144 protein-coding genes, 9 tRNA genes, 1 other RNA gene and 1 pseudogene are annotated in these 205,973 nt (G+C 64.1%); 88 read left to right on the top strand and 67 right to left on the bottom strand.

Translation table 11 applies throughout. From position 1 onward, the window contains the following. The 6 genes from QD280_RS13745 to QD280_RS13720 all read left to right on the top strand — a co-directional run. Window positions 1-5,478: VCBS domain-containing protein (locus QD280_RS13745; RefSeq protein ID WP_279839697.1), on the top strand; the 5,478-nt coding region annotated here is incomplete at its 5' end. A gap of 97 nt (window positions 5,479-5,575) precedes the next feature. Further along, window positions 5,576-7,750: a type I secretion system permease/ATPase gene (locus QD280_RS13740; RefSeq protein WP_225996285.1), complete on the top strand. Its 2,175-nt coding sequence runs from the start codon at window positions 5,576-5,578 to the stop codon at window positions 7,748-7,750. Beyond that, window positions 7,743-9,125, top strand: a complete 1,383-nt coding sequence (locus tag QD280_RS13735) for an HlyD family type I secretion periplasmic adaptor subunit (protein ID WP_043334429.1) — start codon at window positions 7,743-7,745, stop codon at window positions 9,123-9,125. The genes QD280_RS13740 and QD280_RS13735 overlap by 8 nt, the downstream gene beginning before the upstream one ends. A gap of 33 nt (window positions 9,126-9,158) precedes the next feature. Further along, window positions 9,159-10,466: a TolC family outer membrane protein gene (locus QD280_RS13730; RefSeq protein WP_279836844.1), complete on the top strand. Its 1,308-nt coding sequence runs from the start codon at window positions 9,159-9,161 to the stop codon at window positions 10,464-10,466. A 66-nt stretch (window positions 10,467-10,532) separates the two neighbouring features. Beyond that, window positions 10,533-12,482: an EAL domain-containing protein gene (locus QD280_RS13725; protein WP_279839692.1), complete on the top strand. Its 1,950-nt coding sequence runs from the start codon at window positions 10,533-10,535 to the stop codon at window positions 12,480-12,482. Window positions 12,483-12,504: 22 nt separating this feature from the next. After that, complete coding sequence (locus QD280_RS13720) at window positions 12,505-13,173, top strand: transglutaminase-like cysteine peptidase (protein ID WP_279839690.1); 669 nt, start codon at window positions 12,505-12,507, stop codon at window positions 13,171-13,173. 183 nt (window positions 13,174-13,356) lie between these two features. Here the strand turns inward: QD280_RS13720 and QD280_RS13715 are convergent, their stop codons facing one another. After that, entirely contained in the window at window positions 13,357-13,770 is a 414-nt protein-coding gene (locus QD280_RS13715) for a hypothetical protein (RefSeq protein WP_166020033.1), read from the bottom strand. Between the two features lie 350 nt (window positions 13,771-14,120). On the opposite strand from QD280_RS13715, the gene fabV reads away from it, so the two are divergent. The 7 genes from fabV (at window position 14,121) to astB (ending at window position 23,179) form a co-directional block, all read left to right on the top strand. Then, window positions 14,121-15,323 (top strand): enoyl-ACP reductase FabV, encoded by a 1,203-nt coding sequence (gene fabV, locus QD280_RS13710; protein ID WP_043334421.1) that lies wholly within the window; start codon window positions 14,121-14,123, stop codon window positions 15,321-15,323. 252 nt (window positions 15,324-15,575) lie between these two features. After that, a complete protein-coding gene (locus QD280_RS13705; protein WP_172978721.1) occupies window positions 15,576-16,577 on the top strand; it encodes a GlxA family transcriptional regulator in 1,002 nt (333 codons plus the stop codon). Between the two features lie 156 nt (window positions 16,578-16,733). Then, window positions 16,734-17,954 (top strand): aspartate aminotransferase family protein, encoded by a 1,221-nt coding sequence (locus tag QD280_RS13700; RefSeq protein ID WP_279839688.1) that lies wholly within the window; start codon window positions 16,734-16,736, stop codon window positions 17,952-17,954. 35 nt (window positions 17,955-17,989) lie between these two features. Beyond that, on the top strand, window positions 17,990-19,051 hold the full coding sequence (locus QD280_RS13695; RefSeq protein WP_279839702.1) for an arginine N-succinyltransferase: 1,062 nt from the start codon (window positions 17,990-17,992) through the stop codon (window positions 19,049-19,051). Next, complete coding sequence (astA, locus tag QD280_RS13690) at window positions 19,051-20,082, top strand: arginine N-succinyltransferase (protein WP_043334418.1); 1,032 nt, start codon at window positions 19,051-19,053, stop codon at window positions 20,080-20,082. The genes QD280_RS13695 and astA overlap by 1 nt, the downstream gene beginning before the upstream one ends. Window positions 20,083-20,232: 150 nt before the next feature. After that, window positions 20,233-21,732, top strand: a complete 1,500-nt coding sequence (gene astD, locus QD280_RS13685; protein WP_279839685.1) for a succinylglutamate-semialdehyde dehydrogenase — start codon at window positions 20,233-20,235, stop codon at window positions 21,730-21,732. 100 nt (window positions 21,733-21,832) lie between these two features. Further along, window positions 21,833-23,179, top strand: coding sequence for an N-succinylarginine dihydrolase (gene astB / locus QD280_RS13680; RefSeq protein ID WP_279839682.1), 1,347 nt, complete (start codon window positions 21,833-21,835; stop codon window positions 23,177-23,179). 118 nt (window positions 23,180-23,297) lie between these two features. Here the strand turns inward: astB and QD280_RS13675 are convergent, their stop codons facing one another. Further along, window positions 23,298-24,488: an MFS transporter gene (locus QD280_RS13675; RefSeq protein ID WP_279839680.1), complete on the bottom strand. Its 1,191-nt coding sequence runs from the start codon at window positions 24,486-24,488 to the stop codon at window positions 23,298-23,300. A gap of 229 nt (window positions 24,489-24,717) precedes the next feature. Here QD280_RS13675 and QD280_RS13670 point away from each other — a divergent pair, with 229 nt between their 5' ends. The 5 genes and pseudogenes from QD280_RS13670 (at window position 24,718) to QD280_RS13650 (ending at window position 30,643) form a co-directional block, all read left to right on the top strand. After that, window positions 24,718-25,422, top strand: coding sequence for a gamma-glutamyl-gamma-aminobutyrate hydrolase family protein (locus tag QD280_RS13670; RefSeq protein WP_279839678.1), 705 nt, complete (start codon window positions 24,718-24,720; stop codon window positions 25,420-25,422). Window positions 25,423-25,881: 459 nt separating this feature from the next. Then, a pseudogene (locus QD280_RS13665) lies at window positions 25,882-26,349 on the top strand ((2Fe-2S)-binding protein); the annotation flags it as partial. A gap of 133 nt (window positions 26,350-26,482) precedes the next feature. Next, complete coding sequence (locus QD280_RS13660) at window positions 26,483-28,867, top strand: molybdopterin cofactor-binding domain-containing protein (RefSeq protein ID WP_279839676.1); 2,385 nt, start codon at window positions 26,483-26,485, stop codon at window positions 28,865-28,867. Window positions 28,868-28,970: 103 nt separating this feature from the next. Next, window positions 28,971-29,996 (top strand): XdhC family protein, encoded by a 1,026-nt coding sequence (locus tag QD280_RS13655; RefSeq protein WP_279839674.1) that lies wholly within the window; start codon window positions 28,971-28,973, stop codon window positions 29,994-29,996. Window positions 29,997-30,028: 32 nt separating this feature from the next. Beyond that, window positions 30,029-30,643, top strand: coding sequence for a nucleotidyltransferase family protein (locus QD280_RS13650; RefSeq protein ID WP_279839672.1), 615 nt, complete (start codon window positions 30,029-30,031; stop codon window positions 30,641-30,643). 105 nt (window positions 30,644-30,748) lie between these two features. On the opposite strand, the gene QD280_RS13645 is transcribed toward QD280_RS13650, so the two are convergent. The 13 genes from QD280_RS13645 to QD280_RS13585 all read right to left on the bottom strand — a co-directional run bounded on the left by QD280_RS13645 (window position 30,749) and on the right by QD280_RS13585 (window position 46,542). Beyond that, window positions 30,749-31,159 (bottom strand): hypothetical protein, encoded by a 411-nt coding sequence (locus QD280_RS13645; RefSeq protein WP_279839669.1) that lies wholly within the window; start codon window positions 31,157-31,159, stop codon window positions 30,749-30,751. A 226-nt stretch (window positions 31,160-31,385) separates the two neighbouring features. Beyond that, window positions 31,386-34,580, bottom strand: coding sequence for a multidrug efflux RND transporter permease subunit (locus QD280_RS13640; RefSeq protein ID WP_279839667.1), 3,195 nt, complete (start codon window positions 34,578-34,580; stop codon window positions 31,386-31,388). Continuing rightward, entirely contained in the window at window positions 34,577-35,863 is a 1,287-nt protein-coding gene (locus QD280_RS13635) for an efflux RND transporter periplasmic adaptor subunit (RefSeq protein ID WP_279839665.1), read from the bottom strand. The genes QD280_RS13640 and QD280_RS13635 overlap by 4 nt, the downstream gene beginning before the upstream one ends. 286 nt (window positions 35,864-36,149) lie before the next feature. After that, window positions 36,150-36,914: a transporter substrate-binding domain-containing protein gene (locus tag QD280_RS13630; protein ID WP_279839663.1), complete on the bottom strand. Its 765-nt coding sequence runs from the start codon at window positions 36,912-36,914 to the stop codon at window positions 36,150-36,152. Between the two features lie 249 nt (window positions 36,915-37,163). Beyond that, window positions 37,164-37,916 (bottom strand): ABC transporter permease, encoded by a 753-nt coding sequence (locus tag QD280_RS13625; protein ID WP_225348169.1) that lies wholly within the window; start codon window positions 37,914-37,916, stop codon window positions 37,164-37,166. 41 nt (window positions 37,917-37,957) lie between these two features. After that, window positions 37,958-38,674, bottom strand: a complete 717-nt coding sequence (locus QD280_RS13620; RefSeq protein ID WP_043334396.1) for an ABC transporter permease — start codon at window positions 38,672-38,674, stop codon at window positions 37,958-37,960. A 41-nt stretch (window positions 38,675-38,715) separates the two neighbouring features. Continuing rightward, window positions 38,716-39,540, bottom strand: coding sequence for a transporter substrate-binding domain-containing protein (locus QD280_RS13615; protein ID WP_215823419.1), 825 nt, complete (start codon window positions 39,538-39,540; stop codon window positions 38,716-38,718). 201 nt (window positions 39,541-39,741) lie between these two features. After that, entirely contained in the window at window positions 39,742-40,524 is a 783-nt protein-coding gene (locus QD280_RS13610) for an ATP-binding cassette domain-containing protein (RefSeq protein ID WP_043334393.1), read from the bottom strand. A 597-nt stretch (window positions 40,525-41,121) separates the two neighbouring features. Continuing rightward, complete coding sequence (locus QD280_RS13605) at window positions 41,122-42,144, bottom strand: succinylglutamate desuccinylase (protein WP_279839661.1); 1,023 nt, start codon at window positions 42,142-42,144, stop codon at window positions 41,122-41,124. After that, the gene (locus QD280_RS13600) at window positions 42,141-42,959 is read right to left on the bottom strand and encodes a DUF1338 domain-containing protein (protein WP_225347243.1); all 819 of its coding nucleotides are present in this window, start codon (window positions 42,957-42,959) and stop codon (window positions 42,141-42,143) included. Before QD280_RS13600 ends, QD280_RS13605 begins: the two co-directional genes overlap by 4 nt. A gap of 274 nt (window positions 42,960-43,233) precedes the next feature. Then, a complete protein-coding gene (locus QD280_RS13595) occupies window positions 43,234-43,791 on the bottom strand; it encodes a lipocalin family protein (protein WP_279839658.1) in 558 nt (185 codons plus the stop codon). 184 nt (window positions 43,792-43,975) lie between these two features. Next, window positions 43,976-45,178, bottom strand: coding sequence for a GGDEF domain-containing protein (locus QD280_RS13590; protein ID WP_279839656.1), 1,203 nt, complete (start codon window positions 45,176-45,178; stop codon window positions 43,976-43,978). Window positions 45,179-45,309: 131 nt separating this feature from the next. After that, complete coding sequence (locus tag QD280_RS13585; protein ID WP_279839654.1) at window positions 45,310-46,542, bottom strand: TauD/TfdA family dioxygenase; 1,233 nt, start codon at window positions 46,540-46,542, stop codon at window positions 45,310-45,312. 213 nt (window positions 46,543-46,755) lie between these two features. Here QD280_RS13585 and QD280_RS13580 point away from each other — a divergent pair, with 213 nt between their 5' ends. Next, the gene (locus QD280_RS13580; protein WP_225347239.1) at window positions 46,756-47,679 is read left to right on the top strand and encodes a LysR family transcriptional regulator; all 924 of its coding nucleotides are present in this window, start codon (window positions 46,756-46,758) and stop codon (window positions 47,677-47,679) included. A gap of 211 nt (window positions 47,680-47,890) precedes the next feature. On the opposite strand, the gene QD280_RS13575 is transcribed toward QD280_RS13580, so the two are convergent. Together QD280_RS13575 and QD280_RS13570 are read right to left on the bottom strand one after the other, a co-directional pair. After that, window positions 47,891-48,736, bottom strand: a complete 846-nt coding sequence (locus tag QD280_RS13575; protein WP_279839652.1) for a M90 family metallopeptidase — start codon at window positions 48,734-48,736, stop codon at window positions 47,891-47,893. Window positions 48,737-48,740: 4 nt separating this feature from the next. Continuing rightward, entirely contained in the window at window positions 48,741-50,300 is a 1,560-nt protein-coding gene (locus QD280_RS13570; RefSeq protein WP_043334381.1) for a carbon-nitrogen hydrolase family protein, read from the bottom strand. Between the two features lie 356 nt (window positions 50,301-50,656). Here QD280_RS13570 and QD280_RS13565 point away from each other — a divergent pair, with 356 nt between their 5' ends. Next, window positions 50,657-51,379, top strand: a complete 723-nt coding sequence (locus QD280_RS13565; RefSeq protein ID WP_279839650.1) for a glutathione S-transferase N-terminal domain-containing protein — start codon at window positions 50,657-50,659, stop codon at window positions 51,377-51,379. A gap of 166 nt (window positions 51,380-51,545) precedes the next feature. Continuing rightward, window positions 51,546-52,235 carry a glutathione S-transferase C-terminal domain-containing protein gene (locus tag QD280_RS13560; protein WP_279839649.1) on the top strand — a complete coding sequence of 230 codons (690 nt, stop codon included), beginning with the start codon at window positions 51,546-51,548 and terminating at the stop codon, window positions 52,233-52,235. A gap of 114 nt (window positions 52,236-52,349) precedes the next feature. On the opposite strand, the gene QD280_RS13555 is transcribed toward QD280_RS13560, so the two are convergent. Continuing rightward, window positions 52,350-53,264, bottom strand: a complete 915-nt coding sequence (locus tag QD280_RS13555; protein ID WP_054555676.1) for a LysR family transcriptional regulator — start codon at window positions 53,262-53,264, stop codon at window positions 52,350-52,352. Window positions 53,265-53,857: 593 nt separating this feature from the next. Between QD280_RS13555 and modA the strand changes: the two genes are divergently transcribed. The 4 genes from modA to QD280_RS13535 all read left to right on the top strand — a co-directional run bounded on the left by modA (window position 53,858) and on the right by QD280_RS13535 (window position 57,635). After that, window positions 53,858-54,658, top strand: a complete 801-nt coding sequence (modA, locus tag QD280_RS13550; protein WP_131432673.1) for a molybdate ABC transporter substrate-binding protein — start codon at window positions 53,858-53,860, stop codon at window positions 54,656-54,658. 174 nt (window positions 54,659-54,832) lie between these two features. Continuing rightward, complete coding sequence (modB, locus tag QD280_RS13545) at window positions 54,833-55,525, top strand: molybdate ABC transporter permease subunit (RefSeq protein WP_054555674.1); 693 nt, start codon at window positions 54,833-54,835, stop codon at window positions 55,523-55,525. Beyond that, complete coding sequence (gene modC, locus QD280_RS13540; protein WP_279836809.1) at window positions 55,518-56,756, top strand: molybdenum ABC transporter ATP-binding protein; 1,239 nt, start codon at window positions 55,518-55,520, stop codon at window positions 56,754-56,756. The genes modB and modC overlap by 8 nt, the downstream gene beginning before the upstream one ends. Before the next feature lie 63 nt (window positions 56,757-56,819). Then, window positions 56,820-57,635, top strand: coding sequence for an MOSC N-terminal beta barrel domain-containing protein (locus tag QD280_RS13535; RefSeq protein ID WP_279839648.1), 816 nt, complete (start codon window positions 56,820-56,822; stop codon window positions 57,633-57,635). A gap of 148 nt (window positions 57,636-57,783) precedes the next feature. Here QD280_RS13535 and QD280_RS13530 read toward each other — a convergent pair whose 3' ends face one another. Together QD280_RS13530 and QD280_RS13525 are read right to left on the bottom strand one after the other, a co-directional pair. Continuing rightward, complete coding sequence (locus QD280_RS13530; RefSeq protein ID WP_279839647.1) at window positions 57,784-58,758, bottom strand: histone deacetylase; 975 nt, start codon at window positions 58,756-58,758, stop codon at window positions 57,784-57,786. Further along, entirely contained in the window at window positions 58,742-60,901 is a 2,160-nt protein-coding gene (locus QD280_RS13525; protein WP_279839645.1) for an alkaline phosphatase D family protein, read from the bottom strand. The genes QD280_RS13530 and QD280_RS13525 overlap by 17 nt, the downstream gene beginning before the upstream one ends. Before the next feature lie 272 nt (window positions 60,902-61,173). Here QD280_RS13525 and QD280_RS13520 point away from each other — a divergent pair, with 272 nt between their 5' ends. Then, window positions 61,174-61,830: an oxidoreductase gene (locus QD280_RS13520; RefSeq protein ID WP_279839644.1), complete on the top strand. Its 657-nt coding sequence runs from the start codon at window positions 61,174-61,176 to the stop codon at window positions 61,828-61,830. A gap of 51 nt (window positions 61,831-61,881) precedes the next feature. Further along, on the top strand, window positions 61,882-64,644 hold the full coding sequence (locus QD280_RS13515) for a sensor histidine kinase (RefSeq protein WP_279839643.1): 2,763 nt from the start codon (window positions 61,882-61,884) through the stop codon (window positions 64,642-64,644). Between the two features lie 57 nt (window positions 64,645-64,701). On the opposite strand, the gene cra is transcribed toward QD280_RS13515, so the two are convergent. Further along, entirely contained in the window at window positions 64,702-65,709 is a 1,008-nt protein-coding gene (gene cra, locus QD280_RS13510) for a catabolite repressor/activator (RefSeq protein ID WP_279839642.1), read from the bottom strand. A 387-nt stretch (window positions 65,710-66,096) separates the two neighbouring features. Here cra and ptsP point away from each other — a divergent pair, with 387 nt between their 5' ends. The 3 genes from ptsP to QD280_RS13495 are packed head-to-tail and all read left to right on the top strand — an operon-like array spanning window position 66,097 to window position 71,955. Beyond that, complete coding sequence (ptsP, locus tag QD280_RS13505; protein ID WP_279839640.1) at window positions 66,097-69,135, top strand: phosphoenolpyruvate--protein phosphotransferase; 3,039 nt, start codon at window positions 66,097-66,099, stop codon at window positions 69,133-69,135. Further along, window positions 69,128-70,171, top strand: a complete 1,044-nt coding sequence (locus QD280_RS13500) for a 1-phosphofructokinase family hexose kinase (RefSeq protein WP_279839638.1) — start codon at window positions 69,128-69,130, stop codon at window positions 70,169-70,171. Before ptsP ends, QD280_RS13500 begins: the two co-directional genes overlap by 8 nt. After that, window positions 70,168-71,955: a PTS fructose-like transporter subunit IIB gene (locus QD280_RS13495; RefSeq protein WP_279839636.1), complete on the top strand. Its 1,788-nt coding sequence runs from the start codon at window positions 70,168-70,170 to the stop codon at window positions 71,953-71,955. Before QD280_RS13500 ends, QD280_RS13495 begins: the two co-directional genes overlap by 4 nt. Before the next feature lie 140 nt (window positions 71,956-72,095). Here the strand turns inward: QD280_RS13495 and betT are convergent, their stop codons facing one another. From betT to QD280_RS13455, 8 genes are all read right to left on the bottom strand, one after another. Then, window positions 72,096-74,135: a choline BCCT transporter BetT gene (gene betT / locus QD280_RS13490; RefSeq protein WP_279839634.1), complete on the bottom strand. Its 2,040-nt coding sequence runs from the start codon at window positions 74,133-74,135 to the stop codon at window positions 72,096-72,098. A gap of 961 nt (window positions 74,136-75,096) precedes the next feature. Then, complete coding sequence (locus QD280_RS13485) at window positions 75,097-76,242, bottom strand: hypothetical protein (RefSeq protein WP_279839632.1); 1,146 nt, start codon at window positions 76,240-76,242, stop codon at window positions 75,097-75,099. 243 nt (window positions 76,243-76,485) lie between these two features. Then, window positions 76,486-76,881, bottom strand: a complete 396-nt coding sequence (locus tag QD280_RS13480; RefSeq protein ID WP_279839631.1) for a hypothetical protein — start codon at window positions 76,879-76,881, stop codon at window positions 76,486-76,488. Between the two features lie 199 nt (window positions 76,882-77,080). Further along, window positions 77,081-77,824 carry a response regulator gene (locus QD280_RS13475; protein WP_052384687.1) on the bottom strand — a complete coding sequence of 248 codons (744 nt, stop codon included), beginning with the start codon at window positions 77,822-77,824 and terminating at the stop codon, window positions 77,081-77,083. Window positions 77,825-77,857: 33 nt separating this feature from the next. After that, window positions 77,858-79,276 (bottom strand): ATP-binding protein, encoded by a 1,419-nt coding sequence (locus tag QD280_RS13470; RefSeq protein ID WP_279839629.1) that lies wholly within the window; start codon window positions 79,274-79,276, stop codon window positions 77,858-77,860. Continuing rightward, the gene (locus tag QD280_RS13465; RefSeq protein ID WP_225996289.1) at window positions 79,273-82,398 is read right to left on the bottom strand and encodes an efflux RND transporter permease subunit; all 3,126 of its coding nucleotides are present in this window, start codon (window positions 82,396-82,398) and stop codon (window positions 79,273-79,275) included. Before QD280_RS13465 ends, QD280_RS13470 begins: the two co-directional genes overlap by 4 nt. After that, window positions 82,395-83,819: an efflux RND transporter periplasmic adaptor subunit gene (locus QD280_RS13460; protein WP_279839628.1), complete on the bottom strand. Its 1,425-nt coding sequence runs from the start codon at window positions 83,817-83,819 to the stop codon at window positions 82,395-82,397. The genes QD280_RS13465 and QD280_RS13460 overlap by 4 nt, the downstream gene beginning before the upstream one ends. Before the next feature lie 358 nt (window positions 83,820-84,177). Next, entirely contained in the window at window positions 84,178-85,536 is a 1,359-nt protein-coding gene (locus QD280_RS13455) for a gluconate:H+ symporter (RefSeq protein WP_043334321.1), read from the bottom strand. 293 nt (window positions 85,537-85,829) lie between these two features. Here QD280_RS13455 and QD280_RS13450 point away from each other — a divergent pair, with 293 nt between their 5' ends. Beyond that, entirely contained in the window at window positions 85,830-86,420 is a 591-nt protein-coding gene (locus tag QD280_RS13450; protein ID WP_347881972.1) for a gluconokinase, read from the top strand. A 16-nt stretch (window positions 86,421-86,436) separates the two neighbouring features. On the opposite strand, the gene QD280_RS13445 is transcribed toward QD280_RS13450, so the two are convergent. The 3 genes from QD280_RS13445 to QD280_RS13435 form a co-directional block, all read right to left on the bottom strand. Beyond that, on the bottom strand, window positions 86,437-87,474 hold the full coding sequence (locus tag QD280_RS13445; protein ID WP_166019989.1) for a LacI family DNA-binding transcriptional regulator: 1,038 nt from the start codon (window positions 87,472-87,474) through the stop codon (window positions 86,437-86,439). A 76-nt stretch (window positions 87,475-87,550) separates the two neighbouring features. Next, window positions 87,551-88,477 carry a lysine exporter LysO family protein gene (locus tag QD280_RS13440; RefSeq protein ID WP_279839624.1) on the bottom strand — a complete coding sequence of 309 codons (927 nt, stop codon included), beginning with the start codon at window positions 88,475-88,477 and terminating at the stop codon, window positions 87,551-87,553. Between the two features lie 195 nt (window positions 88,478-88,672). After that, window positions 88,673-89,536, bottom strand: a complete 864-nt coding sequence (locus QD280_RS13435; RefSeq protein WP_279839622.1) for a hypothetical protein — start codon at window positions 89,534-89,536, stop codon at window positions 88,673-88,675. A gap of 257 nt (window positions 89,537-89,793) precedes the next feature. Here QD280_RS13435 and QD280_RS13430 point away from each other — a divergent pair, with 257 nt between their 5' ends. Beyond that, on the top strand, window positions 89,794-90,354 hold the full coding sequence (locus tag QD280_RS13430; RefSeq protein WP_043334317.1) for a DJ-1/PfpI family protein: 561 nt from the start codon (window positions 89,794-89,796) through the stop codon (window positions 90,352-90,354). A gap of 104 nt (window positions 90,355-90,458) precedes the next feature. Here QD280_RS13430 and QD280_RS13425 read toward each other — a convergent pair whose 3' ends face one another. Further along, complete coding sequence (locus tag QD280_RS13425; protein WP_279839620.1) at window positions 90,459-91,682, bottom strand: pyridoxal-phosphate dependent enzyme; 1,224 nt, start codon at window positions 91,680-91,682, stop codon at window positions 90,459-90,461. Window positions 91,683-91,802: 120 nt separating this feature from the next. On the opposite strand from QD280_RS13425, the gene QD280_RS13420 reads away from it, so the two are divergent. Continuing rightward, window positions 91,803-92,270, top strand: coding sequence for an Lrp/AsnC family transcriptional regulator (locus QD280_RS13420; protein WP_205700861.1), 468 nt, complete (start codon window positions 91,803-91,805; stop codon window positions 92,268-92,270). Between the two features lie 54 nt (window positions 92,271-92,324). Here QD280_RS13420 and QD280_RS13415 read toward each other — a convergent pair whose 3' ends face one another. Continuing rightward, complete coding sequence (locus tag QD280_RS13415; protein WP_279839618.1) at window positions 92,325-93,329, bottom strand: glyoxylate/hydroxypyruvate reductase A; 1,005 nt, start codon at window positions 93,327-93,329, stop codon at window positions 92,325-92,327. A gap of 456 nt (window positions 93,330-93,785) precedes the next feature. Between QD280_RS13415 and doeA the strand changes: the two genes are divergently transcribed. The 9 genes from doeA (at window position 93,786) to QD280_RS13370 (ending at window position 108,070) form a co-directional block, all read left to right on the top strand. Continuing rightward, a complete protein-coding gene (gene doeA, locus QD280_RS13410; RefSeq protein ID WP_279839616.1) occupies window positions 93,786-95,096 on the top strand; it encodes an ectoine hydrolase DoeA in 1,311 nt (436 codons plus the stop codon). Window positions 95,097-95,141: 45 nt separating this feature from the next. Continuing rightward, window positions 95,142-96,227 carry a N(2)-acetyl-L-2,4-diaminobutanoate deacetylase DoeB gene (gene doeB / locus QD280_RS13405; protein ID WP_279839615.1) on the top strand — a complete coding sequence of 362 codons (1,086 nt, stop codon included), beginning with the start codon at window positions 95,142-95,144 and terminating at the stop codon, window positions 96,225-96,227. Next, window positions 96,224-96,727, top strand: coding sequence for an Lrp/AsnC family transcriptional regulator (locus QD280_RS13400; protein ID WP_192837421.1), 504 nt, complete (start codon window positions 96,224-96,226; stop codon window positions 96,725-96,727). The genes doeB and QD280_RS13400 overlap by 4 nt, the downstream gene beginning before the upstream one ends. 81 nt (window positions 96,728-96,808) lie before the next feature. Then, complete coding sequence (locus QD280_RS13395) at window positions 96,809-97,822, top strand: LysR family transcriptional regulator (RefSeq protein ID WP_279839614.1); 1,014 nt, start codon at window positions 96,809-96,811, stop codon at window positions 97,820-97,822. A gap of 73 nt (window positions 97,823-97,895) precedes the next feature. Further along, window positions 97,896-98,804: a glutamate racemase gene (gene murI, locus QD280_RS13390; RefSeq protein ID WP_279839613.1), complete on the top strand. Its 909-nt coding sequence runs from the start codon at window positions 97,896-97,898 to the stop codon at window positions 98,802-98,804. A 207-nt stretch (window positions 98,805-99,011) separates the two neighbouring features. Then, window positions 99,012-100,142, top strand: a complete 1,131-nt coding sequence (trmA, locus tag QD280_RS13385) for a tRNA (uridine(54)-C5)-methyltransferase TrmA (protein ID WP_054555653.1) — start codon at window positions 99,012-99,014, stop codon at window positions 100,140-100,142. A 357-nt stretch (window positions 100,143-100,499) separates the two neighbouring features. After that, entirely contained in the window at window positions 100,500-105,338 is a 4,839-nt protein-coding gene (locus QD280_RS13380; protein WP_279839612.1) for an NAD-glutamate dehydrogenase, read from the top strand. Window positions 105,339-105,676: 338 nt separating this feature from the next. Next, window positions 105,677-106,819 (top strand): hypothetical protein, encoded by a 1,143-nt coding sequence (locus QD280_RS13375; RefSeq protein WP_279839611.1) that lies wholly within the window; start codon window positions 105,677-105,679, stop codon window positions 106,817-106,819. Window positions 106,820-107,026: 207 nt separating this feature from the next. Then, window positions 107,027-108,070, top strand: coding sequence for a quinone-dependent dihydroorotate dehydrogenase (locus tag QD280_RS13370; protein ID WP_192837426.1), 1,044 nt, complete (start codon window positions 107,027-107,029; stop codon window positions 108,068-108,070). An 828-nt stretch (window positions 108,071-108,898) separates the two neighbouring features. Here the strand turns inward: QD280_RS13370 and rmf are convergent. Continuing rightward, window positions 108,899-109,108, bottom strand: a complete 210-nt coding sequence (rmf, locus tag QD280_RS13365; protein ID WP_043334308.1) for a ribosome modulation factor — start codon at window positions 109,106-109,108, stop codon at window positions 108,899-108,901. Window positions 109,109-109,595: 487 nt separating this feature from the next. Between rmf and rlmKL the strand changes: the two genes are divergently transcribed. Together rlmKL and QD280_RS13355 are read left to right on the top strand one after the other, a co-directional pair. Further along, window positions 109,596-111,812 carry a bifunctional 23S rRNA (guanine(2069)-N(7))-methyltransferase RlmK/23S rRNA (guanine(2445)-N(2))-methyltransferase RlmL gene (gene rlmKL, locus QD280_RS13360; protein WP_279839609.1) on the top strand — a complete coding sequence of 739 codons (2,217 nt, stop codon included), beginning with the start codon at window positions 109,596-109,598 and terminating at the stop codon, window positions 111,810-111,812. A gap of 3 nt (window positions 111,813-111,815) precedes the next feature. Continuing rightward, the gene (locus tag QD280_RS13355; RefSeq protein ID WP_279839607.1) at window positions 111,816-112,166 is read left to right on the top strand and encodes a glutaredoxin family protein; all 351 of its coding nucleotides are present in this window, start codon (window positions 111,816-111,818) and stop codon (window positions 112,164-112,166) included. Between the two features lie 93 nt (window positions 112,167-112,259). Here the strand turns inward: QD280_RS13355 and QD280_RS13350 are convergent, their stop codons facing one another. Then, window positions 112,260-112,538: a WGR domain-containing protein gene (locus QD280_RS13350; protein WP_043334304.1), complete on the bottom strand. Its 279-nt coding sequence runs from the start codon at window positions 112,536-112,538 to the stop codon at window positions 112,260-112,262. Window positions 112,539-112,749: 211 nt separating this feature from the next. Between QD280_RS13350 and pdxB the strand changes: the two genes are divergently transcribed. Beyond that, entirely contained in the window at window positions 112,750-113,928 is a 1,179-nt protein-coding gene (gene pdxB, locus QD280_RS13345) for a 4-phosphoerythronate dehydrogenase PdxB (protein ID WP_279839605.1), read from the top strand. Window positions 113,929-114,231: 303 nt separating this feature from the next. After that, window positions 114,232-115,788, top strand: a complete 1,557-nt coding sequence (gene nhaC, locus QD280_RS13340) for a Na+/H+ antiporter NhaC (protein WP_279839602.1) — start codon at window positions 114,232-114,234, stop codon at window positions 115,786-115,788. A gap of 98 nt (window positions 115,789-115,886) precedes the next feature. Here nhaC and argE read toward each other — a convergent pair whose 3' ends face one another. From argE to QD280_RS13315, 5 genes are read right to left on the bottom strand one after another with little or no spacing between them, the layout of a single operon-like run. Beyond that, window positions 115,887-117,041 (bottom strand): acetylornithine deacetylase, encoded by a 1,155-nt coding sequence (argE, locus tag QD280_RS13335; RefSeq protein ID WP_279839600.1) that lies wholly within the window; start codon window positions 117,039-117,041, stop codon window positions 115,887-115,889. Between the two features lie 8 nt (window positions 117,042-117,049). Beyond that, window positions 117,050-117,814, bottom strand: coding sequence for an ABC transporter permease subunit (locus QD280_RS13330; RefSeq protein ID WP_216061252.1), 765 nt, complete (start codon window positions 117,812-117,814; stop codon window positions 117,050-117,052). Continuing rightward, window positions 117,807-118,532: an ABC transporter permease subunit gene (locus QD280_RS13325; RefSeq protein WP_279839598.1), complete on the bottom strand. Its 726-nt coding sequence runs from the start codon at window positions 118,530-118,532 to the stop codon at window positions 117,807-117,809. The genes QD280_RS13330 and QD280_RS13325 overlap by 8 nt, the downstream gene beginning before the upstream one ends. A 44-nt stretch (window positions 118,533-118,576) precedes the next feature. Beyond that, window positions 118,577-119,350, bottom strand: coding sequence for a transporter substrate-binding domain-containing protein (locus tag QD280_RS13320; RefSeq protein WP_279839597.1), 774 nt, complete (start codon window positions 119,348-119,350; stop codon window positions 118,577-118,579). 18 nt (window positions 119,351-119,368) lie between these two features. Continuing rightward, window positions 119,369-120,145, bottom strand: coding sequence for an amino acid ABC transporter ATP-binding protein (locus tag QD280_RS13315; protein WP_043334298.1), 777 nt, complete (start codon window positions 120,143-120,145; stop codon window positions 119,369-119,371). 188 nt (window positions 120,146-120,333) lie between these two features. On the opposite strand from QD280_RS13315, the gene QD280_RS13310 reads away from it, so the two are divergent. Both QD280_RS13310 and QD280_RS13305 read left to right on the top strand, forming a co-directional pair. Beyond that, entirely contained in the window at window positions 120,334-121,227 is an 894-nt protein-coding gene (locus QD280_RS13310) for an arginine deiminase family protein (protein WP_225996293.1), read from the top strand. Window positions 121,228-121,237: 10 nt separating this feature from the next. Continuing rightward, window positions 121,238-121,861, top strand: coding sequence for a TetR family transcriptional regulator C-terminal domain-containing protein (locus tag QD280_RS13305; protein ID WP_043334296.1), 624 nt, complete (start codon window positions 121,238-121,240; stop codon window positions 121,859-121,861). 111 nt (window positions 121,862-121,972) lie between these two features. Here the strand turns inward: QD280_RS13305 and htpX are convergent, their stop codons facing one another. From htpX to msrB, 4 genes are all read right to left on the bottom strand, one after another. Further along, window positions 121,973-122,872, bottom strand: coding sequence for a protease HtpX (gene htpX / locus QD280_RS13300; protein WP_107336103.1), 900 nt, complete (start codon window positions 122,870-122,872; stop codon window positions 121,973-121,975). Window positions 122,873-123,067: 195 nt separating this feature from the next. Continuing rightward, on the bottom strand, window positions 123,068-124,306 hold the full coding sequence (locus QD280_RS13295) for a pyridoxal phosphate-dependent aminotransferase (RefSeq protein WP_043334294.1): 1,239 nt from the start codon (window positions 124,304-124,306) through the stop codon (window positions 123,068-123,070). Between the two features lie 238 nt (window positions 124,307-124,544). Beyond that, window positions 124,545-125,522, bottom strand: coding sequence for a ribosome biogenesis GTPase YlqF (gene ylqF / locus QD280_RS13290; RefSeq protein ID WP_043334293.1), 978 nt, complete (start codon window positions 125,520-125,522; stop codon window positions 124,545-124,547). A 234-nt stretch (window positions 125,523-125,756) separates the two neighbouring features. Beyond that, a complete protein-coding gene (gene msrB / locus QD280_RS13285) occupies window positions 125,757-126,179 on the bottom strand; it encodes a peptide-methionine (R)-S-oxide reductase MsrB (protein WP_279832083.1) in 423 nt (140 codons plus the stop codon). Window positions 126,180-126,448: 269 nt separating this feature from the next. On the opposite strand from msrB, the gene QD280_RS13280 reads away from it, so the two are divergent. The 14 genes from QD280_RS13280 (at window position 126,449) to QD280_RS13215 (ending at window position 132,306) form a co-directional block, all read left to right on the top strand. Beyond that, a tRNA-Glu gene (locus QD280_RS13280) sits at window positions 126,449-126,524 on the top strand. Window positions 126,525-126,551: 27 nt separating this feature from the next. Continuing rightward, a tRNA-Gly gene (locus QD280_RS13275) sits at window positions 126,552-126,626 on the top strand. Between the two features lie 31 nt (window positions 126,627-126,657). Beyond that, a tRNA-Glu gene (locus QD280_RS13270) sits at window positions 126,658-126,733 on the top strand. Window positions 126,734-126,770: 37 nt separating this feature from the next. Beyond that, window positions 126,771-126,845, top strand: a tRNA-Gly gene (locus QD280_RS13265). 142 nt (window positions 126,846-126,987) lie between these two features. Further along, window positions 126,988-127,063: transfer RNA gene (locus tag QD280_RS13260), tRNA-Glu, on the top strand. Between the two features lie 70 nt (window positions 127,064-127,133). Next, window positions 127,134-127,208, top strand: a tRNA-Gly gene (locus tag QD280_RS13255). A gap of 31 nt (window positions 127,209-127,239) precedes the next feature. Next, window positions 127,240-127,315: transfer RNA gene (locus QD280_RS13250), tRNA-Glu, on the top strand. A gap of 35 nt (window positions 127,316-127,350) precedes the next feature. After that, window positions 127,351-127,425: transfer RNA gene (locus QD280_RS13245), tRNA-Gly, on the top strand. A 435-nt stretch (window positions 127,426-127,860) separates the two neighbouring features. After that, window positions 127,861-128,829, top strand: coding sequence for an ABC transporter ATP-binding protein (locus QD280_RS13240; RefSeq protein ID WP_279839596.1), 969 nt, complete (start codon window positions 127,861-127,863; stop codon window positions 128,827-128,829). Then, the gene (locus QD280_RS13235; RefSeq protein ID WP_043333883.1) at window positions 128,826-129,599 is read left to right on the top strand and encodes an ABC transporter permease; all 774 of its coding nucleotides are present in this window, start codon (window positions 128,826-128,828) and stop codon (window positions 129,597-129,599) included. The genes QD280_RS13240 and QD280_RS13235 overlap by 4 nt, the downstream gene beginning before the upstream one ends. 133 nt (window positions 129,600-129,732) lie before the next feature. After that, window positions 129,733-130,611 carry an NADPH-dependent 7-cyano-7-deazaguanine reductase QueF gene (gene queF / locus QD280_RS13230; protein ID WP_279839594.1) on the top strand — a complete coding sequence of 293 codons (879 nt, stop codon included), beginning with the start codon at window positions 129,733-129,735 and terminating at the stop codon, window positions 130,609-130,611. Between the two features lie 150 nt (window positions 130,612-130,761). Beyond that, window positions 130,762-131,322, top strand: a complete 561-nt coding sequence (locus QD280_RS13225; RefSeq protein WP_279839592.1) for a nitroreductase family protein — start codon at window positions 130,762-130,764, stop codon at window positions 131,320-131,322. 94 nt (window positions 131,323-131,416) lie between these two features. Next, the gene (locus tag QD280_RS13220) at window positions 131,417-132,004 is read left to right on the top strand and encodes a YiiD C-terminal domain-containing protein (protein ID WP_279839591.1); all 588 of its coding nucleotides are present in this window, start codon (window positions 131,417-131,419) and stop codon (window positions 132,002-132,004) included. Between the two features lie 214 nt (window positions 132,005-132,218). Further along, window positions 132,219-132,306: transfer RNA gene (locus tag QD280_RS13215), tRNA-Ser, on the top strand. Between the two features lie 149 nt (window positions 132,307-132,455). Here the strand turns inward: QD280_RS13215 and QD280_RS13210 are convergent. After that, on the bottom strand, window positions 132,456-133,784 hold the full coding sequence (locus QD280_RS13210; RefSeq protein WP_043333880.1) for an HlyD family type I secretion periplasmic adaptor subunit: 1,329 nt from the start codon (window positions 133,782-133,784) through the stop codon (window positions 132,456-132,458). Continuing rightward, window positions 133,781-135,562: a type I secretion system permease/ATPase gene (locus tag QD280_RS13205; protein ID WP_279839590.1), complete on the bottom strand. Its 1,782-nt coding sequence runs from the start codon at window positions 135,560-135,562 to the stop codon at window positions 133,781-133,783. The genes QD280_RS13210 and QD280_RS13205 overlap by 4 nt, the downstream gene beginning before the upstream one ends. A 731-nt stretch (window positions 135,563-136,293) precedes the next feature. On the opposite strand from QD280_RS13205, the gene QD280_RS13200 reads away from it, so the two are divergent. The 4 genes from QD280_RS13200 to QD280_RS13185 all read left to right on the top strand — a co-directional run bounded on the left by QD280_RS13200 (window position 136,294) and on the right by QD280_RS13185 (window position 154,490). Next, window positions 136,294-150,582: a carbohydrate-binding protein gene (locus QD280_RS13200; protein ID WP_279839589.1), complete on the top strand. Its 14,289-nt coding sequence runs from the start codon at window positions 136,294-136,296 to the stop codon at window positions 150,580-150,582. A gap of 564 nt (window positions 150,583-151,146) precedes the next feature. Next, entirely contained in the window at window positions 151,147-151,428 is a 282-nt protein-coding gene (locus QD280_RS13195) for a peptidylprolyl isomerase (RefSeq protein ID WP_043333877.1), read from the top strand. 94 nt (window positions 151,429-151,522) lie between these two features. After that, window positions 151,523-153,112: an ABC-F family ATPase gene (locus QD280_RS13190; RefSeq protein WP_166018957.1), complete on the top strand. Its 1,590-nt coding sequence runs from the start codon at window positions 151,523-151,525 to the stop codon at window positions 153,110-153,112. 181 nt (window positions 153,113-153,293) lie between these two features. Then, on the top strand, window positions 153,294-154,490 hold the full coding sequence (locus tag QD280_RS13185) for an NAD(P)/FAD-dependent oxidoreductase (RefSeq protein WP_153636450.1): 1,197 nt from the start codon (window positions 153,294-153,296) through the stop codon (window positions 154,488-154,490). Between the two features lie 28 nt (window positions 154,491-154,518). On the opposite strand, the gene QD280_RS13180 is transcribed toward QD280_RS13185, so the two are convergent. Next, entirely contained in the window at window positions 154,519-155,427 is a 909-nt protein-coding gene (locus QD280_RS13180) for a LysR family transcriptional regulator (RefSeq protein WP_107336115.1), read from the bottom strand. A gap of 246 nt (window positions 155,428-155,673) precedes the next feature. Between QD280_RS13180 and QD280_RS13175 the strand changes: the two genes are divergently transcribed. Beyond that, a complete protein-coding gene (locus tag QD280_RS13175; protein ID WP_279839588.1) occupies window positions 155,674-156,870 on the top strand; it encodes an MFS transporter in 1,197 nt (398 codons plus the stop codon). Window positions 156,871-156,965: 95 nt separating this feature from the next. On the opposite strand, the gene QD280_RS13170 is transcribed toward QD280_RS13175, so the two are convergent. The 4 genes from QD280_RS13170 to QD280_RS13155 all read right to left on the bottom strand — a co-directional run bounded on the left by QD280_RS13170 (window position 156,966) and on the right by QD280_RS13155 (window position 159,741). Beyond that, on the bottom strand, window positions 156,966-157,316 hold the full coding sequence (locus QD280_RS13170) for a YqjK-like family protein (protein ID WP_052384593.1): 351 nt from the start codon (window positions 157,314-157,316) through the stop codon (window positions 156,966-156,968). A 34-nt stretch (window positions 157,317-157,350) separates the two neighbouring features. After that, on the bottom strand, window positions 157,351-157,773 hold the full coding sequence (locus QD280_RS13165) for a phage holin family protein (RefSeq protein WP_043333873.1): 423 nt from the start codon (window positions 157,771-157,773) through the stop codon (window positions 157,351-157,353). Continuing rightward, window positions 157,773-158,111, bottom strand: a complete 339-nt coding sequence (locus tag QD280_RS13160) for a DUF883 family protein (protein WP_082388358.1) — start codon at window positions 158,109-158,111, stop codon at window positions 157,773-157,775. The genes QD280_RS13165 and QD280_RS13160 overlap by 1 nt, the downstream gene beginning before the upstream one ends. Before the next feature lie 415 nt (window positions 158,112-158,526). Next, complete coding sequence (locus tag QD280_RS13155) at window positions 158,527-159,741, bottom strand: phospholipase A (protein ID WP_225996295.1); 1,215 nt, start codon at window positions 159,739-159,741, stop codon at window positions 158,527-158,529. Window positions 159,742-160,154: 413 nt separating this feature from the next. On the opposite strand from QD280_RS13155, the gene mscK reads away from it, so the two are divergent. Continuing rightward, a complete protein-coding gene (gene mscK / locus QD280_RS13150) occupies window positions 160,155-163,700 on the top strand; it encodes a mechanosensitive channel MscK (RefSeq protein ID WP_279839587.1) in 3,546 nt (1,181 codons plus the stop codon). A gap of 136 nt (window positions 163,701-163,836) precedes the next feature. Here mscK and QD280_RS13145 read toward each other — a convergent pair whose 3' ends face one another. The 3 genes from QD280_RS13145 to QD280_RS13135 are packed head-to-tail and all read right to left on the bottom strand — an operon-like array spanning window position 163,837 to window position 167,743. Next, the gene (locus QD280_RS13145) at window positions 163,837-165,213 is read right to left on the bottom strand and encodes an ABC transporter substrate-binding protein (protein ID WP_279839586.1); all 1,377 of its coding nucleotides are present in this window, start codon (window positions 165,211-165,213) and stop codon (window positions 163,837-163,839) included. Further along, on the bottom strand, window positions 165,207-166,931 hold the full coding sequence (locus QD280_RS13140; protein ID WP_279839584.1) for a sensor histidine kinase: 1,725 nt from the start codon (window positions 166,929-166,931) through the stop codon (window positions 165,207-165,209). The genes QD280_RS13145 and QD280_RS13140 overlap by 7 nt, the downstream gene beginning before the upstream one ends. Beyond that, window positions 166,928-167,743: a response regulator transcription factor gene (locus QD280_RS13135; protein ID WP_279832114.1), complete on the bottom strand. Its 816-nt coding sequence runs from the start codon at window positions 167,741-167,743 to the stop codon at window positions 166,928-166,930. Before QD280_RS13135 ends, QD280_RS13140 begins: the two co-directional genes overlap by 4 nt. 179 nt (window positions 167,744-167,922) lie before the next feature. Here QD280_RS13135 and QD280_RS13130 point away from each other — a divergent pair, with 179 nt between their 5' ends. The 13 genes from QD280_RS13130 to QD280_RS13070 all read left to right on the top strand — a co-directional run bounded on the left by QD280_RS13130 (window position 167,923) and on the right by QD280_RS13070 (window position 184,822). After that, on the top strand, window positions 167,923-169,068 hold the full coding sequence (locus QD280_RS13130) for an AbrB family transcriptional regulator (RefSeq protein WP_279839582.1): 1,146 nt from the start codon (window positions 167,923-167,925) through the stop codon (window positions 169,066-169,068). Between the two features lie 129 nt (window positions 169,069-169,197). Continuing rightward, an RNA gene (gene ffs, locus QD280_RS13125) (signal recognition particle sRNA small type) lies at window positions 169,198-169,294 on the top strand. Window positions 169,295-169,720: 426 nt separating this feature from the next. Continuing rightward, entirely contained in the window at window positions 169,721-172,012 is a 2,292-nt protein-coding gene (dnaX, locus tag QD280_RS13120; protein ID WP_279839581.1) for a DNA polymerase III subunit gamma/tau, read from the top strand. Between the two features lie 181 nt (window positions 172,013-172,193). Then, window positions 172,194-172,526 (top strand): YbaB/EbfC family nucleoid-associated protein, encoded by a 333-nt coding sequence (locus tag QD280_RS13115; protein ID WP_043333871.1) that lies wholly within the window; start codon window positions 172,194-172,196, stop codon window positions 172,524-172,526. Further along, window positions 172,526-173,152 carry a recombination mediator RecR gene (gene recR, locus QD280_RS13110; protein WP_043333870.1) on the top strand — a complete coding sequence of 209 codons (627 nt, stop codon included), beginning with the start codon at window positions 172,526-172,528 and terminating at the stop codon, window positions 173,150-173,152. Before QD280_RS13115 ends, recR begins: the two co-directional genes overlap by 1 nt. Before the next feature lie 217 nt (window positions 173,153-173,369). Continuing rightward, the gene (gene rnd / locus QD280_RS13105; protein WP_131432637.1) at window positions 173,370-174,551 is read left to right on the top strand and encodes a ribonuclease D; all 1,182 of its coding nucleotides are present in this window, start codon (window positions 173,370-173,372) and stop codon (window positions 174,549-174,551) included. A gap of 116 nt (window positions 174,552-174,667) precedes the next feature. Continuing rightward, the gene (locus tag QD280_RS13100) at window positions 174,668-175,024 is read left to right on the top strand and encodes a YcgL domain-containing protein (RefSeq protein WP_317292274.1); all 357 of its coding nucleotides are present in this window, start codon (window positions 174,668-174,670) and stop codon (window positions 175,022-175,024) included. A gap of 69 nt (window positions 175,025-175,093) precedes the next feature. Beyond that, window positions 175,094-175,573: a YcgN family cysteine cluster protein gene (locus tag QD280_RS13095; protein WP_054555633.1), complete on the top strand. Its 480-nt coding sequence runs from the start codon at window positions 175,094-175,096 to the stop codon at window positions 175,571-175,573. A 441-nt stretch (window positions 175,574-176,014) separates the two neighbouring features. Beyond that, window positions 176,015-176,641: a helix-turn-helix domain containing protein gene (locus QD280_RS13090; RefSeq protein WP_279832126.1), complete on the top strand. Its 627-nt coding sequence runs from the start codon at window positions 176,015-176,017 to the stop codon at window positions 176,639-176,641. Window positions 176,642-176,725: 84 nt separating this feature from the next. Further along, entirely contained in the window at window positions 176,726-177,970 is a 1,245-nt protein-coding gene (locus tag QD280_RS13085; RefSeq protein ID WP_279839579.1) for an efflux RND transporter periplasmic adaptor subunit, read from the top strand. A gap of 3 nt (window positions 177,971-177,973) precedes the next feature. After that, window positions 177,974-181,057, top strand: a complete 3,084-nt coding sequence (locus QD280_RS13080) for an efflux RND transporter permease subunit (protein WP_279839577.1) — start codon at window positions 177,974-177,976, stop codon at window positions 181,055-181,057. Window positions 181,058-181,284: 227 nt separating this feature from the next. Beyond that, entirely contained in the window at window positions 181,285-183,912 is a 2,628-nt protein-coding gene (locus QD280_RS13075) for a YbeU/YbeR family protein (protein ID WP_279839575.1), read from the top strand. Window positions 183,913-184,222: 310 nt separating this feature from the next. After that, complete coding sequence (locus tag QD280_RS13070; RefSeq protein WP_213114414.1) at window positions 184,223-184,822, top strand: NlpC/P60 family protein; 600 nt, start codon at window positions 184,223-184,225, stop codon at window positions 184,820-184,822. Window positions 184,823-184,940: 118 nt separating this feature from the next. On the opposite strand, the gene QD280_RS13065 is transcribed toward QD280_RS13070, so the two are convergent. After that, complete coding sequence (locus tag QD280_RS13065) at window positions 184,941-185,915, bottom strand: LysR family transcriptional regulator (RefSeq protein WP_279839573.1); 975 nt, start codon at window positions 185,913-185,915, stop codon at window positions 184,941-184,943. 204 nt (window positions 185,916-186,119) lie between these two features. Between QD280_RS13065 and QD280_RS13060 the strand changes: the two genes are divergently transcribed. Continuing rightward, on the top strand, window positions 186,120-187,439 hold the full coding sequence (locus QD280_RS13060) for an MFS transporter (protein ID WP_279839572.1): 1,320 nt from the start codon (window positions 186,120-186,122) through the stop codon (window positions 187,437-187,439). A 141-nt stretch (window positions 187,440-187,580) separates the two neighbouring features. On the opposite strand, the gene msrA is transcribed toward QD280_RS13060, so the two are convergent. Next, window positions 187,581-188,258, bottom strand: a complete 678-nt coding sequence (msrA, locus tag QD280_RS13055) for a peptide-methionine (S)-S-oxide reductase MsrA (RefSeq protein WP_279839571.1) — start codon at window positions 188,256-188,258, stop codon at window positions 187,581-187,583. A gap of 296 nt (window positions 188,259-188,554) precedes the next feature. Between msrA and QD280_RS13050 the strand changes: the two genes are divergently transcribed. The 5 genes from QD280_RS13050 to QD280_RS13030 all read left to right on the top strand — a co-directional run bounded on the left by QD280_RS13050 (window position 188,555) and on the right by QD280_RS13030 (window position 195,362). Then, on the top strand, window positions 188,555-190,777 hold the full coding sequence (locus tag QD280_RS13050; RefSeq protein WP_279839570.1) for an FAD-dependent oxidoreductase: 2,223 nt from the start codon (window positions 188,555-188,557) through the stop codon (window positions 190,775-190,777). A 67-nt stretch (window positions 190,778-190,844) separates the two neighbouring features. Continuing rightward, a complete protein-coding gene (locus tag QD280_RS13045) occupies window positions 190,845-192,128 on the top strand; it encodes an ABC transporter substrate-binding protein (protein WP_279839569.1) in 1,284 nt (427 codons plus the stop codon). Then, complete coding sequence (locus tag QD280_RS13040) at window positions 192,104-193,867, top strand: hypothetical protein (protein ID WP_279839566.1); 1,764 nt, start codon at window positions 192,104-192,106, stop codon at window positions 193,865-193,867. The genes QD280_RS13045 and QD280_RS13040 overlap by 25 nt, the downstream gene beginning before the upstream one ends. 59 nt (window positions 193,868-193,926) lie before the next feature. Then, a complete protein-coding gene (locus QD280_RS13035) occupies window positions 193,927-194,568 on the top strand; it encodes a CDP-alcohol phosphatidyltransferase family protein (RefSeq protein ID WP_192837458.1) in 642 nt (213 codons plus the stop codon). A 95-nt stretch (window positions 194,569-194,663) separates the two neighbouring features. Next, complete coding sequence (locus tag QD280_RS13030) at window positions 194,664-195,362, top strand: DUF3047 domain-containing protein (protein ID WP_279839564.1); 699 nt, start codon at window positions 194,664-194,666, stop codon at window positions 195,360-195,362. A 190-nt stretch (window positions 195,363-195,552) separates the two neighbouring features. Here QD280_RS13030 and QD280_RS13025 read toward each other — a convergent pair whose 3' ends face one another. After that, on the bottom strand, window positions 195,553-196,035 hold the full coding sequence (locus QD280_RS13025; RefSeq protein WP_043333860.1) for a peptidylprolyl isomerase: 483 nt from the start codon (window positions 196,033-196,035) through the stop codon (window positions 195,553-195,555). Between the two features lie 493 nt (window positions 196,036-196,528). Here QD280_RS13025 and QD280_RS13020 point away from each other — a divergent pair, with 493 nt between their 5' ends. Then, window positions 196,529-196,813 carry a hypothetical protein gene (locus QD280_RS13020; RefSeq protein WP_043333859.1) on the top strand — a complete coding sequence of 95 codons (285 nt, stop codon included), beginning with the start codon at window positions 196,529-196,531 and terminating at the stop codon, window positions 196,811-196,813. 130 nt (window positions 196,814-196,943) lie between these two features. On the opposite strand, the gene QD280_RS13015 is transcribed toward QD280_RS13020, so the two are convergent. From QD280_RS13015 to QD280_RS12975, 9 genes are all read right to left on the bottom strand, one after another. Then, the gene (locus tag QD280_RS13015) at window positions 196,944-197,921 is read right to left on the bottom strand and encodes a lipid A deacylase LpxR family protein (protein ID WP_107336769.1); all 978 of its coding nucleotides are present in this window, start codon (window positions 197,919-197,921) and stop codon (window positions 196,944-196,946) included. A 542-nt stretch (window positions 197,922-198,463) separates the two neighbouring features. Continuing rightward, complete coding sequence (locus tag QD280_RS13010) at window positions 198,464-198,967, bottom strand: glycine zipper 2TM domain-containing protein (RefSeq protein WP_279839563.1); 504 nt, start codon at window positions 198,965-198,967, stop codon at window positions 198,464-198,466. Then, complete coding sequence (locus tag QD280_RS13005; protein WP_153636430.1) at window positions 198,964-199,137, bottom strand: hypothetical protein; 174 nt, start codon at window positions 199,135-199,137, stop codon at window positions 198,964-198,966. Before QD280_RS13005 ends, QD280_RS13010 begins: the two co-directional genes overlap by 4 nt. A gap of 319 nt (window positions 199,138-199,456) precedes the next feature. Further along, the gene (gene aceA / locus QD280_RS13000) at window positions 199,457-200,767 is read right to left on the bottom strand and encodes an isocitrate lyase (protein ID WP_279839562.1); all 1,311 of its coding nucleotides are present in this window, start codon (window positions 200,765-200,767) and stop codon (window positions 199,457-199,459) included. 197 nt (window positions 200,768-200,964) lie between these two features. Further along, a complete protein-coding gene (locus QD280_RS12995; RefSeq protein ID WP_279839561.1) occupies window positions 200,965-201,735 on the bottom strand; it encodes a hypothetical protein in 771 nt (256 codons plus the stop codon). A gap of 338 nt (window positions 201,736-202,073) precedes the next feature. Continuing rightward, the gene (locus QD280_RS12990; protein WP_279839560.1) at window positions 202,074-202,505 is read right to left on the bottom strand and encodes a GNAT family N-acetyltransferase; all 432 of its coding nucleotides are present in this window, start codon (window positions 202,503-202,505) and stop codon (window positions 202,074-202,076) included. Beyond that, complete coding sequence (locus QD280_RS12985; RefSeq protein ID WP_054555618.1) at window positions 202,502-203,746, bottom strand: cupin domain-containing protein; 1,245 nt, start codon at window positions 203,744-203,746, stop codon at window positions 202,502-202,504. The genes QD280_RS12990 and QD280_RS12985 overlap by 4 nt, the downstream gene beginning before the upstream one ends. Before the next feature lie 268 nt (window positions 203,747-204,014). Beyond that, window positions 204,015-205,382 (bottom strand): adenylosuccinate lyase, encoded by a 1,368-nt coding sequence (purB, locus tag QD280_RS12980; RefSeq protein WP_107336139.1) that lies wholly within the window; start codon window positions 205,380-205,382, stop codon window positions 204,015-204,017. Window positions 205,383-205,532: 150 nt separating this feature from the next. Beyond that, a partial coding sequence (locus tag QD280_RS12975) for a DUF489 family protein (RefSeq protein WP_279839558.1) occupies window positions 205,533-205,973 on the bottom strand: 441 nt, incomplete at its 5' end.

Raw genomic sequence — 205,973 nt, 5'->3', positions numbered from 1 at the left:
GCCTTCGTCGCCGCCACCGATGACAGCAGTGTCTACGGCAGCTTCGAGGTCGCCGCCGATGGCAGCTGGACCTACACGCTCGACAACGACGCCACCGAGACTCAGGCGCTGGCCGCGGGCGAGACCGTCACCGAGCAGTACACCGTCGAGCTGAGCGATGGCTCGACCACCACGGTCGACATCCTGATCACGGGCTCGGCCGACGCAGTGCCGGTCATCACGCTGGCTGACAAGGAAGTGACCGAGGCCACGGGTGAGACGGTCACTGACACCTTCGAGGTGGCAGCGGATGCCGGCATCGCCAGCGTTACCATCAATGGCACGGACATCACTTCGGCGTCAGTGGATAACCCCATCGTGATTCCGGGTGCGACTGATGACGAAGGCACGCTGACCATCACGGGCTACGATTCCGGCACCGTGTCCTACACCTATGTGGAGGATGGCACGGCTGCGGATCACTCGGCTGGCGACGATAGCGTGTTCGACAACTACGCCGTGGTCGTCACTGACCTGGCCGGGCAGAGCACCAGCGACAGTCTTGACGTCAAGATTCTGGATACCGCGCCGACGGCCAAGCCGGATGAGCGCGATATAGATGAAGATGCGACGGACGAGCTCACGGGCAACGTGATTGATGGTGCCAATGACAATGAGGACGTCCTGGGTGCAGACGCGCCGTTCATGGTCTGCAAACTGGACGATACCGGAATTGCCGACGGCGGCAGTGCCACGGTCACGGGCGACTACGGCACGCTGACGCTCAACAGCGACGGCAGCTATACCTACGTTCTGGACACCACCAAGACGCAGTCTCTGGCAGAGGGTGAACCGGCGAAAGACGTCTTCACCTATGTGCTGGAAGACAGCGATGGCGACTATTCCAGCACCACGCTGACCATCAATATCACCGGCTCGGCCGACGCAGCGCCGGTCATCGCGCTGGCTGACAAGGAAGTGACCGAGGCCACAGGTGCCACGGTCACTGACACCTTCGAGGTGGCAGCGGATGCCGGCATCGCCAGCGTCACCATCAATGGCACAGACATCACTTCGGCGTCAGTGGATAACCCCATCGTGATTCCGGGTGCGACTGATGACGAAGGTACGCTGACCATCACTGGCTACGATGCCGGCACCGTGTCCTACACCTATGTGGAGGATGGCACGGCTGCGGATCACTCGGCTGGCGACGATAGCGTGTTCGACAACTACGCCGTGGTCGTCACTGACCTGGCCGGGCAGAGCACCAGCGACAGCCTTGACGTCAAGATTGTGGATACCGCGCCTGTCGCCAATGACGACACCTACACCATTCGCGAAGATGATACGTCTCCGGATGGTGAGCCGGTGATCAACACCAGTGTCATTTCCAGTGTTGTCGGCGGCGGACAGGATGAGCTGGGCGCTGATGGCGTGACCATCACGCATCTGGATGGCATTTCACTGGCAGACAATGAGGGTAGCGTTACCGTCGATGGCAGCTACGGTAGCTTGACCATCAATACCGATGGCACCTTCAGTTATGACCTTGATGATGCGCGCGCTCAGGCACTGGGTGCCGGTGACCTCGTCAAGGAAGTATTCGAGTACACCATCCTGGATGCGGATGGCGACTCGGATACCGCCGACATCACCATCAATGTCCAGGGCTTGAATGACAAGCCGGTGGCCTATGACGACGGCCCGATCGTGGTCGAGGAAGATACTCCGGTCAGCGGCAACGTCCTGAACAACGATGTCGACGCCGATGGTGATGAGTTGAGCGTCGTCAGCTTCACTGTTGACGGGGTTACGTACGACCCGGGCAAGACAGCGGATCTTGGCGAAGTCGGCACACTTCTGATCAATGCTGACGGTACCTTCACCTTCACGCCCGGTGAGAATTACAACGGTCCGGTACCCGACACCACTTATGTGATCACGGATGGCACCGAGTTCGATGAAGCCATTCTCAGCTTCGAGGACGTCGCAGCGATTGATGACCCTGTCGTCATCAGTGCCGATGATGGCGCTGTTGCCGAAGATGGTGTGATGGAAGCGTCAGGTACGCTGACCGCGACCGATGTCGATAGTGATGCGCCGACGTTCACGCCGGCCACTGACGACAGCAGTCTCTACGGTACCTTCGCCGTCGATTCCGACGGCAACTGGACCTATACGCTGGATAACGACACTGCCGCTGTGCAGGGGCTGACATCTGCCGACACGATCAATGAGCAGTACATCGTGCAGCTCAGCGATGGCTCCAGCACGACAGTGGATATCGTCATCAAGGGAACTGATGATGCGCTGCCGGTCATCAGTTCACTGGAAGACCAGTCCGTCACCGAAGCGACCGGAAGCACGCTCACCAATACCTTTACCGTGTCAGCTGCAGCAGGTATCGCGGCAGTGACGATCGCTGGCGTGGATATCACGGATGCCAGCAACACACCGGTAGTGATCTCCAATCCAGCTGGTGAAGGCACGCTGACCGTGACCGGCTACGACGCCGACAGCGGTGAGGTCACCTACACCTATGTGGAAGATGGCACAGCGGCTGATCACACAGATGGCGATGACAGCGTCGTCGATGGTTTCACCGTCGTGGTAACGGATCTGGCAGGCCAGAGCACCAGTGACAGTCTCGATGTCACGGTGCTGGATACGGCGCCGGTAGCCAACGCTGATACGCGAAGCATTGGCGAGAATCGCAATGCTGCCGTTGTCGGCAATGTCGTGGATGGCACATCGGCGACTGCCGATACTCTGGGTGCCGATGCGGTAACCGTGACTGCCGTCATCGCCGGAGCGGAGACTGCCCCGGTGAGCGATGGCGCGGCGGCCGTGATCACGGGTGAGCACGGCGAGCTGACCCTGGCGGCGGATGGATCCTACAGCTATCAGTCAGCACGCGACGACCTGCAGTACCTGGCGGCCGGTGAGTCGGTCACGGACGTCTATACCTACGTGATCACGGATGCTGACGGTGATACCGCCACTACCACGCTGACCATCACCATCAATGGTAGCAACGATGCGCCGGAGATCAGTGTCAGCAGTGGCGACAGTGCAGCCGCCATCCTGACGGAGACGGATTCACCGCTGAGTGCCAGCGGGACTCTGTCGGTGGATGACGTGGATCTCAGCAACAGCGTGACGCCGAGCGTCACCGGCGTCTCCAGTGATGGCGATACCGGCACGTTGGACAACGATGACCTGCTTGCGCTGCTGGGTGTGGATACCGGGGCCATCATCGATGACGAGAGCACTGAAGGTACGCTCAACTGGTCCTTCGACAGCAGCGCTGCCGGGGAAAGCTTCGACTACCTGTCTGCAGGCGAGTCGCTGGTCCTGACCTACACCGTCACTGTCACGGATACGGCGGGAGCGACAGCTACCCAGGATGTCACCATTACCATTCAAGGAACGAATGATGCCCCGGTGGTGACTGCGACTGAAGGTCGCGTCAGCGAAGAAGGGCTCGAAGGCGGTATCGCCGACAGCGATGCGGCTGATGGCTTCACGGATACCACCGATGCCACCACTGTCACCGGTACGGTTTCTGTCACGGATGTCGACAGCGACAGCGTGTCACTGGTGTTGACGGAGCCGACCACGGCCATCACCTCCGGTGGCAGTGCGGTGTCCTGGTCCGGCAGCGGCACCCAGTCAATGGTGGCAACCGATGCTGATGGCAATGAAGTCGCGACGGTGACCATCGATGACAGCGGCGCCTATACCTTCACTCTGAGTCAGGCGGTTGATCACTCGGGTGATGGTGAAGATGTCCTGTCTCTGGACTTCGGTGTGCTCGCAACGGATAGCGAAGGCGCCAGCTCCATCGGCACGCTGACCATCGGCATCGAGGATGATGCCCCAGAGCAGCAGGAAGCGCAGAGCTTCTCGTCGACCCTGGTGGATACCAATCTCACTATCATTCTTGATGTGTCAGGTTCCATGAATGCAACTGATGGAATCGATGGTGAAACTCGCCTGCAGAGTGCTATTGATTCCATCAAGTCTCTGATTGAGGCCTACGATGACTTTGGTGACGTACGTATCAATCTGGTGACATTCTCATCCATCGGTACGGCTCAGAATGCTTGGGTGACCGTAGGAGAGGCTGAGAGCATTCTGGATAACCTGCAGGCCGGTGGTTATACCAATTATGATTCCGCTCTTGCAGCAGCTATCGAGAATTATTCTGAAGATGGAGCATTGGAGGATGCGCAAAGCATTTCCTATTTCTTCTCTGATGGTGAGCCAAACTTTGGCGATGGTGATGATGAAGCGCTGAATGTGCTTGTGGGGAATACCATTTACAGAGCAGATGCCGGTATCTCGAACGATGAAGAGGATATCTGGACTGACTTCCTGGTCGATAATGGCATCAAGTCCTACGCTATCGGCCTGGGTAGCAACGTCACAGAGTCCAACCTTGATCCGATTGCCTATGACGGTTCAGCGGATGAAGACCTCGATAGCACTGTCGTTACCAGCTTTGAGGATCTCGACGATACCCTCGCCGCTACTGTCCAATCACCGGTCAGTGGTCAGCTTGTCTCGGGCAGCTCCGTGGATGGCAGTCTGTTGGGGGCGGATGGCGGTTATCTGCAATCGGTCACCGTGGATGGCACGACCTACAGTTATGACCCGGCCACCAACACCGTGTCTGCAGTGGGCACGGACAATAGCAGCTACGATGCGGGCAGCCTGGAGTTGACCATCTCTACGGACCTGGGTGGCAGCATGCTGTTCAATCTGGGGAGCGGTGACTTCGCCTACACGCCGCCTAGCAATGTTACTGAGCGCTCCACAGACAGCTTCGATTACGTGACGGTCGACAATGACGGGGATACCAACGCCTCAAGTGTCAGCATCGACGTCGACAAGCTGTCGGTCCTGATCGGGACCTCTGGCAACGAGTCCCTGACGGGCGATGGCGATGGCCCGTTCTATGCGGACTATCTGATTGGCCAAGGCGGCAATGACACCCTGAGCGGTGGCGAGGGCAGCGATCGTCTGGAAGGTGGCAGCGGCAACGATACGCTGCGGGGCGGCACCGGCAACGATATCCTCTCTGGTGGTGAGGGCGATGATCTTCTGGTCGGAGGTGCCGGCAATGACATCCTGACCGGCGGCGATGGTGCCGATACCTTCCAGTGGCTGAGCGGTCATGACATCAACAGCGAAGGCGGCATGGCGACGGATACCATCACCGACTTCAGTGTCGCGGATGGCGATGTCATCGATCTTTCCGATCTGCTTCAGTCCAACGAAGATGCCGATACGCTCTCGAGCTTCCTGCACTTCGAGTCAGACGGAGAAGGTGGCACCAATATCGAGATCAGTGTCGATGGATCCGACGGCAGCAATATCACGCAAGAGATCAATCTGCAGGATGTCGACCTGACATCAGGTGGCGACACGGATACGCAGATCATTCAATCTCTGCTCGACAGCAACAGTCTCAAGACGAACGTTGACGGCTGAATCGATGTGATAGGGGAGATGGCTTAGGCTGTCTCCCCTTGCTGTATTAGACTTTGCCGTAGAGACATCTGCGAAGTGCCCTACTAAGGAGGACAGGTTGAGCGATCAACCCACGCCATTAAGACCGGAGCCCGTTGGCGAGAGGGAGGGCGACCCCCTTCTCAATGCGCTGGTCTTCATGGCGCGTTACCACGGCAATCCCAGATCTGCAGCAGTGCTGGTCGATGGCCTTCCCATGGAGGAAGGCCGTCTTCCCCTGGCGCTTGTCAGTCGTGCCGCGGCACGTGCCAATCTGAGTGCCAAACTGGTCAACCAGCAGATCACGGCCATCAGCGACATGCTGATGCCGTGCATTCTCATACTCAAGGAAGAGCGTGCTGTCGTCTTGCTGGAGGTCGACAACGACGCAGGCAAGGCCAGGATTCATCAGCCTGAGGCCGAGGGTGATGAGCTGGTGGACATCGAGTCACTGGCTGAGCGTCATGATGGGCGTGTCGTCTATCTCAAGCAGGAGCACCGCTTTGATGAACGCGCACCGGAAACGCTCAAGCAGAGCGATGGCCATTGGTTCTGGTCAACGCTGAAGCTGTCGCGGCCGATCTATCGTGACGTGATTCTGGCGTCGATATTGATCAACCTGTTTGCCGTGGCATCGCCACTGTTCGTGATGAACGCCTATGACAAGGTCGTGCCCAATCTGGCCTTCAACACGCTGTGGGTCTTGGCGACGGGCATGGCGATCATCATGGTGTTCGACTTCGTGATGCGCCAGACACGCGCCTACTTCATGGACACGGCCGGCAAGAAGTCCGAGGTGTTGCTGACCTCGAAACTCTTCTCCAAGACCATGAACCTGCGGATGGAAGCGCGTCCCGGCTCTGTCGGTGGCTATGTGAAGCACCTGCAGGAGTTTGATTCGATTCGAGAGTTCTTCACCTCCGCAACCCTGACCACCCTGGTCGATCTGCCGTTTGCCCTGCTGTTCCTGCTGGTGATCTGGATCGTGGCGGGGCCATTGGTTCTGGTGCCCTTCGCCGCGCTCGTGATCCTGCTCATCTACAGTCTGGCGATCCAGAAGCCGCTGCGCAGCAGCATCGAGCAGGGGTCGCGCCTGGCGACGGAACGCAATGCGCGCCTCGTCGAAGCAGTCTCCGGCCTCGAGAGCCTCAAGCTGGCCAATGCTCAGGGCGAAACCCAGCGTCGATATGAACGCGCCGTCGGGCAGATCGCGCATTGGGGGGTGAAAAGCCGCAACCTGACGACCTCTGTCAGCTCTCTGAGCATGTCGCTGACACAGGCCACCACGGTGGCGCTGGTCGTGTTCGGGGTCTATCTGATCGCGGATGCACGGCTGTCTGTCGGTGGCTTGATCGCCGCGGTCATGCTGTCCGGGCGTGCGTTGCAGCCGCTGGGGCAGTTGGCGTTGCTGATCACGCGCATCGGCCAGACTCGCAGTGCCATGAGTGCGCTTGAGCAGATCATGGCATTGCCGGAAGAGTCGGAAGATCGTCGTTACGTTCACCGCGAGCACCTGCAGATGCGCATCGAATTCGATCGCGTCGGCTTTGCCTATGCGCCGAATACGCCGCCTGCCGTGTCGGATATCTCATTGACCATCAATCCAGGTGAGAGGATCGCGATCATCGGGCGTATCGGTGCTGGCAAGAGTACCTTGCAACGTCTTGTCTCTGGTCTGTATCGCGCCACGGCGGGCAGCGTTCGAATCGATGGACTGGATCTCAATCAGCTGCATCCCGCCGACGTACGTCGGCATATCGGTCATGCGGGCCAGGACAGTTCACTGTTCTTCGGCTCCATTCGCGACAACATCACCCTCGGCCAACCACACGCCAGTGACGTACAGGTCGAACTCGCGGCTGATGCCTCCGGTGTGACCGAATTCACTCGTCATCACCCTGAAGGACTGGACCGTCAGGTGGGTGAGGGTGGGCGCATGCTCTCCAGCGGTCAGCGTCAGACGGTCTTGCTGGCACGCGCGCTCTTGATGCGTCCTCCGCTCTTGCTGCTCGATGAGCCCGGTTCGCACATGGATAACCGCGCCGAGCTGCGCCTGCGCAGAATGCTCAAGTCCCTGCCACGCAGCCAGACGCTGGTGCTGGTCACCCACAAGAGCAGCATGCTCGACGTGGTAGACCGCGTCATCGTCATGGAAGGGGGGCGCATCGTCGCCGATGGGCCCAAGCAGCAGGTGCTGAGCGCCCTGAATGAAGGCCGTGTCGCCGGGCGCAAGCAGGAGGTGAATCGTGGCTAAGGCACCGATTGAGCAGCGTGACCTTCACCATCTCGACGATGTCAGTTCGGCCGTGTTGCTGGCGACTCCCTGGAAGTCGCGCATCCTGATCTGGATGGTGCTCGCATTCGTGGTCATCTTCGTGATCTGGGCCAGTCAGGCGAGTCTGGAGGTCGTCACGCGCGGCTCCGGCAAGGTCGTGCCCTCGACGCACCTGCAGGTCGTCCAGAACCTGGAAGGCGGTATCGTGCGCGAGATCTATATCAAGGAAGGTCAGGTCGTCTCGCCGGGGGAGCCACTGCTGCGCATTGACGACACCAGTGCAGGTTCCGATCTGCGCGAGCGTGTCTCGACCCTCGATGGCCTGCAGGCCACCATCATGCAGTACGACACCGAGCTTGATTCCATCGAGGTCAACGCCTCCGCGGATGCCTGGAAGGATCAGGTGAGCGTGAAGAATATCGAGTTGCCCTTCGACGAAGAATTCAAGGCACGCAGTCCCGCTCTCGTGTCGCGTGCGATGACGGCGTATCGCACGCATCTGAATCAGCTCAACAGTGGCCTCAATGGCGCGCGTGAACAGATTCTGCAGAAGGAGCAGGAGTTGCGTGAGTTGAGATCGCGCATCAACAGTCTCGAGCGCAGCTATCAACTGTCACGTCGCGAGCTCGGCATGACGGCCCCGCTGGTGCGTGAAGGCGTGGTCTCTCAGGTGGACCTTCTCAAGATCCAGCGTGAGGTCAACGACCTGCGGGGTGATCTTGAATCGGCGCGACTGGCCGTGCCGGGCAAGCAATCGGAGCTGGATGAGGCCATCTCGAATCGGGTCGGCGTCGCGCAGGAATTTCGCTCACGTGCCGCGGAAGAGCTCGCCAAGACCCAGGCGGATCTGGGTCGCTTGCGTGAGGGGCGCACCAGTCTTCAGGACCGACTCGATCGTACTTTGGTGACCTCTCCGGTTCAGGGCGCCATCAAGACGCTGAATATCAATACCATAGGCGGCGTCATCGAGCCCGGGGAAGACCTGATGGAGATCGTTCCCATCGAGGATCAGCTACTGGTTCAGGCGCGAGTCGCTCCCAAGGACATCGGCTTCCTGAGAATCGGACAGCCGGCCGTCGTCAAGTTATCTGCCTACGACTTCACCATCTACGGTGGATTGGAAGGCAAGGTCGATCAGATCAGTGCGGATACTGTGCAGGATGAAGAAGGCAACAGTTTCTACGAGATCAAGGTGCTGACGGAGCAGAACCACCTTGGCAGTGACTCGGATCCGCTCACGATCATCCCGGGCATGCAGGCCAGTGTCGATGTGATCACTGGCAATCAGACCGTACTGCAATATTTGATGAAGCCGATTCTGCGCGCTAGGCAAGGTGCCTTGCGTGAACGTTGATCAAGGATTTGATGGATTCGAGGGTAACTCATAATGAAAAAGACACTCTTGGCGTTGAGCATCGCCGCAGGGATGGGGTTTGGCGTTCAGGCTTCGGCTGCGACTCTTGAAGAGGCCGTATCCCGAGCGGTAATGGAAAACCCGCGCACGCGCGTTCAGGTTTCACGTCACATCCAGCGACTCGAAGAAGCGGAAACCCAGCGCGGGGCGTATCGCCCGACGGTGGATCTGACCGGTCGTCTGGGCTATGGCAAGTTCGACTCGGAAGATGACGGCGTCAATGACGATGACGACTGGCACGATTACACGCGCCTTGATCTGACCATCCGTCAGCTGCTCTGGGACGGCAACACGACAATCGAGCGCATTCGCCAGGCCGAGACAGAGGCGGACTACCAGCGCCTGCAGGTCGCGGCCGAGGCCAATGACATCGCGCTGGATACGGCCGGTGCCTATCTGCAGGTCATGCGTGATGAGCTGATTCTCAAGTATGCACAAGCCAATCTCGAGGCTCACCGTCGTATCTCGAATGATATCGGACGGCGTGCGGAATCCGGCCTTGGTGCGCGCAGTGACGTGCGTCAGGTGGATGGTCGTCTGGCCAATGCCGAAGCCAGCGTGCTGTCATCGATCAACAATCTCGAGGATTCCCGCTCAGCCTATCTGCGTCTGGTGGGTGAGATGCCGTCGGACCTCAGCATGCCGGGCATCGACACCAGCCTGCTCAGCGAGGATGTCGAGAGCGCCTACGTGCAGGCCAATCAGCGCAACCCGCTGTTGGCGGCAGCGCGGGTCTCCATTGACGCTGCACGCCATGAAGTGAACGCCGAGAAGGGCGATAACTACCCCGAGTTCAGTCTCGAGGGCAATCGCACGCTGGACAATGATTATGACCAGGACAAGAGCAAGTCAGACGACTGGAGCGTCGAACTGGTCATGCGCTACAACCTGTATCGTGGCGGCCGTGATCAATCCGAGATCCGCGGTCGTCAGGCAGCGCTGGAAGCGGTCGAGCACGACAATGATCGCGTGATGCGCGATGTGCGTGACGAGATTCGTCTGGCATGGAATGCCCGCGAGAACCTCAAGCGTCAGATCGATTACCTGGAAAGTTATGTGCGTGCCGCGACCGATACCCGCGAGAGTTATCGCAAGCAATTCGATATCGGACGCCGCACATTGCTGGACCTTCTGGATAGCGAGAGTGAGCTGTTCACCTCTCAACAGAACCTGATTCGCGCCCGTTTTGATCTGGAAACCGCCAACTATCGCCTGCTGTCGGCGACCGGCGCTCTGCTGGATTCCATGAGTGTTGCCGTCCCCGTCCAACAACAGGGCTAAGCCACCCACGGCGCTCCCGAACCCTGGGTGCGCCGTTGCCATGCTGATGGTTGATGAGGAAATCAGATGAGTCTTTCGCGCCGCCTGTTTACCTTGATGTTGCTGGTATTGTTGGGGTTCTCCCTCGGTATCTTCTTCATCCAGGTCAACAACACCCGTGATGCACTGGCCGAACGACAACGCGTCGAACTCTCGAATCTCGCCCAGAGCTTGAGTCTCGCGCTGGTGCCACATGTAGAGCTTGGCGATGCCGCCAGTGCCGAAGCCCTGATGCGTGCCACGGTAGATGGTGGTCATGTGCGCGATGCCAGGCTGGAGAGCGTGGCCATCGCGACACCCATCGCCTTCAATGTCGTGCGCGAGAGTCTGGCACCGCAGTGGTTTCGTGACCTGATTCCCATGCCGGTGGAATCTGCGAGTCGCGAGCTGCCGGGTGGCTGGGCGTCGCTGGGCACGATCAGCCTGACCGGCGAATCTGCCCAGGGCTATGACCAGCTCTGGCAGCTGGCCAAGCGTCTGGCGCTGTGGCTGTTGCTGGGCGGTCTGATCACGCTGCTGATTGCCTCATTGGTCATGCGTCGTCTGCTGCGCCCGCTGGAGCGTCTCTCGTCTCGCCTCAATGAGATGGAGACACAGCGCTTCGACGCGCCGCTGGAAGAGACCAGCGTGGCGGAGCTCAAGGGCATCACCTCGGCGGTCAATCGTCTTGGACAGCGCCTGCAGACCCAGTTCGAGGCTCAGGCCGCGCAGTTGGCGCGTCTGCAGCGCCAGGCGGAAGAAGACTCGGTATCGGGGCTTGGCAACCGCGGCTATTTGAATCGAGCGGTCGATGAGTGGCTGAGCGAGCCGATGGGTGGCAGCTTCGCGTTGCTGCGCGTGTCGCATATCGAGGTGGTGTATCGCGAGCAGGGCTACAAGGGGCGTGACGCCCTGGTGAAAGCCATCGCGCGCAAGCTGGAAGATCGCGAACTGGCGGGTGAGGCGATCATTGCCGCGCGTCTGGCCAATAGTGATTTCGGCCTGTTGCTGCCGGAAACCGACGAGGCTCGGCTTCAGGAGTTTCTCACGCTATTGGCGGAGGATATCGACAACCTGCTGGATGCCAATCCGCTGGTGGATACTCCGCCGGAGAACTGTGCCCTTGGCGCCGTTCGGCGTGAGCCGGGCATGCAGCGCACCCAGATGTTTGCCGTTGCAGATGCCACGCTTCGTCAGGCCATCGAGCAAGGGTCTGGCGTGGAACTGGCCCCTGCGGGTGGGCGTGCGCGTCCGCGAGGCGAGTGGCGCGAGATCATCGAAAAGGCCCTGGATTCCCCCAAGGGACTCGACTTCGTTGCCCAGCCGGTGTTGCTCAACGATGGTGGTGAGCTCCATCGCGAGCTGTTTGCCCGTCTGCGCGATGGTGATGAACTGCATCGTGCGGGTGATTTCCTGCCCGTGATTCGCCATTTCCGCATGGGGGCGCAGTTTGATCTGCGCGCTCTGGAGTGGCTGGCGTCCTATATCGACCGGATTGAAGTGCCCAGGCTGGCGCTCAACCTGACCGAAGAAACCTTCGACGATGAAGCCAGTTATATTGGTCTGCTCAACTGGTTGGCGGCGCATCCGCGTCTGTGCAAGCGTCTGGATATCGAGGTGTCCGAAAGCATCGCCCTCAGGCATCAGGAGCGTATCAAGATGCTGTTCCGACATGCTCGCCGACTGGGCGCGCGGGGCGGCATCGACCGCTTCGCCCGAGAGCTGAAGGAGCTCAGCTATCTGTCGGCGCTGCGGCCTGATTACGTCAAGATCGACCAGGCGTTCTTCAAGCGCGAAGACGTCGACACCGAGCTGTTGCAGAGTCTGTGCATGACCGCGCATCAGGTCGAGTCGCAGGTCATCGTGACCCGCGTCGAGTCCGAGGCGGATCAGGAGCGGGCGATGTCGCTGGGCGCAGATGGCTATCAGGGCTTCGTGTCACCGGCAGTCGATGTCATGGCAAGGCTCGCCAGTCCAGCAGAAGATATGCCTCGCTAAGTGACATTCAGGGTGCCTCGACATGAATCATCGCCGCTGGTGGGAGGGTCTTGCGGTCGGGGTGCTGCTGGTGTTGTCGCTCGGTGCGGGTCTGGCACAGGCGGTGGATTCCCGCCAGTTCATCCAGATCTACGGGACAGGTGGCTGGAATCGTGTGCAGCAATGGCAGCAACTGTTGCAGCGCCTGGAGGACGCGCCGGTCAGGCGCCAATTGAGCGAAGTGAACGATTTCTTCAATCGTCTCAACTTCACCGATGACCTCAGCGTCTGGGGAGCGACCGATTACTGGGCGACGCCGCAGGAGTTTCTGGGGGCAGGGGCCGGTGATTGCGACGACTTCGCCATGGCCAAGTACCTGACCCTGCGCGAGCTTGGCGTACCGGAAGACCGCCTGCGCCTGCACTACGTCAAGGCGCTCAGCCTCAACCAGTTCCACATGGTCGTGACCTATCAGGGCGCCAATACGCGCAATCCTGATGTACTGGACAACCTGAACAGTTCCATCCTGCCGGCCAGTGAGCGCACGGACCTGCTGCCGATCTACAGTTTCAATGGCAGTGCGCTGTGGATGAGCAAACGTCTGGAAGGGGGCAAGCGCATCAGCGACAGCCGAGGCCTTTCAAGTCTGTCTGATTGGCAGAAGCGCCGCGCACAAGGGGTGCTGAGAGTGCCGCGTCATAAACGGCCATGAGCTCGGCGGCGTAAGCCCCCTCGAGGAATGGCGATTGAGCTCTGCTGAGCACTACTAAGCACTGCTAAGCACTACAGCACGACAAGACACCCCGTGACCTTCCGGTCGCGGGGTGTCTTGCCATTCGGGCGTTGCAGGCCAGAGCCCTCGTCAGGCTTCCCCATGCAGGTTGCGGGCGGGGCGCTAGCGGGGCGTATTGCCGCGCAGGTGCAGAATCTCGAGCAGATTGCCGTAGCGATGGCGACTCGGCATCGTGGCCAGCCCCGAAAACAGTAGCCAGAACATGCGCCGGCCACGTGTCAGACGATGCGTATGCTGCAGCAGGCGTGACAGCAGCTGGCTGTCATCGAAGCCCTTGAAGTTGGGCGTCATGCTGACCTGTTCTCGCACCAGTACCGGCGCCATCTCCAGCCGATAGAGCTTTTCCAGTTCCTGAAAGCTCAGCCCCTGGGCTTCGACAACTTCTGCCATGTGCTGATACTCGGCTTCACGTGGGTCGCGCTCCAGCCACAGTGGAGACAGCGCCAGCCAGATGTCCTGTCGGCGCTCGAGCAGGGCGGCCACATCGGGGGCGAGGTGAGCGTTCTGATCGTTCATGAAAACATCCTGGGCAGAGCCTGTCGGACAGTGCGGCTGGCAACCAGCGGCGAATGCAGGACGGCAGTGGAATGGCAGTACGTGAAAAGGCCTACATGATACGGCAGCCGCCGCGGCTGGCTCCAGTGATATGCAGGTAGATGGCGGATCATGACGGCAGGGCGGACAGCGTCGCCGACAGCCGCTAGAATAGCGCCCATGAGCTGGCACTGAGCCTGCTTTACGGGATTCGAACGCCCTATTTCACGATACGCTTCACCATCCAAGGACGGCCATTGCCTGCTGTCAGGGTGAAGCGAGTATCGCATCGGCGGGTACACGCCGGGCCAACAGCAAACGAGGTTCTTTACGTGATCATCAAACCCAAGGTTCGTGGCTTCATCTGCACCACCACACATCCCAAGGGCTGCGAGCAGAATGTCGCCGAGCAGATCGCCATCACCCGCAAGACAGTCGGTGACAAGCGTGACGGTGGTCCGAAGAAGGTGCTGGTGATCGGTTCTTCCAGTGGCTATGGCCTCGCGGCACGCATCACGGCAGCCTTCGGTTATGGTGCCGATACCCTGGGCGTGTTCTTCGAGAAGCCGGGCACCGAGAAGAAGGCCGGCACCGCAGGCTGGTACAACTCTGCCGCCTTCGACAAGTTCGCCAAGCAGGAAGGCCTCTACAGCCAGGCCATCAACGGCGATGCCTTCTCGCATGAGACACGCGCCAAGGCCATCGAGCTGATCAAGGCCAACATGGGCGAAGTCGACCTCGTCGTCTACTCGCTGGCCTCTCCGGTGCGCAAGCTGCCGGACAGCGGTGAAGTGAAGCGCTCCGTGCTCAAGCCGATCGGCGAGACCTACCGCGCGACTGCCATCGACACCAACAAGGACACCATCATCGAAGCGGAGGTCGAGCCGGCCACCGAGCAGGAAATCGAAGATACCGTCACCGTGATGGGTGGTCAGGATTGGGAGCTGTGGATGCAGGCGCTGGACGACGCCGGCGTGCTGGCTGAGGGCGCCCGCTCCGTCGCCTTCAGCTACATCGGCACCGAGATCACCTGGCCGATCTACTGGCACGGTGCGCTGGGTCGCGCCAAGGAAGATCTGGACCGCGCCGCCGGCAGCATCCACGAGAAGCTGTCCGCCAAGGGCGGTCGTGCCCACGTGGCCGTGCTCAAGTCCGTGGTTACCCAGGCCAGCGCCGCGATCCCGGTCATGCCGCTCTACATCTCCATGGTCTACAAGATCATGAAGGAGAAGGGCCTGCACGAAGGCACCATCGAGCAGCTCAACCGCTTCTACGCCGAGCGCTTCTACGGCGAAGGCGAGATCGCCACCGACGAGTCCGGCCGTCTGCGTCTCGACGACTGGGAGCTGAAGGACGACGTCCAGCAGGCCTGTCAGGAACTGTGGCCGCAGGTCACCAGCGACAACCTGTTCGACATCACCGACTACGCCAGCTACAAGCAGGAATTCTTGAAGCTGTTCGGCTTCACCCGTGACGACGTCGACTACGATGCCGATGTCGCCACCGATGTCGAGTTCGATGTCGTTCAGATGTAAGAGCGCCTCAGCATAAGCGCGCCTCGGCATAAGCGCAGAGGGAGTGGCAGCTCGCTGAGCGCTGCCCGTTGAGACCTGAGCGCTGCCCGCTGAGCACTGCATGTTGAGCACTGATGACGCCATCCTTCGGGGTGGCGTCGTCGTGTGTGGCGGCCTCATCTCGAGCGTCATGCCAGTGAGGGCCAGGCACAAGTGCCAGAGGCATGGCACAATATGGCGCCACCCTCACGCGACGGACCCCGACTCACACTCATGCCCGTGGATTCACTGGTTTCCCCCCAGGCCCAGCAACGCCAGATAGGCTTCGTGCTGCTGCCCGGCTTCTCGTTGTTGTCCCAGGCCTGTGCGCTGGAGCCCCTGCAGGTGGCCAACCAGCTCGCGGGGCAGACACTCTATCGGGCCGTCACCTTCGCGCTTGACGGACGTGGCGTGGCGTCCGCGGCGGGCTTGAGTCTCTCGCCGGACAGTCTGGTCGCCAGTGATTCGCGCCATCTGGACGCCCTGTTCGTGTGCGGTGCTCAGCCGGCGGGCGAGGCGAGCCTGCAGGAGGTGGCCTCGAATCCCGCGCTGCTGGCCTGGCTCAAGCGTCTGGCCGAGCGTGGCGTGATGCTGGGCGGCATCTCCACCGGCACCCGTGAGCTGGCTCGCGCCGGGTTGCTCGATGGCTATCGTGCGACGATTCACTGGCAGCGCGCCGAATCCTTCCGCCGCGACTTCCCGCAGGTCAACGTCTCCCATCAGCTTTATGAGCTGGACCGCGATCGTGTCACCTGCGGCGGTGGCACCGCGGCGATGGACATGATGATGACGCTGATCGCCCAGCAGCATGGCCGCGCGCTGGCCGAGAAGGTCTCCGAGCACTTCGTCTGCGAGCGCATCCGGCTGGCGGACGAGCCACAGCACGTGCCGCTCAAGAACCGTTTCGCCCATGCGCCCCAGCCGCTGGTGGAGGCCGTGACGCTGATGGAGGCCAATATCGAGGAGCCGCTCTCTACCCACGAGATCGGCGAGCACCTCGGCATCTCGCGGCGTCAGCTGGAGCGGCTGTTCAAGAAGCATCTGCAGGCGGTGCCCAGCCGCTACTATCTGGATCTCCGCCTGGCGCGCTCGCGTCAGCTGCTGCGCGAGAGCGATCAGCCGATCGGCGAGATCGCGCTGGCCACCGGCTTTTCCAGCGCCGCTCACTTCTCCACGGCGTTTCGCAACCATTTCGGGCGTAGCCCCCGCGACGAACGTCTCATGCTGCAGGCCTGACACCTTCCCTGGATGACAAAAGTCGCCTCCTGACATAAGTCGTCGTCCTTTCGCTGAAAGTCTTTGTCATCTCGCCTCCCTATACTCGAGTGTCATGACCCGTGGCTTGCCGATCATCGGCCGGCCACGCCAAGACCCCGCGATGAGGAAGAGACGATGACCCAGCTGACCCGTGCCGATTTCGACCATGCCATGGTGCCCAACTACGCACCCCAGGCTGCCATTCCGGTACGCGGCGAGGGTAGCCGCCTGTGGGATCAGGAAGGTCGCGAGTACATCGATTTCGCCGGTGGCATCGCCGTCACCTCGCTGGGTCACTGTCACCCGGCGCTGGTCAAGGCGCTCAAGGACCAGGCCGACAAGGTCTGGCACCTGTCCAACGTCTACACCAACGAGCCGGCACTGGCGCTGGCCAAGGCGCTGACCGAGCGCACCTTCGCCGACAAGGTCTACTTCTGCTCCTCCGGTGGTGAGGCCAACGAGGCCGCGCTCAAGCTGGCGCGTCGTTTCGCCCACGACACCCATGGCGAGAAGAAGGACAAGATCATCTCCTTCCGTCAGTCCTTCCATGGCCGCACCTTCTTCACCGTCAGCGTCGGTGGCCAGCCCAAGTATTCCCAGGGCTTCGGGCCGATTCCGGGCGGTATCCAGCACGCCGAATTCAACAATCTCGACTCCGTGCGCGAGCTGATGGGCGATGACACCTGCGCGATCATCGTCGAGCCGCTGCAGGGCGAGGGCGGCATCATTCCGGGCGAGCAGGCCTTCCTCGAAGGACTGCGTGAGCTGTGCGACCAGCACGATGCGCTGCTGATCTTCGATGAAGTCCAGAGCGGTGCCGGGCGTACCGGCCACCTGTACGCCTACCAGCACTTCGGTGTGGTGCCGGACATCCTGACCACCGCCAAGGGCATCGGCGGCGGCTTCCCGCTGGGCGCCATGCTGACCACCGATCGCATCGCACCGGCCATGGCCATCGGCACTCACGGTTCTACCTACGGCGGCAACCCGCTGGCGTGTGCCGTGGGTCTGGCGGCGCTCGAGACCATCGATACCCCGGAAACCCTCGACGGTGTCGCGCACCGCCACCAGCTGCTGCGCAACGGCCTGGAGGGCATCGCCAAGCGTCACGGTGTCTTCAAGGAAGTACGTGGCATGGGCCTGTTGATCGGTGCCCAGATGGCGCCGGACTACGCAGGGCGCGCCAAGGACATTCTCAACCTGGCGATGGAAGAAGGCCTGATGGTGCTGATCGCCGGTCCTGACGTGCTGCGTCTGGCGCCGTCGCTGGTGATCAGCGAAGAAGAGATCCAGACCGGTCTCGACAAGCTCGACCGCGCCGTGGCGAACTTCGTCGCCGCCTCTGCATCTGCATGAGCAGCGCCATGAGCAGCGCCATGAGCAGTGCCCCGATGCTGGTGGTGCGGCCTGCCGAAAGCCGCGATCTGCTCGCCCTCGAGCGGCTCGCGGCCACGGCAACGCCTCGCCTGACCAATCTACCGGCACATCGTGACCGCCTCGAGGAGCGCATTCTGCGCTCCCAGCGCAGTCTGCGAGCCGAGATCGACTTCCCGAGCGACGAGATCTACTGCTTCGTGCTGGAAGATCTCGACACCGGCGAAGTGGTCGGTACCGCCTCGCTGCGCGCCGAGGCTGGCGCGCGGGAGGCCTACTACACCTATCGTCAGGAAACGCTGATCCACGCCTCGCAGCAGCTCAACGTGCGCCACGAAGTGCAGACGCTGTCGCTGTCGCATGAGGTGTCGGATGCCACGCTGCTGTGCGCGCTGTCGCTGGATGCCCGCTACCGCGAGACGGATGCGGACAGCCTGCTGCGCCGCGCACGCCTGATGTTCATCGCTCAGTACCCGGAGCGCTTCGCCACGGAACTGGCGGTGGCCTTCCCGGGCTATCTGGAAACGCGCGACGAGCGTCAGGTCAGCCCGTTCTGGGACAGCGTCGGTCAGCACTTCTTTGATCGTGATTTCAATGAAATCAATCAGATGGCGGGGGTGCGCTCCAAGAGCTTCATCGCCGAGGTCATGCCGCCGTTCCCGCTCTATCTGCCGCTGCTCACCCCCCAGGCGCGCGCCGCTATCGGGCGTGAGAATCCGCGCCATGAGTACGCCATGCAGGAGATGCTCGCCGAGGGCTTCTCGCGCTCGCGTCATGTCGACATCTTCGATGCCGGCCCCTTGCTGCTGGCGGAGTGCGAGCGTCTGCACACCTTCAAGCAGTGCGGTTGGCATCCGGTGCGTATCCGCCCGCAGGAAAGCCTGCCGGATGCGGTACCAGCGATGGTGGCCAACCAGCGTCTCGGCGATTTCCGCTGCGTGCTGGCGCGCTATGCCCTGACGCCGACCGGCCAGCTGATGCTGACGCCGCAGCAGGCCGAGGTACTGGGCGTGGAAGAGGGGCGTGCGGTGCTTGCCGTGCCGATGCCATTGCCGACGATGGATGAGGGAGAGTTGTAATGCGCATTCGTCCTATCGCACGACACGATATCGAAGGCCTCAAGGTACTGGCGCGGGAAACCGGTGTCGGCTTCACCTCGCTGCCGGACAATCATGAGTTTCTCAGCGCCAAGATAGAGCGCACCCTGGCCGCCTTCGAGGGCCGCGAACCCAGCGATGATCGCCTGTACTTCTTCGTGCTCGAGGATGATCGCGATGGCAGTATCGCGGGCTGCTGTGCCATCGAGGCCTGCGTGGGCACCGATGCGCCGTTCTATCACTACCGTCTCGGTTCGCTGGCGCACTCCTCGGTGCAGCTCGATCTGCATCGCACCCTGGATACGCTGACGCTGTGCTCCGATCACACCGGCGATGCCGAGGTCTGCTCGCTGTTCCTGCGTGAGGGCTGGCGCAAGGACCGCAACGGCGCGCTGCTCTCCAAGGTGCGCTGGCTGTTCATGGCCCAGTTCCGCGCGGCCTTCCCCGACAAGGTGCTGGCCGAGATGCGCGGTGTCTTCACGCCCGAAGGGCGCAGCCCGTTCTGGGAGTGTCTGGGCAGCCACTTCTTCCCGATGGACTTCAATGAGGCCGACCGCCTCACCGGCATGGGCCAGAAGAGCTTCATCGGCGAGCTGATGCCCAAGTTCCCGATCTATACGCCGTTTCTCTCCGAGCCCGCGCGGGCCGCCATCGGGCAGGTACATGAGCACACCCGTCCGGCGGTGGCGATGCTCAAGAAGGAAGGGCTGCGCTGGGAAGGCTACGTCGACATCTTCGATGGCGGCCCGACGGTCGAGGCCTATATCGATGATGTGCGCGCCGTGCGTGACAGCCAGCTGGCGAGTGTCGAGGTCATCGCGTCCGATGCCCCGGCCTGCGAGCGTCCCGCCGTGATGGCTGCCACCACCGGCATGGCCGACTTCCGTGCCAGCTGGATCAGCCACGACGTCACCCGGGACGACTCCGGCGCCTGCCATGTGCGCCTGCACCGTGATGAGGCCGAACGCCTCGGCGTCACCGGCGGCGACACGCTGCGCGTGCTGGCCGGCTGAAGCGCCGCCCCGGGCATCCGCTTCTTCGCGCCATCTCGCAGGCGCACACCGCCTTGCGTCCTTTTGCCATCAGCGGGGCAGATCGCCAACTGCCCCGTTACTCCTTGTTCAGCGTCGCTCGCGCGGCGCGCCCTTTCGATGAGGCATGCCATGACCACTACGAATTCGACTCCCGCCACACTCAACGTGCGTCAACAGCTCTTCATCGACGGCGCATGGCAAGCGGGTGAGGCCGCATCCTTCACCAAGACCGACCCCGTCTCCCACGCACGTCTGTGGCAAGGCGCCGCTGCCACTGCCGAGCAGGTCGAGCAGGCCGTCGCGGCAGCGCGTCAGGCATTCCCGGCCTGGGCGCGCCTGGGCTTCGAGGCGCGTCTGGCGGTGGTGGAGCGCTTCCGCGATCAGCTGGAGCAGCACCGCGAAGCGCTGGCGATCAGCATCGCCAGCGAAACCGGCAAGCCGCTGTGGGAAGCGCGCACCGAGGTCGGCGCGATGATCGGCAAGATCGCGATCTCGGTGAAGGCCTATCATGAGCGCACCGGCGAGCGCGCCAGGGATGTCGCGGGCACCCAGGCAGTCCTGCGCCACCGTCCGCACGGCGTGATGGCGGTCTTCGGCCCCTACAACTTCCCGGGTCATCTGCCCAACGGACACATGGTGCCGGCACTGCTGGCGGGCAATGCCTGCGTGTTCAAGCCCTCCGAGCTGACCCCGGCCACCGCCGATCTCACCCTGCAGTGCTGGGAGGCCGCGGGCCTGCCGGCCGGCGTGATCAATCTGGTGCAGGGCGCGGCGGAAGTCGGCCAGGCCCTGTCCCAGTCCGAGGGCATCGATGGGCTGCTGTTCACCGGCAGTGCCAAGGTCGGCAAGCTGCTGCACCGTCAGTTCGCCGGTCAGGTCGGCAAGCTGCTGGCGCTGGAGCTGGGTGGCAACAACCCGCTAGTGGTACGCGATGTGCAGGATGAAGCCGCCGCGGTACTGGCGATCATCCAGTCGGCCTTCGCCTCAGGCGGTCAGCGCTGTACCTGTGCGCGACGCCTGATCGTGCCGCAGGGCGAGGTCGGTGATCGTCTGATCGAGACACTGGCCACGGCGCTGCGTGAGTTGCGGGTGGCGGGTCAGTTCGCGCAGGACGCCCCCTTCTATGGCGGCCTGGCAAGCGTCACCGCGGCCGAGGGGCTGCTCAAGGCGCAGGACGATCTCGAAGCGCTGGGCGGCAACGTCATCGTGCGCATGCAGCAGGTGGAAGAGGGCACCAGTCTGCTCAGCCCGGCGCTGATCGATGTCACCGGCCTTGCGCTCGAGGACGAGGAATTCTTCGGCCCGCTGCTCAAGATCCATCGCTACACCGATTGGGACGACGCCATCGCGCTGGCCAATGACACCCGCTACGGCCTCTCGGCCGGGCTGATCGGTGGCGATCGTGCTGACTGGGACGACTTCCTGCTGCGCATTCGCGCAGGCATCGTCAACTGGAACCGCCAGACCACCGGCGCCTCCGGCGATGCGCCCTTCGGTGGCATCGGCGACAGCGGCAACCATCGCCCCAGTGCCTATTACGCCGCCGACTATGTCAGCTATCCGGTCGCCTCGATGGAAGCCGAGGAGCTGGCGCTGCCCGCGAACCTGCCGGCCGGTATCCGTCTGTAAGGCCGTCCGTTCGGGCACCGTTGCCGCTTACCCATTATTGACCACGACGCCCGCCGTGCCTGTTTGCTGAGCTGGCAAGGCGTCGTGGCAGGAGACCTTCATGTCCGATACTCCGTATCAAGAGATCAATTTCGATGGCCTGGTCGGCCCGACCCACAACTACGCCGGCCTGGCGCATGGCAACGTGGCCTCGATGCGCCACGGCGGCCTGGCCTCCAACCCGCGCGAAGCCGCGCTGCAGGGCCTCGACAAGATGAAGTCGCTGGCGGATCTGGGTTATGCACAGGGGATTCTGCTGCCGCAGCAGCGCCCGGACCTTGGTGCACTGCGCGATCTCGGCTTCACCGGCAGCAACGCCCAGGTGTTGAAGGCGGCCAGCGAGCAGGCACCGCAGCTTCTGCGTGCGGTGTGTTCCGCCTCCAGCATGTGGACAGCCAACGCCGCCACCGTCACGCCATCGCGCGACAGTGGTGATGGCCGCGTGCATTTCACGCCGGCCAACCTGCAATCCAGCTTCCACCGCTACCTGGAGCCCGCGACCACCGGACGCATCCTGGGCGCCATCTTCGCCGACGATGGCCACTTCGCGCATCACCCCGCGCTGCCCGCGACGCCGGCCTTCTCCGATGAGGGCGCCGCCAACCATACGCGGCTGTGCGATGGCCACGGCGGGCCGGGCGTGCATCTCTACGTCTATGGCCGTCAGGCCTTCGGCGGTGATGGTGTCGAACCGCGTCGCTATCCGGCGCGCCAGACGCTGGAAGCCAGTCAGGCCGTCGCGCGTCAGCATGGCCTGAGCGAAGGTCAGGTGGTGTTCGCCCAGCAGCACCCGGACGCCATCGATGCCGGCGTCTTCCACAACGACGTGATCGCGGTGGGCAATGGCCCGGTGCTGTTCTATCACGAGCTGGCCTTCCGCAATGAAGAGACGGTGCTTGATGAGATTCGCGCCAAGCTGTCCACGCCGCTGATCCCGATCCGTGTACCGCTGGAAGCTGTCAGTCTCGAGGATGCCGTGTCGTCCTATCTGTTCAATTCTCAGCTGCTCTCCAACGACGATGGCAGCATGACGCTGGTGGTGCCGGGCGAGTGTCAGGAGAACGAGGCGGTATGGAACGCGTTGCAGAATGCGATTCTGGCCGGCCCGAACCCGATCGGCGAAGTGCTGGTCAAGGACGTGAAGCAGAGCATGCGCAATGGCGGCGGCCCGGCCTGTCTGCGTCTGCGCGTGGTGCTCAGCGATGCCGAGCGCGCCGCACTGTCCGGGCGCGTGATGATGACCGACACGCTGCACGCCGAGCTGGGTGACTGGGTCAAGCGTCACTATCGTGACAGCCTGACACCGGCAGACCTCGCCGATCCGCAGCTGGCCGAGGAGACACTGACGGCATTGGATGAGCTGACGCGGCTGTTGAAGGTCGGCAATGTCTACGCCTTCCAGCGCTGATCGCCCTTGCTGAAGCCATGAACGACACAGCCCCCATCGGTCTCGCCGGTGGGGGCTGTGTCGTTGTGGATTGGGGATCTGAAGTCTGAGATGTGAGCGGCGGATGCCGTGGCGCCACTCAGGCCAGTTGTGGCTGGATCACGCGCGTGGGCTCGCGGCGCACCGGCCAGTGCACGATGGCGGCCAGCAGACCGAAGATGCCGCTGGAGATCCACAGCAGGTCGTAGCTGCCGGTCAGCTGATAGACCACACCACCGCCCCAGGCCCCCAGGAAGGCACCGACCTGATGGGCGGCCAGCACCATGCCGAACACGAAGGCCTGACGCTTCTGGCCGAAGTAGAGCGCGACGGCCTGACTGGTCAGCGGTACCGTCGACAGCCACAGAATGCCCATGATCGCGCCGAAGGCGTAGAGCAGCATGCTGCTGGGCGGGATGACCACCATCGCCATCACCAGCGCGGCGCGGCACAGATAGATCAGCATCAACAGCTGCGGCGGGTGACGGCGGCCGCCCCAGGCACCGAACAGGATGGTACCCGCGATATTGAGCGCGCCGATGATCGCCAGCGTGTTGCCGGCCACGTTCAGGGGCAGGCCGCAGGCGACCACGAAATTGGGCAGGTGAGTGGCGATGAAGGCGACGTGCACGCCGCAGACGAAGAAGCCGCCGGCGAGCGCCAGAAAGCGTCGGTCCTGCAGCAGCGGGCCCTGGCTCGGGATATCCTCCGCCGGTGCCTCACTGCCGGCCGGCGGGCGACGCAGCAATGGCAGGGCCATGGGAATCAGCAGCAGGCAGCTGGCGCCGAGGGCCAGCATGGCGATCTTCCAGTCGATCAGCACCAGCATCGGGGTCGCGACCGAGTAGATCAGCTGCCCGAAGGAGCCGCCGGCCGAGGCGATGCCCAGCCCGATGCCACGATGCTGAATGGGGACCACGCGCGTGACGGCTGCCAGCACCAGCGGAAAGGTGGTCGCCCCGATGCCGATGCCAGCCAGCACGCCGGCACCCAGCATCCACACCGTCGGGGTCGGCCAGAGGGCGGTGACGCCCATGCCGACCGCGTAGCACAGGCTACCGATCAGGAAGACGCTAAGCGTGCCGAAGCGGTCCGACAGCTTGCTGGCGATGGGCGCGGCCAGTCCGAAGACCAGATTCTGGATGGCGAGCGCGAATGACAGACTCCCCATGCCCCAGGTGAGTTCGCTGGCCATCGGTGGCAGCATGAAGCCCATGGCCTGCCGCGCGCCGGTATTGATGGCGAGAATCAGCGCTGCCAACGCGATCGCTGCCTTCCAGTTCAGTTGCATGTCTTGCCCACCCCTGTCGTTATCATTGTGCTGCGGACTCCACTGCCTGTGGGCGGAAGATCACCTTGAGACCTTGGTCTCTATATTCCACTTTATTCTCATGGATGGGCGCATCCCGAATACGTCAACGACGGTAGCAGAAGCGACAGCGTAGTCGTTGCTTGTCACGTACGGTCGTGCCGCGGTCGTGGCGCGGACGTCGTCGATCCCGCCACCTCAGGAGGTAGTGATGCATATCGGTCTGCTGCAATGCGATGACGTGAATCCGGCCCTCATCGAGCGGCATGGCAACTATCCCGCCATGTTCCAGGCCCTGCTCACGCGCAGTGACCCGGATATCCGGATCAGCGTCTGGCGCTGCCTGGATGGCGAGTTTCCCGAGCAGCTGGATGCCTGCGATGGCTGGCTGATCACCGGGTCAAAACATGGCGTCAATGATGGGCTCGCCTGGATCACGACACTGTGCGAGTTTGTCCGGCGCGTGCATGCGGCAAAGCTGCCGCTGGTCGGTGTCTGCTTCGGCCATCAGGTGATCGCCAGGGCCTTGGGGGGCGAGGTGGAGAAACATGCACGCGGCTGGGGTGTCGGCCTGTCGTTCAATCGTGTCCGTGCGCAACGCCCCTGGATGCAACCGCCGCAAACGGGGCTGGATCTCATCGTCAGCCATCAGGATCAGGTCAGTGTCCTGCCTGCCGATGCCCGGGTGCTGGCGGACAGTGCCTTCTGCGCCTTCTATCTGATCGAGGTGGGCAGCTGCCTCGGCGTGCAGGGGCATCCCGAGTTCAGCTCCGCCTACTCTCGTGACCTGATGAGGTTGCGTCGCGAACAGATCGGCGAACATCGCGTGCGCGAGGGCGAAGCCTCCTTGAGTGTCGCGCCAGACAGCGCCGTGATGACGCAATGGATGCTGGCCTTCATTCGCCACTGGCGTTGAGGCCTGACCAGCGCAGGGCGCTTTTTTCACGCCTCGTCAGCAACGGGCAGCAGCCATCAGGCGTCGGCAGGGACTGTCAGCTATCAGGCGCCGCCAGGCATCGGTGACGAATCGTGCCCGGCTTGCGTGGAATCCACTGCCGATCGCACCCCGCGAAACGCTATACTGTCATGCATGTCACATGCGCTGTTTACCATGGCGGGTGCCATACCCCGGCCTGGTGACATGCCGTGGTCTCACGACACTACACTGTTTCCCGTTTGGCACCATGGTGCTGAGTCGTGACCTGTAGAATTTCGCCATTCGGGGTATGCCAATCGCGCAGCCTGCCCGACATGCAACGTGCCGTTCGCCCCCTGACACCGGACACACGCAGCGTCAGTCTACTGACGCCATGTCGAGTCATGCCGTCGCACCGCTCTGTATCCCAGCCCTGTATCTCAATCCTGTCCCTGCTTCATGCTCCTGAGGAGAAGCCCCTTGGCTAACTTCACTCTGAACGGCAAGGCCGTCAGTCTCGAGGTCGATCCGCAAACCCCGCTGTTATGGGTGCTGCGTGAGCACCTGGGTCTGACCGGCACCAAGTTCGGTTGCGGCATCGCCCAGTGCGGCGCCTGTACCGTGCACCTGAACGGCACAGCGGCGCGTACCTGTGTCCTGCCGGTGCTGGCCGCCGAAGGTGGTGACATCGTCACCATCGAGGGGTTGGCCGAGAACGACGATCACCCGCTGCAGCAGGCCTGGGTCGAGGAGCAGGTGCCGCAGTGCGGTTACTGCCAGTCCGGCCAGATCATGCAGGCCGCCGACTTCCTCAAGAACACGCCCGACCCCACCGATGAGCAGGTCACCGCCGCCATGGCCGGCAACCTGTGTCGCTGCATGGCCTACGTGCGCATCCATCGCGCAGTGAAGCGTGCCGCCACCATCGCCAATGAGCGTGCCACCAGCCAGGTGAGCGGTCAGCAGACCGACGCCACGGCCGCGACTGCCGGCGTCGGCACCTTCGATCCGCGTGCCACGGCAGGCACCGTGTCCCATTCTGCTGTCGAGGAGACGTCTCATGGCAAGGTTTGATGACAAGCTGGCCGCGCATCAGCGCGAGCTTGCTGCCGCGCGCAAGACTTCCTCGAGCCGCGGCGGTATCACGCGGCGTGGCTTCCTGATCGGCAGTGTGGCGGGTTCCACCATGCTGGCCTTCGGCGTGTCCGGCGCGGCGCTGGCCGCCGGGTCAGACGGCAAGGGCTCGGCCAGCGAGACGCTGTCCGCCGGGGCCTTCGAGCCGACCATGTGGTACGCCATCGCCACTGATGGCACCGTCACCGTGCATATCACCAAGTCCGAGATGGGGCAGCACGTCGCCACCAGCCTCGCACGTCTGGTGGTCGAGGAGCTTGAGGCCGACTGGGACAGCGTCAAGGTCGATTACGTCGACAGCGCCCCCAAGTGGGGCTACATGATCACCGGCGGCAGCTGGTCGGTTCACCAGAGCTACCAGCCGCTGTCACAGGCCGGCGCGGCGGGGCGTATCGCGCTGATCGAGGCGGGCGCTCAGCAGATGGGCGTGGCGGTCGAGAGCTGCAAGGCGCGCAAGGGACGCGTCATCAGTGGCGATCAGTCGCTGAGCTATGGCGAGATCGTCGCGGCGGGGCTGGAGCGCAGCTTCTCCGAGGAGGAGCTTGCGGCCATCGAGCTCAAGCCGGCCTCCGAGCGTCGCGTGCTGGGCACCAGGGGCAACGCGCTGGACGTGCCGCCCAAGACCAACGGTCAGGCCGTCTACGGCATCGACTACACCCTGCCGGCAGAGATCGAGGCGCGTGTCGGCAAGACATTGCATGCGCGTCCGGTGATGCCGCCGAGCCGCTTCGGCTGCAAGGTCACCGCCGTCGATGACAGCGAGGCCCGCAAGGTCATCGGCTATCGCCAGACCATCGAACTCAAGGACCCGTCCGGCATCTGCCAGGGCTGGCTTGCGGTCATCGCCGACAACTTCTCGGCGGCCATGCGCGCCACCGACCTGCTCAAGGTCGAGTGGAGCAAGGGCGACAGCTATCAGGTCGACGAGACGGCGATTCAGGCCGAGGGCCAGCGTCTGGTCAGCTCGCCGAGCCGTGACAACGGCTCACTGCTGGTGGATCAGGGCGACCCTGCGCCGCTGCTCGAGAATGCCGCCACCACGGTGGAATCCACCTTCACCACCTCAAGCGTGCTGCACTTCACGCTGGAACCGGCCAATGCGCTGGCCTACGAAGAGGATGGCCACTGGCACATCCACTGCGGCAACCAGCAGCAGTCCCTGCTGACCTCACTGGTCACCAAGGCGCTGGAGCTCGAGGAAGGCAAGGTCACCCATCACCAGCTGTATCTGGGCGGTGGTTTCGGGCGTCGTCTGCACGGTGACTACGCCGTACCGGCCGCGCTGGCCTCCAAGGCCGTGGGGCGTCCGGTGAAGATGATCTTCACGCGCCCGGATGACAGCCGCTTCGATTGCGTGCGCTCGCCCTCGGTGCAGCGTCTGCGCTCCGGTCTCGATGCCGAGGGGCGTGTCGTGGCCTCCGAGCACGCCGCCGCCGCCGGCTGGCCGACGGCAGCCCTGATGCCGGCCTTCATGGCGGAAGCCATCGAAGGTGGCGGCAAGCTGGACTCCTTCTCCATCAGCGGCGCGGACCACTGGTACAACGTCGGCACCCAGCGTGTCTGGGCGCAGCAGAACAAGGTCGCCCACGAGGCCTTCGTGCCCGGCTACCTGCGCTCCGTCGCACCGGGCTGGACGCTGTGGGCGGTCGAACAGCATATCGATGAGCTGGCGCTGGCGGCCGAGCAGGACCCGGCCGAATTCCGCCTCGCGCTGCTGGATGCCGAAGGCCGCAACGCCGGCAAGGCGCCGGTCAGCACCGGCGGCGCCGAGCGTCTGCGCAACGTGCTCAAGCGCGTGATGGAGAAGTCCGGCTGGAGCGAGCGCGACAGCCTGCCGGCAGACACCGGCATGGGCGTGGCACTGAGCTTCGGTCAGGAACGCAGCATGCCGACCTGGGTGGCCTGCGTGGCACGGGTCAAGGTCGATCGCGCCACCGGCGAGGTCAAGCTCGAGAAGCTGACCAGCGTGGTGGATGCCGGTACGCTGGCGCATCCGGATGGTGCCATGGCGCAGCTGGAAGGCTCGCTCCTGTGGGGCGTCTCGATGGCGATGCATGAAGGCACCGAATACCGCGAGGGCGGCCCGGTGGCGCAGAATCTGGGCGCCTATCAGCCGTTGCGCATGCATCAGGTGCCGCAGATGGATCTCGAGTTCGTCGACAGCACCGAGATGCCGGTCGGTCTCGGCGAGCCGGGCACCACGGTGGTCGCACCGGCGATCGCCAACGCCATTCAGCATGCGGTCGGCGTGCGCCTGCGTGACCTGCCGATGCGTCCGGCGGCGCTCAAGGCCGCGCTCAGCGAGGCCTGATCCTCCCCGGTGAATGCCTCTGATACCCGCCACTCCGGCATGCCCGGGTGGCGGGTTTCGTGTCTTCAGACCGGGCGCAGGCTTCTGATATGAGAGAGTATTGATGCAACACCTTGATCTTGAAGTGATCCATCAGGCGATCGACTGGCTGGCACCCGCAGATGGCGAGCCATCCGTGCGCCCGATCTGGCTGTGCACGGTGCTGGCCACCTTCGGCTCCTCACCGCGTGAGCCGGGTACCTGGCTGGTGGCGCGTGCCGATGGGCAGCATCGTGGTTCGCTGTCCGGCGGCTGTGTCGAGGAGGACTTTCTGGCGCGCCTGGCTGACGGGGAGTTCACCGCGCCTGCCCAGGTGATCCGCTATGGCGAGGGCGGCCATCAGGGCGCGGGGATTGCCTTGCCCTGTGGCGGCATTCTGGACGTACTGGTCGAGCGCTTCACGGCCTGTGACGCGGACATCGCGCACCTCGAGGCGCTGCGCGCGGCACTCGAGGGCCAGACACCGCGTCTGCGCCAGGTGATGCTGGAGGGGGATGGAGCGCGTGCGCTTCAGCACGACAGCGGGCTGGGGGAGCGGGTCGAGCCGCTCGAGGGCCACGCGGGCCAGGCGTGCGGCTATCAGCTGCGGGTCGGGCCGGTGGCGCGTCTGCTGCTGGCGGGCCTCTCGCCGGTGGCGGAAGCCTGCGCCGCCTTCGCCGTCAGCCTCGGCTTCGAGGTGATCATCTGCGAGCCACGCGAGGAAGTGCTGGCCGACTGGGATGCCCGCAAGGCGCCGCTCGAGGGCGTCAGCCTGCGCCGCGAGCTGCCGTCACGCTTCATCGCCGCCGGCGGCTGTCATGCCGCCACCGCCGTGGTCGCGCTGACCCACGACCCGCGTATCGATGATCTGGCGATGATCGAGGCGGTACGCCAGCCCGCGTTCTATATCGGCGTGATGGGTTCGTTGCGTACCTCAACGGCACGCGCCGAGCGGCTGGCGCGCAGCGGTGGGCTCAGCGCCGAGGAGATTGCGCGCATCGTGATGCCGATCGGGCTGAATCTGGGCAGCAAGACACCGGCCGAGATCGCGCTGGCGGTGATGGCCGATATCGTGCGCATCCGCCGTGGTCGCGCTCGCGAGAGCCTGTGAAGGCGCTCAGGGGGCAGTCAGGGAGATCGCCCATGAATGAGTCGATCATTCTGGTCATGGCCGCGGGGCAGAGTCGCCGCTTCGGCAGTGACAAGCGCCAGGCGCGTCTGGCGGATGGCCAGACGCTGCTGATGGCGACGCTGTCGCGGATCATGTCCTGTGGTGTGGACTGGCGTCTGCTGCTGCGTGAGGACGATGATCCCGCCGCACTGCTGGGAGATGACTTCGCGCGTGAGCATGCCGGGCGGTTCTGGCGTGCGCCGCAGGCGGGCAATGGCCTCGGTGCCAGTCTCGGCGATGTCTTCCGTCAGCTCAGTGATGAGGCTGGATTGGCGCATGTGCAGGTGGCGGCAGTGTGGCTGGCGGACATGGCGCAGATCACGGCGCAGACCTTTCATGCCCTTCGGGCCGAGTCTCAGGCCGATGGCGTGCATATCGTGCGACCGAGGCTTGAAGGCGAGGGCGGCCCCGGGCATCCGGTGCTGTTCGGGCGGGCGCTGTGGGCAGAGCTTGCGACGCTTGAAGGCGGTGAGGGCGCGCGCGAGGTGATCGCGCGACATCGCGAGGCGCTGCGTGAGGTGGCAGTCGGTGATGACGGTATCCATCACGACATCGACACGCCAGCGATGCTGAAGCTCAGAGGCTGAAACTGAAACTGCAAGACGTCACGTGCGCTGGAAACAGGCCCCTCCAGACAGCAAAAGGCCCCGTCACTTAATGGTGACGGGGCCTTTTGCTGTCTGCCTATCGCGTTACAGCGTGCGCATATCCAGCAGCTTGATGCTCTGGATGCGCGGCTCGCCCCAGCTCAGGTCGAGCACCCACTCGGCGTCGAAATGCGTGTGCAACACGCTGCCATCGCGCATGGCGGCGCGGTGCTCACCGCCCATGCGCAGGGTGGCGCTGTCGAGGCTGTTGCGCTGGGCGCGCACCCAGCCGAGTGCATGGCCATTGACCAGCAGCTCGCTGCGACGCTGCTCCCAGTTGGCCAGGAACTCGCTGCCGGTCAGGGTTTCATCCAGCAGCTGGATGGAAGCCTCCTCGCCCAGCAATTCCGCCAGTTCGATAGCAGGCGCCATGCGGTTGAGCATGGAGAACCAGCGGTGCGCGAAGTTTTCGAGTTCGGCCTCGAGGGCCAGATCATTGAAGGTATCGGCGTACATGGCACCTGCTCCCGAGTGGGTAAATATTGATGGGCATTATGCCGAGAGTCGTGAGCAGTAAACATGCCACGAACGGAATGGCAGTGTTGCCAACGGGGAGTCAATGCTTCAGCGGTTGCTGAAGCCGCGACGCCCCGTGGCGTTTGGCTGTTCTCGATCTCTCGGGAGAGTGGTCGTATCAGTGGATGGCTCAGTGGCCGTATCAATGGTCGTATCAATGGTCGTATCAATGAATGCGGCGGCCTGACTCGCCATTGCTATCCGGCGTGACAGCGTCCTGATGCGCTTCACGTTTCTCGACCAGGCGGCGGATACCGACATAGAACAGCGGTGTCAGCAGCAGGCCGAACACGGTGACGCCGATCATCCCGGAGAACACCGCCACGCCCATCGCCTGACGCATCTCGCTGCCGGCACCGGTGGCCAGTACCAGCGGCACCACGCCCGCGGTGAAGGCCACCGACGTCATCAGGATGGGACGCAGGCGCAGGCGACAGGCCGTCAGCACGGCGTCCAGGCGACTCTGGCCAGCATGCTGCTGCTCACGGGCGAACTCGACCAGCAGGATCGCGTTCTTGCACGCCAGCGCCACCAGCACGATCAAGCCGATGCGCGTGAAGATGTTGTTGTCGCCCCCCGTCAGCCAGACACCGGCCAGCGCCGACAGCAGTGTCATCGGCACGATCAGGATGATCGCCAGCGGCAGCGACCAGCTCTCGTACTGGGCGGCCAGCACCAGGAACACCAGCAATACCACCAGCGGGAAGATGTAGATCATGGTGTTGCCGGCCAGTACCTGCTGGTAGGTCACCTCCGTCCACTCGTAGCCGATGCCCTGTGGCAGGTTGCCGGCCAGCACTTCCTCGATGGCGGCCTTGGCCTGATCGCTGGAGACGCCCGGCGCCGGCGAGCCGTTGATATCGGCGCTGACGAAGGTGTTGTAGTGCATCACGCGGTCCGGGCCGGTGGTCGGTGTCACCTTGACGAAGCTGCCCAGCGGAATCATGCGGCCGTTGTCGCTGCGCACCTTGAGGTTGCGGATGTCATCCGGGTCGAGACGCGCCGACTGCTCGGCCTGGGCGCGCACCTGATAGGTACGCCCGAAGCGGTTGAAGTCATTGACGTACAGCGAGCCCATGTACACCTGCAGAGTCTCGAAGGCACGTTCCACCGGCACCCCCATGATCATCGCCTGCTCGCGATCCAGATCGATGTCGTACTGCGGCACCTGGATGCGGAAGCTGGAGTAGACACTGCTCAGACGCGGGTCAGCGTTGCCCTTGGCGGTGATGGTCTGCACGGCGGAGAACAGCTCATCGAAGCCCTTGTTGCCGCGGTCCTGCAGCTGCAACTTGAAGCCCCCCGTAGTGCCCAGGCCCAGAATCGGTGGCGGCGGGAAGACGGCGACGAAGGCCTCGTCGATCCCCGCGAATTTCTGGTTCAGCTGAGCGGCGATCGCCTGACCGGAAAGCTCGGGCGACTGTCGCTCATCGAAGTCCGCCAGGGTCGCGAACACGATGCCGGAGTTGGAGGCATTGACGAAGCCGTTCACGGAGAGCCCCGGGAAGGCCACAGTGTGCGCCACGCCCGGTGTGTCCAGCGCCAGTGCCTGCATCTCGTCGATGACCTCGGAGGTGCGGTCGAGGCTGGCGGCGTCCGGCAGCTGGGCCATCGCGACCAGGTACTGCTTGTCCTGCCCCGGGATGAAGCCGCCGGGCACGCTGTCGAACAGCTTGCCGGTGGCGCCGAGCATTACGACATACAGCAGGCCGACGATGACACCGAAGCGCAGCAGCTTCTTGATCAGGCCGGTATAGCCGTTGGCCATCGCACTGAAGGCGCGGTTGAACGGCGCGAACAGCCAGCGACCGAACAGGCCATCGATGACGCGGGACAGCCAGTCAGGCTTGGCACCGTGGGGCTTGAGCAGCAGAGCCGACAGCGCCGGTGACAGCGTCAGCGAGTTGAAGGCCGAGATGAGCGTCGAGATGGTGATGGTCAGCGCGAACTGCTTGTAGAACTGACCGCTCAGGCCGCTGATGAAGGCCGTCGGCACGAATACCGCCGTCAGCACCAGCGCGATGGCGATGATCGGGCCGGTCACTTCACGCATGGCGATCTGGGTGGCCTCGATGGGCGAGTGGCCCAGCTCGATGTTGCGTTCGACATTCTCCACCACCACGATGGCGTCATCGACGACGATACCGATGGCGAGCACCAGCCCGAACAGCGACAGCGTATTGATCGACACGCCCATCAGCTGCATGACCGCAAACGTCCCGATCAGCGAGACCGGCACCGCGATCAGCGGAATGATCGAGGCCCGCCAGGTCTGCAGGAACAGGATCACCACGATCACGACCAGCAGGATGGCCTCGAACAGGGTGTCGATGACCGCCTCGATGGAGCCGCGCACGAAGACCGTCGGGTCGTAGACGATGTCGTAGCTGACGCCATCCGGGAAGGCCTCTGACATCTCGCTCATGCTCTCGCGCACGGAATCCGACAGCGCGATCGCATTCGAGCCGGGGCGCTGGAAGATCGGCATCGCCACGGCATCCTTGCCATCCAGCTGCGCGCGCAGCGAATAGCTGTCGGCGCCCAGTTCGACACGCGCCACATCCTTCAGGCGTGTCAGGCGGCCATCTTCATCGACACGGATGACGATGTTCTCGAATTCCTCGGCGCTCTCCAGGCGGCCCCGCACGTTGAGCAGGCGCTGGAACTGGTTGTCGTCAGGCGAGGGCTGGGCACCGACGGAACCGGCGGCCACCTGCTGATTCTGGGCCCGCAGGGCACTGATGATGTCACCGGCAGACAGGCCCCGCGCCGCCACGGCGTCCGGGTCGAGCCACACGCGCATCGAGTACTCGCCGGCACCGAACAGCTGCACGTCGCCGACCCCCTCGAGACGGGCGAGATTGTCCTTCAGGTTCAGGCGCGCGTAGTTGGACAGCCACAGCTGGTCATAGCGGCCATCCGGGGAGGTCAGGTGGACCACCATCGTCAGGTTGGGCGAGGCCTTCTCGGTGGTGATGCCGAGCTGCTGCACCTCCTGCGGCAGGCGCGGCGTGGCGCGGGCCACACGGTTCTGCACCTGAACCTGGGCCTTGTCCAGGTCAGTGCCCAGCGCGAAGGTCACCGTCAGGGTCAGGTTGCCGTCGGAGGTCGCCTGGGAGTCCATGTACAGCATGCTTTCGACGCCGGTGATTTCCTGCTCCAGCGGCGTGGCGACGGTGGCCCCGATGACTTCGGGGTTGGCCCCCGGGTAGTTGGCGCGCACCACCACGGTGGGCGGCACGACTTCCGGATACTCGGAGATGGGCAGCTGGAACAGCGACAGCATCCCGGAGATGACGATCAGGATCGACAGCACCGCGGCGAAGACCGGGCGCTTGATGAAGAAGCTGGAGATATTCACGAACGGCCTCCGGCTGCCTGACGGTCAGCCTCGGCCAGTGTCGCGGCGTCCTGGTCGTTGTCCTGATCCAGCGGCTGGGCGGTCTGCTGCTGCAGGCGCGAGATACGTGCGGCGAGTGCCTTGAGAGCACCGTCATCGGGCATCTCGACCAGCTTGGGGGTGATCGGCATGCCCGGACCTGCCTTGGCAGGCCCCGCAGCCAGCACGCGGTCACCGGCGGCCAGGCCATCGGTGACGGCACGCAGCGGGCCGAAGCGCGGGCCGGTGGTGATGCCGCGGTAGGCGAGGGTGTTGTCCTTGGCGACCACCAGCACGAACTGACGGTCCAGATCGGTGCCGATGGCGCGTTCCGGAATCAGCACGGCATCCCGGATCTCGGGCGAGGCGAGACGCAGGCGTGCAAAGGCGCCCGGACGCAGGGCGGCATCATCGGCGCTGAAGGTGGTGCCGATCCGCAGGGTGCCGGTATCGATATCGACGCTGTTGTCGATGAAGTCGAGCTCACCGTGGAAGGGGAAATCCTGCTGACCGGCCAGCTGGAGTTCGACCGGCAGGTGGTCATCGGCGCTGACGTTCGCGAAGTCCTGGTTCCAGGTCAGCTCGCTGATGTCGATATAGGCGTCCAGCTGGCGGGTCTCGACCAGCGTGGTCAGCACGCTCTGGCCAGCCTGCACGGTGTTGCCACGCGTGATGCGCGCATTGGACAGGCGACCATCGATCGGGGCGCGGATGGTGGCATAGTCCAGATCCAGACGGGCACGCTCGAGCTGGGCGATGGCGCCCTTAAGCTGTGCATTGAGGCCGGTGGCGGTAGTGCTGCGCGAATCGGCTTCCTCGCGCGAGATCAGGTTGCGCTTGACCAGACTGGCGGCGCGACCGGACTCGCTGCGGGCATTGGCCAACTCAGCCTTGATGCGTGCGACTTCCGCTTCCAGACGTTGAACCTCGGCCTTGAAGGGGCGTTGATCAAGACGCACCAGCGGCGTGCCGGCGCTTACCTGACTGCCTTCGGTGAACAGCACTTCCTCGACTTCGCCGCTCACGCGTGGGCGCAGTTGCACGCGCTGGGGAGATTCCAGACGTGTGGTGTAGGTATGCCAGGCCGCGACCGGCTGCGACTGGGCGGCGACGACTTCCATCGTCGGGGGAGTCTGTTGCGCGTTGCCGTTTTCTTCACTGTTGCCCTCGCTGCAGGCACTGAGCGCCAGAAGGCCGCCAAGGGTCAGCAGCAGGGAAGAAGCGATACGAGTAAGGCGCGCCGGACGTAAGTTCAGTCTCGACATGGGAATTTTCCGTAGCAGGATAGTTGGCTCGGCATCCTAGAGAGCCGGCCTGCGACGGATAAGCCCCTTGGAGCACACCGCTTTGATTCTGAATATGCACCAATTGTGCAGATAGCGCGCTGGCTGCCTGCTGTGCTCGAGCAAGGGCTCAACGCAAAAGCCCCGCGGCGGATGCCAGCGGGGCTTGTTGTCGTGCATGTCACTTGCGTCTGCTGCCGCTCGACTCACGGTGCAGGCATCTCGGCACAGGCATCACGGCATGGCTGGCATGCCGCTTGAGGCGACCTTACTGCTTCTCGCCGAAGTACTTGGTGTGGATGGTGTCGTAGGTGCCATCGGCCTTCAACTCGGCCAGGGCGCCGTTGATCTGCTCGGCCAGGTCCTTGTCACGCTTGCGCATGGCGATACCGAATCCGTCGCCGAAGTACTTCTTGGGCTCGGTGACCACTTCACCGACGGCCTTGTAGTTGCCGTTGCCGCCGTCGATCAGGGTGGACTTGCCGACCGGGAAGTCGAGGAAGGCGATGTCGAGGCGACCCGCTTCCATGTCCAGCACCAGGTCATCGGCGGTGGTGTAGCGCTTGACCTCGGCATTCTTGCCGTAGAGATCGGTGACGTAGTTGTCCTGCAGGGTACCGCGCTGCACGCCGATGGCCTTGTCAGCCAGGGCTTCCCGGGAGGTGGCGCTCAGCTCGCTGTCGGACGGGGCGAACCAGGCGGACGGCGGGGTGATGTAGGTATCGGAGAACAGCACCTTCTCGCGGCGTTCCTCATTGATGGTCATCGAGGACATGATGGCGTCGTACTTGCGCGCCATCAGGCCGGGAATGATGCCGTCCCACGCCTGGATGACCCACTCGCAGTCGCGGTTGATCTTCGCGCAGATGGCATTGCCCAGTTCGATGTCGAAACCGGTCAGCTCACCATCGGGCGTCTTGTATTCCATCGGCTCGTAGGGCACGTCGACGCCGATGCGCAGCGATTCGGCCGCCTGAGCGCCACCGGCCATCAATGCTGCACCCAGCAGGGAGATTCCCAGAAGCTTCTTCATGTCAGTCCCATCCATCATTGTTGTTGGTCATACTGGCTGATCAGTGGCATCAGACACTCCCTCCTGAACACCAGCCATCTGAGCCGCGGACATAAGGGGGCGTGTCATGCCAGTGGCTCCACACTAGCCCAGACCGAGGCTGTGGTGAAGAGGGTCAATGGACAAATTCAAACGGTCGTTAAACGAGATGAATTCCTGCCGTTATATCCTGATATAAAAAAAGCGCCCTACAAAGGGCGCTTTTGACGTTCAGCTTAACGGTTTCAAGTGTGCCAGCAGGCGTTTCTCCAGTTGCCGGAAGATGGCAATGATGGTGAAGGTCAGACACAGGTAGATGGCGGCGACGAACAGGAAGGCCTCGAAGGGCGCGTAGAAGCGTGCGTAGATGTCACGCGCGGCGCCGGTGAGGTCCAGAAGCGTCACCACGCTGCAGATGGCACTGGCATGCAGCATGAAGATGACTTCATTGCCGTAGGCCGGCAGCGCCCGGCGGAAGGCACTGGGCAGAATGATGCGACGCATCATCTTGCCACGTGACATGCCGTAGGCGCGGGCGGCTTCCATCTCGCCCTTGGGGGTCGACTGGATGGCACCGTGGAAGATCTCGGTGGTGTAGGCCGCGGTATTGAGCACGAAGGCCAGCAGCGCCGGCACGAAGGGATCACGGAAGTAATCCCACAGCCAGGTCTCCTGGATGCTGGGCACATGCACGCTGGTCACGCCCAGCGAGATGTCGAAGCCGTCGAAGAACACCACGCCGTAGTAGATCAGATAGAGCTGGATCAGCAGCGGCGTGCCGCGGAAGACATAGGTGTAGAGATAGACCGGCATCTTCACCCAGCGACGACGCGAGCCGCGCATGATCGCCAGCGGCACGGCCAGTATCAGCCCGATGAGCAGCGCCAGACATACCAGCTGTACGGTGGTGACCAGCCCTTCCCAGTAGTGCCACAGGGTGGTCGCGGTGAAGATGTAGTTGTCGCTCAGCGCATCCTCGAGCATCTGACCCAGTTGGGCGATGACGCCTGAGGGGCCTGCATCATTCAGTTGTTCCATGCGCTGGCCTCCCCGAATCCGGCGTTATAGCGCTTCTTGAGACGTGCCAACCCCCATTCGGACACGGTGGCGATCAGCAGATAGCCCGCCGCGACCGGCAACAGGAAGGTGAAGGGCTCGTGGGTCGCCTTGGCGGCCTCACTGGCGACACGCACCATGTCGACCAGCCCGATCACCGACACCAGGGCGGTGGTCTTGAGCAATACCATCCAGTTGTTGCCCAGCCCCGGCAGGGCGTGACGCATCATCAGCGGGAAGCGAATGCGCTTGAAGACCTTCCAGTCGTTCATGCCATAGGCGCGCCCGGCTTCGATCTGCCCGGCATCCACCGCCATGAAGGCGCCACGGAAGGTCTCGCCCATGTAGGCACCGAAGATGAAGCCGATGGTGACGACGCCGGCAGTGAACTCATCGACATTGACGAAGACGTCGATGTCGTAGCTGTCGTAAAGCCAGTCGGTGACCATGTTGATGCCGATCTGGCCGCCGAAGAACAGCAGCAGCATCAGCACGATGTCGGGAACGCCGCGGATGATGGTGGTGTAGAGCGTCGCGAGCCAGCGCAGAGGCGTGGAGCGCGACATCTTGGCCGTCGCCGTCAATAGCCCCAGCGCGATGGCCAGCAGCTGGGCCAGCACGGCCAGCTGCACCGTGACCCAGGCACCTTCCAGCAGGCTGGGCCCGTAGCCTTGTAGGTCAATCATGGGAAATCTCCCGTGAAGCGCCGAATAACCCGTTCAGCGGCTTACTGGTGGTTGTCGGACGCAGTGGCGGCGCTGGCGAAGTACTTGTCGTTGAGACGCTTGAGCGTGCCATCGGCCTTGAGCGCTTCCAGGGCACCATCGATGGCCTTCTTGAGGTCGCGGTCGCGCTTCTTCATGGCGATGCCGAAGCCGTCGCCGAAGTACTTCTTCGGCTCGCTGATGGCGCTGCCGGTGTTGACGAAGTTGCCGTCGTTGGCATTGACCAGGGTGTCCTGACCGACCGGCAGGTCCAGGAAGGCGACATCGACGCGGCCGCTGTCCATGTCCAGCACCAGGTCATCGAGCTTGGTGTAGCGGCGCACTTCTGCCGTGCGGCCGTAGAGGTCGGTGACGTAGTGATCCTGCAGGTTGCCGCGCTGCACCCCGATCACCTTGCCCGCGAGCGCCTCGGCATCGAGGGTGTCCGCGCCCGCCAGCGGGCTGTCCGCCTTGACGAACCAGCCGGACGGCGGCGTGAAGTAGGGCTCGGAGAACAGCACCTGACGCTCACGCTCCGGATTGATGGTCAGCGCCGACATGATGACGTCGTACTTGCGCGCCATCAGGCCCGGGATGATGCCGTCGAAGTCCTGCTCGGTCCATTCGCAGTGGGTGGCGAGCTGGGCGCAGATGGCGTTGCCCAGTTCGATCTCGAAACCGGTCAGCTCACCGCTGGGCAGCTTGTAGCCGAAGGGCGCGTAGGGCACGTCGATGCCCAGGCGCAGCGGGTCCGGCACATCGGCCGCCTGAGCGGCGCTGGTGGTGATGGCGAAGCTGGAGAGACCGAGGGTGAGACCCAGCAGGGCACGTGTCGCGAACTGTTTCATTACTTGTCATTCCTGAAGTCTTGGACACCTCGAGGCTTGCCGTTGGCGTGGCGCTCGCGGTGCTGAATCATGTGCCGGTCACGGGATCACCGTGCCGGGATGTGCCACAGGCCGAGCGGTAGGCTCAGCGATGGGCCAAGGGCCATTCATCAGTACTGGTGATCAGGGCTGCTGAACAGGGCTGCTGATCAGGGCGCTTTGTCAGTACTTGGGCGCCAGGAACTGCTTGAGGCGCTCCGACTGGGGATTGCCCAGCACGTCTTCCGGCTTGCCGGCTTCCTCGACCAGTCCCTGATGCAGGTAGACCACCTGGCTCGAGACATCACGCGCGAAGCTCATCTCGTGGGTCACCACCACCATGGTGCGGCCTTCCTCGGCCAGGTCACGCATGACCTTGAGCACGTCACCGACCAGTTCCGGGTCGAGGGCCGAGGTCGGCTCGTCGAACAGCATCACCTCCGGCTCCATCGCCAGCGCGCGTGCGATGGCGCCGCGCTGCTGCTGGCCACCGGACATCTGCGCCGGATAGTAGTCGGCGCGCTCGAGCAGGCCGACGCGGTCCAGCAGACTGCGTGCGTGGGCGATGGCTTCCTTCTTCGGCTTGCCGAGCACGTGGATCGGCGCCTCGATGACATTTTCCAGCAGCGTCATGTGCGACCACAGGTTGAAGCCCTGAAAGACCATCGACAGGCGCGCGCGCATGCGCTCGACCTGACGCCAGTCCATCGGTTCGCGGCCACGGCGGCTTTCCTTGAAGCCGATCTGCTCGCCATGCACGAAGATGTCGCCGCCGTCCGGCTGCTCCAGCAGGTTCATGCAGCGCAGAAAGGTGCTCTTGCCGGAACCGGACGCGCCGATCAGGGTAATGACATCGCCCTTGCGTGCTTGCAGTGACAAGCCCTTGAGCACCTGATTGGTGCCAAAGGACTTGGTGATGTTGCGGACCTCGAGAGGCAGCGCGTCGCTGCTCGGGCTCTCGGCCACGGAAGATCTCATGGTCATGCAGTTACTCCAATCCGGACGTTGCCAGCCCTGGGGGCAATGACACGCCACGAGTCCGCCGCGGGGCGGTCGGGCTCGGGATACAGGTTCGTTGCCGACATGGCACGGCTGCCTGGTACTGCCTTTCACTCTCGCTCGCTGACGTGCGCGACGCAGACGTGATGAGGCGGCAAGGCGTGGCACGGGAGGAGTGGCGGAGAATGCCGTCAGGGGCATGGCCAGTTCCTCACGATCAGTCCGATTGATCGTCGTTCTCGCTGCCAGTGACCGTCTACAACAGGCGAAAAATGCCTGTGCTTGCATGTCGTGGACGGGAAAGGGGGCCGATTCTACCAGCTCGACGCAGGGTTCACCGCTATCTGGCGTGGAGGAATGTTACGACTTTGGTGGAGCCTGCAGGGACGCACGCGGATGCCGTCCGGCCGTGGGGGAGGAGTCTTCATGATCAAGGTCGCCTGTTGTCGTTGTAGTAAGGCTTTCGTCAGTGCAATCGCGCCGTCGTGCTTCGCCCTGCGGGGAATGGGCGGGCAGAACGCCGGCGCTTGTGGCTCAGTGCCGGTTTGTTCAGTGTCTGGTGACTCAGTCTGTCGGTGTCGAGCTCTCGGCCAGCAGCAGGGCGGCGCGGGCGCCTATCTCCACCTTCGCGTTGGGGAAGACCACCCGCAGTGGGGTATCGCCGATGATGCAGGGGCCAGCAGCGGCGTCTTCGGCCACCACGCTGCCGGGGGCGAAGGCGGTGAAGTTGGCGACATCCTCGCTGAAGCACAGCGTGAAGTCGGCTGACTGACGCATCAATTCCACTTCCACCGTGAAGTAGTCGATGGCCTCGGGGTCTGCTTCGGCGGGCGCCGTGCCGGTCGCCAGCGCCGCGAGCAGGGCTTTCATCGGTGCGAGCGCCGCCATGTCGTTGGCGCCGAACGGGCGAACCTGGCCCAGCTCCAGCGTGAAGGCGTCGGCATCATGGTAGTGGCGCGAATAGTGCGAGAAGGTCCAGCTGTGCTGATGCTGGTGCAGCACGGCCTGGATGCCGGCGGCGCTCAATATCGGCCACTGCGATGCGCTGATGGCGTCGCCATCACTGAAGGGCACCACCGCGAAGCGCGGATAGAGGCTGTCGCGGATGGCGGTATGCATGTCGTAGTGCAGGCGGCGCGTGCCCTCGGCCAGCGGGAAGCGGGCATAGAAGGTGTCCACGGCCGCCATCAGCTGACGCGCGCGCGCCGGCTCATCATCGGACGGACAGTCGTTGCCCGTGACGCTGGCCTCGGCGCGCTTGAACAGTCGATTGAGATTGGTGGTGATGAAACGCTCGCCAGTGCGGATGGCGGGCAGGTTGCCCAGAATCAGCAGCAGCGGCGCCCCGACGATCAGGTGGCCGCTCTCCAGTCCCGCGATCAGTTCACCGAGCAGCTCGATGGGGGCGGTCTCGTTGCCGTGGATACCGGCGGAGATCACGCACGGGCGCGCCTTGGGCCCCGTGACGTCGGGGGTGATCTCCAGCACGCCGGGTGCGACGATCTCATAGCGACCACCGGGAATACGGCCCATGCCACGGGCGCTGGCGTGGCCTTCAAGTGTCAGGTCTAGCCAGTCGGCAATCACGAGGCAGTCGGCTCCTGGCGAACATTGGTGGATTCGAAGATCTTGTCGGCGCTGGCCGCCACGAAGCCCTGATACAGCTCGCCATCGGCATCGGGGTAGCGGCGCGCGAATTCGTAGTAGCAGGTGGAGATCTCATGCTCCTCGCCACCGGCGAAGGTGAAGGTCTGGCGGTCGGCGAGGGTGGAGGCCTGCTCCAGCAGCACCTCGGGCGAGCCCTTGATGCGCCCTCCGGCCGGGTTGATGCCAAGGCCCAGCGACTCGACGCGCGTCAGCACCTTGTCGAGGGTGTCGTGACGGCTTAGCGCGTTGACGCTGATGGTGAAGTGGTTGGCGCGCAGGCCGATGATCGACAGCCAGGCCGCATACTCGCTCTCTTCCATCAGGCGCTGATACTGCTCGAAGCTGGGCGCTTTCCACAGGCGGCCAGACCACAGCACGGAGGGCTGGGTGGCGGCATCCGGCGAGATCTGACTGACCAGCCCATCGATGATCGCCTGGGCGCGCTCGGACAACTCATGGCATTTCAGCTCGGAGAGGAAGACGCGCGGCATGTCGGGTGACGGCGGCAGATAGCCGAAGGCGCGCAGCTTCTTCTCGCGGAAATCATAGGGCGCGAAGCGGGTATAGCCCAGCGCCAGCAGGTGAGGTTCCAGCGCGCTCAGGGTGATCGGCCCGCGATCGAAAGTGCGGAAGGCGACGTGGTCGTTGACGATGGTCTCGCCGTCAGCGATGAAGGCATCCTGGATCTTTTGGGCCTGGGGCGTCATGGCGACGTAGTCATCCCACAGGGCGCTGAAGAACTGCTGGATATCCATGGCACGGGCTCCCTCTGAACTGAGTTGCCCAGTGCAGCGAGGCGTCACTGGCACTGGGCGACAGCATCGAACGATTGGCATCAGGGCGGCGCACTCGGCGTGGCGCTACCCCGGAAGATTGTCAGCTCACCATTGGCGAGCCACGCGCGCGTGACAAGATGCGAGGTCGGTTGGATGAAAGCGGCTGTCCGCACCATATAAACGTCACGCGCCGGTTTAGACCTTGGTGTCAGGCCTTGGGTCCTGGGACCGGGTTCGGTGTCAGCTATCGGTGTCAGCGTTCGGTGTCATCAGGAGAGGGGCAGGCATCGCCCTGTTCGACCTTGATCAGCGCGTCGGTCGCGAAGCCGAGCTCGGCGGCCTGCTCGACCAGCGCCTGATAGGTGCCGTCATCCAGCTGCGGCTCACGCGCCAGTATCCACAGGTAGTCGCGATCGGCACCGGCCACCAGCGACCACTGATAGTCGTCATCCAGCGCCAGCACGTTGTAGCCGCCATAGAAGGGGCCGAAGAAGCTGACCTTGAGGGCCGCCGTCTCGCTGCCCTGAGTGAAGTAGGCACGACCTTCGGCCTGGCTCCATTGCCCTTGCTCGGCGTTGTAGCCGCGATTGATGACGCGCACGCCGCCGTCCTCGCGGGGCGAGTAATCGGCGCTGACGCAGCTCAGGCCCTCTTCGAAGCTGTTGGGCAGGCGGGCGATCTCGTGCCATTCACCGTAGTAACGTTCGAGCTCGAAGTTCTCGACGGGCTGGGTACCGGACGGGACTCCGGCGCAGCCGCCGAGGAGACCGAGACCGATTAGAGAGAAGGCAAGATGCGGCAGGCGTGTCATTGGCAGGCTCCATGCGCCAGGATGCCCCATTGATGAGTCGTGGGGCGTCCTGGCGTGATGCGGGTCATGAGAAAAGGACGAAACGGCATCCTTGTCTCATTGGGGCGTCTGCCGCTGTCTCAAGAGGGAGGGTGGCGCGGCTCAATGCTCGAGACGACGAGCGTCGAGCATCGAGCGCCGAGCGTCACAGTACCAGGCGGAGCGGATTGCCGGTGACGACGACGCCCCGCCCGCGTTGCTTGGCCTCGTACATGGCGCTGTCGGCGCGCGCGATGACCGTTTCCGGCGTGGCGCCCGAGAAGGGGAACAGGCTGATGCCGATGCTGGCGCTGACGGCGATGATCAGCGGCTCGCCATCGACCTCCAGCGTGATGGGACGACTGATGGCGTCGATCATACGCTCCGCCAGCTGCTCCGGGCCCTTGCGGCCGTTGCCCTCACGGCTGATCAGCACCAGAAATTCATCGCCGCCCAGGCGACCGACGATATCGTTGCCGCGCAGGGTGTTGCCCAGGCGCTCTCCGGTGATGCGCAGCACTTCATCGCCGATGGCATGACCGTGGCGGTCATTGACCGGCTTGAAGCCATCGAGGTCGATGAACAGCGCGGCCTGCACCGTGCCGGGGGTCTGGATGTCGAGTATCTGGTCGAGGCGTGTCAGCAGGGCGCGCCGGTTGAGCAGCCCGGTGAGCGAGTCGCACATCGCATGGTCGCGCAGATCGTCCCGCTCGCCGGTGATATGGCATTCATGCAGGAAGAGTTGTCGGCTCTGGCGCTCGCGCGAGTAGGCGCTCATGCCCGCCAGCAGGTTGACGGCCATCATGAAGTAAGCCTCGTTGGCTTCCACCAGGACATCGGAGCCAAGATGCATCAACGCGCAGCTGGCGGTGCAGCCCATCCATATCAGCAGTCCGCAGGCCATGGCATAGACGAACTGCAGCCCCAGCAGGGTGTAGGTCCAGAAGACCACGGTGATCAGGGTGACGAAGTAGACCGGGAAGTCACCATGCTCGTCCTCATGCTGTCCGGCGGCGTGGCTCTCCACCAGGTGCTCTCCGGCGTGACCGTCCCCCACATGGAACATCGCCAGCGTCCCCAGCGCTGCCACCAGCGAGGCCAGGCACAGGATGCCGTTGACGTGGTGTCGGAAACGCGGGAGGCGTGACAGCAGAAACAGGCCCAGCACGCCGACCAGAACGCTGGTACGCAGCAGCAGATAGGGCCCGTAGTGCTCCAGCAGGCTGATCTCGATCAGCCCATAGGATGCGAACAGCAGACAGCTCAGCGGGATGGTGATCCGGCTGAGCTTGTGTGAGGTCTCGATCTGTCGACGCCGATAGCGTCGTTCCAGGGTGTCATCCGCAAAGCAGAGTGTCATGGGATTCATGGGGCGATACCTGAGTTGCCAGACTCTCAGGATGCCACTGCCTTGCGTGGTATGCCCTGGAGGAACCGCCGCAACCTTTGCGTGCGGTTCAACGCTATTTCAAGTACTCCGCGGCATGAGGGCTTTCGTGCTCACGACTGAGTGAGGTTGGCACTGGCCAGCTGGCGCGCCGTGACGCGCAGCGCGGATTCCACCATGTCGTAATCCACATAGCAGCCCTGCAGGTGGCGGCGACCGGTCGTCGGGTCGAAGGACTTGCGGCCGTGCATCACGCGGCGGTTGTCGAAGGCCACCATCTGGCCGGCTTCCAGCTTGAGATGCAGGCGGAAGGCCGGCTCCCGCAGGATGCTCCAGTACTGGCGATAGGCGCTGTACCAGGCCTGCATCTGTTCCAGCGGCAGGCGCAGGCTGTCGCGGATCCAGTTGTTGAAGCGCACCTCGATGACCTTGTCGTTGGCATCCAGATGGATCACCGGCTCGCGCACCACCAGGTCGGTGGTCTCGTCGGCAAAGCGGAAGTCCACCGGGGTCTCGGCCAGCAGCCTGAAAGCCTGCGGGTCCCGCTCGCGCAGGGCCTCTGCGACCGCCATGCCGTCTCCGAAGATGGAGTCACCGCCTTCGGCCTCATTGGCCAGGCAGTAGAGCATCTGGATGTCCGGCGGCTGACGCCAGTTGGGCAGGTCGGTGTGCAGCTCCAGCGCGATCGGCGTGTAGGCGGCGTTGTTGGGTGCCTGCTTGGAGAAGACCTCGAAGCGGCCGCCGAAGTTGGTCGCGCGGATCGGGCCGATGGTCGCGGCCACCTGGTCGATCTCGCCACCTGCCGTCGGGCCGGCATCCAGAATCGCGAAGCCGTCGCGGCACAGCGCTTCCAGCCAGCCCAGGCGCGCCTGTCCACCGGCCATGTAGTCGGCAAAGGCGGTGACGTGAGGCTGATGGCCCTGCTGCCAGGCCTGGCTTGCGGGGACCGGCGTGGCCGGCGGTGCATCACTCGGACGACGTTGCAGCAACCAGCCGGCATCGAAGCGGCTGGTGTGGCCGTCCTGCCAGACGACGATGAGATTGCCTTGCTCGACACGCATCTGATGCACCGTCAGGGCCGCATCGTCCATCAGCATGAAGGTGCGTTCGAAGGTCTGCGGATGACGGCAGAGATCGCAGGCGCAGTGGTCGCGCAGCCAGATCAGCGGCAGTTGGGTCTGCTCACCGCTGGCCCATGCCAGTGACGCCAGGGTCTCGTCGTGGTCTGCCTTCACCAGCGGCGCGCCCTCGTGATGGGGCAGGTATTCCTTCATGTCCCACTGATGGCGTGCCTGTGACGCTTCAGTGTCTTGGGTGTCAGGGGCAGATGCGATGAGAGTCTCCATGGGCGCCGTCCTATGTCGTGTGTGCAGTAGCAGGTGAGCCAACGCGTGTCGCGTGGCTGGGTCGTATGGCTGAGCCGTGTCGCTGAGCCGTGACCCGAGAATGAGACCATTGTCCCCCTCGTCATCACGGCTGGCCAACGCGAAATATGACGGCCATGGCTTAGCTGAGCTAATGTGTGCCGATTGACCTTCATGCTCTGATGCGAGATAGCCATGCACGAACCTTCCCCCACGACGCCGAATGCCTTGCCGCGGCCCCTGCCGCCGCTGGCCTGGCTGCAGGCCTTCGAAGCCGCTGCGCGCCTGATGAGCTTCACGCGTGCCGCCGAGGAGCTGAGTGTCACCCAGTCGGCCATTAGCCAGCGGATTCGCCAGCTGGAGGACCGCCTTGGCCAGCCATTGTTCGTGCGCCATGCCCGCAGCCTCAATCTGACGCCGGCCGGTCAGGCCTGGTTGCCAGCGCTGCAGGATGGCTTCCAGCGCCTGCAGGAAGGCACGCTGGAAGTCTTCGGCCCCTCGCGCGCCGCACCGGTCAGCCTGCGGGCGACCCCGATGAGCCAGCAGGCCTGGCTGTTGCCGCGGCTGGCGAACTTCCACCGTGATCAGCCCGAGATCGCGCTGCGTCTGGTCAGTGCCTTCTGGCAGAGTGACTTCGATGGCGAGCAGGTGGATATCGAGCTGCGCTACGGTCAGGGCGACTGGCCACAGGTGGAGGCGATCCAGGTCGGGGCAGGGCAGGAGAGAATGGCCGTCGTGGCGAGTCCGGCGCTGAGCGCGCAGCTGAGCACGGCAGCGGACCTGGCCGGCATGACGCTGCTGCATGCCGCAGGCTTCGCGGTAGGCTGGCGGCGCTGGCTGGTGGCGGCAGATCAACTGGGGCTGGAGAAGACGACCTCTACCATCAGCTGTGACACCCAGGTGATGACGCTGGAAATGGCGCGTCTCGGCATGGGGGTGGCGCTGGTGCATGAAGGCCATTTCCGGCAATGGCTGGCGTCCGGCAACGGCGGACTGGAGCAGGTCTTCGCGCTGACGATCCCCGCCGAGCAGAACTTCTGGCTGGTGCGCTCCAATCAGCGCCCGATGCGGCCCACCGCGCAGCGTGTCTGGGATTATCTGTTGGCGGAGCCACAGTGAGCGATCCAGAGGTTGCTTTTGCGACCCCTGCTGAGCGAGTCGGCGTGTCTGCTGGCGCGCTTCTGGATTATATACCGTTAGCTTGAGGTGGTACTCGGCGCGGTAAGCGGCCGCTATCTCTTCTCTCGCTGTTTCCTCGGCTTGCTCGCGCCTTGTCTGCCAAGCGTGCGGTCATATCTGCCAAGCATGTGGTCAGATCTGCCAGGCGTGGTCAGTCGGAAGGCGGCGGGCAGCGCGCCAATGGCGACTGCTGGAAGAAGCGTTCCAGCAGGGCATACAGCGCCGGATAGGCCGCATTGAGCTCATCCGGTGCGCTGAAGAAATACTCGCAGCAGACGGCGAAGCATTCGGCGGGGTGGCTGGCGGCGTAGTCATCGATGGGCGTCGGCTCACCGCGTGACAGGCGCGCGTTCAGATCATCCCACACGGCAGTGAAGGTGGCGTGCCACTCCGCCGCGCTGATATGGCGCGGCAGGGGCGGAAAGCCATCGGCATCGGTGGCGTTGGCCATGTCGAGCTTGTGGGCGAATTCATGGATCACCACGTTGAAACCGCTCCAGTCACCGCTGGCGGCCAGGTCCTGTTGGGTGACCACCACTGGCCCCTGATACCAGGTCTCGCCGGCGCGGGTGTCCTCGAAGACATGCACCACGCCGGCGTCATCCATCTCTTCCACCTCACGGCGGATGGCCTGCAGCGGCAGCATGATCTCGTGCACGCGAGCGCCGGCGTCCTGCCAGCGCTCGGCATGCGCCCAGCCGTTGAGCAGCAGCATCGCCTGGGCAGCCAGCGCCAGCGCCTCGACCTGTGCGAGCGGCTCGGCGCTGGTCAGCTTCCAGTCGCTCAGCTGATGGCGGGCGCGCCGCTCAAGACGCGCCAGTGCCTCGGCGTCGAGCCCATCGAGAATCGGCAGGCGCTCGCGGACTGCCTGCCACGCGTCATCCGGCGCTGCCTCGCCAGCGGGGGAGGTGGCCGAGGCAGCGCCGGCGTCGGGGGCTGACATATCACGGCCGTGGCGAGCGGGGCGCTGCCACAGCCGTTGCCACCAGTGCGTCATCGGCTCAGTCCTGACGGCTGCCGGACTTCCACGACCAGTCACGCAGACGCAGCTCGAAGAGGTCCTTGCGGCGGTCCTTGAGGTTGGTCACCGAGCCTTCGCTGCGCACCACCTTGAGACGCTCCAGATCGAGATCCGAGAACATGATCATCTCGGTGTTCGGCGTGGTCTCGGCCATCACTGCGTCATGCGGGAAGGAGAAGTCCGACGGCGAGAACACCGCTGACTGGGCGTACTGGATGTCGAGGCTCTCGATGGACGGCAGGTTGCCGACGCTGCCGCAGACCACCACGTAGCATTCGTTCTCGATGGCACGCGCCTGGGCGCAGTTGCGCACGCGCAGGTAGCTGTTCTTGGTGTCGGTCCAGAACGGCACCATCAGGATGTCCATGTCCTGATCGGCCAGCAGGCGCGACAGTTCCGGGAACTCCACGTCGTAGCAGATCAGCATGCCGATGCGTCCGGCGTCGGTCTCGAACACGGCCAGTTCGTCACCGCCCTTGATGATCCAGTCGCGGCGTTCCTGCGGCGTGATGTGCAGCTTGGCCTGACGGTCGATCTCGCCATCGCGGTGACACAGATAGGTGACGTTGTAGAGCTCGTTGTCGTCGCCGATCTCGACCATGGAACCGGCCACGATGTTGATGTTGTAGGCCACCGCCATGCGCGAGATTTCCTGCTTGAAGCGCTCGGTGAAGCCGGCGAGGTAGCGGATGCAGCGCACCGGGTCACTCTGGTCTTCCAGCAGGCCGATCAACGGCGTATTGAACAGCTCCGGGAAGACGGCGAAGTCACTCTGGTAATCCGACAGGGCGTCGACGTAGTACTCGACCTGTTGCAGCACGGATTCGACACTGTCGAACTTGCGCATCTGCCACTGCACGGCGCCGACGCGAATCATCGTCTTGCGGCTTTCCAGCACGCGCTCGGCGGGCTCGAACAGGATGTTGCTCCACTCCAGCAGCGTGGCGTAGCCCTGGGAATCCTCGTCTTCCGGCAGGTACTGGCGTAACAGGCGCTTGACCAGGAAGCCGTTGGCCAGCTGGAACGACAGGATGGGGTCGTGGATCTCGCGACGCTCCACCTTGTCGATGTACTCGGAGGGCGAGAGCTCGGCGGCATATTCGTGGTATTGGGGGATGCGTCCACCGGCCAGAATCGAGCGCAGATTCATCGAGCGGCACAGGTCCTTGCGCGCCTCGTACAGGCGGCGACCGAGGCGATAGCCGCGGTAGTCGACGTCGATCAGCACATCCAGACCATAAAGCGCATCGCCATCCTCCTTGTTGAGGATGATCTCGCGCTGGCCGATCAGGTCGTCGTACTTGTGCGGGTTGGAGAAGGCGTCGTAATCCACCAGCGCCGTCAGGGCGACGCCGACCAGTCTCTCGCCATCCTCGATCACGATCTGGCCATCGGGGAATTCGGCGATCAGGCGGTTGATGGTGTGCTCAGGCCAGGCGCCACCGATGTCGTCGTAGATGCCGTCCATCAGGCGCTTGAGCTGGGGGTAGTCTGATTCCTGCAGGTTGCGCAGGTTCAGGTGCAGGTCTTCGACGGACATCGAGACTCCTTGGAAAATGAAGAGAGGGGATCAGGGCAGGAAGTGGCTGGCGCGAAAGCGATGGGCCCCATTATTCGCGCTGTCGAGGCCGGGTGTCATCAATATCCTTTGGTCAATGTCCGGCCCTGGTCATGCAACCCTCATCAATGGGTCCAACCTCGCGTCACTGCAAGGGCCGGCGAGCCCTGGCGCCCTGAATGGCGCTCGGTGCGATATTGAACGAATGCTCATTTTGCTTGCATTTGCGCGGCACAACGTCCAAAACATTGCCAGGGGCAGGACGCGCGCAGCGAAGTCACGCCGTTCACATCAAGCCTCAATGACAACAGGCCTCAATGACAACCAAGGAGTCCCGCATGACCCCAGCCCTCTATGAATTGCGTGGCCGTGATGACCGCCTGCGTTTCTCGCCGTTCTGCTGGCGCGCACGTCTGGCCCTGGCGCACAAGGGCATCGAGGCAGAACTCGTGCCGATGCTGTTCACCGACAAGAGCCCGATCGACTTCTGCGATTCCACCACGGTGCCGGTGCTCAAGGATGCGCACGGCGTGGCGATGGACAGCTATGACATCTTCAAGCATCTGGACGCGCATTATCCGAACGCCGGCAATGGCCCGCTGATCGGTGATGCCCAGGCGCAGGCACGCCTGAACTTCGTCAAGGTATATACCGAGCAGGTCATGGCGGTCGGTTTCTTCCGCCTGGTGGCGCTGGATCTGCTTGCGGCCATCCACCCGGATGACCGCGAGTACTTCCGCACCAGCCGCGAAGCCCGCTTCGGCATGCCCTTCGAGGAATTCAACAACGTCGAGGCCGCACGCGGCATCCTGGACAGCGCCTTCAAGCCGCTGCGTGGCCTGCTCGCCAATCAGCCCTTCATGGATGGCGATGCCCCGGCGGCGGCGGATTACCTGGTCTTCGGCTTCTTCATCTGGGCACACATCGTCTCCGATACCTCGCCCTTCGGCGAGACGGAAGATGCGGGCGACCCGCTGGTGCAGTGGCGCGAGCGCATGATGGACCTGCACGACGGCATGGCGCGCAAAGCGCCGCGTGCCAGCGAGATTCCGCAGTCATAACACCTTCAGTAACGTTCGCAGTAACCCCCGCAGTAAAGAACATGCTCGCAATGCCCCTGGTGAAAAGCTGCACGAGGGGCCTGGCGATGAGCATGATCTCCTCGATGGCTCGAACGCTCATGGGCGTTCGAGCCATTTTGCTATGTCCTTGCACAGGAGCCCACAGATGATTGATCTGTATTACTGGACCACACCCAACGGCCACAAGATCACGATCTTTCTGGAGGAAGCCGGTCTCGAGTATCGCCTCATGCCGGTGAATATCAGCAAGGGTGAGCAGTTCGCGCCGGAGTTTCTGGCCATCTCGCCCAACAATCGCATGCCGGCGATCGTCGATCATGCGCCAGCCGATGGCGGTGAGCCGATCTCGGTGTTCGAATCCGGTGCGATTCTGGAGTATCTGGCCGACAAGTCCGGCAAGTTTCTGGCGCAGGAAACTCGTGCCCGCAATGACGTGCTGCAGTGGCTGCACTGGCAGATGGGTGGCCTGGGGCCGATGCTGGGTCAGGTGCATCACTTCAAGCACTACGCGCCAGAGCCGGTGGAATACGCCATCGAGCGCTATCACAAGGAAGGCGAGCGCCTCTACGGCGTGCTGGAGCGCCAGCTTGCGGGGCGTGACTTCGTGGCGGGGGACGAGTTGAGCATCGCCGACATGGCCATCTGGCCGTGGCTGAAGGCCGAGAAGCAGGAGATCGATCTGACGCGCTTCCCGGCGGTCGCCGCCTATCGTGCCCGCATCGCCGCGCGTGATGGCGTCAAGCGGGCGATGGCGCGTATCGATGACATCAATCCGGCCGCCAATGTGGCGATGGACGATGAGGCGCGCCGTCATCTGTTCGGCCAGCAATCCTGACGGGCAGTCAGTGCTGCTGTGAAATTGTGGAATTGTGAAGCTGTGAAGTCGTGAAGCTGAGAAGTTTGAAGCAACCGCTGATCTGTCGGCCTGCAGAGTTGTCAGGCCGACAGATCAGCGGGTCCAGTCCGTCGGCACACGACGGCGGATATGGTCGAGCAGCGCGCCGAGCTTGCGCGGCGGATGGCCGAAGGGATAGTGCAGGCTGACCGGAATCGACGGCCCCTTCCACTCGGGCAGGCAGGCCTCGAACTGTCCCGGGTGCGCCGTCGCCCGGGTGCGCACGTGGTAGTCCGGCAGCAGGCCGATACCGGCACCGTGCGCGATATGGTCGGCATGCACCACCACGTTGTCGACCGTGAAGCGTGACGGTGGCAGGCTCAGGCGATACTCGCCTTCCTCGGGGTGATTGAGCACCAGATTGGGATGATGGCGGTCGATCAGATTGACCCAGTCATGGGAGGTCAGCTCGCTGGGGTGCTGCGGATGGCCGTGCTGGCGCAGATAGCTGGGGTGGGCATAGAGATGTTGCTGCTGCTGACCCAGGATCTCCTCGCGCAGTCCGGTGTCCTTGGCCGGCCCTTCCCACAGCCACAGCATCACCTGGTCGTCATCGCGTGACGGCGGCAGATGGTTGGCGGTCAGGGTCAGGCGAATGCCCGGATACTCTTCGATGAAGTCGGTCAGCACATGATTGAACCAGCCACGCAGGAAGTGCGGGTGCGCGCTGACGGTGATATCACCGCTGATCTCCTCGCGCAGTTCATCCAGCGCGATCTGCGAGCGCTCGCCCAGCGACAGCATCTGCTGGCAATACTGATAGAACAGCGTGCCGGCCTCGGTGGGAATCAGGCGATTGGCCTGACGATGCAGCAGTGGCTGGCCTAACTGGTGTTCGAGATGACTGATCCGGCGGCTGAGCGTGGACTTGGAGATACCGAGATGCTCGGCTCCTGCGCCCAGATTGCCGTAGCGCATGATGGCATCGAAGGCACTGAGGCCCTGAAATTCGTCAAGTACTGGAGGCATGACTTGGTGGCACCCGCCGCTGTTGTCTGCCGTTGAAGCGGCAAATAGCGTGAAAGAAAGCATGAAAGCAGGAATCGCGTCGTTGCTGGGGTGTGGGCCAGCGTCTCCCTGCCATTTTGGCCAGCATTGTAGCCGATCTGGTCGAGCGAATGGCATACATGTGAGTGATTCGCGTTTGCCTGTAGCCGGATGCGGCGAAACATCCGCCAAGCGGTGCCGTCGCTGACCAGCCCAAGCCTGATGGCAGGCGTGTGCTGACAAGCAGGCAGCGAGCCTCATGCCGCTGGCGTTCGACAATCAGGGTTGGCGGTTTCCGCGCCCCGCGCGGCAATTGCGCCCACATGGGATGCACATGGCGAGCGAGCGCGGCATCATGGCGAGATCAATGCGCAGCAGGCCTCGTCGCTGCGTCTCACTGTTCAAGGACCCTGTAGATGTCATTCGCTACCCGCTTGCGCGCCCGGGCCGCCTTGCTTGCCTCTCCGCTACGGCTTGCGTCATCAGCGCCAACTCCTTCATCAGTGCCACCTCCTTCATCAGCGCTATCTTCTTCATCAGCGCTGTTGAGGGCCGCCAGCCTGGCGGCCCCGTTGATGCTGGCACTGCTGGCCGCGCCGGTTCAGGCAGACGAGCGCCCCCAGATTCGTGTCATGGCCGCCGCCTCGCTGCATGATGCGCTGGATGCCATCGAGGCGCGCTACGAGCGTCTCGCCGACGTGGACATCATGCCGGTCTACGCCTCGTCCTCGACCCTGGCGCGTCAGCTGGCCAATGGTGCCCCGGCGCAGCTGTATCTGTCGGCCAATGAGCGCTGGATGGACTGGCTGGAGCAGCAGGCCGGCATTGTCGTCACCGGGCGTCACGACCTGCTGGGCAACCGTCTCGCGCTGGTCGCGCCCGGCCCCAGCCAGCTGGATGCCAGTGTCAGCAACGCCGAGGACGTCACCGATGTGGCCGAGCGTCTCGCCGCCACCGGCAGCAACACTCGCCTGGCCGTCGGCGACCCCGACCACGTGCCTGCGGGCATCTATGCGCGTCAGTCGCTGGAAGCGCTGGGGCAATGGCAGACGCTGCGCTCGCGCCTGGCCAGCGCCGAGGACGTGCGCGCCGCGCTGGCGCTGGTCGAGCATGGCGAGGCCCCGCTGGGGATCGTCTATGCCACCGACGCCGCCATCAGCCATCGGGTGCACCAGATCGGCCTGCTGCCGGACAGCAGCCATGACCCCATCCACTATCCTGCCGCCTTGATCAGCCGTGGTGGTGATGCGCCGTCGACACAGGCCGAGGCCTTCGCGGCCTGGCTGTCCAGCAACGAGGCCGGTGCCATCTTCCATCGCTTCGGCTTCAGCACGCTCGCCCATCAGGCTCCTGCTGCGCAGCCAGAGGCCGACTAGCCGCTGGATCAGCGTCGAGGTGCCTTGCGTCATACGCTGGCATGTCATCGACAAGATGAGGCCGCTACACTGGGAGCCTGCTGTCACATCGGCGTGATCAAGGCGGGCAGGGCTGTCTGCCGGCGCTTCGCGTCACGTCATGTGCGAGAACCTGTCTTCGTCTGAGGAAGATCCATGCTGAGTGCGCTGGAATGGGAAGCCCTGAGCCTGAGCCTCAAGGTGGCTTGCGTCGCGGTCGGCCTGAGCCTGATTCCCGGTTTTGCGGCGGCCTGGTGGCTGGCGCGACGTGAGTTTCGTGGCAAGGCGCTGGTCGATGGTCTGCTGCATCTGCCGCTGGTGTTGCCGCCCGTGGTGGTCGGTTATCTGTTGCTGGTCACCTTCGGGCGCAATGGCGCCATCGGCCAGTGGCTGGCCAGGATCGATATCGTGCTGCCCTTCACCTGGCAGGGCGCGGCGCTGGCGGCGGCGGTGATGGCCTTTCCGCTGATGGTGCGCGCGATGCGCCTGTCGCTGGAGGCCATCGACCCGGGGCTGGAGGCCGCGGCCCGCACCCTGGGCGCCAACCCGCTGCGCGTGCTGTTCACGGTGACCATGCCGCTGGCGCTGCCGGGCATTCTCACCGGCGGCATGCTGGCCTTCGCGCGTGCGCTGTCGGAGTTCGGTGCCACCATCACCTTCGCCGCCAATATCCCCGGCGAGACCCGCACGCTGCCGTTGGCGCTCTATACGCTGATCCAGACCCCGGGCCAGGAAGGTGCCGCGGCCAGGCTGTGCGCCATCGCCGTCGTCATCGCGATGCTGTCGCTGCTGGCCTCCGAGTGGCTGGCACGTCGCGCGCGACTGCGCATGGAGGGGCGTGATGCTTGATTTCCACCTCCATCGTCAGCAGGGCGCCTTCACGCTGGATGCCACGCTCAAGGTGCCGGCGCGCGGCGTCACGGCGCTCTTCGGGCGCTCCGGCAGCGGCAAGACCACCATCCTGCGCCTGATCGCAGGTCTCGAACGTCCCGACCATGGCCACCTGCGCCTGGATGGCGAGTGCCTGACGGGCGGCGAGAATGATATCTTCGTGCCGGCGCATCGTCGCAGGCTCGGGGTGGTCTTCCAGGAGCCGCGCCTGTTTCCGCATTACAGCGTGCGCGGCAACCTCCGCTACGGCATGCCGCGCGCCCTGACACCCGCCCAGCGCCAACAGAATCAGTCACGTCTGCATGAGATGGTGACGCTGCTGGGCATCGAGGACCTGCTGTCGCGCATGCCCGGCCAGCTGTCCGGTGGCGAGGCGCGGCGTGTCGCGATCGGCCGCGCCCTGCTGTCACGCCCGCGCATGCTGTTGCTGGATGAGCCGCTGACCGGCCTCGACGGCGCTCGCAAGCAGGAGCTGCTGCACTACATCGCGCGGCTGGCACGCGAGATCGAGATTCCGATCCTGTTCGTCAGTCATGACACCCGCGAGCTGTTCGCGGTCGCCGACCGCCTGGCGCTGGTGGACAACGGCCGCATCACCGCCAGCGGCGAGATCGGCGACATGCTGTCACGGCTGGACCTGGCGCCGCAGACCGGCCGCTTCGAAGCGGGCTCGCTGCTGACCGCCGAGGTGCTGTCGCACGATGATGACTGGCAGCTGACGCGTCTGGGGCTGGGCGCCGGGCTGAGCCTCAAGCTGGCGCGGCTGGCGATGCCGGTGGGGCGTCGTGTGCGACTGCGACTGCGGGCACGTGACATCAGCATCGCGCTGGAGACGCCGACCCATACCAGCCTGCGCAATGCCTTGCCGGCCGTGATCCACGAGATCGAGAGCGAGCGCGGCCATGCCAGCGCCGAGCTGGTGCTGGGCATCGCCGGCCAGCGGGTGAGGGCGCGAGTCGATCGTCTGGTGTGTCAGGAGCTGGGCCTCAAGGTCGGGCTGGGCGTCAAGGCGCTGATTTCCAGCGTGGCGCTCTCGGGCCCCGACGTGATCAGCCTGGACGCCATGGATGACGACATCCCTGTGGTGAATGCGGCCCAGCCGAGTGCGGCCCAGCCGAATGCGACACAGACAAATACCGCACAGGCCAAGGCGCCAAATGACGCAGGCTCTGCTTCGTCCGCGAGCTGACACTGCTCGTACGCACCGTTCGCTGACTTTCTGAATTGATGGACTCTGGCAAGGAAACCTCTCATGCAGTTGACCCACCTGTGGCGCTATCCCCTCAAGTCCGGCGCCGCTGAGGCGCTTGAGACAGCGACGCTCGGCGAGGAAGGTCTCACGCAGGACCGCCGCTTCGTGGTGGTCGCGGCGCGTGGCAAGTTCGTCACCGCGCGCACGCATCCCCAGCTGCAGCGGCTGGCCTTGCGCGAAGACGCCAGCGGCCAGTGGCGACTGTGGCATCTGGATCGCCCCGAATGCGGCAGCGTCAGCTTTGCCACCGATGACCAGGCCGAGCGTCTCGACATCCAGGTGTGGGCCGATCGGTTCACTGCCTTGAGCGTCAGCTTTGAGGCTGATGCCTGGCTGAGTGAGCAGGTCGGCATGCCGGTCAGGCTCAGCTGGTTGGGCGAGCGCTCGGAGCGCTATCGCGAGATCATCGCGCAGCGCGTCAGCGCCGCCGACGGCTTCCCGTTGTTGCTGGCCAATCAGGCTTCGTTGGCGGCGCTCAACGCCCAGACCTCGAGTGCGGACCATGGCATGGATCAGTTCCGCCCCAACCTGGTGATCAGCGGCGCCGAGGCATGGGCCGAGGATGGCTGGCAGGAAGTGCGCATCGGCGAGGCACGCTTCACGCTGGTGTCTTCCTGCACCCGCTGTGCGATGGTCAATGTCGACCCGGCGACGGGCGACAAGCGTGGCGACGGCGAGCCGCTCAAGACGCTGGCACGGGTGCGCCGCTTCGCGGATGGCCAGGTGCACTTCGGCTACAACCTCGTCGCGCTCGATCCCTCGCGCAAGCCGACCTTGCGTGTCGGCGATGAGGTGGAAGTCACCGCCTTCAAGTGATGTCGTTGGAATCTTGCCTACAGGCCTGAACGAAAACGCCCGCCATCCTCGATGGCGGGCGTTTTCGTTGAGGGGACGCTTGGCAAGACAGTAGGCGAGGCGCTTGGCAAGACAGTAAGCGAGGAGGTAGGCACGACGGTATGCAAGCTCAGGCCGGTGGCCCGAACAGGGCAGGTTGGCCATGCGCCTCGCGCCAGACATCCAGCGCCGCACGGTGCAGCTGGCTGTGGCGCCATGCCAGCGCCTCGATATCGCGGTCATAGCCGCCGCCGATCACGCAGGCCACGGCGGCGCCCGCCGCGCGACAGCGCTGGATGACATGCCGCTCGCGGCGGTAGAGGCCGCTGTCGCTCAACTCGAGATGGCCGAGCCTGTCCGCGGCATGCGGGTCGACACCGGCATCGAAGATCACCAGCTCCGGGCGTACCCGCGCCAGCACCTCCTCAAGCGTACGCTCCAGCACCGCCAGATAGTCCGTATCGCCCATGCCCCTGGGCAAGGGCACGTCCAGGTCACTTTGCTGCTTGCGCGCCGGGAAGTTGCTCTCGGCATGCAGTGACAGCGTGAAGACCCGCGGCTCGTCGGCGAAGATCAACGCCGTGCCATCGCCCTGATGCACATCGAGATCGACGATCAGCACGCGCTTCACGCCATCCTCCAGCGCCTGATGCGCCGCCACGCCGATGTCGTTGAGCAGACAATAGCCGCTGGCGGCCTCCGGGTGGGCGTGATGGGTACCGCCCGCGGTATTGCAGGCCAGTCCGCGCTTGAGCGCTTCGCGTACGGTGGTCATGGTGCCACCCACGGCCAGCACGCTGCGCTCACGCAGTGCCTCGCTCCACACGAAACCGCTGCGCCGCTGGGCCTGCGCGCTCAGGGTGCCAGTGAGAAATTCATGCACATAGCGGCGGGTATGCACGCTGAGCAGGTCGTCCTCCTCGGCGGGCTGGGGCATCACCCAGTCGACGGCCGAGGCGCAGTCGGCCAGCTGGCGGTCGAGCAGGCGCTTGAGCACGCTGAACTTGTCCATCGGGAAGGGATGCTTCTCGGGCAGCGCTATCCGATAGCCGGGATGGTGAATTAGCGCCAGCGGCGGGCAGTGGGCATCAGCGGCGGGGCACAAAGTGCACCTCCTGTCCGTCGGTGGTCAGCTGGCGGATGGCGGTGGGACGGCCGTCGCTGTCCAGATCGACCAGCCCGATGCCGCAGGCGTTCAGCAGGCGTTCGCCCTGACTGGCCGCGTCGTGACGGCGCGGCGTGACGCGCATGTTGCGCCGGCGCGTCAGCAGATTGAGCGGTGAGCGCGGGGCGTACAGCCAGCGATTGAGACGGTCGAGCACATCCAGCAGGCCGACCGGGAAGCGATTGCGGATGCCGCTGCTGGTGATCTGCCAGATGCTCGGGCTCGAACGGCGATGCTTGAGGCGCACATCGTAGGCGAAGGAGTAGTGCACATCGCCGGACAGGATCACGAAGTTCTGTGGCGTGCGCGAGTGGCGGAAGATGTTGAGCATCACGCTGGCCGCGCCGCGATGCGCCATCCAGTTCTCGGCATCGACCATCAACGGCTTGCCCGCCAGCGTGAACAGCTTCTGGATGCTCTCGATCAGCTTGACGCCGAACATCGGCGCCGGGGACACCAGCACCACGGCCGGATGGCCGACCAGCCGTTGCTGGAGCTCGCTCAGTGCCTCCCAGTCCATCAGCCCCGAGGGATGCGAGAGCTTGCGCTCGCTGCGCCAGCGGCGGGTGCGCGTATCGGCCACGATCAGCGGCGGCGTGGTGTCGAGCTGATAATCCCAGCTCTCACAGCGATGCAGGTGGGCGATCAACGCCTCCTGACGCTCGACATCAAAATGGCCGTCTACGGCCTTGTCAGTGCCAGTCAGGGCATGAGTGAACAGCGCCCGGGTCTCCTCCAGCAGCTCTGCCAGTGGCTCCGGCCCATTGCCGGCGGCCTGACACAGCAGATAGCCGGTCAGCGCATTGCCGATGATGCGGCGCGAGAAGGGGTGGCCATAGGCGGCTTCCTCCCAGGCGGCGCTGAGGTTCCAGTCATCGGTGACATCGTGGTCATCGAAGATCATCAGGCTGGGCACATTGGCCAGCAGGCGACGAACCTGACCGAGTCCGCCACAGAAGCGCCGCAGATGGCGGGCCTCGGTGGCATGGCGCTCGCGGGTGGCGTCGTCATGGCCCTCGAGCGCCGAGGGATCTTCCAGCGTGATGCCCAGTGCCTCCCACGGCACGTCAGACCACACCAGCAGGTACATGGCGATGACTTCCGACAGGCCGATCAGGTGGTTGTCGGCACCGGTGGAGGTGAAGATGGGCTTGCGCTTGGCACCGAAGAAGCTGGCGGCCACACCTTCGTTGGCCGGCATGTCCGGCAGCAGCTGCGGGCGGTGGTAGAGGTGCGAGGGGTGCTGGCGCAGCTCGCGAGTGTCGGAGACCTCGGCCTCCATCAGCGTCTCCTCCGGCAACCCCAGCCCCGCGATCAGCTGATCGATCGCGCCCAGCATCGGCCCCGCGACATCGTCGGCGTAGATCTGATCGCCGGTGAACAGCATCACCTCCGGCCACTCGGCGACGCTCTCACGTCGCTCGCTCAACCAGCGATCCAGCGCCACCAGTCCGTCGCCACCCGGGCCCTTGGGCGGTGGCGCCTCAAGGCGATCGGTCGACGCAGCGTCTTCTGCACTCTGCTGCGCCTGCTGCTCGTCGTCGCTCAAGCCGTGATGCGGCTTGCGGCAACTGCCATGCGCGACACGCGTCAGGCGTGACGGCAGACGAAAGCGCGGCAGGCTTTCACCGGGGTAGCAGATCTGTGGCGCCCAGTCGGCGATGCCCTGCCATTCGGGCGTGTCTGTCGATGATGCTGACGCTTCCGTTGACGTTGTCGCTGTCGCTGACGGCTCCGCCAGGCCCAGCTCGTAGGCGATGGCGCAGTCGGCAGGCAAGGGCGTGTCGGGATGCGCTTCGATCAACAGCAGCCAGGCGTGCTCCCCCAGCGGCATCGCCAGATGCTCCGTCAGCCGACAGCTCGGTGCTGTCGGCAGGCCATCCTCACCTCGCGTGGGAGGTGTCGCGTCCTGCTCCGGCAGCAGCCACACCCGCGCCTGCTGTGGGCGAGAGGTCACCAGCCACAGCATCACGCCCTCGGCGGTGACACGGCGCAATATCGGGCCTGCCAGCACGCGGGGCAGGGCAGCAGTCGGTGTGGGAGAGCCGTTGGCAGGCAGCGAAGCGGACGAAGTGGCAGACATGAAGCAGGCTCGATGGCAGGTGGAGACGGATAGCGGTCAGCTGACTATTATCAGCTGACGCTTAACAAGCGATAGCGTAACAGGCGACGAACGCCAGCCATGGGCGCAGGCGTGGGCCTGGGCCTGGGCCTGGGCGTATGAGTGGCTCCGTGCGTTGAGTGTGACAACTCGTCGTGGCGCGAGGTTCGCAGGCTCGCAAAGCATGCGCGAGCTAGCGTAAAGTTGGGCCCTTGAATGCACATGGCGTTCGCACAATAGCATGGGAAACCGGCATGAATGATCCATCGGCGAAGCGCCTCGTGAGTCCGCTGTCCAGGCCCGTCAATCGCGGGTACGGCTCGCGCAGCTCCATCTGGCGCAAGGTCGCCCTGGCAACGAGCCTGATCGCGACCCTGTCAGCGAGTCTCTTCAGCCCTGCGGCCCTGGCCGCCGAGGCGCCGCTGGCGACAGGCGAGCGCCACGTGCTGGCGGCCAATGACTGCCTGCCCGCACCCAGCGGGCCGGTGGTGTTGACGGTCGAGGGCGCTGTCAGCTGTGGCAATGCCGGTTCCCTGCAGGCACCACGGGCGCGTTTCGATCTGGCGATGCTCGAGGCCATGCCGTCGCGCGTGGTGGCCACCCACACCCCCTGGACCCAGGGACGTGTCAGCTTCTCCGGCCCGCTGCTGCGCGAGCTGGTGGCGCGGGTGTCTGAAGATGCCAGGGGGCTCAAGGTGCGGGCACTGAATGACTTCGTGGCCGAGATTCCCCTCAGCGACATCGAGGACTTCGATGTCCTGCTGGCCACGCGACGCGACGGCGAGCGCATGCCGGTACGGGATCTCGGGCCCTTGTTCGTGCTGTATCCCTTCGATGCTCATCCGGAATTGCTCAATGAGCAGGTACGCTTTCGCAGTGTCTGGCAGGTCACCGGGCTGACGCTGGAGTGAGTGAGGGCTGGCGCCTGACCCCTCAGGCGCAAGATGACATGGAGTCATGCAGTGAATCAGTCGCAGGATGAAAGATCCCCGCTTTCAGGCACCGCTGCTGATCAGTCCCTTGCTGATCAGGGCATTGCCGCGTCGGGTGTGGGCGGAAGCGGCAATTCCCCCGCGCGCTGGCCGCTGTGGCTGGGCATGGCGATCAGCATCCTGTGTCTGCTGGCCTCCATCGGCATCGGCGGCACCATCCTGCACAACCAGGTCAGTCTGGAAGACCGCACCCGCGACGACGCCGTCTGGTCGATCTACAAGCTGGATCGCGAGGCGGTCAGCCTTTCCTCCTCGATAGCGCGCTATCGCGTCGCTGGGCCAGCCGATCGTGCCAGTATCTGGAATGAGGTGCTGCAGAATTACGAGCTGCTCTACAGCCGCACCTATATCTTCCGGCGGGGGGATTTCCAGCGCCACCTGATGACCCTGCCGGCCGTGCCGCTGCTGGCCGATGAGTTGATGAGCCAGATCGAGTATCTCGATCTGCGGCTGGAAAAGTGGCGGCATGGCCCGGTGTTCGAGGGCACGGGCCCGGTGCAGGGCGCCCAGGCTGACGACGCTTCCGCAGACATTGACGCTGCACAGCGCTCCCAGGTGCTGGGGCCCGAGGGTCGCGAGGCGGCGGAGTTCCAGAAGCTGAGCGATGCACTGGCCGATACCACCCAGACGCTGTTGTTGCGGGTACGTGCACGTCTGGCCGAGGAGCTGGCCCACGAGCGTCAGAGCCGCGACAGCCTGGTGCAGCTGATGTTGCTGCTGCTGGCGCTGATGCTGCTGGCCACCTTGATGGTCTGCCGTCAGGTCTGGCTGCAGGCCCGCGGGCGTGAACAGGCCCGCCTGCAGATGCTGGCGATGTCGTCGGCTCTCAAGCACGAGGCGGCGCGGGCCGAACAGGCCAGTCGCGCCAAGTCCGAGTTTCTGGCCACCATGAGCCACGAGATTCGCACCCCGCTCAATGGCGTGATCGGCATGAGCGAGCTGTTGCTGGCCGAACCGCTGCAGAGCAGTGCGCATCGCTATGCCAGCAGTCTGCGCGACAGCGGCGAAGTGCTGATGGGGCTGGTGGATGATGTCCTCGACTTCTCCAAGATCGAGGCCGGCAAGCTCAGCGTCGAACGACGTCCCTTCGAATTGCACACGGCCATCGATGGCGTGATCGACCTGCTGCTGCCGCAGATGGACAGCACGCGCATCGTCTTCGATGACCGCCGCTCCGCCCAGCTGCCCGAGCAGGTCATGGGCGATTCGGTGCGTCTGCGTCAGGTGCTGCTCAATCTGCTCTCCAATGCCTTCAAGTTCACCGAGCAGGGGCGTGTCTGTCTGCTGGTCGAGGCATTGCCGGCGGGGCGCGTGCGCTTCGAGGTCGATGACACCGGCATCGGAGTCAGTGAAGAACAGGCCGCCCAGCTGTTCGAGCCCTTTACCCAGGGCGATGCCTCCACTGCGCGCCGCTTCGGCGGTACCGGACTCGGGCTTTCGATCTCGCGGCGGCTGGTCGAGTTGATGGGCGGGCGACTGGGCCTCAAGCAACGCCCGGGCAAGGGTGCCTGCTTCTGGTTCGAGCTGCCGCTGCCACGCGCCGCGGCGCTCAAGCGACCGGCCTTCACCTCCGCGCCCCTGCCGCTCAGCCGTGGCGAGCATGTTCTGGTAGTCGACGACAATCACATCAATCGCGAAGTGGCCCATTCCATGCTCAGTGGCCTGGGCTACACGGTGACGACGGTCGACAGTGGCGAGGCGGCGCTGGCGTGGTATGCGCGCCAGCGCGATACGGTGCTGGTGCTGCTCGACCTGCGCATGCCGGGACTGGATGGCTTTGCGGTGGCGCGGCGTTGGCGCGCCATGGAGCACAGTGACAGGCGTGCGCCGAGCCTTATCGTCGCGATGACGGCCAATGTGGCGGCGGGGGAGCGTGCGCGCTGCCTCTCGGCGGGCATGAACGACTTCCTGTCCAAGCCGATCCGGCGTCAGCAGCTCGCCAGCATGCTGGCGCGCTGGCAGTCGGGCAGCCAGGACCTCGGCGAATGGCGCGTCAATGCCCTCGCCAGCACCCAGCCCTTCGACCCGATCAACTATTCCCCTACCACCGAGCGACCGCCCCGCTTCGAGGCACCGCCGGAAACCGGTGAGGCACTCGCGCGTGCGGCGTCACTGGTGGCATCACTCGATTCCCCCGCTGCGCGGCGTCGCATGATCCATGAGGCCCAGGCGCGTGCCACTGAGGCTGAAGCTGAAACTGAGACTGAAGCTGAAGCTGAAGCTGAAGCAGACAAGGCCAGTGAGCCGTCGGCGGCTGGCCCCATCGAGCGGCGTGAGCCTGAGGGCAAAGGCGAGAGCGAAGGCGAAGGCGAGGGCGAACGGGAAGGGGTAGAAGGGGGACACACGCGCATGAACACAGGGGAGTCGTGGACATCTGGCGGGTCAGCGGCGGAGCTTGCGCAGGCCGCGACGCCTGCGCTGCGGGATGAACTGGATGCCGACAGCATCGCGGCCCTCGAGGCGGCCTTCGAGGAGCAGCTAGAGCAGCAGTCCCAGCGCCTGTCGCGGGCGGTGGATCATATGGACCTGAAGCAGCTGCAGCATGAAGCCCATCTGCTCAAGGGCAGCGCCGCCACCCTGGATCACGACCTGCTACGCGATGCCGCCCTGCAACTGGAGCTGCTGCTGGCATCCGACACGCCGCGCACTCGCATCGAGGCCGCGGTGGCGGCGCTGCTGGCCGAGATTCGTGATCACCGCATCGCCCATGATGCCGGCCAAGCCTGGCGCTAGTGATGGTAGGCGCCAGCAAAGCCGCCCTCGGCCAGACACATCACCTCAGGCATCACCTCAGTGCTGGCGGCGGCGCAGTTCGCGTTCCACCAGCGTCACGCCGGGCGTGGTCTGGCCCTGAATGCCCTGCAGCGCCAGCGTCAGCGTCGCATCGGCGATCTGCTGGTGACGCTGGGGCAGTGAATGGATCGGCAGCGGCAGGAAGTCGAGCAGGCGGTCGTCGCCGAAGCTGGCCATCGCCTTGGGCGGATTGGCCGGCGGCCCCTCGGCGAACAGCACATCAAGCACGCCATCCATCAGGGTGTAGGAGGCGGTGACGATGGCGTCCGGCAGCGGTGAATGGCGGAGATGCTCGGTCAGCGCCGCCGCGCCTGCCTCGCGCTCGTAACGCGCGGCATGCAGGGTGGTGGCCTCAAGCTCGCTGCTGCCGGTGCCCTGCTGATAGTGCGCCAGCGCCGCCTGCATGCCGCTGGCGCGCGCCCGCGTGATATCGATCTCCGGCAAGGCATCCAGCCACAGCAGTCGCTGCGGCGCGTGTTCCAGCACGGCTTCGGTCAGCTGGCGGGCGGCATCTTCGTTGTTGCTGACCACGCTGGCGAAGTGGCGCGTATCCAGCGCGCGATCGACACCGATGACCGGGAAGCCATCCAGCGCCAGTTCGCGGTAGAAGGGGTCATCGGGGGACAGGCAGCTGGCGGTGATCAGCGCATCGACCCGCCGCGCCTTGAGCATGCGCGCCAGCTCGCGCTCGGTTTCCGGTTCATCGTCGGAGCAGACGATGAACAGCTGATAGTCGCGCTCACGCGCCCCGCGCTCCAGCAACTTGGCCAGGCGGGCATAACTGGCGTTCTCCAGGTCCGGCAGCATGAAGCCCAGCGTGCGGCTTTCGCCACGCCGCAGCGCGGCTGCCTGGGCATCGATCCGATAGTGATGACGTTGTACCACCGCCATGACGCGCTCGACCGTCTGGGGGCTGATACGTCGTGCTTGTGCCTGCCCATTGACCACATAACTGGCGGTGGTGCGTGAAACGCCTGCAAGACGCGCGATTTCTGCCAGGGTCATGCCACTGTCCTTGCTGGAAAGGGGGAACGGGATCTGCGTGCTCCATGTGCGAGGAATGATGCGCACTTGTGGGCTCGGGTGCAAATCCTCTCTGCGCCGGGCACGCCTCGCTCGACGCCTCTCGAGCCCGCGCCACAGGCGGCTCTACGCCCAATGTCTAGTCACCAGAAGCACGTTTTCGGTTTGTGTTCGCTTGATCGGGCGCAAGAAAACGGCCAGCATGAGCCCTATTGAGGTGACACGATTCAGCACGCTCGTCATCACGCCATGACGCCGCTACCCTGTCGGAACTCGCCAAGTGACGTGTCGCGGCAGCTGAAAGACACGCTTGCAGCGCACCGCCAACATCCAGGCTCCTCACCAGAAGGGAGCCTCAAGGAGCCAGCCATGCTCAGTCTTGATCGCGAGGACATCCTTCTCGCCGCCCATGCCAGCGACTGGCGCGATGCCTTGCAACAGGCCGCCGATGCTCTGGTCGCCGGTGGGCGCGCCACGCCCGGCTACCGTGAGGGCCTGCTGGCGCGTGAAGCCCAGTCTTCCACCTACCTGGGGCAGGGGATCGCGATCCCCCACGGCACGCCGGACAGCCGCGAGGCCGTGCTGGCCACCGGGGTGCGTGTCCTGCAGTTTCCGCAGGGCGTGGAGTGGCACGACGGCAATCGCGTCTTCCTGCTGGTGACCATCGCGGCACAGTCCGACGAGCATCTCGACATCCTGCGCGCGCTGACGCGTGTGCTCGATCGCGATGGCGTCAGTGAGCGCCTGGCCTCGGCGACCACCGCCGAGGAAGTGCTGAGCGAGCTGGGCCGCGAGGTGGTGCCGCCGCGCCTGGATGCCGAGACGCTGCTGTGCGGTTTCCCCGCGCGTGATCGTGACGAGCTGGTGCTGGCGGGGGCCGCGCGCCTGCGCCAGGCCGGCTGTGTCAGTGATGGTTTTATCTCTGCCATGCTCGCCGCCCAACCGGTGGCGCTGGGGCAGGGCGTGTGGCTGGCGCAGTCGCAGCAGGATGTCACCCGCTCGGCGCTAGCCATCGTCACGCCGGAGAAGGCACTGGAGACGCGCCACGGACGCATCACTGCGCTGGCCTGTCTGGCAGTCGATGCCCAGCAGGGCCAGCATCAGCCGTTGCTGGAGCGCCTGCTGACGCTGCTGGAAGAGGGCGCAGGCGAAAGCCTGCCGGGCCTGTCGGCCAGCGCCCTGCTGGCGCGGCTGTCGGGGGAGTCCGCCACGGCGCAGCTGGCCCAGGTCGTGTTGCTCAATGCCCACGGCCTGCATGCGCGTCCGGCCAAGCAGCTGGTGCAGGCGGCGCGCGAAGCCGGCGAGCAGCATGGCGTCATTCCGGCGCTGCGACTGGAAGGCGATGACAGCGGTGTGGTCAGTGCCGCCAGTCTGACCAAGGTATTGGGGCTGGGGGCACGCCGCGGCCAGACGTTGATCTTCAGCGCCTCCGGCGATGACTCGGCGGCCAATCAGGCGGCGCTGAGCATGATGGTGAGCGCGGTGCAGGCCGGTCTCGGGGAGGCGGTGGAGCCGCTGGCCGATTGGCGCGCCGACGCCGCCACGCCGCTGGAGGCCAGCGAACAGCAAGCCACCCGCGACACCCAGCAGGCCGCTCCCGCCGCCGACAGCGTGGTGCCTGCGGTGGCCGCCTCGCCGGGCATGGCCATCGCGCCGTGCTGGGTGATGCGCCTGCCGCGCTTCGTCTACGAGACGCGCAGCGATGCCGGCGCCGATCGTGAGGCCGAGCGCCTGGTGGCCAGTATCCAGACCGCCCGCGAGCAGTTGCTGGCGCTGGTCAATCGCGCCGAAGGCGCCGAGATGGCCGAGATTCTCTCGATGCACGAGGAGATGCTCGGCGATCCGGAGCTGTTTGCCGCGGCGCGCGAAAGCCTCGATGAAGGCCACAGCGCCGAAGCGGCCTGGTGGTCGGCCATCGACAGCGCCGCCAGCGCCCAGGAGAACCTCGCTGATCGCCTGCTGGCCGAACGCGCCGCCGATCTGCGCGATGTCGGCCGGCGGGTGCTCGGCGTGCTGACCGATACGCCGCTGCCCAGCGCCCCCGAGACACCGCATGTGCTGGTGACCGAGGACATCGGCCCGTCGGATGTGGCGCGTCTGGATACCACTCGCGTGCGGGGGCTGGTCACGGCGCTGGGCGGGGCGACCTCGCACAGCGCGATTCTGGCGCGCTCGCTGGGCATTCCGGCGGTGGTCGGGGCTGGCCCGAGCGTGCTGGCGATCGCCGATGGCAGCGAGCTGATCGTCGATGGTGAACGAGGCCGCGTCAGCGTGATGCCCTCGGCCAGTCGCCGCGCGCGTGCCGAAGAGGCGATCGCCGGGCATGAGCAGCGTCAGGCCGCCGCCTGGGAGTCGCGCATGGCACCCGCCACGACGCTGGATGGCCATCATGTCGAGGTAGTCGCCAATCTGGGCAACACCGCCCATGCCGGCGATGCCGTCGAGCGCGGTGCCGAGGGTGTCGGCCTGCTGCGTACCGAATTCGTGTTCATGGCGCACCCGCAGGCGCCGGACCTCGCCACCCAGACCGCCCAGTACGGCGAGGCGCTGGATGCGCTCGAGGGGCGGCCGCTGGTGGCACGCACGCTGGATGTCGGCGGCGACAAGCCGCTGCCGTACTGGCCGCTGCCGCGTGAGGACAACCCTTTCCTTGGCCTGCGTGGCATTCGCCTAGCCCTGACGCGCCCGGAAGTGCTCGAGACCCAGGTGCGGGCGCTGCTGACGGCCGCCGGTGCGCGGCCGATTCGCCTGATGTTCCCGATGGTCAAGGACCTGGCCGAACTGCGTGGCGCGCGTGCCATCGTCGATCGTGTGCGTGGTGAGCTGGACGCCGCCTATGAGGCCGAACATGGCCAGCCGCCGGTGCGCGACGTGCAGGTCGGCGTGATGATCGAGATCCCCTCGGCGGCGCTGACTGCTGCCAGTATCGCGCCGGAAGTCGACTTCTTCTCGGTGGGCACCAATGACCTGACCCAGTACACCCTGGCGATCGACCGTGGCCATGCGACCCTCTCGGCGCAGGCCGATGGCCTGCATCCGGCGGTGTTGCGCCTGATCGAGATGACCGTCAGTGCCGCCCACGCCCACGGCGCCTGGGTCGGCGTCTGCGGTGAGCTGGCCAGTGATGACCAGGCCGTCGGCGTGCTGGTCGGGCTGGGCGTGGATGAGCTGTCGGTGTCCAGCCGCCAGATTCCGCTGGTCAAGGCGCGGGTGCGCGAGCTGGACCTGGCCACGGCGCGTGAGCAGGCGCGGGTCGCGTTGGCCCAGCCGACCTCGGAAGACGTGCGCAGTGCTCTGGAAGCGCTGCTCGAGCAGGGCGAGCCTTCCGTTGCCGAGGTCACCTCAGGCGCTGCGGCCAGTGATGCGCCAGTAATGGACACAGCCCGCGGGAGTCAGTGTGATGAGTGACAACACGACGCGTCAGGCCGCCGACTGCCCGGTATTGTGTGTGACGCTCAACCCGGCGCTGGACATGACCATCGGCCTCGACAGCCTGGTGCCGGGCAAGGTCAACCGGGCGCGCAGCCATCATCTCGAGGCGGCGGGCAAGGGCATCAACGTCGCGCGGGTGCTGGCGACGCTGGGCCATCCGGTGACGCTGAGCGGCTTTCTGGGCGCCGACAACCAGGCCGATTTCGAGGCCGCCTTCGCCGAGTGGGGGCTGAGTGATGCCTTCGAACGCGTCGCGGGCGCGACCCGCATCAACGTCAAGCTCGGCGAGGCCAGTGGCCGTGTCACCGATATCAACGGCGCGGGCATGCAGGTCGATGAGGCCGCCTTCACGCGGCTGGAGACGCGCATCGATGAGTGGATTGATCGTCAGCAGGCCGAGGGCAGCCCAGAGCGCTGTGCCGTCGTCATCGCCGGCAGCCTGCCGCCTGGCGTCAGCAGCGAGCAGCTGGCGAGCCTGGTGCAGCGGGTGCGTGCCCGCCGGATTGCTTGCTGGCTGGACACCAGCGGCACGGCACTGGAAGCCGGTCTGGCGGTGCCGCCCAGCGGCGTGAAGCCCAATGAGCAGGAACTGGCGCTATGGGCGGGCGAACCGCTGGAGAGCGACGCCGCCCGTCAGCGCGCGTTGGCGAGTCTGGTCGAGCACGGCATCGAACAGGCGCTGATCTCTGCCGGTCCGGAAGGCGTGCTGTGGGCAAGCCCCGGCGCCGAGACACTGCGGGCACGCCCGCCGCGCATGCGAGTGGTCAGTACCGTATGTGCCGGTGATACCCTGCTGGCCGCCATGCTGCATGGGGTGCTCTGCCATCCGACACCCACGGCGGCCATGCGTGAACAAATTCTGCGTCATGCCACGGCGCTTTCCGCCGAGGCCGTGACCCACCCGGGGCCGGGCAATCCCGCCGCCCCGGAGCTTGAAACCCTCCAACAACACACCAGCATCGAGACATTGGCCAGTGCCGAGGTCGCGACAGCCGGAGAGCCACGCCCATGAATGTCATCATCGTTACCGCCTGCCCGAGCGGCATGGCGACCAGCTTCCTGGCGGCGCGCCGTCTGGAGCAGGCCGCCCGTCGTCGCGACTGGGAACCCCTCATCGACATGCGCTCGCAATTCGAGCGTGAACTCGTGTTGAGCGATGCCCAGCTCGCCGCCGCAGAACTGGTGATCGTCGCGGCGTCGCCGATGACCAGCGCCGGTCTCGAGCGTTTCGTCGGCAAGCGCGTGCATGTCGCGCCCATCGAGGAGGCGCTGCCGGACCCCGCCGCCTTCCTGGCCAATGCCGAGGCCCGCGCCCGCGTGCTGGAAGCCAAGGACATCGCCGATGTTGCTGCGACTGTCAGCGCCACGGCCACCGGCGCAGCAAGCGCAGCTGGTGGAGAGGTGGCGCACAAGCCGTCCATCGTCGCGGTCACCGCCTGCCCGACCGGTGTGGCGCATACCTTCATGGCCGCCGAGGCCCTGAGCGAGGCAGGGCGAGCGCTGGGCTACCCGACGCGGGTCGAGACTCAGGGCTCGGTGGGCGCGCAGGATGCGCTGACCGAGCAGGAGATCGCCGCGGCCGAGGTGGTGATTCTGGCCTGTGATATCGAGGTCGACCCGACGCGCTTCGCCGGCAAGCGAGTCTGGCGCACCTCCACCGGCACCGCGCTCAAGAAGCCGCGCGATACCATCGAGCAGGCACTGGAAGGTGCCGAGGTGGAATCCGCCACCGCCGCGGGCGGTCAGGGCAGTCAGCAGAAGGGCGAGAAGCGCGGCCCCTACAAGCACCTGCTGACCGGCGTGTCCTTCATGCTGCCGATGGTGGTGGCGGGCGGCCTGATGATCGCGCTGTCCTTCGTGTTCGGCATCAAGGCCTTCGAGGAAGAAGGCACCCTGGCGGCGGCGCTGATGCAGATCGGCGGCGGGTCGGCCTTCAAGCTGATGATTCCGGTGCTGGCAGGCTACATCGCCTACTCCATCGCCGACCGCCCGGGCATCACGCCGGGCATGATCGGTGGCTGGCTGGCCGCCACCCTGGACGCCGGCTTCCTCGGCGGCATCATCGCCGGCTTCCTGGCGGGCTACAGCGCGCTGGGGCTGAGCCGCTTCGTCAAGCTGCCGCAGTCGATCGAATCGCTCAAGCCGATCCTGATCATCCCGCTGGTGGCGAGTATGGTCACCGGTCTGGTGATGATCTACGTGGTCGGCACGCCGGTGGCGGGTCTGATGGCGACGCTGACCGAATTCCTCGAATCGATGGGCTCGGCCAATGCCGTGCTGCTGGGCATTCTGCTCGGCGCGATGATGTGCTTCGACCTCGGTGGCCCGGTCAACAAGGCTGCCTACGCCTTCGGTGTCGGCCTACTGGCCAGCGAGACCTACGCGCCGATGGCGGCCATCATGGCAGCCGGCATGGTGCCGGCGCTGGGCATGGGGCTGGCCAGCTTCATCGCGCGTAGCAAGTTCGCCGAGCCGGAGCGTGAAGCCGGCAAGGCCAGTTTCATTCTCGGCCTGTGCTTCATCTCCGAGGGTGCGATTCCGTTCGCCGCCAAGGACCCGCTGCGCGTGATTCCGGCCTGCATGGTCGGCGGTGCCGTCACCGGCGCACTGTCGATGCTGATAGGCGCCAAGCTGCTGGCGCCGCACGGCGGGCTGTTCGTGCTGCTGATTCCCAACGCCATCAACGTGCCGCTGATGTACCTGGGCGCCATCGTCGCCGGCACCCTGGTGACGGGTATCGGCTATGCGCTGATCAAGAAGGGCGCACAGCAGGTCGAGACCGCAGCCGCGACCTGAGCCTCTGGCAGGCAGGTAAGGACGCAAGCCGCAAACGCACAAGTCAAGACGCAAAAAGCCCCCCGCCGGTCTCCCGGCGGGGGGCTTTTTGCATTGCAGGCTGAGCGCAGGCGCTCAGTGACGGCTCAGTCCAGCTTCGGTCAGTTCAGTTCCGACTTGCCGATCACGCCCGGCATCGCCGGCGCTTCGTTGACCGTATCGTGGCGCACGAAGGCCAGATGCTGCTGGTAGGCGGTGACGACTTCGTCGAGCACCTGGGCACGCGACAGGCCGTTGAGCTCCTGACCGCTGCCACCCTCGGAGAGGTGCACTTCCAGACGCAGGTAGAAGTCATCATTGGCGTCGATGAAGCTCGGCGTCTGCTGGCGCACCGCACGCACCTGGTAGACGAAGTTGGAGGCGTCCTCGAACTCGACTTCCAGCGTCACGCGGGGCAGCGGCTCATCTTCCAGCGTCTCTTCGGTGACGCTCGAGACCTGACCGCGACGATTGAGCTCCTCGGCCAGCTGGTTGAGGGCCGGACGAATGGAGCGTTTGAGAGTCGCCTCGGAACTGCCGCTCTGGGCGAAGTCTAGCACGTGGTCCAGACGCTCATGCCAGTCGACGCCTTCGTAGACGCAGCTGTTGTCCTGACGCACGTTCTCCTTGCGGTCCTCGATCATCAGCGCCTTGTACATGCCGATCATCATGAAGATCAGCACGATGGAGAAGGGCACGGCGGTGATCACCACGGCGCTCTGCAGCGCGCTCAGCCCCCCGACCATCAACAGTGCCAGCGTCAGCAGGCCGATGATGGCGGACCAGAAGATGCGCAGCCAGATCGGCGCATCGTGGTTCACGTCCTTGAGGATGGAGGTGAAGTTGGCCAGTACCAGAGCGCCGGAGTCGGCGGAGGTCACGAAGAACACGATACCCAGAATCGCCACCACGGCGGTGGTGATGGTGGAGTAGGGCAGCTGCTCCAGGAAGGTGTAGATGGTGTTCTGCGGTGCGTTCAGGGCTTCGGTGGCCAGTGCCGCGACGTCCTGATTGGCGACCATGTCGATGGCGGAATTACCGAACACGCTCATCCACACCATCATGAAGCTCAGCGGAATCAGCAGCGCGCCGAACACGAACTGACGGATGGTACGACCACGCGAGATACGCGCCAGGAACAGGCCGACGAACGGGGTCCAGGCGATCCACCAGCCCCAGAAGAACAGCGTCCAGCCGCTCATCCACTCATCGGTACCCGGGGTGTAGGCGTAGGTATCGAAGCTCTTGGCGGTGAACTGGGTGATGTAGTCACCGACGTTGAGTACCAGGGCGTTGAGCAGCTGCGAGGTGTCGCTGACGGCGAGCACGAAGATCAGCAGCGCCGTGGCCAGCAGCATGTTGAACTCGGACAGCATGCGGATGCCTTTCTCGACACCGGTGATCACGGAAATGGTCGCCAGTACCATCACGCCGATGATCAGCGCGGCCTGGACGGCGAGGTTCTCGGGCACGCCGAGCATGAACTTGAGGCCGTAGTTGAGCTGGATGACGCCGATGCCCAGCGAGGTAGCGATGCCGAACACGGTGGAGATGATCGCGAAGATGTCCACGGCGTTGCCGATCGGGCCATTGATGCGGTTGCCGAGCAGCGGGTAGAAGGCCGAGCGGATCGCCAGCGGCAGGCGGTGGCGGTAGCTGAAGTAGGCCAGCGACATGCCGGCGAGCACATAGATGCCCCAGCCGGAGAGGCCCCAGTGGAAGAAGGTTTCCACCATGGCGTTGCGGATTGCCGCCTGGGTCTGCGGGTCACCGGTCACCGGCGCCACGTAGTGGGACAGCGGTTCGGCGATGCAGTAGAACAGGATGTCGATGCCGATGCCGGCCGCGAACAGCATCGCCGACCAGGACAGCAGCGAGAATTCCGGGCGGGAATCGTCCGGCCCGAGGCGAATGCGCCCGAAACGCGAGCAGGCGATCAGCACCCCGAAGACCAGATAGGCGACGATGGCCAGCATGTAGAACCAGCCGAAGGTATCGATGGTCCAGCCCAGGGCGCTGCCGATCCAGGCGTCGGCCTGTTCGGTGAACAGCATCGCGAAGGCCAGGAAGGCGAGGATACCGATGATCGATCCGTAGAAGACCGTCGGGTTGATACGACTCGAGGACGGCGTGGCGTTCTCGGCGGAAGCAGGTTTCTGCATGAGCAACTCCTTATCAGGGGAAGTTTCACTCGTGCGTGGTGCTTAGCTGCCCGTCAGCCGCAGAAATTGCGGGTGGCGTGCAGGAAAAGACGGACACGAACGGCACGGGCCGTGCTCAGCTCACGCGCGGGGCGGAACTTGCAGCAGCGGCAGTGTCGACTGCCGTGACGACGCGATTGCAGGGGCATCGCTGGGCAGCAAGCAAGAAATGCCGGTGGGCAATTCATGAGAGACGCCGGGCGCGCACCGTGGTGCGGCCCCTTTCCTGCAGGCCAGATTGGCCGCAGAAGAACGATGGCGGGTCGAGCGCTGGGAAACGCCTGGCCTTCATCGCGCTGCTCTCATCACTTCGAACGTCTACTCGGCGTCCCTGGACGTCACCCGCCTTCTCGCGAAGGGCGGGTCACTCCGGTGTCTGCTCGCGAGTCCGTGGCGGTCGCCATCGCTTGCTCCCTTGAAGTTGCCGGGATGGCAGGCGTCAGTCTCGTCGGCATCTGCCGGGTCCGCTTTCCTGTGACGGTTGCAGGCATCCCGTCTTGCTGCCGCCGGTCGAGATCGGCAGCGGAGGGGAGCTCAGCAGTCAGGAAAACGCGACTCACATCATCACGCCGTGTAATGCTCAAAGCCTTGCAGAATTATTTTAATTGATTGTTCAATAAAAATATAACCCCCCTTTGGGGAAAAAGGCAGTGCAACTGTCGCTTTCGCTTATCCTCGTGTCGCGATCAGATCGCCGCGAGGCCCGATGGCAGAGCCTCGCAGGCGCAGTGTCGTGCTCTGGAAAACCGCTGTCGGTAAAAGGACACAACGACGCCGCCCCGACCACAGAATCGTGGCCGGGGCGGCGAAAGTGACGTCAGCAGGGCAGCTGAATGGCTGTGTCCGGGGCGCGGATCGTCCGGTTCTTACCTCGCCTGAGCTTCGGTCAGCCGGCTTTCAACTGCCCTGCTGATGGCCTGACTCAGGCGTCTTCAGACTGGTCGGCGTCATGCATCGGGCCGCGCTTCATGTCGCCGCCCTTCATGCCGCCATGATGCTTGCCAGCGTGATGGCGCATGCCGTTGGCCATGAAGGCTTCCAGCGCATCGAGCTGCTCGGCGGACAGCACATCGGCGAGTTTCTCGCGGCCTTCCTCACGCAGCTCCAGGCGCTGCTCCTTCATTTCCTTGCGCATTTCCTGGCGGGCGGCGACACGCTCCTGCTTGGTGTCGGCGTCCTGCATGGCATCGCGCATGTCGTCGTGCATCTCTTTCATGCTGTCATGCATCTCGTCACGCATTTCCTTGCGGACTTCCTTGAGCGCCTGCATCTGGTCATCGCTCAGGTTCCAGCTGGCCAGCAGCGCCTTCATGCCTTCCTGCTGCTGACGGTCAGCCATCTTCGGGCCGCGCTTGTCACGCTGGTGCATCAGGTCCAGCACCTTGATCTGGTCGTCATCCAGCACCTTGGCCAGACGATCGTGCTGGGTCTTGCGCAGTTCCTCGAAGGCCGCCTTGCGCGCTTCACGCGAGTCGAAGTCGGTCTTCTTGAGTGACTCCATGTCGTCACGCATGGACTTGAAGGAGTCCTTGAGGGCGCTGCGCTGGTCGTCATCCAGGTCCCAGCTGTCGAACAGGGCGCCCATCAGCTGCATGCGCTGCTTGCCGTCGTCGGCCATGTGCTTGCCGCCGCGTTCGCCACCACGCTCGTCGGCATGCTTGCCTTCGCCGTGTCGTTTGCCGTCATGCTTGCCCATGTGCTTGCCGTGCATCGGCTTGCCGGCAGCCCAGTAGGCTTCGAGCACCTTGACCTGATTCTCGTCGAGAATCTCTGCCAGGGCGGCCTTGTGTTCTTCACGCTGTGCCTGGATGGCGTCGCGGCGCGCTTCGCGGGAGTCGAACTTCTGCTCCTTGAGCTGCTTGCGGCTTTCCATCTGCTGTTGCTTGAGTGCGTCGAGCTGTTGCTGCTGTTCATCGCTGAGATGCCAGCTGGCGAGAATCTTGTCGAGGCCTTCCTTGCGGTCGGCGCCGTCATGGTGCTTGTCGTTGCTTGAGGCCACGGCGGTCATCGGCAGTGCCAGGGCGGTCAGCAGACCGGAAACGATGAGCTTGCGAGAAATGCGGTTCATGGCGTACTCCGAGTGTCTAGATAAAGGGCCGGAATCAAGCGATAAGAGCATTATCAGCAGTGAATGTGCCGGCATTGTGCAACGTTTCATGGGGTTGCGTGCAACGCGCCTGGGCGGAACATGCAACGGCTTGCTGTATCTTTTCTGCAGCGTGATCTTGTGGTCTGAATCCTGTAGGGACTGAGTCCTTGATCAAGGTGATGACGCCAGGTTTCAACCCGGGGCGCTCAGACGCGGTTGCCATCAGCCACCGTGGTGGTGCTTCTTCGCCGCCTTGGCGTTCGCCTGGGCATTCGCCGGATAGTGGCGGTCGAACTGCTGGTGGAAGCGCTGGGTCTGATGGCGATTCAGGACGCGATCGACATCCGCCAGGTAGGCCTTGCGCGCCTTGGCAAGTGCCTTGGCGTCGTGATGGCTCTCTGCGGCCTGACGTTGCTGGCGATAGTGGCGATATTGCTTGTCGAGGGTGGCACGCTGGCTGACGTTCAGGCTGATGCCATCCAACAGCACGTTCAGCGAGACATCGGCGGCGCTGGCACTGGTCACGCTCAGCGGTGATGCCATCAGCATGACGCTCAGTACGCCGGCACCGATCAGGCGAGTGCGGGAGAGAGCACGACTGGCAGGACTGTGGGACATGACGAATACCTCACTTGTGGCGTAGACCCGCGCTTGAGCAGCAGTAAATGGCTCTCGCTTAGGCAGTGATGACAGTATCCGTCGCAGTTGGACAGCAAGTTCGCACCGTGGGTGCAACAAAAACGCAACCGCCGTCTGTGGTCACAGACGGCGGTTGTCATGTTTCTGAAAGGTTTCAGGGCCTGCGCGAGGCGAGATATCAGTCCAGCACGTCAGGCTCGAACTTGTAGCCGACGCCATAGATGGAGCGAATCACGTCGCGCTCCGGCCAGACATTGGCGATCTTGCGGCGCAGCTTCTTGACGTGGGAATCCACCGTGCGCTCGGAGACGATGCGGTGGTCGCGATACATGTGGTCCATCAGCTGGTCGCGGGAGAAGATGCGCCCCGGCGACTGCATCATCACCTTGAGCAGCTGGAACTCGACCGCGGTCAGGCCCAGGTCACTGCCATCGGCCAGCGCCTGCCAACCTTCTTCATTGAGCACCAGCTGGCCCTTGTCGGAGGTCTGCGAGAGGGTCTGATCAAGCGCCTGGCTGCGACGCAGCACGGCCTTGATGCGCGCCACCACCTCACGCGGGCTGAAGGGTTTGCAGATGTAGTCATCGGCACCCAGCTCCAGTCCCAGCAGTCGGTCCACTTCCTCGACCCGCGCGGTCAGCATCACGATGGGCAGCAGGTTGTCCTCGGCCCGCAGCTGACGGCACAGGGTCAGGCCGTCGGTGCCCGGCAGCATGAGGTCCAGCAATACCAGGGCGGGTGTCTCGTCATTGACCGCCGCGATGACGGCGTTGCCGTCGTCGACATGCCGGGTGCGATACCCGCTGCCGTCCAGATAATCGCACAGCAGGCTTGCGATCTTGGGCTCGTCTTCCACCACCAGTATCAGCGGTTTCTGGGTCTCGGCCCGGGCGTCAGTGGTGTCGGCGTGAACGTCGCTCATGGTCAAGAGTCCTTGCAGATGAAAATGACTGTTTCAAGTAGACAACAGCGGCAGGCGAATGTCCCATCGCAGTCCGCCCAGCGATGACTGGCCCGGTACCAGCTGGCCATCATGCGCACTGACCAGCGCGCTGGCGATCGACAGGCCCAGCCCTGAACCCCCGCTGGAGCGGTTGCGCGAGTTCTCGACCCGGTAGAGGCGCTCGGTGAGGTGGGCAAGCTCGGCCTCTGGCACGCCGGGGCTCGAGTCTTCCCAGCGCACGACCGCCCAGCCGGGGTGGCCAGCGCCATCCCCGGGTGAGGCGGCCTCGCGTAGCAGGCTGACCTTCAACTTGCCGGGCGAGTCGGTGTAGGCGCGGGTGTTGCTGGCCAGGTTGCTCCACAGCTGATGCAGGCGCTGCATGTCGCCCTGCACGCGCAGCGGCAACTGGATGTCGGTCTCCAGCTGGATGCCGCTGTCTTCCAGCCAGCCGCGCAGGTCGTCCAGGCTGTCGCTGAGCTGGGCATCCAGCTCCAGCGGCTCGCGCCAGGCTTCCAGGGTGCCGGCATCGCTCTGGGCCAGCAGGCGCAGGTCCGACACCAGGCGGTTGAGGGCATCCACCTCCTGCTCCAGCGAGCCGAGGCTGTCCTGGCTCATCGGGCGGATACCGTCCTGCATGGCCTCGATCTCGCCCTTGAGCACCGCCAGCGGCGTGCGCAGTTCATGGGAGATATCACTCACCCAGCGCTGGCGCGAATCGCGGTTGGTCTCCAGCGTCTGCGCCAGCGCATTGAAGTCGCCGGCCAGTCGCGACAGCTCATCCCGCCCGCGCACCGGCAGGCGGGTGGCATAGTCGCCACTCGACAGACGGCTGGCGCCACTGGCGAGGTCACGCACCCGATGGCCCAGCCACCAGGCGATACCGGCCGCCGCCAGCAGCGAGGCGAAGGTGGAGGACAGGATGATGGTCGCCAGATTGCGCGATTGACGCTCCAGATACTGGTCCTTGCCGCGGCGCAGGAATTCACTCACCGGCAGGTAGCCCAGCTCGCCGATCTTCTCGCCGTTCAGCTTGAGGTCCTTGAACCGCATGCCGGGGATGGGGCGCGGCGGCCCATTGAGGCGCTGGCCGCGGGTATCGCGCAGCATGTAGTCCTGGGGGCGATTTATGTTGGCGCCCGGCGGCATCTCGAATCTGTCTGGCGGCGCCTGGGAATGCACGATGCGCCCCCAGTTGCGCCGGCTCTTCATCCAGTCCCAGTTGCCTTCCGCGGCGTAGGCGCTGACCAGATCGGACGAGATCAGCTCGATGCGCTCCTGCTGGGTCTGCTCCAGATACTCGGCGAACCCTCTGTCCATGCTGTGGGAGATGAACATGTAGATGCTGCCGCCGATCACGACATTGGTCAGCAGCAGGATCACGAACAGCCGCACGGACAGCCGTGAGCGCCAGGCGGTGACGGCGGGCATCATGATGGCTGTTCCTCCTGACGCGGGGTGCGGGGCGGCAGTCCCAGCAGGCGGCGCAGATTGTGCTGCAGGTCTTCCAGCAACAGGTAGAGCGAGGGCACCAGGATCAGCAGGATCACCGTCGCGAACAGGATGCCGAAGCCGATGGAGACCGCCATCGGGATCATGAAGCGCGCCTGGCGCGAGGTCTCGAAGATCATCGGCGCCAGGCCGAAGAAGGTGGTCAGCGTCGTCAGCAGGATGGGACGCAGACGTCGCGTGGCCGCCATGATGATCGCCTCACGCGCAGTGGCACCGGCCAGACGCTGGCGGTTGGCGTAGTCGATCAGCACCAGGGCGTCGTTGATGACGATGCCCGACAGCGCCAGCATGCCCATCAGACTGATCACCGACAGGCCATAGCCCATCAGCTGATGGCCGATGACCGCGCCGATCAGGCCGAAGGGGATCGCCGTCATCACCAGCAGCGGCTGCAGGTAGCTTCTGAACGGCAACGCCAGCAGCAGATAGAGTGCCGCCAGCGTCAGCAGCAACGACACCTGCAGTGACCCCAGGTTGTCGGCGGTCTCTTCCTGACGCCCGCCATAGCCGATGCTCAGGCTCGGATACTGGCTCTTCAGCTGAGGGTAGACATCGCTTTCCAGACTGGTGATCACCTGACTGACCGCGTCGGACGGGGTGACGTTGGCGGTGACCTCGATCACGCGGCGCCCGTCGATGCGCAGAATGCTGGACGCGGCGCGTCCCTGCTCGATATCGGCCACCAGCCCCAGAGGCACGCTGACGCCGTTGCCGGTCTGCACGCCGAAGTTCTCCAGCTGGGCGAGGCTCGCGCGCTGGTCTTCGGGCAGCAGCACCTTGACCTCGACCTCGTTGCGGCCCTGCTGCTGCTTGAGGGCGGTCGCGCCGGACAGCGGCCCGCGCAGCTGGTTGGCCAGGGTGGCGCCATCCAGTCCCAGCGAGCGACCGTAGGCGTTGAGCTGCAGATAGAGCTCGCGCTTGCCGTCATCCAGGCCGCTGTCGATGTCCGACAGCGAGCTGTAATCCTCAAGCGATGTCGCCAGCGACTCGGCGGCAGCCATCAGCGCACCGCTGTCAGACGAGGAGAGGCGGATGGTGAGGCCCGCGCCGCGGCCCGGCCCGCCGATATCGGACTCGAACAGCAGCGACTCGGTATTGGCGATGGTGCCGGCTTCCTCACGCCAGGCCGTGATCAGCTGCGAGGGCGACCAGTTGTCCTCCACCGTGGTGTCCAGGTTGGCGATGATGCTCAGCGAGTTGCCTTCGATCTCGGCGCTGGTGGAGTAGATCGCGGGGGCGTCGTCGCGCTCGCGGACCCGCTCCAGCGCGTCCAGCAGCAGGGTGCGCACTTCGCGGTCCTGACTGATCGGGCTGCCCACCGGCAGGTTGGCGGTGACACCGGCTCGGTTGGACTCGACACGTGGCATCAGCGAGAAGCCGAGGCGGCCGCTGGCCATCCAGGCCATCGCCAGCACCAGCAGCGCCAGGCCGCAGATGGCGGTCAGGCCACGATAGTTCAGGCACCCTTCGAGGAAGGGCTGGAAGCGGCGACGCGTGAAGCGCTCGAGTCCGTGCTGGACGCCATGGCGCACGCGGTCCAGCGGTGCCAGCCAGCGGATCGGCTTCTCGCTGGTGTGACCCAGGTGCGCGGGCAGGATGAAGATCGCCTCGATCCAGCTCAGCGCGAAGATGCTGATCACCACCAGCGGAATGATGCCGAATACCAGCCCGAGGAAGCCGGGCAGGAACAACAGCGGAATGAAGGCCACGATGTTGGACAGGATCGAGAATGCCAGCGGCACCGCGATCTCGCGCGCGCCGAGAATGGCGGCTTCGCGCATGCTGGCGCCGCGCTCACGGTGCGAGTGGATGTTCTCGCCGACGATGATGGCGTCATCGACCACGATGCCCAGCGCGATGATGAAGGCGAACATCGAGATCATGTTGATGGACACGCCGACCAGCGGCAGGAACAGCATCGCACCGAGGAAGGCGGTGGGGATGCCCAGCGTGACCCAGAAGGCGAGACGCGCCTCGAGGAACAGCCCCAGTAGCACCAGCACCAGCACCAGGCCCATCCAGGCATTCTTGAGCAGCAGCTCCAGACGGTCCTGATAGACCAGCGAGTCATCGTCCTCGACGCTCAGTGTCAGTCCGCGCGGCAGGCTGGCGGTCAATTGCGGCAGCATCGCCATGGTCGCGGCGGACAGCTCGTTGGGTGTCTGGGAGCCGACCTGATAGATGTCGAGACCGATCGCCGGCTCGCCGTCGTAGAGCACTTCCTTGTCGCTGTCAGCGAAGCCGTCGGTGACGGTGGCGATATCGCCCAGACGCACGACATTGCCTTCCTGGCTGGAGATCACCGGCAGCTGCGCGAACTCGGCGGCGCCGTCGCGACGCGCCTCATAGCGCACCAGGTATTCGCCCTGCTGGGTATCGAGGCTGCCCCCGGCCAGGTTGAGCGCCTGATTGCCGATCAGGCCGGCGATATCCTGATGCGACAGGCCATAGCGACGCAGCGCGCCTTCCTCCAGCGCGACATGCACCTCGCGGTCACGGATGCCGGTCAGCTCCACCTTGGTGATGTCGTCGCTGTCCAGCAGGCTCAGGCGCAGACGCTCGGCGACATTGCGCAGGGTCTGGTCATCGGTCTGGCCATGCAGCTTGAGCTCCATCACGCTGCGCGAGCGGCCCGCCAGCGAGTAGACGGGCGGGTCGGATTCATCGGGCAGGGTGGTGATGCTGTCGATGGCCTGCTGGATGTCCTGATAGGCGCGCATGGTCTCGACGCCGTCCTGCAGCTCGATGGACAGCGAGCCGAGGCCTTCCTCGGCGGTGGCGGTGATCTCCTCGATGCCCTCCACGTCCTGTACCGCGGACTCCATCGCCTGCAACAGGCTTTCGGAGACCTCATCCGGCGTGGCACCGGAATAGCTGACGCTGACGTTGATGATCTCGAGCTCGAAGGAGGGGAAGACCTCCTTCTTGATCTGGCTGGACATCAGCAGGCCGCCGAGAATCAGACACAGCATCAGCAGGTTGGCGGCGACGCCGTGATCGTGCATCCAGCGGATGGGGCCCTTGAGGCGCGACTGTGCCGTCATGAGTCACTTCCGGAGGTTGTGGCGTTCTTGTCGGCAGCTGCGGTGTTTTGATCGGCAACCATGGCGCTCTTGTCGCCAGTCGCCGTGTCCTTCTCAACTGTCGCGGTGCTCTTGTCGCCAGCCGTCGTCTTGCCGTCAGCCGCCTTGGCATCAGTTGTCTTGGCGGTCGGCGTCGGTGTATCGCCACGCGCGCGCAGGGCCATGCCGGCTTCGACGCTGCTCAGGGAGCTCGTGATGACGCGCTCGCCGTCCACCAGACCGTCGGCGACCAGCAGGGTGTCATTGCCCAGATGGCGCACGCCTACCGAGCGCTTCTCGAGATGCCCGTCCTCCGTCAGCACCCAGACCTGCTGGCCGCTGCGCAGCGCACTGATCGGCAGTTCGATCAGCGAGGCGGTGCGCTGGGGTGTCAGGGTCGCCTCGACCACATCGCCGATGCGCAGTGCCGGGGTGCTGGCGCGTGCCTCCTCGGAGACATTGAGCGCCAGCGGGTCTTCCACCGCCACCATCACCTGGGTCAGCAGGCCGTTGTCTTCCAGCGACGGCAGCACGCTCCACACTTCGCCACGGCGATGCTGGCCATCCGGCCAGGCCTTGCTCGAGAGCAGTACCGGCGTGCCCTGGCCATCACGGGCGTGGGTCGAGAGCCATTCCATGTCGGCCTGCGGCAGATTGAGGCGCACCCAGAAGCGGTCGGTGGCCACCAGCGTCAACAGGTCGGTGAAGGCGTTGAGGTCGCTGCCTTCGCCGACCAGCCGCTCGCTGATCAGACCGTCGTAGGGGGCGCGAATCTCGGTGCGGGCCAGATTGAGCTTGGCCTGATCGCGGCTGGCGCGGGCGCTTTCCACGGCGGCCTGGGCCGACTTGAGCTGAGGTTCGCGCAGGACCAGCGCTTTCTGGGCCGCCGGCAGATTGCGACCGAAGGTCTTGTATTCCGAGGCGGCGCGGATCTGCTCGCCCTTTTCAGAGGCGAGGCTGGCTTCTGCCGTGGCGAGATCCGCCTCGGCCTGCCGCAGTGCCAGCTGATAATCCAGTTGATCGAGACTGGCCAGCAGCTGGTTCTCGCGGACTTCGCGGCCGGCCTCGATGCCTTCGGGGAAGGGTGCCAGCTGGCCGCTGACGCGCGTGGAGACCGTGGTCTGACGATCGGCGATCACGCGGCCGAAGCCCTCAAGCGTCGGGGCGTTGGCGGCATGGCTGACCGTCACCACCTCGACCGTGGGCGCAGGTGCCTCGCTGGGGGCACGCTTCGGCGCACCGGGGCGATGATTCATCCACCAGGCGGCCAGCGCGATCGCCAGGGCGAGAATGATCAGCGCCAGCAGGCGCATCCAGATCAGGCGCCGCGAGGAGGGTGCGGGGCGGCCGGCAGGGGCGGGCGACGCGGAAGACGACGCTGGCGTCTCAGGGCTATGGTCCATGCGGACTCCGAACGAAAAGTGACTGGCCTGATGCGCAGCCGTCTTCTGGCCAGTCGCTTTGGCGTCGGTCAGAGCGGGCGGTGGATCATGGCCATGAAAGGCAGACGAATGGGTGGATGATCGCATGATGCCATTCAGGCGCAATGCCAAAATGGGAAATAGCGTGCAACAGACGCAATCTGCCATTGCGTGATTGGCGCCCCACAAAAAAAGCTGCCACACGAAGTGGCAGCTTTTCACGCGTGCGCCTGGCGGGCGGCGCCTGCTGACGGGATGAACCCTCCTGTCAGCCTGGCTGAACCGCGCGGGCAGGCCAGATTCAGTAGTTGAAATAGTTGAACTAGTTGAAGTGGATAAACTAGATGAACAGGCCGATCAGCAGCGCCATGCAGACGCCGATCACGCCGATCAGGGTCTCCATCACCGTCCAGCTCTTGAGTGTTTCCTTCTCGGTGAGACCGAAGTAGCGGCTGACCAGCCAGAAGCCGGAGTCATTGACGTGACTGAGCACGGTGGCGCCACTGGCGATGGCGATCACCACCAGCCCCAGCACCGGGCCTGACAGCGCCAGCGTATCGATCACCGGGGCCATCAGACCGGCAGCGGTGATCATCGCCACGGTGGCCGAGCCCTGGATGACACGCACGGCGGTGGCGATCAGGAAGGCAAGCAGGATCGGCGGCAGGTTGCTGTCGGCCATCAGGTTGCCGAGCACGTCACCGACCCCGGAATCGATCAGCATCTGCTTGAAGACGCCGCCCGCGCCGGTGACCAGGATGATGATGCCGGCGGGTTCGAGCGCCTTGGTGGCGACTTCCATCACCTGTTCGCGCGTCATGCCACGGCGTGTGCCCAGCAGGGTGAAGGCCATCAGGGTGGCCAGACTCAGTGCCACGAACGGGTGACCGAGGAAGCCCAGCCAGCCGACCAGCGGGCTGTCGTCACCGAACAGGAAGCCCGAGACGGTGTTGAGCACGATCAGCGCCAGCGGCAGCAGCACGATGGACAGGATCAGACCGAAGCCCGGGGCGCGCTGATTGACCTCTTCATCGCTCATCACGCTGCCGGTATTTTCCATGTAATCCGGGATCCTGGCGTCGATGCGCGCCGCGATGAAGCGACCGAAGATCGGCCCCGCGACGATCATCGCCGGCAGGCCGCACAATGCCCCGAACAGGATGACGTAGCCGAGATCGGCACCGATCAGCTTGGCGACCGCGATCGGCCCCGGAGTCGGCGGAATGAAGGAGTGGGTCACGGCAAGGCCGGCGAGCAGCGGGATGCCGTAATAGAGCAGCGAGCGGCCGCTGCGGCGGGCCAGCGCATAGACCAGCGGCACCAGGATGATGAAGGCGACATCCAGGAACACCGGAATCGCGACCAGAAAGCCGGTCAGCGCCAGCGCCCATTGCGAGCGTGAGGTGCCGAAGCGCCCCAGCAGGGTATTGGCCATGCGATCGACACCGCCGGACACTTCCAGCATCTTGCCGAACATCGCGCCGAGACCGACCACGGTGGCAACGAAGCCCAGGGTGTTGCCCATGCCGTTGGTGACGGAGTCGATGATGGCGTCGGGCTGCATGCCGGTGGCCAGTCCGACCCCCAGACTCACCACCAGCAGGGCAACGAAGGCATGCAGGCGCAGGCGCATGACGAGGTAAAGCAGCAGCAGGATGCCACCGAGGGCGGCAAGGACGAGGGTGCTATCTGGGGACATGATGGCGAACTCTTGCGGCTGGCAACGGCGTGATCATCGGCCATTGCCCAAAGGCGTATTGTGTGAGGCGTCGTGGGTCGTGCAGGATGAAAGTTACCGGTAACATTAACGCTTACGCAATGATCCGAAAGGTGCATGAGGGACAAAAGTCTGTCGCGTCTGGCAGCTGACTGTCCGCCAACGGGCAGTCGCTCAGTGCGCGACTGCCGTCCCGAGGCGCCGGACAAGGGATTGATCGGCAACATCGGGTACGCTGGTGGGCCATCGTTTTCATTCAGGGGGAGAGGGTTTTCATGCAGCAGCAGGCAGAAGGAGCATCAGCGGTCGCGTCGATGCCGACCAGGTCAGAGGCTCTGGCCGCTCAGGGTGGCGTGCGTCTGGTGGTCATGGGGGTGTCGGGCTGTGGCAAGTCACACGTCGGGCAGCAGCTGGCGGCGTGCCTGGGCGCGCAGTTCATCGATGGCGACGATTATCACGGTGAGGCCAACGTGGCCAAGATGGCGCGCGGCATCCCGCTGGATGACGATGATCGCCACGGCTGGTTGGCCCGTCTGGCCGAGCTGATCGAGGATGCGCGTCGCGACGGGCGCAGTCTGGTACTGGCCTGCTCGTCCTTGAAGCGACGTTATCGGGATCAACTGCGTGGCGGAGACCCCGCGCTGGGCTTCGTGTTCCTCGAAGGCTCGCGCGAGCTGCTGCTGGAACGCCTTGAGGCGCGGACCGATCATTTCTTCAAGGGCGCTGACATGCTCGACAACCAGCTGGCGACGCTCGAGGTGCCCGGCGACGATGAAGGGCGCATCCACACCCTCGACATCAGCGCCACGCCTCAGGCGCTGGTCGAGAGTGTCTGTCAGCAGGTCCTCGACACGCCGGAGCGCTAGTCGCTCGCCGGACGTCTCACGGCGCCAGGCTGCCACCTTTCTGCAGGCTGAAGCCCAGGTCTTCCCACAGGCCGTGGGGCGTGGCGTCGAGATCACCGCTCAAGCGCGCCAGCAGCAGGGCGGCGGCGCGCTCGCCGATCTCGCGGCGTGGCGTGACCACGCTGGCCAGCGGCGGCCAGGTGCCGCGGGTCATCTCCAGGCCGTTGAAGCCGGCCAGCGCCAGCTGGTCGGGCACCGACAGGCCGCGGCGCTGACACTCGAACAGCCCGCCGGCCGCCAGGTCGTCATTGCAGCAGAACACGGCCTGGGTCTCGGGCCAGCGGGTCAGCATCTCGTCGAGCAGCTCGCCGCCCATGCGCACGCTGGAGGGGGCATCGGTGGTCAACAGCGCCTGCTGCGACAGGCCGGCGGCCTCCATCGCCGCACGCCAGCCACCCAGGCGCTGTTCGACGCGGCGGTCCATGCGCGCACCGAGAAAACCGATATGGCGATGGCCCAGGGCGATCATGGCCTCGGTCATCGCACGGCCAGCGGCGTGCTGGTCCAGTCCCACCGCCATGTCGAGCGGCGTCTCGCGCTTCTCCATGCACTCCACCACCGCACAGCCCGAGCGCGCGATCATCTCGCGGGTACGAGGGCTATGGCGACTGCCGCACAGCACCAGCCCGTCGATGCCGAAGGAGAGCCAGGTCTCGATCAGGCGCTCCTCTTCCTGCATCGAATAGCCGGTATGGCCGATCAGCAGCTGATAGCCCGCGGCGGCCAGCGGGGCTTCCAGGCCGCGATGCAGCTCCGAGAACACGGCGTTGGAGAGCGACGGAATCAGCAGCGCGATCAGCCGCGAGTGGCCGCTGGCAAGGCTGCCGGCCTGACGATTGGGCATGTAGCCCAGCTCGCGGGCGCATTCGGTTACCCGCTCGCGCATCGCGGCGGACACCTTCTCGGGCTGATTGAGCGCGCGCGACACCGTGACCTTGGTGACGCCCAGTCGGGCGGCGATATCGGCCAGGGTGACGCGCTTGAGGCGGGAAGCTTTGTGAGGCTGAGAGGGCATGGACATTCAAGCGGCTGCGAAGGAGGACAAGAGTGTCCCTGTTAAGGCAGCCCGGGAGCAAGCCTTGCCCGGCGGATCAGACGTGACTCAGCGAGAGCAGGAACAGGATCATCGGCGGCGCCGCCAGCGACAGCAGGAAGCCCGAGACGACGGCGACCGGGACGCAGGCCACGCCTCCGGTCTGCTGGATCACCGGTAGCGTGAAGTCCATCGAGGTGGCCCCGCCGATGCCGATGGCCAGCGGCGTGTAGCGCTGGATGGTCAGGGGGATCAGCACGAAGGCCAGCAGCTCGCGCGCCAGGTCATTGAAGAAGGCGGCGCCGCCGAGAATCGGGCCGAGCTGATCACCGACCAGGATCCCCGAGAGCGAGTACCAGCCGAAGCCGGCCGAGATCGCCATGCCCTGATTCCACTCCAGCGCCAGCAGGGGGGCCGCCAGCAGCCCGCCGAGCAGCGAACTGGCCATCACCGTCAGCGCGATGACCAGGCCGTGCCGATTGAGCAGGATCTGGCGCAGGCTCATGCCGGAGCTTCTGAGCTGGCAGCCGATCAGCGCCAGCAGCACATAGAGCGCCCATTCGGCGAGGGTGTCGGTATCAAGCTGGGTGCCGAAGGTCTTGAGCAGCACGCCGGCGCCGACGCCGAGCGCGACCACGGCGGCAAGGGTCAGCGAGCCGGACAGCGCCTGCCAGCGGGTCATCGGCGCGCCATCCACCGCCTGGGCGGGATTGGCGCGCAGCGGGCTGCGGCGCGACAGCCACCACAGCGCCAGCAGATTCAGCGGCGTAATGATGGCGAACAGCGTCAGCGCCTGACCGCTCATGGCGGCCATGCCGACACTCAACTGCTCCAGCGCCGCCAGTCCCATGCCCATCAGGAACAGGATGAGATAGATGGAGGCATTGACCAGCCGATTGACCACCGCCAGGCGGCCAGGATCGGTGAGACGTACCAGATAGCCGAGTATCAGCGGCAGCAGAATGAAGATGAGACCCGACAGCATGACCCTTCCTTGGCGTTGCCACCCGGACAGCAGGGGCGGCGCAAGTGATTGATTGGCGGTGAATACCGCCGAAGGGCCTTACTATATCGGTTGGCGTGGAGTCTGGATAACCCCGCCATCACCATTGCGCGAGAGACTTGCTGATGGCGTATCAGCGGGGCTTATGATCAGCCGCGCTAGAGGCGGGAGCTGTCATCACTGGCGGGCGCTGCTCAGCTGGTTCAGGGTCAGATGGGCCGAGCGCGGCGGCACCTCGCCGTTGCGGTTGCCGTCCTTGTCCATGACGTCTTCGTAGTCGAGGTAATCGAGGCCGACCATCAGGCCCGGCCAGCGCGGCGCCAGCCAGATACGGTAGTGCTTGTGCTCGCGATGCTTGCGCCACGCCTCGATGCGCAGGGTGCGGAAGGTGCGCTGTGCCGCCTGGCGCGTTTCCTGGCCCTGGATCTCATACATCAGGGTGCGCTGGCGGCCCTTGTGGTCGAGATAATCCAGTGAGCAAGGCGTCGCGGCCAGACAGGCCTGCTCGCTCCATTGGCTGTCGACCTGCTGGCTAAGCAACACCAGCAGGCTCTGACGGTCAGGCAGGCGGGTGTCGCCTGCCTCCGGTGCTTCCCGGTTGTAGTCCTTGCCGATGCCGGCCAGCCGATAGCCGGAGCGATAGCCCTCGGGCAGCAGACGACCCTCCGCAAGCGTGAAGCGGCCCTGCTCATAGCCGCTGGCGACCTTGATGGAGGCCTCCATGCTGGCGATGTACAGCTCGCCACTCTGGCTGACGCGCTGGGTGATGGGCACGTCCGGCCAGCCATCCAGCACCAGGGTGTAGTGGGCGGTGAAGGGCACCGGGGCGATGCTGGCGCCAGGCGCCAGGGGCGCGTCAGGGCTGACAGCGGCCTCATCGCTGGCCGCCTGGGCATTGCCTGCCAACAGCAGGAGCGCCCCCAGGCCTGCGCGCCACAGGCGCTGCCATGCCGAGGGCCGATCGGCGCGTGTGGCGGTGCAAGCGCCGCAACGCGCGGGGGATTGAGAGAAGAGAGACAAGGCGGAAGATGGCAGGGTCATGGTGACTCCCGAGACCGGCACTGGAGCCGTGGCCTGTGAATGGGGGTGTCGAGCGGTAAGGCAGCGACGGGGCAGGGCGACTGCACGTGATGATGTAATGATGTTGAGGCGATCCACAATCAAGCCAACGCCCGTCAGGCGGCCACGACGATATTTCAGCGCTTGCTCATGTGCAATGGATAGGTACTCTGTAACTGCCTTGTCCTTCCGCCGCGCGCGGCGCGTACCTAGACGTTGGGTCCAATCAGGAGATCATCATGGCCAGCATTGTCATCATTGCCGGGGATTTTGTAGAAGATTATGAGCTGATGGTGCCGTTCCAGGCGCTGCAGGCGATGGGGCATCGCGTGGATGTCGTCTGCCCGGACAAGACGGAAGGCGATATCGTCAAGACCGCCATCCACGACTTCGAGGGTGATCAGACCTACACCGAGAAGCCGGGCCACAACTTCGCGCTCAACGCCAGCTTCGCCGAGATCGCCGTCGAGAGTTACGACGCGCTGCTGATCCCCGGTGGCCGCGCCCCCGAATATCTGCGTCTGGATGAGCGTGTGCTGGCGATGGTGCGTCACTTCGTCGAGGCCGACAAGCCCATCGCCGCCGTCTGTCATGGCCCGCAGCTGCTGGCGGCCGCCATGTCGCTGGAAGGCCATCGCGTCAGCGCCTATCCGGCCTGTGCGCCTGAGGTGAAGCTGGCGGGCGGTGAGTTCGTGTCGCTGGAAGTGACCGACGCCGTGACCTCCGGCAAGCTGGTGACCGCACCGGCCTGGCCGGCACATCCGGAATGGCTGCGTCAGTTCCAGGCGCTGCTGGTGTGATGCGCCCCCGCTAGCCACGCCATCGCATCGCATGTGCCTACGACACCCTGCCACTCGGCGGGGTGTCGTCGTTTCAGGCGGGGGGACGTAAAACAGGCGTCGTTTCAGGCGGTCAGCGCCTCGATCCAGGCCCGCTGCGGGGCGAGTCGCGATTGCTGGGCGGCTCGCCATGCGGGATCGCCCAGCGTGGTGGCATAACGTTCGGCGTGATCACAGGCCAGCAGCAACCAGCTGCCGGCCAGTGACTCACCGCGTGCGCGCCTGAGCGCCAGACTCTCGAGCAGCCCCGCGAAGGCGGTGCCGGTGGAGGGGCCGACCTCAAGCCCGGCATGCTCGGCCAGCCACAGCGCGGCTGCCTGACTGCGCGCATCCGCGATGCGCCGATAGTCGTCGAAATGCGCGGGGTCGAATGCCTCCAGCACGCAGGGGCGCCCGATGCCTTCGATGGGATTGGCCGCCTGCGGGGCGGGCAGGGCGGTCGTACGGGTGCCGTGGGCACGATGGTGCTGCCAGCAGGCGTGATAGACGGAGTGCTCGGGGTCCACGCCGATCACGCGAGCGCGATGGCTCCCGTGATGCAGATGGCTCCCCTGATGCAGATGGCGCTTGTGGCGCAGATGGCGCGCGAAGCTGGCGGCGCTGCCGCCGGTACCGGCGCCGAGAAATACCGCCTGCAGCTCGGGCAGCTCACGCGCGGCGATCTGTGCCAGGCACTCCCCGGGCAGGCTGGCGTCGCTTGCCCCGTCGCTGCGCCAGTCGCCGGCCATGGCGGCATGGCGGAACTGGTTGATGAAGTGACCGCCGCTGTCATCGGCAAGCGCCTGTGCATGCTGACAGAGCCGAGCGGAGTCCTCGATTTCCACCACGCGCCCACCCTCGCCACGAATCGCTTCCTGCTTGTAAAAGGCGGTGCCCCTGGGCACCACGGCAATGAATTCCAGCCCCAGCCTGCGTGCGAGCCACGCTTCAGAGACCGCCGTGGAGCCCGAGGAGGCTTCGATCACCGGGCCGCCGGGCGTCACCCAATCCTTTTGCAGCGCCTGTTCGAACAGCGACATCGCCAGGCGATGCTTGAGTGAGCCGCTGGCATGCGCCCGCTCGTCCTTGATCAGGATGCGCGCCTCGCCCAGCCCGCGCAGGCTGAGTTCCAGCAGCGGGGTCACCGGGGTGGCGGCTTTCAAGGCCGCAAGCTTCATGAGGCTGCGTTGGCGCCATGACTCGCGCTGACTCGCGTGCGGGCCGTGCTGTGCTGCGGGCGTGGCTGCGGGCGTGCTGGCGTCGGTGGCCGCAATGAAAGGCACTGTCGAGGGCGAGGTAGTGGTCGGCATGGCGGCATTTCCGGTCGCAGGAAGGAGCTTTCATGGTACGACCAGCCGCCAAGCAAAACTTGCCAGTTGTCATGGCGTGAGCCATGTTTCATGGCAAGAATTCATTGCGAGGTGAGGGTAATGGAGAAAATAGTGCTCGATGCCACGGACCGCGCCCTGCTGCGGCTGCTGCAGCGCGATGCCAGCCTGTCGTTGGCGGCGCTGGCGGAAGCCGTGCATCTGACCACGTCTCCCTGCTGGAAGCGCCTCAAGCGCCTGGAAGAGTGTGGCGTGATCACCGCACGGGTGGCGTTGCTGAATGCCGAGCTGATCGGCATGGGGCTGACGGCCTTCGTGCAGCTCAAGACCCGCGATCACTCGCGGGCCTGGTTCGAGCGTTTCGTGGCCATCGTCGAGGAGATCGAGGAAGTCACCGAGTTCTATCGCATGGCCGGTGACTACGACTATCTCCTCAAGGTGCAGGTCGAGGACATGAACGCCTACGACCGCGTCTACAAGCGGCTGGTCAACACCATCGACGAGCTGAGTGACGTGTCGGCCCGCTTCGCGATGGAGCGCATCAAGACGACCACCGCGCTGCCGCTGTGATGGCTGTCAGGCGGTGACGTCTGATCGCCGGCTGAGCGCCGCGCGCCAGCGTGCTCAATAACCGTGCTCGCGGCTGATGCCGGTCAGCACCTCACCCCGCTGAATGCGACGAATGTTGTCGGCCAGCTGATCGGCGGCCTCGGCCACCGGGGTCGGCGCGGCGGCGTGCGGCGTGATGATCACGCGCGGCTGGTGCCACAGCGGGCTGTCCTCGGCCAATGGCTCGTGCTGGAAGACATCGAGCAGGGCGCCCCTGAGCTTGCCTTCCTCGAGCGCCGCGACCAGATCCTCCTCGACCACGCTGCTGCCACGCCCCGGATTGATCAGCACGGCGTCGTCGGGCAGGGCCTGGAAGACCTCGACGTTCAGCACGTCTCTCGTGGCCGGCGTATTGGGCAGCAGGTTGATCACCGCCTTGAGGCCGAGCGACTCGTCGCCCAGCACTTGCTTGAGCGAGCGGCCGCCTGCGCCGGTCTCATGGTGGCAGGTCACGCCCTGCAACGTGTGGGCGCTGCGGCTGAAGCCATGTACCGGATAGCCGTCTGTCGCCAGTGATTCAGCGATCTGGCTGCCGATGGCGCCGAGTCCGAGCACTGCCACCGGGTACTGGTGGGCGCGCACCACGCGGTGCGGGGCCCACTGGGTATCCGCCTGCTGTCTGGCGTAGCGGTCGAAGTCACGCCGAAAATGCAGCAGGCCGTAGCGCACGTAATCCAGCATGTGGCTGGCCATGCCGGCATCGCTCAGCTTGAGCACCGGCACATCGTCAGGCAGTGCCGGGTTGGCGAGCAGGCTGTCGACGCCCGCGCCCAGGTTGAGGATCGCCTTGACGTCGTGATCGCGGTGGCGCTCGAACAGCGCCGCAGGCGGTGCCCATACCACCAGCACATCGCCCAGCATCTCGCCGTCATCGGCAACGATTTCCAGTGGCGCTTGTTTTGATGACGGTTCCGACGACTCGCCTTGCTGCGACCCCTTGGCGCCGGCGGCATCGCACAAGCGCTGACGCAGAGCATCGCACCAACGTTCGGCGCGTTCATGATGTACCAGTATTCGCATGCTGTTCTCCTCTTCAGGGACGCTGGGTGGCGGGTCGGAATTTTGAGCTGTCCCAGCCTGTTCGTAGGCTCTGTTCGTGGCTCTGTGCAAAGGGCCTGGAGTTGTCGCCTCACCATGCGCCATTGCCTTGCGCCATTGTCTTGCGGGCATGGCCTGCTCGCGGGCGGCAATGGCGCAGGCCTTGCAAGGGCTCAAGCGAAGGGCGACAGTGCCAGAGTCGTCCTTTGACCCGTTGTTGGCAGAGTGACAGACTCGAATCCAGAGGGGAATTCGGATGTACGCATGTACGCCGACCCTGCCGACCCGCGGTGCACATCGTTCGCTCGCGGCGCAGGCAGGCAGTGTCAGCCCGGAGTGGCTGGCAGGTCGGTCACCCGCCGCCTGGCCCTGCGTATGGCCACTGGCTCCGCCCCAACGTGCTGCTTGCCTCAAGGCCTGATCGAAAAGGAGCGCTGCATGAGTCAATTCCCGCCCCATACTGGTGCGCCCCAGCCAGCCTTCGCTGGCCTGGCCACCTTGCCCAGCAGCGAGGCACCGGCCACCGAGAGTGACTGGACGCCACGCGCGCTGTCCGCTGGCCGTCAGGCCTTCACCATCGGCGAGTATCGCGCGCGCATCCAGCGGGTGCGTGAGGCCATGGCGCGCGCCGGTATCGATGTGATGGTGATTTCCGACCCCTCCAACATGGCGTGGCTGACCGGCTACGACGGCTGGTCCTTCTATGTGCACCAATGCGTGCTGCTGGGACTTTCCGGCGAGCCGGTCTGGTATGGGCGCCGTCAGGATGGCAATGGCGCACTGCGTACCTGCTGGATGGGTGAGGACAACATCCTGTGGTATCCGGATTACTACGTGCAGAATCCGGACATGCATCCGATGGAGTTTCTCGCCCAGTCCATCCTGCCCCAGCGTGGCTGGCATGATGGGGTCGTCGGGGTCGAACTCGACAACTATTACTATTCGGCGCGGGCGCACCTGTCGTTGGTCAAGGAGCTGCCCCACGCACGGCTGGTGGATGCCAACTCGCTGGTCAACTGGTGCCGGGCGATCAAGTCCGAGCAGGAAATCGCCTACATGCGAGTGGCCGGGCGCATCGTCGAGCGCATGCATTCGCGCATTCTGGAGATGATCGAGCCGGGTCTGCCCAAGAGTGCGCTGGTCGCGGAGATCTACCGGGTCGGCGTCGAGGGCGTGATCGGCCCCGAGGGTGAGATTCTCGGTGGCGACTATCCGGCCATCGTGCCGCTGCTGCCCACCGGCAGTGATGCCGCCGCGCCGCACCTGACCTGGGATGACACGCCGTTTCGTGAGGGTGAGGGCACCTTCTTCGAGCTGGCCGGCTGCTACAAGCGCTATCACGCGCCGCTGTCGCGTACCGTGTTTCTCGGCCGTCCGCCGCGCGATTTCGTGCGTGGTGAGTCAGCCTTGCTGGAAGGCATCGAGAGCGGACTGGCCATCGCCAAGCCGGGCAATCGCTGCTGTGACATCGCGCTGGCACTGGGCGCGGCGATGGACAAGTACGGCTTCGACCGTGGCGGCGCACGCTGCGGCTATCCCATCGGCATCAGCTATCCGCCGGACTGGGGCGAGCGCACCATGAGTCTGCGCCCCAGTGACGAGACCGTGCTGGAACCGGGCATGACCTTCCACTTCATGCCCGGCATGTGGATGGACGACTGGGGGCTCGAGATCACCGAGTCGATCCTGATCACGGAAAACGGTGCCGAGCCGCTGTGTGATGTGCCGCGCCAGCTGTTCGTCAAATAGCCTGCCGACAAGTGTCAGCAGCCCGTCATAACAAGGAGTGGTGTCATGCGAGAGTCCCCCGTCAGTCTGACCATCGATCTGTTCGCCGATGGCGTTCAGCACGGTTTCTTCAAGCTGCCGATCTCGACTGACGAGTCGGCGTGGGGCGCGGTGATGACCCCGATCAGCGTGATCGCCAATGGTGAGGGGCCGACGGTATTGCTGACCGGCGGCAATCATGGCGACGAGTACGAAGGCATCACCGCGCTCTACAAGCTGGCGGCGCGTCTGACTGCCGAGGACGTCAAGGGCCGTGTCATCATCGTGCCGACCATGAATGCACTGGCGGCCAAGGCCGGGCGGCGTTGTTCGCCTCTCGATGGCGGCAACCTCAACCGCAGCTTCCCCGGCAGCCCCACCGGCGGCCCGACCGAGCAGATAGCCGACTACTTCACCCGGGTGCTGGTACCGCAGTGCGACTATGCGCTGGACCTGCATTCCGGCGGCCGCACCTTGGATATCCTGCCGTTCGCGGCCGCGCACCGACTCGACTATCTCGAGGAGTCGCTGGGCGTCGAGCAGTGTCGTCTGCAGGAAGCCGAGAGCCTGGCCGGGGCGCTGGCCTTCGGGGCGCCCTCGGCGATGATGATGTTCGAGCTGGACGCCGAGGCACTCTACGACACCGCGGTGGAACGCCAGGGCAAGGTCTTCGTCACCACGGAGCTGGGCGGCGGCGGTTCCACCACACCGGAGCGTCAGGCGATCGCCGACCGTGGCGTCGACAACTTCCTCGCCTTCAGTGGTGTGCTGCGCGTGCGCAGTCGCGCGGATCTGGAGCAGGACATCGAGCGCCAGCGTGCCAGCCAGGCGAACGCGCCGCTGTTGATCGACATGCCGGATGCCAGCTGTTACGTGCAGAGTGAGCATGAAGGGCTGCTGGAGCTGTGCGTGGCACTCGGCGAGCAGGTCACGGCGGGCCAGTGCGTGGCGCGGGTCTATCCGCTGGGGTGTGCCGGTCAGGCGGCGGTGGAATATCGCGCCGCCCGTGATGGCGTGCTGGTGGCGCGGCGCTTCCCGGCTCAGGTGAGTCTGGGCGATACCCTGGCGGTGATCGCGGAAGTCGTGGACGACCTGGCGCGAGAGGCCTCATGAGCGCGAGCCCCTCCCGCTCGCAGCCAGCGCCGAAACTGGATGCCTTCGATCTCAAGATTCTGGCGATACTCGAGCGTGATGGCCGCATCACCAAGTCGCGGCTGGCCGAGGAGATCAACCTGTCGGTCAGCCCGTGCTGGGAGCGCGTCAAGCGCCTCGAGCAGGCAGGCATCATCGAGGGCTATGCCGCCATCATCAATCAGCAGCGCCTGAGTGATCAGCAGGGTGGCGCTGCTTCGGGGGCTGCCCCGCGCACGCCGGTGTGGGTCGAGATCCACCTCAAGCATCATGATGCCGGCAGCTTCCAGCGCTTCGAGCGTGCCATGCGAGAGGCGGATGAGGTCATCGAATGCGTCGCCGTCGGCGGCGGGGTGGACTATCTGCTGCGGCTGGAGACCGCCAGCATCGATGCCTATCAGCGTCTGGTCGATCACTGGCTGGTGTCAGAGCTGGGCATCGATCGCTATTTCACCTACATCGTCACCAAGCAGGTAAAATAGGCGCGCCGGGCGCGGACTTGTCGTCATCTTGCCGTCCCGCTTTTCGGGCTCATTTTCCTTGATCGCAAAGGGGATCGCACGATGGATAGACTCACTGCCATGCAGGTGTTTCGCGCCGTGGTAGAGGAGGGCAGTTTTGCGGGCGGTGCTCGTCAGCTGGGACTATCCAACGGCATGGTCAGCAAGCAGATCTCGCGCCTGGAAGCCGAGCTGGGCGTTCGCCTGCTGATGCGCACCACGCGCAGTCTGCAGCTGACCGCCGAGGGCGAGCATTACCTGGCGGGGGCCTGTCGTGTGCTCAATGACCTTCAGGCGCTGGAAGACAGTCTTGGCGAGCGTCAGGGCGAGGTTCGGGGGCGCTTGAAGATGTCGGCGCCGATGGATTTCAGCATCCAGTGCCTGATGCCGGCCCTGGCGCATTTTCGCCAGACCTACCCCTATGTCGAGCTCGATCTGCGCCTGGAGGATCGCCATGTCGATCTCATGGCCGAGGATTATGATCTGGTGATTCGCGCCGGTGCGCTGTCTGATTCCAGTCTGATCGCGCGCCGGCTGGCGGGCACCCAGGTCGGGGTCTATGCCAGCCCCGGTTACCTGGCCGAGAATGGCACGCCCGAGGTGCCGGAAGACCTCGCCCATCACCGCTGCCTGAATTACGCCCAGCAGCGTGAAGGGCCGGTGTGGAGTTTCATGGTCGACGGGCGGCCACGCAAGATCCGCCTGTCGCCGACCTTCAGCTGTTACAGCGGGCGCGGGCTGGTCGAGGCCGCTGCCCAGGGCATCGGCATCACCTGCAAACCGGATTTCCTGGTGGCCAATGACGTCGGCAATGGCCGCCTGGTGCCGCTGCTTGTCGACTACTGGTGCGCGCCGGTGGATATCCATCTGGTCTATGCCGAGCGCGACATGCAGCCGGCACGCCTGCGGGCATTGATCGAGGTGCTGTGTGAGCACTTCGCGCGGATTGGCCATACGATGATGCCCGACGTGCTCGCCACGTCATCGACAGCCGTCCGCGATACCGCGGCCGTGAATGATGCCGGGCAGAACGATCTGTCACCGCTCGAGGCTGTGAAGCCGGGTCTGCGGCCGTGATAGACTCCGCGCCCTTGTCCCGTCTGTTCGAGTCGCCCGTCTCCATGATGATTGTCGCCAGCGGTATCTGCCGATGAGTCCTGCCCGCCCAGGCGACACGCCTGCCTTCGCTTCCCGTTCTTCCGCCCCGGTGCTGGTCTTCGATTCCGGTGTCGGCGGGCTGTCCGTCGCCGCCGAGATCCGCCGTCAGTGGCCGCAGCTGTCGCTGGCCTATGTCTGTGACAACGCCGCGTTGCCCTATGGCACCAAGCCGGATGACTGGTTGATACCGCGCATCGTTCAGGTGTGCGTGGCGGCCGTCGAGGCAAGCGGGGCACGGGCGTTGGTGGTCGCCTGCAATACCGCCAGCACTCTGGCGCTGACGGCGCTGCGCGAAGCGCTGTCGATTCCGGTGATCGGCACCGTGCCCGCCATCAAGCCGGCGGCGGCGTTGGCACGTGCGCGCCAGAGCGCAGCACGTCGTGAGAAGTGCGAGCCGCCGGTCTTCGCGTTGCTGGCGACGTCCGCCACGGTGCGTCGCGCCTACACCGAGCAGCTGATCCGTGACTTCGCTGCCGACTGTCGCGTGATTCGCGTCGCCGCCGATCCGCTGGTCGCGGAGGCCGAGCGGCGTCTGCGCGGTGAGCCGGCGCGCCCCGAGGTGGTGGCAGCCAGTCTGGCTGATCTGGCGGCGGTCGAGGCGCTGGAAGTGGTGATTCTCGGCTGCACGCATTTCCCGCTGCTCGGCGCCGACATCTCGCAGGTGCTGGGCGAGTCTCGGGTGGCGCTGGTGGATTCCGGCGCGGCAATCGCTCGCCGCGTGGCGGAGGTGCTGGCGCTTGGCGCTGCGGCGCAAGAGGCTGAACAGCAAGTCGCTCAAGCAGTTCAACCAGCACCGCATGAGCACCTGGCGCTGGCGACGGATGCCCGGCAGCCGGGGCTGGCCACGGCGCTGGCCAGTCAGGGTTTCGCCGCGCCGCAGGCGCTGTCGTTCGACGACTGAGGAGCAGGGGCGTTGACTCTCACGGCCCTCTTGCACCTGCCTGCTCCCGCCTTGGCCCGCCATTTGGCGCTTGAGCTTCGCGCTGCCGATGGTAGGCTAGCGCGCCCAACCTTTGAATGGACGTGATCGGCATGGTTCACCATGACGTCCCCGCGTCTTTTTGCTCATCGTTTCAGTGCTGCGGTATGCCCGCAGGCAGGAGTCAGTGTGGCCATCGCCGTCGTCGATCCCAGTCAGTATGAACAGCAGCTCGCCGAGAAGGCCGAGCAGACCCGCGCACGTTTCGCTGCCTTCGATGCGCCGGAACTCGAGGTATTTCCCTCGCCGCCCAGCCATTACCGCATGCGTTGCGAGTTCCGCATCTGGCACGAGGATGATGACCTCTATTACGCGATGTTCGAGGTCGAGTTCGACGACGAGGGCAACAAGAAGAAGACGGTCGTGCGCATGGACGACTTCCCGGTCGCCAGCCAGCGCATCAATGAGTTGATGCCGCTGCTGCGTGAGCGCCTCAAGGCAAGCCCGGTGCTGCGCGAGCGTCTGTTCCAGTGCGAGTTCCTCACCACCCTGAGCGGCGAGGCACTGGTCACGCTGATCTACCATCGCAAGCTCGGCGAAGACTGGGAAGCCGAGGCACGCGCGCTGGAAGAAGAGCTCGACATCATGATCATCGGGCGTTCGCGCAAGCAGCATATCGTGCTGACGCGCGATCACGTCTTCGAGCGTCTCGAGGTCGATGGCCGCGAGTACGTCTATCAGCAGGTCGAGAACAGCTTCACCCAGCCCAATGCCGAGATCTGCCGCTCGATGCTCAGCTGGGCACGAGACGTGACCCATCCTGACAAGGCGCAGGCGGAAGGCCGTGAGCAGGGCGATCTGGTCGAGCTCTACTGCGGCAACGGCAACTTCACCATCGCGCTGGCCGAGAACTTCCGCCGCGTGCTGGCCACCGAGATCTCGCGCACTTCCGTGGCCTCGGCGCAGGTCAACCTGGCGGCCAACGCCATCGACAATGCCCAGGTGGCGCGCATGTCGGCCGAGGACTTCTCACTGGCGCTGGCGGGCGAGAAGGCAGGTCGTCGTGTCGCGGAGATGGACCTCGACAACCACGACTTCCGCACCGTGCTGGTCGATCCGCCGCGTGCCGGCCTCGATGCCGACAGCTGCGAGCAGACCGCGCGCTACGAGCGCATCGTCTATATCTCCTGCAACCCGCAGACGCTGATCGACAACCTTGAGGTACTGTGCCGCACGCATCGTATCGAACGCTTCGCGCTGTTCGATCAGTTCCCGTATACCGACCACCTCGAATGCGGTGTCTATCTGGTTCGCAGATAAGCGCATCTTCACACCGACAGCCGATGTCACGCCTGCATGAACGAGGTATCGCGCCAATCGTTTGAAAAACCAGAGCCCCGTCGTCATCTACCTGTCAGGTAGGGGACGACGGGGCTTTTTTGCGCACATGACAGTCACTCGAATTAGACTTTCGTTTCATGTGCGGACCGCCAAGTCAATACCCGATGCACAGATGTAATGCTGCATGACCAATATGGAACAGGCATGGGGCAGAGGCGCAGACTGCGCTAGTCTGTGATGCACTGCATGAGTCTGTGCTGCAACGCCTTTTTGGCCGGCGCAGACTCTCTATGACTATTTTCCCTGATACATCCATCAGGTCAGTCGAGGTGATTGATGCTACACGTGGCGACGGACGGCAAGCAGGAATTTCTTGCGCAGCTCGAAGAGCAGCTGGACAAGCGACTTCCCAAGGAGAAGGTGGACGTGATCGCGGCGTTTGCGCGCGACTATCACGCAACGGCCTCCTTCGAGGACATGGCCGAGCGCAAGCTGGATGACCTCTACGGTTCCACCCTGGCCGTATGGCACTTCCTGCAGAGCCTCGAGGCTCCCAAGGTGCGTGCCTACAACCCGGACTTCGAGAAGCATGGCTGGCAGTCGACGCACACCATCATCGAAGTGCTGCACCCGGACATGCCGTTCCTGGTCGATTCCGTGCGTATCGAGCTCAACCGTCGTGGCATCACCGTTCACGCCATCCACAACGCCGTGCTGGCCGTTGCACGTGATGATGCCGGCCAGCTGGAGCGCGTGACGGCACCGCGTGCCGAGAACGCCCCGCAGCACCGCGAGTCGCTGATCTACATCGAGGTCGATCGTCACAACGACGCCGAGACGCTGGAAGACCTCGAGACCAGCCTGCGTGAAGTGCTGGCCGAAGTGCGCGTTGCCGTCGCTGACTTCGACGCCATGCGCAGCCAGGGCGCCCAGGCGCTGCAGGAACTGCGTGACAACCGTCCGCCGACCGTCTCCGAGGCTGACCATCAGGAAGCCTGCGACTTCATGCAGTGGATGGGCAACGACCACTTCACTTTCCTGGGCTATGACGAGTACACCGTCGACGAGCAGGAAGACGGCACGCGCGTGCTGAACAAGGTCGAAGGCTCCGAGCTTGGTGTGCTCAAGCTGGACCTTGAGCGCTATCACGAGCAGTCCCGTCACCAGCAGAGCGTCAACAGCGATCAGTACGTGCTGATTCCGGAACTGCTGTCCTTCGCCAAGAGTGCCTTCCACGCCCGCGTGCACCGTCCGGCCTACCCGGACTACATCACCGTCGAGCGCTTCGATGAAGAAGGCCGCGTGATCGGCGAGCGCCGCTTCCTGGGGCTCTACACCTCCACGGTGTACAACCAGAGCCCGCGCAACGTGCCGATTCTGCGTCGCAAGGTGCAGGACGTCATGGAAGCCGCCGGCGTCAACCCGAAGGGCCACAACGGCAAGCACCTGCTGCAGATTCTGGAAGTCTATCCGCGTGATGACCTCTTCCAGATCTCCACGGACGAGCTGACCCGTACCGCCACCAGCATCCTCAACATCCGTGAGCGTCGTCGCGTGCGTCTGATCGTGCGTGAAGACCGCTTCGGCAAGTTCTTCTCGGTACTGGTGTTCGTGCCGCGCGACGTCTATTCCACCGACCTGCGTGTGCGCATCCAGAATCTGCTGTGTGAAGAGCTGAACGCCACCTTCGGTGACTTCACGCCGTATCTGTCCGAGTCCGTGCTGACGCGTATCCAGTTCATCCTGCGCTTCAAGGGCGATGAGCCGGGCCAGTACGACATGCGCGCGCTGGAGAACAAGATCGCTCAGCTGGCCCGCAGCTGGCGCGACGAGCTGCACGCCGCCATGGTCGAAGGCTTCGGTGAAGAGCAGGCCAACGAGCTGATGACTCGCTACCGTGATGCCTTCCCGGGCAGCTACCGTGACGACTTCTCGCCGCGCACCGCCGTCTATGACGTGGGCCACCTGCGTGCGCTGGACGAAGGCCAGGCGGTCGGCCTGAGTACCTATCGTCTGGTCGAGGACGACAACTCCGGCGTCAACCTGAAGCTGTTCCACAAGCATCAGCCGATTCCGCTTTCCGACGTGCTGCCGGTGCTGGAAAACCTCGGTCTGCGTGTCATCGGTGAGCGTCCCTACGAGATCACCCGCACCGATTCCTCCTGCTGGGTGCACGATTTCGACCTCGAGCATCACGGCAAGGGCGCGGTCGAACTCTCCGAAGTGCGCGAGAGCTTCATCGAAGCCTTCAAGAAGATCTGGTCCGGCGAAGCCGAATCCGATGCCTTCAACCGCCTGATCATCGGCTCTGGCCTGGACTGGCGTGAAGTGGCGATGCTGCGTGCCTACGCGCGTTACCTCAAGCAGATCCGCTTCGGTCTCTCCCAGGCCTACATCGCCAATGCGCTGGGCAGCCATCCGGACATCACTCGCGAGCTGGTGCAGCTGTTCAACCTGCGCTTCGACCCGCAGGGTCAGGGTGGCGAGGATGACGTCAACGCCTGCCGTGAGCGCATCAATGGTCTGCTCGACCAGGTCTCCAGCCTGAACGACGACCGCCTGCTGCGTCGCTACGTCGACCTGATGATGGCGACGCTGCGCACCAACTTCTTCCAGCCGGCAGAAGATGGTCAGGCCAAGGACTACATCAGCTTCAAGCTCGACACGCGCAGCATTCCTGACGTGCCGAAGCCGCGCCCGATGTTCGAGATCTTCGTCTACTCGCCGCGCGTCGAAGGTGTTCACCTGCGTGGCGGCAAGGTCGCACGTGGTGGTCTGCGCTGGTCTGACCGTCATGAAGATTTCCGCACCGAGGTGCTGGGTCTGGTCAAGGCGCAGCAGGTCAAGAACGCGGTCATCGTGCCGGTCGGCGCCAAGGGCGGTTTCGTCTGCAAGCGCATGCCGGAAACCACCGACCGCGACGTGATCCAGAAGGAAGGTATCGCCTGCTACCAGATCTTCATCCGCGCACTGCTCGACATCACCGACAACCTGTCCGGCGGTGACGTGGTGGCCCCGACGGCCGTCGTGCGTTACGACGAAGACGACCCCTACATGGTCGTCGCGGCCGACAAGGGCACCGCAACCTTCTCCGACATCGCCAACGCCATCTCCAACGAGTATGGCTTCTGGCTGGGCGATGCCTTCGCCTCCGGTGGCGCCAACGGTTACGACCACAAGGGCATGGGCATCACCGCCAAGGGCGCCTGGGTCAGCGTGCAGCGTCACTTCCGCGAGATGGGCATCAACATCCAGGAAGACGAGTTCAGCGTGGTCGGTATCGGTGACATGGCCGGTGACGTCTTCGGCAACGGCATGCTGCTGTCCGAGAAGATCCGCCTGGTCGGTGCCTTCAACCACCGCAACATCTTCGTCGATCCGAACCCGGACACCGCGAAGAGCTTCGCCGAGCGCGAGCGTCTGTTCCGTCTGCCGCGTTCCAGCTGGGACGACTACGACAAGAGCCTGATCAGCGAAGGCGGCGGTCTGTTCTCGCGTGATGCCAAGACCATCGCCATCAGCCCGCAGATGAAGGAAGTCTTCGACATCAGTGCCGACCATCTGGCGCCCAACGAGCTGATCAACGCGATGCTCAAGGCGCAGGTCGACCTGATCTGGAACGGCGGTATCGGGACCTACGTCAAGGCGTCCAGCGAGTCCCATGCCGATGTCGGTGACAAGGCCAACGATGGCCTGCGTATCGACGGCCGTGAGCTGCGCTGCAAGGTGGTGGGCGAAGGCGGCAATCTGGGTCTGACCCAGCGTGGCCGCATGGAAGCCGCGGCCCAGCAGGGCGTGCGCGTCAACACCGACTTCATCGACAATGCCGGCGGCGTGAACTGCTCGGATCACGAGGTCAACATCAAGATCCTGCTGGACGACATCGTCGCCCGCGGTGATCTGACCGACAAGCAGCGCAACCAGCAGCTGGCCGAGATGACCGACGAAGTCGGCGAGCTGGTGATCAAGGACAACTATCGCCAGACCCAGGCACTGTCGCTCTCCGAGCAGCAGTCCAAGGAAGGCATGGGTGTCTTCCGTCGCTTCATCAATGAGCTGGAAGCGGCCGGCACCCTGGACCGTGAACTCGAGTTCCTGCCGTCCGATGAAGCGCTGATCGAGCGTTCCAACGCCGGTGAAGCCCTGACCCTGCCGGAACTGTCCGTGCTGGTCTCCTACGCCAAGAGCGATCTCAAGACCAGCTTGATCGCCTCTGACGTGCCGGACGACAGCTACGTGCAGCAGCACCTCGAGCGCGCCTTCCCGCGCGTGCTGATGGAGCGCTTCCCGGAAGAGATGTACCAGCACCGTCTGAAGCGTGAAATCGCCGCGACCCAGATTGCCAATGACCTGGTCGACCACATGGGCATCGCCTTCGTGCGTCGCCTGGAAGACACCACTGGTGCCGACAAGGCGGAAATCGCGCGTGCCTACATCGTGGCGCGTGACAGCTTCAATCTGGAAGCGCTGTGGACCCAGATCGAGGCCCTCGATCACCAGGTGCCGGCAGAACTGCAGTACCGCATGATGGGCGACCTGATGCGCCTGATGCGTCGTGCCACTCGCTGGTTCCTGCGTCAGCGCAGCTCCATGAGCGTCAAGGAATGCATCGGCCACTTCGCACCGCGTCTGGCCCAGCTCTCCGAGAGCATCGGTGAGCGTCTCAAGGGCGAGGCTCGCGAGAACTGGGAAGCGCGTCGCGACAGCTATGTCGAGGCAGGCGTGCCGGAGGCCCTGGCCAGCACCATCGCCGCGACCTCAAGCCTCTATGCAGGGCTTGGCATCATCGAGGCGGCCAAGGCGACCGGCGAGAAGATCAATCGCGTGGCAGAAGCCTTCTACGGCATCGGCCATCGTCTGGAGCTGCCGTGGGTCGGTGACAAGATCAACGGCCTTGAGGTGCAGGACAGCTGGCAGGCGCAGGCACGTGAAAGCTTCCGTGACGATCTCGATCGTCAGCAGCTGGCACTGACCGTCAGCGTGCTCAAGCAGGACAACGCACCGCGCGAGATCGATGAGCGTGTCGACAGCTGGATGGCCAGCCATGAGAGTCTGGTCAGCCGCTGGTGCTCACTGCTCGGCGAGATGAAGGGCGGTGCTCAGCTGAGCTTCCCGCTGTTCGCGGTCGCCCTGCGCGAGCTGGTCGATCTGGCCGAGTCCAAGCGCGAAGCCTGATGCTTTCGGCCTCGGAGGCAGCAAGAGGCTGACGCAAGTGGCGAGTAGCTGATGACTCGCTGATAGAAGCCCTCACCATTGGTGAGGGCTTTTTCATGTCGGGAATGAATAAAAAAGTGATAGCTGAAGCCTGCGGTAAGGTAACTGTCGTCAGCTGTCTGGTATGCTGAATGGCGACCAGTGCAGAGACTGATACAGGCCCTGATGGTTGCATCCTTTTCTGCAGACCCTGTTTTCAGTCCTTGATTTTCAGACCCTCATTTCAAGTCTCGGAGTCGCTGCGGCGCTCGCTGGAGGCTTCTGTTTTCAAAGCATCAGTACAACAAGGCAGAGACACCATGTCACATCGTGCATTACCCCTCGCCTGCGCCCTCGCGCTCGGCCTGTCCACTCTGGCATCCCAGGCCGTGCTGGCCGATGGCAGCCCCGCTCAGCAGCGTGCAGAAGAAGCGGCAGGCAAGCTGGACATCTCCAAGTTCCTCAAGCCGCGCAGTGATGCCCACAGCCAGAACTTCCTGTTCGGCGGCACCAGCGTGCACCAGTTCACTATCAAGGAAGCCGGGCGTTACGAAATCGATGGCGTCGCCAGTTTCGATGTGACCGACCCCTACACCATGAAGGCCACGCTCGAGAGTGAGCAGGGCGAGGTCGTGGCCACTGCAGAAGGTGACAGGGCCTCTGATGGCTTGAACATGAATACCGAGCTTGAGCCGGGCGTCTACAAGCTGCGTGTGCGCGCCGACAAGCTGGGGGCTGGCAAGTCGGGCGGCAACACCTATGAAATCAACGTCGCAGGCCTGAGCGAGAGTGGCGAGAAGCTGTCTGCCGAGGAAAGCGGCATCGAGACCGGCAACGGCCTGGTCTTCCTCGACACCGATGGCGATGGCCGTCGCACCGCCTTCGTCGATGCCAACGATGAAGTCGCGACCATCAAGCCGGCCACCGTTGCCGCCGCCGAACAGGCCGCCCGCGAGAAAAAGGCTGCCGAGACAGGCAATGCGGCAGCTGAAGGCGCTTCCGCCACAGGCGCCGCCGCTACGACTTCGGCAGCCGCGACTGCAGCAGCCCAGACGTCTGCCGCTGCTGCCACGACCGCTGCTGCTACTGGCAGTGCAGCCGTGACGGAAACCGAGGCCGAAGCGGAGCCGGATCGTCGTTTCGACGAGATCGTCACCGATGTGCGCATTCTCGAGAAGGGCGAGGTCATGACCTTCGATGTTGCGGACCGTGGCACCGTGACCATCGACAGCGAGACCTTCCCGGGCAGCGAAGGTACCTACAAGCTGCAGATGCGCCTGCTGGACGAGAGTGGCAACACCGTCGCCAGCGACAAGGGCGAAGGCTTCCAGGGCGACTTCCACCTCAAGACCGTGCTGGAACCGGGGCGTTACACCGTCTGGGTCAGCGGTCAGAAGTTCGGCTCCTCCATGCAGGGCGTCAACAACTACACCGTGCGCGTGCAGCAGCTCGACGTGAAGTGATCTGCAGGGCATGACTCCGACATAGTCGGGTGTGACACAAGGGCGGCCCAGCGGGTCGCCCTTTTTTGTTGCCCTGAGCATGAGCAATGCTATCGACAGCAGCGCGAGCGTTCCGGCGCGCAGTGTCTGTCCCCGCGGGCTTCGGGTATACTTCGCGCCCAGCTATGCTGTCGTCACGACCCTGCCGCCCGCTGTCTGGAGATCATCATGTACTCGTTTGCTCGCTCGCTTCTCTTCAAGCTCGACCCGGAAACAGCTCATGGTGTGACGCTGAGTGCGCTGGACATGGCACATCGCCTCGGCATGGCGCGCGGTCTGGGCGGTGAAGCGCCGCGTGATCCGGTCTCGCTGATGGGGCTCGAATTCCCCAATCGCGTTGGCCTGGCGGCAGGTCTCGACAAGAATGCCGATCACCTCGATGCGCTTGCCGCTCTGGGCTTCGGCTTCGTGGAGGTCGGCACGGTGACGCCGAAAGGTCAGGACGGCAATCCGAAGCCGCGTCTGTTCCGGTTGCCGGAGCATCAGGCGATCATCAACCGCATGGGCTTCAACAATGCCGGGGTCGAGCATCTGGTAGGCAAGGTCAAGGCCAGCCAGGCGCGTGCTGCCTTTGGTGTCGTGCTGGGGATCAACATCGGCAAGAACCTGACCACGGCGGTGGATGATGCATTGAGCGACTATCTGGTCTGCCTCGATGCCGTGCATGCGCATGCCGACTACATCACCGCCAATATCTCGTCGCCCAATACCCCGGGGCTGCGCAATCTGCAGTTCGGTGATCATCTCAGCCAGCTGCTGGCCGGGCTTCGCCAACGTTGCGATCAGCTCGATGCCGAGCGCGGCAGGAAGGTGCCGCTGGTGATCAAGATCGCGCCCGACATGGACAGCGAGGAAATCCTGTTCGTGGCGCGGGCGCTGGCGGACAACGGCATCGATGGCGTCATCGCCACCAACACCACCATCGAGCGCACGGCGGTCGCGGGTAGTCCGCATGCGCAGGAGGCGGGCGGACTTTCCGGCGCCCCGGTGCGTGAATCGTCGACGCGCGTGATTCGTGGCCTGCGTGAAGCGCTGCCGAACATGCCGATCATCGGTGTGGGCGGTATCACCGATGGCGAGAGTGCACGCGAGAAGATTGCCGCGGGGGCGGATCTGGTGCAGCTGTATTCCGGGCTGATCTATCGTGGCCCGGCATTGGTCGGCGAGTGTGCGCGCGCACTCGAGAAGGCCGATACCCTGATCAAGGTGTGATCCGGGCTGGGCTCAGCCGCAGCGTGATGCTGGCATCCTTCGTTCACGGCGCTTCAAGAGAGGGGCGAGTGGGGAAGGGCAGACACAGAAAAGCCGCCTCCTGACATCAGAAGGCGGCCTCGGTACCGGCGTGAATGATGATATGACAACGGAAGTGATGCGTGATCTGCCGTTGTCGTGTTGGCTGCCATGTCCAGCCAGCGTGCACGATGCGAAGCGCTTTTGCCGTCAGAAACGGCGGTTGGGGGTTGGCCCCTTGAGCTCATCGGGTGCGTGGATGGTTGAAGCAGGCCTGGAAAGAACCTGCTGATGCAGTCAAGGTGAACGTTTGCCCGTGTCGTGCTCCGCGCTGGACCGTCGTCCTCGCAGGCCGTCGCCTGCTGCGCCTCCTCTTCTGGAGCCATACCACGATTGAAACGATACGAGCGCCAACATCTCGGCCTTTCAGGAAGTGAAGCGAGTCGGCCCCATTGCCTACTGCGTCTCTTGCCTGTCAGTGCCGCGCGTCATCAAGATAGAAATAAGGCGTTACCTCCCTGGTGATTTGACGTGTCGCTGGGCGACTTCCGTGGGATTTTCCGGGTGATGTCGCTAAACCGACTCACCGTGAACACCTCGAGTCCTCTCTGTACGTGCCAGCCGACCCTGTAACATGTCAGGAGCCGGTGGCGTGATGCCGGAGAATCCGCTTGGGCAGCGCATCAGGCTGCGTCGGCGGGGTGAAAGGCGCCAAGCGCCGTATTGCCAGTGTCATTCCGTGACGTGCCGCTTTCCTGAAATGGGATGACCTCCTGGTCGCGGATGATGAACCTTGGCGTCATGCGGTGCTCAGCTGAGCACCATGGGGTTCTTGTGGATGCCAGAGACGCCGGTCATTCCCGACCATTGGTCCCCGCGGCCTTCACGCCAGCCGCTCATCCAGAATTCACGTAGATTGACATCGATACTGGGACAATCATCACGGGAACGGCCGGTGACACCAGCCTTGTAGCCGTGAACATAGGCACGCTGAAAGCGATCACGTTTCTGTCTCTTCATGGATGACCTCTAAGTGAGAACCCATCGGCACTGTGTGTCAGTGATGGCGAGACGTACCCGGCGAGACCTTGTCTGGCCGCGGTTGTCCTGCCATTGGACATGCCGAGTGAGAGAGTTGGCCGATGCCCTGTCGGGCACTGCCGGCCTCGTGCATCATCACCTCGCGTCGTTGGCCATTCTTGTCGGAAAAGGTCACGAGTGTGAGATGATGGAAGGTCTTGCCTGTATATGCTCGAGCGTGATGGTGAAAAAGCGACTGCCTTGCCGTGCCGGAAGTCCGATCTCCTGAGCGGCACAGGTAGGCTGCCCGAATGAGGCTCGTATCCCTTGATCCTCTATTTCGCATAGCGTGTCACCTTTCCGAATTGCAGCTACACCTATAGTTTTTAGAACACTGCCTCTGGCTTGTCGACAGCCGTATAGGAATATCGCTAGTGCCAGAAGCCAACTCACAGGAATAAGTCCGGCACCTGCCGGTGAGAGATTCATGACTGATACGACCTCTGCGACTACACCCCGCGCGCCCAGCAACTCGCTCTCTACCTGGTTTGCGACCTGCCCGCGTGGCATCGAAACGCTGCTGGCCGATGAGCTGACGGCTCTGGGTGCCGAGGTGACTGGCACGACCGTCGCTGGCGTACACTTCAACGGTAGCCAGGAAACCGCCTACCGCACCATCCTGTGGTCGCGACTGGCCAACCGCATCATTCGTCTGCTCACTCGCGTGGGTGGCGTCGACACCGGCGAGCAACTGCGCAAAGCGAGTGCGGGTGTCGATTGGGCGATGGAATTGCCGGATCGTGCGTCCATCGCCGTCGATTTCCACGGAACATGGAAAGACATTCGGCACACCTTCTTCGGTGCCCAGACCGTCAAGGACGGCATCGTCGAGGCGATGTTCGAGGAAGGCCGCAACAAGCCGACCGTCGATGGCAAGAATGCAGATCTGCGCATCTACGCGCACCTGCACAATGGCTACATCACCCTGGGCATCGACCTCGTGGGGCGCAGTCTGCACCAGCGTGGCTACCGTCCTGATCTCGCGCATGCGCCGCTGAAGGAAAACCTGGCGGCGGCCCTGCTGATGCGGGCCGACTGGCCGGCGCGTGCGGCGCGTGGCGAGAGCCTGGTCGACCCGATGTGCGGTTCCGGCACGTTGCTGATCGAAGCGGCCTTGATGGCGGCGGATATCGCGCCGCAGTCGCTGAATCAGGACTTCGCCTGCCGCCACTGGGGGCGCCATGACGAGCGCATCTGGAAGGGCCTGTGGGAAGAGATGGAGCAGCGGGCCATTGCCGGGCGCCGCAAGGTCACCGCACGTCTGTTCGGGCGCGATCACAGCCCGCAGGCGATTTCTGCCGCGCGCTCCAACGCCATGCGTGCCGGTATTCCGGCGCTGATCGAGCTGGAAGGCGCCTCCGTCGCCGAGCTGACCTGCCCCGAGGGCGCCACCACTGGCCTGGTGATGACCAACCCGCCCTACGGTGAGCGTCTGGGCGAGCTGCCGGCACTGGTGCCGCTCTACGCAAGCCTCGGTGAGCGCATGAAGCGTCACTTCGGCGGCTGGACGCTGGGCATGTTCACCGGCAATCCGGACCTCGGCCATCGTCTCGGCCTGCGTGCGCATCGTCAGTACGCCTTCCGCAACGGTCAGCTCGACTGCAAGCTGTTGATGATCGACGTGGCGGCGCGAGAGCGTGCGGTCGACGAAGACAGCGTGGCCGAAGATGCCCGCAGTCAGCCCGCGCTGAGCGAGGGCGGCCAGATGTTCGCCAATCGCCTCAAGAAGAACCAGAAGTCACTGGCGCGCTGGCTCAAGCAGAGCGGAACTACCTGCTATCGCCTCTACGATGCCGACATGCCGGAGTACGCGCTGGCCATCGATATCTATGGCCGTCACGTGCACGTGCAGGAATACACGCCGCCCAAGTCCGTGGATGCCAGTCAGGCGCAGCGCCGCCTGATGGATGCACTGGCGGCGATCCCGCAGGTGCTGGGCTGCTCGTCCAACGATATCCATATCAAGCAACGCACGCGTCAGGCGGGCAAGGCGCAGTACACGCGCCAGGACAGCTCCGGTCAGCGTATCGAGGTGCAGGAAGGCGATGCCAGGCTGTGGGTGAATCTCAAGGACTACCTGGATACCGGCCTGTTCCTGGATCACCGTCCGGTGCGCAAGCTGTTGGGCAAGGAAGCGGACGGCAAGCGGGTGCTCAATCTGTTCTGCTATACCGCGACGGCCACCGTGCATGCGGTGCTGGGCGGTGCCAGCGAGAGCGTCAGCGTCGACATGTCCAATACCTATCTGGACTGGGGGCGCGAGAACTTCAAGCTCAACGGCATCAGCGAGAAACGCCATCAGCTGGTGCGTGCCGACTGCCTGAAGTGGCTGGAGCGCTCCCGCGAGGAGTTCGACCTGATCTTCCTCGACCCGCCGACCTTCTCCAACTCCAAGAAGATGGAAGGCACCCTGGATATCCAGCGTGATCACGCGCGCCTGATCGACCTGGCGATGGCCAGTCTGGCGCCGGGCGGCACGCTGATCTTCTCCAACAACCATCGTCGCTTCGTGATGGATGACAGCGTCAGCCAGCACCATGTGGTGGAAGACCTGTCGCGCAAGCTGCTGGACCCGGACTTCAAGCGTCGTCCGGATATCCACCACGTCTTCCGCATCCGTCGCGCCAGCGATGTGAAGGGCTGAGCGATGGCCAGCGTCCCGCTGTGGCTCTACACCACGGCGGGCTGTCATCTGTGCGCTCGGCTGGAAGCCGCGCTGCAGGCGCTGGGGGCGGAAGTCACGCTCACGCGGGTCGAGATCGCCTTCGACACGCAGTTGAGCGAGCGTTACGCGACGCGCATTCCTGTACTGGCGAGCGCCTCGGGTGCGGAGTATTCGCTGGCCGATGGCGAAGAGGTGTTGCCGGAGTGGTTGCGCGCGCAGGGCGTCGAGCAGCGCCTCGAACAGGGTGTCGAAATGACGCCCCCGGCCGAGCACGACTCAGCCGCTGAGCCGCAGGGCTCCACCCTGCGCAACGGGCGTCGCTTTCTGCGCTGAGCGGCGCAGACGTGTCGCGTGACGCTGGTGAAAAAAGACCGCCGCTACCTCAGGGTAGCGGCGGTCTTTTCGTGACCGGCACCGGGCTGCGCACTAACTCTCCAGCAGCGACATCTGGCGCATGGCGTCTTCGGCTTCCGGACTGTCGGCCGTGGCCTCCAGCACCTTGGTGTAGCCGCGTGAGGCCTGGATGTGGGCGAGGTCGCTGACCCAGGTCATGGCCTGCTCGTGGCTTTCGGCGAGATCGTGCTTCAATCCGCCGAACTGGGTGCCGATCTGGCCCCATGAGCGGCTGACGATCCAGTCGCCGAACATGTCCTGATGCACATGGACCAGAACGTAATCGTGGTGGCTTTCCCAGCGGATGATCACGCGTGACTCCCGAGGCGAAACGATGGTGGCTGGACTCAATCATGAGCTTGTGACGCCCGTTGCGTGCGCCTAAGATGGCACGGCGGCGGGCAAGCAAGCATACCATTGTAATCTTCACGTGCCTTGCGGCAAGGTGTGAAGTCACTCAGGCGCTCATGCAGGCCCGTGAACCCGCAGCGACACTCATTGCCACAGCAAGGAAAGGCAACAGATGCACATCATCGTGGACGATAACGTCCCTCTGGCAGAGGAATTCTTCTCCGAACTGGGAGAGGTGACCTGCATGCCGACTCGCGAGATCACCAATGCCGTCCTCAAGGACGTCGACATGCTGATCTGTCGCTCTACCTTGCGCGTGGATCAGGCGCTGTTGGAAGGAACGCGGGTGCGCTTCGTCGGCTCGCCGATCATCGGCACCGACCATGCCGATCTCGAATGGCTCGCGGCCAACGATATCCACTTCACCAACGCGCCGGGCTGCAATGCCGACTCGGTGGTGGATTACGTGCTGTCATCGCTGTGGCATCTGGCCGAGCAGGAAGGGCTGGATCTGCAGCTGGACCGCCGCTTCGGCGTGGTCGGGGCCGGGCAAGTCGGGTCACGGCTGGTCAAGCGTCTCGAGTCGCTGGGTGCCGAGGTGCTGGTCTGTGACCCGCCGCGCGCCGCGCTTGAGGGCCAGGGCGATGAGCGCCCCGAGAAGTCCCGCTTCGTGGACCTCGATGAGCTGGTCGCCGAGTGTGATGTCATCTGCGTGCACACCCCGATGGTCACCGGTGGCGAGCATCCGACCCATCATCTGATCAATGCCGAGCGCATCCGCACCATGAAGCCCGGCAGCGTGCTGCTGAGTGCCGGCCGCGGTGGCTGTGTCGATACCGCGGCGCTCAAGCAGCGCCTCAAGGAGCAGGCTGATCTGCTGACCGTGCTGGATGTGTGGGAAAACGAGCCGGATATCGATGCCGAGCTGGCCGCACTGGTGGACATCGCCACGCCGCACATCGCCGGGCATAGCCTGGATGGCAAGATGCAGGGCACCGAGATCATCTATCAGCAGGCCTGCCGTCACTTCGGACTGCCGGCGCGCCGCAAGCTGGGTCAGCTCAAGCCGGACCCGTGGCTGCGCAAGCTGGTGCTGACGGGCTGGGCGCCGCCGGAAGAGGCGCTGGGGCTCTGCGTGCGCGCCTGCTATGACGTGCGCCGCGATGCGCTGGGCCTGCGTCGCTATCAGCGTCGGTTCGGCAATGCCGAGGGGTTCGTGCGTTATCGACGGGAATATCCGCTGCGTCGCGAGTTCTCCACGTTGCGTGTCGAGCTCAAGAAGAATGCCCGCGAACTGCGTGAGGTGCTGGAGGGCTTCGGCTTCTCCCGCGTCAAGCTGGTCAGCAAATGATCACGGCGTGATTCGCAAGCCGCCCTGGAACGCCCCTGTCAGCTCTGCTGGCGGGGGCGTTCGCGTTGTGGAGGTCGCCTGATGGACGACGACCTTGCCGCATGCCTGAAACCCTGACCGTTTCGGTCTTCGACCTTGGTCGATATAATGCGACCCAGATCGCCTGGCGACACGCGCAGGGGCTGGCCTTGACGGCATGCCCCGCCTGACGCTGCGGCGTTGCTCCCCATTCTCCGTGTCTTCTGCCATGCCCGTCACCACGCGGCGTGTCGGCGTCCTCATTTCTTGAAGATGGTGTCTTGAATGCAACAACACCCTGATAACTTTGCTGAGGACAGCGGCTATCGTCCGCCTTCTCTGCTGGATGCCCTGATTCCCATCGTGCTGGTCATCGCCATGCTGGTGCTGGCGGTGGTGCTGTTCGGTGCCGATGCCTCCTGGGGGCCCAATCAGGTCGCGCTGCTGTCCGGCGCGATGATCGCGGGCCTGATCGGTCTCAAGAACGGCTATCGCTGGAGCGATATCGAAGAGGGGATCAACAAGGGCATCCAGATCTCGCTGGGCGCGATCCTGATCCTGCTGGCGGTCGGCGCGATGATCGGTACCTGGATTCTCGGTGGCACTGTGCCAGCGATGATCTACTACGGTCTGGACGTGATCGCGCCACAGTACTTCTATGCCTCCGCCTGCCTGCTGTGCGCGCTGGTGGCGCTGTCGGTGGGCAGCTCGTGGACGGTCGCCGGTACCATCGGCATCGGCCTGATCGGCATCGCCGATGGCCTGGGGCTGTCCGAGGCCATCACCGCCGGCGCGGTGATTTCCGGGGCTTACTTCGGTGACAAGCTCTCGCCGCTGTCCGATACCACCAATCTGGCGCCGGCAGCGGCCGGCACCACGCTGTTCGCGCATATTCGTCACATGCTGTGGACGACCGTGCCCAGCATCCTGCTCGCGCTGGCAGGCTTTCTGTGGCTCGGCCACGACTCCGTCTCCAGCCTGCAGACGCCGGAACAGGTCGCCAATCTGCGTGCCCAGCTGGGCGAGCAGTTCAATATCGGCCTGCACCTGCTGATTCCGCTCCTAGTGCTGCTGGTGATGGCCGTGCGTCAGATGCCCGCCTTTCCGGCCATCTTCATCGGCGCGGCGCTGGGCGCCGTCTTCGCGGTCATCTTCCAGCCGCAGGCGGTGGTGGGGTTGGCAAGCGTCACTGACATGTCCACCGCCATGGCGCTGCTCAAGGGCGTGTGGATGTCGATGTTCGATGGCTATGTTTCCCACAGCGGTGATGAGGTGATCGACTCGCTGCTCTCCAAGGGCGGCATGAGCAGCATGCTCAACACCGTGTGGCTGATCCTGTCGGCGATGACCTTCGGCGGCGTGATCGAACGCCTCGGCCTGCTGGAGCGTCTGGTGCAGAGCCTTCTGGGCGCGACACGCAACGCCGGTTCGCTGGTCATCACCACGCTGGGCACCTGCCTGGCCTCCAACGTGGTGACCGGCGATCAGTACATCTCGGTCATCCTGCCGGGGCGCATGTATCGCGCCGAGTTCCGTCGCCGCCGCCTGGCGCCGGTCAACCTGTCACGCGCGCTGGAAGACTCCGGCACCATCACCTCGCCGCTGATCCCCTGGAACAGCTGCGGTGCCTACATGGCGGCTACCCTGGGCGTCGCGACCTTGAGCTACCTGCCCTTTGCGCTGTTCAACCTGATCAACCTGGCGCTGGCGGTGGCCTACGCCATGGTCGGCTTCAAGCTGGAGCGCCTTGAGGAGGGCGAGGGAGCTGAAGGCGTGGAGCCGACGCCGCTGGCCGAGTCACTGGTGCTGGATACGCCCCACGAGACCTCGGAGTCACGCTGACTCGATCCTGAGGGATAGACAAAAAAAGCCCGCCACGTGGATCACGTGGCGGGCTTTTTTGCGGCTCAAGGTCAGGGCGAAGCCGTTCATCTCAGCGCTCAATCCGCGCACTGGTGCTGCATGAGACGCGCGAGAAAGTCACGGTATCGCTCAAGTTCCGCCATCTCGATGTATTCGTCTGCCTTGTGGGCCTGCGCGATGGAGCCCGGCCCACACACGACGGTGGAGAAGCCGCGATCCTGGAACCAGCCCGCTTCCGAGCAGAAGCCGACGCCACAGCGTTCACTCTGTCCCGTCAGGGCGAAGGCCAGCGCCTCTGCCATGCCGTCGGGTTCCGGGGTGAGTGCCGGCACCGAGGCATAGTCCTCCAGTGTCTGGATGCGGCAGTCGGCTGAATGCTGCTGCATCTCGCGAGCCAGTTGTGCGGTGAAGTCATCGAAGCGTGCACGCACCGCGTCAGGCGGGTCACTGGGCAGATTGCGCAGCTCCCAATGCAGACGAGCGTCCTTGGCAATGATATTGGGGGCATTGCCGCCCTGCATGGCGCTGACGTGCAGGGTGGAATAGGGCGGCTCGAACAGCTCTCCCCGGGTGGCATTGGTGCGCAGCTCGTTTGCCGTGCGCTCGAGTTCCGAGATGATGCGCGCGGCGTAGAAGGTGGCCGAGACGCCAAGATCTGGCCGGCTCGAATGGGCCGGGACGCCCGTCACCTCCGTGCGCCAGGAGTGCACGCCCTTGTGCGCTGACACCACGCGGCCTTGCGTCGGCTCGCCGATGATGACGGCGGCGACCTCGGGCAGTGTCTCGCGCATGTGGTCGATCAGCGGCAGGCAGCCCATGCAGGTGCTTTCTTCGTCATAGGAGAAGGCGAGATGGATCGGCCGCTTGAGAGGCGATGCGAGAAACTGCGGCACCATCGCCAGACACAGCGCGATGAAGCCCTTCATGTCCACTGAGCCGCGACCGTACAGGCGCCCCTCCTTGAGCGTGGCCTGGTACGGGTCCTGCGACCAGGTCTGCCCCGTGACGGGCACGGTGTCGGTGTGACCGGAAAGCACCACGCCCCCGGCGACAGGCGGCCCTATCGTCGCCAGCAGTGAGGCCTTGTCGCCCTCGGCATTCGGCAGCACGGTCGCCTGGATGTCGTGCTCGGCCAGCAGATCACGCACGAAGTGGATCAACGCCAGATTGGAGCGGTCCGATGTGGTATCGAAGGCGATGAGGCGAGTGAGGATATCGAGGGTGCGTTGCATGTCAGGCCTCATGAAGCGTGGCGTTTCTCGAGTGTGCGAAAGCCGAGGGTGATCAGTCCCGCGATGACGAGATAGATCAAGGCCATCAGCAGCAGCGGCTCGTAGACGATATAGGTTTCCTGGCGGATACGCCCGAAGACGGCATAGGTATCGATGGCGGAAATGGTCGCGACCAGTGGCGTCGCCTTGAGCTGGATGATCAGCTCGCCATTCAGCGTGGGCAATACCCGTTGTACGGCTCTGGGCAGCCAGATGCGCCGAAGAATGCTGAAGGGAGACATGCCCAGCGAGCGAGCCGCTTCAAGTTCGCCGCGCGGTACGCCGGCAAAGGCGCCGCGCATGATCTCGCCTTCATAACCCGCGAACGACAGGGTCAATGCACAGAAGGCGTAGATCCACGGATCTGCCAGCACCGGCCACAACCAGCTGCCACGCAAGCCGGGGATATACGGAAACAGAGACCCCAGTCCGTAGTAGAGAATCCACAGCTGCAGCAGCAAGGGGGTACCGCGAATCAGATTGCAGAACCCTCGCGCCAGCCACGCCAGCGGACGCGGCCCACGTGCCTGTGCCAGCCCCAGCGGGATGGCCAGCAGGAACCCCGCCACACTGGTGGAGACCAGCAGCAAGAGCGTCAGCAGTATGCCTTTGCCGATCTCACCGCGGTACTGGGCGACCCAGTCCCAGTGCATCTGGGTGCCGATCGCCACCAGGATGGCGACGACAATCGCGATCAGGATGAGGCGATGGGGCGGAAGTCTGGGCTCAGCCATGGTGGGCCCCCTTGTCCATGCGACGCTCCAGTGTCTTGAACAGCAGGTTGGAGGCAAGCGATACGATCAGGTAGAGCACCCCCGCGGCGCCGAGGAACAGCAGGTAATGACGGGTGGAACCGGCCGCCTGTCGCGAGGCCAGTGTCAGTTCCGTGAAGCCCACAACCGCCAGCAGTGCGGTGTCCTTGGTCGCGATCAGCCATAGATTGGAGAGGCCTGGCAGGGCGCCTGGCAGCAACAATGGCAGCGTGATGCGGCGCAGGATGGTGAAGGGCGCCATGCCATGCGCCAGTGCGGCCTCATGCATTCCCTTGGGGATGGCATTGATGGCACCGCGGATGACCTCGGTGGCATAGGCGCCCTGCACCAGAGCGATGACGGCCACCCCGGCGACGAAGGGGCTGATCTCGAGGGGGCCGAGGCCGACGGCGCTGGCCAGATGGTTCAGGGCATCGGGCGCTGCGAAATACACCAGCAGGATCAGTACCAGCTCGGGAACCGCGCGTATCACCGTCGTATAGCCGGTGAGCAGATCGCGGGTGACGGGGCCACCCGAGATCTTGCCCGCAGCGCTCGCCATGCCGATCACCAGGCCAATCAGATAGCCGCTCGCCGCCACCTGCAGCGATAGCACCAGACCATCCAGCAGAGCGCCTCCCCAGCCCGGCGGCGTCAGCGACAGCAGCTCGCCGATGCTCATGTTGCGATAGTCAGCCATGCAATTTCCTCATGCGGTATGGCGAAGTCGAGACGAGGGCGGCTTCAATCTCCGTAGATGTCGAAGTCGAAGTACTGCTTGCTGATCTCGTCATAACGCCCGCTGGCACGAATCTCGGCGATACCGGCATTCAGGCGCTCCAGCAGCTCGTTGTCGCCCTTGCGCACGCCGAATCCAACGCCGGACCCCAGGATGCTCTCGTCGTGCGCGACATTGCCCTTCATGTCACAGCACAGTTCGCCATCGTCGCTCGCCAGATAGTCATCCAGCACGAGGATGTCGGCCAGGGTGGCATCGATGCGTCCGGCGAACAGGTCCTGATTGGCCTCATCCTGGGTCTGGTATTCACGCACTAGAGTGTCGGGGAAGTGGCGCTTGGCATAGGTCTGATGAATGGAGGCCGACTGCACACCCAGTGTCTTGCCGGCCAGTCCTTCTGGCGTCGGCGCGATCTCGTCGCCCTTGGCACCCATGACGGCAGCGCTGGTCTGGTAGTACTTGTCCGAGAAGTCGATGACCTTGCGGCGCTGCTCGGTGATGGAGAGTGAAGCGGCGATCGCATCGATCTTGCGCGTGGTCAGCGCCGGAATCAGGCCATCCCAGGAGGAGGTGACAATCTCGCACTCAAGCTCTGCCGCGGCGCAGACGGCATTGGCGATATCGACTTCCCAGCCGGTCACGCTGCCATCGGACTCCAGGGTGGCGAACGGCGGGTAGGGCTCGCTGGCGAAGCCGACACGTACGACGTCGGCCTGGGCTACGGTGCTCAGGGTCAGGGCGATGGCGCCGAGAGATGCGATAGCGGACAGGGTTTTCATTGTTGGTCTTCTCCTGGTTCAGGTAATCGAGCCGATGAACTGCTTGAGGCGCTCGGAAGAGGGGGAGCGGAATATCTGGTCGGGGGTGCCCTGGGCCTCGATGTTGCCCTGGTCGAGGAAGATGACCTTGTTCGCGACGTCAGCGGCGAACTTCATCTCATGGGTGACGATGACCATGGTGCGTCCTTCGGCAGCCAGGTCGCGCATCACCTCGAGCACCTCGCCGACAAGTTCGGGGTCCAGTGCCGAGGTCGGTTCATCGAAGAGCAGCACCTCCGGCGACATGGCCAGGGCTCTGGCGATGGCGCCACGTTGCTGTTGGCCGCCGGAAAGCGTCCTCGGGTTGGCCTGGCGGTGGGAGTACAGCCCGACGCGCTCCAGCAGCTGGTGAGCATGCTCCCGAGCTTCTGCGCGGGACTGACCGAGCACCTGCATCGGCGCTTCCATGAGGTTCGCTTCGAGGCTCATGTGAGGCCAGAGATTGAAGTTCTGGAAGACCATCGCCAGGCGAGCTCGCAGCAGACGCAGCTGTCGGCGATTGACGGGCTCGAGTCGCTGGCCACGCCGCCGCAGCGCCACGTCCTCGCCCAGCAGACGCAAGGACCCGTCGCTGGGTGTCTCGAGCAGGTTGATGCAGCGCAGCAGGGTGGACTTGCCCGAGCCGCTGCTGCCGATCAATGAGATCACGTCACCACGCTGGGCAGTGAGGTCGATGCCCTTGAGGACTTCGCGTCCAGCAAAGGATTTCCAGAGTCCGCGAATGTCGATGACGGCATCGTCATTCGTATCGGTCATCGGGGTGACAGGAGAGTGAGGCACGCGCGAGTCCTCTGATTGATCTTGTTGTTATGCACTCGGCTACTGACTATGCAGTTGCATAAAGTCATGTGCCTGTATAAAACTATGCATCTGTATAAAAATTATGCATCTGTATAACATTCGAGTCAATTGCGACTGACAGACCATCAAATGAGGTTTCCTCCATGTCGAATACCCCCGTCTCCTCCCGGTTCGGTTGCCACTCAATGGCCGCTCCAATGACGCGTGTCCTGATGCGTCGTCCTGGCGACAGCCTGCGCAATGCCGATCCGGCGGTCTGGCATTACAACCACTACTTCAATGCCGAGAAAGCCATCAGTCAGTACCAGGCCCTGGTCGAGATGGTGGAGGAGAGCGGTGCCGAGATCGTCTGGATGGAGGACACCAATGACGGGCTGTCAGATGCCATGTTCACCCGCGATGCCTCGGTGGTGACGCGTGCCGGCGCCGTGCTGTTCCAGATGGGCAAGCCGCTGCGCAAGGACGAACCGAACCGGCATGGTCAGGTCTATGAGCAGGCCGGTATTCCGGTCATCGGTCGGCTGGAAGGTGAGGCGGCCATCGAGGGGGGCGACACCCTGTGGCTGGATGAGAACACCCTTGTCGTCGGCATGGGCTTCCGCTCCAATCGGGAGGGCGTGCGTCAGCTCAACGCGCTGCTCAATCCGCATGGTATCGAGGTGCTGGGCTTCGACCTGCCCGTCTGGGAGGGCGAGGCGGCCTGCCTGCATCTGATGTCGGTGATCTCGCCGCTGGCGGATGACACCTATCTGGTACATCCCAAGTTGATCCCTGCTGCACTCTGGACCTTGATGAAAGCGCGCGGTATCCGCTTCGTGATTGCCCCGGAAGAGGAGTTCCACCAGTCGCTGGGCCTGAGCCTCAATGTCATGCCGTTGGCGCCGAACGATTGCGTGATGATCGATGGCTTCCCCGGCACGCGTGCCGTGATGGAAGCCGCCGGCGTGCGTGTGCGCACTTTTGAAGGTGACGCCCTGTGCATGGCGTGCGAAGGTGGCCCCACCTGCCTGACCAATCCGATTCTGCGCGAGGGGTAATTCACGTTCCATGGCCAGTCGTCGAGACAACAATGCCCGAGAGGATGACCTGATCGAAGCGACCCTGACCTGCATTGCCAGCGAGGGAATCTCGCGCACGACAGTGCGGCGTGTCGCCGAATATGCTGGTGTCTCGAATGGGTTGATCCGCTTCTATTTCGAAGGCAAGGACAACATGCTCTACGCGGCCTATCGCCGCTTTCTGGAGCGCCTGCTGTCCGATGCCTCCGACACGATAGAAGGGCGAGAGCTGGCACCTCATGCAAGGTTGAAGGCCTTTCTTGAGGCCAATCTGTCACCGCCGATCGTGACGCCGCAGACATTGTTGCTGTGGGCCAACTTTCTGCCGCTCACCTATGGCGACCCTCGCATGGCCGAGATTCGCCGTGAGGCCTATCGCGAAACGACCGAGCTGTTCCGTCATCTGGTGGAGGACGTTCTGGTGGCGGAAGGGCGTCAGGAAGATGAGACCCGGCTGCAGCATCTGACCATCGCGCTCAACGGGCTGGTCGATGGCCTGTGGATCGAGGGCGCCCTGCGGGGTGACTCGCTGAACGTGGGCGAGATGCAACAGATCGGCCTCGACGCTGCCGTGAATCTGCTGGGGCTGTCGGGGTGGGAAGCGTTGGCGTGAGGGGCGGCATGTCGAGTGGCGCCCACTGACAGAAAAGCCCGCCACGTGGATCACGTGGCGGGCTTCTTGCTGTCTGCAGGGGCCAATCAGGCCGTGCAGGATTGGCGGAGCTTACTTGTAGGCAGCGGCCTTGAGCGCGGCGATACGGTCATCCAGCGGCGGGTGGCTGGCGAACAGTTGCTCCATCAGCTTGCGGCTCTTGCCGGTGGTGATGGCGAAGGCGGTCATGGTGTCGGGCATCTGGTCCGGCAGCTCATGTTCCTGCTTGAGGCGAGCCAGGGCATTGATCATCGAGCCGCTGCCCGCCAGGCCTGCGCCTGCGGCATCGGCACGGTATTCGCGCCAGCGCGAGAACCAGGCGACGATCATCGAGGCCACCAGGCCCAGCACCATTTCCAGCACGAACACGACCGCCATGTAGCCGAAGAAGCCCAGGCCGCCGTTCTCGTCATCGCGCTTGAGGAAGGCGTCGATGGCGTGTGCGGCGATACGCGCGAAGAACATCACGAAGGTGTTCACCACGCCTTGGATCAGCGTCAGCGTCACCATGTCGCCGTTGGCGACGTGGCCGATCTCGTGCGCCAGCACGGCGCGCACTTCCTCGGGGCGCATGCGATTGAGCAGGCCGGCCGAGACGGCGACCAGCGCATCATTGCGGTTCCAGCCGGTAGCGAAGGCATTGGATTGCTGCGCCGGGAAGATGCCGACTTCCGGCATCTTGATGCCAGCGTCGCGCGCCAGTTCACCGACGGTGTCCAGCAGCCAGCGCTCGGTGTCGTTCTGCGGCTGTTCGATGATCACGGTGCCGGTCGAGGACTTGGCCATCGTCTTGGACAGGAACAGCGAGATCACGGAACCGGCCATGCCGATGATGAAGCAGAAGATCAGCAGCGCCGTGTAGTTGATGCCGTTGGCTTCCATGTAGCCATCGAAGCCCAGCAGGCGCAGCGTGACACTGGCCAGCAGCACCACCGCCAGGTTGGTGATCAGGAAAAGGGCTATCCGCATCATGGGGTCAGGTCTCCAATGCCAATATATCGGTAGGGCGCAATTATCTGCCCGCGATACTGACAGTGAGATGAATCACTGGCGGCAGCGCGGGTAGAATTTGCGTCGACAGTCTGCAAGGACGGTCTGCAAGGACAGCAAGGTATCACCACTGGAGGCGACCTGCGTAGCCCCTTGATCGCAGGGGCTGGGCCGACGTCAGGCCTTGCGACGTCGCGCCAGGAAGCGGCCGAGGCGTTCGATGGCTTCTTCCAGCTGGTCGGCGTAGGGCAGGGTGACGATGCGCAGGTGGTCCGGATTCGGCCAGTTGAAGGCGGTGCCCTGCACCAGCAGCATCTTCTCTTCCAGCAACAGCTCCAGCACCATCTGCTGGTCGTCCTCGAAGGGATACATCTCGGGGTCGAGCCGCGGGAACATGTAGAGCGCGCCCTTGGGCTTCACGCAGCTGACGCCGGGTATCTCGTTGAGCTTCTTCCAGGCCGCGTCACGCTGGGCCAGCAGGCGTCCGCCCGGCAGTACCAGATCATTGATCGACTGGTAGCCGCCGAGCGCCGTCTGGATGGCGTGCTGCGCCGGCACATTGGCGCACAGGCGCATGCTGGCCAGCATGTCGAGGCCGGAGATGAAGTCGGCCGCCGGGCGCTTGTCGCCGGAGAGAATCATCCAGCCGGAGCGGAAGCCCGCGCAGCGGTAGCTCTTGGACAGGCCGTTCATGGTCACGACCAGCAGATCATCGGCCAGCGCGCCGGTGGAGACGTGCTCGGTGCCGTCGTAGAGGATCTTGTCGTAGATCTCGTCCGAGAACACCACCAGACCGAATTCGCGCGCGACCTGCAGGATGTCCTTCACCACCGCGGGCGGATAGACCGCGCCGGTCGGGTTGTTCGGGTTGATCAGCACGATGCCCTTGGTGTGGCTGGTCACCTTGGCGCGGATGTCCTCGATGGAGGGCGCCCAGTCCTGCGCTTCGTCACACAGATAGTGCACGGCGCGACCACCGGCCAGGTTGGCGGCAGCAGTCCATAGCGGGTAATCCGGCGCCGGTACCAGCAGCTCGTCGCCATCATCGAGCAATGCCTGCATGGCCAGCACGATCAATTCCGAGACGCCGTTGCCGACGTAGATGTCCTCGATCCCGACACCCTGGATATCCTTGCGCTGGCACTCCTGCATGATCGCCTTGCGCGCAGAGTAAAGCCCCTTGGAATCACAATAGCCCTGCGCTGTCGGCAGGTTGCGCATCACGTCCTGCAGAATCTCTTCCGGTGCCTCGAAGCCGAAGGGCGCCGGGTTGCCGATATTGAGCTTGAGAATGCGATGGCCCTCGTCCTCGAGACGCTTGGCGTGTTCGAGAACCGGCCCGCGAATGTCATAGCAGACGTTGTCCAGCTTGTGTGACTTGCGAATTTCGCGGGGCTTTCTTTGCTCGGTATCCATGATGCTTTCCGTAGATCTCCGTCACGTAAGGTGTAGGGGCGAGCGTCCAGCATATCGCGCCGCTGGCCTGCCGCGCCACGGCCAAGGGCCAATAGCGTGGTTAAATTTGTGGTTTGAGATGTTCAGGCAGAAAAAAATCCCGCCAGAGGTTTTCTGGCGGGATTTTCAACTGGCATTCAAGCGTCTCCCGCAGGCGGGGGCCAGGCGAGAGTCGCGTTAGCGCCTTGTTCTGGTAGCGTTATTCGCTCTCTTGCTCACGCGTTTCGGCTCCATCTTCCGTCTCGCCACTGGCTTCCGGGACCGGCTCGGCAGGAATGTCGGCGGGTGTTTCCAGTGTCAGGCGCCCAAGCTTGCCGTCGCGCAGTTCATGCAGCAGTACCTCGGCACCGCGGTGCAGGTCGATGATGCCACCGGCACGCAGGCCGCCGCGCTTGCTGGCGATCTCTTCCAGAATCGCGACCCCATTGAAGCCGGACAGCGCCATCAGATCGACCTTGCGGGGGCCATCACTCTCGACTCGCTCGGCGTCAGGGTTGGCGCTGTAGGCCGGCAGTGACTTCAGCTTGTAGCGTGCGGTCAGCTCCGTGGGATAGCGCTTGGCCAGCTCCGCCGCGACGATCACCGCCACATCGGTGTAATCGATGGCGGTGTCACGGATCGCGCCACTGCCGGCCAGACGATAGGCGCTGGCCTGGTCCTCGATCTTCGGCCACATCACCCCAGGGGTATCGATCAGAGCGATGCCACCGTCGATGCGAATCTTCTGCTGGCGCTTGGTGACGGCGGGCTCGTTGCCGGTCTTGGCGATCTTGCGACCCGCCAGGCCATTGATCAGCGTCGACTTGCCGACGTTGGGGATGCCCATCACCATCACGCGCGCATCACGATCGACGCGGATATGGCCGGCCATCTCGCGGCACAGGCGCGGAATCTGCTTGAGGTCACGCGCCTCAAGCGTGGTGATCGCCAGTGCACGGGTGTTGGGCAGGGCATCGAAATACTCGACCCATTCGCGCGTGCGTGCCGGGTCCGCCAGATCGGCGCGAGACAGCAGCTTGAGTACCGGCTTGTGGCGGGTCAGTTCGGACAGCACCGGATTGGTGCTGGAGTAGGGGAGGCGGGCATCGAGGACTTCGATGACCACGTCGATCTCGGGCAGCGCGTCCTTTATCTGACGGCGTGCCTTGTGCATATGTCCCGGATACCAGCCCAGCATGTCGCTTCTCTCCTGCCGTCAGGGGTATGACGGTTGTTCTGTCACCTCTGTCCTGCCTCCTTACTTCCCGCATGCCAGGAAAGGCGCTCATCCATCAGGGATGGCGCTACATGGCATGCGGGAGAGGAGGGGACGCGTATGGCGACGCATTCTATCAGAGGCGGCCTGGCCATGGAGGCGCGCTATCCGGTCTTCACTGCCTCAGCGCTCTATCGACTCGCGATGCCCCGGGCGTCAGGCACGTATCGGCTTGAAGCGCAGCGCGACGGAGTTGATGCAGTAGCGCTGACCGGTGTCAGTCGGGCCATCTGGAAAGACGTGCCCCAGATGGGATTCGCAGCGACGACAGCGCACTTCCACGCGACGCATGCCATGGCTGGTATCGAAGTGCTCCTCGACGGCGGCATCGGCATAGGGGCGGTCGAAGCTCGGCCAGCCACAGCCGGAATCGAACTTGGTGTCGTTGTCGAACAGCTTGGCGTCACAGGCGATGCAGTGATAGGTACCCGGCGTCGGGCTGACTTCGTGATCGCCGCTGAAGGGGCGCTCGGTCCCTGCCTCGCGCGTCACCCGGTATTGCTCCGGCGTCAGGCGCTTGCGCCACTCCTCTTCACTGCGAATCAACTTGTCCTGAGTCTGCGGGTCTTGTTCGCTCATGATCTCTTCTCTCTATCTATGCGTTTCTCGAATGCGTGCTCGCGCGAACCTGCAAGCAAGTTCTCCTGCGCGGCAATTCGAAAAGAGTGGCTGCCGGTCTTCACGCGAAACCCGGCACATACCCCAAGAATGCGGGCGTCAGGGCGTGACCACAAGCATGTGGTGGATGCACTTGGCCAACGCCGGAAAAATCCTGTTGAAGCAGGGGGTTGACGAAGGGGGAGGGTCTTTGTAATATACGCGCCACCTCGACGAGGCAAGAACGTTACGTCCCATTCGTCTAGTGGTCCAGGACACCGCCCTTTCACGGCGGTAACAGGGGTTCGAACCCCCTATGGGACGCCACTTTCCTTGCAGCGTAGAGACCGGAGTGCGGGAATAGCTCAGTGGTAGAGCACAACCTTGCCAAGGTTGGGGTCGCGAGTTCGAATCTCGTTTCCCGCTCCATTTAGATCAGGCATGTCTTGTTCTAACGTGTGTCCCATTCGTCTAGTGGTCCAGGACACCGCCCTTTCACGGCGGTAACAGGGGTTCGAACCCCCTATGGGACGCCATCTTCGGTCTTGTGTGGTCGCATGATCTGCTTGTGTTGCGGGAATAGCTCAGTGGTAGAGCACAACCTTGCCAAGGTTGGGGTCGCGAGTTCGAATCTCGTTTCCCGCTCCATTAGGAACAAGTGGTGTGACAAGGTCGCGAGCTGAACGTCAGCCCGGTCGAATCTCATCTCTCGCTCCAGAGGAAAAGGCAATGCGATAAGGTCGCGAGCTGGTTCGCCAGTCCGATCGAATCTCGTTTCCTGCTCCAGAACGTCCCATTCGTCTAGTGGTCCAGGACACCGCCCTTTCACGGCGGTAACAGGGGTTCGAACCCCCTATGGGACGCCATGCAGAGCATGATGGTGTGGCAAGCCAGCAGTAAGACAGATGTCGTGAGCACAGGTTCATGACACCCGGTGCGGGAATAGCTCAGTGGTAGAGCACAACCTTGCCAAGGTTGGGGTCGCGAGTTCGAATCTCGTTTCCCGCTCCATTTAGATTAAGCATGGCTTTTTCTAACGTGTGTCCCATTCGTCTAGTGGTCCAGGACACCGCCCTTTCACGGCGGTAACAGGGGTTCGAACCCCCTATGGGACGCCATTCTGTTTTACGCCGCAGTTTTTGTGTTTCGACAGGCGGGAATAGCTCAGTGGTAGAGCACAACCTTGCCAAGGTTGGGGTCGCGAGTTCGAATCTCGTTTCCCGCTCCAGTCGAAAAGCGCAATGATAGGTCGCGATCTGGAACGCCAGTCCGATCGAATCTCGTTTCCCGCTCCAGTCGAATGTGACGTTGCAAGCTGAAGCATGACATAGCAGTACGCCATCGCCTGACAGACACGATCATCGTGTTACGTCACTGGCGATTTTTTTGTGCCTGAAATTCCTCTCCGCCCTGTTCTGCGCCGCTCTCTGGTGCTGTCCCCGCGTGATTTTCTCCCTCTGCTTGTTTCCCGTGGCGCACTAATGCCTTTCTGCCGTGTGTCTGATGTGGCAGCGCCGAATGCGTTACCATGCGCATCCAATATCTTGCGTCTGATTTTCATGTTCGCGGACGGCGAAACGGTGCCATCACTGTTGCGCAATTGTTCTCAGATGCGTCTTTTCTGCTGTGCTGGCTGACAGCGTCAATCGATTACAGGTGTCCGATGTCACGACCTGCCTTGTCTATCCGTGGCCTGACCAAGGTCTACGGCAACGGTTTTGAGGCGCTCAAGGGGGTTGATCTTGACGTCCCCGAGGGCGATTTCTTCGCGCTGCTGGGCCCCAATGGGGCCGGCAAGTCCACGACCCTCGGCGTGGTGAGTTCGCTGGTGCAGAAGACCGCAGGCAAGGTCGAGATCTATGGAATCGATATCGACAAGGACTTCTCGAAGGCCAAGTATCACCTCGGCGTCGTGCCGCAGGAGTTCAACTTCAATCAGTTCGAGAAGGTGCAGGACATCGTGATGACCCAGGCGGGTTATTACGGCATGCCGATGAAGGAAGCGCGCCCACGTGCCGAGCGTCTGCTCAGGGACCTCGGGCTGTGGGACAAGCGCGACACCCCCTCACGCATGCTGTCCGGTGGCATGAAGCGCCGTCTGATGATTGCCCGTGCGCTGATTCACAAGCCGCGTCTGTTGATTCTCGATGAGCCGACGGCCGGTGTGGATATCGAATTGCGCCGCTCGATGTGGGAGTTCATGCGCCGCATCAATCGGGAGGAGGGCACCACCATCATCCTCACCACGCATTACCTGGAAGAGGCCGAGAGCCTGTGCCGCAATATCGCCATCATCAACCATGGCGAGATCGTGCATAACACCAGCATGCGTGAGCTGCTCAAGGAGCTGGATGCGGAAACCTTCCTGCTCGACATTCGTGAGCCGCTGACCAAGGCGCCGGTGATTGCCGGGTTCGAGGTTTCCTTGAGTGACTCTCAGCAGCTGGCGCTCGCCGTGCGCAAGGGCCAGTCGATCAATACCGCCTTCGCGGCGCTGGATCGTGCCGGTATCACCGTGGTGTCAATGCGCAATCGTGCCAATCGTCTCGAGGAGCTGTTCGTCGACCTGGTCGAGCGTTCCAACGCCGAAAGCGGTATCGCCTCCAATGTTGCCAAGGAGATCACGCAGTGAACCCACGTCAGCTATGGGTGGCTCTGGTCACCATCGTCGTCAAGGAAGTCCGTCGTTTCACGCGCATCTGGCCGCAGACGCTGTTGCCGCCTTCCATCACCATGACGCTCTATTTCGTCATCTTCGGCAATCTCATCGGCTCGCGCATCGGCACCATGGATGGCATCAGCTACATGGATTACATCGTGCCGGGGCTGATCATGATGTCGGTGATCACCAACTCGTATTCCAACGTGGCCTCGTCATTCTTCTCCAACAAGTTCCAGCGCAGCATCGAGGAGCTGATGGTCTCGCCGCTGCCCTCGTGGATCATTCTGCTCGGCTACATCATCGGTGGCGCCGTGCGCGGGCTGGGGGTCGGCATCATCGTGACCGCCGTGGCCTTCCTGTTCACGGACCTCGATATCCATCACCCCTTCCTGACCATCATGGTCGTGGTGCTGACGGCGCTGCTGTTCTCCATCGGTGGCTTCATCAATGCGCTGTTCGCCCGCAAGTTCGATGACATCTCGATCATTCCGACCTTCGTGCTCACGCCGCTGACCTACCTGGGTGGTGTCTTCTATTCCATCCACATGCTGCCGGAATTCTGGCAGACGGTGTCGCTGGCCAACCCGATCCTCTATATGGTCAACACCTTCCGCTACGGCATTCTGGGCGTCTCGGACATCAGCGTCGGCCCGGCGATGGCCGCCATCGTGGCCTTCATCATCGGCCTGTTCGCCTTCGCGCTGTGGCTGCTGGAGCGCGGCAAGGGCATCCGCAGCTGAAGATGTCGCCCAGACGATGATGGTAAGATGCGCGCTATCGCGCCAGTGCATGCAACGCCGGCTTCTGCCGGCGTTCTGCTGTCTGCGCCCCTGATATCGATGCTTTATTGGCCTATTTCACTGGAGTGCTGTCATGGCTCACCCCACTGCCGTCAACGTGCCCGACGAGGCGCGCCCCGAGACTCTCAAGGATGCCCCGCTCGGGCGAGAGTCCGCCTATCCCGAGCACTACGATGCCAGTCTGCTGTTCCCCATCGCGCGGGCAGCCAACCGTGGCCCCATCGGCATCGATGACGCGGCGCTGCCGTTCGTCGGTGAGGATGAGTGGCACGCCTTTGAAGTCTCCTGGCTGGATGAGGCCGGCAAGCCGTGGGTGCGCGTGGCCCGTTTTCGCCTGCCGGCAGCCTCGCCGAACCTGATCGAATCCAAGTCCTGGAAGCTCTATCTCAACAGTCTCAATCAGAGTCGTTTCTCCGATCAGGCAGCGGTGAAGGCAACGCTGGAGCGTGACCTCGCCGCCGCGTCCGGTGCGCCGGTCGAGGTGCGTCTGCTGGAGCTGGACGATAGCGAGCTGGACGTCGGGCGCCTGCCGGGAGAGTGCCTCGATGACTTGCCGATCAGCGTCGAGCATTACACGCCGTCGCCGGAGCTGCTCAGCGCCGATGACGCCGACATCGTCAGCGAAGACCTGCACAGCCACCTGCTCAAGTCCAACTGCCCGGTCACCGGCCAGCCCGACTGGGGCAGTGTGTGGATCCGTTATCGCGGCCCGCGTATCGATCGCGAGCGCCTGCTGGCCTATCTGATCAGCTATCGCCAGCACCAGGATTTCCATGAGCACTGCGTCGAGCACCTGTTCGTCGACCTGATGGCGCGCGTGAAGCCTGAGTCTCTGCTGGTGATGGCGCGCTACGTGCGGCGTGGCGGCCTGGATATCAGCCCGTGGCGCGCCACGGCGGATCTCGAGGCCGAGGCCCGCGCCAGTCTGCCGCTGCGTCTCTCCCGGCAGTAGTCGTCTCTGTCACCTCGCCAACCAGATAGCGCCTTGCCAGTCAGGTAGCGCCTTGCCAATCAGGTAGATAGCAGCGAGTGATGAGACGGCGTACCGGCGACATGCTAGTGTGAGAATCATTCTTATCTTAAGTCTGTGACAGGAGAGACGATGGACGCGCTGACGTTACTGCATGAACGCAATTCCATGGGCAAGTTGATGGCGCCGGCCCCGAGCACTGTGCAGATGGAGGCCATCTATCAGGCCGCCCTGCGCGCGCCGGACCACGCCGAGCTGACGCCCTGGCGCTTCATCGAATTCACGGGTGGCGGGCTTGAGCGCCTTGGCGAGCTGTTCGCCGAGGCGGAGCGCAACAAGTCGCCGGCCGGTGACGAGGCCGCCCAGGCCGCTGCCAGCAAGAAGCCGCTGCGTGCGCCGATGGTGATCGCGGTGATCGCCAGGGTCACGCCGGACCACCCCAAGGTGCCGCGTGTCGAACAGGTGGTCAGCGCCGGCTGTGCCGCCCACGCCATGCTGTATGCCGCTCAGGCCCAAGGGCTCGGTGGTATGTGGCGCACCGGTGGCTACGCCTTTGACCCCATCGTGCACGCAGGGCTGGGCATGGGCGAACAGGATGAGCTGGTCGGCTTCCTTTATCTCGGCACCCCGGGCGGACGCCTCAAGCCATTGCCGAACCGCAACAGTGCCGACTTCGTCGAACGCTGGCAGTGAAATGCTGCATGAGCGAGGCCCTTGATGAGAAGCGCTGAGCGAGGGCCTGAATGAGAGAGGCGCTGAGCGAAGCCCTTGATGAGAGAGACGCTGAGTGAGTGAGACGCGAAATGAGCCGTCGCGCTTGAGTGGTGAGGCCTGGCCAGCGTTGCCTCTGCCGCGTGATGCGCAGGGGCAGCCGGGCAGTCTCGCGGCGCCGGTCAGCGACGACCTGTCACGGTTTCGTGGCTGGCTGACGCAGGCGATCCCGCTGGCCGCTCATCTGGGGCTTGTCGAGATGCAGTGGTCAGAGCCCGAGCGTGCGACGGGTCAGCTGAGCTGGCATCTGCGTCTGCCGCCCAATCTCAATGACAAGGGCACCGCCTTCGGCGGCGCCATGAGTCTCGAGGCGACCCTGTGTGGCTGGAGCTGGCTGACGCTCTGGCTGCGTGCTCGCGGTATCCAGCGCGATATCGTGGTGTCGCAGGCCAGTCAGCAGTTTCTGGCCCCGGTCAGTGGCGACTATCACATCATCTGCGCGCCGGATGACATGGCAGCGCTGGACGAGGTGGGCGAGCGCCTGACGGCAGGGCGGCGAGCGCGACTGTCGCTGACCCAGCAGCTGTGGTGTCAGGTCGAAGGGCAGTCCGCTCCGCGACTGTGTTTCGAGGCCCGTGGCGATTACGTGGTGCTGGGGCCGTGACGACGAGTGCGGCCTCGGCCCAGTGCGCGGGTTGAGAGCACAGGGTGAAGCGTAGGGCGAGGGCGCAGGGTGGAGCGTAGGGCGAGAGCGCTGACGCTATCTATCTGAAAGTTTTTGGAAAAAAGGCTTGCGCCACTCGAAGGTTATCGATAATATACGCCGCGTTCTCAAGGGAAACACGACGCAGTCGGGTGACCAATGAGAGCACTGATCTGGAGGGGTGTCCGAGTGGTCGAAGGAGCACGCCTGGAAAGTGTGTAAGTCGAAAGGCTTCGAGGGTTCGAATCCCTCCTCCTCCACCAGATTCAGAAAAGCCCGCATCTCACGATGCGGGCTTTTCGCGTTTCTGAGGGGTGGTCTGTCGCTCGCCTCTCATTCAGCGGCGCCTCAGCCGCCTGTCTTCCTTATATTTCGCTCTCATCTATTCCGCTCTCATCTATTCCGCTCTCATCTATTCCGCTCTCATCGCGCGCGCCAGCATGTCCGCCATGGGTTTGCCGATATAGCTGGCAAAGCTGCGCTCGCCAGTACGGATCATCACTTCCGCCGGCATGCCGGACAGCAGACGCATGCTGTCCGTCATGTCGCCCTTGCCGGCTTCGGTGACACGAATCCGTGCCTTGTAGTAGCGCGCTCGGGTCGCTTCATCCTCGAAGCTGTTGGCGCTCAGGTGGGTCACCTCACCATCGATGATGTTGGACAGGCGCTGGTTGAACGCGCTGAAGCGGATTTCCGCCGGCTGGCCAAGGTAGAGGTGGTCGATATCGTGGTCCGGGACCCTTGCCTCGACGATGAAGCCATCGCCGGCGGGCACGATATCGAGCAGGGGGTCGCCGCTGCGTATCACCGCCCCCAGCGTATGAACCTTGAGCCCGACCACGGTGCCGGCAACCGGGGCGATGACCTTGGTGCGCCTCAGATTGTCATTGAGTGCGACCAGCCGCTCTTCCGCGTCGGTGACTTCGGCCTGTACCTGACGCAGGGACTCGCCGATCTGCTGCTGGAATTCCTGCAGGCGAATCTGTTTCTGCAGCTCGTTCTCGCTGATCTGCGAGCGCAGACGCGCGACCTCGGCAAACTGGCCCGCATTGTCGCTCTGGTATTCGAGGCTCTCGCGTTCCATCTCCCGCAGGCGCTGATTGTTGATCAATCCATTGCGAAACAGCTTGCGATGGTTGGCAACGTCATCATTGAGTGAGTTGATGCGTCGCCGCGTGATGGCCTGGGTATTCTCGAGGCCTGAAATCTGCTCGTTCATCTGCACGATCTGCTCATCCAGCGCCGCCATGGCACCGTTCAAGGATTGGCGACGGACCTCGAACAGACGCTGCTGGACTTCGAGGACTTCCTGCACCCGAGGATTGGTCGAACTGACCAGCGAATCCGGGAAGACCAGGCTGTCGGCATTGCTGTACTCCGCCAGCAGACGAATCTCACTGGCTCTGGAGATCAGATATTCGGCTTCGACGATCTTCTGCTGTGAGCGTGCCTGGGTATCGTCGAAAACGATCAGCACATCGCCAGCCTCGACATGATCGCCATCCTCGACCTCGATCGATTCGACGATACCGCCCTCCAGGTGCTGAACTGTCTTGGTAAAGCTTTCCACCGATACGGAGCCCGGTGCGACGACGGAAATGGCCAGATTCGCCATCACCGACCAGCTGCCGAATCCGCCCACCGCGACCAGCAGCACGGCCAGGCCGAAGCGTCGATAGCCGTGATCGCGCAGCGGAACGTCACTCTCGGCACTGGTATTGCCGGATGTGGAGTGGGTCATGAGGCGCTCTCCTCGCCGCCCTCATGGCGGCCTCTGGCACTGGGTTTGAGCTTGGTGACGCGCTGGACGCCTGTCGATCGGGCCTGTTGGCCGTTGCCTGCCACGGCCCGTGCCACGGGAGGTTCACGTGTCGGCGCGGCCAGTGACACCACCTGACCATCATTGAGCACGAGGATGCGATCGACCTGCTGCAGCAGGCGCTGACGGTGAGTGATGATCAATGCCGTGGTGCCTTCGCGACGCAGACGCATCAGGCATTCGGCCAGCGCCTGTTCACCGCTGGCATCCAGATTGGCGTCAGGTTCATCGAGTACCACCAGCACCGGTTTGCCGTAGAGGGCTCGGGCCAGGCCGATTCGCTGGCGCTGACCCGCGGAGAGGGCGGCGCCGCCATGCGACAGCCAGGTGTCATAGCCCTGGGGGAGTCGCAGAATCATCTCGTGCACCCCGGCGCTCTGCGCGGCTTGCACCACGAGTTGCGCATCGACCTCCTGAAAGCGCGCGATGTTCTCGGCAATGGAGCCGTCGAACAACTCGATGTCCTGGGGCAGATAGCCGAGGTGAGGCCCCAGCGCGGTCCTCTTCCACTGGGAGATATCCGCGCCATCGAGTCGCACGCAACCCAGCTGCACCGGCCATAGTCCCAGCACCACTCGCGCGAGGGACGACTTGCCTGAGGCGCTGGGGCCCACCACGGCAATGTGCTCGCCCTTGGCGAGTGTCAGGTTGATGTCCTTGAGGGTCGGCAGGCGCTCGCCTGGCGGGGCGGCGTTGACCGCCTCGAGCTTCAGCCGGCCCTTGGGGATCGGCAGCGGCATGGAAGGCGCCTCGGCTGGCACGGCCTCAAGCAACTCCTCCAGACGCGCGCGTGCGGTTCTGGCGCCGCTGAAGCCTTTCCAGCCATTGATCATCTGATCGATTGGCGCCAGCGCACGTCCCATCAGAATCGAGCCGGCAATCATCATGCCCGGAGTCAGGTCACCGGCCAGCACCAGATAGGCGCCCAGCCCGAGAATCAATGACTGAAACATCAGGCGCAGTATCTTGGAGGTGTTGGTCAATAGGCCCGCGCGGTCGCTGGCTTTGGACTGCAACGCCAGATACTCACGATGGCGGGCTGCCCAGCGCCCCTGAATGCCGGGCAGCATGCCCATGGCATGCAGCACTTCGGCGTTGCGCAGATTGCTGTTGGCGAGGTCCTGGGACAGGACGTGCTGTCCGTTGGCATCGGCCAGCAGCTGCCTGGTCGTCTTCTCATTGATCAAGGCGATCACGGCCAGCACGAGACCCGCACCCAGGGCAAACAGGCCAAACCACGGGTGAAACAGCGCCAGCACGCCGATATATACCGGCACCCAGGGAGCATCGAAAAACGCGAACAGCCCATTGCCGGACAGGAATTGGCGCAGGGTAGTGAGGTCATTCAGCGGTTGCGCGGAGGGCTTGCCCGGGGTGGTCAACGAGCGCTTGAACATGGCGCCGTAGAGTCGAGGGCTGAGCAGCACATCCAGACGATTGCCGACCCGGACAAGGATTCTGGAACGCACCAGTTCCAGCGCGCCCATCACCATGAACAGGAACACGACCACCAGAGTCAGCATCAGCAGCGTTTCCTGGCTGCGTGTCGTGATGACGCGATCATAGACCTGCAGCATGTAGAGCGGAGGCACCAGCATCAGCAGGTTGATGAAAAGACTGAAGAGACCGACGTAGACGAAGCTTTGTCGGCAATGGTCCAGGACCTTTTGCAGGTCATTGCCTTCCTGTGGGGTGGCCATGATCTCGTTCCCTAGCGTCATTGTTGTTCTTTTTATCCAGGTCACCGTCGTTGACGGCTGCCCTGAGCCTGGATCTTTTCATGATGTGCTACTTGGCGATGGAATGAATCGCATTGCTCAGCAAGTCATATTGGCTATCTATTTATTAGATTTTTATGTTTTGTTTTTCAGATAGCCTATTGAAATATTGCGTCTGAAAGGTTGGCTAGCAAGTGAATATTTTGATGATCATCAAAAACATTTCAGGGTTTTATATTGTTGGTTTTTGCTGTTCATTTTGCTCACCTCCGAATCTATAAATCCACCTGATTCTCGTCTTTATAAAAGTATGGGGTTTCTGGTTTCCTGGTGGACTAACTCTTTTGGTGCTCGGTATTGTTTTTCTCCTAATTTGACGCATGGCAAGGGCTTAAAGGGGTGCTTTTTTATTGTTGTAAATGATTATGGCATTGTTTTTATTAGGCTTATTTTAACTTTCTGTTCCTTTGCATATTGCCATTGCAGGGAAGGTGTCAAAAACCTCTTGTCTTGCCATAGGCCACGTCTAGACTCGTTTTTGACGGGTTGAAGGGGATTTGGCCGGTCATCTTCGACAGTATCGGGATAGCGTTGGAGTGGAAAAAACACTGGAACTTCAGTTTCGGTGTGGGGGAGTCGTGTCATGAGGTTTCAAGATGGCGTAGCGGTTTCGCCACGATAATAATATTCAGGGGGTAAGGAAAATGTATTCCATGTCATTCGTATCCAGCCGTCTTGACGCCGGTAAAGGACGTCTCCGCAACGGCGACCGTCTGGAAGAAAGGGCTTTCCAGAGTCACGATGTCAGTGTCACGCCGTTTCCCTCTGCGTGGGGAGATTCGATCAAGGCAGTGCGAATGACCCTGGAAGATGCCCAGGATCGATTGTCGGTATTTGAGCGCTTCGAGCGTCCCTTTGTCTTTGATCATCTGCCTGCCCCCATGTCCGGCAAGCTCAAGATGATGATCGAGGCGTTGGATGACGCGGGCGAGGTACTGCCCGGGTCTGGCGAGCAGTTCGGCTTTGAGATCGAAGCTCCCGATGTCGTCGTCGAGGAGGTGAGTGAGCTGGGCGGCACGCCACAAGCTGACCCGCAAGATGCGCCTCCGGCTGACCCCCTGACCCTCCAGAGCGATGATGTCATCGGTGAGCCCATCGCTCAGGAAGACCCGCTTGCCCAGGCGCTGCTGGCCAGTGATGACGAACCTGCCGCAGGCGCCGAGCCTGCGCTTCTGGCCGAGCCCGCGCCTCTGGCAACGGCGGCGCTCATCGCGCCGGAAAGCTTTGCTACCCTGCGCATCGAGGCGGAAGACCTCACGGACTCAGACGCTGATGGCAATCTTGCCTCCCTGAGCGGCGCCGGTATCGAGGTGGTGTCGGGAGCGCAGAGCCCCCTCAATACCGAGAATGCCTCAGGCAGTGCCTATGTGGACTTCGCCGCCGCGACCGGCGAGACGCTGACCTTCAGCTTCAGCGTTGCCGAGGCCGGCGAGTATGAACTCGCCCTGGGGTATGCGCTGAGCCGCGATGAGGATGGCTCCGAGCGTAATCGCCCGCTGCGTCTGGACGTCAACGGCGAGCTTCAGGATCGAATGTTCGACCTGCCGAGCACCAGCCTGACGAATGACACTTCGGATTTCAGCACCTTCGGTGAGCGTACCATTCGCGTTCAGCTGCAGGCAGGCGAGAACACGGTGTCGTTCACCTCCAACGGTGCCAGTGGCCCCAACGTCGACTATCTGGAAGTGCGTGCGCCGGACCCGGACGTCTACGTCATCCAGGGCGAGGATCTCGACATCGGCCCGACCTCTGATGTCGCCGATGCTGGCACCAATCGCGTGGTGACGGTCGACAACATCGCCAGCTTCACCGATGGCGAGGAAACCTTCCGGGTCGGGGCCGAAGGAGCCAGCTATCTCGATTGGGCATCGGGCAATGCCGAAGCCTACGGAGAATTCACCCTCGAGGTGGCCACCGCCGGCACTTACAGCGTCACCGTGACCTATGCCAGCAGTTCTGTACGTCCCATTGATCTCTTTTTGGTCGATGACGACACGCAAAGTCAGGTCGGCACCTTCCAGTTCGCAGCGGTAGAGGCTCCGGGCTACTACCCCGATGATGTCGATGATGTGCCCGCGGACAACCAGCCAGGCAATGGCGGGTCTTCCGCGTGGGAAGGCTGGAGCACCGAGACGCTGGAAATAACGCTTGCCGCCGGCAGCAATACCCTGCGTCTGGGCGGCGCGACCAATGGCCCGAATATCGACAAGATCGAGGTGGCGCTACTGGAAGCCGACGAGGTAGATCCTGTCGATCCGGTGATTGCGCCAGTGGTGGTGCAAGCCGAGGACGCCGTGCTGGGCGTCGACAACGGGGCCGCCACCTTGGTGCGCGACGCCGCCAATCCCGAGGCCGGTGGCTTTGTCGGACTGCGCCCGGACTTTTCCGGCACCGGTTATGTGGATTTCGGCAGCGCGCCGGGAGATAGCCTGACCTTCACCGTCAATGTGGCCGAGGCGGGTGACTACGACCTCAACTTCCGCTATGCCAGCAATGGTGCGCGTCCGCTGGATCTGTCGATCAACGCAGGCGAGCCCACCGCGCTTGCCTTTGTCGCGACGGACCCCAACGCCACCAACGTCGACCCTGAAGGCTTCGATGTCTGGGAGTACCAGACCCTGACGACGCGACTGGAAGCCGGCGACAACACCATTACCCTGGCGATTCCGCAAGGGCGCAACAATGGCCCCAATGTCGATCGCCTGGAGGTCACCACCGCGGGCACGGGGCCGGTAGGGGACGTCGTGGCGGATGACGATGCCTCTCCGCTGGCCTTTGCCGCGGTGGAGCCCCTGCTCAATGGCGCGACCGTCGGCGAAGCCGGTTTCAGCGTCACCGGGCTTGATGCCGACATCACCTTCGTCGGCGTGACCTTCGATGAGGGCGTCACGGTCCAGGAGGTGGTGCCGACGCCGGAAGGCAGCTTCACGCTGGACCTGTCGGGCTTCGCCGATGGAGACCTGTCGGCCACGCTGATCGCCATGGATGCCTGGGGCAACCGTGCCGAACAGAGCGTGGCACTGACGCTGGATACCACCGCCGATGAGGGGGGCGACCTGGCCCTTGCGGGCCCGGAAGAGGCCATCGAAGCGACCGACAGTGCCAGTGTGGTGTTCAGTGTCGTGGGGATCGATGCTGGCTCGACCCTCGAAATCAGCTTTGATGGTGGTGCGACCCGCCAGTCTGTCGTCAGCGGTGGAGATACCCTGACGGTCGATCTCTCGGCGCAGGCCCCGGGCGATATCACCGTGACCTTGATCGTGACGGATGCTGCGGGCAACGAAGCGAGTGCCACGGATACGGTAACGCTGGCCGCCGCTGGTGCCGAGAGCCTCGCCGTCAGCTTCGATGACGCGACTCTCAGCGCCTACAGCGCCACCCAGGACAACCCGTCCGACGGCACGGGGGCGGTGGTGGAAGACGACGGCGGCACATTGACGTTGAACGATAACGTCTGGAAACGGGCGGCATTGCCCAGTGACTACACGATCACCGATGCCACCCTCCTGACGGTGGACGTGGCCATTTCCGGCTCGCCGGTGCCCGAGATCGTCGCCATCGGCTTCGATGCGGACTCCAACCCCTTCAATGGCGGCAACAGCGTCTACCAGCTGGGTGGTACCCAGACCCAGGGCGGCTTCGTCGATCTGCGAGGCCAGGGGGTCGACAACGGTGATGGCACCTTGCGCTTCATCATCGACCTGTCGGCGCATGCGGGCACCACCCTCGAGTCTCTCGTCTTCGTCAACGACGACGATGCGGGCGCCAAGGGCAGCACGAGCTTCAGCGCCGTCAGCCTGTCGGAAGCCGATACCGGCGACACCAACAGCGCCCCGCGCGTGGTGGGCGGCGGCATCGCCGACCTGAGTCTCGACGAAGGCGCGAATCTCGAAGTCGACCTGCCCTTCGTCGATGACGATGGCGACGACCTCACCTACAGCTTCCTGGTCACCGATGGCGATGGTCAGCCCGTCAGCGCTCCGGGGCTGAGTGTCAGCGACAATGTGCTGTCCGGAAGCCTCGCCGGACTGGCGCCGGGCAGTTACACCGTGACGGTGACCGCCGATGATGGCACCACCAGCACCGACACCGACTTTGCCCTGACGCTCGAGAACGTCAACGACGCGCCGGTGGCCGAGCCCGTCGCCCTCGAGCCGTACTTCGGAGAAGTGGGCGAGGACTTCCTCCAGATTCCGCTGTCGGATTTCGCAGCGCTGTTCTCCGATGCCGATGGCGATAGCCTGATATTGACGGCCGAGGACCTGCCGGCCGGGCTCGAGGTGGTCGATGGCATCATCCAGGGCACGCCCAGTCAGGGCGGCACCTTCGATGTCATCGTGCGGGCCACCGACCCGGGCGGTCTGTCAGCGACCCAGACGCTCAGCTTCATCATCGAAGGCACCCAGGTCGGCGATAGCATCACGATCGAGGCGGAAGACTTCACGGATCTCGACGCCAGCAATCTGATCGTCACCGGCAGCGCATCCGCGTCCAATGAACAGCTGATTCGCCTGACCAGCAATGCGCCGGCCACGATTGGCACCGACCTTTCGGCGGGCGGCGTGGAGCCCGGCTGGTACGTCGCACGTCTCTATGTGTTCGATGAAACCGACGGTGAAGGCACCTTGAGCCTGACCATCGGCGACACCGTGCTGGAAGCGCGCAACACGACAACCGACAGCCTGAGTGCTGACGTGGTGTTGAATGACGACTTCGGCACCTTCGTCGGCAGTGGCGCGCGCGGCAACGCAGGCCAGAGCGGCAACCGCAAGGAAATCGTCTTCGAGACACCCTTCGAGGTGACCGCCGGTGATCTGGCGAGTCTCGAGCTTATGGGGGCCGATGGCGAATTGATGCGAATCGATTCGCTGGTCTTCGAGCGCATTGATGAGCCGGTCAACGGCGCGCCGACTCTCGAAGGGCTGGAAGAGAGCCTGAGTGTCGACGAGAACGGCACTGCCGTGGCCAGCCTGATACTGGATGACCCGGACGGTGACGACCTGACCGTGACGCTGTCCGGTGCCGATGCGGCGCTGTTCCGCTATGACGAGGTGAGCCAGGGCATCGCCTTCATCACTCCGCCGGACGCGGAGCTTGCCGCCGACAGCGACGAAGACGGCGTCTACGAGCTGACCGTGACGGTGTCCGATGGCGAGGACAGCGTGTCACAGGACGCTCTGATCACCGTGGCCGATCTCAACGAGAGCATCGCCATCACCCAGACCGAGTTTGCGGTGGACGAGAACCTGACCGAGATAGGCGCGATCCCCCTCGTCGATGAGGATGGCGTGGCCCTTGGCCTCAACGCCCCGGTATTCGCCATCACCGGCGGGGTCGACTCTCCGCTGTTCAGCATCGATCCGAGCACCGGCGTGCTGAGCTTCACCAGCGCTCGCGATTTCGAGCTGGCGGTCGATGACGACGAGGACGGCGTCTATGAAGTCGAAGTCAGCGTCACTGACGGCGCTCTCTCCACCACCGAGCAGCTCTCGGTCACCGTCAATGACGTCGACGAGGCGCCTTTCTCGCCCCTGAGCCTGCAGGCCGAGGACGGGGTGGTCGAGAGCTTCGATACCGATGCCAACAACACCGACACCCAGGTCCGTGACCCGGACAACCCCGAGCCGAATCAGCCCACCGGCCTGCGTCCGGGCTTCACCGGCAGCGGCTATCTGGACTTCGGGGATACCCCGGGAGACAACGTCAGCTGGCAGATCGACGTGGCCCAGGCCGGTCAGTACGACATCAGTGTGCGTTACGCCACCAACAGCGATCGTCCGCTGGATCTGGTGATCAACGGCGGTGATCCGCTGGCGTTGGCCATGGCCAGTACCGACCCGGATGGTGCCGGTAGCGAGGAAGGCTTCGACCACTGGGAGTTCGAGACGCTCACCGTCACCCTGGCGGCGGGCAGCAACACCATCGCCTTGGCGATCCCGGCAGGTGCCAACACCGGCCCCAACATCGATCGCATCGAAGTGACCGTGGCGGGCAGTGGCCCTATCCCGGAGGATGTCAGTGCCGATGAGGATGGCGATCTCGCCATTGTCGCCGCTGACGAGACGCTCGATGCCAGCCAGCTGGCGGCGGCCGTCTTCAACGTCTCCGGCATCGATGACGACGTGACCAGCGTCGCCGTGTCCTTCGATGGCGGCGCGACTCGCAGTGAAGTGACGCCGGATGTCGATGGCAACATCACCCTGGACCTGAGCGGCCTGCTTGATGATCAGAGTGGCGATCTTGTCGTCTCGCTGTTCGTCACCGACGCCGCCGGCAACGAGGCCAGCGCCAGCGAGGTGGTCAGCTTCGAGGACGCAGGCGTGGTGGTGGCGCCGATCACCCTGCAGGCGGAAGACGCCGATATCGTCGATGTGGGCGGTAGCGCGATAGGCGAGGAGACGCGGGTGGTCGATGCCGACAATCCCGATGACTTCGGCAACCATCGCCCCGATGCGGTGGGAGATGCCTATGTGGACTTCGGCTCCAATCCCGGCGACCAGATCACCTTCAACGTCAACGCGCTGGAGGCCGGCAGCTACACCGCCACCGTGCGCTATGCCAACGGTGGAAACGCCCCGCGGCCGCTGGATCTGACCGTCAACGGTACTGATCAGGGCCAGCTCGGCTTCGCCAACGCCACCGGGACGGATCCCTGGGATCAGTGGCAGACGCTGGAGGTCGAGGTGGAACTTGCCGAGGGTGCCAATACCTTCACCCTGACCATGCCGGCCGGTGCCACCGGCGGGCCCAACATCGACCAGGTGGTATTTGACTTCAATGAGGCCGACGTCGGCACCCCGGCGTTCAACTTCGCCATCGAGGGTGAGGCGCTGAGCATCGTCGATGTCGACGGCGATACCCAGGTGCGCGATGCCGACAATCCGGAAACCAACACCGCAGCCGGGGCCGACGGTCTGTGGGATGACTTTACCGGCACCGGCTATCTGGACATGGGGGCCGACGCCGGTGACGCCGCCGAGTTCCAGGTGAGCGTGGACGAGGCGGGCACCTACACCCTGGAGGTGCGCTACACCAATGCCGGCACCAACGGCGCCGATCGCCCCATGGACATTCTGGTCGACGGCCAGAGCCAGGGCAGTCTGGCCTTTGCCTCTACCGGCACCGACGCGGCCGGCTGGGAGAACTGGACCACCACCACCCTCGAGGTGGAGCTCGCTGCCGGCGACAACACCATTCGCCTTGCCAACCTGGGCAATGCCGGCCCCAACATCGACAGCCTGACGGTGAGTCGTGACGGGGTGGAGCCGGACCGTCCGGTGGAGCCGGGCGAACGCTTCTCGGTCAAGATCAACTTCCAGCCCGAAGGCACCGCGGTGCCGGATGGCTACATCGCCGACAACGGCAAGGCATTCGGCACCCAGGCGGTGACCGTGGACGGCCAGACCTACCAGTACGGCTGGGTCACCGAGGCGTCGATCTACGACGCCGAGCCCGGCACCGAGCCGCTGGACATCAGCGCGCTGACCAGCGTGGCGGTCAATGACCGCACCGATGACATCGCGGGTCTCGATCCGCGCCAGGGCACCTACGCCCACTTTGACCAGCCCAGCGCCAACTACGTGCGCGCCGGTTGGGAGATCGAACTGGAGAATGGCTACTACGAGGTCACCATCTCCATCGGCGACACCAGCGGGCCCTACGACAGCCACAATGTGCTCAATGCAGAGGGCGAGCTGTTCAATGACCCCTTCACCCCGTTCCGCCCCGAGGATTTCCCGGCGGACGGCAACCCGTCCGATGATACCGAGGGCTTCCGCTCGGACCTGGTCACCCGCATCGTTCAGGTCAGCGACGGGCGTCTGACGCTGGATTCCCTGGGACTCGACAGCGAGAACACCGAGATCCAGTACCTCGAGATCCAGGCGCTACCGGACATGACGCCGGAAGATGACCGTATCGCGGCCGAGGACTACGCCTTCTTCACCGATGCCCGTGCCATCGCCGGGGTCGGCGAGAACGAGCTGGAGGTGGACCTTGATCCGGAGGATGGCGGCATCCCCACCGGGGTCGATCCGACATCCGATATCTTCGTCGGCATCTCGGTGGTGGATGGGCGCGGCGGAGCCCTGCTGGAAAGCCTGGGGGATGGCTCCATCCGGCTGTTCGAGACGCTCAGCGGCGAGGAAGTCACCTTCAATGCCAACACCACCGGCGGCTTCGACTCGCTGACCATCTCGCCGAGCCAGACGCTCAAGCCCTTCACCAGCTATACCCTGGTGATCGATGGCTTCCAGGACCGTGGCCCCAACGACGATACTGACGCGCCGACGCGCGAATTCCAGAAGTACACCAACACCTTCGTCACCGGCGAGGAGCCCGAAGTGGTCGCCCGCGACGTGGCCTTCAACGACGTGGTGGAGCTCGACGGTGCCTCTGACGATGCCTATGGCTTCACCTCGCTGGAGATGAGCTCCGACGGCGCCTTCATGTACGTCGCCACCATCAGCGGCGAGCTGCTGCGTTATGACGTCGATCCCGTCGACGGTTCGCTGTCCAATCGCCAGGAACTTGCCCTGCCCGATGACTACTTCGATCAGCCGGGGGAAGACCAGCAACGCGGCATCATCGGCCTGGTGGTGGACCCGACCGACCCCAACGTGCTGTGGATCACCGACAACTATCCGATTCCGCTATCAGGACGTGACAACGGCGTGCCGGACTTCAGCGGCCGGGTGACCAAGATCACCCTGGACGATGGCCCCGATTTCTCGGGAACCGCCGAGGCCTACATCACCGGTCTGCCGCGCTCCAATGGCGACCATGTGACCAATAGCTTGGAGTTCCGCGCGAATCCGGATTACGACGCCGAGACCAATCCCGATGTCCCGAGTCATCTGCTGTATCTGATCCAGGGCTCCAACTCTGCCATGGGCGAGCCCGACAGTGCCTGGGGCAATCGCCCCGAGCGTCTTCTGAACGCGGCGATACTGGAGATCGACCCGACCCGCGATGTGTCCAATGGGCCCTTCGACGTCTCCACCGAACCGCTGCCCGATGATGGCCTGAACCAGCGCTTCGATGATCCCGACGGCCATCCCAAGGATGACCCCATCCCCATGGGCGACGGCGAGTTCCTGGTCTTCGATGAGCGCGGCGTCGCCACGGTGCAGGATGAGTCCGGCAACGTGCTCGAGTCCTACTACGACCCCTACGCCAGCGATGCGGTGCTGACGATCTTTGCCACCGGGGCGCGCAATGCCTACGACCTGGTATGGCATTCCAATGGCTTCCTGTACGTGCCGACCAATGGCTCGGCGGCTGGCGGTAACGTGCCGGATGATCCCTCCACGCCCGAGGACGAGCGCTACACCAGTGTCGAGAAGCAGGATGACTACCTGTTCCGTGTCGAAGAAGGGGGCTACTACGGACACCCGAACCCGCTGCGTGACGAGTACATCCTCAATGGCGGCAATCCCACCTCTGGCACTGATCCCAATCAGGTCGACAAGTACCCGACAGGCACCGACCCCGAGGGCACCTACGATATCGCCGGGGTCTACTCGCTGGGCGAGAATCGCTCGCCCAATGGCGCAGTGGAATACACCAGTGATGTCTTCGGTGGCAATCTGCAGGGCAACGTGCTGTTCACCGAGTATTCCGGTGGTGACGATGTCCGCTCCATCACCCTGGATGCCAATGGCAACGTGATCGGCGATGACGTGCTGCGTGATCCCGAGGGCAACGTCATCAGCTACGTCGACCCGCTGGACATCATCGAGAACCCGGCCACCGGCCAGCTCTACCTGCTGACCCTGAATCGCGGCAATGGCCAGAGTCAGATCATTCGCCTCGACCCGGCCCCGGGTGGGGTAGTGGACCCGGTGGACCCTGTCGATCCGGTTGATCCCGGCGATGATCTGGTCTCGCTGCTGGCCATCCAGGCCGAGGACAGGACGCCTGAGGACGGCACTGCCGTGACGATCGCCACCGGGGCGGAGATCCAGATCCGCGACATCGACAATCCCGAGACCAACCAGCCCGACCTGCCCAACGGCCTGCGCCCCGGCGCCTTCGGGGTCGATGGCAATGACGTGGACGATGATGGCGTGCCCGGCGGTTATGCCGATTTCGGCAGCACCAATGAGGACTTCATCACCTTCAGCTTCACGCTGGACCCCGAGCAGGCCGGTGACTCGGTGCTGCGCCTGCGCTATGCCAATGGCGGCAGCGCCGATCGCCCGCTGGAAGTGTTCGTCAACAACGTGAGCGTGGGGGTGTATGACTTCAGCCCGCCCGAGGGCCTGAGCGGTGATGCAGCCTGGGCCGAGTGGCTGACCGAGGACGTGGCGGCCACGCTGGTCAGCGGCCAGAACACGGTGCGCCTGCAGGCCACCGCTGACACCGGCCCCAATATCGACCAGCTGGAGATCCTGCAGGAGGCGCCGGACACGACTCCGGGCTTCGATGAGTACGAGGCCGAGGGAGCCGCGCTCGATGGGGCGGTGGTGGTGCTGGCCAGTGAAGAGGATCGCAATGCCTCCGGTGATGGCTTCGTCGACTTCGATGGCAGCGGTGACCAGACCATTACCTGGACGATCGATGTTGCCGAGGCCGGCAGTTACGACATCGCCTTCCGCTATGCGCTGGCGGCGACCAAGGCCGACCGGCCGCTGGGTCTGAGCATCAATGGCGTCGATCTGGGGCAGGTGAACTTCGAGGGCCAGAGCAACGGCGATGAAAGCGACTGGTTCTTCCAGAATGCCCTGGTCGCGCTGCAGCAGGGCAGCAACACCATCACCCTGACTGCGCCGGGTGCCGTGGGGCCGAACATCGATCTGCTGAGAGTGCCGGATGCGCCGTCTGACACCTTCGTTCCCGTCTATGCCGATGTCTCGGACGGGTCGCGCATCGAGCTGGAGAGTGGCGACAGCGCGCGCACCCTCAACGAGCTGACCGCCGACTTCTACTTCACCGTGGACAGCAGCGGGCTCTATCGTCTCGACCTGGCCGCGAATGCGGGCGCCGATGATGGCCAGGGTCTGGCCCTGACGCTCAATGGGCAGACGCTGGAAACGCTGGCCTATCCGGGAGAGGGCGATGCCGGGGAAGAGGGCACCTATGTCGAGCTCGAGGCCGGGGTGGAGTACAACCTGCGTGCGGTGTCCGCCGCCGATGGTGCCGATGATCTCGACTATCTGGATGTGACGCCGGTGGTCGGCAACGACAATGCCGACATCGCGGTGCAAAGCGGCGATGCCGCCTACTACTCCGATCGCCTGCATTTCAGCTATCTGGAGAACAACAGCGCCTCGAACGCCGACCGCGACTTCAAGGAAAGTGCCACGGTGACGATTTCCAACACCGGGACGGAGTTGCTGGAAATTCTCGAAGCCGATATCGAAGGACCCTTCGTGCTGCAGGACCCCGCTGCCTTCGACGGCCTGACGCTGGCCGCCGGGGAGTCGCTCGAGGTGACGGTGCTGTTTGACAGCGCGAGCTACGAAGCGCCCACCACCGACGCCGGTGACGGAGTCTTCGAAGGACGGATCCGGCTGGTGACCAACGACCAGGATTCGCCGGTGGCCGAGATCCATATGGCGGGCTTCTGGCAGGCGCGCGACGAGGGTGGCTGGGAGCCCAACGTCAATGAGGTGTGGGAGGTCTTCGGCCTCGGTAACCGCATCGATGGCTTGCCGACCGAGGGTGGCGGTCAGAACTCGGTGCTCAACGACTTCGATCTGTATCGCCCGATCAATGATGACGAGGTGCTGTCGCGCTACTGGACGCTGGCGGAGGGCGTCAGCGAGGCCACGATCACCCAGCTGGCGGCCTATCACGGCGGTGGCGGGGCGACTCTGGGCATCCACAACCCCGGAGACAAGGGCGAGGATGTCATCTTCTCCAATCATGCGGGAGACAATAACCAGACGATCCTGCCGGTACTGAGCAATGGCGAATTCGCCAGCGCGACCTTCGGTCTCGATGACATCCCCGCCGAGTGGGCCGGGAGTGGCGTGTTCGGGATTGAAGTGGCCAATCTGTCCACTGACCCGTCACTCAACCCGTCAGGCGGCGGCACACCGCCGGCAGATGCCGATGGCATCGAGCGCGGCTACACCGTGCGCATGTTCCGGGCGCTGGATGCAGAGGGCAACGTGATCCCCGATACCTATGTGGGCATCATGGATTACACCGGCATCAACTATGACTACAACGACAACATGTTCCTCATCGAGGGGGTGACGCCTGTCTCTGGCGGTGACCTCACGGTGATCAACAATGATGTGCTGCCGTCCAATGATCGTCTGGTGATGTCGCGCATCGAGAATCCGGTCAACAACCAGGTGGTGCATGACGAGGCCACTCTCACCTTGCGCAATGACGGCTTCGAGGACCTGACCATCGATGATGTCGTCGTCAGTGACACGACACTGTTCGAGTTGACCCAGCCGTTCAGTGCGCTGACGCTGGCACCGGGAGAGACGGCGGATGTCACGGTGCGCTTCATCGCTGATGACCCCAACGATGGCAGCCTCTACGAGGCGAGCCTGATCATCTCCTCAAGCGATTCCGATGAGAGCGAGAAGGTCATCCAGCTTGCGGGCCTGGCCCAGAACCAGTCCGAGAGCGGTCAGGAGCCGACGGTGCAGGAGATCGTCAACGCCTTCGGCTACTCCACCAACGTGGTGCAGGACCAGATGAACCAGGGCGGCCTGGTGGAGGCCAACGGAGACGAGATACTGTCCCCGTACTTCCAGCGTGCCGATGGTGATGAACCGATCAAGATCACCCAGATCGCCGCCTATCATGGCCAGGGCGACATCGCGCGGCTGTTCGTGCATGACGTCGACAGTCGGGAGCTCGAAGAGGTCATCGTGCATGACGAGCAGGACGGCCAGACGCTGTTCCCGCGGGCGCTCGATAGCGGCGACCAGCAGGCAGTGGTGAGTCTGGATCGCGATGATCCCTTCGGCTTCTACGCCGAGATATCCGACCGCCAGGGCTATATCTCCTGGTCCGACCCGGATGCCAACCTCTACGAGGACACCATCGATGCCATCGGCAATCCCGGCAACAATCTGAATTGGGATGAAAATGATGGCCACCTGATTCGCGTCTATGTGGCCAAGGATGCCGACGGCAACGTGATTCCGGACACCTACATCGTCATCCAGGACTACGCGGGGGTGAACTACGACTACAACGACAACATCTTCCTGGTCGAGAACGTCACTACCTACGACCCCACCGGCGCGGAAGATGCCGACGGCAACGGGCGTGTGGACCTGTACGACGACGATGACAACGACGGCGTGCCGAACTTCCTCGACACGCCCGACCCGGTCGGACAGAGCGCCTTCAATGACGATCATACGGCCTGGGCGGTCGGGGCCGATGGCCTGAGCCTGGAGGCGCGCCTGTTCGACAACGGAGGCCAGGGCGTGGCCTACAACGACACCACGCCCGCCCACCAGGGCGATGGCTTCCGCTCCGATGAGGCGGTGGATATCTCCAACGGCACTCTGGCCATCGGCTATGTCGCCGACGGCGAGTGGCTGGAGTACACCCTGAATGTGGAGACAGCCGGTAGCTATGCGCTGAACTTCTCCGCCTCGGCGGTCTCCGACGGCAAGTCGATCACCGCCGCCTTCGAGCAGGACGGCAGCTTCTATACCGACGCCCAGGCGGTGGCGGTGCCGGACACCAACGCCTTCACCAACTTCACCGATGTGGGGCCCTTGACCTTCGAGCTGGAGGAAGGCGAGCAGGTGCTCAGGCTGACCTTCAACGGCGGACAGCTGGATCTGGCGTCTCTCGACCTGTCGCTGGTAGCACCGGTGGATGACGGTCAGCAGGCGTTCACCGACGATGGCCAGCCCTGGCAGGTGGGCAGCGAGTTCAGCCTGGAGGCGGTGAATTACGATGAGGGTGGCCAGGATGTCGCCTACAACGATTCCAGCGAGGTGCAGCAAGGCAGCAACGTGCGTGGCGAAGGGGTGGACCTGGCCAACGGCGGCACCGCCATCGGCTGGATCCAGGATGGCGAATGGGTGGAATACACCCTCGATGTCGAGCAGGCAGGCACCTATGACATTGCCTTCCTGGCAGCGCGGGGCTCCACCGGTGGCGCGCAGCGCACCGTGACCGCGACCTTTGCCAAGGAGGGCGACGCTCCCTATGCCAGCGTCACGCCGGTGGAGGTCGAACCGACCGGTGGCTGGACCAACTATGTGGAAACCGACACTGCCCAGGTGACCCTGGAGGCCGGCGAGCAGGTGCTGCGGCTGACCTTCAACGGCGGCGCCATGGACCTGCAGGGCTTCACGCTGTCCCGGGATGGCCAGCAGGCCTTCAATGCCGGCGGCGTGCCCTGGCAGGTGGATGCCGATGAGGGGCTCACCCTCCAGGCGGTCGACTTCGACGAAGGCGAGCAGGGCGAGGCTTACAATGAGCTCTCCAGTGCCCAGCTTGGCTCGGGGTATCGCGACACCCCGGTAGACACCGTCGGCGAAGGCGAGGCGATAGGCTGGGTGGAGGATGGTGAGTGGCTTGAGTACACCATCGATGTCGAAGAGGCGGGCTCGCACACGCTGTCGTTCGTCACCTCCGCGCCTGACAATGGGCGCAGCATTACCGCCTCGGTGGAGAAGGATGGCGAGTTCTACGATGAGGCCAGTGGCACGTTGCCCAATTCCGGCGCCTGGGGCGTCTACGTCGATGGCCCCTCGCTGACGCTGGACCTGGAGGAGGGGGTGCAGGTGCTACGCATCACCTTCAATGGCGGCTCGCAGGATCTGGCATCGTTCCAGATCACGCGTGACCCCGACATTGCCCCGGCCAGCGCGCCGAGCAATACCGCGCTGATGAGCCTGGTCGACGAGGGTGATATCGCCCCGGTCTCCAATGATGAGGAGGTGCCGATGAGTGATGATGTGACCCTTCAGGGCGTGCAGGATGACGCCCCGGGGAGCCTGCTCTGAGAGTGTGACGCAGCACGACGGAGCAATCCGCGACACGGGCGCGGGACGGCAACGGTGGCAGAATGAGACACAAGGCGAGCACTGAGCGCAAGGCGCCTCGCCTGCTGTCACCGTCATCCGTCCCGGCACCCGATGCATGTCACTGCCAGCCTGAGCGTGAGTGAGTGTGAAAGTCAGCACTTTACTCGCGCTCAGGCTGGCAGCGGCGTTTGTGGTTCAGTCATGCACGGCTGTCTGCTGTTGCATGGCTTGTTGCATCGTCAGCCGCATCGTCTCTCGCACCGCACCCCGCGCTCTCGGCGCTCCCTGCCTTGCCTGTCTGCCTGTCTGCCGACCGGGCGATGGATACACACGCATACAGCGTCTGTCATCCTGAGCTGTTATCATGCCCGCCTTCAGACTCACCCCATCGCCTGTCGAACCTTCCCCGAATGCCTGATCTCGCGTCATGACGGCTGTCATGTCGTCAGGGGCGTGCTCGGGTGACGTCGGGCCCGCCTCCGGGATGCCCGGGGCACGAGATGGTGTGAGGCAAGACCGATTCCGCCTGCAAGAGGACATGAGATGGCTCGTATTGCCATGGCACGCCACATTCTGGTGAAGACCGAGGCCGAGGCGCAGCGTCTCAAGCAGTCACTGGAGCGCGGCCAGCCGTTCGAGAAACTGGCCAAGAAGCACTCCACCTGTCCCTCCGGCAAGCAGGGCGGTGACCTGGGCGAAGTGCGCCCCGGCCAGATGGTCGGCGGCATTGATCGCGCCATCTTCAAGGGGCCGCTCAATACCCTGCAGGGGCCGCTGAAGAGCAAGTTCGGCTATCACCTGCTGGAAGTCTTCTTCCGCGGCTGATGCCTGCCAGGCCTTTGCGGCTCCCCGTATTTCCCGGCGCCAGCGTGACGCTTCGTCACCGCCCACCTTTTTCATTTCAAACGGATATTCCCTCGTGATCTCTACCGCCAATCTCACCATGCAGTTCGGTGCCAAGCCGCTGTTTGAAGACGTCTCCGCCAAGTTCGGGCGTGGCAATCGCTACGGCCTGATCGGCGCCAACGGCTGCGGCAAGTCGACCATGATGAAGATTCTCGGTGGCGATCTGGAGCCGTCCGGTGGTCACGTCATGCTCGAGCCCAACATCCGTCTGGGCAAGCTGCGTCAGGACCAGTTTGCCTATGAGGAATACACGGTGCTCGACACCGTCATCATGGGCCACGAGCGTCTGGCCGTGGTCAAGGCCGAGCGTGACCGCATCTACTCGCTGCCGGAGATGAGCGAGGAAGACGGCATGAAGGTCGCCGACCTCGAGGTCGAATTCGCCGAGCTGGATGGCTACACCGCCGAAGCGCGTGCCGGTGAGCTGCTGATGGGCCTCGACATCCCCATCGAGCAGCACCTGGGGCCGATGAGCGAAGTCGCGCCGGGCTGGAAACTGCGCGTGCTGCTGGCACAGGCGCTGTTCTCCGATCCTGACGTCCTGCTGCTCGATGAGCCGACCAACCACCTGGATATCAACACTATCCGTTGGTTGGAAGGCGTGCTGACCGCGCGTTCTAGTACCATGATCATCATCTCGCACGACCGTCACTTCCTGAACAGTGTCTGCACCCACATGGCGGACCTGGATTACGGTGAGCTGCGTCTGTTCCCGGGCAACTACGACGAGTACATGACCGCTGCCACCCAGGCGCGCGAACAGCTGCAGGCCGACAACGCCAAGAAGAAGGCGCAGATCGCCGAGCTGCAGTCCTTCGTCAGCCGCTTCTCCGCCAACGCCTCCAAGGCCAAGCAGGCGACCTCGCGTGCCAAGCAGATCGACAAGATCCAGCTCAACGAGATCAAGCCGTCCTCACGCGTCAGCCCGTTCATCCGCTTCGAGCAGACCAGGAAGGTCCACAACAACGCGGTGATGATCGACAAGCTCTCCAAGGGCTTCGACGGCAACACCCTGTTCGAGAACTTCAGCTTCACGGTCGCCGCCGGTGAGCGTGTTGCCATCATCGGCCCGAACGGCATCGGCAAGACCACGCTGCTGCGCACCCTGGTCGGCGAGATGCACCCGGACGCCGGTGAAGTGAAGTGGACCGACGCCGCGGACGTCGGCTACTACGCGCAGGACCACGCCCATGACTTCGCCAACGACATGAGCCTCTATGACTGGATGGCACAGTGGACCGGCGGCGGCGAGCAGGTCGTGCGTGGCACCCTGGGTCGCATGCTGTTCTCCAATGACGACATCCAGAAGTCAGTCAAGGTCATCTCCGGCGGCGAGCAGGGCCGCATGCTGTTCGGCAAGCTGATCCTCAAGCAGCCCAACGTGCTGGTGATGGATGAGCCGACCAACCACCTGGACATGGAATCCATCGAGGCACTCAACCTCGCGCTGGAAAACTACCCAGGCACCCTGATCTTCGTCAGCCACGACCGCGAATTCGTCGGCTCGCTGGCCACCCGCATCATCGAGCTGAAGGCCGATGGCGTGGTCGACTTCTCCGGCACCTACGACGATTACCTGCGCAGCCAGGGCGTCATCGTCTGAGACACGCCGTGACTGGCTAGTCTGCCCGGTCTGACAAGACACCCTCATCGTCTCTGACGGTGGGGGTGTCTTGTTTCCCATCTCCGGCCGCTGGCTGCGGCAGGCTTCTGGTAGAATGCCGGCCCGCGTGTGTCTGCACAGCCGATTTCCTTTCCTTTCTTCGCTTCACGGAGTGTCCCGCATGGCCACATATGACGTCATCATCATCGGCGCAGGCGCGGCAGGCCTGATGTGTGCCGCCACGGCAGGCTATCAGGGCAAGCGCGTGCTGGTGCTGGACCACGCCAACAAGGCCGGCAAGAAGATCCTGATGTCCGGCGGTGGGCGCTGCAACTTCACCAATCTGGATGCCGGCCCAGCCAACTTCTTCTCGCGCAATCCGCACTTCTGCATCTCGGCGCTCAAGCGCTACACGCCGCACCATTTCCTGGAACTGGTGGAGCGCCATGGGCTGGAGCACGTCGAGAAGAAGCCGGGACAGCTGTTCTGCGCCGATTCCGCCAAGGACTTGCTGGCGATCCTGATGACGGAGTGTGAGTGGGCCGGAGCGGAGATTCGTCTGAGTACGCGCATCACCTCGCTGGAACGCGCGGGCGAGGGCATGCGGGTCGAGACCAGCAATGGCACGCACACGGCGGGGCGCGTGGTGGTGGCCACCGGCGGCATGTCGATTCCGACGCTGGGCGCGACCGGCTTCGGCTACGACATCGCGCGCCAGTTCGGGCTCGAGGTCACCGATACCTACGCCGCGCTGGTGCCGTTCACGCTGACCTCGCAGTGGAAGGAGCGTCTGTCGCCGCTGTCAGGGCTTGCCTGTGACGTCAGCGTCACCGCCGGCAAGGGCCACTATCGCGAACCGATGCTGATCACCCATCGCGGGCTTTCCGGTCCGGCGATGCTGCAGGCCTCCAGCTGGTGGACACCCGGTCAGCCGCTGGACATCGATCTGCTGCCGGGCGTGGATGCCTACGCCGAGCTGCTGGCCCTGCGTGAGCAGCATCCCAAGCGCCAGATCGGCCCCTGGCTTGGCGAGCGCCTGCCCAAGCGCCTCGCCCAGTCGCTGGTCGAGTGGCAGGACGCCGATGCCGGTCGCATCAGCGAGCGCAGTCTCGCCGAGCTCTCCAACGCGCGTCTCGAGCAGCTGGCCAAGGCGCTCAATCACTGGCAGCTCAAGCCGGCGGGCACCGAAGGCTGGCGCACCGCCGAGGTCACCATGGGTGGCGTGGTCACCGACGCCATCTCACAGAAGGACTTCAGCGTGCGCGATCTGCCGCAGCTGGCCTTCATCGGCGAGGTGCTGGATGTCACCGGCGAACTTGGCGGCTACAACTTCCAGTGGGCGTGGTCCTCGGCGGTGGCCTGCGGGCTGAACTGCTGATCAGCACCTTCTCGCCACTGGCTGCGTCTCACGCCATCTGCTGACGGATGGCGGGCAGGCGCTGCTCGACCAGCGCGACGAAGGCCTCGATCACCGGGCGGACCGGTGTGGTCGGGTAGTGCAGCTCCAGCGGTACCGCGCCGAGTGCCGGGCGCAGGGGAATGAACTGGCAGCCATCACGTTGCAGGCGGCGAATGCAGCCGGGCGCGATGGCGACTCCCAGTCCCGCCGCCACCTCACTGAGCAGAGTCTGCATCAAGGCCGGTTGGCGCTGGATGCGTGGCGAGAAGCCGGCATCGCCGCAGGCACTGATGATCTGATCGAACAGCCCCGTCGCCTGCCCGCGCTGAAACAGCACGAAATCTTCCTGCGCAAGCTCGCTGAGGGCGAGTCGCTTGCGGTGCGCCAGACGATGCCCCTCGGGCACCACCGCCATCAGCCTATCCTCGTAGACCGCCAGGGCGGTCAGGCTGTCACGCTGCTCGCCGGGAAGCGGGCGCGACAGCCCGATGTCGATCTCGTCACGCGCGAAGGCATCCAGCTGCTGCTGGGCGCTCATCTCATGCAATGACAGGCTGACCTCGGGATGGTCGCTGGCGAAGTCGCGCATCAGTCCGGGTACGAAGCTTGCGCAGGCCGAGCTCATGTAGCCGATGCGCAGTGTGCCGGTCTGGCCGCTGGCAGCCATAGCCACGCGCTTGCGTGCCTGAGCCTCCAGCGCCAGCATGCGCTGCGCTTCTTCCAGCAATGCCTCCCCCGGTGCCGTCACCTTCACCTCCCGCGTATTGCGCCATAGCAGGCTGACGCCCAGCTCGGCTTCGAGATCGGCAATCTGGCGGCTGATGGCGGGTTGCACGGTATGCAGCTCGCGGGCGGCGGCCGAGAAGCTTCTGTGCGTCGCCACCGAGACGAAGGTTTTCAGTGTGCGGAGTTCCATGCCGGCCCTCGTGGCTGATTGATGTTCAGTCAGTATAAGTCATATCAAGTATTGTCATTTCTATTATAAGCCTGCACTCGCTAGTCTGAAGGCCTGCCAAACCTCCCTTCGTCAGTCTCTGCCGTCTCGCCTTGTCTCCTGTCTCTTGCTGCTTGCCGCTGGCTTTGCCTCGCATGCACGCAAGCAAGCGAGCAGGCGGGGCGCGTAGCGGCTGACAGGAGGGTTCTGAATTCGAGTGGAGCCAATATGACGACATCAACGAGTGGAGTGGCCGCGCAGGATACGCGCGGGCCCTCACAACCGCTGTCTGCCGGCGGGCGTTTCACGCTGCTGGCCATCGCCTGTCTGACCATCATGGTAGGCACCGTGGTCGCGCCGGGGCTTCTGAGCATCGCCTTGGCGCTTGAGGTGGAGAGCCATGCCAGCTGGCTGATTACCCTGCCATCGCTGGGCGCCGTGCTGTTCGCGCCCATCGCCGGGCGCATGATCGATCGTGTCGGTGCCTATCGCTCGCTGGTGGGCGGGCTGTTCCTGTATGGCGTGCTGGGCGCGGGCGGCGCACTGCTGGAAGGCACCGTCGTCGTGTTCGCCGATCGCATCCTGCTCGGCGGCGTGACCGCCGTGGTGATGGCGGGCGGCACCACGCTGATCTCCGAGAGGTATCACGGCCATGCGCGTCTGGCGATGATTGCCCAGCAGGGCATGTCCATCGAGCTTGGCGGGGTGATCTTCCTGTTCGTCAGTGGCGTGCTGGCGGGGATCGCCTGGCAGTGGCCCTTCGCCCTCTATCTGATAGCCTGGGTACTGCTGGCCATGCTGTGGATGATGGTGCCGAAGAAGTCGCCTGAAGCGCCTGCCGAGGAGAGCGGAAATGCCGGCGGTGAGGCCTTGTCTTCCTCGCTGACCAGCGTCTACCTGGCCGCGGCCATCTCGTTGACGCTGTTCTTCACCGCCATCGTCATGCTACCGATGCGCTTGAATCTGCTGGGGCTGGATGAAGCGGCCACCGGTATTTTCCTGGCGGGCATTTCGCTGGTCGCGGTGGTCGCGGCGATGCTGATGCCGAAGGTGTCGCGTGCCCTGGGTGAGATGCCGACGCTGGTGCTGGCCTTCCTGCTCTATGCCGGCAGCCTGTTCCTCTTCCAGCAGGCCGAGAACATGACGCTGATGAGCGTCGGTGCCGTGTTGTCCGGCATGGGCTTCGGCTTCTCGATCCCCTTGCTCAACCACATGACGGTGGAGCGCAGCCACACCTCGGTGCGCGGTCGCAATCTCTCCTACCTGACGATGGCGATCTTCCTGGGACAGTTCCTGACGTCCTTCCTGGAATTCCTGCCCGGTGACGGCAGCAACGTCTTCGGTGCCGCCGCCGTGCTGGGGCTGATCTTCGCGGTGCTCTATCTGGGCGTGTATCTGCTCAAGCGTGACAGCCGCAGCGCCTGATCGCGGCAGGGTTAACAGAACGACACGTCGCAATGATGAAAAAAAGCCCCGCCACCTGACTCTCAGGTGGCGGGGCTTTCGCTGTAATGCCGTGATCATTTGTCGAACAATATTCTCAAACGGCGAATCATCACCCAGCTCATCAGCCCGCGCTTGAGCAGGCTCAGACCCTTCTTTGGCCGGAACCCGCCCCGCGCCGCGATCAGGCCGCCCACCAGCACCAACGGGCCGCGGTATTGCTGGACCTTGGCCCAGCCGCGGTCGATGGGCGCGGTGGCCTCCTTGAGTTCGCGCATCGCATGGCTGACATCGAGGCGCTGCTGGCTGATGCGTGCTTCGAGTTCCGCACGCCGAGCGTCACGCGGATGTGCTGACCGGCGTCCGTTCCCCTGTACGGGGGGCAGCGCCGGCTCGCGTCGCGCGAGGGACTGTCTGGAAGAACTCATTTCGCCTCCTTGGCAGGCACTGGCAGGCGGGGCATCAAAGGTTTTCGCGTTGGCGCTGGCGTTCCAGTGCGTCGGCACGCACATCCTTGAGGCTGTCGCTGTCACGGCTCAGGTTGCTGAGCGTGGAACGCAGCAGGCTGCGCTGGGAAGCGATCACCTTGACGCGCCAGGCGATCAATCCCCCCAATGCCAGCAGGATACCGCCGCTCAGGGCGATGGCCAGCAGGCGGTGGGTATCCCAGAAGGCCACGACCACCAGCAGGATCGCCAGGCCGATGCCGAAGCAGATCAGCATCAGGGCGATACCCGACAGCAGCAGCATCACGAACAGCCGTTCGCGCTCTTCCTCGAGCTCCAGCACGGCGAGACGCAAGCGCGTCTCGCCACTCTCGACCAGGCTCGCAGTCAGACGTCGGATGGCGCCAAGTACGCGTTCAACCGGCCCTTGCTCCTGCATCAGCGACGGCCAAGCAGCATGCCGACGACGACACCGGCGGCCGCGCCGATACCGACACTGGTCCACGGGTTGTCGTGCACGTAGCGGTCAGCGCAGTCCACGGATTCGCGCGCGCCGGCGGCGAGGCGATCGCCCTGGGCGCTGAGGCGGGCGCGGGTGGCTTCCAGGCGAGTCTGGGCGCGGGCGCGGGCTTCCTTCATGCTCTCGCGGGAATCTTCAGCCGAGGCGTGCAGCAGTTCCTCGACGGTCTGGGACAGATGGCGCAGATCTTCCTTCAGCTGGTCGGTGTTGGCACCGGTCGCGGAAGTGGTGTGATCGCCGATCTTTTGCATAGCCATGGTGTAACTCCTTCCCGTATGTCGAATCAGATTTCGCGAATGGTGAGCGCGGTGTTGTCTGCGCTTGACTCTCGAACTCTCTCTTCCCTGGGGCGCCGCAGGCGGCAGGGCATGACCTGAATCCACTTGCACGAGACTCTCTGCAAGCATCGTCAGCACGTCGTCATGACGCGTCTTGCGTGGTCATGCACAAGTCGTGGGGGTCGAATGCGACAAACACAAGGGCAAGACACGCATAGAGCACGATATCGCCATGTCACGTGCGGAAGGCATGATCTGGATCATGGGCATGCCACTTGCTCCACATGGGCGGTCCACATTAAGGCGGTGCATACGGAGGGCAGATGGCAAGACGGGCAGCCTGGGCTGCCCGTTGCGGGAGGGTCGTGCGAGTTCTTTTATCAGAGCTCTTGCATCAGGTCTCTGGCGAGCCGGCGAAGAAGGTATTGATCGAGAAGCCCAGGCCAAAGCGATTCACGCTGTGGTCGTAGTCGATCAGGCTCTCACCGTAGCCGTGGTAGTACTGCACGTAGCCACGTACCTTGCCGAACAGCGGGAAGGAGTAGTCGAGCTGGTTGCCGTAGTTGCCCTTGGAGGGGTTGCCACGCACCATCCAGGTGACTTCGTGCTGATCGGAGGTATAGCCGACCGTGATGTCGCCGTAGCCGATGTAGTTGTAGAGGTCCGGGTTGTCATCCTCGTCGGACTCCTCCGGCACGCGCCAGTGCGGCGTGACCGCGATGGCCCAGTCGCCGTTCTGGAACATCATGTCGGCATAGACGCGGTTCCAGCTGCGCGACAGCGGGTCGGAACGGCCGTTGGACTGATGCGCGAAACCGATGCGGTTGCGGGTATTGGTCCAGCCGAACAGCTCATAACGATTGTCGAACTGCAGGAAGGCTTCCGGCTCGTAATTGGTCTCGCGGAACGGCGCCGACGCATCGGAGTTGTAGGCCTGCCACCAGCTGCGCTGGGTATAGGCGAAGAACAGGTCGCCATTGTCACCGAAGATGTCATCCATCAGTTCGACCTTGAGGCTGAGCTGGTATTTCACCTCGGTCTTGTCCACCTCGCCTTCCTGGGTGACTTCGGCAAAGCCGTTGGCATCCGGGTTGGTGTTGTAGGCCCAGGGCAGCAGGTAATTGCGCTTGTAGGCGGTGATGGCCAGCGGATTTTTCTCGGCGTCGTTCTCCAGCACGACACGCTCCTTGGCGCGCTGCTGGGCCAGGCTTTCATCGAGGGGCGCATCGACGCTCTGGCCTTGTGCCTGCTCGGTCTCGGCCGCTTCCGCCGAGTAGCGCTCGTAATCCGCGTCTTCGCGATTGGAGAGGAAGACCTGCTCGGTACGCGGGTCACTCTCGACGCCGTCCGCCGTGCCCGGTGCAGACGCCGCCAGCTCGCGCCAGTCAGCCTGGCTCATGGCGCCCGCGCGAGCCTGGGCGGCAGTCATGCCCAGTGCTTCGGGGGCGAAGCGCTTGCCGTTGGCCAGTACCACGCGTCCTTCGGCATCCATGGTGTAGGGCACGTCGGCCGCTGCCGGTGCGGCGGCACCCAGCAGTACTGTGGCCAGCACTCCCGAGAGGCGTGCAGGGACGGACCGGAATCCGATGGAGGCAAGGCGGAGGGGCATGGAAATATCCTGTCGGTTACACCGCGGCGGGGGAGCAGCGCATTATGGAGCAATGTTCATGACATGTCTGCCATTCTACTGGTGGCGCAGTGTCCGGTTCCAGCACGAAGATTCCGACAGGTGCGTCGCCTCGATGCGACGATGCATGTCGCTTACGCTGGCCTGCAAGCACCGCTTTCTCGCCCCGTCACTCTTTGCTTCATTCTCTAGTTCATTCTTCACTTCATCCTTTGCTGGACGGCCGCTGGCGGACGTTTGCCGACAAGGATTGCGTGGGATGCAGCGCCAGTCGACAATGCGGCCCTTGCCTGCGCTTGCGGCCTGACACGATGCCATCCTGCATGGCTGACGGCGGCCTGGCGGGGCAGTAGAGCCGATGAAAAGGCGCGGTGGTGACCATTGAGGAGACAGCTGTGACAGGTAACAAGTCCTTGAGACTGATGATGTTGGCAGGCGCCTTGCTGCTGATGGTGCTGCTGGCCTGGGTGCCGGCCACGGCCAGTGCGGACGCCCCGAAGCGTGCTGATGTCCAGACTCAGCTTGAAGACCTGCAGAGCGTCGAGAAGCCGGATGCCGACACCCGTCAGCGCATCGCGGACCTCAAGGATACCCTGACGGTGCTCGACGACCTCGCCGAGGCCACCAGCAGCCTGAATTCCCTCAAGAGTGAGGTCAAGGAGGCGCCGGCGGAGTTGGCGAAGGCGCAGGCCGAGCTGGCGCGCCTGCCTCAGGACTACACCCCGCCCAGCATCGCCTCGCTGGAAGGCGAGTCGGTCGAGGCGCTGGACAAGCGCATGACCTCGATTCTCGACTCGCTGCAGAACCTGCAGGACAAGCTGGCCGATACCAATCGGCGCCTGATCAATGCCCAGAGCCTGCCGGAGCGTTCACGCTCGACCCTGGCCGATGCGCAGCAGCAGGTGCAGCGCCTGCAGACCCAGCTGGGTGGCAGCGGCGATGCCGACCTGTCCGGCACCGGGCGTGATTTGATCGAGGCGCGTCTGGCATTGGCCGAGACGCGTGGCGAGCTGAGCCATTCAGAGCTCAATTCAAGCTCCCTGCTGCGTGAGCTGGCCCAGGTGCGCAAGACCCTCTACAGCCGCCAGATCGCCAATCTGGAGCAGGACCTGGAGCAGGTCCAGACGCTGGTCAACGACAAGCGCCGCAACCAGTCCGAGCAGACCATCGCCGATGCCACCAGTGGCGAGAATGCCGCGCTGGCCGACAACCCCATCTTCCAGCAGGTGCTCAACCGCAACCGCGAGCTCAGCAGCCAGCTGCTGGCGATCACCGATCGCGTCAACGCCGTGATTCGCGATGGGCTGGAGGTGCGCACCCAGCTTGATCGCGTCACCCAGGTCGAGCGCACCATGAGCGAGCAGATCGAGGCCATCAAGGGCAGCGTCCTGCTGGCGCGTATCCTGCGTGAGCAGCAGAGTCGCCTGCCGCAGGTCGATGTGCGCAAGGACTTGAAGGAAGAGATTGCCGACCTGCGCCTCAAGCAGTTCGAGCTCAACAAGGTGCGCGAGCAGCTCGCCGATATTCCGGGCTATCTCAATTCGTATGTGCTGGGCGAGGCCGCGGCGCTGGAGCGCCCCGGCGGCAATGCCGATGTCAGCCAGATCAGCGCCGAGCTGCGTCAGGCGTTGATCGGTCAGCTGGAGGCGCGCAAGGAGCTGGTCGACAAGCTCGACAAGGAATACGACAGCCTGCTGGCACGCGCCATCGACCTGCAGCTCAACCAGCAGCAGCTGCTGGAAGTGTCAGGGCGTCTGCGCCAGACCATCGAGGAGCAGCTGTTCTGGGTCGCCAACGGCAAGCCGCTGGATCTCGACTGGCTGTCGCGTACCCCGGAAATGCTCGCCGAGGAGCTCAGGCCCAACGTCTGGCGTGGCGTGGTGGCAGGGCTATCCAAGGGCTTTCAGCTCAGTGACCTGTGGGTGGCGCTGCCGGGCTTGCTGCTGCTGATCTTCATCACCTGGAAGCGTTCGCGCATCCGTGCGCGCCTGGCGGACCTGCACGCCCAGATAGGGCGCCTGAAGCAGGACACCCAGCTGCATACGCCGCGCGCCATTCTGCTCAACGTCCTGCTGGCCATCCCCGGTGCGCTGGCGCTGGCCTTGATTGGCGGCGTGCTGTCGCTGGGTGAGGGCATCATGCTGTGGGCGCTGGGCCAGGCGCTGTTGAAGCTGTCGCTGGCGTGGGGCATCTTCGCCATCTTCCGCCGTCTGCTGGTCAAGGACGGCGTCGCCGAGCGTCACTTCCAGTGGCCGGCCAACTATGTGGCGGAGCTGCGCCGTCATATCTGGTGGCTGGGCTTCGCGCTGCTGCCGGTGGTGCTGACCACCAACATCATCAGCGAGGCGGACCTCAACCTGCTCGAGCGCCCGTTGGGGCTGGCCATTCTGTTCGTGGGCCTGATGGCGATGAGCTTCTGTCTGTCGCGACTGATTCTGGCGCATGTCCCCTTCTTCGGCCTCAAGCTGTTCCGACTGATTCTGGGCCTTGCGATGGCGCTGGTGCCGGTGGCGCTGGGCGTGCTGATCTGCCTCGGCTACGAGTACACCGCGCTGCGCCTGTGTGGCCGCTTCATCACTACCATCTTCCTGTTCGGGGCCTGGATTCTGGTGGAAGCCACCGTGGTGCGCGGGCTGGCAGTCGCCGCGCGGCGTCTGGCCTATCGTCGCGCCGTGGCGCGTCGCCGCGCCCAGGTGCAGGAGGGCGCCGAAGGCGGTGTCGAGGTGGTGGAAGAGCCGCCGCTGGACATGGAGCAGGTCAACTCCCAGTCACTGCGTCTCTCGAAGCTGATTCTGGTCATCAGCTTCCTGTCGATCTTCTATGTGGTGTGGGCCGATCTGCTCAATGTGCTCAGCTATCTCGACAGCGTGGTGGTGTGGGAAATCGCCGCTTCCGTCGAGGGCGATTCGGCGACGCCCATCTCGCTGGCGGACCTGATCGCGGGCATGATCACCCTCGCCGTGGCGGTGATGATGGCGCGCAACCTGCCGGGCCTGCTGGAGGTCTCGATCCTGTCGCGGCTCGAGCTCAAGCAGGGCTCCAGCTACGCGATCACCTCGCTGCTGTCCTACGTGATCATGGCCACCGGCTTCGTGATGACATTGGGCAGCATGGGCGTCAGCTGGGACAAGCTTCAGTGGCTGGTGGCGGCGTTGAGTGTCGGGCTGGGCTTCGGTCTGCAGGAGATCTTCGCCAACTTCATCTCGGGCCTGATCATCCTGTTCGAGCGCCCGGTGCGCATCGGCGACACCATCACCATCGGCAACCTGCATGGCACGGTCAATCGCATCCGGATTCGCGCCACCACGGTAACGGACTTCGATCGCAAGGAGATCATCATCCCCAACAAGGTGTTCGTCACCGACCAGCTGATCAACTGGTCGCTGTCGGACAACGTCACGCGGGTGGTGCTCAATTTCGGTGTCGCCCATGGCAGTGATCTGGATCTGGCGCATCGTCTGCTGATGCAGGCCGCCCAGGAAAACAGGCGGGTGCTCAAGGACCCGGAGCCGCTGGTGTTCTGCCTGACCTACAACCAGGACAACTTCGGTTTCGAGCTGCGCATCTACGTCAATGACCTGACCGATCGCCTCTACGCCACCGATGAGATCAACCGCTGGGTGGACGCACGCTTCCGTGAGCATGGTCTCAAGGTCGCCTTCCAGCAGATGGATGTCTGGCTGCATCGCGACGATGGCACCGAGCGCCTCGTCGAGCAGCGCAGCGCCTCGGCGGAGCCGTTGCGCCCCGCCAGCGGCTCGCCGGAAAGCAGCGAGACGGAAAGCACGGAGTATCAGAGCAGCGAGCACCGGGAAGGTGGTGCGCTGATCGCGCGTCGCAAGCCCGCCGAGGGTCTGGCAGGCCGTGAGGACGCCGGGCTGCGCGAGGCCGCACCGGACGCCGATGGCGGTGACGGCGGCGGAGATGCCGGCGGTCGCTGACGCTGAATCCTCTCGCTCATCTCATTGAATGCCGCATGGCATCACGCACAAGGCGCCCCGCGGGGCGCCTTGTGCGTGATGGGCTCTCCAGTGCGTTTACAGAACGGGAGGGGCTAGCCAGCCCTGACGCCACGCATCATTGGTTCAATTCGGGCTGCGTGGCTGACGGGGCCTGCCCCTGCCCCTGACCCTGACCCTGACCCTGACCCTGACCCTGACCCTGACTCGCCTCACCGGCAAAGGGAGCGGGGGCCTCGAATTCCAGCACCCAGCGGCTCAGGAAGCTGGCCTGCTTGAGGCGATCGAGTGTCGCCAACAGGCCAGGGCCGATCTCGACCGGGCGTAGCGCATCGCCCAGTTGCTCGCGCATGTGCTGAGCGCTGCCCTCGCCACTCACCTCGGGGTGCAGCGCGCCCAGCTGGCTGTCGCTGGCCACCGCCTGCTGGCCTTCCAGGCTCAGCCACCAGTCGAGAAAGGCCTCACCGGCCTCGGGATGAGGTGCCTGCTGGGGGACGAAGGCCAGCCGGCGCTGAATCAGCACGTAGTCTTCCGGCACGATCACCACTAACTCCGGATGGGCACGGGCAAAGGTCACCGCGTAGGGGCCGACCAGATTGTAGGCGATGTCCATCTCGCCGCTGGCCAGTGCCTCGAGCATGGCGCCGGTGGTGCTGACCAGTCTGGCATCGGCCTGACCCATGGCGCGCACCAGCGTCCAGTAGCGCGGCGATTGACGGGCGTCGGACACGGCATAGGTAAAGCCGGAGCCGCTGCGACGCGGGTCGTAGCTGATGATACGGCCGCGCAGCTGCTCGCGGCGCGTCTCGAGCAGGTGCCAGAAGTCGCGATGGCTGCGCAGCACATCGAGCGGGTTGCGCAGGCCGTCGAGGTCCGCCAGGCGCTTGAGCGCATCACGTCGCGCCACCATCACGATCGGCTCGAAGCTCATCGCATACAGCTCATTGCGCCAGCGTGAGTTGGCCGGCCAGGCGGCCAGATTGGGGGCCTCGAGAGCCAGGGCGTGGCCCTGATTGGCGAGTCGGTACTGCAGCCCCATGGCCGAGGAAATCATCAGATCGGCCTGCGGTGTCAGCGGCGCCTGCAGGTACTGTGCTTCAAGCCCGAGGGCGGAGCGGTTGACGTAGTGCAGCACTCGCTCAGGATGCTGGCGGCTGTAACGCAGCAGCAGCGGGCGAATCTCGGGCAGGTCCAGCGCGGCATGAATCGTCAGGTCGGCCGCGTGGCTGGCGTCGCTGTCAGGCGCGGGCGGTGTGACTGGCTGGCCGCCCTGCAACCACAGCGATTGATGCTCTTCGAGCAGCGGATCGAACGCCGCCTGGGTCGCCGCCTGGGTTGCGGCCTGACTGACGGGGCTCAGAAGCACGGCCAGCGCGAGGCAGGCCGTCAGCCGTCCAGCGCGCTGTCTGCCCGGGCGGTGATGATCCGGGCGGTGATTGTCATGACCGTGATGGTCAGGGCGCTGCTGCTTGGTTGGCGGTCGTCTCGCTAGCATGCTGTGCCCCCTGTCTTTGCAGGCTTGCCGGCCTGTGCTGATTCATCATCCCCACCCACTCTCACCTCAGGCGCTGCACAGGGCGCCAGATGCAGACTGACGCATAGCCCGCAGGACGCGCCTGTCTCGTCTGTGCCGTTTGCGTCGGCTGCGCGAGTTGCATCGTTTGTGCGGGATGCAGAGTCAGCAGCCTGCGTCACGCTGCGTGCTGTCGCGTCGCTGAGCGTCAGGCGCGCGTCGTGATGTCGCGCGATGCCATCGACGATCGCCAGCCCCAGTCCGGCGCCTTCGTGATGCTTGAGCTCATCGGGCTGCTGCGCCGGCGCCTGATCATGACTGTCGGGCTGGGTGTTGCGGTGGAAGGGGCGCAGTACCAGCAGGCGTCGCTCGGCGTCGATGCCCGGGCCGTCATCCTCGACACTCAGCCGCCAGCGGCCCGCCAGTGCGGCGCTGTCCGGTTGCGTGAACGTGGCATCGCTCGGCGCCGCCATCCGGTTCAGGGTGAGTGTGACGGTGCGCGCGCCGTGCTTGCAGGCATTGTCGATCAGGTTGGCCAGTGCCTCCTCGAGCTGCCACTCGACGCCCAGCGTCCAGGCGGCGCCATCGATGTCCGGGGCTATCTCGAGACCGAGGTCCACGCCGGCGCGATCACAGCGCAGGAACAGGCGGCTGACGGTGGCGCGCGCCAGCGCCGACAGCTCCAGCGGCACGCGCGGCGGCTGCACCTCCGGGTTGTTGAGGCGTGTCAGCGACAGCAGCTGATTGGCCAGATGGGCGGTATGGCTGGCGGTGGCCTGCATCTGGCCCAGCGCGGCATGCCAGGCGCTGGGGTCCTGCTGGCGCAGTGCCAGCTCGGCGTGAGCGGAGAGTCCCGCCAGCGGGGTGCGCAGCTGGTGCGAGGCGTCGCCGATGAAGCGCTCCTGATTGGCGCGCACGCGGCGCATGCGCGCCAGCAGGTCATTGATGGTGTGCTTGAGCTCCTCGAGCTCGCGCGGCAGGGGCAGGTTGAGCGGCGCTAGGCTGCGCGAGTCACGTTCGCGAATGGCGCGGCGCAGGCGGGTCAGCGGCGATAGCGCCAGCCGTACGCCGATCAGCACCACCAGCAGTGCCAGCGTGGCCATGCCCGCCAGACGCACCAGCGAGCCACTGAACAGTTCACGTGTCAGGGTGTCCCGCCCTTCGCGGGTATGGGCGACGCGAATGCTGTAGCGCTGGCCGTGGCGTGGGTCATCGCCCCAGCCGCCCAAGCGGGTATCCAGTCTGCCCAGCCGCAGCGCCTGTCCCTGCCAGGCGATATCGCGAAACGACAGTTCGCCGCTGCGTCCGAGCGATTCCTGTGGGGCCAGGCGACCCTCGGCGGCGCGATTGGCATCCGGCAGGTGGGTATTGCCGGTGACCTGCTCGCCATCGGCATCCACCAGGCTGTAGAAGACGCGCTCCTGGGCGTCGGTGGCCAGCATCTCGAGCGCGGCGGGCGGCAGGTCGAGCCACAACTGGCCGTCCTGCCATTTGACCTGCTCCGCGATAGTGACCAGCGAGGCCTCCAGCAGCCGGTCGTAGGCGCGGTCCGCTGCCTCGCGCGCCGACAGGAAGGCCTGCACCAGCAATAGCGTGCCCAGCGCCAGCAGGGGCAGCAGCAGCCAGCTCAGCAGGCGCCGATAGAGGCTGATGCTGCGTTTCGCCTCTGTCTGTGGGCGCGGTGAGGGCGGGGATTTCAAGCGCTGCCGTCCGTGGTCTGTTCCAGTAGATAGCCAAGGCCACGTATGGTGCGCAGATTGACGTCGCTGCCTTCCAGGCGCTTGCGCAGGCGATGCACATAGACCTCGATGGCGTTGTCGCCCACGGCTTCCTCCTCGCCGAAGGCCTCGCGGGTCAGGCGCGCCTTGTCCACTGGCTCGCCGGCATGCTGGATCAGGCAACCCAGCAGGCGCTGTTCGCGGGGCGGCAGCGCCAGCGGGGCATCGGCGAGCAGAAAGCGTGCATTGAGTGGCTCGAAGGCCAGGCTGCCGAGAGTCAGACGTGGGGCGATGCCAGACGAGGGCGCCGGCTGCTGGCTGGCCTGAAGAGTGGCCTGCTGACTGGCCTGAAGAGTGGCATGGCGGCGCAGCAGGGCGCGCACGCGGGCTTCCAGCTCATCGAGCACGAAGGGCTTGGCAAGATAGTCATCGGCGCCCAGGTCCAGCCCGCGCACGCGATCTTCGATGGCGCCGCGCGCGGTGAGAATCAGCACCGGTGTCTGGCGGTCGTGCTGGCGCAGCGCGGCGAGAATCTCGAGCCCGGAAGCGCCGGGCAGGTTGAGGTCGAGCACGATCAGCGCAAAGCCGTGATTGTGGTGGGTCGCCAGGCGGGCAAGCGCCGCGGCGCCGTCGGCCAGGTGGGTGACCGCAAGGCCCTCGGCGGAAAAGACGCTGCACAGCGTGCTGGACAGCAGGGCATCGTCCTCGACCAGCAGCAGGGCCGGGTGCGGTGCGGTGGCTGGGCCATGCGCTGAAGCGTCAGCCGCTGAGGGGAGTGAGTCGGGAGAAGTCATCCGGGCTCCGCAAGGGCGCGTCAGGTACGCGACAAGAGTGATGAGAGTCAGGCTCAGGGCCGGTCTGCGACCTGCAATGGCCGCTTGAAGGCGCAATATTGCCTCAAACAGGCAGCCAATGGCGCTTGCGCCAGCGTATCATTGGTGGCCTGTTTCGTGTCGCTGACAAGGAAGCCAGCATGCCATCCGTTCCGCTATTGCAGCGCCTCAAGGCGCGCGCCTCTCGTCTCTCGCCAGCCCATTGGCTCACGGCTGTCACGTCGCTCAAGGCTGCCGCCTCGCTCAAGGCTGACGCGCCGCTCAGGCCTCTGCTGACCTCGCTGGCGCTGGGCGTGGTGGGTGGCTGGCTGTTCCAGCTCACCGGCATGCCGCTGGCGTGGATGCTGGGGCCGCTGGTCGCCAACCTGCTGGGCGCGATGGCCGGGCTGAAGCTTGGTGTGCCGGACCGCCTGCGCAACCTGTTTCTGGGCGTACTGGGCCTGACGCTGGGCGCGCGCGTCTCGCCGGAGCTGGTCTCGCACCTTTCCAGCTGGTGGTTGTCGGCGTTGTTGTTGCTGGCGGGGGTATGGGCCTCGACGCTGGCCTGCGCCGCCTGGTATCGCCGCTGTGGTTTTGACGCCACCAGTGCGTGGTTCTCCTCGGTGCCCGGCGCGCTGACGGCGATGGTGGTGATCGGCGAGCGCATCGGTGGCGACCCGCAGCGCATCGCGGTGGCGCAATCGTTGCGGGTGCTGCTGGTGATCATGATTCTGCCGCCGCTCTATTGGGTGCTGGAAGGCGCGGCGGGCACGCCCGGCATCGGTAGCGATGTGGCGGTAAGCGGCCTGTGGCTGATCGCGGTGCTGCCGATTCTGCTGCCCCTGGCCAGGCGACTGCGCATTCCCAATGCCTCGCTGCTGGCGCCGTTGTTGCTGGCACTGGTGCTGTCGCTTGGCGACGTGGTGCGTTTTTCGCCACCGGTGTGGGGCACCGATGTCATGCAGCTGGTGCTAGGTTGCGCCATCGGGGCACGCTTCAAGGGCCTTACGCCGCGGGTACTGGTCGGGGTGATGGGTCAGTCGGGCGTGGCGACTCTGATCTCGCTGTCGGTGCTGGGCTGCTTTGCCGAGCTGATCCATCAGCTGATGGGCGTGCCGCGTGACGTGGCCTTCCTCGCCCTGGCCCCCGGCGGTATCGGCGAGATGGCGCTATTGGCGGTGGCGCTCGATCTCGACCCGATCTTCGTCGCCTTTCACCATCTTCTGCGCCTGATCGTCCTGATGCTGTTGCTACCGGTGATGGCGCGTCATTTCCGTCACCGCCGAGCGCGTGAGGCGACGCAATAGCCCGTGGCGTGATCTCCCCTTGTGAGGGCGGCGATGCGCTGTTATAGTGTGCGCCTTGATCACGCCAAGTGCTTGAAGTTCAAGTGATTGGCTCGGTAGTTCACCGAATGATCATATTTGTGGTGGCCCTGTCGGTCCTCCCGCAATGCTAGGCTGCAAACCCCGCCAGGCCCGGAAGGGAGCAACGGTAGTGGCTGACGCGTGTGCCGGGATGTGGCTGATGGGGCCGCCTCCATTTCAGGGTCCTGAAAGTGGCTGCTCGTGAAATGTCCGCATCATCCCGCCTGCTGCGCAACGCTCTATCTCAAGCCCTCGCAAGCCCCCTGCAAGACTTCGCTTCACGCTGCCTGAAGCCTTTCGCCACACCCTCGCTGTCTGAACCTGTCATCTCCTGCCTGACCCGAGCCCCGCTTGGCGTTTCGTCGTGCCCGCAATTCGGGGGCGCACCACGCCTGTCATCCGGCCTCGCGCCCTCAATCCTGCTGCGCAAGTGGCATCGTGCTTTGAAGCCACACGGCAAGTCGCTAGAATGAGCGCATTCTCAGCGAGGCCTCGTCATCGGTCTCCGTCTGTCGACCGTCGGGGGTGAAGCCCAGCCGGGTCGTGCAGGTTTCAGCTCATGTTTCAGATCGCCCAAGGAATGCCCCGCTCAATGAGCTATCAGGTATTGGCGCGCAAGTGGCGCCCGCGCAATTTTCACGAACTGATCGGTCAGGAGCATGTCAGCCGTGCGCTGGTCAATGCCCTCGATCAGGGGCGCCTGCACCATGCCTATCTGTTCACCGGGACCCGCGGTGTCGGCAAGACGACGCTGGCGCGCATTCTGGCCAAGTGCTTGAACTGCGAAGAGGGCGTCAGCTCCAGGCCGTGTGGCGTATGTGGCACCTGTCGCGAGATCGATGAGGGCCGCTTCGTCGACCTGATCGAAGTCGACGCCGCCTCGCGGACCAAGGTCGAGGACACGCGTGAGCTGCTGGACAACGTCCAGTACGCGCCGACCCAGGGCCGCTACAAGGTGTACCTCATCGATGAGGTGCACATGCTGTCGACCCACAGTTTCAATGCGCTGCTCAAGACGCTGGAAGAGCCGCCGCCCCACGTGAAGTTCCTGCTCGCGACCACTGATCCGCAGAAATTGCCGGTCACCATCCTGTCGCGCTGCCTGCAGTTCACGCTCAAGAACATGCCGCCGGTGCGCGTGGTCGAGCACCTGTCCGACATTCTCGCCCGCGAGGAAGTCAGCTTCGAGGAAGACGCGCTGTGGCTGCTCGGCAAGGCCGCCGATGGGTCGATGCGTGACGCCATGAGTCTGACCGATCAGGCGATCGCCTTCGGCCATGGCCAGGTGCGGCGCGAAGATGTCGCCGCCATGCTCGGCACGCTGGATCACCGCCATGTGCTGGCGCTGCTGGAGTGTCTGGCCTCGCTGGACGCCGCGAGTCTGCTGGCGGAGGTCGCGACACTGGCCGAACAGGGGCCGGACTACGGCGGGGTGCTGGATGACATGGCCTCCGTCTTCCACCGTCTGGCGATCGCCCAGATGGTGCCGAGCGCACTGGACAACGGGCACGGTGACCGTGATGCGCTGCTGGCGCTGGCCAGCCGTTTCACCGGTGAAGACGTGCAGCTCTATTATCAGATCGCCCTGCAGGGGCGTGGCGACATGGCCAACGCCCCGGATGCGCGCACCGCGCTGGAAATGACGCTGCTGCGCATGCTGGCCTTCCGCCCGCAGGGCGTGCCGCGCCCGGCGCAGACGCCGCTGCCGATGACCGGCCAGGCGGAGGGTGCGAACGCGCCTGGCGCTCAAGCCCCGGCGCCTGTTCAGCAGGCTTCTGTTCAGCAAGCTCCGGCTCAGCAGGCTCCTGTTCAAGAAGCCCCGGTTCAGCAGGCTCCTGTTCAAGAAGCCCCGGTTCAGCAGGCTCCTGTTCAAGAAGCCCCGGTTCAGCAGGCTCCTGTTCAGCAGGCTCAGCCTCAGCAAGCACCGGCAGCCCCGATGGCACCCGCGCCTCAGCCTGCCGCGCCAGCGACCGAAGCACAGCCGCCGATGGCCGACGAGCCGCCCCCGTGGGCGACGGAGGACGTTCCGCAGGACGCCCGGGATGCCGGCTTTCGCGACGTAGCGCAAGACGCGCCCCAGCCAGCGGCTGCGCCAGTGTCGGCGCCAGCGCCAGAACAGGCAGCAGTTCCCGCACAGGCGCCCGCTGCGCCCAGTTCGGCGATGTCACGCCTGAGTGCCGCCTTCGGTTCCGCGCCGGCACAGCCAGAGGCTGCTGAGTCATCGGCTCCGCAGCCCGCTGAAATGGCAGCGCCGCAGCCTGCTGAAGCAGTACCAGCAGCGCTAGAGCCCGCTGAAGCTGTACCAGCAGCGCCAGCACAACCCGAACCCGCTGCATCGCCGGCGCCTGAGCCTGTCGTGTCTGAGCCTGTCGCAAACGAGCCAGCCGTGGCAGCGCAACCGCTGCCGGAGCCTGCTCCCGCACCGGCGCCGGCACCCGCGGCTGCTCCCACGCCGGCGCCGAGCGCCCCGAGTACCGATGGTCGCTTGAATCACGCCGCGTGGCTGGAGCTGTTCCCCTCACTGGGGCTGGGCGGCATCACGCGCAATATCGGCGCGCATTGCCTGGTCGAGCACGATGACGGCACCCACCTCAAGTTGAGGCTGGACCCCGCTCAGTCGGCGATGATGGCCGAAGTCCATCAGGATCGCATTCGCAAGGCGCTGGCGGGCCAGGGCGTGGAACGTGTGCTGGAGATCAGCGTCGCGCCGCTGCCGGAAGGTCTGGAAACGCCGCACAGTCGTCGCATCCGTCTGCTGGGTGAACGTCATGTGCGCGCGGTTGAAGCCTTGCGTGCTGACCCGCATATCCAGTCCATGGAGCAACAGCTGGGCGCACGTCTGATCGAGGAAAGCGTCAACTCCTTCGAGCCGGACGATTTCTGACGCTCTGGGCAGTTTCGACCGAGTGTCGGCGGTGCCGGGCATCGCTGACGCTTTCCCGGATTCACGGTGCGTGTGCCGACAAGGCATGCACACCACAGGCCGGAGGTGCCACGACATGGCACGTCCGGCAGACAGCATTTATCGTTAGGTCATGTTCAACACGTTATTGATGAGGTGAGCCATGTTCGGTGGAAAAGGCGGTATGGGTAACATCATGAAGCAGGCGCAGGAAATGCAGGAGCGCATGCAGAAGGTTCAGGAAGAAGCCGCCAAGGCGGAAGTCCAGGGCGAATCCGGCGCGGGCATGGTCAAGGTCACCATGAACGGTCGTCATGACGTCGCGCGCGTCGAGATCGATCCGAGCCTGATGGAAGAAGACAAGGAGCTGCTGGAAGATCTGCTGGCGGCCGCCGTCAACGACGCGGTGCGCAAGGTCGAAGTCAATTCCAAGAAGCAGATGGAAGAGGCGACTGCTGGCATGAACCTTCCGGCCGGCTTCAAGATGCCGTTCTGATGGGATTTTCGCCGCTGGTAGATCAGTTGCTGGATGCCTTGCGCGTGCTGCCGGGCGTTGGCCCGCGAACGGCACAGCGCATGGCGCTGCATCTGCTGGAGCGTGATCGCATGGGCGCCGACCGTCTGGTCGGCGTGCTGGGCGAGGCGCTGGAGCGCGTCGGCTATTGCGCGCGCTGCCGCACGCTGACCGAGGAAGAGGTCTGTCAGCTGTGCCTGAGTCCGCGGCGTGATGAGCGCGTGCTGTGCGTGGTGGAATCGCCCGCCGACCAGCTCGCCATCGAGGGCGCGGGTGGCTATGTGGGGCGCTATTTCGTGCTGCACGGCCATCTGTCGCCGCTGGATGGCATCGGGCCCGAGGATATCGGGCTGGATGCGCTGGAAACCCGCGTCCGCGAGAGCCAGATCGAGGAGCTGGTGCTGGCCACCAACCCGACGGTCGAGGGCGAAGCCACCGCACATTACATCGCCGAGCAGCTTCGCGATGTGCAGCACGGTGGGCAGCCGCTCAAGCTGACGCGTCTGGCCTATGGCGTGCCGATGGGCGGCGAGCTGGAATACGTCGATGGCGGCACGCTCAGTCGTGCCTTCAGCGGCCGTCTGCCGTTCACCCTCGGCGAGATCTGATGCGATGCCGGTGCCGACGCTTTTCGGCACCGGCATCAGGGCAGCTTCGGCTTCAAGGCAGCTTCGGTATCAAAGCAACTACAGCAGCACGTCTGCGGGCGTGGTGGTCAGGAACCACCACGCCCGCGGTCGTTTACCGCCCGGTGTCTGGCGAGTGCCCGTCACCTTCAATTTCCGCTTGCCCGGGCAAGCCTGTCACCACGAGATTTCCTTGCTGATGAGTGATCAACCCGCCACCGCACTGCTGTCAGAACTCGATTTCGAGGCCGTCTGGGTCGAGACCCCCGAGGCGCTGGCCGCTGCCTGTGCAGAACTGGAAGGCGCCGATTGGCTGGCGTTGGACACCGAATTCATCCGCGAGTCGACCTTCTTCCCGATTCCGGCACTGGTGCAGCTGATGGCCGCCCGTGACGGCGAGCTGCCCGGTGCGGACGGCAAGACGCCGCGCATCTTCCTGATCGACCCCACCGTGGTGCCGGCCAGCGAGGCGCTCAAGCGTCTGCTGGGGGCAGAGGGTCCGCTCAAGCTGCTGCACGCCTGTGGCGAGGACATGGAAGTCTTCCTGCGTTGGGCGGGCGTGGCGCCGACGCCGCTGATCGACACCCAGATCGCCGAAGGCCTGACCGGCGGCGAAGCCTCGATGGGCTATCAGCGTCTGGTCGAGCGCGTGGTGGGCGTCACCGTGCCCAAGGAAGAGACGCGTTCCAACTGGCTCAAGCGCCCCTTGAGTCAGGCGCAGTGCGATTACGCCGCGCTGGACGTGCTGTTCCTGCCGCAGGTGTGGTCCGAGCAGCGCGATGCATTGCTCGAGCTGGACCGCATGGCGTGGCTTGAAGAGGATTGTCGGGACCCGGGCAGCAGCGGCGGTGCCACGCCGGACCCGGAGTACTGGAAGCGTCATCGCAGCCTGTGGAAGCTCTCGCCGCGTGGCCTGGCCGCCTGGCAGGTGCTGTGTGACTGGCGCGAGGAGCAGATTCGTCTGCGCGACGTGCCGCGTTCGCGCCTGCTGGCCGATGCGCAGCTGTTCGGAATCTGCGAGCGACTGCCGACCAATCGCTTCGAGCTGGCCAAGGTCGATGGCATGCATCCGCCGCAGATCAAGCGCCACGGGGACACCGTGCTGACGCTGCTTAAGGACGTGGCGATGATCGATGACAGTCAGCTGCCGCGCGTGCCGCCGTCGCCGTTGGCGCCGGAGTGGAAGAACTGCATGAAGCGCCTCAAGCGTGAGGTCAATGCGGTGGCGGAGGCACAGCAGCTCAAGCCTGAGATTCTCGGCAAGCGCCGTGACATGGAAGCGCTGGTGATCGCCGATTACGAGGGCGAGCCGCTGCCCTTGCCGCAGGGCTGGCGCGGTGAGCTGCTGGCCGCGCGCCTGGCCAAGGCGCTCGAGAGCTGACGCTCGCCGCTTTCGTGGGCCAGACTGCAAGGGGGCATGTGCAAGGCTCACGCAGCCTGGCCTGCCAGCAATATAGGTCAGAAACAGGCCAGAAACCGGTAGTGAGCTCTCGGGTCATGCCCGTGACGCGAGAGCCCGCTGATGCGCGCAAGCGCTGCAAGATGATGGGTAGCCCGATGACAGACGACAAGATGATCTGCGAGATCTACAAGAGCGCCAGGAAGGACGAGATGTATCTCTACGTCGAGAAGGCGCGTGGACTCAAGGATGTGCCGGAATCCCTGCTGGGCATCTTCGGCACGCCGACACCTTTGATGACACTGCTGATTCGTGCCGACAAGCCGCTGGCGCGCGTTGCCAGCACCACGGTGCTCGAGAAGATTCGCGAGCAGGGCTTCTATCTGCAGATGCCGCCGGCCAAGGAAAATCTCCTCAAGGAGATTGGCGTGACGCCGCCGGAAACGCATTACTGACGCCCTGTCCGGCAGACAAGACCGTACTGATGAAACGACCCTGCTGCCCGGCAGGGCGAGGAGAGCAAGATGAGCGATGTTCCGCAGCCTGACGGCGGAAAGCGTGAGCGTTTCTGGGAGCGCCACGCACTCTCGGAGCTGAATACCGCCGAGTGGGAGGCGCTGTGCGATGGCTGTGGCCAATGCTGCCTGCTCAAGTTCGAGGATGAAGACAGTGGCGATATCGCGGTACTCGATGTCGCCTGTCGTCTGCTGGATGTGCGCAAGGTCAGCTGCCGCGATTATCCCAATCGCGCCACGCGCGTGCCGGGCTGCATCCCGCTGGATGTCGAGACGGTGGGCAAGCTGCGCTGGCTGCCGGAAACCTGCGGCTATCGTCGCCTGAATGAAGGCCGTGAGCTGCCCGAATGGCACCCGCTGTTGACGGGCGATGCCAAGAGCGTCAAGCGCGCCGGGGTCTCGGTGTCACGCTTTGCCGTCTCCGAGGTATCGGTGCGCCAGCAGGACCTGGAAGACCACATCATCGCGATCATCGATCCCGAGAGCTGAGACGCGCCGCGGGCGCGTGTCAGATTTCAGGTGGATGTCTTTAGAAAGCGCAGCTCGATGAGCTGCGCTTTCTTGTTTCTGACATTCTGTATCTGGCATTCCGTGCCTGACATTTCGTGTCTGGCAGTTCGAGTCTGGCAGTTCGAGTCTGGCAGTTCGAGTCAGGCGTTCACTGGCCTTGTATTTGACGCCTCTGACCCTCAGACACGGCTTGATCTGCTAGATAAGATAATTTGCATAAGCTGATTTGCATGAGCTGATTTGCATGGCCGAGGCGCGTGCACGCACTCGGCCGCGCAATGTCTGGTTGTAAATAAATGAACGTTCATTTATTTTGTGAGGATTCGCTCAAGACCAGATCAGACTAGAACTGAGCTGAACAGATCAGATCAGAACAGAACAGAACAGAACAGAACAGAACAGACCAGAGGCAGACGGACCATGCGCCATCGTGATGAACACAAGCAGCAGGCGTTGCTGGAAGCCACGCTGCATGAGGTGGCCGAGCATGGTTTTGCCGTGACCTCCGTGGCGCGCATCGCGCGTGCCGCCGGCATGTCGCCCGGCACGCTCTATCTCTACTACCGTGACAAGGATGACCTGCTGGAGGCGACCTTTAGCGAGGTCAGCCGGCGCATCATCGCGGTCGCCATCGAGGCCTTCCAGGCCGAGCCGGCAGAGGCGTTCGAGGCCGAGCCGTCAACGCTGTCGCCGGCCGCCCAGCAGCTGAAGTCGGCACTGTGTCGGGTGTGGAATGCCCTGGTGGCGCTGGGGCGCCGTCAGCCTGCGTTGTTCCTCTTTCACGATCAGTTTCTGCACTCTTCCCATATGCAGGACGCCCTGAGGGTGGCCAATCAGGAGCGCGCCGCGCCCTTGCTGGACGCCTTCGCGCTGGGCCAGCAGTCCGGCATCCTCAAGCAGATCGATCTCGCCCTCATCGAGGTGTTCATGTTCCGATCGATCTACAGCCTGCTGCAGGGCTCCAGTTGCCAGTTGCCGGCCATCAGTGATGCCAGCTTCGACCAGGCCTTCGAGATGGCCTGGGACGCGATCGCGCTTCGCCAGTGAGGGCAGCCAGCCCCGCAGCGCACGCCGGACAGATGACAGTTTTTCGCTTGTGCCATTTTATTCCAACGACTCAAGGGCCCGCTGATGAAACTTCGACCTGGTGCCAAGCCACACCTGCGTATTCCTTTCGCCTGGCGGGGAGGCCGCGTCCTTCAGCTGTTCGCCGGACTCGTGCTGGCCCTCGGACTTGCGGCCTGCAGCGAGGAAGAGGCGCCGCTGGAGAAGCAGAAGGTGCATCCGGTCAAGTTGCTGTCGCTGTCGGATGAAGGCGGCGGTGTCATCCAGCGCTACCCCGGTGTGGTCGAGGCCTCGGAGCGCTCCAACCTGTCGTTCCGCATCGGCGGTGAGCTGCGCGAACTCGAGGTCCAGGCCGGTCAGGAGGTCGAGAAGGGCGAGCTGATCGCGCGCCTGGATGATCGCGATGCCAGAAGCGAGCTCAACAATGCCCGCTCCAGCTTCAATCTGGCGCAGGCGACCTACAAGCGCATGAAGTACTCGGTGGAGAAGGGCGCCATCAGTCGGGCACGCTTCGATGAGGCGCAGGCCGAATTCCAGTCAGCGCAGGCCCAGTATTCCCAGGCGCAGGACCAGCTCAGCTACACCTATCTCAAGGCGCCCTATGACGGGGTGATCGCGCGCGTGCCGGTGGACAACTATCAGGTGGTCGCCGCCCAGGAAACCATCGCCGTGCTGCAGCAGCCGGGGCAGATCGACGTGATCTTCAACATGCCGGAGCGTCAGGTGCGCGCCATCGATCGTGAGCGTGCCGAGGCCGGGCGCCTTGAGGATGCCGCCCTGGCCTGGGTGCGCTTCGGCAGTGGCGAGTCACGCTATCCGGCCCGTTACAAGGAGCACGACACCAGTGCCAGTGAGGGCTCGCTGAGCTATGAAGTCACCCTGACGCTGCCGGAGCCGCAGGACATCACCGTGCTGTCAGGCATGAGCGCCACCGTGGAGCTGGACATGCAGCAGCTGACGGCGGCGACCCAGGGCCAGTGGCGCGTGCCGATCGAGGCGGTGGTCACTCAGGAGGAAAGCCCGAACCAGGCCGTGGTGTGGCGCTATGTGCCCAAGGGCGGTGACACCCAGGCGAGCGCATCGATCAACAATGACGCCACCACGGACGCCGGCAAGAGCGAGGGCAAGCAGCAGGAAGCTGGCGCCCAGGGCACCGTCGAGGCCGTGCCGGTCACGGTACTGCAGGCCACCGGCGAAGGGCTGGTGATCACGGGAGAACTGAGTGCCGGTGACCGTCTGGTCACGGCGGGCGCCAGTCGCATGGAAGCCGGGGAGCCTGTGCGTCCCTGGGTCAAGGAAGCGGGGCTCTGATCCATGGTCGATTATTTCCTGAGACACAAAGTCATCAGCTGGATGGTCGTGCTGCTGCTGTCGGTGGGTGGCGTGACCTCCTTCTTCGGCCTCGGCCAGCTGGAATTCCCCGAGTTCACCATCCGCAACGCGGTGGTGATTACCCAGTATCCGGGCGCGACGCCCAAGCAGGTGGAAGAGGAAGTCACGCTGCCGCTGGAGAAGGCGATCCAGCAGATTCCCAATCTCAAGCGCGTCAGCTCGGTCAACAGCTCCGGGCTTTCCCAGATCACGCTGGAGCTCGAGAGCAGCGTGCGCGAAGGCGAGATGCAGCAGTACTGGGACCTGCTGCGCCGCAAGATCAATGACGCCCAGTCGAGCCTGCCGCCCGGCAGTGGCTCCTCGATCGTCAATGACGACTTCGGCGACGTGTTCGGGCTGCTCTACAACCTGAGCGGCAAGGGCTATTCGGCGCATGACCTCGAGGACCAGGCCGACTTCCTGCAGCGCGAACTGACGCTGGTGGAGGGGGTCAAGAAGGTCTCCATCGTCGGCGCGCGCAGCGAGCAGGTCATCGTCGCGCTGGATCGTGATCGCATGCAGGCGCTGAACATCTCGCCGGATCAGCTCGCCAACCTGCTCAATGCCCAGAACGTGGTCGGCGACGCCGGACGGATCCGTCAGAACGGCCTATCGCTGGAACTGCAGCCAAGTGGCGAGTTCCAGAGCGTGCAGGACCTGGAGCGTCTGGTGGTCGGGCGTCCCGGCAATGGTGGCCTGATTCGTCTCGGCGATATCGCCTCGGTCAGCCGCGAGTACACCGAATCGCCGTCGCGCCTCTATCACACCGATGGTGAGACGGCGCTGTCGCTGGGCATCTCGTTCGCCTCTGGCGTCAATGTGGTCGAGGTCGGCGCGCTGGTCGACAAGCGTCTTGGCGAGCTTGAGTCGCGCATGCCGCTGGGCATGGAGCTGACCACGGTCTATCACCAGCCCCAGGTGGTGGATGAGGCGGTATCCGGCTTCTTGATCAACCTGGCCGAGGCCGTCGGCATCGTGATTCTGGTGCTGCTGGTATTCATGGGCGTCAAGAGCGGCGTGCTGATGGGGCTGGTGCTGTTGATCACCATTCTTGGCACCTTCGTGATGATGTCGATTCATGGCATCGAGCTGCAGAAGATCTCGCTGGGGGCCTTGATCATCGCGCTGGGCATGCTGGTGGACAACGCCATCGTGGTCACCGAGGGCATGTTGATCGGCCTCAAGCGCGGCAAGACCAAGCGTCAGGCCGCCTTCGAGGTCGTCAACCAGAACCGCATGCCGCTGCTGGGGGCTACGGTGATCGCGATCACCGCCTTCGCCCCCATCGGTCTGTCGCCGGATGCCACCGGCGAGTTCGTCGGGTCATTGTTCTGGGTGCTGTGCTACTCGTTGCTGTTGAGCTGGATCACCGCCCTGACGCTGACACCGTTCTTCTTCGACATGTTCTTCCGCGAAGCGCGGGAGACGGCAGGCAGCGACACGGACGAGAATCAGGAGGAAGACCCCTATCGTGGCGTCATCTTCCGTGGCTTCCGCAGCCTGCTGAGCTGGGCGATTCGCCTGCGCTGGCTGACCCTGGGGGGCGCGGTGGCGTTGCTGGTGGCGGCCGTGATGAGCTTCGGTCAGGTCAAGAATGCCTTCTTCCCGGATGCCTCGACCCCGCTGTTCTTCGTTGATGTCTGGATGCCGGAAGGCACCGATGTGCTGGCGACGGAAGCGCGCATCGCGGACCTTGAGCAGCAGGTGCTCAAGATGGACAAGGTCAATCATGTCACCAGCGTCACCGGCGGGGGCGCCCAGCGCTTCACGCTGACCTACTCGCCGGAAGACAGCTATGCAAGCTTCGGGCAGCTGATCGTCGAGACCCGGGACCGTGCCAGTCGCGAAGCGCGCATGGAGGAGGTGATACGCCTGGTGCGCGCCGAGTATCCCGAAGTCGAATACAAGGTGCAGGCGTTGCAGGTCGGCCCCTCGGCCAAGGCGAGTCTCGAGGCGCGCCTCTACGGCGAAGACCCCGCTGTGCTGCGTCAGCTGGCGGGCAAGGTGCGTAGCGTCTTCGAGGAGGAGCCACTGGCCGACAGCATTCGTCTGTCATGGCGCAATCGCGTCAATCGCATCGAACCCGAATTCCTGGATGATCAGGCGCGGCGTGTCGGCGTGACGCGTGACTCGTTGCATCAGGCGCTGCTGATCAACAGCGACGGCGAGAGCGTCGGTGTCTATCGCGAAGGCTCCGAGCTGATCCCGATCCTGCTGCGCGGTGAAGAGCGTCAGCGCTTCGACCTCGATACCCTGGCGAGCCTCAACGTCTGGAGCGATGAGCAGGAGACCTACGTACCGGCGGGCTCGGTGATGGGGCCGCTCGAGACCGAGCTGCGCGACCCGCTGATCAAGCGTCGCGATCGTCAGCGCATGCTGGCGGTGTACGCCGAACCGATGCCGCTGTCCGGCGAAACGGCCGCCAGCGTGCTGGGGCGTATCCGTCCCAAGATCGAGGCCATCGAGCTGCCCGAGGGCTACCACCTGGAGTGGGGCGGCGAGTACGAAACCTCATCCGAGGCTCAGGAGGCGCTGTTCTCCTCGCTGCCGATGGGGCTGCTGGGCATGTTCGTGATCACGGTGCTGCTGTTCTCCAACCTGCGTCAGGCGCTGGCCATCTGGTCCATCGTGCCGCTGACGCTGATCGGTATCGTCAGTGGCCTGATCGTGTTCGGCGCGCCGTTCACCTTCATGGCGCTGCTCGGCACCTTGAGTCTGATCGGCATGGTGCTCAAGAATGCCATCGTGCTGGTGGAGGAGATCAACGTGCAGCTCGATGAGCAGGAGGATCGCTTCCAGGCGGTGGTGCAGGCGGCCGTCAGCCGTGTGCGGCCGGTGTCGATGGCGGCCATCACCACCATGCTGGGCATGATTCCGCTGTTCCCGGATGCCTTCTTCTCGAGCATGGCGGTGGTGATCGTGTTCGGGCTGGGCGTGGCGACCCTGCTGACGCTGGTGGTGCTGCCGGTGGCGTACTGCGCCTTCTTCCGCATCCCGACCGGCAACAAGTCCATGAAGACATCCTGATGTGATGATAATGCGGTAATCTTGGTCTGCGCAGTCGCGGCCACCCACACCATGACGCCCGATGACAGTGCCTTTGTCATCGGGCGTCATGGTGTGGTTCGTGCTCGCTATCCTGCGTGAGGGGCATCGCCGCAAGCCCCTTTCCGTTACACTATGCGCCGCCGGTTGCGAGTTGCCCGGTCGCAAGTGTTGCGTCAGTCGAATCCTATCGAGTCGTGAGGTGTGCCTTGGTCGAACCCCTGAGTGCCTGGTGGGGGCAACAGCTGGTGTTGTGCGGTTGGGGTTTCAGTGCAGCGCCGGAAACGGTGTGGACACCGGCCCAGGCGTGCGCGCGTCTGAAGGCCCAGGAAGTCCCGGATGCGGGCGAGTTGGGATGGCGTCTGCTGGAGGCCTTCCCCAATGACACCCCGGACCCGTTGTACCAGCTGGAGGCGTTGGAATTGCTGGCGCTGGCACGTACTGCCGGCTGGCTGTCAGAGGCGCGCACGCGTGCCTGGCTGATACGCCTGCTCACGGCGATCGGCGGGCGTTTCACCTCGCTGGATGACTGGCTCAAGGCCCTGGCCCATTCGCGTAGCGATGCCGGCTGGACGCGAGGCGATGATGGCTTCTTCGAGGCCAGCCTCGCGCTGTCTCAGTTGGAGCACGAAGACGCCGGCGTCACCTGGCCGCGTCTGCAGGAAGCGCTGGAGGCACAGCCTCCGGTGGCGGTTACTGAGCTCTGGCCTCAGGGCGAGCGCGACCGGGTCTGGATGGCGCGCGCCATCTTCTCGCCGTGGCTCGGCGGTCAGACATTGACCACCGATGACAGCGGCCCGCACGAGGACGGTGCCAGCGGTTTTGACGCCGCGGCGCACTGGCCGGACGTCACGCGCTGGCTGGCCGAGACCTGGGCGATCACCGGGCGTGATGAGCTGATTCGACTGTTGCTGTGGCTGGCCTCGCAGGGGCATCGCTATGGCTGGGACATCGACAGCGCACGCCTGATGACGGCCAGCGACAGCGAGCGTGCCAAGTGGCTGGATGAGCTGGAAGCGGATGCGGCTCAGGAAGAGGCCGAACGCAAGTCGGAAGGGCGCAAGGGCGCCCCCGCGCATGCCTCCTCCAGCATCGACGTCGCCGATGGCGGGCTGGAAAAGCCCCCGTCACCGACGGCCTACGGCGAGCTGCTGCTGCAGTATCTCGACCGTGGTGAGCCGCTGGAATTTGCCGCCTGGGACTGGCTGCGTCTGGTCGATCTCGCCTTCGCCGGGCTATGTGCCGGCTGGCTGAGTCGTGAGGAGGGCGAGGACTTCGCCGCCCATGGCATCGACCTGCTGGTGCGCCGCTATGCTGACTGGCAGGGCGTGGCCCGCGCCTATCAGCGCGGTCGCAGTCTGTTCGAGGGTGTCGATCTGACTCGCGACACCGAGAGTGACTGGCGTCCGCTGATGGCGTCGCCGCTGACGCCGCTGCGTTGCGAGCTGCATGCGCTGCTGCCTGCCGCCCAGCGTGAGCGCTGCCGCGCGGCGATTCGCGCCTGGCGCAATGACAGCCGCCACTGGGTGCTGGCCATCGCCAGTATCCGCGAGCCGGACCTGCTCTATCGTCAGGGGCTTGTCGCCGAGGTCGATGCGGCGCGCCGCGAAGAGGCACGCCAATATCTCAACGAGACGCTGGCGCTGGACACCCGCGATGGCGTGCAGGGCATGGCGCGCTTCTGGCTGCCGGCGCAGGCGCATCATCTCAATCAGCTGGCCGCCGATGCCGCGCGTGGTGCCTTGCCTGATGCCCAGACGCCCTTCGGGCGTGCCGATGCCGTCGAGCTGGAACGCCGTCAGCGTCTGGCCGTCTGTCATCGCTATCCCGCCAGTGTGGTGATGGCCGAGAAGTACGCCTTCTATCTGTTGATGGTGCAGGACAGCGGTGATTTCCCGGCCGATGAGCTGGCCCAGTGTGCCGAGCGTCTGCGCAGTGCTCTGTGTCGCTACTACCCGGACGCCATGCGTCTGCTGGAAGCCTGGGCGGTGTGGGAATCCGCGGTGCCGGAACTCGAGGATCATCCGCTGGTCAACGAGATCCGCTGGCATCTCGATGACCCCGGCAGCCTGTTCCATTGGCTCGACTGGCGCGCCAGCGACTGGCAGGAGCCGGGGCTGCGCCCGAGTCTGGATCGCTTCACGGCGCTGGCGCTGAGCGGTCCGCTCAACACGCCGTGCTGGGGCGAGCCGATGGTCGAGTACGGGCGGGGCGTCGAGGAACTCAGCGGCTGGCTCGAAGGCCATTACGGCCTCGCCAATGCCGAGGCGCTCAAGGGCTTCCTCGACTTCCTGCGCGATGCCGGTGATCGGGACGAATACCAGATCAACTACGGCCCCTACACCCTCAATCGCGCCCGCCTCGACAATGAGATCGACGTATTGGAAAGCGCTGAACGTGGCGATGATGAGCAGGTGCATCTGGACCGTCTGCGTCGCGTCAGGGACAACGAGGCGCGCTGCAACGAGCTGGACATGGCGGCGTGGGACATCGCCCAGATGGTGGATCTTGCGATTGCCGGGCGCCAGCTGGGCTGGCTGGACGATGCGACCTTCACCGCCTATCTGGACAGCGCCTATGCGATGGCGCGCGACCACTACGGCAGCTGGAAGGAATATGCCCGTGGGCTGTTCGCCGGCTATGCCTTCTTCATGGGCGACACCGACCAGCGTGACAGCTTCCTGCGCGGCTTTCGCGATGCGCTCATCCAGTGGTTGACGGCGGCGCCACCGCTGGCGGGTGCCTGGTCGAGTCTCGATTTCCCGGGCGCCCGCCCGGGGCATTGGCCGGCGTTGCATCTGGATGTGCTGAGCGGAGATGCCCGCACGCTGCACTGAGCGGGATTCAATTCAGGTTGGGGGAGCGGCAGGGGGCACTTTCTCTGATGCTTTGGTCTAACTTGTGCGGCAATGGCATACGGTTTGCGGAAACATGAACTACTATCCTGCGAACGACTTGAGTTTGTCATCTGACTGTCGTCATCGTGTTGCAAGGTGTGCTGCTGCCTGATCCGGCCCACCTTGTCAGATAGTCGCCGTATTATCCTGATCGATCAACGATCATCGTCATGCATCAATGGTTATCGCCGTCCGCAAGCGCTGCTCACCTTCACCCTTCCAGCGCCGGGCCCACGACGAGGAATGCTGGATGCGCCACGCGTTATTATGCTGTTTTCTGATCCTGCCACTGGGTGTGGCAGGCTGTGCCAGTCACTCAACACCGTCCAATGATGTGGCCTACTACGATGTGGACCTGCCGGAACTGCCGAAGCTCAAGCGCTATCGCCAGTCCGCGTCCCAGCCGGCCGCCGAGTCGCAGGACTTCGCCATGTCAGGGCCGAGCATCCGCGATGTCCTGCTGGAAGAGCATGATCGCTGGGCCGGGACGCCCTATCGTCTGGGGGGCACCAACACCCGCGGCATCGATTGCTCCGCCCTGATGCAGCATGTCTTCAGTGATGGCTTCGGCATCGATCTGCCGCGCACCACCACCGACCAGGTGAAGCGTGGCAAGCGCATCGACAAGTCGCAGCTCAAGCCGGGTGATCTGGTCTTCTTCCGTCCCTCACGCCGCTACAACCACGTGGGTGTCTACGTCGGCAACGGCTACTTCCTGCATGCCTCCACCTCGCGTGGCGTGAAGCTGTCGCGACTCGACAATGTCTATTGGTCCCAGCACTACTGGCAGTCGCGTCGCCCGATGCCCTACGAGGCCATGCAGATGAAGCTGGCCATGCGCAGCCAGTGAGCCGATCACGCGTCGCACTGAAACAGACAAGCCCTTGAATAGACAAGTGCCTTGTTCGACAACACCCGGCCCTGGCCGGGTGTTGTCGTTTCTGAGCCCCGGTAAATGTCAGCCACTCTCAGGAAGGGGGATCCAGCGCAGTGCTGCTTGCCTGATCATTAGCGCTCAAGGCGACCGGGGTGGGCCTCCCGGCTGCCGAGTGTTCAATGACGAAATCGACCAGCGCCTGCTCGGCACGCGACAGGCCGCGCTCGCGGCGCCAGGCGAGTGACAGCTCAAGCCAGGCGGGCTCATCGAAGGAGACGGCGGTCAGGTTATTCTCTTCACGGTCGTCCTCGACCACACGCTTGAGGAAGGTGGTGATCCCGAAGCCGCGCGCGACGATCGCCTTGTTGAGGGCGATCAGGTTCGATTCGAAGGCGATGCTCGGCGCGAGACCATGTTGGCTGGCCAGGCGCTCGATGAAGTCGCGATGGAAGTAGCCGCGCTTGAAGACCACCAGCTCCTCGGCGAAGAACTCCTCGACGCTGATCTGCGTGCGGGCGGCCAGCGGATGATCGTTCGCCAGGCAGACCACCATTTCCTCGCTCAGGAAGTGGCGTCGAATCAGGCCGTGGGTGTCGGTGCCGAGCTGATCCTCAACGATGACGCCCAAATCCAGCTCGGCATTGTCGATCATCCGGCGCAGGCTCAGGGTGCCGCCCTCGATCACGCTGAGCTTGATGTCGGGATAGCGTGCCTTGAATGCCATCAACAGCGGCGGGAAGTAGTAGGAGCCGAGCATCGAAGAGACGCCGATGCGCACCTCGCCCTTGATCAGTCCCTCGAGCTCCGCCATCGCCAGTGCCGCGCGCTGTGCCTGTTGCAGAAGGGGCCGGGCATGCTCGAGCAGCGTATCGCCGGCCGGTGTCAGGCGCAGACCGCGTGAGCCCCTGACCAGCAGTTGCGTGCCCAGCCGGCTTTCGAGCCCGGCGATCGACTGGCTGACCGCTGACTGGGCCAGGCTGAGTGCCTGAGCGGCAGTGGTGAAGCTCTGGTGCTCGACGACACTGACGAATATCTCCAGTGCACGCAGATCGAAGGGCAGTTTCATCGCGGGGTCCTGTTGATCGTGAGGTGCTTTTCAGCGCGGAGTCCTTTATCAGCGCAGCTTCCTCTCGGCGCAGTTTGCGACATCCCTGTGTCGCCACGGCCATCAGCTTTGCTGATGGTCAGCATCATGTCGAGCTATTTTACTGATGCGAGCGCGCGGCGCAGACTGGCGCCATCCCCATGCTTGATTGAGTGCAGGTACCTGATGGCTTCATCGCTTTCCGCGTCTTCTTCCCCCGATTCCGCCGCCTCGGTCTCTACCGCGCAGTCCGAGCTGCCCGAGCCGCTCAAGGCGCGCGGGCGTGACTGGCGGCGCATGACCCAGGCACTGTGTCTGGGCTCCTTCGTGGTCTTCATCAACCTCTATCTGGTGCAACCGCTGCTGCCGCTGCTGGCGACGGATCTGGGCCTGAGCTCGCTGCAGGCGAGTCTGTCCCTGTCGGTGAGCACCCTGACGCTGGCCATGGCACTGCTGGTGTTCGGTCCGCTGTCCGATGCGCTGGGCCGGCGGCGTATCCTGCTGTGGACCCTGGCCGGCGGGGTGGCCTGTTCAGGACTGGCACTGTTCGCCGAGGGCTTCTGGTCGCTGTTGGCGGTGCGCGCGCTGCAGGGCTTTCTGCTCGGCGGCCTGCCGGCGGTGGCAGTGGCGTACATGAGTGATGAGATGGAGCAACCCGCCTTGATAATGGCGGTGGGGCTCTACATCAGTGCCAATTCGCTAGGCGGCATCTCGGGGCGGGTCGCGGGGGGCGTGATAGCGGAGCACTGGGGCTGGCAGGCCAGCTTCGCCGCCATCGGCGGCGTCAGCCTGCTGGTGCTGGGGGCGTTATGGCAGCTGCTGCCGCGCCAGAGACGCTTCGTCGCCCAGCCGCTCAAGCTGAGCAGCATGCTGGCAGGTCTGGGGCGCCATCTGCGCAACCCTCGTCTGTGGCCGGTGTTCCTGCTCGGTGGGCTGAATTTCTTCATCTTCGTCAATCTCTACAGCTACATGACCTTCCGGCTGAGTGAGGCGCCCTGGTCGCTCAGCAGTCAATGGCTGGGGCTGTTGTTCCTGACCTATCTGGCGGGCACCTTCGGCGCCTCCCAGTCTGGCCGGCTGGCACGGCGTCTGGTACCGGGAGGTGCGGCTGAGGACGGTGAGGCCGCGCTGGCGATCGCTCAGCGACGCGGACAGGCGCTGACCATGATGCTGGGCACCGGCATCGTGATGCTCGGCACGCTGCTGACGCTGAGTCACTCGCTGATCGGCATGTTGATCGGCCTGAGCCTGAATGCCTTCGGCTTCTTCCTCGCGCATGCCACCGCCTCGGCCTGGGTCGGACGCAATGCCGAAGGCGCGCGGGCCAGTGCCAGTGCGCTGTATCTGACCGCCTACTATCTGGGCGCGAGTCTCGGCGGCTTCTGGCTGGAACCTTTCTGGCAGGCTGCCGGCTGGCCCGGGGTGGTGGCCGCCAGCGTACTGGTGCTGGCGGTGACCTTCTCGCTGGCGATCCTGTGCTGGCGCCGGGCTACCACGCAGTATTGAGCCTGAGAGCAGGGCTGATGGAAGTTCAGAGAGCAGGGCAGACCGCAGAATAGAGAGCAGAGCACGCAAATCAGAGCATGCAAACGACAACGGCTCGCCAGATGGCGAGCCGTTGTCGTTCAAAGGGCCTGGAGGGCGAGATCAGTGCGCGGGCGTGTCGTCACCCCAGATCTCTTCCAGACGATCATCGCGGCCACAGCCGGCGCGGTAGAAGCGATAGCGCACCGGATTCTTCTTGTAGAAGTCCTGATGGTAGTCCTCGGCCGCATACCAGGGCCCTGCGGCCTCGATCTCGGTGGCGATGCCTTCGGGGAATCTGTCCTTCAGCGCATCGCGACTGGCTTCGGCGGCGTCACGCTGGGCCTCATCGAGGGGGTAGATGCCGCTGCGGTACTGGGTGCCGGCATCGCAGAACTGGCGGTCCACCGCGACCGGGTCGATGTTGTGCCAGAAGACCTCCAGCAGGGTGTCGTAGCTGACTTTATCCGGCTCGTAGACCACCTTGACCGCTTCGGTGTGCCCGGTGCCGCCCGATGAGACCTGCTTGTAGGTCGGATTGTCCTGTTCGCCGGCGGTGTAGCCGGAGGTGGTCGAGATCACACCGTCAAGCTTGTCGAAGGGGCCTTCCATGCACCAGAAGCAGCCACCGGCGAAGATGGCGACTTCCTGGCCCTGAGCGACACCCTCGGCGACGCCCTTGGGCGCGGTCTGCGGGTCGAAGGCATGGGCGTGGCCGACAAGCAGCAGGCCGCCGAGCAGGCTTGCCAGTGGCGTGAGACGTCTGAGCGCAGGGAAGGGGATTCGCGTGTATCGGGTCATGGTGTCTCCGGGAAAGGCGTCATTCCTTCGAGATGAGTACACGGAAATCTCCATGTCTCGGTGAGCCGTGAGGTGACTGGCGCTGTTGAGTCCTCACTGCCTGTATAGGTTTCTACGCGAATAAACGTGGGATGGATGCGAACATGCAGAATGAAACGTTACCGTTGTCGTGATCAAGCCACTGCCATTCACCCCGCTACGCGAATCTGTGCATCCAGTCAGCGACATGCCTCGTAAGGACACGGTACATCCCAATGACATGCCCATGACGGCAGGAATCGAAAAGGAAATCGCCAGTGAATAAACGCAAGTTACTGCTTCTGGGCGCCATCGTCGCTGCCATCGTGGTGTTCTTCGCCAGCGGGGCACAGGACTACTTCACTCTGCAGAGCCTCAAGGCCAGTCAGTCCGAATTCCAGGCGTTGTTCGCGGAATCACCGTACAAGGTCGCGGGTACCTTCTTCGTCGTCTACGTGGCGATGGCGGCGCTTTCACTGCCCGGTGCAGCATTGCTGACGCTGCTGGGTGGCGCGCTGTTCGGCTTCGGCTGGGGGCTGTTGCTGATCTCCTTCGCCAGCACCATCGGTGCGACGCTGGCCTTCCTGATTTCCCGCACTCTGCTGCGCGAGAGCATCGAGAAGCGCTTCCGCCGTCAGCTGGAATCCCTCAATCGTGGCGTCGAGCGCGAAGGTGGCTTCTATCTGTTCACGCTGCGCCTGGTGCCGGTCTTCCCGTTCTTCATCGTCAATCTGGTGATGGGCCTGACCCGCATGCGCGTGGTCACCTTCTACGTGGCAAGCCAGCTGGGCATGCTGGCGGGCACTGCCATCTACGTGAACGCCGGTCGTGAGCTGGGCCAGCTGGAATCCCTGTCCGGCATCCTGTCGCCGGGACTGATTGCCTCCTTCATCGCGCTGGGCCTGTTCCCGCTGATCGCCAAGAAGATCGTCGGGATGCTGCGCAAGCGCAAGCAGCAGGCGGGCTTCACCAAGCCGAAGAGCTTCGACTACGACATGGTCGTCATCGGTGCCGGTTCCGCCGGCCTTGTCACCAGCTATATCGCCTCCGCCGTCAATGCGCGTGTCGCGCTGATCGAGCGGCACAAGATGGGCGGCGACTGTCTCAATACCGGCTGTGTGCCCTCCAAGGCGCTGATTCGTGCCGGACGTGCGGCCCATGAGATCCGTCAGTCCGCGCGCTTCGGGATCACCGCCAACGAGCCGGAAATCGATTTCGCCAAGGTGATGAGCCATGTGCATGACGTGGTCGAAAGCGTCGAGCCGCATGACAGCATCGAACGTTATGAAGGCCTCGGCGTGGAAGTGCATACCGGCAGTGCCATGCTCAAGACGCCCTGGGAGGTGGAAGTCGATGGCCGCGTGCTGACCACGCGCAACGTGGTGATCGCTACCGGTGCCCGTCCGCGTGTGCCGGCCATCCCGGGCATGGAATTGATCACGCCGCTGACCTCCGAGAACCTGTGGGACCTCAAGGAACAGCCCCGGCGTCTGGTGGTGCTGGGTTCCGGCCCCATCGGCATGGAGCTGGGTCAGAGCTTCGCGCGTCTCGGCAGCCAGGTCACCATCATTGAGGGTGCGCCGCGCGTGATGCCGCGCGAGGACGAGGAAGTCAGCACCTTGATGCATGAGCAGCTGGCCGGTGAGGGCGTCGATCTGCGCGTCAATTCCACCGCCACGCGTATCGAGGTGCTCAAGGGCAAGGACGGCGAGCCGATGCGTCAGCTGGTGGTCAGCTCTCCCGAAGGCGAGGAAAGCTGGATCGAGTTCGATGAGCTGCTGGTGGCCATCGGTCGCGAAGCCAATGTCGAAGGCTTCGGCCTCGAGGCACTGGGCATCGCGGTTTCCGAGCGTGGCACCATCGATGTCTCCGAGTCGCTGCAGACCCTGCAGCCGAACATCTGGGCATGCGGCGATGTGGCCGGCCCCTATCAGTTCACCCATGCGGCGGGTCACCAGGCGTGGCACGCCGCGGTCAACGCGCTGTTCGGTGGCCTGAAGACCTTCAAGGTCGACTACCGTATCATGCCGATGGTCACCTACACCGAGCCGGAAGTGGCACGTGTCGGCCTCAACGAGACCGAAGCCAAGGCCCAGGGTTACGAGTACGAGGTCACCCATTACGCGATGGGTGAGAGTGATCGCGCGCTGGCCGAGCGAGCCACCGAAGGCTTCGTCAAGGTGCTGACCGAGAAGGGGCGTGATCGCATCCTCGGCGTGACGCTGGTCGGTGCCTCGGCAGGGGAGTGGCTGGCCGAATTCACCATGGCGATGAAACACGGCATCGGTCTCAACAAGATCCTGTCCACCATCCATCCCTATCCGACGCTGTCCGAGGCCAACAAGGCCGCGGCGGGCATGTGGAAGAATGCCCACAAGCCGGAAGGCGTGCTCAAGGTGCTGGATCGTTACTTCACCTGGCGCCGCAACGGCCGCTTCGAGCCGACCAAGACCCTCAAGGCAAACCCTGCCGAGCGGTCTGTGGCTGTCGAAAAACAGTAATTGCTGAATCATGCCGCGGGCCTGCAGGTGCAGGGTCGCGGCATTTTTCCATCAGGAGAAGCCCTTCATGAAGACGAATCATCTGGCGGGTCGCCGTCGTGCCTTGGCGCTGATGGGCGGCTCGCTGGTCTTGCTGGCCGGTGTCAGTGCCAGTCCCTGGGCCGCTTCTCTGGCGTATGCCGCCGACGCGCAGGCCGGGCGCCCGATGCCTGAACTCGCCTCGCTCGAGTGGCAGGTGATCGCCGAGCGCGCGCGCGGTCAACGTATCGACTTTCATGCCTGGGGCGGCAGTGAGGCGACCAACGCCTATCTGCGCGACCAGGCCGAGACAGCGGCGGGGCAGCATGGCATCGAGGTACGCCACGTCAAGATCGCCGATACCGCCGAGAGCGTCTCGACCCTGCTGGCCGAGAAGGCGGCCGGGCGCCGCGACGGCAGCATCGATGTGATCTGGATCAACGGCGAGAACTTCCGTGCGCTCAAGCAGGCCGAGCTGGTGTGGGGGCCCTTCGTCGAGCATCTGCCCAACAGTGACTATCTGCTCGAGGAGATCGGTGCGCGCGATTTCGGACTCGCCACCGATGGTCTGGAGGCGCCCTGGGGGCGTGCGCAGCTGATCTTCATGTACGACACCGCGCTGCTGGAATCGCCGCCGCGCTCCATGCAGACGTTGCTGGAGGTGGCCAGAGAGCATCCCGGGCGCGTGACCTATCCACAGCCGCCCAGCTTCCACGGCACCACCTTCCTCAAGCAGGCCTTGATTGAATTGATGCCAGTGGAGCAGCGCGAGGTGCTGGCATCTCCCGTGGCGAGTGATGCCCAGTTCGCTGAGGTGACCGCACCGCTGTGGGACTATCTCGATGCACTGCATCCCCTGATGTGGGCGCAGGGCGAGCGTCAGCCAGCCGGTGCCGAAGAGCAGATGAAGTTGCTCGCTCAGCGCAGCGTGTGGATCGCGCTGACCTTCGTGCCTCAGGAAGTGGCCAATGCCCGTCAGGAGGGGCGGCTGCCACCGACCATCGAGCCGTATATCCATGACGGCGGCACTCTCGGCAATGTGCACTATCTGGCGATTCCGGCCAGTGCACCGCACAAGGCCGCAGCACTGGTGTGGATCAATCAGTTGATGTCCGCCGAGGCCCAGGCCGCCAAGGCCGACCCTTCACGCTGGGGCGATGACACTGTGCTGGATGTCGCCCGCCTGCTGCCGCAAGAGCGCGCCGCCTTCGAGGCCTTGCCGCAGCTGCCCGGCAGCATGTCGCCAGAGGCCTTGGGCACACCACTCAGCGAGCCACACCCGAGCTGGACCGATGCGTTGGAGGCCGAGTGGGCGCGACGCTATCGCAACTGACGCAATGGGTCGCTGACCGCTGGCGTGTCGCCCCCGCCACTGGTCACGCACCGCTGACGCCCGCTCGCGTGCTGCGCTGGGGCGTCTTGCTGTTGCTGCTCGGCCCTACGGCGCTGGGGCTGGCCGGACTGGTCGCACCGGCCTTCGGGCTGTGGCCGACGCTGGGCTTCGAGGAGGTCTCGGCGGTCGCCTGGCAACGCTGGTGGGCCTTGCCCGGGCTGGCGGAGGGCTTTCGGCTGACGCTGGTCAGTGGCCTCGGCGGCACGCTGCTGGCGGTGCTGCTGACCATGGGGTGGGTCTCGGCGGCCGCCGGGACTCGCTTCGGCGAGCGCATGGAGCGCCTGCTGGCCCCGATACTGGCGATGCCGCATCTGGCGCTGGCGCTGGGGTTGCTATGGCTGGCCGCCCCGAGTGGCGTGCTGATGCGCCTGCTGCTGGCGCCCTTCGAGGTGCTGGTACCGCCGCAGTATCCGCTGCCGGATGCCCACGGCATCTCGCTGGCGGTCGGTCTGGCGCTCAAGGAGGCGCCATTCTTGATGCTGATGGCGCAGACGGCGCTGTCACGCCTGCCGGTCACGGCGCAGCTGCAGGCAGGTCAGGCGCTCGGCTACAGCATCCCTCAGCTGCGCTGGCGCATTCTGATGCCACAGGTGATGCGCGCCATCGCCTTGCCCATCGGCGCGGTGCTGGCCTATTCGCTGGCGGTGGTGGATGTGGCGCAGGTGCTGGGGCCGACGCGTACGCCGACGCTGGCGGTGCGCCTGATCGAGCTGTGGCGCGACAGTGACCCGTCGGCGCGCCTGCCGGCGAGTGTCGGCGCCCTGATGCTGGCCCTGCTGGTGATCGGGATGATGGCGCTTGGCGCGGCGCTGGGACGCGCTCTGCTCGCCTGGCATCGCGACTGGGTACTGAGCCATCACCCGGCGCGCGCAAGCCGTCTGGCGCTGGCGAGCGAAGCCCTGTTCGGGCGTGTCGCGCGCGGAGTGCTGGGCGTGGTCACGCTGATCTCACTGCTCGCCTTCGTGGTGATCGGCGTGCAATCGGTGGCCAGAAGCTGGTTCTTCCCTGCGCTGTTGCCGTCTCACTGGGGCTGGGAGAGTTGGCAACAGGCCCTCGCTGGCCTGGGGGATGCCTTCAGCAACAGCCTGTGGCTGGCACTGCTGGTGGCGACGCTGGCCGTCATCCTCAGCGTGGCGGTGTTCGAGCGTGAGCGGGAAAGTGGCCGTCTGCGCGGCTTCGTGGTCTGCCTCTATCTGCCATTGCTGCTGCCGCAGGCCAGCTTCCTGTTCGGCTTTCAGGTCGGTTGGTTGAGCCTGGGGGCCAGTCCCGATTGGGCGGGAGTGGTCATCGGCCATCTGCTGTTCGCCTTGCCTTACGCCTGGCTGACGCTGGCCGGTCCCTGGGCACGCTTCGATACCCGACTCGAGCAGGCGGCACGCCTGCTGGGGCGTTCACGGCTCGAGGTGCTGATCGGTATCCGCCTGCGCCTGATGCTCAGGCCGCTGGCCATCAGCTGGGCAGTGGCCTTCGCGGTCAGTATCGCGCAGTACGTGCCGACGGTGGTGCTGGGCGGCGGGCGTGTCCCGACTCTGACCACCGAAACCCTGGCGCTGGCGACGGGGGCCGACCCGCGCCTGACCGCGGTGGCCGCCTGCCTGCAGGCCTGTCTGCCGCTGGTGGTCTACCTGCTGGCGCGTGCGGTACCTGCCGGGCGCTCGGTCTCGCCGACGCGCGGCTGAGCGCCTGTCAGGTGCCGGAATGACGATGACCTCAACGACTTCATGGGAGTAGATGCAACATGCTGGACAAGTGGACCTCACGCTGGGTACAGCCGCCTCTGAAACGTCTTGCGAAAAGTGCGGCGGCGCGCGGTCTGCATCCGGATCAGTTGACCCTCGCGGGCTTCGCCATCGGCATGCTGGCGTTGCCGTTGCTGGCTTATGGGCATTTCGGGTTCGCGCTGGTCGCGATCCTGATCAATCGGGTGGTGGACGGGCTGGATGGCGCGCTGGCGCGGCATGCCGGCCTGAGCTCCGATGCCGGTGGCTTTCTGGATATCTGTCTTGATTTCCTGTTCTACGCCGCGGTGGTGGTGGGTTTCGCACTGGCAGACCCTGGTGCCAATGCGATGGCGGCGGTGGCATTGCTGTTCGCCTTCGTCGGCACGGGCTCGAGCTTTCTGGCCTTTGCCATCATGGCGGCCAAGCATCAGCTGGAGCGGCCCAATTTCACGCGCAAGGCCTTCTATTATCTGGATGGCCTGACCGAGGGCACCGAGACCATCGCCTTCTTCGTACTGGCTTGCCTGATGCCACAGCATTTCGCGTGGTTGGCGTGGATATTCGCCGCGGCATGCATCCTGACCACGCTGACGCGCGTATGGGGAGGGTATGTCACCTTGCGAGCCCAGGATGAGCATCACAGCACCGACCAGAGTTGATGCGCTGTGAACCTGGCCTTGCTGATGATACGGCTCGTTACCTTTCTCACTCGCCTTGCTCACTTGCCTTGCTCAGGCGCCTCGGAGTCCTGCCAATGAAGATTGCTTCCCGTCAGTTGCCGTCATTCCTGCCCCTGTTCGCGGCAGTCGCCTCCAGCGGCCTGCTGGCGGCGCTACTGCCCTCGGTGGCCCACGCGGCTGACAAGTCCTTCTCGCCTGCGCAGATCCTTGCCTGGGGCGAGAAGACCTTCGAGGGCCAGACGGCCTATCGCGTGGTGGAGCGCGACGGCAGGCCTGCGCTCGAGGCGCGCGCCCTGGGCCAGGCGTCCGCGCGCTATCTGGAGCAGGATATCTCGCTGGAAGAGACGCCCTATCTGAAATGGTGCTGGCAGGTGGATGGCATCTACCCGGGCGTGAACGAGAAGACCAAGGGCGGCGATGACTATCCGGCACGCCTCTATGTGGTCAACAAGACTGGCATCCTGCCGTGGCAGGTCGAGGCCATCAATTACGTCTGGTCCAGCAGCGAAGCGCAAGGCAGCCACTGGGACAACGCCTTCACGGATCGCGCCGTGCTGCTGGCCGTTGAATCCGGCGACGAGAAGGTGGGGCAGTGGGTGGCGGAGGTGCGTGATCTGCGGGCTGATTACGCGTCACTGTTTGGCAGCAAGCCGAGCGAGATTGCCGGACTGGCGCTGATGGCTGACGGTGACAATGCCGGCGGTGATGCCACGGCGCTGTTTCGTGGTCTGAGCCTTTCCAGCGATGCCACGCCGCCCAGCTGCGGTGCCTGATCCGGGAGCCTAGGTCGAGAGCTGGGTGTAATGGGCTGACAAGCGCGCCAAGCCAGTCAGGCCGACACGAAGCCAGACACGAAAAAGCCCCGCGACTGATGACTCAGTCGCGGGGCTTTCGGTTCCGGCCTCCCACAGAGTGGGAGGCGCTCATCCGGGGCGATGCCTCAGATGAGGGAAGAGGCGGAGCTTAGTGCTCCACGCCGCCTTCGCCGTGAACGTGGCCGTGTTCCAGCTCTTCAGCAGAAGCTTCACGCACGTTGGTGATCTGCACGTCGAAGTTCAGGGTTTCGCCGGCCAGCGGGTGGTTGCCATCGACAGTGACAGTGTCGCCTTCGACCTTGGTGACGGTGACCATCAGCGGGCCGCCCTGGGTCTGTGCCTGGAACTGCATGCCAGCTTCGATGTCTTCGACACCCTGGAAGGCTTCACGCGGCACTTCCTGGACCAGGGCTTCCTGGACTTCGCCGTAACCTTCTTCCGGAGAGACGGCAACTTTCAGCTCGTCGCCGGAAGTCTTGCCGTCGAGTTCCTTCTCGAGGCCCGGGACGATGTTGCCAGCGCCGTGGATGTAGGCCAGCGGCTCGCGACCTTCGGAGCTATCCAGCACTTCCCCTTCGTTGTTGGTCAGGGTGTAGTGGAAGGATACGACGGCATTCTGGGCGATTTGCATGATGAGAGCCTTTCGATAGGTATATGAACGTCAATGGTAACGTGCCCCTGAGGTGACTGTCAGGGGGGAAACTGGAAAAAAGCCGCGTATCACGTGGCTCCTGGCCCGCTGATGACATTGCCAGAGAGGCAATCCAGCGCACGTTACCTTGTCTTGAAAGTATAGGTGACGCTCGCAGGCGTGCATTTCAACCCTGAGGCAGGGTTTTTTCTCACCCCCGACGTCATCGGTGAAGAAAGGGGCAAAACGGTTGGATTATCAGGTGTCTGGCGGGGTTGCCCTGTCAGCGCACAGCGGCCTTGCTGCTGGCGGCCAGACAAGGTTGGGGCGATGGCTTGCGAGGGCCACAGGGTCTGGTTACTCTGCCTACTCGGATATTGCGGATTCTGACGCGCGGCCCGAGGTGGCCTCGCTCTGCACACTCTGTCCCGTCGCCTGACGGGAAATGACAACTCAGGCGCCATGCGACCCTATTTTTCAGGAGAGAATTTCGATGACCGTGACATTGATCTGGCTGGTGAGCTTCGCTGCGATCTTCATGCTGTGCTTGAACCGCTGGGAAGGCTCGCTGGGTGCCACCGTCAAGCGTGTCCTGCCGGAGGCTCTGAGCATCGATAGCGGTGACCGCTACGTCTGGGGCGTGGCCCTGGGTATTCTGGGTGCGACCTTCATCGTCAATCCCGTCTCCATGCTGATGGCATTGATCGTGCTGGCGCTGATCGTTCTGATCGGCGGCAAGCTGATCTGCTGGGGCATGAGCAAGGTCAAGATGCACTGATTCAACCAGCAGCAACCTTCCGGGAAGCATGACGTTTCCCGCAGACAGAAAGGCCGGGCTATCTGCCCGGCCTTTCTGTTTCTGCTCATCCATCACGTCTTGTCAGTGCTGCCTGCAGCTGAGTGCCGAGTCATAGCCAGGTCGAGAGCGTCAGCGAGCCGAATTGATCGCTCTCCTGCTGCGTCTCGAATTCGTGGGTGCGCCACACGTTGACGAACGCCAGCTGCCAGCGTTGCCAGCTGAGCGCGAAGCCCAGCTGCAGGTCGCCGACCAGTGGGCGACGGTCCACCGAGGCGCTGTCCTCGAAGCCATTGCCATCCAGCAGCATGTTGTAGGCCATCGCGCGGCCCTCGATATTGGCGAACAGGTACCAGGCGAAGTCACCGTCGGGATGGAAGTACTGACGGCCGCCCTGGGCCGGCGCCACTGTCGGTATCCCGTAGCTGCGGGTCAGCCCCTGGCCGATGCGTACCCCGCCACCGACGCCCGCATAGGTGTAGAGATTGCCCAGCGCCACGGAAGCCGAGGGGCCGTACTCCACCTCCAGCCCCGCGGCCCTGGCCGGCAGCCATAGCTGCGTCTGCCAGCCGGTGCTGATCACCGGCTCGTTGTGCAGCTGGTGATCCCAACCCTCCGGCTCATCACTGCCGGTCAGCTTGTGTACCGCCTTCTGAGCATCCTTGGCGCCCGAGGCCGGGCCGACGATGCCGAGATCCAGATTGAAGGTATCCACCCGTCGCCAGTCATCTCCCTCTTCACCGGCGAACAGCGAGACGCCACCGAACAGGTAGCCCGCGTAGGGGCGGTCATCCTGATCCGGTTGCTCTCGCTTGATGTCATTGGGGGTATAGATCTGCTGCCCGAAGCGGTAGGCCGTGGCGTCCAGTCGCGCCGCGCTGAAGCCCGGCACCCAGTCCGCGAATGAGCGTGACCAGTGCTGCTCTGGTGTCTTGAAGGTGTAGCTCAGCGCAAAGCCGTTGGTGTAATGGCCATCATCGCCGGAGGTGAGAATGTCGTTCTCGACCTTCAATGACAGCACGCCACCCTCGTCCTCGGCTGCCTCCACCATGGGGGCCAATGCCACCGCGCCCAGCATGATCAATGCCATGCCCAGGCGCCGGGTCGAGAAGGCCGGCGCCATCTGTGGGGCGAGGCTTGAGGCGGCGGTACCGCCGGGGCTGTCATTGACTGGACTGGGGTAAGCGCGGGGAGCGTTTCTTGAAGATGACGTGACACAAGACAGCTTGCGGGTGCCTGGGCGAAAACCTGGCGGATGGGCAGTGACGGGACGCATCGCAACTCCTGGGACGGGTAGTTGTGTACAGAGTCAAGTTAGGCTGCAGGCGTATAACTTTGCACAAAAAATCCCGATTTCATAGCCTGTTAATCAATAGGCAATCTGCATATCCCCACTGCGGCGAGCCGTGCCTGTGCGAGATCGAGGGAGGGGATGCGAAGCGAGGGGGGCGTGTGGGAGATGCAGGAGCGCGAGAGGTGTGAGAGAGGCGAGAGAGGCGGGGATGCGTGAGCCAGGCGAGATGGGGGAGAGCGTGGCGGCGTTTCCCGCGCAGGGATGCGACAGGCGCCGCTGAAGGGCGCAGAAACAAAGCGGCTGGCGCCCCGGCAAGGGAGCGTCAGCCGTCGAGAGACTCAGTAAGGCGCGACGCTCAGGTTGGCGCCGTAGCCGACCAGGCGGACACGTTGGCCAACCGAGAAGGCGGTATCGGCTTTCTGGACGACGATGAGGCTGTCGCCGGCATCGCGGCGGACTTCAATCTCGTAGGCGTTGATCTGGTCGACATTGTCAGCGATCGACTTGCCGGCCACGCTACCGCCGATGGCACCCGCGGCGGTGGCGATCGCACGACCGGAGCCGCCGCCGATCTGGCTGCCGAGCAGGCCGCCGACGACCGCGCCACCCAGGCCACCGAGCACGCCGCTGCCTTCATCCTGTGCCTGGATCTGCACCGGGCGCAGCGAGGTGATGGTGCCGTAGCTGACGGACTGTGCGCGCTTGGCCTGATCGCCGGTGTAGACGTTGCCGGAGTAGATGTCGCTGTTCGCGCAGCCGCCAAGCGTCAGCACGCCGAGTGCGATCACGGGCAGCCAGCGGCGTGCGCCAGTCGATCGTTTGTCAGTCAGTGAGAGTGTCATGGTGTGTCTCCTCGCATGATGCGGTGCAGCTTGAGGTTGTGATGGAGAATGCTGAGTGCTGAGAGAGCAAGGCTCAGGTAGGCGATCACTTCCTTGGGCCGCCAGCAGGTTCTTGTCACGACGGGCGTGCGAGAACACTGTTTCTTAACATTATAGACCACGTCGACCATGACGGGTTCCCGACCTGAAACGCTGAGGTGACGCAACTTCTGCACTTCCCGGTCGCGTGAGTGCTACCACGTGAGTTTCGGCCACGTGAGTACCGGTGCATGAGTGCTGCCACGCAAGCACTTCCGCGTGAGCACTTCTTCTTGAGCCATGCCGCGTGAATGTCAGCGCAGGGGCGTTCGTTGCTGATGGTGGACATTCGCGGCGGGCATTCAAGGCGTAAAGCACGAAAAAGCCCGCGTGAGCGGGCTTCGGTCAGTCTGCGGGTGGCACCTCGCGCAATCCTGCCATTGCGAGGTGCCATGCCGCGATGTCAGCGGCCTAGAACTGGTCTTCTTCCGTGGAGCCCGTCAGCGCGGTGACGGAGGAATTGCCGCCCTGAATGACGTTGGTCATGTCATCGAAGTAACCGGTGCCGACTTCCTGCTGGTGCGCCACGAAGGTGTAGCCCTTCTCGGCTGCGGCGAATTCGGCTTCCTGCACCTTCTCGACATAGTGCTTCATGCCTTCGCCCTGCGCATAGTCGTAGGCAAGATCGAACATGTTGAACCACATGTTGTGGATACCGGCCAGGGTGATGAACTGGTACTTGTAGCCCATGTCCGACAGTTCCTGCTGGAACTTGGCGATGGTGGCGTCGTCGAGGTTCTTCTTCCAGTTGAAGGAAGGCGAGCAGTTGTAGGCCAGCAGCTGGTCCGGGTATTCCTTCTTGATCGCTTCGGCGAAGCGGCGCGCCTCCTCGAGGTCCGGCTTGGCGGTTTCACACCAGATCAGGTCGGAGTAGGGCGCGTAGGCCAGGCCGCGGGCAATGGCTTGATCCAGACCGGCATTGACACGATAGAAGCCTTCGTCGGAGCGCTCACCTGTCAGGAACGGCTTGTCGTAGTCGTCGACATCGGAGGTGATCAGGTCGGCGGCATTGGCATCGGTACGCGCGATGACCAGGGTCGGGACACCCGCCACGTCAGCGGCCAAGCGAGCGGCCACCAGCTTCTGCACCGCTTCCTGAGTCGGCACCAGTACCTTGCCGCCCATGTGGCCACACTTCTTGACCGAGGCCAGCTGGTCCTCGAAGTGCACGCCGGAGGCACCCGCACGGATCATGGCGGTCATCAGCTCGTAGCCGTTGAGCACGCCACCGAAACCGGCCTCGGCATCCGCCACGATAGGCGCGAAGTAATCGATGAAGCCGGCATCGCCCGGGTTGGCCCCTTTCTGCCACTGGATCTGGTCGGCGCGGCGGAAGGTGTTGTTGATGCGCTTGACCACGGTCGGCACGGAATCCACCGGATAGAGCGACTGATCCGGGTACATGGCTTCACTGGTGTTGTTGTCGGCAGCGACCTGCCAACCGGACAGGTAGATGGCCTCGATACCGGCCTTCACCTGTTGCATGGCCTGGCCACCGGTCAGGGCACCCAGACAGTTGACGTAGCCCTTCTTGGCATCACCATTGACCAGTTTCCAGAGCTTCTCGGCACCGCGGGTCGCCAGGGTATTGGCTTCCGGAACGGAGCCGCGCAGGCGCACCACATCCTCGGCGGAATAGGGGCGAGTGACCCCTTTCCAGCGCGGATTCTCGGCCCAGTCCTTCTCGAGCGCGGCAATCTGATCGGCACGTGTGTGACTCATGGTGGCATCTCCTGATGGCTTCGTCGTCGGGGCTCAGCCCCTGGCGTGTTGTCCGTGTCTTGTGTCTGTTCGCTTGTCTATCGTCTGGCGGTCGACGCGAGAGCGACGCGTGAAATGGGAGTGTCGGTGCTCTGCATCTTGAGTTGCTGCATGACAGTTTGTTGTTGTTATTGATCTTTCAGGCGTTACCAGTGGAGTCACGCCGTGCGGCAGAAGGCGTCGTCGGTGGCGTTGTCGAGCTCCACTGGCTCAGCAAGTCTGAAGCGAGCCTTGATCACGCCAAGGCAGGCAGTTTCCAGGCCGGGTGCCGCTGTCAGCGTGATGCTGTCCAACCAGGGCATCAGGAAGTACAGGCTGGCTTCCAGCGTGGGTAACGTGCAGTGGCTGAGGGTGAGGGCGATGCGCGGCGGCCTGCCGTCCGGCGCACGCAGCCGTGAGATCAGCTCTCCCCAGCACAGCGCTTCGCGCACGCTGCTGATCTGGGCAATGGCCAGCACCGAATGACGTTCGCCGCGATGCCGCGCGGCGGCCAGGGTCCAGAGGGCCCGGGGGAGCGGGCGGTTGCCCAGCTGCATCCCCGTCACGTCATCGGTGAGGCCGGCAAGCGCCAGCTGGTCAGGCGCGTCCTGCGTCTCGCCAGCTATTGCCGGCTGCACACTGCACTTCAGCTGCCCATTGCACTTCAGCTGCCAGCCGCTGCCCTGTGAGCGCAGTTGCCACTGCTCGCCAGGAAGTTGCCAGCGCTGGTCGCGACTCAGATGACAGATCGTCTGCGCCTGTGCCGCTACCGACTCCGCTGTCTGCGGTGGCAGGAGGTCCTTGAGGGGACGTGCCAGCTTGAGAATCCGCGTGCGGATCTCGGCGTTGTGCCATTGCTCGGCCAGAGCGGCATCCTCAGGCTGCCCGAGTACCTGGTCACCTCTACCGCCCATCAGGGTGGTCTGCGTTCGTGAGTCTGAGGTGAGCATGGGCGAATCTCCTGAAGGCGGTGCCGGATCGGGCAGCGTGTCATGTCGCAGTGCAGCGTAAATGACCTGATCTCTAGCATCGCTCCGAAATTGAGTGCTGTCTTTCATTCCTTGGTCGCATTAAAACGATCGTTTTATACCAGTTTCAACGTTGTGGAATTCTTGCTGGCAAACAGTCGTTTTAATATTTCTCAATGACGTCATGATGTCAGTATTCATGGGCCTTGGGGAATGATGACTTGGTCAAGGAGCGGGTTGTAGCCAGACTACAAGAACATTCAAGGCACAAAAAAACCGGCCCCAAATGGGGCCGGTTTTTGTAAGGCAGACGCTAAAATTCAGTTCAGAATCAAGCGCATGCTGCGGTGCGGTATGCCGGCATCGAGAAACTCGTCGCCGTAAGCCGTGAAGCCGAGGCGTTGATAGAATTCCAGCGCATGGGTCTGAGCATCCAGTAGCACTTCAGCATGACCAGCCTGGCGCGCAGCATCGATGACCGCTTCCATCAGGCGTTGGCCAAGCCCCAGTCCGCGCGCTTCGGAGAGGATGGCGACACGGCCGACATGGCCGTCCGGCAACAGACGGGCCGTGCCGACGGTGCGGCCATCCAGATGCACGAGGAAGTGTTCGCAGGCGTCATCGCGCCCGTCCCACTCTTCCTCCTGCGGTACCTGCTGCTCTTCGATGAACACGACGCGGCGGATCTCGCTGGCCTCGTTGCCCAACGTCTGCCAATCGCCCCGTTCCAGGCTGATCATGGCGTCACTCATTCTTCATCGTCCTCTTCGTCCTGAAGGTCACATTCCAGTATCAGGCTGCCGCGGTTGATCAGCGCCGTCAGCAGGCTGACCACGGCACTGCGATCAAGGTCTGCCGTGGTGTAGTCAAGCAACACCGCGGTAAGGCGCTGATCGGAGGCCAGCGCTTCCGCCAGCGGCTGAGGGGCCAGGATGCCATCGCCATCGACGAACAGCGTGCTGGTGCCATTCTCGCCGTGACGGAAGGCGAAGCGTGAGCCCAGGGAGCGCACCAGTACGCCTTCATCTTCCAGATACTCGACCAGCTCATGCGTCTTGAGGGCCGGTTCGCGGGCGGCGAGCTGCTCCAGATACTTGGGCTGGGTCATGTAGCGACCGAACCACTGCGCCAGCTGGGTCGGGTTGTCCAGCGTGCTGAGCAGCAATTCACGCACACGCTCGAGCGAGGCGTCGTCCAGCTCACCGGCATTGGCGACCGGTGCCATGCCCTGGTCACGGTAGCGCAGCGATTCCGGCAGGCTGGCACCCAGATAGTCGGCGTAGGAGGTGACGACTTCATCGGCGGAAGGCGCACGGAAGCCGACGGAGATGGTCATGCAGTCATCGGACTGGCTGACGCCGTGGTGTGCCAGGCGCGGCGGCACGTAGAGCATGTCGCCGGGTTCCAGTACCCAGTCCTCGCCCGGAGTGACCTCGAAGTGCTTGAGGATGCGCAGGTCGATGCCATCGATGATCTCGGCGTCGTCACCGTGCATGCCGCCCAGCTGCCAATGACGCTGGCCCTGGGCCTGCAGCAGGAAGACATCGTAGTTGTCCAGGTGCGGGCCGACGCTGCCGCCGGTCGGCGCGTAGCTGATCATGATGTCATCGAGGCGCCAGCGCGGCAGGAAGGTGAAGGGCTCGAACAGCGCGGCGACGTCGGGGACGTAATGGTCCACCGCCTGTACCAGCAGGCTCCACTGGCTGTCGTCCTTGGCGTCGAGACGCGCGAAGGTCGCTTCATCGAAGGGGCCGTGGCTGACCTGCCAGGCCTTGTCCGGGCCGTTTTCCTCGACCAGACGGGCTTCGATGCCATCTTCACAGGCCAGACCGGCCAGTTCATCGGCTTCCAGCGGCGTCTCGAAGTCTGCGAAGGCCCCGCGGATCAGCAGCGGCTTCTGCTGCCAGTAATCGCGCAGGAATTCGCGGATGCTCAGGCCGCCCAACAGTGCCAGAGGCGTGTCGGTGTCGCGGGGGGCGGGGGATGTGCTCATGCAGAACCTCTCGAACGCGAACGGCAGCCTGTCAGGTGGCGGCGGTCTCGCGATGACGTCGTTGAAGCCGTGTTGCCGGATGGCAGACGGCGATGCGTTCCATGCCGAGCCTTGAGAGCGTGGCATGTCGTGCCCACTGACGGAGAGCGTCAGTGGTCGTGAATCCAGTGTCATTCAATGTGCAGCGTGCTGCATGCTGTCTAATACGCAATGCATGACGCCGGAGCAGAGGCCCCGGCGTCATCAGACTTGCAGTGACCTGCGCCGCTTAGAGCGCCTTGGCCTGTGCAATGGCGTTGCCGATGTAGCTGGCCGGGCTCAGTGCCTTCAGCTCGGTCTTGACGTCTTCCGGCAGTTCCAGCGTCTCGATGAAGGCGGCGAAACCGGCCTGGTCGATACGCTTGCCACGGGTCAGCTCCTTGAGCTTCTCGTAGGGCTTCTCGATGCCGTAACGACGCATGACGGTCTGGATCGGCTCGGCCAGCACTTCCCAGCTGTTGTCCAGATCGGCGTTCAGACGCTCCGGGTTGGCTTCCAGCTTGCTGATGCCTTTCAGGGTCGCCTGATAGGCGATCAGACCCTGCGCCAGGCCGGTGCCCAGGTTGCGCAGCACGGTGGAGTCGGTCAGGTCACGCTGCCAGCGGGAGATCGGCAGCTTCTGTGCCAGATGGCCCAGCACGGCGTTGGCGATGCCCAGATTGCCTTCGGAGTTCTCGAAGTCGATCGGGTTGACCTTGTGCGGCATGGTGGAGGAGCCGATCTCGCCGGCCACGGTACGCTGCTTGAAGTAACCCAGCGAGATGTAGCCCCAGACGTCACGATCGAAGTCGATCAGGATGGTGTTGAAGCGGCAGATGGCATCGAACAGCTCGGCGATGTAGTCGTGCGGCTCGATCTGGGTGGTGTACGGGTTGAAGGTCAGCCCGAGGCTCTCGACGAAGGTTTCGGCGTTGGCCGCCCAGTCGATGGCCGGGTAGGTGGTCAGGTGGGCGTTGTAATTGCCCACGGCACCGTTGATCTTGCCGAGCATCTCGATGCGTTCGATCTGCGCCAGCTGACGACGCAGGCGCGCGGCGACGTTGGCCATTTCCTTGCCGAGGGTGGTCGGGCTGGCAGTCTGGCCATGGGTGCGCGACAGCATCGGCTGTTCGGCGTGCTGGTGGGCCAGCGCGACGATCGCTTCGGTCACTTCACGCATCTGCGGCAGCAGCACGTTGTCCAGGCCACCACGCAGCATCAGGGCGTGAGACAGGTTGTTGATGTCTTCACTGGTGCAGGCGAAGTGGATGAACTCGGTGACGGCGTTGAGTTCGGCGTTGCTCTCGACCTTTTCCTTCAGGAAGTACTCGACCGCCTTCACGTCGTGGTTGGTGGTGCGTTCGATGTCCTTGATGCGCTGGGCATCCTCGACACTGAACTCACTGACGATGCTATCCAGCACGGCGTTGGCATCCGCGGAGAAGGCCGGCACTTCAGCGATCTCGGCGTGGGCGGCCAGGCGTTGCAACCAGCGCACCTCGACGATGACGCGGGCACGGATCAGGCCGAATTCACTGAAGTGCTCGCGCAGGGCCTCGGTCTTGGCGCCATAGCGGCCATCGACGGGAGACAGGGCGGTGAGGGCGGACAGCTGCATGATGAGAATCTTCCGATGGTGGCAGGACATATCGCGCTGCCGGTTCAAGTGTCTCGGAGCCCGGTTGATGGGCTCCAGCGTTGTTGAAGCGAATTCGGGGGTGAATCTGGTGGCGTCAGGTGACGCGCTGGCGCGAGCGCGGAGGCGGGCTCAGCCCAGCTGCTGCAATGACTTCTTGAGCGCGCTGCGCTGGAAGACCAGCTTCCAGCGACGGCCACCCTGCTGGTCCCACAGCAGGGCGAAGCGCACGCCTGCCAGCAGGGCGCAGCGGATGCGTTCCGGCATCATGCGTTGCTGCAGCAGGCCGGGGTCGCCCTGCACCACGATCCGGTAGCGGAAGGTGGAGAGGGTCTGCTGATAAAGCTCGCCCAGACTTGCGATCACGTTCTCGTGGGTCGGCCCGAAGTGCTCGGCCTGGCCCTGGATGCGGGTCAGGCCCGCGCCCAGCTTGTCCAGCATGTCCGGGTCCTTCTTGAGCTTGCTCATCAGCATCACCAGCGAGAAGCCGTAACGCATCACCACGGGCGAGACCTGGCGACGTTCCATCACCGCACTGACGGTGTCGATGCCGAGCCGCAGGCGGTTATGGTG

Source organism: Cobetia sp. 1AS1, from assembly GCF_029846435.1.
GTDB lineage: Bacteria > Pseudomonadota > Gammaproteobacteria > Pseudomonadales > Halomonadaceae > Cobetia > Cobetia amphilecti.
Note: the sequence above shows the minus strand (reverse complement) of the source record. Positions and strands in the feature narration are given on the sequence as shown.

What these genes read in the sequence shown, in the direction of transcription:
- QD280_RS13730 (WP_279836844.1), top strand. Translation starts at nt 9,159, where the DNA reads ATGAAAAAGACACTCTTGGCGTTGAGCATCGCCGCAGGGATGGGGTTT.
- QD280_RS13725 (WP_279839692.1), top strand. Translation starts at nt 10,533, where the DNA reads ATGAGTCTTTCGCGCCGCCTGTTTACCTTGATGTTGCTGGTATTGTTG.
- QD280_RS13720 (WP_279839690.1), top strand. Translation starts at nt 12,505, where the DNA reads ATGAATCATCGCCGCTGGTGGGAGGGTCTTGCGGTCGGGGTGCTGCTG.
- QD280_RS13715 (WP_166020033.1), bottom strand. Translation starts at nt 13,770, where the DNA reads ATGAACGATCAGAACGCTCACCTCGCCCCCGATGTGGCCGCCCTGCTC.
- QD280_RS13705 (WP_172978721.1), top strand. Translation starts at nt 15,576, where the DNA reads ATGCCCGTGGATTCACTGGTTTCCCCCCAGGCCCAGCAACGCCAGATA.
- QD280_RS13700 (WP_279839688.1), top strand. Translation starts at nt 16,734, where the DNA reads ATGACCCAGCTGACCCGTGCCGATTTCGACCATGCCATGGTGCCCAAC.
- QD280_RS13695 (WP_279839702.1), top strand. Translation starts at nt 17,990, where the DNA reads ATGCTGGTGGTGCGGCCTGCCGAAAGCCGCGATCTGCTCGCCCTCGAG.
- astA (WP_043334418.1), top strand. Translation starts at nt 19,051, where the DNA reads ATGCGCATTCGTCCTATCGCACGACACGATATCGAAGGCCTCAAGGTA.
- astD (WP_279839685.1), top strand. Translation starts at nt 20,233, where the DNA reads ATGACCACTACGAATTCGACTCCCGCCACACTCAACGTGCGTCAACAG.
- astB (WP_279839682.1), top strand. Translation starts at nt 21,833, where the DNA reads ATGTCCGATACTCCGTATCAAGAGATCAATTTCGATGGCCTGGTCGGC.
- QD280_RS13675 (WP_279839680.1), bottom strand. Translation starts at nt 24,488, where the DNA reads ATGCAACTGAACTGGAAGGCAGCGATCGCGTTGGCAGCGCTGATTCTC.
- QD280_RS13670 (WP_279839678.1), top strand. Translation starts at nt 24,718, where the DNA reads ATGCATATCGGTCTGCTGCAATGCGATGACGTGAATCCGGCCCTCATC.
- QD280_RS13660 (WP_279839676.1), top strand. Translation starts at nt 26,483, where the DNA reads ATGGCAAGGTTTGATGACAAGCTGGCCGCGCATCAGCGCGAGCTTGCT.
- QD280_RS13655 (WP_279839674.1), top strand. Translation starts at nt 28,971, where the DNA reads ATGCAACACCTTGATCTTGAAGTGATCCATCAGGCGATCGACTGGCTG.
- QD280_RS13650 (WP_279839672.1), top strand. Translation starts at nt 30,029, where the DNA reads ATGAATGAGTCGATCATTCTGGTCATGGCCGCGGGGCAGAGTCGCCGC.
- QD280_RS13645 (WP_279839669.1), bottom strand. Translation starts at nt 31,159, where the DNA reads ATGTACGCCGATACCTTCAATGATCTGGCCCTCGAGGCCGAACTCGAA.
- QD280_RS13635 (WP_279839665.1), bottom strand. Translation starts at nt 35,863, where the DNA reads ATGTCGAGACTGAACTTACGTCCGGCGCGCCTTACTCGTATCGCTTCT.
- QD280_RS13630 (WP_279839663.1), bottom strand. Translation starts at nt 36,914, where the DNA reads ATGAAGAAGCTTCTGGGAATCTCCCTGCTGGGTGCAGCATTGATGGCC.
- QD280_RS13625 (WP_225348169.1), bottom strand. Translation starts at nt 37,916, where the DNA reads ATGCTCGAGGATGCGCTGAGCGACAACTACATCTTCACCGCGACCACC.
- QD280_RS13620 (WP_043334396.1), bottom strand. Translation starts at nt 38,674, where the DNA reads ATGATTGACCTACAAGGCTACGGGCCCAGCCTGCTGGAAGGTGCCTGG.
- QD280_RS13615 (WP_215823419.1), bottom strand. Translation starts at nt 39,540, where the DNA reads ATGAAACAGTTCGCGACACGTGCCCTGCTGGGTCTCACCCTCGGTCTC.
- QD280_RS13600 (WP_225347243.1), bottom strand. Translation starts at nt 42,959, where the DNA reads ATGGATATCCAGCAGTTCTTCAGCGCCCTGTGGGATGACTACGTCGCC.
- QD280_RS13595 (WP_279839658.1), bottom strand. Translation starts at nt 43,791, where the DNA reads ATGACACGCCTGCCGCATCTTGCCTTCTCTCTAATCGGTCTCGGTCTC.
- QD280_RS13590 (WP_279839656.1), bottom strand. Translation starts at nt 45,178, where the DNA reads ATGAATCCCATGACACTCTGCTTTGCGGATGACACCCTGGAACGACGC.
- QD280_RS13585 (WP_279839654.1), bottom strand. Translation starts at nt 46,542, where the DNA reads ATGGAGACTCTCATCGCATCTGCCCCTGACACCCAAGACACTGAAGCG.
- QD280_RS13580 (WP_225347239.1), top strand. Translation starts at nt 46,756, where the DNA reads ATGCACGAACCTTCCCCCACGACGCCGAATGCCTTGCCGCGGCCCCTG.
- QD280_RS13575 (WP_279839652.1), bottom strand. Translation starts at nt 48,736, where the DNA reads ATGACGCACTGGTGGCAACGGCTGTGGCAGCGCCCCGCTCGCCACGGC.
- QD280_RS13570 (WP_043334381.1), bottom strand. Translation starts at nt 50,300, where the DNA reads ATGTCCGTCGAAGACCTGCACCTGAACCTGCGCAACCTGCAGGAATCA.
- QD280_RS13565 (WP_279839650.1), top strand. Translation starts at nt 50,657, where the DNA reads ATGACCCCAGCCCTCTATGAATTGCGTGGCCGTGATGACCGCCTGCGT.
- QD280_RS13560 (WP_279839649.1), top strand. Translation starts at nt 51,546, where the DNA reads ATGATTGATCTGTATTACTGGACCACACCCAACGGCCACAAGATCACG.
- QD280_RS13555 (WP_054555676.1), bottom strand. Translation starts at nt 53,264, where the DNA reads ATGCCTCCAGTACTTGACGAATTTCAGGGCCTCAGTGCCTTCGATGCC.
- modA (WP_131432673.1), top strand. Translation starts at nt 53,858, where the DNA reads ATGCTGGCACTGCTGGCCGCGCCGGTTCAGGCAGACGAGCGCCCCCAG.
- modB (WP_054555674.1), top strand. Translation starts at nt 54,833, where the DNA reads ATGCTGAGTGCGCTGGAATGGGAAGCCCTGAGCCTGAGCCTCAAGGTG.
- modC (WP_279836809.1), top strand. Translation starts at nt 55,518, where the DNA reads ATGCTTGATTTCCACCTCCATCGTCAGCAGGGCGCCTTCACGCTGGAT.
- QD280_RS13535 (WP_279839648.1), top strand. Translation starts at nt 56,820, where the DNA reads ATGCAGTTGACCCACCTGTGGCGCTATCCCCTCAAGTCCGGCGCCGCT.
- QD280_RS13525 (WP_279839645.1), bottom strand. Translation starts at nt 60,901, where the DNA reads ATGTCTGCCACTTCGTCCGCTTCGCTGCCTGCCAACGGCTCTCCCACA.
- QD280_RS13520 (WP_279839644.1), top strand. Translation starts at nt 61,174, where the DNA reads ATGAATGATCCATCGGCGAAGCGCCTCGTGAGTCCGCTGTCCAGGCCC.
- cra (WP_279839642.1), bottom strand. Translation starts at nt 65,709, where the DNA reads ATGACCCTGGCAGAAATCGCGCGTCTTGCAGGCGTTTCACGCACCACC.
- ptsP (WP_279839640.1), top strand. Translation starts at nt 66,097, where the DNA reads ATGCTCAGTCTTGATCGCGAGGACATCCTTCTCGCCGCCCATGCCAGC.
- QD280_RS13500 (WP_279839638.1), top strand. Translation starts at nt 69,128, where the DNA reads ATGAGTGACAACACGACGCGTCAGGCCGCCGACTGCCCGGTATTGTGT.
- QD280_RS13495 (WP_279839636.1), top strand. Translation starts at nt 70,168, where the DNA reads ATGAATGTCATCATCGTTACCGCCTGCCCGAGCGGCATGGCGACCAGC.
- betT (WP_279839634.1), bottom strand. Translation starts at nt 74,135, where the DNA reads ATGCAGAAACCTGCTTCCGCCGAGAACGCCACGCCGTCCTCGAGTCGT.
- QD280_RS13485 (WP_279839632.1), bottom strand. Translation starts at nt 76,242, where the DNA reads ATGAACCGCATTTCTCGCAAGCTCATCGTTTCCGGTCTGCTGACCGCC.
- QD280_RS13480 (WP_279839631.1), bottom strand. Translation starts at nt 76,881, where the DNA reads ATGTCCCACAGTCCTGCCAGTCGTGCTCTCTCCCGCACTCGCCTGATC.
- QD280_RS13475 (WP_052384687.1), bottom strand. Translation starts at nt 77,824, where the DNA reads ATGAGCGACGTTCACGCCGACACCACTGACGCCCGGGCCGAGACCCAG.
- QD280_RS13470 (WP_279839629.1), bottom strand. Translation starts at nt 79,276, where the DNA reads ATGATGCCCGCCGTCACCGCCTGGCGCTCACGGCTGTCCGTGCGGCTG.
- QD280_RS13465 (WP_225996289.1), bottom strand. Translation starts at nt 82,398, where the DNA reads ATGACGGCACAGTCGCGCCTCAAGGGCCCCATCCGCTGGATGCACGAT.
- QD280_RS13460 (WP_279839628.1), bottom strand. Translation starts at nt 83,819, where the DNA reads ATGGACCATAGCCCTGAGACGCCAGCGTCGTCTTCCGCGTCGCCCGCC.
- QD280_RS13455 (WP_043334321.1), bottom strand. Translation starts at nt 85,536, where the DNA reads ATGTCCCCAGATAGCACCCTCGTCCTTGCCGCCCTCGGTGGCATCCTG.
- QD280_RS13450 (WP_347881972.1), top strand. Translation starts at nt 85,830, where the DNA reads ATGCAGCAGCAGGCAGAAGGAGCATCAGCGGTCGCGTCGATGCCGACC.
- QD280_RS13445 (WP_166019989.1), bottom strand. Translation starts at nt 87,474, where the DNA reads ATGCCCTCTCAGCCTCACAAAGCTTCCCGCCTCAAGCGCGTCACCCTG.
- QD280_RS13440 (WP_279839624.1), bottom strand. Translation starts at nt 88,477, where the DNA reads ATGCTGTCGGGTCTCATCTTCATTCTGCTGCCGCTGATACTCGGCTAT.
- QD280_RS13435 (WP_279839622.1), bottom strand. Translation starts at nt 89,536, where the DNA reads ATGACCCTGCCATCTTCCGCCTTGTCTCTCTTCTCTCAATCCCCCGCG.
- QD280_RS13430 (WP_043334317.1), top strand. Translation starts at nt 89,794, where the DNA reads ATGGCCAGCATTGTCATCATTGCCGGGGATTTTGTAGAAGATTATGAG.
- QD280_RS13425 (WP_279839620.1), bottom strand. Translation starts at nt 91,682, where the DNA reads ATGCCGACCACTACCTCGCCCTCGACAGTGCCTTTCATTGCGGCCACC.
- QD280_RS13420 (WP_205700861.1), top strand. Translation starts at nt 91,803, where the DNA reads ATGGAGAAAATAGTGCTCGATGCCACGGACCGCGCCCTGCTGCGGCTG.
- QD280_RS13415 (WP_279839618.1), bottom strand. Translation starts at nt 93,329, where the DNA reads ATGCGAATACTGGTACATCATGAACGCGCCGAACGTTGGTGCGATGCT.
- doeA (WP_279839616.1), top strand. Translation starts at nt 93,786, where the DNA reads ATGAGTCAATTCCCGCCCCATACTGGTGCGCCCCAGCCAGCCTTCGCT.
- doeB (WP_279839615.1), top strand. Translation starts at nt 95,142, where the DNA reads ATGCGAGAGTCCCCCGTCAGTCTGACCATCGATCTGTTCGCCGATGGC.
- QD280_RS13400 (WP_192837421.1), top strand. Translation starts at nt 96,224, where the DNA reads ATGAGCGCGAGCCCCTCCCGCTCGCAGCCAGCGCCGAAACTGGATGCC.
- QD280_RS13395 (WP_279839614.1), top strand. Translation starts at nt 96,809, where the DNA reads ATGGATAGACTCACTGCCATGCAGGTGTTTCGCGCCGTGGTAGAGGAG.
- murI (WP_279839613.1), top strand. Translation starts at nt 97,896, where the DNA reads ATGAGTCCTGCCCGCCCAGGCGACACGCCTGCCTTCGCTTCCCGTTCT.
- QD280_RS13380 (WP_279839612.1), top strand. Translation starts at nt 100,500, where the DNA reads ATGCTACACGTGGCGACGGACGGCAAGCAGGAATTTCTTGCGCAGCTC.
- QD280_RS13375 (WP_279839611.1), top strand. Translation starts at nt 105,677, where the DNA reads ATGTCACATCGTGCATTACCCCTCGCCTGCGCCCTCGCGCTCGGCCTG.
- QD280_RS13370 (WP_192837426.1), top strand. Translation starts at nt 107,027, where the DNA reads ATGTACTCGTTTGCTCGCTCGCTTCTCTTCAAGCTCGACCCGGAAACA.
- rmf (WP_043334308.1), bottom strand. Translation starts at nt 109,108, where the DNA reads ATGAAGAGACAGAAACGTGATCGCTTTCAGCGTGCCTATGTTCACGGC.
- rlmKL (WP_279839609.1), top strand. Translation starts at nt 109,596, where the DNA reads ATGACTGATACGACCTCTGCGACTACACCCCGCGCGCCCAGCAACTCG.
- QD280_RS13355 (WP_279839607.1), top strand. Translation starts at nt 111,816, where the DNA reads ATGGCCAGCGTCCCGCTGTGGCTCTACACCACGGCGGGCTGTCATCTG.
- pdxB (WP_279839605.1), top strand. Translation starts at nt 112,750, where the DNA reads ATGCACATCATCGTGGACGATAACGTCCCTCTGGCAGAGGAATTCTTC.
- nhaC (WP_279839602.1), top strand. Translation starts at nt 114,232, where the DNA reads ATGCAACAACACCCTGATAACTTTGCTGAGGACAGCGGCTATCGTCCG.
- argE (WP_279839600.1), bottom strand. Translation starts at nt 117,041, where the DNA reads ATGCAACGCACCCTCGATATCCTCACTCGCCTCATCGCCTTCGATACC.
- QD280_RS13330 (WP_216061252.1), bottom strand. Translation starts at nt 117,814, where the DNA reads ATGGCTGAGCCCAGACTTCCGCCCCATCGCCTCATCCTGATCGCGATT.
- QD280_RS13325 (WP_279839598.1), bottom strand. Translation starts at nt 118,532, where the DNA reads ATGGCTGACTATCGCAACATGAGCATCGGCGAGCTGCTGTCGCTGACG.
- QD280_RS13320 (WP_279839597.1), bottom strand. Translation starts at nt 119,350, where the DNA reads ATGAAAACCCTGTCCGCTATCGCATCTCTCGGCGCCATCGCCCTGACC.
- QD280_RS13315 (WP_043334298.1), bottom strand. Translation starts at nt 120,145, where the DNA reads ATGACCGATACGAATGACGATGCCGTCATCGACATTCGCGGACTCTGG.
- QD280_RS13310 (WP_225996293.1), top strand. Translation starts at nt 120,334, where the DNA reads ATGTCGAATACCCCCGTCTCCTCCCGGTTCGGTTGCCACTCAATGGCC.
- QD280_RS13305 (WP_043334296.1), top strand. Translation starts at nt 121,238, where the DNA reads ATGGCCAGTCGTCGAGACAACAATGCCCGAGAGGATGACCTGATCGAA.
- htpX (WP_107336103.1), bottom strand. Translation starts at nt 122,872, where the DNA reads ATGATGCGGATAGCCCTTTTCCTGATCACCAACCTGGCGGTGGTGCTG.
- QD280_RS13295 (WP_043334294.1), bottom strand. Translation starts at nt 124,306, where the DNA reads ATGGATACCGAGCAAAGAAAGCCCCGCGAAATTCGCAAGTCACACAAG.
- ylqF (WP_043334293.1), bottom strand. Translation starts at nt 125,522, where the DNA reads ATGCTGGGCTGGTATCCGGGACATATGCACAAGGCACGCCGTCAGATA.
- msrB (WP_279832083.1), bottom strand. Translation starts at nt 126,179, where the DNA reads ATGAGCGAACAAGACCCGCAGACTCAGGACAAGTTGATTCGCAGTGAA.
- QD280_RS13240 (WP_279839596.1), top strand. Translation starts at nt 127,861, where the DNA reads ATGTCACGACCTGCCTTGTCTATCCGTGGCCTGACCAAGGTCTACGGC.
- queF (WP_279839594.1), top strand. Translation starts at nt 129,733, where the DNA reads ATGGCTCACCCCACTGCCGTCAACGTGCCCGACGAGGCGCGCCCCGAG.
- QD280_RS13225 (WP_279839592.1), top strand. Translation starts at nt 130,762, where the DNA reads ATGGACGCGCTGACGTTACTGCATGAACGCAATTCCATGGGCAAGTTG.
- QD280_RS13210 (WP_043333880.1), bottom strand. Translation starts at nt 133,784, where the DNA reads ATGACCCACTCCACATCCGGCAATACCAGTGCCGAGAGTGACGTTCCG.
- QD280_RS13205 (WP_279839590.1), bottom strand. Translation starts at nt 135,562, where the DNA reads ATGGCCACCCCACAGGAAGGCAATGACCTGCAAAAGGTCCTGGACCAT.
- QD280_RS13200 (WP_279839589.1), top strand. Translation starts at nt 136,294, where the DNA reads ATGTCATTCGTATCCAGCCGTCTTGACGCCGGTAAAGGACGTCTCCGC.
- QD280_RS13195 (WP_043333877.1), top strand. Translation starts at nt 151,147, where the DNA reads ATGGCTCGTATTGCCATGGCACGCCACATTCTGGTGAAGACCGAGGCC.
- QD280_RS13185 (WP_153636450.1), top strand. Translation starts at nt 153,294, where the DNA reads ATGGCCACATATGACGTCATCATCATCGGCGCAGGCGCGGCAGGCCTG.
- QD280_RS13180 (WP_107336115.1), bottom strand. Translation starts at nt 155,427, where the DNA reads ATGGAACTCCGCACACTGAAAACCTTCGTCTCGGTGGCGACGCACAGA.
- QD280_RS13175 (WP_279839588.1), top strand. Translation starts at nt 155,674, where the DNA reads ATGACGACATCAACGAGTGGAGTGGCCGCGCAGGATACGCGCGGGCCC.
- QD280_RS13170 (WP_052384593.1), bottom strand. Translation starts at nt 157,316, where the DNA reads ATGAGTTCTTCCAGACAGTCCCTCGCGCGACGCGAGCCGGCGCTGCCC.
- QD280_RS13165 (WP_043333873.1), bottom strand. Translation starts at nt 157,773, where the DNA reads ATGCAGGAGCAAGGGCCGGTTGAACGCGTACTTGGCGCCATCCGACGT.
- QD280_RS13160 (WP_082388358.1), bottom strand. Translation starts at nt 158,111, where the DNA reads ATGGCTATGCAAAAGATCGGCGATCACACCACTTCCGCGACCGGTGCC.
- QD280_RS13155 (WP_225996295.1), bottom strand. Translation starts at nt 159,741, where the DNA reads ATGCCCCTCCGCCTTGCCTCCATCGGATTCCGGTCCGTCCCTGCACGC.
- QD280_RS13145 (WP_279839586.1), bottom strand. Translation starts at nt 165,213, where the DNA reads ATGCTAGCGAGACGACCGCCAACCAAGCAGCAGCGCCCTGACCATCAC.
- QD280_RS13135 (WP_279832114.1), bottom strand. Translation starts at nt 167,743, where the DNA reads ATGACTTCTCCCGACTCACTCCCCTCAGCGGCTGACGCTTCAGCGCAT.
- QD280_RS13130 (WP_279839582.1), top strand. Translation starts at nt 167,923, where the DNA reads ATGCCATCCGTTCCGCTATTGCAGCGCCTCAAGGCGCGCGCCTCTCGT.
- dnaX (WP_279839581.1), top strand. Translation starts at nt 169,721, where the DNA reads ATGAGCTATCAGGTATTGGCGCGCAAGTGGCGCCCGCGCAATTTTCAC.
- QD280_RS13115 (WP_043333871.1), top strand. Translation starts at nt 172,194, where the DNA reads ATGTTCGGTGGAAAAGGCGGTATGGGTAACATCATGAAGCAGGCGCAG.
- recR (WP_043333870.1), top strand. Translation starts at nt 172,526, where the DNA reads ATGGGATTTTCGCCGCTGGTAGATCAGTTGCTGGATGCCTTGCGCGTG.
- rnd (WP_131432637.1), top strand. Translation starts at nt 173,370, where the DNA reads ATGAGTGATCAACCCGCCACCGCACTGCTGTCAGAACTCGATTTCGAG.
- QD280_RS13100 (WP_317292274.1), top strand. Translation starts at nt 174,668, where the DNA reads ATGCCCGTGACGCGAGAGCCCGCTGATGCGCGCAAGCGCTGCAAGATG.
- QD280_RS13095 (WP_054555633.1), top strand. Translation starts at nt 175,094, where the DNA reads ATGAGCGATGTTCCGCAGCCTGACGGCGGAAAGCGTGAGCGTTTCTGG.
- QD280_RS13090 (WP_279832126.1), top strand. Translation starts at nt 176,015, where the DNA reads ATGCGCCATCGTGATGAACACAAGCAGCAGGCGTTGCTGGAAGCCACG.
- QD280_RS13085 (WP_279839579.1), top strand. Translation starts at nt 176,726, where the DNA reads ATGAAACTTCGACCTGGTGCCAAGCCACACCTGCGTATTCCTTTCGCC.
- QD280_RS13080 (WP_279839577.1), top strand. Translation starts at nt 177,974, where the DNA reads ATGGTCGATTATTTCCTGAGACACAAAGTCATCAGCTGGATGGTCGTG.
- QD280_RS13070 (WP_213114414.1), top strand. Translation starts at nt 184,223, where the DNA reads ATGCGCCACGCGTTATTATGCTGTTTTCTGATCCTGCCACTGGGTGTG.
- QD280_RS13065 (WP_279839573.1), bottom strand. Translation starts at nt 185,915, where the DNA reads ATGAAACTGCCCTTCGATCTGCGTGCACTGGAGATATTCGTCAGTGTC.
- QD280_RS13060 (WP_279839572.1), top strand. Translation starts at nt 186,120, where the DNA reads ATGGCTTCATCGCTTTCCGCGTCTTCTTCCCCCGATTCCGCCGCCTCG.
- msrA (WP_279839571.1), bottom strand. Translation starts at nt 188,258, where the DNA reads ATGACCCGATACACGCGAATCCCCTTCCCTGCGCTCAGACGTCTCACG.
- QD280_RS13045 (WP_279839569.1), top strand. Translation starts at nt 190,845, where the DNA reads ATGAAGACGAATCATCTGGCGGGTCGCCGTCGTGCCTTGGCGCTGATG.
- QD280_RS13035 (WP_192837458.1), top strand. Translation starts at nt 193,927, where the DNA reads ATGCTGGACAAGTGGACCTCACGCTGGGTACAGCCGCCTCTGAAACGT.
- QD280_RS13030 (WP_279839564.1), top strand. Translation starts at nt 194,664, where the DNA reads ATGAAGATTGCTTCCCGTCAGTTGCCGTCATTCCTGCCCCTGTTCGCG.
- QD280_RS13025 (WP_043333860.1), bottom strand. Translation starts at nt 196,035, where the DNA reads ATGCAAATCGCCCAGAATGCCGTCGTATCCTTCCACTACACCCTGACC.
- QD280_RS13020 (WP_043333859.1), top strand. Translation starts at nt 196,529, where the DNA reads ATGACCGTGACATTGATCTGGCTGGTGAGCTTCGCTGCGATCTTCATG.
- QD280_RS13015 (WP_107336769.1), bottom strand. Translation starts at nt 197,921, where the DNA reads ATGGCATTGATCATGCTGGGCGCGGTGGCATTGGCCCCCATGGTGGAG.
- QD280_RS13010 (WP_279839563.1), bottom strand. Translation starts at nt 198,967, where the DNA reads ATGACACTCTCACTGACTGACAAACGATCGACTGGCGCACGCCGCTGG.
- QD280_RS13005 (WP_153636430.1), bottom strand. Translation starts at nt 199,137, where the DNA reads ATGGTCGACGTGGTCTATAATGTTAAGAAACAGTGTTCTCGCACGCCC.
- aceA (WP_279839562.1), bottom strand. Translation starts at nt 200,767, where the DNA reads ATGAGTCACACACGTGCCGATCAGATTGCCGCGCTCGAGAAGGACTGG.
- QD280_RS12995 (WP_279839561.1), bottom strand. Translation starts at nt 201,735, where the DNA reads ATGCTCACCTCAGACTCACGAACGCAGACCACCCTGATGGGCGGTAGA.
- QD280_RS12990 (WP_279839560.1), bottom strand. Translation starts at nt 202,505, where the DNA reads ATGAGTGACGCCATGATCAGCCTGGAACGGGGCGATTGGCAGACGTTG.
- QD280_RS12985 (WP_054555618.1), bottom strand. Translation starts at nt 203,746, where the DNA reads ATGAGCACATCCCCCGCCCCCCGCGACACCGACACGCCTCTGGCACTG.
- purB (WP_107336139.1), bottom strand. Translation starts at nt 205,382, where the DNA reads ATGCAGCTGTCCGCCCTCACCGCCCTGTCTCCCGTCGATGGCCGCTAT.